We start from the raw sequence: 164489 nt of genomic DNA on the forward strand, positions 1-164489 counted from the left end.
CGTCACGGGCTACGGCTGGCACATCGACGGTTATCACAACCGCAGCGAGCTGAATCCGTGGTCGTGGGGCGGCGGCGCGGGCAAGCACTGGACCGACGCGAACGGCCACGAAGACATCCTGTTCGCGTTCGGGTTCTCGGACTCTCACCACAACTTCCAGCCGATAGGCGGCTATGCGCGGCAGTGGTTCACGAAGCCGGTGCTGGGCGGCTTGCAGGCGGGCGGCGGCTTCTTCGCCGGCCTCACCGCGCGCTCGGACGTCGCGCACTATTTCCCGTTGCCGCTCGCGTTGCCCATCGGCTCGATCCGCTACAAGCGCGCGTCGCTGATGGGCACGTTCATTCCGCGCCTGCCCGGCCTGAACGACGGCGACGTCGCCTTCTTCTGGGGACGCTACGAGTTCTAGTACGATGGCCGGGCGGCCCGCTTTTGTGCGGGCGTGGAGTTGCATCGTATCGGGAATCGAAAGGTGTCCCGATAATTCGTAAGGTAACAGCAGGGAAGCAACATTGGATACGACCCGTACGCAAGACCCGGCCGAGCGCGCGCGCGCCGGTCACGACCAGCCGGCGCCGCCGGGATTCATCAGCGCGTTCGACTTTGCGGGCGGCGACGCGTTGCGGCTCTCGTGGGACGAGGCGCGCCGGGCCGTCGCGGGCGACGGCTTCACGTGGCTGCATCTTTCGGCCAACGACGACACCGTGGAAAGCTGGCTCGAAGGCGTCACGTCGATGCCGGACGTCGCGCGAGAATTCCTGAACGGCGAGGACAAGCGGCCGCGCGTGCACATGGGCGCGAACTTCGTGTACGGCGTGGTGGCGGACCTCGAACTCGTCGCGGCCGCGCCGGATGCGGCCTCGCCGGGCGTGCGCGAGGCCAATCGGGCGACGAGCGCGCTGCGCTTTTACGTCGACCGCCACCGCATGATTACCGTGCGGGCGCGTCCGCTGCAATCGACCGACCGTCTGCGCCACGCCGTGCTCGAAGGCGCGACGTTCCGCGATACCGTCGACCTTTTCGCGGGCCTGATCCGCGCGCTGAACGAGACCTTCGTCGATCGCATCGACGATATCGGCGACCGGCTCGACGACGTGGAGGAGGGCGTGCTCGAAAACGGTCAGGGGAACTGGCGCGCGCATCTCGGCGACGTGCGGCGCAGGCTCGTGGAGGTGAAGCGCTTCATCGATCCCGAGCGCAATGCGCTGACGCAGCTCGTCACGCGTCGTCTGGAGTGGGCCGAGCCGCGTTCCATGGAGGCGCTCGTGCAGGCCATTCAGGTGCTCAACGGCCTGGGTGCGGGGCTGGAAGGACTCTATGAACGCGCGAAACTCTTGCAGGATGAAATCGCGGCGCTGCTCTCCGAGGACATCAACCGCAAGCTGCTGTGGCTCGCGATCATGTCCGCGCTCTTGATGCCCGCGACGCTTCTCACGGGCATCTTCGGCATGAACGTGGCGGGCTTGCCGGGCACGCACGATCCGGCGTCGTTCTGGATCGTGATCGGCGTGATGGCGGGCTGCGCCGCCATCACGATCTTCCTGCTGCGCAAGCTGCGCGTGTGGTGAGGCGCTGAGCTGATGGCTCAGTCGGCCGGGCCGGGCGGCGCGAGCACTTCGCGATTGCCGTTGCTGCCCATCGGCGAGACGAGCCCGGCCGATTCCATCTGCTCGACGAGACGCGCGGCGCGGTTATAGCCGATGCGCAACTGCCGTTGCACCGACGAAATCGACGCGCGCCGCGTGCGCACGACGAACGCGACGGCTTCGTCGTAGAGCGGATCGGCTTCCGCATCGGGCGTTTCGCCAAAGAGATCCTGCGAGCCGCCTTCCGGCGTCGGACCGGAGAGGATGCCTTCTTCGTACTCCGGCTCGCCGAACTGCTTCAGATATTCGACCACGCGATGTACTTCGTCGTCCGCGACGAACGCGCCGTGCACGCGTTGCGGATAGCCGGTGCCGGGCGGCAGGAACAGCATGTCGCCCGCGCCAAGCAGCGATTCGGCGCCCATCTGATCGAGAATCGTGCGCGAATCGATCTTCGAGGAGACCTGGAACGCCACGCGCGTCGGAATGTTCGCCTTGATGAGCCCGGTGATGACATCCACCGACGGCCGCTGCGTGGCGAGAATCAGGTGGATGCCGGCGGCGCGCGCCTTCTGCGCGAGGCGCGCGATCAATTGCTCGATCTGCTTGCCGGCGACCATCATCAGATCCGCGAGCTCGTCGATCACGACGACGATCAGCGGCAGCGTCGAGAGCGGCTCCGGCGCGTCGGGCGTCAACGAGAACGGGTTCGTGAGCTTCTTGCCCGCGGCTTCGGTGTTGCGCACCTTCTGATTGAAGCCTTGCAGGTTGCGCACGCCCACGGCCGACATCAGCCGATAGCGCTTCTCCATTTCGCCGACGCACCAGTTGAGCGCGTTGGAGGCGAGCTTCATGTCGGTGACGACCGGCGCGAGCAGATGCGGAATGCCCTCGTAGACGGACAGCTCCAGCATCTTCGGGTCGATCATGATGAGGCGCACGTCCTCGGGCTTCGCCTTGAAGAGCAGCGAAAGGATCATTGCGTTGATGGCGACGGACTTGCCCGAGCCGGTCGTGCCCGCGACGAGCATGTGCGGCGCCTTCGCGAGATCGGTGACGACCGGATTGCCGACGATGTCCTTGCCCATCGCGATCGTCAGGTTCGACTTCGACGCGCGATACACGTCGTCTTCGAGAATCTCCGACAGGCGGATCATCTGCCGCCGCGCGTTCGGCAACTCCAGGCCCATGCAGGTCTTGCCGGGAATCGTTTCGACGACGCGGATCGACGTGAGCCCGAGCCCGCGCGACAGGTCTTTCATCAGCCCGACGATCTGGCTGCCGCGCACGCCGAGCGCCGGTTCCACTTCGAAGCGCGTGATGACCGGACCCGCCGACGCGCCCACCACCGTCACCGGCACCTTGAACTCCTGCAGGCGCTGCTCGATGAGTTGGCCGGTATCGGCGAGGCGTTCCTCGGACACGGGCTCGACTTCGTCGGACGCGGGTTCGAGGAGATCTAGCGTCGGCAACTCGACGGCCGACGCTTGCGGCGCGTGGAATTCGAACTCGGTCGGCGTGAAGCCGCGCAGCGGCTGACGCGGCTCGGGAGCGGCGGCGGGGCGCGGTTCGTCGATGGAGGTTGCGCGCGTGGATGGCGCGGTGAACGCGGGCGCGGGCGGCACGGGCAACGCGGACAACGTCTGCGGCTCGTGATCGAGCCAGGGCGGTGGCTCGTCGAACGACGGCTGCGGCTCGCTCGGCTCGGACAGCGCGCGGGGCAGCGGCGGCGGCAGGATGGGCGCCGAATCGAACGGATAGTCTGGTCGATCCGGCGCAGTGTCCGGTTCGAAGGGCGACTCTTCGCGCTTTTCTAGCGGTGGCGGGCTCGCAGGCATCGGCCGGGCGTCTCGCGAGACGTCGACGCCGGAAGAGGGGGCGAAGTCCTGTGCGCTTGCTAGTCGCCGGACAGACTCCTGCGCGCCGTTCGACGCGGCGGCTGCGGTAGCTGCGGTGGCGATCGCGTCCATCCCCGGATGCGCGGGCTCGTCGGCCAGCGGTTCGCGCATCAGCCATGACGGCGCGTGAGGATCACGGTCGGCATCGGAGCGTGCTTCAAGCGTGGCCGGTGGCTCAGGAACGATGTGCGCCGGCAATGTTGCCGCCGGTTCGATGCGTGGCGCGTCGGCGGGTGGTTCTGCGCCGTGCCCGACGGTGGTCGCCGTGGACGCTTTCCATGACGGCGCGTGCGGCTCACGTTCGGCATCGGAGCTTGCTTGGAGAGTGGCCGGTGCGTCGGGGATGATGTGCGCCGGCGATGTTGCCGCCGATTCCACGCTTGGCGCGTCGGCGGGTGGTTGCGCGCCACGCCCGACAGTGGTCGCCGTGGACGCTTTCCATGACGGCGCGTGCGGCTCACGTTCCGCATCGGAGTGTGCTTCGGGCGTCCCCGGTGTGTCAGGGACGATGTGCGCCGGCGATGTTGCCGCCGGTTCCATGCTTGGCACGCCGGCGTGTGGTTCTGCGCCACGCCCGACCGCAGTCGCCGTGGACACTTTCCATGACGGCGCGTGCGGCTCACGTTCCGCATCGGAGCTTGTTTGGAGAGTGGCCGGTGCGTCAGGGACGATGTGCGCCGGCAATGTTACCGCCGGGTCCATGCTTGGCGAGTCGGCGGGCGGTTCTGCGCCATGCCCGACCGCCGTCGTCGTGGACGCTTCTGAAATAGGCCTCGGCGATTGCGATGCCATCGAAGGCGCCGGCTCGGTCGACGCGCCTTGCGCTTTCACAGCGCTGGCAGACGCGTGGACGACTTCGTGCGATGCGGGCGCCTCAGCGAGCGACGAAGATGCGGTCGCTTGCTCCAGCGCGTCGGCCGGCGACTCGTCAGCCCGTGATGCGTCGCCGTCAGTCAGGCGTCCGTTATTCTCGGCTGTCTGAAAGCCGGCGCGCGTGTCGACTGCTGATTGCGGAACGAATGCGGGCGTTTCCGCGATAGCGGGCGGTTCTTCGCCAGCGTCCGAGGTTGCCAACGGCGCTTCGGTCGTGGTGATCGGTTCGGTCGACGCCTCGTCGGAGATCGGCGACGGCATCGAAGGCGTTGTTGCGCTCAGTTCGCGCTGGGCGCGTGCACCGGCGTCTGGGATTGCCGGCGCCGCCTCGACCTCGCTCGCGGACTCGTGTTGCGGCGTTTGCGGTGCCGCGAATTGCGTCGCATCGGTCGGTGGCGCAAAGGGCGCTTCCACGCTTGCTTCGCGTCGAACCGGCAAGCTGGACGAGGCCGCTTCTTCGACCCGTGCAGCCGTGGCGCGCGTGTCAGACAGAGAATCCGGTGAAGCGCGCAACCCGAGCGGCTCACGGTCGCCCGAAACGCCGTCCCTTAACGCGCTCGCGCTCACCGCGCCATCCGAAACCAGCGACGCCGCATCGGTCGACGGCGACGCCTGCGCCTCGTGATGGCGGGCGAGACTCGCCCCTGCCAGCGACGTCCAGAGCGCCGCTTTCTCCTCGATGGAACGCAGCGTCGCCTGAATGGCGTCGGGCGCGGGCGGCGGCACAGGCGGCGAAGGCGGACGCGAGAACGCGGGCGGCGCGAAAGCCGACGAGCGTCCATCGCCTGTCATCTCTGTGGGCAACGGGCGCCTCACCGGGCCACGCGATGTCTGCGTCGACGTCGCCGCGGACGACGAAGCCGGGTTGCGCGCCGGGGCGCTATTTCTCGGCGTGGAAGCCGGGCCGTTGCCGGACATTGCGGCGCGTGCCGGCGTGGTCTGCGTGGACATCGGCCGCTGCGGCGCCCGGGCGGACGCAAAAGAAGCAGAACCCGTGGAAGAAGCTGAAGAACGCAGCGAAGCCGCCGCGCCCGCCTCGCTGCGGGCAGGCGAGCCCGACGGCAAGGTGGCACGCGAAGCCGTCGAGCCGAGCGCCGCCGCTGCCGTCGACAGGGAATTGAGCCATCCGTCGGGCGCGACCGGCTCGACAAACGTGGACACCGGCGTGCCGGCGCGCTCGAACGCGGGGCGGCGCGAATACGCCTCCGCCGTCGCCGCGATGCCCGCCGCCGATGCCTCCGCGCCCTTCACGACGCGCCCCGCCGTCGGTGGCGGACGCCACGGCGTCGGCCGCTGATAGCGTCCGCTGCGTTGCCCGGTGGGCATGCCGAGCGTCGGCTCGTCGTGCGAGGCGCGAGAGACCGTGGCATCGAAACGCTCGCCGCCGATGCCTCGCAACGGCGCATCCGCAGTCGTCGTCTCGCGCGGGCGGCGCTCGCGCCAACGCATGCCGGTCGGCTTCGCGCTCGCCTGCGCGCTGCGCCTTGACGTGGACTTCGGCCCCGACTTGGCACGCTCGGGCTCGCGAGTGCGCGACTCGCGTTCGGACGGCTCGCGCGGCGTCAGCCAGCTTTGCGGAAGGCCGAAGCCGAACGCTTCGTCGGCCCAGGCGAGCACCGAGCGCCAACTGAATTCGACGAGCCACGGCAGGCTGATCGCAAACACCGCTGCCGCGATGGCGATGGCCCCCGGCGCATGCGCAAGGCCGGCGAGCGCCCCCGCGAGCGCGCGGCCGGCGCGATTGACATTTTCCTGTGCTTCGAGCGCGCCGGCGAGCGCGCCTTCCAGCGTCGCGCTCGACAGCAGGACGGTGAAGAAGCCGAGCCACAGGCGGATCGTGCCGGGACCGCGCAGCCCCGCGCCGCCCGGAAGCACCGATTTGACGACGCGCCACAAGAGAGCGAGAAACCAGACGACTGATGCACCGAACCAGCCGAGAACTACCGTGTGCATGCTAAGGATCGAACCAAGGTTGGATGAGACGGGTGAGAGACGGCTGCCCGGTCGCGTAACGGTAACGGGGGCAACGTGCGTGTGTCGCGCACTGGCCGGGCGTATCGACTGAGCAGTTTAACGGTTGCGGGCTGAACCGGACGCGCATGGCGCAAGCGCGCAACAGTCAGCAACACTTAGCCTGTCATGCGCCGCGCGAGCGCGACGCGGCCGCGTGTCATTCAGCGCGCTGCGCGAACGTCAGTACGCCGCCGTTGTCGAGCGTCAACTGAAGCGATTGCGGCGGATTCATCTGCACGCCGCTCTTCGCGACATGAGCGAGCGCGTCGAGATAAGGCTGCTCCAGAGCGCCGCCGACGCTCGATGGACACGCCATGCGCGTGCCGGCGAGCGGACCGAAGCTCAACTTGCCGTCCTTGAGGACGTACGGGCCGGTGTAGCGATTGCAGCCTGAAAAGCCGCTCGCCCGGCGACGGCCGCTCTCCGTGGACAGATCGAGCGTGATCGGCTGACTGCCCGCGGCGCGACTCGGCACGGCGCGCGGCTGGCCGTTCGCCTCGGTCCAGCTGGTCAGTTCCCAATGCGTGTCGTCGAGCAATTGAGTCGCGGCCGGGTTGTAAGGATCGGTGGGCGGCGCGCTCGCGTCCGAGTGCTTCGGCATGGCGCACCCGCTCACGAGGCTTGCCATCAAAACAGCGACGCCGGCGCAAGGCGCAAGGATGGCCAGCGGACGCGGCATCGCGCGTGAGGATAAAGCGCGGCGAAAATGCGAAGACATCGAAAATTCCAGGGCTGGCGAAAGCCGTAAGGGTACCGCAGGCGTCGTATCGTTTGTCTAGCATCGAGATGCAACAAATCATTTGTCATGCGGCGGACCATCGACGCACGCGGGAATTCGCGGCGCGGACGCGAGTCCATATGCGTTGTCAATAGGCCGAATGGCATAGCAGTCGGCGGCTGCGCTGCGTGTTAACATCCCCGCCGAATCGTGATAATCGGCGTTCGAGTTATCGAAGAGACTCGTTGCCGACGCACAACCGAAACGCTTCCGGAGCACGCATGCAGACCGACTCAGCCGACCAGAACGCACCGCACGATATGGCCGTGCGCATCGGCACGCCGCTTTCCCCGGGCGCCACGCGCGTCATGCTTCTCGGAGCGGGCGAGCTGGGCAAGGAAGTGATCATTGCGCTACAGAGGCTCGGCGTCGAAGTCATCGCGGTCGATCGTTACGCGAACGCGCCGGGGCATCAGGTCGCGCACCGCGCGCATGTCATCGACATGACCGATCCCGCCGCGCTGCGCGCGCTCGTGGAACGCGAGAAGCCGCATCTGATCGTGCCCGAGATCGAGGCCATCGCCACTGACGCGCTCGCGGACATCGAGGCGTCGGGCAGCGCGACCGTCATTCCGACCGCGCGGGCCACCCAGCTCACGATGAATCGCGAAGGCATTCGCCGGTTGGCCGCCGAAACGCTCGGCTTGCCGACCTCGCCCTATGCGTTCGCGCAATCGCTCGACGAGATGAAAGCGGCGATCGCGACCATCGGTTTTCCGTGCGTCGTGAAGCCGGTCATGTCGTCGTCGGGCAAGGGGCAGTCCGTGCTGCGCAGCGAGGCGGACGTGGAGCCGGCATGGCAGTACGCGATGGCCGGCGGGCGCGTCAATCACGGCCGCGTGATCGTGGAAGGCTTCATCGACTTCGAATACGAAATCACGCAGCTCACCGTGCGCGCGGCGGACCCGGCGAGCGGCGAAACGCAGACTTACTTCTGCGAGCCGATCGGGCACGTTCAGGTGGCGGGCGATTACGTGGAATCCTGGCAGCCGCAGCCGATGAGCGCGGCCGCGCTGGAAAAAGCCCGCGAGGTCGCCGAGAAGGTGACGACGGCGCTCGGCGGGCGCGGCCTTTTCGGCGTGGAACTGTTCGTGCGCGGCGATGACGTGTGGTTCTCCGAGGTGAGCCCGCGTCCGCACGACACCGGCCTCGTCACGCTCGCGACGCAGCGTTTCTCCGAATTCGAGCTCCACGCCCGCGCGATTCTCGGGCTGCCCGTGGACCCGTCGTTGAGCACGCCGGGCGCGTCGGCGGTCATTTACGGCGGTCTGGACGAAGCGGGCATTGCCTTCGAAGGCGTGCGCGAGGCGCTCGCCGTGCCGGGCGCGGATGTGCGGCTGTTCGGCAAGCCGGAGAGCTTCGTGAAGCGGCGCATGGGCGTGGCGGTGGCGACGGGCGTCGATACGGACGAGGCGCGCGATCGGGCGAAGCTCGCGGCATCGAAGGTGCGTCCGGTTTCCATCAAGTGAAGGCCGCCGTGCGACAAACAGGAGCATTCCAGTGAAACGCTTGGTTCTCGCCGCGCTCGTCGCGGCATGCGTGGGGCTGTCGGGCTGCGGCCTTGCCGCCGCTCCGTGCCGCATTGCATCCGCGGGCCTGAAGATCGTGCCGGTCGTCGGTCACGTCGCGGCCGCGCCCACCGATGCGTGCGCCGACGTGATCGATCCCTGACCGGCGTGCAGCAATATCAAACACCGAAAAACAGGACGATGAACAAGCTTCTCGCACTCTCGATCGCGTTGCCGATGGCGCTGGCCGTGCAATCGGCGCGGGCCATGCCGCTGACGGTTCCGCAAATTCAGACGGCATCGACGCAATCCACGCGCTACGACTGCCGCGACGGCAAGAGCATCACCGTGCAGTACACGACCACGCGCAACCGCCAGAGCTTCGCGGCGTTGACCGTGGACGGGCGCAAGCTCCTGTTCGTGAACGTGATCGCCGGTTCGGGCGCGAAATACGCCGCCGACCAATATGTCTGGTGGACCAAGGGCCCGCAAGCGAACCTGTACGACGAGATGGCCGCCAAGGATTCGCCGCCGCTGCTGGCGGACTGTCAGGCGCGCGGGAAGTAGCCGGATGCAAGCGCGCGCCCTCGGGACGAGCGCCCGAAGCCTTCGACAGGCGGTGCTACAATGTGCGGCTTTCCCGCAGTGAGAGGGCGGCGGTTTCCAGCGGACCTTCCCAGCGCCCGGGCAACCGCTGTGCAGCGGGTGGCGCGCGCGGCCGCAGCGCCCGGTGACGCTAAAGCGTCATCGAAGCCGTGTTCCATTCGGGTGTGCGTCGAAGGAGCGTGCGAAACAAGCCGCGCCGCCGATGCCCGATGTCCGGCAGCCTGTCCAGTCGCGCGCCAAGGCACGCATCATGCGCACGAGAAGCGTGCAACCCCTAACAGATTGCGTCGCGGGTCGTTCCGCGCCACCGAAACACGCGTGCAACGCCGAGTCGGATTCAACGATCGTTCACGCGCGCCGCATCAGCGGTTTTATAGCGAAAGCCAACATAGTCACCATGTCTGATTCCGTCGCCCCGAACACGTCCACCGAAGAAGCCACGGCCGCACCGACGTTCGACCAGTTCGGCTTGTCCCCCGAGATCCTCAAGGCGGTGCGCGAGTCGGGCTACACGACGCCCACGCCGATTCAGGCGAAAGCCATTCCCGTCGTGCTCTCGGGCCGCGACGTGATGGGCGCGGCTCAAACCGGCACCGGCAAGACGGCGAGCTTCTCGCTGCCGATCATCCAGCGCCTGCTGCCGAACGCCAACACCAGCGCATCGCCTGCGCGGCATCCGGTGCGCGCGCTCATGCTCACGCCGACGCGCGAACTCGCCGATCAGGTCGCCGCGAACGTGCAGACGTATTCGAAGCACACGCCGCTGCGCAGCACGGTCGTGTTCGGCGGCGTCGACATGAACCCGCAGTCCGAGGCACTGCGTCGCGGCGTCGAGATTCTCATCGCGACGCCGGGCCGCCTGCTCGACCACGTGCAGCAAAAGACGCTCAATCTCGGCCAGGTGCAGATGCTCGTGCTCGACGAAGCCGACCGCATGCTGGACATGGGCTTCCTGCCCGACCTGCAACGCATCCTGAATCTGCTGCCGAAGGAGCGGCAAACGCTGCTTTTTTCGGCCACGTTTTCGCCGGAAATCAAGAAGCTGGCGGCGACGTATCTGCGTAATCCGCAGACCATCGAAGTCGCGCGCAGCAACTCGACCGCGACCAACGTCCGCCAGATCGTCTACGAAGTCCACGAGAGCGACAAGTCGGGCGCCGTCGCGCAGATCATTCGCGAGCGCGGGCTCAAGCAGGTGATCGTGTTCTGCAACAGCAAGATCGGCGCGAGCCGGCTCGCGCGCGTGCTGGAGCGCGACGGCATCGTGGCGACCGCGATTCACGGCGACCGTTCGCAGAGCGAGCGCATGCAGGCGCTCGACGCGTTCAAGCGCGGCGAGATCGAGGCGCTCGTGGCCACGGACGTCGCGGCACGCGGTCTCGACATCGCCGAACTGCCGGCGGTCATCAACTTCGATCTGCCGTTCAACGCGGAAGATTACGTGCACCGCATCGGCCGGACGGGGCGCGCGGGCGCTTCGGGCGACGCGCTGTCGCTGTGCAGCCCGAACGAGCGCAAGCAGCTGGCCGACATCGAAAAGCTGATCAAGCGTCCGCTCGAAGTCGAGACGCTGCAAGTCGCCACGCCGATGCGGCGCGACGCATCCCGCCGCGACGAGCGGCCGGCGCGCGGCGAGCGCTCGGAGCATCGGCATGGCGCGCGCGACGAATCGGGTTCGCGCCGCCGCACGTCGAGCGCATACGACCGGCCGCGTGGGCGTCAGCAGCCGGTGGACGAGTTCTTCCTGAAGCCATACGAACCGTCGCCCTCGGCGATGAAGCGTCAAGAGGAAACCGTCGAGCCCGAGCGCAAGAGTGTTTCGAAGCAGCCGCTGGCGGCGCTCCTCGGCGGACTCGGCATGCCGCGCAAGACGTCCTGAGCCTGCGCGCGTCCATCGGAACGGCAGCCCTTCACGGCTGCCGTTTTTCGTTTTACCGCACGAATCGCTTCGCCCAGTCGGCGATGGCCCGGGCGTAGAACGCATCCAGCGAGCACGCGGTCGCTGCATCGATTCCGAGATGCCGCGCTGCCTGTATGAGCGCGTCAAGCGGAGCGGTGGTGTCGAGCGGCGTCGCGCCGGTCTGTTTGCTGAGTTTCTCGCCGATGTCATTGTTGACGACCGGCACGTGCAGATAGGCGGGCGTCGGCACGCCGAGACACCGCTGAAGGTAGATTTGCCGGGCGGTCGAATCGAGCAGATCCGCGCCGCGCACGACGTGCGTGATGCCTGCGTCGGCGTCATCGACCACGACCGCCAGTTGATACGCCCACAAGCCGTCCGCGCGCTTCAGGGCAAAATCGCCGACCTCGGTGGCGAGATCTTGCGACTGCGGCCCTTGCCAGCGATCAACGAACGTGACGCGCGCCGCGTCGCCGTCCGGCACGCGCAGCCGCCACGCGCGCGCGGCGCGGCCGTTCAGCCCGCTGCGGCACGTGCCGGGATACGCGAGCGTCGCGTGACGCGCGTGGGCGTGCACGAGGGAATCGGCGATCTCGCGCCGTGTGCATCCGCATGGATAGACGAGGCCGTCGGCTTGCAACTGCGCGAAGGCGCGAGCGTACGCGTCGTCGCGCCGGCTCTGCCAGACGGGCGGCTCGTCGGAATGCATGCCGAAACGGGCGAGCGTCGCGAGAATGTCGTCGGCCGCGCCGGGGACCGTGCGCGGCGAATCGACGTCCTCGATTCGCACGATCCACGTTCCGCCGTGCGCGCGGGCATCCAGAAAACTCGCGAGCGCGCTGACGAGCGATCCCGCGTGGAGCGGGCCTGTCGGCGAAGGCGCGAAGCGGCCGCGATAAATCATGTAGCGAGGCTTAAGCCGCCTGGCCGACCTTCGCGTCCGGGTGGCACGCGGGGCACGTCTCGCCTGGCTTGTAGTACGGCGATTTCTGGTCTTCGACGCTCACCACCGCGCGGCAGCCGAAGCACTGCGCGGTTGCCGTCGGTTGGAGGTTCGGATCGAGCGCGGTGCGGTAGTCGAACACGAAGCAGTCGCCGGTGTAATGCGCGCCGCCCACTTGCTCGAAGTATTTCAGAATGCCGCCTTCGAGCTGATAAACATGCTCGATGCCCACTTCCTTCATGTGGATCGCGGCTTTCTCACAGCGAATCCCGCCGGTGCAGAAGGACACCACGGTCTTGCCTTCCAGGTCGGCGCGGTTCTGCTCGATTACCTCGGGGAACTCGCTGAACTTCGTGATGCGATAGTCGAGCGCGTTCTCGAACGTGCCGACATCCACTTCGAACGCATTGCGCGTGTCGAGCATCACGACGGGGCGGCCGGCGTCGTCGTGACCGCGGTCGAGCCAGGCTTTGAGCGTGGGCGCATCGACGGACGGCGCTCGGCCGAGTTCCGGCTTGATCGCGGGCTTTTTCATCGTGATGATTTCGCGCTTGAGCCTGACCAGCATGCGGCGAAACGGCTGCGTCTCGGAGAAGCTCTCCTTGAACTGCAGATCGGCGAAACGGCCGCCGAAGAGGGCGTCCGTCCGAATGTAGTCGATGAACTCGCGCACTTGCGCAACCGGCCCCGCGATGAACAGATTGATGCCCTCCGGCGCAAGCAGGATCGTGCCCTTGAGGCCGAGCGCATTGCAGCGTTCGGTGACGAGCGGCCGCCACGCGGCGCCGTCCTCGATGGTGACGAATTTGTAGGCGGAGAGATTCAGTATGCTCATGATCGGATACGGGTGAAACATGTCGAAACGGGACCAGGCGCGGCACGCATGCGCTGCGCGAAACCGCTATTATCCCGCAAACGGCGGGCGCGTCCGGCGTGGCGCGCGGCCCCGCTCGGCGATTCGCTGCGCGCGCCCGATTTCGAGAGCGGAGGGCGCCTTATCCGTTCGGCCAACGCGGCCCTCGCGGGCAATTTTGCGACAGCCCGCATGTACAATATCGGCATGTCAGATCCCCGCTTCGTTCATCTCCGCGTCCACTCCGAATTCTCGATTGCCGACGGCATCGTGCGGCTGGACGACGTCGTCAAATCGGCCGCCGAAGACGGTCAGGGCGCGCTCGCGCTGACCGATCTTGCCAATGCTTTCGGCCTCGTGCGCTTCTATAAGGAAGCACGCGGCAAGGGCGTGAAGCCCATTGCAGGCTGCGACGTCTGGATCACGAATCCCGCCGACCGCGACAAGCCTTCGCGCCTGTTGCTGCTCGTGCGCGACAAGACCGGCTATCTGAATCTGTGCGAACTTCTGAGCCGCGCGTGGCTCACGAATCAGTATCGCGGCCGCGCGGAGGTGATGGTCGAATGGCTCGAAGAAGGGCTCGCTGAGGGGCTGCTGGCGCTGTCGGGCGCGCAGACCGGCGACATCGGCATGGCATTCGCGGCGGGCAATACCGCGAGCGCGGAGCGTCACGCCGAGCGCTGGGCGAAGCTCTTTCCGAACGCGTTCTACATCGAACTCCAGCGCGCCGGCCAGCCCGGCGAGCAGGCGTACATTCTGGAGGCCGTCGCGCTCGCCGCGAAGCTGCGCCTGCCGGTGGTCGCCACGCATCCGCTGCAGTTCATGACGCCGGACGACTACACGGCGCACGAAGCGCGCGTGTGCATTTCGGAGGGCGACATTCTCGCCAATCCGCGCCGCCAGAAGCGTTTCACGACCGAGCAGTATTTCCGCACGCAGGACGAGATGTGCGCGCTTTTCGCGGACATTCCGTCGGCGCTCGCGAATACCGTCGAGATCGCCAAACGCTGCAATCTCACGCTCGAACTCGGCAAGCCGAAGCTGCCGCTTTTCCCGACGCCCGACGGCATGTCGCTCGACGACTACCTCGTGCAGTTGTCGAAGGAAGGCCTCGAAGTGCGGCTCGCGCAGCTTTACCCGGACGAGGCCGAGCGCGACGCGCAGCGCGACACGTATTACAAGCGGCTCGACTTCGAGTGCGGGACCATCATCAAGATGGGCTTTCCGGGCTACTTCCTGATCGTCGCCGACTTCATCATGTGGGCGAAGAACAATGGCGTGCCGGTCGGCCCGGGGCGCGGCTCGGGCGCGGGTTCGCTCGTGGCGTACGCGCTCGGCATTACGGATCTTGACCCGCTGCGCTACAACCTGCTCTTCGAACGCTTCCTGAACCCGGAACGCGTGTCGATGCCCGACTTCGACATCGACTTCTGTCAGGAAGGGCGCGACCGCGTCATCCAGTACGTGAAGGGCAAGTACGGCGCGGACGCCGTCTCGCAGATCGCCACCTTCGGCACGATGGCGGCAAAGGCGGCGGTGCGCGACATCGGCCGCGTGCTCGATCTCGGCTACATGTTCACGGACGGCATCGCGAAGCTCATTCCGTTCAAGCCGGGCAAGCACGTAACCATCGCGGACGCGATGAAGGAAGAGCCGGCGCTTCAGGAGCGTTTCGACACCGAAGACGAAGTGCATCAGTTGCTGGAGCTCGCGCAGCGCGTCGAGGGCTTGACGCGAAATGTGGGCATGCACGCGGGCGGCGTGCTGATCGCGCCCGGCAAGCTCACCGATTTCTGCCCGCTCTACACGCAGGCCGAGGACGGCGGGGTCGTCAGCCAGTACGACAAGGACGACGTGGAAGCCGTCGGGCTCGTCAAGTTCGACTTCCTGGGCCTGACCACGCTCACGATTCTCGACTGGGCGGAGCGCTATATCCGCCGGCTGGATCCGTCGAAGAAGGACTGGAGCCTCGGGCAGGTGCCGCTGGACGATCCGGCTTCGTTCACCATCCTCAAGAAAGCGAACACCGTCGCCGTGTTCCAGCTGGAAAGCCGCGGCATGCAGGGCATGCTGAAGGACGCGCAGCCGGACCGCTTCGAGGACATCATCGCGCTGGTGGCGCTGTATCGCCCGGGCCCGATGGACCTGATTCCGAGCTTCTGCGCACGCAAGCACGGGCGCGAGATCGTCGAGTATCCGGACCCGCGCGTCGAGCCTGTCCTGAAAGAGACCTACGGCATCATGGTCTATCAGGAGCAGGTGATGCAGATGGCGCAGATCATCGGCGGCTACTCGCTCGGCGGCGCGGACTTGCTGCGTCGCGCGATGGGCAAGAAAAAGCCCGAGGAAATGGCGAAGCACCGCGAGATTTTCGCGGAAGGCGCGGCCAAGAACGGCCTCACGCGCGAGAAGTCCGACGAGATCTTCGATTTGATGGAGAAGTTTGCGGGCTACGGCTTCAACAAGTCGCACGCGGCGGCGTATGCGCTGCTCGCGTACTACACGGCGTGGCTGAAGGCGCATCATCCGGCGGAATTCATGGCGGCCAACATGTCGCTCGCCATGGACGACACCGACAAGGTGAAGATCCTTTTCGAGGATTGCATCGCCAACGGCATGACCGTGCTGCCGCCGGACATCAATCAGTCGGCGTATCGCTTCGAACCGGTCGCGGAGGCGGACGGCAAGCGCTCGCGCACCATCCGTTATGGTCTGGGCGCGGTGAAGGGCAGCGGCCAGAACGCGATCGAAGAGATCCTGCGGGCGCGCGAAGACGGCCCATTCACCGACCTGTTCGACTTCTGCGAGCGCATCGACCGGCGCGTCGTTAACCGGCGCACGGTCGAGGCCCTGATTCGCGCGGGCGCGTTCGACGCGCTGCATGCCAATCGCGCGCAACTGCTGGCTTCAGTGCCGCTCGCGATGGAAGCCGCCGAACAGGCCGCCGCCAACGCCATGCAGGCGGGCCTCTTCGACATGGGCGACACGCCGCTGCAGAAGCACGAACTCGTCGACGAGCCTGCGTGGTCGGACAAGAAGCGTCTGCAGGAAGAAAAGACGGCGCTCGGCTTCTATCTGTCGGGGCATCTTTTCGACGCCTACAAGGGCGAAGTGCGCCGCTTCGTGCGCCAGAAGATCGGCGAACTGAAGGAAGGGCGCGACAAGCTCGTCGCGGGCGTGATTTCGTCGATGCGCACGCAGATGACCCAGCGCGGCAAGATGCTGATCGTCAATCTCGACGACGGCACCGGCCAGTGCGAAGTGACCGTGTTCAACGAGCAGTTCGAAGCGAACAAGGCGCTTTTCAAGGAAGACGAACTGCTGGTGGTGCAGGGGCAGGCGCGCAACGACGCGTTCACGGGCGGCATTCGCTTCACCGTCGATACGGCGATGGACCTTGAACGCGCGCGTAGCCGCTACGCGCAATCGGTGAAGGTGGAGATGAACGGCAATGCCGATGCGTTGCGGCTGCGTCGCGTGCTCGAAGCGCATGCGGCAGGCGAACAGGCCGCGCCGCCGCCGATACCCGTCAGGGACAACGGCCGTCAGCGTCAGAGCGCCGCGCCGATTCCCAATGGACTCAACGTGAGCATCGTCTATCGCAGCGAGCACGCCGAAGGCGAAGTGCGTTTAGGCGACGCGTGGCGCGTGAAGCCGACCGACGATCTCATCAGCGCGCTGCGCGGGGAGTTCGCGGGGAGTGAAATCGAGATTGTTTATTGATGCGCATCGGCATATCCGCCAATGCGCTGAAGCATTCGGGCGGCTTGGAACGTTACGCGATGGACCTGGTGCGCGGCTTCGCGCAAGCGGGTTTCGTCGCGCCGAATAAGCCCGTATTCTTCGCGCGCAAGATCGATTCTTCGCTGCCCGAATACGCGATGGTGGAGGCGCATCGCATCAACGTGTCCTTTCTGCCGGGTAAGTGGCGCGATGGTTTTTTCTCGAGGGCGTTGCAGCGCGAGCGCAGGCGCGCGAGCGTCGATGTCCTGATCGGCTGCAATCGCGTGAAAGGTTCGGAGATTGCGATTTGCGGGGGCACGCATATCGGCTTTCTGCGAGCGACAGGACGGCGCGCGAAGCGTTCGGACAGGCGGCAGGTCGCGCTGGAACGGAGCCAGTATGCGACGGCTTCCGTGATCGTCGCGCATTCGGACATGATGCGCGACGAGCTTCGCACGCTCTACGACATCGCCGACGACAAGATTCGCGTGGTGTATCCGCCCGTGGATAGCGCGCGCTTTTCGCCCGTTGATGGCACCGAACGCGAACGTCTGCGCGAGCAGTTCGGCTTTGCGCGCGACGAGACCGTGCTGCTGTTCCCGTCGAGCAGTCACGAGCGCAAGGGCCTGCCGCTCATCGAAAAGGCGCTCGCAGGCATGAAGGTAACGGTCGCGGTGGCGGGACGCGCGCCGCAAGCCGCGGCGTCGAACGTGCGCTATCTCGGTTACGTGAAGAATATCGAGGACGCGTATCGCGCGGCGGATTTCACCATTCTTGCGTCCAGCTACGAGCCGTTCGGGCTCGTCGGCATCGAGTCGGTGATGTGCGGCACGCCAGTGATCTTTCCCGCGAGCATCGGCTGCGTGGATGCCATCGATGAGAGCGCCAAACATGTATTCGTGCCGGGCGACGCGGACGATCTGCGTCGCGTGGCGAGCGCGGCCATCGCATCACGGCGCCAGCGGGTGTCCGGGCCGGCCGTGCAGTACGACGCGAGCGTTGCGGCGCATGTCGATGCGCTGCTCGCGCTGGCGCAGGGCATTCGCGCTACCTAGTCTTGTTCAAGTGTGCGAGCTTGAGAAAGCGGTAATAGACGGTCTGCGCGTTGAACAGCGCGATCATAAAGCCGGTCTTGCCATCGAGAAAGCCCCGCCTCAACACGTAAGTGCGAACGAACGCCCACGCGCCGCGCGACACCGCCACGCCGAAACCGCCGCGCTTGCCTGCCGCATGGCGCTGCTGCGCGCCGGCGGTCGAATAAGCGTCCAGCTTGCGCAAGACCGCCTCGAAGTCCTCGTACGAGTAATGCATGAGCTTGCCGCTCAGACGCGCGACGGGTTTGTCCGTCGACAGGATAAGGCGCTCGTGTACCAGATCCCCCGAGAACCGCGCCGTGCCGCGCCTGAACAAACGCGGAATCCAGTCCGGATACCAGCCGCTGTGATGCACCCACACGCCGCAGAAACTCGATAAGCGGTCGATTGCGTACACATCGGCGTGCGGAGCGCCAATCGCCGACTGGATCGACGCCGCGAGTTCCGGCGAAACGATTTCATCGGCGTCGATCGACATGATCCAGTCCGTGCTGAGGGCATCGACGGCGCGGTTCTTCTGCGGGCCAAAGCCGGGCCAGTCATGCGCTTCGATCACGCGCGCGCCGTTCGCCCGCGCGATGTCCACCGTGGCGTCCGTGCTGCCGCCATCCACGATAACGATCTGATCCGCGAAAGAGACGGATTGGAGGCACTGCGCGAGCCGCGCGGCGGCGTTGTGGGTGATGATGGCGATGCCGAGGGTGGGCACGTTCAACGTTTCCTTGGAAGCGACGAAAAGAGCCGGGCGGCCATGACGCGACCTGTCAACGGCGCAGATGCCATTTCACGAGGAAGAACGGCGCGAGCAACCACGGCCACGTCGCATACACGAACATGCGAATGCGAAAGCCGAGGCTCACGTCCTTCGATCTTGACATCAACGAGAGGCGGCGCATGGCCGATGGTTCGTCGAACAGGGCGCTGACGTACCGCTCGCGGGCAGATTTGCCGGCAAGAAGCGCGCGCATTCGTTCGCCAACGCCGACCTTGTCGGCATCACATTGGAGCTGGCGCGTTTCGCCGGAGCCGTTCAGATTGGCCAGCTTGATGCGCGCAACATAATCATAGGGCGTGCGCCATTTGCGCTTGCTCGATAGTCCTCCGCGCCGATAGAGCACCAGCGGCTCGTGCAGCGTATGCGCGCCACGGCTCATGATGGCGCGGAACGCCATGATCTGATCTTCGCCGTAAATGCCGGGCGCAATCGGCCCGAATGCTTCGAAAAGTCGCCGCGTCCATGCATGCGCCGCTCCCACCAGATGAGGGCGATTGGTCGACCACGTCTCGAAGCTTCGGTAAGCGTCCAGATCGGTCACGCGCAGCACGCCGTGCGCCTCGCCGTTCGCGTCGAGGTCCTGCAGATCGGTGGCGATCAGGTCCCAGCGCTTGCCGCTGTCGAGCCACACGCGCATCACGCGCTCGACGCGCTCGGGCTTCGATATGTCGTCGCCGGCGGCGATGAACAGCATCTCACCGGACGCGCGCGCCGCAAGCGCGCTCAGATGCGCGCTGATGCCGAGATTTACCTCATTCCGAAAGAGCCGTACAGTGTGCGGACCTCGATAAGCGTTCACGCAGCGCTGCGCGATTGCAAACGTGGCGTCCGGAGATGCATCGTCCGAGATCAGGATTTCGAGCGGCGACCATGTTTGTTCCAGGGCGCCTCGTATTGCATCGGCGATAGTGTCTTCTTGGCGAAATGTGATGAGCAGCAGGCTCGCGAGCGGCGCGGTCCGCGTAGATTGAGGTGTTGCAGACATATATCGATCAAGACACATCGGCCGTTCCAAAGAGCCTTGCTGATGCAGGTCTCTCTCGCCTTCGTTGACGAGTACGCCATGGGGCAGCCGTATAATACCGGAGTTCTGGGACACGCGGCCGGACCGGCCTGCCGCACCCCTTCAGGTTCGAAGATTGGAAAAGACAATTCGCTATCTTATTGCCAGCATGGTCCTGCTGGCGCCCGCAAGCACGTTGGTCGTGAGAGGCGGAACGGGGTACTGTTTCTTTGTCCTGGTCGCGATCGCAGTCTTCGCCGGTATGTCCAAGCCGTTCAGGCTCAGCCCCCGTTTGCTGATTTCAGCGTACCCGTTATATACCGCGGGCATGCTGTGCTTCATGGTCTATTTGCCCTTGCAGCAGGCACTCGAAGGCTACTATCTGCCGCGCGAGTTCGACGGACTATCGCGTTTTGCGCTGTCTTTGCCGATCTTTCTTTTGCTCGTCAACGTGCCGATCGGATATCTGAAGGCGCTTGGTTGGGGTTGCATGCTAGGCGCGTTCGGTGCGGGCGTCTGGGCAGCCGATAGCGCAATTCACATGACGGTGACTGAACTCAACCGTCTCGGCAATGATTTCACCAATCCTATCCCGTATGGCAACACCGCCTTGCTTCTCGGCTTCCTGTCAGTGATGACGATTCGCTGGGACGACTACCGCGATGCCTGGATGCGGCGCCTCGGCATCGGGCTCAAACTGTTAGGATTCGCCGCGGGACTGTATGCGTCGTATCTTTCGGGCACGCGCGGCGGGTGGCTCGCCATCCCGCTTTTTCTGGTTCTTTGTTCGTTCAATTTCGGGTGGGTGAAACGGTGGCAAGATGGGTTGACGGCGGCCGCTGCCGTCGTCCTGGCAATGGCGCTTCTTCTTGCATCGCCCATCGGACGCGAGCGCGTCATGGCGACGGAGTCGGATCTTGCGCTACTGACCCACGATGCCGCGCCGAGTACATCGCTCGGTGCTCGCTTGCAGCTGTGGCGGGCGTCAATACGAATGTTCGAAGAGCATCCGTTGCTCGGCGTGGGAAAGGGTCACCTGAAAAGCCATCTGCAGACCATGGCGGACGCCGGCGCGATATCGCCGCTCGTCGTCAACCAGCGTGCGCACAGTGAATTCTTTTCGACGATTGCCGAACTCGGCGCCGTCGGAGTCGTCTGTCTTGCTTTGCTGTATTTGGGGCCGCTCGTGTACTTCTTGCGATACCGTCGTTCGCCGCACCGCGATGTTTCGACTGCCGCGTATTGCGGAATCGCGGTGTCGGGGTCGGTTATCATCTTTGGCTTGAGCATCGACGTGCTCACGGTGGTGATGACTACCGCCCTTATCGCGCTCATATGGGCTGTGCTGCTTGCGGCCATTGCGCGTGACACTCGTCTGCCGCAAAGCTCGATCATCGAGTCGAGAGCCGATAGACGATAGCCGATAGCCGAAATTGCTGATTGCCCGCGTGGGACTCGAGCGATTCACACAGACGTACTATTAGAGATTGGGTCACGCGACAGCGGACCGGCGCGGGGCGAAGTGGAGAAACTTTCTTGAATAAACCGGCATCACTCCGCAAGCCCATCGGCGGCACGGAAGCTTCATCGCCGATGGCCGTCATGAAGCGGCTCTGGCCGTACATTCGCCCGCTGTTGGGCATGGTCATTCTCGGGATCGCGACGATGGGCATCGTCGCCGCGACCGAGGCCGGCATCCCAATGCTGCTCAAGCCGCTGCTCGACCACGGCTTCGGTACGAAGGGCAGCGATCACGCGAAATGGCTCGTGCCTGCAGCCGTCATCGGTCTCGCGCTCGTGCGCGGTGCGGCGCAGTACGCATCCGGCTATTTCCTGTCGTATGTGTCGAACAAAATCCTGCTGCAACTGCGGCTCGAAATGTTCCAGCGCATGATCCACACAAGCGCCGGTTTCTTCCAGCGCGAGACGGCGAGCACGGTCATCAACGCGATCGTCTTCGAGGTCAATCAGATTCTATCGGTGCTGTCGAGCGTGGTCGTCACCCTCGTGCGCGATTCGCTCACGGTCGTGTTCCTGCTCGGCTATCTGTTCATCCTCAACTGGCGCCTCACCTTGATCGTCGCGGTCATCCTTCCGCTGATCGGCTGGCTCGTGAGCAAGATCAATCGCCGGCTGCGGCGGCTGAACCGCGAGCATCAGGCGCTCACGAACGAACTGTCGTATGTCGTCGAGGAAACCGTGGGCGGCTACAAGGTCGTGAAGGTGCACAACGGCGAGCGTTACGAGATCGACCGCTTCACGGACATGAGTCACCGGCTGCGCGGCTATTCCATGCGCATGCAGGTGTCGGGCGGCCTCGCGCAGCCGCTCACGCAGTTTCTCGCGTCGATCGCGCTTGCAGTCGTGCTCACCATCGCGGTCGTGCAATCGGCAAACGATCAGACCACGGTCGGCGGTTTCGTGGCGTTCGTCACGTCGATGCTGCTGGTCATTTCGCCGCTCAAGCATCTGATCGACATCAATCAGCCGATGCAGCGCGGCATGACCGCGGCCGAACTGATCTTCGGCCTGATCGACGAACCTCCGGAGCCAAGCGGCGGCGGGCGTCGTCTGGAACGCGCGCGCGGCGAAGTGGAGTTCCGCGACGTTTCCTTCGCCTATTCCCCCGACCGGTCGACGCTCGATCATGTGTCGTTCAAGGTCGCGCCCGGCGAAATGCTTGCGCTGGCCGGTCCGTCCGGCAGTGGCAAGACCACGCTCGTGAATCTGCTGCCACGATTCTTCGATCCCGCGAGCGGCGACGTGCTAGTGGACGGCGTTCCGCTGCACGAATACGCGCTCTCAGACCTGCGCGCGCAAATGGCGATGGTGAGCCAGGATGTCGTGCTCTTCAACGACTCGATCGCCGCCAACGTCGCCTATGGCACGACGCCGGACCGGGAACGCGTGCTTCGCGCGCTCACCGCGGCGAACCTGGCGGACATGGTCGCGTCGATGCCCGATGGCATCGATACGCTGATCGGCGGTAACGGCATGCGTCTGTCAGGTGGCCAGCGGCAGCGGCTCGCGATCGCGCGGGCCATCTATAAGGACGCGCCTATTCTGATTCTCGACGAGGCGACATCTGCGCTCGATTCCGAATCGGAGCGGCATGTGCAGTCCGCGCTCGAGACGCTCATGAAGGGTCGAACGACCCTCGTGATCGCGCACCGGCTATCGACTATCGAACGCGCGGACCGCATCCTGGTCATGGAACGCGGCCGCATCGCCGAGCAGGGCAGTCACGCGGAACTGCTGCGCCAGAACGGGCTGTATGCCCACCTGCATCGCATGCAGTATCAACAAGAGGCGGCGTAGCTCCCATGTCGAATAGAAGTCTCCTCATGATCCCGACGATTGGCGTCGGAAAGATACCTGGACGATGAAGCGAATCCTGGTCGTGAAGGTCACGTCGTTAGGCGATGTGATTCAGGCGCAGGCGGTGGTCGGCGATCTGCATCGCGCGTTTCCCGGCGTGATTGTCGACTGGGCCGTCGACGAGGCCTTTGCCGACATTCCACGCTGGAATCCGGGTGTCGAGCGCGTGCTCTGCGCGCCGTTGCGACGCTTCAAGAAGATGCGCAATCTTCGAGATTTGTCGGCCATCTGGTCTTCCATATCCGATCTTCGACGCGAGAAGTACGATCTGGTGGTGGACCTGCACGGCGTCTACAAGAGCGCGATCATCTCTTTTCTAACGCGCTCGAAGCGCCGCTTCGGCTACTCGCGTGCGAATCTGGGCGAGGCTGGTGCGGCCTTCGCGTACACACACCGCTTCGCGCCGCGCAGAGACGACAACGCATGGGAAGGCATGCGCCGCACGCTGTCCGAAACCTTCGGATATTCGATCGAGCCGTTCCCGCCGACTGTCCTCGCCATTCCGAAGCCGAAGGTGGCGCCCCAGGCGGTATCGGACATGCCTTTTGCGTTGCTCTTTCACGCGACATCGAAAGCGGAAAAAAAGTGGCCCGCCGCCAACTGGGTCGCTGTGGCGAAAGCGCTTGTCGAGCGTGGGCTCACGCCGCTATTACCGTGGGGAACGGATGCAGAGCGGATCGACGCCGAAGCGATTGCCCGCGAGGTGCCGAATTCGCGCGTGCTGCCCAGGCTCACGATCGAGGAGATCGCGCAACACGTCGATCTTGCCGCATTGGTAGTCGGAACTGACACGGGTCTGGTCCATCTCGCGTCCGCACTGCGCAAGCCGACCGTGATGATCTTCAGCGCGACATCACGGCCGCATTTCGGGGTCAATATTCCAGGCGTTTGCTTGTCGGTCGGGGACGAAGGTAGGCCGCCTTCAGTGGAAGAGGTGTTAGCGGCCATTCGCGCAGTCGAGCAGGGGAAACAGGAAGAGGCGGGGCAGGCGCCTACATCAACACAATGTCATACTGCTCCTGACTCAAATTCGACTCCACCTGCAACGAAACCGGCTTCCCGATGAAATCCATCAGCATGGCGAGATGCTGTGACTCTTCTTCGAGAAACAGGTCGATGACCTGCTGCGACGCTACCACGCGAAACTCGCGCGGATTGAACTGCCGCGATTCGCGCATGATTTCGCGCAGCACGTCGTAGCAGACGGTACGCGGCGTCTTGACCTGTCCCTTGCCCTGACACGTCGGGCAAGGCTCGCACAACACATGCGCGAGCGATTCACGCGTGCGCTTGCGCGTCATCTCGACGAGCCCCAGTTGCGAGAAGCCATTCACCGTCACGCGCGTGCGATCCCGCGACAGCGCTTTCTTCAACTCGCCCAGTACCTGATCGCGATGCTCGACATTCTCCATGTCGATGAAATCGATGATGATGATCCCGCCGAGATTCCTCAAGCGCAGTTGCCGCGCGATGGTATGCGCCGCTTCGAGGTTCGTCTTGAAGATAGTGTCGTCGAAATTGCGCGCGCCCACATAACCGCCCGTGTTCACGTCGATGGTGGTCATCGCCTCGGTCTGGTCGATCATCAAATAGCCGCCCGACTTCAGATCGACGCGCCGCGACAGCGCCCGCTGAATCTCCGCCTCGATGTTGTACAGGTCGAAGAGCGGCCGCTCGCCGGTGTAGTGATGCACGCGCGACGCCACGGCGGGCGTGAACTCGGCCGCGAAGTCCGCGAGCATCTGATACGTCTCGCGCGAATCGACCTGAATGCGCGTGGTCTCGTCGTTCACGAAATCGCGTAACACGCGCTGCGCGAGGTTCAGATCCTGATAGAGCAGCGTGGTCGGCGGCACGCGCTGCGCCTGCGTCACGATGGTCGCCCACGTCTTGCGCAGATAGGCGACATCGGCGGCCAACTCTTCACTGGATGAATCTTCCGCGATCGTCCTCACGATATAGCCGCCTTTCTCGTCGGCGGGCAACACGGCGGTAAGGCGAGCGCGAACCGCCTCGCGTTCCGCCTCGCTCTCGATCTTCTGCGAGATGCCGATATGCGGCTCCTGCGGCAGATACACGAGAGTGCGTCCCGCGATGCTCACCTGCGTCGACAGCCGCGCGCCCTTCGTGCCGATGGGGTCCTTCACGACTTGCACCATCAGCGCCTGGCCTTCAAACACAATCTTCTCGATCGGCACATGCGCCGCGGACCCATGCGCCTCGCCCGCGATGCGCGGATGCCAGATATCGGCCACATGAAGGAACGCGGCGCGCTCCAGACCGATGTCGATGAACGCGGACTGCATGCCCGGCAATACGCGCACGACCTTGCCGAGATACACATTGCCGACGCGCCCGCGCGAAAGCGTGCGCTCGACGTGAAGCTCCTGAACGGCGCCTTGCTGAACCAGTGCGACGCGGGTTTCCTGCGGTGTGACGTTGATCAGGATTTCTTCGTTCATGGCCTGTTTAGAATTCGACGCGCGCCACGCGCAAGAGTGCTGCGGTTTCGAAAAGGGGCAGACCCATGATACCCGAATAGGACCCCTCGATTCGCTCGATGAACGCCGCCGCGCGGCCCTGAATGCCATACGCGCCCGCCTTGCCGAGCGGCTCGCCGGTCGCGGCATAGCGTTGCAGCGCAGCACGGTCTACAGCCGCGAAGCGCACCGTCGAACGCGACAGCGCCACTTCGAGCATTGTCCCTTCGGCATCCACCACGGCGAGCGCGGTGAGCACTTCGTGCTCGCGACCGGCGAGGCGTTCGAGCATCGCGACGGCATCGGCTTCATGCAAAGGCTTGCCGAGAATCAGGCCGTCGATGGTGACGGTTGTATCGGCGACAAGAATCGGCGCGGGCGCATGTCCGCCGGCAAGCAAACGCGCGCGGGCCGCCTTCGCCTTCAACGCGCAGACGCGCACGACATACGCATCCGCGGCCTCGCCCGCAAGCTCGGCTTCGAGTGCTTCGGCGTCTTCATCGGGGCGCGGCAGCAGCAGTTCGTATTGAACGCCCAGTTGCCGAAGCAACTCCTGACGGCGCGGGCTTTGCGAGGCGAGATAAACGAAGGGATAAGCGGAGGAGTGAGCGGACATCGGCGAAAAGGTCTCGAAGAAATGCGCGCGCGGTCGGACCGCACAGCAAGCCTGAACGAAGACCTGAGCGGAAAGCCTATCGGTCCGGACTCACGCGCGATGGTAGGGATGATTCTGCGTGATGCTCCACGCGCGGTAAAGCTGTTCGGCCAGCAGCACGCGAACCATGCCGTGAGGCAGCGTGAGGCTGGAGACGCGCAACATCAGTTCGGCGCGGGCCTTCACTTCGGGCGCGAGGCCGTCCGCGCCGCCGATCACGAACGCGACATCGCGCCCGTCCTGCTGCCAGCCGGGCAGGGCGTTCGCGAGTTGCATCGTGGTCCAGTCGCGGCCGCGTTCATCGAGTGCGACGACGCGCGCGTTCTTCGGCAAGGCGGCTTCGATTCGCTGCCGCTCGGCAGTCATCACGCTCTCGGCATTGCGTCCGGACGAGCGTTGCTCGGGCTTGATTTCCTTGAGTTCGATGCGCAGCTCGGGCGGCATGCGCTTCGCGTACTCGTCGAACCCGCTTTCGATCCAGTCGGGCATCTTGTGTCCGACGGCCAGGATATAGAGCTTCATGAAGGCGCGAGCCTTCAGGCCTGCTTGCGCGCGGTCTTGCGCGCCGGGCGTTTCACCGCGGGCTTATCGGTTGCCTCGTCTTCTTCGTCCTCGTCGTCATCGGCGACGCTCGCGCCGCCGAACATGTTCGGCTTTTGCAGCTTCACGCGCACGGGCTTGTCGCCCCAGACTTCCTCGAGGTTGTAGTACTGGCGCAGCGCCGGTTGCAGGATATGAACGACCGCGTCGCCGCAATCGACCAGCACCCATTCGCCGATCTCCTCGCCTTCCGTGCTGATGATGTCGCCACCCGCTTCCTTGACCTTTTCGCGCACGCTGTTGGCAAGCGCCTTGGTCTGCCGGTTCGACGTCCCGCTCGCCACGACCACGCGGTCGAACAGCGACGTCAGGTGGCTCGTGTTGAACACCTTGATGTCTTGCGCCTTGACGTCTTCGAGACCGTCGATGATCGCGCGTTGCAGCTTTTGAAGTTCCATGGTTGCTGTGTCTTTACCGTGTCCGGTACAGGTGATGTTGAACAATATAGTCCCATACGGCGGATGGGACCTGAGCGCGCAGTTCGCGCGTGCCGTCTTGCGCGCGAGCGTGCTCGCGGATCGCCGTGGCGGAGACGTCGATGGAGAGCGATTCGTCGATCAGCACATGGCCGCACGGACTCGCGGTTAGCACGTCCGCCGACGCCCGGCGCGCGGCCATTTCCCGCGCCACTTTATCGGGCAGCACGCGCAGATCGAAGCCCGGCCGCGCCTCGACGCAAATGTGCGCATAGTCGAAAAGCCGCTTCCAGTCGTGCCATGAGTCGAGCTTCACGAGCTGATCGGCGCCGATCAGAAGCGAAAGCGACGCCTCCGAGCCTTCGCGCTCGCGCCACTGAGCGAGCGTGTCGACGGTGTAAGTGGGGCCGTCGCGCTCGATTTCATCGGTCGCGACGGTAATTTTCGCGCCGCCGAGATCGAGCGATTGCGCCGCCGCGCGCGTCATCGCCAGCCGATGATGCGGCGCCGATACGCCCACCTTCTGCCACGGCTGGCCGGCCGGCAGCAGCACGAGTTCGGTCAGCTGCAACAGCGCGGCGAAGCGCCGGGCGAGCGCGAGATGTCCGTTGTGGATTGGATCGAACGTGCCGCCGAGCAGGCCGACGCGCTTCTCGCACGGCGCGCCCGGAGTGGCGGCGGAGATCACAGCCATTCGCGGCGCACCAGAAAGTCCCGGTACAGCCGCGCTTCCGGCGTGCCGGGTTCCGGTTGCCAGTCGTAGCGCCAGTTCGCGACCGGCGGCATCGACATGAGAATCGACTCGGTGCGGCCGCCGCTTTGCAGACCGAAATGCGTGCCGCGATCGAAGACGAGGTTGAATTCGACGTAGCGCCCGCGCCGGTACGCCTGAAACTCGCGCTCGCGCTCGCTGTACGGCGTGTCGCGCCGCCGCTCGATGATCGGCAGATACGCGTTCAGAAATGCATCGCCGACGCTTTGCATCATCGCGAAGGAACGCTCGAAGCCGGGCTCGGAGAAATCATCGAAAAAAATCCCGCCGATGCCCCGCTGTTCGTTCCGATGCTTGAGGTAGAAATACTCGTCGCACCACGTCTTGAAACGCGGGTACAAGTCCGCGCCGAACGGTTGCAATGCTTCGCGGCATACGCGATGAAAATGCACCGCGTCTTCGTCGTAGCCGTAGATCGGCGTGAGGTCCATGCCGCCGCCGAACCAGAAGATCGGCGCTTCGCCGGGTTTCACGGCTGTGAGCATGCGCACGTTCATGTGCACGGTCGGGCAGTGCGGGTTGCGTGGATGCATGACGAGCGAGACGCCGAGCGCCTCGAAGCCGCGCCCCGCGAGCTGCGGACGCGCCGCGCTGGCCGATGGCGGCAGGGCGTCGCCCGCGACGTCCGAGAAACCGATGCCGGCGCGCTCGAAAAACCCGCCGCCTTCGAGAATGCGCGTCACGCCGCCGCCGCGCAGATGCACGCCCGGCTCGCGGGTCCAGGCGTCGGTGGCGAAGGGCGTGCCGTCGAACGCGCCGAGCGTGTCGGCGATGCGCGTTTGCAGGCCGGTCAGATAGTCGCGCACCGCCGCGATATCGTGCGATGCGTCTCGTTGTGCCTCGCGGTCCGCGCTGCGTTTCGGTTCACTCATCGATGGATGCACTGCGCCAGCCGGCTGGCGCGTAAGTCGTGGTTCTCTTCAAAACGCGCTGCCGGACACGAGGTCCGGCAGCGCGGGTTCGGCGAAGCGGAAATTCCGCGTCAGCCGTGGCGGTCAGCCTGTTTGCGGCTCACCGCGCGGTAACCGATGTCCCGGCGATACTGCATGCCGTCGAACGAGATCTGATTCACTGTATCGTAGACCACGGATTGCGCGCCGCGCACCGAATCCGCCAGCCCGACGACGCACAGCACGCGTCCGCCCGAGGTCGTCAGCTTGCCGTCAGCCAGCGTCGTGCCCGCGTGGAACGTCACGGCGTTGTCCGTTTCGGCCGGAATGCCGTTGATGCGGTCGCCCTTGCGCGGCGCGTCCGGGTAGTTGTGCGCGGCCAGCACGACGCCGAGCGCGGTGCGCCGATCCCACTCCAGTTCCGCGCCGTCGAGCTTGCCGTCGATGGCCATCTCCACGACTTTCGAGAAATCGCCCTTCAGGCGCGCCATGATCGGCTGCGTTTCCGGGTCGCCCATTCGGCAGTTGAATTCGAGCGTCTTCGGATTGCCGTTCGCGTCGATCATCAGGCCCGCGTACAGAAAGCCGGTATAGCGGATGCCTTCGTTTTCCATGCCGCGCACCGTCGGCAGGATGATTTCGCGCATCACGCGGGCGTGCAGTTGCGGCGTGACGATAGGCGCGGGCGAGTACGCGCCCATGCCGCCGGTGTTCGGACCCTTGTCGCCGTCGAGCAGGCGCTTGTGGTCCTGGCTGGAGGCGAGCGGCAGCACGTGCTTGCCGTCCACCATCACGATGAAGCTCGCTTCCTCGCCGGTCAGGAATTCTTCGATGACCACGCGCGCGCCCGCATCGCCGAACTGGTTGTCGGCAAGCATCGAATCGACGGCGGCGTGCGCTTCTTCGGCGCTCATCGCGACGACCACGCCCTTGCCGGCGGCGAGTCCGTCCGCTTTCACGACGATCGGCGCGCCTTTCGCGTCGATGTAGGCGTGCGCGGCGGCGGCGTCCGTGAAGGTTTCGTATTCGGCCGTCGGAATGTTGTGGCGTTTCATGAACGCCTTGGCGAAGTCCTTCGAGCTTTCGAGCTGCGCGGCTTCCTTGGTCGGCCCGAAGATTTTCAGCCCGCGCGAGCGGAACAGATTCACGATGCCCGCGGCGAGCGGCGTTTCCGGACCGACGACGGTCAGCGAAACGTGCTCCTTCTCGACGAAATCGGCGAGCGCGGCCGGGTCCGTGATATCGACGTTGCGCAGGCGCTCGTCCTGCGCGGTGCCGCCGTTGCCGGGCGCCACATAGACGATCTGCACGCGCGGCGACTGCGCGAGCTTCCATGCCAGTGCATGTTCCCGACCGCCCGAACCGACGACGAGTAACTTCATTTGAATCCCCGAAAAGCTTGAATGAAAACTGTGGCCGCGCACGCGTACGCGCCTGGTTGCGGCGCAGTCAGAGCGGTCGAAAGGCGGCTCGCGCGGACATCGGCTGCGTCACGCGCCTTCCAATCGTCGAAGCAAAGCGAAAGCCGTTCCAGTCGCGGCGCGGCGAAACCACCCAGCGCGGCGGCTGCTGCTCCTCGTTACTCGTCGTTGATTGCGGCGTTCGTATAGACTTCCTGCACGTCGTCGAGATTCTCGAGCGCGTCGAGCAGCTTTTGCATCTTCACTGCGTCATCGCCGCTGAATTCGACTTCCGTCTGCGGCTTCATCGTCACTTCGGCGAGTTCGGCCTTGAAGCCCGCGGCTTCGAGCGCGTCCTTCACCTTCTGGAAATCGTTCGGCGGGCAGAGCACTTCGATACTGCCGTCTTCGTTCGTCACGACGTCGTCGGCGCCGGCTTCGAGGGCCGCGTCCATCAGCTTGTCTTCGGGCGTGCCCGGCGCGAACAGGAACTGGCCGACGTGGTCGAACATGAACGACACCGAGCCGTCCGTGCCCATGTTGCCGCCGAACTTCGAGAATGCGTGGCGCACTTCCGCGACCGTGCGCGTGCGGTTGTCCGTCATGGTGTCGACGATGATCGCCGCGCCGCCGATGCCGTAGCCTTCGTAGCGGATTTCTTCGTAGTTCGCGCCATCGACGCCGCCGACGCCGCGCTGGATCGCGCGATTGACGTTGTCCTTCGGCATGTTCGCGTCGTAGGCCTTGTCGACGGCGAGCCGCAAGCGCGGATTCGAGTCGATGTCGCCGCCGCCCATGCGGGCCGCGACCTGGATTTCCTTGATGAGGCGCGTCCAGATCTTGCCTTTCTTCGCGTCGGCCGCTGCTTTCTTATGCTTGATGTTGGCCCATTTCGAATGACCCGCCATTACCTTTCTCCGTCGCGCGCCGCGTGAATTCGTGCGCCTAGTGTGCTGTGTTGCGTGATTATCGACCGGCCCGCGCGCTGCCTCGCTGAGTGCTTCAAAGCGGCTGCCGGGTCCGCCCGGCGACGCGGCGCGATGCTCGGACGCGCGTCGATTTCGGATCGGAAACAGACCAAAATTTTAGCATGGCGCAACGCCCGGACAGCGGGCGTGCGAGCCGGCCCGCCGTGAAAACGAAACCGCCGCGCGAAGGCGCGGCGGTCGGGCGGCGGTCGGGCGGCAAAAGCGGACGGGCGGTCAGTTCCTGGTGCCGAAGAGGCGATCGCCGGCATCGCCGAGACCGGGGACGATATACGCATGCTCGTTCAGATGCGAATCCAGCGACGCCACGTAGAGCTTCACGTTCGGATGCGCGTCCTGAAACACCTTCACCCCCTCGGGCGCGGCGACCAGCGCGACGAAGATGATGTTCTCGTCCTGCACATTGCGCCGCTTCATCACGTCGACGGCGTGCACGGCGGAGTAGCCGGTCGCGACCATCGGATCGCAGAGAATGAACACGCGCTCCTCCAGATCGGGCGGCAGGCGCACGAGATACTCCACCGGCCGATGATCGTCCGCGCGATACACGCCGATATGCCCGACGCGCGCCGACGGCACGAGGTCGAGCAGACCGTCCGACATGCCGATGCCCGCGCGCAGCACCGGCACGATCGCGAGCTTCTTGCCGGCGATCACCGGCGCGTCGATTTCCACGAGCGGCGTTTCCACGCGCTTGGTCGTCAACGGCAGGTTGCGCGTGATTTCATAGCCCATCAGCAGCGTGATTTCCCGAAGCAACTCGCGGAACGTGCGCGTCGACGTGTCCTTGTCCCGCATGTGCGTGAGCTTGTGCTGGATCAGCGGGTGATTGAGGATGAAGAGATTGGGAAAGCGGCTGTCTTGTTTCATGGGTCTCGCGCAGTGCGCGTCCTGCTCGGGTGATGGTCCTGCCGTGGGCGGTCGCGCGCGGCGCAATTCACAGCGCGCCGGGCCGACAGTGGCGACAGTTTACCGAAAAGGCCGCCATGACCTAAGAATAATCGCCGGCGATGCGGCCATGCATGCGCCCACGTTGCCTCCCCGATTCTTCTAGAATGCGCGAGAGGGTTTCGACGCGTGCAACGATGCCACGTTGCCACGCTACGGACCGATTCGAACACTAAGCGACGATCATGGAGGACGGACGATGGATATGGGAATCGCAGGGCGCACCGCGCTCGTGTGCGCGGCGAGCAAGGGACTCGGGCGCGGCTGCGCGGAGGCGCTGGCCGCGGAGGGCGTGAATCTCGTTATCACGGCGCGCACGGCCGAGACGCTCGAAGCGACGGCGGCGAGCATCCGCGCGCAGTATGGCGTCAACGTGCAGGCCGTCGCGTGCGACATCACGACGCCCGAAGGCCACAACGCCGCGCTCGCGGCCTGTCCGCAGCCGGACATTCTGGTGAACAACGCGGGCGGCCCGCCGCCGGGCGACTTCCGCAACTTCACGCATGAGATGTGGATCAAGGCGCTCGAAGCGAACATGCTGACCCCGATCGAGCTCATCAAGCGCACCATCGACGGCATGATCGATCGCGGGTTCGGGCGCATCGTCAATATCACGAGTTCGTCTGTGAAAGCGCCTATCGACGTGCTCGGTCTGTCGAACGGCGCGCGCTCGGGACTCACGGGCTTCGTCGCGGGCGTGGCGCGCAAGGTGGCGGCTACCGGCGTCACCATCAACAACTTGCTGCCGGGCACGTTCGACACCGACCGCGTCGCCGTCACCTTCGAGGCGCAGGCCAAGGCGCAGAACATTTCCATCGAAGAGGCGCGCGCGCGTCGCGCGCAGAGTCTTCCGGCCGGGCGCTTCGGTAATCCGGACGAGTTCGGGCGGACCTGCGCGTTCCTGTGCAGCGTGCATGCCGGCTATATCATCGGCCAGAACATATTGATCGACGGCGGCGCTTATCCTGGCACCTACTGACCGGCGACACGACAAGAGGGGAGAAGGCAGCACATGAGCACACGCGTCGCGCTGATTGCGCACGACATGAAAAAGGACGACATCGTCGCGCTCGCGGGCGAGTATGTCGACACATTGGCGCAATGCCAGCTGGTCGCGACCGGCACCACGGGCGCGCGCATCGCGGCGGCGCACGGGCTCGATGTCGAGCGCAAGCTGTCCGGCCCGCATGGCGGCGACTTGCAGATCGGCGGCGAACTGGCGGAAGGGCGCGTCGACGTCGTGATCTTTCTGCGCGACCCGATGACGCCGCAGCCGCACGAGCCCGACATCAACGCGCTGGTGCGCGCCTGCGACGTGCATAACGTGCCGTGCGCGACCAACGTGTCGACCGCGCGCATGATTCTCGACGAGTTGCGCGCCCGGCTGGTGAAGGCGCGCTGAAGCATCCACGAAACGAAGGAGACGTTCGAGCGATGACCAAGGCAATCCGATTCGACAAAACCGGCGGCCCCGAAGTCATGAAATGGGTCGATGTGAACGTGGGCGAGCCGGGCAAGGGCGAAATCCGCGTGAAGCATCATGCGGTGGGGCTCAACTTCATCGACGTGTATTTCCGCACCGGCCTCTATCCGATGCCGCTGCCCGGCGGCCTCGGCATGGAAGGCGCGGGCGAGGTGACGGCGGTAGGCGAGGGCGTCACGCAGTTCAAGCCGGGCGATCGCGTGGCGTATGCGTCGCGTCCGCCGGGCGCCTACGCGGAAGAACGCGTGATGGCGGCGGATTACGTCGTCAAGCTGCCGGATGCGATCGGCTATGAGGATGCCGCGTCGATCATGCTGCAAGGGCTGACGGCGCAATATCTGCTGCGCCGCACGTACCGCGTGAAGGCGGGCGACACCGTGCTCATTCACGCGGCGGCGGGCGGCGTCGGCATGCTCGCGTGCCAGTGGGCGAAGGCGCTCGGCGCGACGGTCATCGGCACGGTCGGATCGGACGAAAAAGCGGCGCTGGCGAAAGAGCACGGCTGCGATCACGCGATCGTGTATACGCGCGAGAACTTCACGCAACGCGTGCGCGAGATCACGAACGGCGCGGGCGTGCCCGTGGTCTACGATTCGATCGGCAAGGACACCTATGTGGGCTCGCTCGATTGCCTTGCGCCGCTCGGTCTTTTCGTGAGCTTCGGCAATTCGTCGGGGCCGCTGCCGCCGATCGATTCGTCGGAGCTCGCCGGGCGCGGCTCGCTCTTCTTCACGCGTCCGACGCTCTTCAGCTATATCGCAAAGCGCAGTGATCTCGACACGATGGCCGCCGAATTGTTCGACGTGGTGTCGTCGGGCAAGGTGAAGACGAACGTGCGGCAGCGCTATCCGCTCGCGGACGCGGCGCGCGCCCACGAAGAACTCGAAGCGCGCAAGACGACCGGCTCGACGATACTTTTGCCTTGAACGCGCGGATGTGCGCGGCCGGCTCGCCACCACAACCAAATAAAAAACGATGAGCGAGCCGTCCTTCACCGTCGTCCTGATCGAAGACGAAAAGCAGATCCGGCGCTTCGTGCGCGTGTCGCTCGAAGCGCAGCAGATGACCGTGTTCGAAGCCGAAACCGGCCAGCAAGGGCTGATCGCGGCGGCCACGCGCAAGCCGGATCTCGTGATCGTGGATCTCGGCCTGCCGGACACGGACGGCATCGACGTGATCCGCGAATTGCGAAGCTGGACCGAAGTGCCGGTGATCGTGCTCTCGGCGCGCACGCAGGAAGAGGAAAAAGTCGCCGCGCTCGATGCCGGCGCGGACGATTATCTGACCAAGCCCTTCGGCGTCTCCGAACTGATGGCGCGTATCCGCGCGCACTTGCGGCGGCGCAATCAGACGGCGGCGAGCGAAACGCCCGTGGTCAGCTTCGGCGATGTCACGGTCGATCTCGCGCTACGCCGCGTCACGCGAAACGGCGAAAGCGTGCATTTGACGCCGATCGAATACCGTCTGCTCGCGACGCTCGTGCGCGACGCGGGGCGCGTGCTGACGCACAGGCATTTGCTGCGCGAAGTGTGGGGGCCGTCGCATGTCGAGAGTCCGCATTACCTGCGCATCTACATGGCGCATCTGCGGCAGAAGCTCGAACGCGACGCCGCGCAGCCGGAGCATATCGTCACGGAAACGGGCGTCGGCTACCGGCTCGTCGGCGCGAACTGAGGGCGCTTACGCCGTAGCGGCAGCGGGCGCATCGAGCGCATCGTCGATAGGCACGTCGCCGCCGACGAAGCCGATCGTGCGATTCGTCACGCCGAGCAGCAGGCAGCGCATCACCACTTCCGCGACGTCTTCGCGCGAGACCGCCGGCATCTGTTCGACGCGTTCGTCGGCGAGCGCGATCGTCCCGCGCCCCGGCGCATCCGAAAGCGGACCCGGCCGCAGAATTGCGTACGGCACGCCGCGGCGGGCGACGTAATCGTCGGCTTCGCGCTTCATGCGTGAATAGTGGCGCAGCGCGAGCGGACTGCGCTGCGGCTGATACGCCGACAACGCGCTCACCACAACCAGTTGCCGCACGCGCCGGCGCTTCGCGTAATCGGCGGTGCGCATGACGGCGTCGCGGTCGATGTCGCGTTCCTCGCTCACCCCTTCCGATTCCGCCGAGCCCGCCGCGTAGACGACGTGCGTGATGTCGTCCAGCGCATGCGAGAAGTCGTGCGTCAGATCGCCGAGCACGATCTCCGCGCCGAGCGCAGCGAACTCGCTCTTGTGCGCGGACTTGCGCAACAGCGCGCGAAAGGGAATGCCTTCTTCATGCAAACGCCGCGCGACATGGCGGCCCGTGCGGCCGTGCGCGCCGATCAGCAGGACTTTCATCGCCTTCATTCGAGACGCTCCTTGCGTGGACGGTCAGAACACCGTAGGCCATTCTCGCGGTCCATGCCAGCGTAACGTCATTCGACCGCGCTTGCAGGAGTCGCGCCGTCCTTGCGACGCGCCCGCCGCGCTTCCCCGCGCACGCGGACGCGGTCCATGTACAGATAGACGACGGGCGTGGTGTAGAGCGTCAGCATCTGACTCACGATCAGGCCGCCGACGATCGCGATGCCGAGCGGCGCGCGCATCTCCGAGCCTTCGCCCGTGCCGAACGCGAGCGGCAGCGCGCCGAGCAGCGCGGCGGCGGTCGTCATCATGATCGGGCGAAAGCGCAGCAGGCAGGCTTCCTCGATCGCATCGCGCGAGGTCTTCGCGCCGTGGCGCGTCGCCTCGATCGCGAAGTCCACCATCATGATCGCGTTCTTCTTCACGATGCCGATCAGCAGAATCACGGCGATCAGAGCGATGATGCTGAACTCCGTGTGAAAGAGCAGCAGCGCCAGCAGCGCGCCGATGCCCGCCGACGGCAGCGTGGAAAGAATCGTGATCGGGTGGATGTAGCTCTCGTACAGAATGCCGAGCACGATGTACACCGCCGCGAGCGCCGCGAGAATGAGAAGCGGCTGATCGTTGAGCGATTGCTGGAAGGCCTGCGCCGTGCCCTGAAAGCTGCCGTGAACGGTCGGCGGAACGCCGAGTTCGGCCATCGTTTCGTAGATGGCGGCGGTCGCGGCCGAGAGCGACTTGCCCGGCGGCAAGTTGAACGAAATGGTCGAGGCGACGAACTGGCTCTGGTGATTCACCGAAAGCGGCGTGTTGCCCGGCCCGAACTTCGCGATGGACGAGAGCGGGACCATCGTTTCCTTCGACGTGGACACCGCCGCGCCCGACGACGATCCCGACTTACCGCTCGCCGCAATGGCGTTGGTCGCGGAATTGCGCACGGATTCGAGCGCGAGCGCGGCGGTGGTGTCGGCCGTGCTGGTCGACGATCCGCCCGCGCCGGTCGAACCCGTCGCGGATGTGGATGCCGTGCTCGTCGCGCTGGATGTCGTCGTGGAATTGGTCGATGCGGCGCCGCTCGCCGTGCCGCCCGACGTGCTGATGTAGATCTGCTTCAGCATTTCCGGGTCTTGCCAGTACTTCGGCGCGACTTCCATGACGACGTGATACTGCGACAACGGGTTGTAGATGGTCGAGACCTGCCGCTGGCCGAACGCGTCGTAGAGCGTGTTGTCGATCTGCGCGGGCTTGATGTTCAGGCGCGCGGCGGTCGCGCGGTCGAACGTCACCATCGCTTCGAGGCCGCCTTGTTGCTGATCCGAATTCACGTCGGTCAGCTCGGGGCGGTGTTGCAGCGCCTCGGTGATCTTCGGCGCCCATGTGTACAGGTCGGAGGTCGTGTCCGAGAGCAGCGTGAACTGATACTGCGCGTTCGACTGCCGGCCGCCCACGCGAATGTCCTGCACCGCCTGAAGGAACGTGCGCGCGCCCGCGACATTGGCGAGCGGTCGGCGCAGGCGGTTGATGACCTGATCCGCCGAAATCTTGCGCTCGCTTTTCGGCTTGAGCGAGATGAACATGAAGCCAGAATTCGTCGAACGTCCGCCCGTGAAACCCGCGACGCTATCGACGGCGGGATCGGCCTCGACAATGCGCATCATCTCGGAGAACTTGACCTTCATCGCCTGAAACGACGTGCTCTGGTCCGCCTGAATGCCGCCGATGATGCGCCCCGTGTCCTGCTGCGGGAAAAAGCCCTTCGGCACGATCACGTACAGATAGAAGTTGAGTCCGATGGTCGCGAGCAGAATCAGCAGGATGGTGCGCGGATGCCCGAGCGCCCAGCCGAGCGTGCGCGCATAACCGCGCTGCATGCGCTCGAATTGCCGTTCGAGCCAGCGCGCGACGCGTCCTTCCTCGCGCTTCTCGCGCGGTTCTTCGAGCAGGCGCGAGCACATCATCGGCGTGACGGTCAGCGACACGACGAGCGACACCGCAATGGCGAGCGAGAGCGTCAGCGCGAATTCGCGGAACAGCCGCCCGACGATGCCGCCCATCAGCAAGATGGGCAGGAACACGGCGACGAGCGACACGCTGATGGACAGCACCGTGAAGCCGACCTCCCGCGCGCCGATGATCGCGGCCTGCATGCGCGGCACGCCTTTTTCGACGTGCCGCGCGATGTTTTCGAGCACGACGATGGCGTCGTCGACCACGAAGCCCGTCGCGATGGTGAGCGCCATCAGCGAGAGATTGTCGAGCGAGAAACCGAGCAGGTACATCGCCGCGAACGTGCCGATGATCGAGATCGGCACGGCGACGCTCGGTATCAGCGTCGCGCGCCAGTTGCGCAGGAACAGGAACACGACCATCACGACGAGCGCGACTGCGATTACGAGCGTGAGTTCGGTGTCGTGCAGCGACGAGCGAATGGTGGTCGAGCGGTCCGCCGTCGGCGTGATCTCCACGTCGGCGGGCAGGGCAGCCTGCAATTGCGGCACCATCGCCTTCACGCGATCGATCGTCTCGATGATGTTCGCGCCCGGCTGCCGGTACAGAATGACGAGTACCGCGTGCTTGTTGTTGATGAGGCCGAGATTGCGCAAGTCCTCGACCGAATCGACCACTTCGCCGACGTCCGAGAGCTTCACCGCCGAGCCGTTGCGATACGCGATCACGAGGTCCTTGTACTGCGCGGCCTTGCTCGCCTGATCGTTGGTGTAGAGCTGGACGTGCGTGCCCTGGAACTCGATCGCGCCTTTCGGGCTGTTCGCGTTCGCCGACGCGAGCGCCGCCCGCACGTCCTCCAGCCCGATGCCATAGTGGAACAGCGCGCCCGGCTCCAGTTCCACGCGCACCGCCGGGTTCGCCGACCCGCTCACGTCGACTTCGCCGACGCCCGGCACCGTCGAAAGCGTCTGTTGGAGCACGGTCGCGGCGGAATCGTAGAGCGAGCCCGCCGTGCGCGTGGGCGACGACAGCGCGAGCACGAGAATCGGCGCGTCGGCGGGATTGACCTTGTGATAGGTCGGATTGCTGCGCAGCGAAGTCGGCAGGTCGGCGCGCGCGGCGTTGATCGCGGCCTGCACGTCGCGCGCGGCGCCGTCGATGTCGCGATTCAGGCCGAATTGCAGCGTGATGCGCGTGCTGCCGACGGAACTCATCGACGTCATTTCGCTCACGTCCGCGATGCTGCCCAGGTGCCGCTCCAGCGGACTCGCCACGCTCGTCGCCACGGTCTCCGGACTCGCGCCCGGCAACGACGCCTGCACGGAGATGGTCGGGAAATCGACCTGCGGCAGCGGCGCGACCGGCAGCTTCACGAACGCGAACATGCCGGCAAGCGCGATGCCGACGGCGAGCAGCGTCGTCGCCACCGGCCGGTCGATGAAAAGGCGCGACAGGTTCATGCCTTACTCCACGTCGCCGGCCGCACGCGCCGCGCTCATGCCGTCGCCGCCGAAGCGCGCGCGCAGCTTGCGGCCGAGCGAATCGAAGCCGAGGTAGATCACGGGCGTCGTGAAGAGCGTGAGCAACTGCGACACGATCAACCCGCCGACGATCGCGATGCCGAGCGGATGGCGCAGCTCCGAACCCGCGCCCCAGCCGAGCATCAGCGGCAGCGCGCCGAGCAGCGCGGCCATCGTCGTCATCAGAATCGGGCGGAAGCGCAACAGACACGCCTGAAAAATCGCCTCGCGCGGCGGCTTGCCTTGCTCGCGTTCGGCTTCGAGCGCGAAGTCGATCATCATGATCGCGTTCTTCTTCACGATGCCGATCAAAAGCACGATGCCAATGATCCCGATGATGTCCAGATCGTGCCCGGTGATTATCAGCGAGAGCAGCGCGCCGACGCCGGCCGAAGGCAGCGTCGAGAGAATGGTGATCGGGTGGATGAAGCTCTCGTACAGCACGCCGAGCACGATATACATCGTCACGATGGCCGCGAGAATCAGGAACAGTTCGTTGGACAGCGACGCCTGGAACGCGAGCGCCGCGCCCTGATAGCGGATCTGGAACGATGCCGGCAAGCCGATCTCGTTCTTCGCTTCTTCGATGGCCTTCACCGCCGCGCCGAGCGACGCGCCCTTCGCGAGATTGAACGAGACGGTCGTCGCCGGAAACTGCCCGAGGTGCGTGACGAGCAAAGGCGCGGCGCGTTCGTGGAACTTGGCGATGGCCGAGAGCGGCACCTGTCCGTTCGTCGCGGTGGAAGAGGGCAGATAGATGCCGTTGAGCGTCTCGCTGTAATGCGCGTCCGTCGGCTCGCTTTCCAGAATCACACGGTACTGGTTCGACTGCGTGAAGATGGTCGAAATGATGCGTTGGCCGAACGCGTCGTACAGCGCGTTGTCCACGGTCGCCGGCGTGATGCCGAAGCGCGCCGCCGTTTCGCGGTCGATTTCGACATACACCGATTGGCCGTTCTGCTGAAGATCGGTGGCGACATCCGTCAGGATCGACGTATGTTGCAGCCGGTCGACGAGCTTCGGCACCCATTGCGCGAACTCGGAAGGATTCGGGTCCGTCAACATGAACTGATACTGCGTCGGGCTGACCGTGGAGTCGATCGTCAAATCCTGCACCGGCTGCATGTAGAGCTTGATGCTCGGAATGTCCGCCACTTCGTTCTGAATCGAGCGGATGATTTCGCTCGAACTGTTGCTGCGGTCGTCGCGCGGCTTCAGGTTGATCAGCATGCGGCCGCTGTTGAGCGTGATATTCGTGCCGTCCACGCCGATGAACGAGGTGAGACTCTCGACGTCCGGGTTCTGCAGAATCTTCGCCGCGAGCGCTTGCTGCTGTTCCGCGACCGCCTGATACGACGCCGCCTGCGGCGCCTGCGTGATCGCCTGAATCACGCCTGTGTCCTGCGTCGGGAAGAAGCCCTTCGGAATGAAAACGTACAGCACGCCGGTCAGCACGAGCGTGAGCAGCGCGACCACGAGCGTCGAACGCTGCCGGTCGAGCACCCATTCGAGCGCCACCGCATAGCGGCCGATGACGTAATCGATGAACTGATGCGCGCGCGCCTCGAATCGCTTGCTGTCCTTCGGCGGCGTATGGCGCAGCAGTTTCGCGCACATCATCGGCACCAACGTGAGCGACACGATCGCCGAAATCACGATGGTCACCGCGAGCGTGATCGCGAATTCATGGAAGAGCCGCCCGACGACATCGCCCATGAAGAGCAGCGGAATCAGCACCGCGATGAGCGACACCGTGAGCGAAATGATCGTGAAGCCGATCTGCCGCGAGCCTTTCAGCGCCGCTTCGAGCGGAGATTCGCCTTCCTCCACGTAACGCGCGATGTTCTCGATCATCACGATGGCGTCGTCCACGACGAAGCCTGTCGCGATGGTGAGCGCCATCAGCGAAAGGTTGTCGAGCGAGAAGCCGCACAGGTACATGACCGCGAGCGTGCCGACGAGCGAGAGCGGCACCGACAGGCTCGGAATGATGGTCGCGTAGACGTTCGCGAGGAAGAGATAAATGACGAGCACGACCAGCACGACGGACAGGGCGAGCTCGAACTGCACGTCGCGCACGGAGGCGCGAATGGTCGTGGTGCGGTCGGTGACCACGCGCACGTCGAGCGCGGCCGGCAGCGACTGCTGCAACTGCGGCAGCAGCTTCTTGATGCCGTCCACCACCTGAATGACGTTCGCGCCCGGCTGACGTTGCACGTTGAGAATGATGGCGGGCGTCGAATCGACCCACGCGCCGAGCTTCGTGTTCTCCGGTCCCTGCACGATGGTCGCGACGTCCGTCAGCATCACCGGCCGCCCGTTCCGGTACGCGACGACCGCGCTCTTGTACGCGTTCGCGTCGGTGAGCTGATCGTTCGCGTTGATGGTGTAGGCGCGCGTCGGGCCGTCGAAATTGCCCTTCGGCGTGTTGACGTTGAGGTTCGAGATCGTGGTGCGCAGATCGTCGATATTAAGCCCGTACGAGGCGAGCGCGCGCGTATTGGCCTGAATGCGCACGGCCGGCCGGTTGCCGCCGCTCACCGACACGAGGCCCACGCCCGCGACCTGCGAGATCTTCTGCCCGAGCCGCGTGTCCGCGAGATCCTGCACCTGCGTGAGCGGCAGCGTCTTGGAACTGATCGCGAGCGTCATGATCGGCGCGTCGGCGGGATTGACCTTTGCGTAGATCGGCGGGGCGGGGAGGTCGGACGGCAGCAGATTGCCCGCCGCATTGATGGCGGCCTGGACTTCCTGCTCGGCGATATCAAGCGGCAAGTCGAGGCTGAACTGCAATGTGATGACCGATGCCCCCGCGGAACTCTGCGACGACATCTGGTTCAGGCTCGCCATCTGCCCGAACTGCTTTTCGAGCGGCGCGGTGACGCTGGACGTCATCACGTCCGGCGACGCGCCGGGGTAGAAGGTCTGCACCTGAATAGTCGGATAGTCGACGGCGGGCAGCGCGGACAGCGGCAAAAAGCGCAGCGCGACGAGACCGACGAGCATGATCGCCGCCATCAGCAGCGCCGTGCCGACCGGTCGCAGGATAAATATGCGGGAGGGATTCATGCGCGAGGCTTAGAGTTCACTGCTGCTGTTGCTGACGGCGATGATGCCCGCCGTGCTGCGCGCCCGATGCGCCCGAAGCCGCCGCAGCAGCCGATGCGCCCGATGCCCCCGACGCGGCCTTGGCGCGTTCGGCCGGAATCGTGATCTTCGCGCCTTCCTTCAGGCGGTCGGAGCCGTCGATCACCACGCGCTCGCCCACTTGCAGGCCGGACTTGATGCTCGTGCGCTCGCCATCGACCGGGCCGGTTTTCACGTTGCGCACGGTCACCGTATTGTCCGGCTTCACGACGTACACGAAGGAACCGGACGAGCCGTTGAGCACCGCCGAAGTCGGCACGATGGTCGCGTTCTTGATGACGTCGACGAGCAGCTTCGTGTTCACGAACTGATTCGGGAAGAGCCGGTTTTCCTTGTTGTCGAAGGTGGCGCGCAGCTTCACGGTGCCCGTGGCCGTGTCGATCTGGTTGTCGACGGTTTCGAGATAGCCGGATTCGATCGCCGTGGTGTTCGCGCGGTCATAGGCCGTCGCCGACATTTTCACGCCCGCGCGCAGCGGCTTCATGATCGCGGAGAGGTTGTCCTCGGAAGTCGTGAAGATCACGCTGATCGGCTGCAACTGCGTGATGACGACGACGCCATTGGTGTCGCCCGTCGTCACGTAGTTGCCCGGATCGACCTGACGCAAGCCCACGCGCCCGGAGACCGGCGCGGTAATGCGCGCGTAGGCGAGGTCGAGCTTGTACGTGTCGACGTTGGCCTGATCCGACTTCACCGCGCCTTCGTACTGCTTGACGAGGGAGGCCTGCGTGTCCACCTGCTGCTTGGCGATGGAGTCCTGCGAGAGCAGCGTCTGATACCGCTGCAAGTCGAGCCGCGCGGTTTGCAGCAGCGCCTGATCGCGGGCGAGCGTGCCTTGCGCGTTACGCAGCGAAATCTCGTAGGGACGCGGGTCGATTTGCGCGAGCAGATCGCCCTTCTTGACCATCTGGCCTTCGCGGAACGCCACTTCCATCAGCGTGCCGTTGAGCTGCGTCTTCACGGTGACGTTCGCGAGCGGCGTGACCGTGCCGAGCGCATTGATGACGACCGGCATCTCGCCTTGCGACACGGTCGCCACGTGCACCGGCTGAGGCTGGTTCATCGCATTCGCGCCGCCGCGCCGTCCGCCCTGACTCGCCTGCTGCGGCGAACCCGCTGTGCCGCCGCGATTCCACGGATGCCACCACGCGACCGCTCCCGCGACGATCAGGACGGCCACGACGAGCGGCACGAGACGGCGGCGGCGTGGCGCGGCGGTGGTGACGGGCGGGGCAGTCGGAGTGGGATCGGCGGGGCGCGCGGGCGTCGTGCGCGGCTCGGCGGGAGGGTTCTTTCGGTCGTCCATCGTGTGGTGGCTGGGTGTTTCCAAGTCTGTCATACGGGGCGCGGATGGGCGGCATCTCGCGATGCGGTCGGGGGAGAGCCGGGGAAAGGCGGCGGGCGCGGCCCGCGCGTGCCAGGCTGGACAGAGCCTGAGTCAGAGGTCCGGCGCGGCCCCGGTGCGCGCGAAGCATGATGCTACGTCGCGCGCCCATGCCCGTCCACCGGGCTTTCTTTCGGATAATTACGAGCGTTACACGCGTCGGCAAAGGCCCGGACGCGTGCGGCAGAGCGCGTAAGTTTAATGGCTTACGGCAGATGGCGCGGCGCCCGCCGTGCCGCCGATCTCGCGCGCGATCTGCGCGACGCAATCGAGCAGCGCGGGCACCACGCTCGTGATCAGGGTCTCGTGCGGACACTGATGCGCCGCGCCGCCGCAGTTGACCGAATAACGCTCCTCCGACGGCCCGACGAAGCCCGCGGCCACCGCATTTAGCCCGTGATGCCATTCCCCGAGCGAAATCGCGAAACCACGGCGGCGCGCGTCGTCGAGGCCGCGCTGCAAGCCGCCGGAGATGCTCGGCCAGTCGTCGCCGGATGCCGTCTGTAGGCTGCCGATCAGCGCCTGCTGGTCGGCGTCCGACAGAACGGAGAGATACGCGCGCCCGACCGCCGTGCGGCTCAGGTCCATTCGGCCGCCTACTTCGAGTCGCGAGACGAGCACGGCCGAGCGTGGCCGGATGGCGTCGATGACGACCATTTCGAGCCGGTCGCGCACGGCCAGATGCACGCTGAGTCCGGTCCGTTCGGCTAGCGCGATCAGAAACGGCCGCGCTCGCGCCCGGATGTCGAAGTTGCGCAAGAAGCCGTTGCTGAGCTCCAGTACGGACGCCGTCAGGACGAAGCGCTCGCTGTCGGGCAGACGCAGCAGCAGTCCCGCGCCGACGAGCGTGGCCGTGATCCGCGATACGGTAGGTTTAGGAATGCCGGTCCATTCGGTCAGTTCGCGGTTGCTGACCGGGGCATCCGCAGCGGCAATGCGGCGCAACACATCGAGACCGCGCGCAAGGGCGGTGACTTCGTCGCTATCCCTGTCTTTCGTTTTGGTTCGGCTCGACGACCGGTCGCTCATCGTGGGCATCTTTTTTTGTGAAACATCGTTTCGAATGCTGAGTGGAACATTCCATTCAGGCGACGCCTGAAGCTTGCAAGCGATGCAAGGCCCGATGATAAGCCGCACGCGCCGAGTCGGTGTAATCGGAACCGATTCCGAAAGACATCGTTGGGCAGATGCCCGGACGCTGAAATTTTGCTTGACTTGAGCAGTGATCCCGGAAAAAATGGAATCCGATTTCGAAAGGACTGGGCGATGTGCGCGACCGCTTTCCGCTCTAGGCTTCGATCACAGTCTCTCAGGTTCTAGCACGGCCCTCGGAATGGCTAGAACTTTTAAGGCGCTACGGAAACGTGGCGCCTTTTTTTTCGTCGAGTGCTTTTGAGCCAGTTCGGCCCGAATATACGCCGAAAACGTATGGAGTGTTTATTGAATTCGCGCGACAGGCGAGCGCGGCGTCAGAACGCGCCGCGCGGAGACGTCAGTGCAGTTCGGTGAACACGCGGCGTTGCCGGAGCAACAGCTTGCCGCGCACGATCCAGTACAGGCTCGCTGCCAGCAGCGCCGAGGCGACGCCCATCACGAGGAGCGGGGATACGCGTTCGGGCGCGGGCTGGCTCGTTGCGACGACCAGCGCGGCGAAGAAAGCGCCGCCCGCCTGATAGTACGAGCGTTTCGCGAGAATGCGACGCATGCGATGCGTGGTGAAACGGGAGACGGGGGCGCGCGTGAAGGGTTCGAAGAGCATCAACCCAGCGACGAGGGCGATGGCGAGGTTCATGTAAATCATGGCGGGGTTTCGGTGGGAGGGGCGAGACTGCGGCGAATATAGACCGGACCGAACGATGCCAAAAGCAGAAGTGTCCTAAATGTAGAGGAAACATTCTATTGAGCGTCTCTGCGTCGCAGTGAAGCCACCGCAGTTCGCTTGCAATGCAAGCTTTCGCGAGTTGCCGGGTTCGAGGCGTATGATGAGCCCGCGTTTCGGGATGCGCCCGAATCTCAGCACGAAGCAGGAGGCAGGACCATGAAGCCCAACTCGATGACTCCGGTCGCGCGTATCGCATTCGCGCTCGCCGTGCTCGGCGTGCTCGCCGCATGCGAGAAGCACGACGCCGCCGCCGGCCAGGCTGCGAACGCCTACAACAATCTTGCGAGTCAGACGACGCAGAAGCTCGATCAGGCGGCGAGCTACGTCGGCCAGAAGGTCGACGCGGCAAAGCAGTCGGCACAACAGAGTTTCGATCACGCCGGCTCCGCGCCGGACTTGTCCGCGAGCAGCGTGGCCGCGTCGGCGCGCGCCAATTTGCAGAGCGCGGCAAGCGCGACGAACGCCGCCATCGCCGATGCCGCGAGCGCAACCGGCGCGGGTTTGCAGACGGCGGGCCGCAAGCTGCAGGAGTGGTCGGCCAAGGACGGCGGTGCATCGGGCACGCAGGCGTCGGGTTCCGACTCGGCGAGCGATGCCGGCACGCGCACGGACATGGACAAATAAGCGGCCGGTCGAATAGGCGCGCTTAACATTCGGTTACCTCGACAGTGCGCGGCGCGCGCAAGTCAGCCGCTAAACTGGCGGTCTTTCGGAAATCGAGACCGTTATGAAACTACGCAAGCTCGCGGATCGCGGCGCGCTAGCGTTTGTCGCGATATCCCGGATCTCCGCCTTCGCGCTGCGGCGCGGCGTACAGCAGGCGGGCATCCCCGGAATCCGTGCGATATCGTTCCTGACGACGCTCATCCTCATCGCGCTGTTCTCGCTGACGATTCCCGCCGCAGAAGCCGCCCCGGCGCTCGACCTGCCGTCGCTCCAGGAACTGATCGCGCCGCCAGCGCCGGCAGCGTCAGCCGACGCCGCATCGGGCGCATCCGCGTCCGTTCCCTCCGATGCCGACATGGTGCGCTCGCTCGACACCGTCATTTCGACGCTAGACAGCGACCGTCAGCGCAGCGCGCTGGTTGCGCAACTGAAGAAGCTGCGCGACGCCAAGCGCGCAGCCGAAGCCGCCGCGCCGCCGACCGCAGCCGCCGCCGCCACGCAGCCGGCATCGACGGACGCTGCCGCGCCGTCGCCGACCACGCCGCCGATCGCCACGACCAACGCCGCCTCATCCGTGGTGGCCGCCATCGCGCAGAACGCCGGTTTGCTCGGCGCGATCGCGTCGGCGCTCACGAGCATCGAGGCGGACGTGAAGCGCGGCAAGACGCCGGTCGCGTACTGGAGCGGGCGCTTCAACGCCGCGGGCAACGAGCTCTTCACCATCGTCACGAGCCAGAGCCGCGAGCCGTTCGGCCGCACGCTCTTCAATTACTTCGCGACGCTCGCGGGCTGGGGCGCGTGTGCGTTTCTGCTCGTAAGCCTGCAGCGCCGCATGCACAGGCGCTACGGCATCGAAGCCGGGCTGCATTCGAATCCGACCACGCGCGAGCTGCTTCTCTTCACGATGCGGCGCGTGGCGCCCTATGTCTTCGCGTTCGTCGCGGCGCTAACGTTCGTGCACATGATGCCGCAGTCGCTCGGCCGCACGCTCGCGATGGTCACCGCCTACGCGATCGTCGCGGGCGCGGTGTTCTCGGCGATCTGTCTCATCATGTTCTCGCTGTTCGGGTCGGCGCACCGGCGTGTCGCGGTGAACGTGCTGATCGTTCACGCGCGGCGGCTCTTGTTCGCTATCGGCACGTTCGGCGCGCTCGGCGATGCTGCGGCCAATTACGACGTCGCCCAGCAATTCGGCACGAATCTGTCGGCGCTCATTTCGACCTTCGCGAACATGGTCGCGGCCGGCCTCACCGCGTATTTCGCGCTCGCTTTCCAGCGGCCCGTCGCGCATCTGATCCGCAGCCGCACCTACGAGCAGCGCAACACCCGCAAGGCCGCGACCGAAACGTTCGAGGTGGTCGCGTCGTTGTGGCAAGTGCCGCTGTTGCTGCTCGCGTGCGCGTCGGTGGTGGCGACGCTCGCGGGCATCGGCACGTCCGAGAACGTGCTGCAAATGGCGATCGCCACGGCCGGCTTGCTCGTCGTCGCGTTCTTCCTCTCGGCCATCGTCATTCGCATCACACGGCCCAAATCGCGCAGGCCGCGCCGCCAGTCGGCGTATGTCCGGCGGCTCGTGAAGTTCGTCGGCACGATGATCGTCGTCGGCATATGGCTCGCGTTCCTCGAAGTCTCGTCGCGCTTCTGGGGCTTCTCGCTCGCGCAGATGGCCGAGCGCAGCGTGGCGGCGCGCGGCATCACGCACGCGGTCAGCATGATCGTGCTGACGTTCTTCGTCGTATGGCTCGTGTGGATTCTGATCGACACGGGCATTCAGGAGGCGCTCAAGCCCGATTCCGCGCGGCGCAGCGGACGCGGGCCGAGCATGCGCGCGCGCACCATGCTGCCGTTGTTGCGCAACGTCGTGTTCGTCGTGCTCTTTCTGGTCGCGGCGATCGTCACGGCGGCCAATCTCGGGCTGAACGTGACGCCGCTGCTCGCCGGTGCGGGCGTGATCGGTCTTGCGGTCGGCTTCGGCGCGCAATCGCTGGTGGCGGATCTCATCACGGGGCTTTTCATCATCATCGAAGACACCATTTCGGTCGGCGACTCGATCGAAGTGGAAGGCGGTCACGCGGGCATCGTCGAGAGCCTGACGATACGCACGGTGCGGCTGCGCGACGGGCAAGGCGCCATTCACGCCATTCCGTTTTCGCAGATCAAGACGGTGAAGAACCTGTCGCGCGACTTCGCGTACGCGGTGTTCGAAGTGCGCGTGCCGTTCTCGGCGGACGTGGACGAAGTGACGGAGATGATTCGCGAGGTCGGCGCCGAGCTCATGGATGATCTGCGCTATCGGCGGGAGATGCTGGGTCCGGTCGAAGTTTGGGGACTGGACCGTTTCGATCCGAACTGGATGGTCGTGAAAGGGCAGATCAAGACGCGGCCGCTTCTGCAATGGAGCGTCGCGCGCGCGTTCAACTTGCGCATCAAGCGGAAAATGGACGCAGCGGGCATGGAGATTCCCGTGCCGCAAATGCAGGTGCAGATGGCGCAGCGCGGCGGGCACGATGCGGGCGATGCGGCCCACGCGGCAAAGGCCAAGCGCATCTGGCTGGACGACGAGCCACCGCTCGCCGACGCGGAGTCGGGCCCGGCGGCGACGGTCAAGGCCGTGGACGTATCGCACGAGCCGCGGCCCGCGCCGCCCGCCACCGATCTCTCGGTGCCGATTCCGCCGCAGATCACGACGGCGCCCGAGCCCGGCAAAGGCTGAGTCGACCGGGTCGCTCAGGCGGCGAGAAGATCGTTGACGTGCGTGGCGATATGCTCGCCGGCCACGCCGTAGATGTGGATCGATACGGCGCGCGTTGCCGCGTCGGCGGGATTGCAGAGCTGATGAATCGCGCCGCGTCCCGCGTCCGCATACGACACGGCGCCCGCTTCGCGCGGATGCCGGCGCGTCTCGACGGCGCGATGCGTGTTCGCGTCCCAGCGATACTGCGTCTCAGCGAGCGCGCCGTCGGTGACCGCGTAACCGCACCATGTCCGATGCGCGTGCACGGGGCTCGACTGCCCCGGCTCCCAGACGAGCGCGGCGATCGCGTAACGGCCGAGCGGATCGGCGGCGAGCAGATGACGCTGGTAGCCCTGCGGACTGCCGGCGCGCTGATCGGCACGCAGAAGCGCCGGATCGGCGATCGCCCGGGAAAGCGCCGCATGCACGCGCACGCCGAACGACATGCCGCCATCGGCTTGCGCCGCATCGAGCGCGGCGTCGATTTCGCGACAGAGGCGGCTGACGGAGGCATTCCGGTCAGCCGGGAAATGCGCGCTGCGTTGAGTGGCGAGTTCGAGTTTCATGGTGACCTGCTTGCCGGTGATGTCGATCACGAATTTATACCGGCTTGCATCCGGAAACGGTTTCCATATAATTCCGCTCGGAGAAGCAAAAATAGAAAATTTTCCTATCGGGGGTGCAGTATGGGAATGGACCTCATCGACCGCAAGCTGCTCGAACTGCTGCAAGGCGACGTGACGATGCCTATCGCGGAACTGGCGTCGCGGGTGAATCTGTCGCAGACGCCGTGCTGGAAGCGGGTGCAGCGTCTGAAGGAGACCGGCGTGATTCGCGCGCAGGTCGCGCTGTGCGACCCGAAGAAGCTCGGCGTCGGCACGACGGTGTTCGTCGCGGTGCGCACGAATCAGCACACGCAAAGCTGGGCCGACGAATTCACGCGTGCCGTGCGCGATATCCCGGAAGTGGTCGAGGTGTATCGAATGAGCGGGGAGACGGATTACTTGCTGCGCGTGGTGGTATCCGACATCGACGATTACGACCGCGTCTACAAGCAGCTCATTCGCGCGGTGCCGCTCTACGATGTCAGTTCGAGCTTCGCGATGGAGCAGATCAAGTACTCGACGGCGCTGCCGGTGCGGCCCGCCGCCGACGCCTGACCGCGTCGCATAGAAACGCGCAAAGAAAAGCCGCCCGGGGAGGGCGGCGCAACACGTCCGGTCACTAGGTATTCCGGTCTTGCCCCTTCAAGCCCTCGCCGGAATCGGACGCGCATGGAATCGCGTCGAGTATGGTCGTTCAGGCTCGCCTCTTACAAGTTGGGCGATGCAGCAGTGAATTTCGCGGGCCTCGTTCGCGCAGCGAAATGACCGCGGCCGGTCCACATCCGATTCGCAATCCAACTGAAAAGCAGTGCGGGTACGATGCTGGCTTTATCTCGATAATCGCAACGAGCCGCTGCGCCCGCCATGACCGACAACCCTCGCCAAGATCGCCCGAACCTCCCACGCAAGAAGAATCCGACCTTGGGCATCACCGTGTTTATCGTGGCCGTGGTGCTGCTCGTGATCTTCACGCTGCTCTTCAACGCGATCCGCGACAAGCGCGAGTTCGACGAGCACAACGCGCCGCCCGCCGCCGCGAGCGACGCGCGTCCGGCGCTGCCGGCCACCGGCGCCTCGCAGTAAGCGTTCGCGATCACGCGGGCAGATGAATCTGCGTCGCGTCCTTGCGGATGAGCGCCGACGCCGTGAGCATCTGCTTGCATTGATGCGCGAGCAGTTTCAAATCCTGAATGGCATCGGCGGGCAGACTCTGCGCGCGTTCCGCTGCGGCGACCATGGAATCCAGATCACGGCGGAGCGCCTTGATCGCATCGGGCGATGCAGCGCCGTCTTCTTCCGAGACGACCGCCTGCGCTTCCGACAAGTTGTCCCGCACGACGGCGAACGCGCGCTGCACCGGTTCGAATGACTGGCCGTCGGCACCGTTGAGCGACTGTAGGAGCGGCGCGGCCGCCGTGATCTGCGACGCGAGCACGTGGCTTTGCACGAGCAGATCGTTGAGTTCGGCGACGTAGCGTTGCTGTGCCTTGGGCTCCAGCATCATGCGCTGGAAAGCCTGCGCGAGGTTGGCGAAGGCGACGTGCACGTTCTTGCGCGCGAGCCGATAGCCGTAGTCGCGATCGAGCGCGGACGCGACGACCGTCGCGGCGGCCGATGCGCCCTTGCTTGCCGTGGCAGCCGTGCTCTCGCCGATGCCCGCCGACGACAGTCGCTCGGCCGTCGCGCTCGCGGCCTTGATCGCGCTGGCCGCGACGGCTTCGGCTTCGGCCGTCGCGGTGGCTTCCGCTGGCTCGCTGGCCGCTTCGGCGGACACGGACACCGGCTGCATCGACGAGGCGAACGCGGCGCGCGCCTGACCGTCGGCAAAGACGGCGCTCGGCGCGCTCGAAGCGGTTGCCGTGGCCGCCGCGCGCGCCGCGCCCGCTGCCGCCTTCGCCTTCCAGCCCCAGCTGGCTTCCAGGTAATTCCGCGTCGCGGCCAGCAGGTCCTTCACGAGCTTGCCCATCAGCCGATATTCCCAGTACGGGAACAGGTGGCTCGCCGCGATGGCGATCGCGCAGCCGACGACGGTATCGATGGCCCGCTCGCCGATCAGCCGCAAGCTGCCCGGCGCGAGCAGGTGAAACATCAGCAACACGTAGCTGGACGTGAACACGACGCTGCCCGCGTAATTGAAAAGCAGCAGGCTGTAGCTCATCACCATCGACGCGAACATGGCGACCAGCAGAATATGCGGGTCCTTCACGAGCAGAATGAGCGCGATGGTGACCGCGCAGCCGATCGCCGTGCCGATGATCCGCTGCGTGTTGCGCTGCTTGGTGAGCGAATAGCCGGGCTTCAGGATGATGACCGTGGTCATCACGATCCAGTACGCATTGGTGAGCGGCAAGAGCCTGCCGAGCCAGAAGCCGACGCCCACCGCGATGGTCACGCGCAGCGCATGGCGAAAGCTCGGCGATGCCATCGTCAGGTTCGAGAAGATCTGCCTGAACGGCACACGCCGGCTGGAGATGAATCGCGAGAGCGCGTGGTCGATCTGCAATTCGGTTTCGGTCGGGCTCGCGTCGTCGCGCGTGCGGCGGCGCATCTTGTCGATGAGGCGCGTCGCGCTCCAGAGCCGCCGGAACACTGCTGCCGCCGCGGCATACGCTTCGGGATTCTTCTCCGGCAGCGCGTGCTTGCGCATGAGTTCCAGTTCGTACTCGATCGCGCGCAGTTCGGCCTTCGTGCTGATCTGCTTCGGCGCCGGACGGTTCTGCAGCACCGCGAGCCCGATCTCCTGCAAGTCCTCGCCCGCCTTGCGCATCAGGTCGCGATAGAACACGAGCACGTCCGAGCCCGCGAACGTCTTGCGCACGAGCGGATAGTCCGTGTGCGCGCCGACGAAAAACTCGTGCAGATCCACGATGTTGATGAACAGATTGAATAGTCGCGCGCGCCGCGCATCCAGCTTGCCGCTTTTCACCTTCGGCAGATTGCGCAGCACGATGTCGCGCGCGCCTTCCTGCTGCTCGACTGCCGCGATCTGCTTTTCGATCAGCTTTCTGTAGCACTCGTCGAGATCGGCGTCGTTGTCATAGAACTCGGCGCGCGCCTGAAGGTATTCCGCGCAACTGAAGATGCTCTGCGCGAGCGCCTGCCGCTCGATCCGATAGACGAGCAGATGCGACACGAGCGTGGCCCAGTACGTGTACCAGAGCCCGCCCAGCAGAATCCACGACGCGTTGATGAGCGCCTGCATCGGCGTGAAATGCTCTTCCAGCGTCACGATCATCATGAAGAGCGTGGCGAAGCTGATCTGCGGCCAGCGGTTGCCGTAGACCACGATCAGCGAGAGCACGAACGTGAGCGGCACCACGGTCAGCCAGAGTGTGAGCGGATTCGCCGTCGCGATGCCGGTGGCAAGGGCCGAGAAGAAGCCGATGAACGTGCACGCCAGCATCTCGTTGTGCTTGTGCTTGAGCGGGCCGGGCATGTCGACGACGCATGCGCCGAGCGCGCCCGTCGCGATGGTGAAGCCGAGCTCCCGGTTGTGAAACACCGTGAGCATGAGCACTGCGGGCAGCGAGATGCCGAGCGCGCAGCGCAAGCCGCCAAAGAAGTACTGGCTGTAGATGAACTTCCTGATTTCGAACGAGTAACGCATCGACTTCCTGTGTGGACGCTCGGGGGCGGGCAACGGCGTTGTCGAGTCTAACCCAACTCACCGGGCCTTCGGACCTCGGCCGAATGGCCGAGTTCTCGGCACGCGCGACCCTTTGTTATGCTGGCGCTTGATTTGACAAAGCTTTGCCTTTCGCGGCTTTCAGAGCGCATCCCGACCGCCTTTCATGCTCGAACTCTTCTACTCGAATCGCCACGAAACGCTTGCTGCCGCGCTCTTCGAAGACCTCGACGCCTTCGCCATGCGCGAGAGCGATCCCTTCGCGAGCGAGGCCGTGATCGTGCCGAGCGCAGCCGTGCGCCGCCGCCTGGAACTCGACATGGCCGAGCGTTTCGGCATCTGCGCGAACGTGCAGTTCTGCTATCTCGCGCAGTGGCTATGGTCGCAAATCGGGCGCGTGCTGCCGGTGCCCGCGCATTCGCCGTTCGCGCCCGACCGGCTCGCCTGGCGCTGCTATCGCCTGTTCGACGAACCCGCGTTCCGCGAGGCGCCACGGCTGTCGACGTATCTGAACGCCGCCGACGATTCCATGCGCTACGAACTCGCGCGCCGCATCGCGACGGTGTTCGATCACTATCTGACGTATCGCCCCGAATGGCTCACGCACTGGCAGGCGGGCGGCTCGATTCTCGCGGGCGGCGGCGCGCAGATCGACGCGCGCGGGCCGCATCTGTCCGGCGCGAGCGACATCCAGCGCCAGGACGAACACTGGCAGGCGGCGCTGTGGCGCGCGTTGCTGGAAGACCTCGCAGCGCCGGATCGCGAGCATGACCCGACGCCGCCCGCTTACCGTTTTCTCGCCGAAGCGCCGCGCTTCGATCTCGATACCGCGATGCGCGCCGAGTGGCCGCGGCGCATCAGCGTCTTCGCGCTGCCGACCATGCCGCCGCTGCACATCGCGCTCTTGCGCGAGCTGTCGCGCTGGATCGACGTGCGCATCTACGCGCTCAATCCGTGCCGCGAATTCTGGTTCGACATCGTGAGCGAGGCGCGCGTCGAGCAACTGCAACTGAAGGGCGAGGCGGACTTTCAGGAAGTCGGTCATCCGCTGCTCGCGGAGTGGGGACGGCAGACGCAAGCGCAACTGCATATGCTCAGCGAGCTGACGGAAAGCGCCGCGTCCAGCGAACGCGAACTGTTCGAAGAGAACCCCGCGCCGACGTGGCTCGCGCGCGTGCAAAACGGCATCCTCACGCTCGACGAAGACAACGCCTTGCCGCTGCCGGAAGAGATCGTCAATACGGGCGTCGAAGTTCACGTTTGCCATAGCCTCTCGCGGCAACTGGAAGTGCTGCACGACCGCCTGCTCGACTGGTTCGACTCGATAGAAGGCCTGGAACCGTCCGACGTGCTCGTCGCGTTTCCCGATCTCGCCGTGGCGGGGCCGCTGATCGACGGCATCTTCGGCACCGCGCCCGCCGGGGCCAGCAACGAGCGGCGGCGCATTCCGTATCGCATCACGGGCTTGCCGCCGTCGCAGGCGAACCCCGTCGCGCGCGCGATGCTCGACTGGCTCGCGCTCGCCGAGCGTGGCGTCGGCGCGCCGGAGCTGATCGAGTGGCTGCGCGTCGATGCGATCGCCACGCGCTACGGCATCGACGCCGCATCGCTCGAAACGGCACATGAGTGGCTGGCGCAGGCGGGCGCGCGACGCGGATTGCGGCCCGACGAGGTCACGAGCGAGCATGTGCCCGCCGCGCGCCACACGTTCGCGGACGCGCTCACGCGGCTCTATCTCGGCTATGCGTTGCCCGGCGGCGGCGCGCCGGTCGCGGACTGGCTGCCGGTGGAAGGCCCGCAAGGCTCGGAGGCCGAACTGCTCGGGCGGCTCACGCGCTTCATCGACGACATCGACGCCTTCGCGAAAGAGATCGAAGCGCCGCGCACTGCGCGCGCGTGGGGCCATTTGCTGCTCGATGCGCTCGAGCGTTTCTTCGATGCAGGCGTCGCGTTCAACGACACCATCGGCGACGTGCGCCACGCCATCGACGCGCTGATCGCCGCGATCGACGAAGGCGCGCGCGATACGCCAGTGCCGGCCGCCGTGATCCGCACCGCGCTCACCGATACGCTCGACGATCCCGCGCGCGGCGGCGTGCCGTGGGGCGGCGTCACGTTCTCGTCACTCACGAGCTTGCGCGGCTTGCCGTATCGCGTCGTGTGCCTGCTCGGCATGGACGACGGCATGCTGCCGAGCCTCGCGCGCGCCGACGAGTTCGATCTGATGGCGCGCTTCGGCAAGCTCGGCGACCGCCAGCGGCGCGACGACGAGCGCAATCTCTTCCTCGACCTGATGCTAGCCGCGCGCGACCGGCTGATGATCGCGTACACGGGGCGCAGCATTCGCGACAACGCCGTGCTGCCGCCTGCCGCGCTCATCGACGAACTGCTCGATTATCTGGCGCAGGCGGTCGCGGGCAAGCATGCGGCGCCGGAAGCGCTGCGCGAGGCGCGGGCCTTGTTCGTCCACGAGCATCCGCTTCAGCCGTTCGCGCCCGAGTACTTCGAGCCCGGCGGCCGCCTTTTCACGTACGAGCCTGAGCGGGCGGAACTGGCGCGCGCGCTCGCGGCAGGGCGCACGCAGGGCAGCCCGCCGTTCTTCGATGCGCCGCTGCCGCAGGAAGAGGACGAAGACATCGTCGCCTTCGACGACTTCGTGCGTTTCTGGCGGCACCCGGCGCGGGCGCTGCTGCGCGATCGCTTGGGTATTGCGCTCGTCGATGCCGATGCGGAGCTCGACATCACCGAGCCGTTCGAACTGGGCTTCGCGGGCCGCGATGCGCTCGCGGCCCGCGTGCTCCCGTCGCTGCTCGATGCCACGGACGATGCCGCCGCGCGCGCCCGCGAACGCGCCCGCCACGTCGCGCGCACGAGCCCGGAAATGCCGGGCGGCGCGACGGGCGCGGTCTGGCAGGCGCGCGAGATGCACGCGCTCGCGCATCTGGCGGACCGCATCCGCGTGTCGGTGGCGGAAGGCGTGACGCGGCTGCCGTTCGTGCTCGACATCGCGCCGCGCTGGCCGGACACCGCCGGCGTGCCACTCTTCGCGAAGTACGACGACGCGCTCATCGACGAGCGGCCGTTCACGCTCGCCGGCACGCTGAATCGACTGACGCCGCAAGGGCAGGTGATCTACCGCTACGATCAGCCGCGCGCCCGCGATTACCTGTCGGCGTGGCTCGCGCATCTGGCCTATTGCGCGGCGCTGCCGGACGGTCCGCGCCGCACCATCTGGCACGGGCGCGGCGCGCAGTCGGCGGATTTCGAACTCGCGCCCGTCGCCGATCCGCTCGCGCATCTCGGCACGCTCGCGGCGCTTTATCGCGCGGGACGGCGCATGCCGCTGCGCTTTTTTCCGAAGAGCGCATGGGTCAAGCTGACAGAAGGCGATGCCAAAGCGCATGCCGCGTGGGAGTCGGATCGCACGCGCGCCGAGTCCGACGATCCGGCGTATCGCATCGCGTTTCGCGGCGAATCTCTAGCGCTCGACGAACGCTTTGCCGCGCTCGCGCGCATCGTCTTCGAACCGCTTCGAGAGCATCTGCGGAGCGGCGCATGACCACCATGACTGACGTTGTGAATCACGAACCCGTGCAGGAACTCGACGTCTTCGCCTGTGGGCTCGATGGCGTCAACCAGATCGAGGCGTCCGCCGGAACGGGCAAGACCTGGAACATCTGCGCGCTGTACGTGCGCCTGCTGCTGGAAAAGCAGTTGAGCGTCGAGCGCATCCTCGTCGTCACCTTCACGAAGGCCGCGACCGCCGAACTGCACGAGCGCATCCGCACGCGGCTCGCGGGTGTCGCGCATGCCATCGAAAACGGCGACGCGTCGGGCGATCCGTTCATCGAGCGGCTTTTCGAAACCACGCTCGAACAGATGGACCCGGAGGAGGCGCTGCAACGCATCCGTATCGCGCTGCACAGCTTCGATCAGGCCGCCATCCACACGATCCACGCGTTTTGCCAGCGCGCGCTACAGGAAGCGCCGTTCGCCGCCGCGATGCCGTTCGCGTTCGACATGGAAGCCGACGACAGCACGCTGCGCTTCGAACTCGCGGCCGATTTCTGGCGCGAGCGCGTCGAGCCTGCGGCGGCGCGCGTGCCTTCGTTCGCGTCGTGGCTGGTCGCGAAAGGCGCGGGGCCTGCATCGCTCGATGCACAGCTCGCGCGACGCCTGAAGAAACCGCTCGCGACACTGCGCTGGGGCAATTTCGCCGATGGTCAAGCCGCAGAAGCCGCCGACGCAAAGGCGCTCTTCGATCAAGCCTGCGCGCTGTGGCACGCCGAGCGCGATGCAATTGCGAAGCTGCTCTTCGACGCCGAGGCCATGCTGAAGCAGACCTCGCACAAACGGTCGATGATCGAAGCGGCCATCGACGCGTGGGCCGAGTATTTCGCCGATGCCGACTGTCACGCGCCGCCGCCGAAAGACGCGCTGAAGATCACCGCGTCGGCGCTGGCGAAGGGCACGAAGGTCAAGCACACGCCGCCCGCGCATCCGTTCTTCGAGCACGCGGAGACGCTCGCTGCGGCGGCCGCTGCTGCGGAAGCGTCGCAGCGCGCGCTGTGGCTCGATCTCGTGCGCGAGTGGCTCGACTACGCGCCGGCCGAGTTGTCGGCGAGAAAGCGCGCGCGCCGCGTCGTCTCGTTCGACGACTTGCTCTCGAATCTGCATCACGCGCTCGTCAAACATGCGTGGCTTGCAGAGGCTCTGCGCGAGCGTTATCCGGCGGCGCTCATCGACGAGTTTCAGGACACGGACCCGCTGCAATACGCCATCTTCAATCGCGTGTTCGCGCCGCACGGGCCGCTCTTTCTCGTCGGCGATCCGAAGCAGGCCATCTACAGCTTTCGCGCCGCGGATCTCCACACATATCTCGCGGCGCGCGAGGGTGCGAGCGCGCGCTACACGCTCGCGGTGAACCAGCGGTCGACGGCGCGCATCATCGAGGCGTGCAACCGCGTGTTCGGCGCGAATCCGTCGGCGTTCATCCTCGAAGGACTCGACTATCAGCCGGTGCGCGCGGGCACGCGCCTGCGCGGCCCGTTCGTCGATGCGACGCCCGCCGCCGCGTATTCCGATTTCGCTGATTTTTGCGTGTGGATGCTGCCGCACGGCGAGTCGGCGCTCTCGAAGGGGAACGCGCAGCGCGATGCGGCCGAAGCGTGCGCCGCCGAAATCGCGCGGCTCTTGCGCGGCGCGCAACGCGGCGAAGTGAGCATAGGCGACGAGCCGCTTCGCGCGGGAGATATCGCGGTGCTCGTGCAGACGCACCGGCAGGGCAGCATGGTCAAGCGCGTGCTGGCGGCGTGGGGCGTCGGTAGCGTGGAACTCGCGCAGGCGTCGGTGTTCGGCTCGCTCGACGCCGAGCAGATCGAGCGCGTGCTCGCCGCCATCGACACGCCGGGCGACTTGCGGCGGCTGCGCGCCGCGCTCGCGACCGACTGGTTCGGGCTCGATGCCGGCGCGCTTTGGCGTCTCGAACACGCGGTTTCGGCGGCAGATTCGAACGACGGCCCGAACGACTCGACGAGTTGGGTCGAGCGTTTCTCGCGCTATCGCACCATTTGGCACGAGCGCGGCTTCGCGGTGATGTGGCGCACGCTGACGCGCGAACTGTCGATCGCCGCGCGCCTCGTCACTCGGCCGGACGGCGAGCGCAGGCTCACGAACATCAACCATCTGGCGGAACTGTTGCAGGCGCGCTCGGCCGAGCAGCCCGGCATCGCGCCGACGCTGCGCTGGCTGGCCGCGCAGCGCGCGCAGCAAGGCGGCGGCGAGGACGCGCAATTGCGGCTGGAATCGGACCGCAACCTCGTGCAGATCGTGACGATCCACAAGTCGAAAGGGCTGGAGTACGCGGTCGTGTTCTGCCCGTTCCTGAACGACGGCGCATCGCGCGACGCGCCGAAGTCCGGCTTGCCGGACGCCAGGGAGTATCACGACGAAGCGGGCGAAGCGGTGCTGCATTACGGCATCGACGAGGACGAATCGAAGGAAGTGAGCGCCGCCATCGCCCGCGAGCAGGCGGCGGAGCGCGCGCGCCTCGTCTACGTGGCGCTGACGCGGGCGGTGTATCGCTGCTATGTCGTCGCGGGCGTGTATATGTCGAATGTCTCGAACAAGTCGACGAAGGAGTCGCGGCGGAGCGTGCTTAACTGGCTCGTCGCGGGCGCGGGGCAGGACTTCGACGCGTTCTGCGAGGAGCCGCCCGACGAAGTGGGAATCGTCGCGGCGTGGCATGCGCTCGAAGCACAGGCGGATGGCGCGATCGGCGTGGCGCCGTTGCCGGTGATCGGCGCGCGCGAGCCGCTCGCCGCCGAGGCCGCGGGACCGCACGAGATGACCGCGCGCACCAATCAGCGCCTGTTGCGCGACCGCTGGCGCATGGCGAGCTTCAGTTCGCTGATCGCGGCGGGCGCGCGCGACGAGGCGTATCAGCCGCAGCCGGTCGACGCGCGGCCCGATCACGACGAACTCGCGGACCTCGACGTGCCGATTCTTCAGCCAGCCGCGCCGCGCGACGAGACCGTGCTCGCCGACGACGACATTCTCGCGTTTCCGCGCGGCGCGGCGGCGGGGGAATGTCTGCATCGCATGTACGAACTGGCGGACTTCACGCAGCCCGCGACGTGGGGCGATGCGATCGACCGCGCGCTGCGCGAGCATCCGACGCCCGCGCCCGAGCCGCTCGCCCGGCGTCTTCGGCCGATGATGCAGCGCCTGCTCGCCGATACGCTCTCGACCGAGATCGCGCCGGGTCTTCGGCTGTCGCAGATTCCGCCCGCGCGTCGCATGAACGAACTGGAGTTTCTGTTTCCTGCGCCGTCGCTGGACTTCGCGGCGCTGCGGCGGATTCTCGCCGCGCACGGCTATCCCGACGTCGCGCTGGAGGCGGGCGCGTTGCGGGGCTTCATCAAGGGGTTCATCGACATGATCGTGGAGCACGACGGGCGCTACTGGATCATCGACTGGAAGTCGAATTATCTGGGCGAGCGCGCCGCGGACTACAGCGCCGCGCCGCTCGCCGAAGCGATGGCGCATCACGCGTATCACCTTCAGGCGCTTGTCTATGTGGTCGCGCTGCACCGGTATCTGCGCGCGCGGCTCGCTGCGTACGACTATGAGACGCACGTCGGCGGCTATCTGTATTTGTTCGTGCGTGGCGTGCGACCCGACTGGCGCGACGGCGACAGCGGCGCGCCGAGCGGCGTGCATCGCGGACGCCCGCCGCTCGCGCTTGTCGAGGCGCTCGACCGGCTGATGTTTGGAGGCGTGGCATGAGCACGATCCGGCTTTACGCGCCGGCGTCGCGCTTCGCGGATGAAGGCGCTGCGCTCCGGCGGCTGATGTGCGGAGGCGTGGCATGAGCACGATGAACCTGAACGCACCGGCATCGCGCTTCGCGGACAAAGGGGCTGCGCTACGGCGGCTCATGTGCGGAGGCGTGGCATGAGCACGATGAACTTGAACGCGCCGACATCATCGCGCTTCGCGGATGAAGGGGCTGCGCTCCGGCGGCTGATGTGCGGAGGCGCGGCAGAGCACGATACACCTGAACGCGCCGGCATCGCGCTTCGCGGACGAAGGCGCTGCGCTCGAGCGGCTCATGTGCGGAGGCGTGGCGTGGGCACGATGAGCCTGAACGCGCCGGCATCGCGCTTCGCGGACAAAGGCGCCGCGCACGACCGGCTGTTGCCCGGAGGCGTGGCATGAGCACGATCGAGTCGAACGCGCCCGCATCAGGTTTCGCGGACGAAAGCGCGGCACTGGCCGAAGGCTTCGCGCGGCGCATGGGCGAACTGTCGCGGCGTTCCGGTGCCAATGCAAACGCAGCGGCATGGGCCGAACGCGCGGCGCTCGCGATCAGCAGCGCGACGGCGCTCGGGCACGTATGCATGCCGCTCGCGGCGATCGCACGCCGTCACGGCGGACGCGCGCGCGAGGTGCGCGAGGCGTTGCTCGCGAGCGGCGTCGCGAGCCTCGCGCGCACGCAGTCGCCGATGCAGTCGGCGGATTTGCTGCCGCTCGTCATCGACGAGGACGGCCGGCTCTATCTCGCGCGTTACTTCGACTACGAGCGGCGGCTCGCGCTTGCGCTCGTCGAGCGGGCGCGGGCCGCGCGGATGACGGTGTCCGGGCGCGAGCTTGCGGCGCACGCCGAGCGCATTACGCGTTATTTCGGGCCGAGCGCGGGCGATGACATCGACTGGCAGCGCGTCGCGGCGCTCGTGGCGCTGGCGGGACGGCTGACTATCGTGAGCGGCGGTCCGGGCACGGGCAAGACGACGACGGTGGTCGGCGTGCTGGCCTGTCTGCTGGACGCCGATCCGAACCTGCGCATCGCGCTTGCCGCGCCGACCGGTAAGGCCGCTCAGCGCATGCAGGAGGCGCTGATCGAGCGCGCGGACAAGCTCCCGCCCGAACTCGCGCAACGCTTGCCGCGCACGTCGTTCACGCTGCAGCGACTGCTGGGCGTTCTGCCGGACGGCGGCTTCCGGCATCATCGGGACAATCCGCTGCCGTACGACGTGATCGTCGTCGATGAAGCGTCGATGATCGATGTCGCGCTCGCGGCGCATCTGCTCGAAGCGGTCGCGCCGACGAGCCGGCTCGTGATGCTCGGCGACAAGGACCAGCTTTCCGCGGTTGAAGCGGGCGCGGTGTTCGCGGAACTGAGCGCGCAGCCGTCGTTCAGTCAGGGCGGCGCGCGGCGCATTGCCGAGGGGCTCGGCGTGGACTACGCGCGCTTGTCGGCGGCGTTGCCGTCGGGTTCGCCGTCGGTTGCTTCGTCTGATGACGATTCGGATGACGAAGCGATCGCAGCGGAACAAAGCGCAGACGAGGGCGATCTGTTCTCGCCGCGAGACGCGCGACGCGATGAGCAAACTCGGGTTGCGCCGGCCGCCAGCGCTGCGGCGTTGCGCGTGGGCTCGGCGTCGCGCACGCAAGCCGTTTTCGATGACGAAGGCTACGCCGACCTTTTCGCGACCATCGATACGGAGAGGTATCCGGACGACGAACCTGGCGACGGGGCGCGGCGGAACGTCGACGACGAGGGAAGTCAGCGGAAGGCACCGGACAAGCCCAATGCGCGGGACGACAACGCCGAGCGCGAACGGCGGGACGAGCTTATCGCGCAACGCGAGGGCGATGAGTCTGATAAGCGCGACCGTCGAGTTGAGCGTAACGGGCGCGACGAGGGGAACCAGCGCGTCGAGCAAACCGACGACAGCGAGCGGGACCGACGCAGTGAGCGGGATCGGCACCACGAGCACCACGGCCACAACGAGCATGACGGCCAAAGGGAACGCGACGATCCCAAGCAGCACGTCAATCTGAACGAACCCAGCGAAAACGACAGGCGCACCGAGGCCGACGATCGGAGCCACACCGACGCTCCGCTCACCGATTGCGTCGTCTGGCTCGCGCGCAACTACCGCTTCGGGCTGGATTCGGCGATCGGCCGCTTGTCGATCGCCATCCGCGACGGCGATGCGCAGGCTGCCCTCGCTGCGCTCGATATCCGGCAATCGCCCGCGACAGCCGAAGACGCAGCCGCCGTGCTCTTCGACGACGCGCACGCCACGCTTTCCGAGCGCACGCTCGCGCATCTGGCGACAGCATTCGCGCCGTACGCCGACGCGCTCTCGTCCGTACTCGAGGCGCGGCGCTCCACTTCAGTGGGCGCGCAGGCCGACGAAGCCCGCCTCTTCGACGCGCTGAACCGCTTTCGCGTGCTATGCGCGACGCGCAAAGGCCCGCGCGGCGTCGATGAAGTCAACGCGCGCATCGCGGCGAAAGTGCGGGAGCAGGCCGGCATTGCGCTTGCGCTCGGCGCACAATGGTTCGCCGGGCGGCCGGTGATCGTCACGCGCAACGACTACGCGCTCGGGCTGTTCAACGGCGATATCGGCATCGCGCTGCCGGGCGCGGACGGCGCGTTGCGCGTGGCATTCCGCATGGCCGACGGCTCGGTGCGCTACGTCTCGCCCGCCGCGCTGCCGCCGCACGATACGGCCTTCGCGCTCACGGTCCACAAGTCGCAGGGATCGGAGTTCGACGAGGCGGCGCTCGTCTTGCCGGGAAGCTTCGTGCGCGTGCTGTCGCGCGAACTGGTGTACACGGCCATCACGCGGGCGAAGCGCCGGATCGAGGTGATCGGCTCGGCGGAGATCTTCGCGCAGGCGGTGAATGCGCCGACGCGCCGCGATTCCGGCCTCGCCGCGAGAATGATGCGGTTGATGAGCGGGAGCGCCGGGACCTGAGGCGCGTGCCTATTCGAAGGAGTCACTCTCATGACCGATAGCTTCGCGATCGCGCCGGGCGAGATCGAGTTGACGGCCGTGCGCGCGCAGGGCGCGGGCGGGCAGAACGTCAACAAGGTGTCGAGCGCCATTCACCTGCGCTTCGACATTCGCGCGTCGTCGCTGCCAGAGCACATCAAGGCGCGTCTGCTCGCGCTCGCCGATAGCCGAGTGACGCGCGACGGCGTCATCGTCATCAAGGCGCAGGAGCATCGCACGCAGGACATGAATCGCGCCGCGGCGCTCGCGCGGCTGGACGAACTCATTCGCAGCGTGAGCGTCACGCGTCGCAAACGCATCGCGACGAAGCCCACGCGTGCGTCGCAGGTGCGCCGTGTCGAAGGGAAAGTGAAACGCGGCGCAGTGAAAGCGGGGCGCGGACGGGTGAGGGACGAGTAGGGCGGCGGTGCCGATCCTTGCGCGTGGGAAGGCATGCGCTAAGTGACGTCCGTCGCTAGAGTCGTTCGCGCGAGCATTGCGAGCAGGACGTGCTCGAGACTTGTAATGCGCCGGCAAAGCGGAGCGCGGATGCCAAGCCGGCATCCGCTTGCCCGCGACCATGTCTGCGCATTTCTCCGAGTTCACGAGCGACACTTGTGTTCATCGGGAATGGCGGCGGCTGCGCTGCGCCGCGAAAGTGGAGCGCAAAACTCGACCGGCTCGTTCGAACGAGCACAAGGACTACCGCGCCAGCGCCTGTCGCGCGCTGGACGACATCCGCTTAGCAACGGGCGTCGCGGGAGCGGAGCGCATACCGCGCGACTCATTCGAACACGCAGAAAGATGAGCGGGTAAGCGCCTGTCGCGCGCTGGACGGCATCCGCTCAACAATGGGCGTCGCGAAAGCCGAGCGCAAACCGCGCGACTCATGTGAATGGGTAGGAAGATGAGCAGGCAAGCGCCTGTCGCGCCCAAGACGCCAGCCGCTCAGCGACGAGCGCCGCGCAAGCCGAGCGTGGATGCCGAGCCGCCATCCGCTCGACAATCCGGTGACCAGCGCCGTGCCCCCGCATCCTTCACCACGAGCGACACGCGCTTATCGAGAGAAGAGCGGCCCGCACTGCGCCGCCGAAGCGAAGCGCGATCCCGGGCAACGTAGCACAACGAGTCCAAAAACTACCGCGCCAGCGACTTCCTCCCGCCAAACGGCATCCGCTTGACCAAGCCCGTCGCCAGCGCCGTGCCCGCGAGCACGACCGCGCATCCTTCCATCATCACGAGCGACACGTGCTCGTCGAGGAAAAGCGCGCCCCACAAGATGCCAAAAAGCGGAATGACGAACGTGACCGTCATCGCGCGCGCCGGGCCGGCCGACGCCACCAGCCCGAAGTAGAGGAAATACGCGATGCCCGTGCAGCACACGCCGAGCGCGATCACCGCCTCCCACGCATGCGCGGAGATCGGGCTCGCGGGCCACGTCATCGCGGCGAGCGGGGAAAGCGCGATGGTCGCGCCGATCATGCTGCCGGCCGCGTTCGTGGTCGCGTCGACATCCATCAGGTACTTTTTCGCGAAGTTGCCCGCCACGCCGTAGAGCGCGGACGCCGCCAGCGCCGCCGCGGCCGCCAGCAGCCCGCGCACCGGCAGCGCCGACGCGCCCGCGTCGTGCGCGCCCGGCGTCGCGATCTGATTCCACACGAGCAGCAGCACGCCCGCGAAGCCGATCGCCATGCCGATGGTGCGCATCGTCGTCAGCCGGTCCTTCAGCCACACGTAGGCGACGAGGGCGCCCCAGAGCGGCGTCGTCGCGTTGATGACGGAGGTCGCGCCCGCCGACAGCGTGAGTTCCGCGAACGCGAAGAAACAGAAGGGCGCGGCCGAATTGAGAATGCCGACGACGAAAAGCGGCACGGCGCGCTTGCGCATCGTCGCAAGCGTGTCGGCCCACGGGCGTCGCGCGAGCAGCATCGCGATGAGAAACAGCGCGCCGATGCCCACGCGCACGGCCATCAGCGGCGCGACGCCGAACTCCACGACACCCACGCGGATGAACAGAAACGACGCGCCCCACAAGGCGGCCAGGACGACTAATTGACACAAATTGACGATGGACATGACGTTGCGGACTGCTTGCCTGCTGATAAAAGTCCGCGCATGTTACACCGCGCCGCGCGCCGCGCAGCGTTTGCCCAAAGAGACCGCAAGAAGCAGGAACAAAGCAGGAACAAAGCAGGAACGCGCCCCGTCGCCGAACGGGGCGCGGGGGCGTGGTTAGTGCGGGGGAATCATCCACGTGAGCACGTTCTGTTGCAGCCAGACGAGCACGCCGAGAATGATGGTGAGCAGAATGGAATGCTTGAAGGTCCGCGCGAACACGAGGCCCTCCTTGCCCTTCAGGTCGGTGGTCGCCACGCCCGTCGAGATGTTCTGCGGCGAGATCATCTTGCCCATCACGCCGCCGGACGAGTTCGTTCCTGCCATCAGCACCGGATTCAGATTGAGCTGGTGCGCGGCCACCACTTGCAGGTTGCCGAAAAGCGCATTGCCCGAGGTATCGCTGCCGGAGAGAAAGACCGCGACCCAGCCGAGGAACGCCGACACGAGCGGAAACAGCGGCCCGACCGACGCCACGCCGAGACCCAGCGTGTAGTTCATGCCCGAGTAGTTCATCAGATACGCGAGGCCGACGATGGTCGCCACCGTCAGGATGGCGATGCGCGTCTGCACCCAAGTATCGACGATCGCCGCGCCGAATTCACGCGCCGGCAGCTTGACGAGCGCCGCCGTGATGATCGCCGCGACCAGAATGGCCGTGCCGGTCGCGAGCGGTTGGAAGTCCCAGATAGCGCCGTAGGGCTGGTTGTAGAGCGTGATGTAGACGGCCTTGTCGAGCCCCGGCCACGATACCTTCACGTCGCCGATCAGGAAGATCTTCGCGACCGTCCACACGATCACGACGATCGACACCACGATCCACGGCAGCCAGCCTTGCCCGCCCGAGAGCGCGGCGCGCGTGCCGCCCGCGCGATCGACGTTGACCGCGAAGCGTTCGTCGGGCGCGGGTTTCCAGACGCGCAGGAACGCGATCGTCAGAATCAGCGAGATGAGCGACGACAGCACGTCCGTGAGCGCATAGCTGATGTAGTTGGACGTAACGAACTGCGTCAGCGCGAACGCGCCGCCGGAGACGAGCAGCACCGGCCACACGCGCATCATGTTGCGAAAACCGGCATACACCGCGATCACATAGAAGGGCAGGAAGAACGCGAAAAGCGGCAACTGGCGGCCGACCATTTTCGCGAGCGCGTCCGTCGGCAGGTGCGTGACCGCGCCGAGCACGGTGATCGGCACGCCGAGCGCGCCGAAGGCCACCGGCGCCGTGTTGAAAATGAGCGTGAAGGTGAGCGCTTCGAGCGTCGGAAAGCCGAGCAGGATCAAAAGCGAACTCGTGATCGCGATCGGCGTGCCGAAACCGGAGATGCCTTCCAGCAGCGCGCCGAACGAGAAGCCGATGACCACCAGCACGATGCGCCTGTCGTTCGGCAGGTTATCGACCATCCAGAGCCGAAACGCTTCGAAGCGTCCGGAGCGTTGCGCGACGTTGTAGAGCAGGATCGCCGCGAACACGATCCACATGACGGGCCAGAGCGCGAAGACGGCGCCCGCCGCGACCGAATTCAGCGCGAGGCCGACCGGGAACTTCCAGCCCGCGACGGCGATGATGAGCGCGGCGATCAATCCCGCGAGCGATGCCTGCCACGCCGGGCGGCGCGCCCAGCCGAGCAGCACGAGCACGATGATGATCGGCAGCGCCGCCACGATGAACGACAGCGCCAGTGAATCGGCAATGGGTGTGAGTAGCTGATGGAACATCGAGTCTCCTTTTTTCTCTTGTTGGCGAAGCGGCGGCCGCAGCCGCCATGCGCGCGGAGTTCGATGTTTCAGTCGCGCACGCCGGCGACGTGCGCCGTCTTAAGCGCCGGCGTAACACGCCCACTAAGAATAGGTGACCGATGAACCGCGTCAAGCGGTGAAAGCCCGCGTACGCGCCGTGGTTCGCCGGATTCGATCAGACCTGGCTCATCCCTCCACGGCTGCGGCGGCGGCCGTGGCGGCTGCGCCAGCGCCGCTGTCGCGGTTGGCGGGCGGCGTTTGACGGAACACCCAGACGGTCAGGAGCGCAATCGACGCGAGCATCCAGAGCATAAAAAACACGAAGGCCATCATGTCCTGTTCCCCGAGAACGTGAAGTGGGCGGCGGCCGTTTGCCGTCGCATCGCGGTAAATAGGGACGGTAAATAGCCAGAACCGTGCCCGTGGTCCGTCCAATTCCGCCAAAGCCTTGTCAGAAAAGGAAAGTGGCAGAACGCACGAAGCCGACGACGCGGCACGCCGAGCGCCCGTCGGCAAAAAACGTTTCAGGATCGTTACGGCGCGCCGATTAGCGGGCTGCAAAGCGCCAGATTTTGTAACGCGGACGAACAGGCGCCGCGTGAATCAGTGGCCGCGTCCGCCGCCGTGACCGCCGCCTCCGTGCCAGCCGCCATATCCACCGGACCCGCCTTGCCACGTCCCGCCGCCGTGCCATCCGCCGCCGCCGTGCCATCCGCCGCCGCCGTGCCATCCGCCGTGGTGCCAGCCGTATCCGTGGCCCCAGCAGCATCCGCCGCCCCAGTAGCCGAAGCCGACCGAGATCGCCGGATAGCCGTAGCCGTAATACGCCGGATACGGGTACGGGTAATACGGATAGCCGTAGGCCGGATAGCCGCCGTAGTAGCCGGCATAGGGGTAGACGGCCGAGTAGGGCACCTGTTCGGTCGAGTAGACGATGCCGGTCCCCGGCACCGCCGACGCGCCCGACGCTGCGTCGGCCGGCAGCGCGAATTCGCGCTGCGCATAGATGGCGCTGACCGTGGGGTAACCCGCGCCCGGGTAGTCGGGATACGGGTAGTAACACCCGCTGACCAGAAGTCCCGCGGCAAGCGCGGCCATGCCGCTCTTTGCGAGGACGATGCGTGCGGACATCATGACGCTGCTCCTTGAATTGCCTGCGGGACTCTTCGGGTTCAGTGGTCTCGATAAAACCGATGCGGTCCGTTAAAGAGGAGCTTAGTCGATCGATGCATGGCGCGTTGCATCCGCCCGGTGAGGAACGATGGCTGGTATCGCTTCCTGTAACAGACTTGAAACACGTGCGGCGCCGACGGTGGCGCGCCGCACGCCGATGCGCGACGGCCTTACTTGCCGACCTGATTGCCGATGACCCCGCCGACGGCCGCGCCGCCCAGCGTCGAAAGCGCGCTGCCGCCGATCACGGCCCCGCCCGCTGCGCCGACGCCCGCGCCGATGGCGGTGTCGCGCTGACGCGTGGTCATGTTGTCGCAGCCGGTCAGTCCGGCGAAAGAAGCGGTGAGCAGTGCTGCGGCGCCGATTTGTTTGATGTTTTTCATGTCGACTCTCCAGTGATGATGGAACGAATCGGCTGCGGCGCGACTTCCCCGGACGAGACGACGGTCCGGCGCGCATGCCGCGTTTTTTCGCCGGTTCGTTCGATACGGAGCAGGAAAGATGCCCGAATCGTCTGAATGAGCGCCCAGCCTTGATGAGCAAGGCTTTGGGCGGGAACGCAGCAAGCAAAACGGCCTGTCGCGCTCGCCGCGCGACAGGCCGTTTCCGGTCAGGCTTTCAGTCCGTCAGAGACGGCGCATCATGTCGGCTGATAGATTTCCGCGCCCTTCTTCACGAACTCGATCGCCTTCGTCTGCATGCCGTGCGTGAGCGCGTCGGTTTCGCTCACGCCCTGCTTCGCGGCGAAGTCGCGCACATCCTGCGTGATCTTCATCGAGCAGAAGTGCGGGCCGCACATCGAGCAGAAGTGCGCGACCTTCGCGGAGTCCTTCGGCAGCGTTTCGTCGTGGAATTCGCGCGCCTTGTCCGGGTCGAGGCCGAGATTGAACTGGTCTTCCCAGCGGAATTCGAAGCGCGCCTTCGAGAGCGCGTTGTCCCGCACCTGCGCGCCGGGATGGCCCTTCGCCAGATCCGCCGCGTGCGCCGCGAGCTTGTACGTGATGATGCCTTCCTTCACGTCGTCCTTGTTCGGCAAGCCGAGGTGCTCCTTCGGCGTGACGTAGCAGAGCATCGCGGTGCCGAACCAGCCGATCATCGCGGCGCCGATGCCCGAGGTGATGTGGTCGTAGCCCGGCGCGATGTCCGTGGTGAGCGGCCCGAGCGTGTAGAAGGGCGCCTCGTCGCACCACTGCAACTGCAGGTCCATGTTCTCCTTGATGAGCTGCATCGGTACGTGGCCGGGGCCTTCGATCATCACCTGCACGTCGTGCTTCCACGCGACCTGCGTGAGTTCGCCGAGCGTCTTCAGCTCGCCGAGCTGCGCTTCGTCATTCGCGTCGTAGATCGAGCCGGGGCGCAGGCCGTCGCCGAGCGAGAAGGAGACATCGTATTGCTTCATGATTTCGCAGATGTCCTCGAAGTGCTCGTAGATGAAGCTCTCCTTGTGATGCGCGAGGCACCACTTCGCCATGATCGAGCCGCCGCGCGACACGATGCCGGTCATGCGGTTCGCCGTCAGCGGCACGTATTGCAGCCGCACGCCCGCGTGGATCGTGAAGTAGTCGACGCCTTGCTCCGCCTGCTCGATGAGCGTGTCGCGGAAGATTTCCCACGTAAGGTCTTCGGCTTTGCCGTTGACCTTTTCGAGCGCCTGATAGATGGGCACCGTGCCGATCGGCACCGGCGAATTGCGGATGATCCACTCGCGCGTCTCGTGAATGTGCTTGCCGGTGGACAGATCCATCACCGTGTCGCCGCCCCAGCGGATCGCCCAGGTCATCTTGTCGACTTCCTCGCCGATGGACGACGTGACCGCCGAATTGCCGATGTTCGCGTTGATCTTCACGAGGAAGTTGCGGCCGATGATCATCGGCTCGCTTTCCGGGTGATTGATGTTCGCGGGAATGATCGCGCGGCCGCGCGCCACTTCCTCGCGCACGAACTCGGGCGTGATTTCCTTCAGCGCGTCCTTGCCGAACGCCGCCGCGCCGAACGCCTGTCCGGGATGCTGGCGGCCCATCATCTGCGCGAGCTTTTCGCCGTTCGGGCCGCTCTTGCGCAGGCTTTCGAGATATTCGGCGCGACGCTGATTCTCGCGGATGGCGATGTATTCCATCTCCGGCGTGATGATGCCCGCGCGCGCGTAGTGCATCTGCGTGACGTTCTTGCCGGCGAGGGCGCGGCGCGGCTTGCGGTGCAGGCCGGGAAAGCGCAGTTCGGCCGTTTTCGGATCGGCGGCGCGCTCGCGGCCGAATTCGCTCGACAGGCCCGCCAGTTCTTCCGTGTCGCCGCGCTTTTCGATCCAGCCGGCGCGCAGCGCGGGCAGTCCCGAGCGGATGTCTATCTTCGCGTCCGGATCGGTGTACGGACCGGAGGTGTCGTACACGTACACCGGCGGATTCTTCTCGCCGCCGAAGCCGTCCGGCGTGTCGGACTGCGTGATCTCGCGCATCGGCACGCGAATGTCCGGCGTCGAGCCGGTCACGTAGACCTTGCGCGAGTTCGGCAGCGGGGCGATGGCGGCGGCGTCGACGACGGCGTTTTCCGACAGAAACTTGGGATTGGCATTCATGTGCTGTCTCTCCTGTGGGACGTGTTGACATGCGAGCGTTGCAGCGCTCGGCTGACTCAGGAGCTAAACAGGGAGGAACGAGACGGAAAGGTACGGGTTCGGAAGAAGTAGTCTGATGCGGCGCGACTGTCGAAACCCGAACGCTTCCCTGCGCTGGCATTATCCAGATCAGGTTCAAAGGGTATTTCTCACCCGCGCCGCGCGAGGCGACTGCGCTCGATGAAACCGGCCGCAATCGCGATGCGCAACGCAGGACCCCCGCGTTAGCAGCCGCCACCATACACCGCAGCGTGGCGTGTTGGCAACCATCCGAAAATTCGTCCGGCGATTCGTCGATCGCGCGGGGCGCTTACTGCATAATGTCGCTCGCCCCGGCCTGCGTGTTTTCCCTGACCGCCCGGCAGCCGCAATCGACGCCCCGCGTCTTGCGCTGTTTCTCCTCTGCGTCCGCGTTCGCATTCCAACTGTTTCGCCATGTCGTCCTGTCTCGTTTGTCGCGCCGGAGCTTTCGCCCGTTCAATTGCCGTCTGCCGGATGCGATGCGCGGCGCTGCACTGCACGCTGGCCGGGTAACGCATGTCCAATCCGTCGCCCAATCGTCCTTCAAGCCGCCGCGCCTGCCGCGCCTGCCGTTCTCCTTGCCCGATCGTTTTCCGTTTCGCGCGCCGCGTTCGCACAAGGGACAAGTCGCGCTCGCGCTGGCCGTCGTCTATCTCGTGTGGGGATCGACGTATCTCGCCGTGCATCTGTCGCTCGCGTCGTTTCCGCCGCTTCTGCTTTCCGGCTTGCGCAATCTGTTCGCGGGCATCGGGCTCTTCGTGTTCGCGGCGCGCCGCAAGCCGGTCTGGCCGACGTTGGCCGAAGCGCGCAATGCCGCGCTCGTCGGCACGCTGCTCGTCGGCTTGTCGAGCGGGATGCTCGCCTACGGCATGCGCACCGTCGAAACCGGGACCGCCGCCGTGATGGTCGCGACCGTGCCGCTTTTCGCGACGATCATCGCCGCGCTCACGGGCCGGCGCATCGCGAAGGGCGAGTGGGTGGCGGTCGGATTGGGGCTGATCGGCATCGTGTTGCTGAATCACGGCGATTCAGGTGCCGGCTCAACCGCGGGCAGCATCGCGATTCTGTGCGGCGCGATTTTCTGGGCGGGCGGGGCGCATCTGGCGAGCCGCGTCAAGCTGCCGTCGGACCTCTTCATGTCGACCGCGCTGCAGATCGGCCTCGGCGGTTCGATTTCCACGACGGTCGCGTTGCTCTCCGGCGAGCGGCTGGCGGGCATCGGCTTCGTGCCGGGGCTGTCGTTTCTGTACTTGATGCTCGTCGGAACGATGGCCGCGTATGTCGCTTACGGCTTCCTGATCCGCCATACGAGCCCGATCATCGCGAGCAGCTGCATGTACGTGAACCCGGTGGTCGCGGTGTTGCTCGGCGCGTTGCTGCTCGGCGAGGCGATCACGCGCTGGACCGTCATTGCGACGGTCGTCATTCTGCTGAGCGTCGGGCTTTCTTTCTGGTTCGATTATCGACGGCGCGGGTTGGTGTGAGCCTTCCGTTCGCTTCGCTTGTAAGAAGGGCGCGCACGCAGCGCTCGAAGCCGCGCACGCGCCGCTGCGCTGTCGGGCCCCGAACGAATCCTCTAACGAATGCCGCAGCCTTGCGCGATAAGGCTTCCAGCTGAAGTCGCGCCGCTCGCGCACCGCAAAAGGGCACGGGTGTTGCTCTATATGCGCCACCCGCGAGGCGCGTCATTCCGATGAAACAAAGACGCGTTCCTCGCGGCGAGGACGCGGCGTAGCGGGCCATCCGCCCGCCGTCCGCAGCCTTCACGACACCATCAACGATCACAAAAAGGAAGGTGGCACATGAAGCTCATCCGCACCGTCACGGCGCTCGCTGCCGTCGCTTCGCTTCTCTCCGCATGCGGCGGAAGTTCGGACGACGTCGGCAAGGAACTCGGCCTTACGCAAGCGCAGGTTCACTTCATCCACGCGATTCCGAGCGGCCCGAACGTCGACTTCTACGATAACGGCAAGGTGCTGCAACCGAACCTCGGCTACAAGACGGTGACCAACTTCGCGAACATCGGCACGGGCCAGCACAACTTCGGCTACGCGGCCGTGAACACGACGACCCTGCTCGCATCCGATTCGAGCATCAGCAACGCGGCGAAGGGCCACGAATACACGGTCGTCGCGCTGCCGGACGCGGGCTTCCTGCCGTCGATCGCCGTGATCGACGATCCGTTCGACAAGGGTCTCCTTTCGACGAGCGCGCGCGTGCGCGGCTTCAACGCATCGGCGAACGCGCAGAACCTCGATCTGTATCTGGTCGCGCCGGGGACGGACATCGCGACGGTCAACGCGACGATGCCGAGCGTCGCCTTCAAAAGCGCGGTTCCGGCGAGCACGCAGGACTCGATCTATGTTTCCGGCGGCACGTATCAGCTGATCGCGACGCTTCCGGGTTCGAAGACGCCGGTGTACAAGTCGGCTTCGTTTAATCTCGGCAATAACGCGGACTGGCTCGTGACGACGCTGCCTTCGGGCAACGCGCTGTCGCAGGTCGTGCCCGGCAAGATTCGGGTGCTGGTGGCGCAGGGCGGCAACACGCAGACGCCGGCGCTGGAGTTGCCGGATACGCAGTAAGCGCTTGCGCGTCAGGCCGTGACGAAACCCGCCCGAGCGATGTCGGGCGGGTTTTTTTTACGCACAAAAAAAATCTCGCCGCGCGAGGCGGCGAGATGACAGGAACTACGCTGCGTTGGTAGAGCGTCCCGGCTTACTTATGTTCTTCCGCCGAGTTCGAGATAGCCTGGCCGCCCTTCGAAATGTCCTGACCTGCGCCCGAGATGGTGTTGCAGCCTGCCAGCGCAGCGGTGCCCGCGATCAGCAGCAAAGCGATGATTCGAGTCATGTTCAATCCCCTTGAAGTAAATGTCTGGATTGGCCGCTGCTCTTCGATGGCCTCACCGGTGTGAATAATCTTAAAAAAGCGCCCGAGCGCGCGCTGTAAGCACACATGTGTTTTTCGTGTCGGCGGACTCCGTATTTCGCGTCGGCATCGTCCTACGCGGCGGCGCGGGCCGGCGATCCGTCGACATCCACGTCCACATCCACATGCACGCGCTCGCGCGGCATCGACACGCGAATGCTCGTGCCATGCGGCATCGCGCGTTCAATCTCGAAGCGCCCGCCGCGCGCCGACACGCGCTGCCGCATGCCGACCAGTCCGTGAGTCTGCGTGCGCTTCAGATCCTGCGGCCGGATGCCGATGCCGTCGTCGTCGATCGCGAGCGCGACGTTCGCCGGGTCGAGCGTGAGCGCAATGCGGATTCGGCTCGCATGCGCGTACTTCGCGGCGTTCGTGAGCGTTTCCTGCGCCACGCGAAAGAGCGAGATCTCGATGGCTTCGCCGAGCTTCACTTCGTCGTCCGGCAGTTCGGCCTCGACGGTCCAGCCGTTGCGCTGCGCGGCTTCGGCCACGAGCGAGCGCAGCGCCGTGACGAGACCGAAATTGGCGAGCACCGTCGGCCGCATGTCCTCGATGATCCGCCGCTTGAGCGCAATGCCCTGATCCAGATTGCCGATGGCGCGCGACAGTTTCTCGGCCATCGCTGGCTCCGATTCACGCAGCTTGCCGCGCACCCACGCGACATCCATCTTGCTCGCGGTCAGAATCGAGCCGAGTTCGTCGTGCAGTTCGCGGGCGAGTTGCGTCTTTTCATCCTCGCTCACCGATTGCAGATGCCACGCGAGCGCTTCGAGCTGGCGCGTGCGTTCGAAGACGAGTCGATCCAGTTCTTCCTGCTGCGTGATGAGCGCCTTCTGCACGCGATCCTGCTTGTCGAGCTGAATGCCGAGATTGCGAAACAGCAGCAGGAACAACACGATGTTCAGAGCGCATAGCGCCGCGACGCACAGCGTCGAAATGCGCTGATCGGCGCGGCTCGCGTCGAGCGCGTGTTGGGCGCGCTGCTCCTCGTTCAGGCGCAAGAGCGAGAGCGCGGCGTCGAGCGTCATGTCCTTGTCGGTCGATGCCTCCGAAGGCGCGGCCGATGGCGCCGCGCTGCGCTCGATGCCGTCGTTCGCCGCCGCGCGAATTTGCGCGAAGCTCGCGAGCGCGGTGTCGTCGCCGATGCGGCGATAGTAGGCATCCAGCGTGGCGAGCGCGCGGCGCACGTGCGCGGCGGTCGCTTCGAACTGGTTCTTGTAGGCGGCGTCCGGTTTCAGCGCCATCGCTTGTCCCTGCGCGGACAGCGTCGCGATGTCCGCGGCAAGCGCCGAAAGCTGCGCGGTCGCGCTCTTGGCGTCGAGCGCCGTTTCGTACTCGGCGGCAATGCGCATGCGGCCCGACTCCAGAATCACGAGCCCGCCGACGGTAATCACGATCGCCACCGTCATCGCGACGGCCCAGCTATACCGGTGCATCCAATCGTTGATGCGCGCGAAGCCGGCGCGCGTGCCCCGGCTCGCCGTCGGGGCGGGCGAGGTGTCGTCCTGCGCGATGCCGGTCAGCGCGGCGTGGGGAAGGTGGCTCATGACGTGGTTCTCGATGCGGCGACGAGGCAGATGGCGCGCTTCGCGCAGCCGATTTGAAAGCAAATGTCGGTGGATTCTCACAGCAAAAAAGGAGCCAGCCCGAATGCGCGCGGCAGAACGCGCGGCTAGCATGAGTGCGTCAACCATTCCTACGGGGAGCGATCATGCTGAGATGGGCTCTGTTTTTCGCGATCGTCGCTGTGATCGCCGGTTTGCTGGGCTTCACGGGCATTGCCGCGGGCGCCGCGACCATTGCCAAGTTCCTGTTCGTGCTGTTCCTGATTCTTTGCGTCGTGTTTCTGGTGCTGGGGTTCGTCATCACCAAGAAAGCGGTCGATTAGCGGCTTAGTTTGCTCCATGCCTTGCCATGCCGGGATGGCGCTTCGCGCCATGCCCGGCCGACCTTGAACGACCTTAGAACAATCACGAGGAGGGTCCCATGCTTCACTACGCAGCCGTTTTCTTCGTCATCGCGATCATCGCGGCGGTGTTCGGCTTCACGGGCATCGCGGCCGGCGCCGCTGAAATCGCGAAGATCCTGTTTTATATTTTCCTCGTCGTGTTCGTCGTGACGCTGCTGCTCGGTGTCTTCAGGACGTGACGTTGCCGAATCGTCGTGCCCGCGCCCGCTCATCGGACGATAGAGCGGAGCGGGCACGCGCCATGCATCGCGGACGATGATCGAATAGCGGAACGCTATGAAGCCGCACGGCGATTCGCTCGACGCATCCGTCCATCCCCCCAATTCACAGGAGCAAACACATGTCCGATTCATCTGCTGTATCGACCGCGCCGGGCCAGTCCAAGGACGCTTTCGTCCTCGATGTGGAAAAAATCCGGAACGACGCGCGGCAGCACATGGACGAAGGCCCGGTCACGTCGACCTATGCCGCCGACCGCGAAACCGTGCTGAAGCTGCTCAACGACGCGCTCGCGACCGAGTGGGTCTGCACGCTGCGCTACAAGCGCCACTACTTCATGGCGAAGGGCATTCACTCTGAGGCCGTCGCGAAGGAATTCGCCGAGCACGCGACCGAGGAGCAGGAACATGCCGACATGCTCGCCGAGCGCATCGTGCAGCTGGGCGGCTCGCCGGACTTCGCGCCGGACAGCCTCAAGTCGCGCGCGCATTCGGAGTACAAGGAAGGCGCCGATCTCATCGACATGATTCGCGAGAACCTGATCGCCGAGCGCATCGCGATCGACACGTACCGCGAGATCATTCGCTATCTCGGCGACAAGGATGTCACCACGCGCCGCATCTTCGAAGAGATCCTCGCCGTCGAGGAAGAGCACGCGGACGACATGGCCGACCTGCTGGAAGGCCGCAACGGGTAAGCGTAAGCCTTGGGCGCGGTGCGTGTTGCGCCGCGCATGGCTTTCACGCCTGCCTCGGTAGAATCACCGTTCTTTCATTACAGCAGTACGGACGGCGTGAATGATTCGAGTCTTGATAGCCGACGACCATGCGATCGTGCGCAGCGGGTTCAGGCAGTTCGTCGCGGACGAGCCGGACATGGAAGTGGCGGCGGAAGCATCGACGGGCGATGAAACCATCGCGCTCGTACGCGAAACGGCGTTCGACGTGGTGCTGCTCGACATCGCCATGCCGGACAAGAACGGCGTGGACACCTTGCGGGTCATCAAGCAGATCCGGCCCCAGCAGGGCGTGTTGATGCTATCGGGCTTTCCGGAGAGCCAGTACGCGATCAATCTGCTGAAGGCGGGCGCGAACGGCTACCTGAACAAGGACGCCGCGCCGGACGAGATCGTGCGCGCCATTCGCACGGTGGCGCGCGGGCATCGTTACCTGTCCGAATTCATCGCGGATGCGCTCGCCGACAAGCTCGACAAGCCCGCCGCCGAGCGGCCGCACGAGTTGCTGTCGGAGCGCGAGTTCCAGATCTTTTGCAAGCTCGCGGGCGGCCGGATTCCGACGGAAATCGCGCAGGAACTGCATCTTTCGGTGAAGACGGTGAGCACGTACCGGGCGCGCGTGCTGGAGAAGATGCGGCTCTCGAACAACGCCGATCTGACGTACTACGCGATCAAGAACGGATTGATCGAATAGTGCTTGCGGAGGATGCCTGCCGTGGGCGACCACATCATCACCGACGATTCGAAAGGGCGGCATGAGCCGCGCGGCGGGCCGCTCGCGGTGCTGCTGATCGAAGATTCGCCGCTGATCCGGCGCAGCCTCACCGAAGCGATCGAGGCGCTCGGTCCGTGGCGCGTGACCGCTTTCGCCGATGCGCCCGACGAAGCTATCGCGCTGTTATCGTCGCAGCGGTTCGACGCGGTCATCGTCGATCTGCAACTGAAGCGCGGCTCGGGCATCGACGTGCTCGCGTGGCTCAAGAACGCTGACCGGTCGCGAGTCGCCAAGGGCGCTTTCGTCGTCGTGCTGACCAACCACGCGTTGCCGGCGTATCGCGAGCGGTGCCTGCAATACGGCGCGCGGCATTTCTTCGACAAGTCGCTGGAGTTCGACCGCGTGCTCGATGCGCTGTGGGACTATGCGCGGGAGCGGGTTTGAGGCGGCTTTAGGCTTTCGCGCGAAGTTGCGATTCGACTTCGAAGGCAGTCAGCCGTTGCGCGATGCGACTACGTTTGGCGCGTTCGTGGCGGCTTCGTCTGTACATCATATTATCCGTTGCGGCCTGACGGAATCCGCGTACCTGAGCGTGAAGATTCCGCCGCTCGATTCCGGCTGAAAGTACCCGCGCGACACGACTCATTTGGCGCAAAGTCGATAGGCGATGAACGCCGCTTTAACGTTCGCAAGGGCACGCGCCCGTTCTCGGCTGCCAGTCCCGCGAGTCTCAGACGCGGGAACTCGCGCGACTCGCGTAAGCCTACGCAAAACCGTCATCGCGGCTCGCCTCACTCCTCACGCACCTGACGCGAAACCAGCCGCCGCTCGCGCCCGCGCCAATGACTGAAACCGGCGAGCCCGGTCGCTGCGAGTCCGACGAGACAGACGCCTGTCCATCCCATCGCATGCCACGCGAGCGACGCGAGCGCCGAGCCCGCCGCGCCGCCGATGAAGTACGCCACCATGTAGACCGTGTTCACGCGGCTGCGCGCCTCGGGCTTCAGCGCATAGATACGCGACTGGTTCGATATCTGCGCGGCCTGCACGCCGATGTCGAGCACGATCACGCCGACGACCAGCCCCGCGATGCTGCGCGACGACAGCGCGAACACGACGAACGACAACGCGACGAGCCCGATCGACAGCGAGATCACCGCGCGCGGCCCGCGCTTGTCCGCCGACTTTCCCGCGAGCGGCGCAGCGAGCGCCCCGGCCGCCCCGACGATGCCGAAGAGCCCCGCCGCCTGCGGTCCCATGTGAAACGGCTCGCCCGCGAGCAATAGCGTGAGCAGCGACCAGAACGCGCTGAAGCCGGCGAAGAGCGCGCCGCCCGTCAGCGCGGCTTCGCGCAGGCCGGGATTTTCGACAGTGAGATGCCACATCGAGACGAGCAGCTTGCCGTAGGAAAGCGTGGATGTGGGCCGGCTCTTCGGCAGCCGCATCAGAACGACGACGGCGAGCGCGATGGTCGCCACCACCGATGCGCCGAACACCGCGCGCCAGCCGAAGTACTGCGCGACGAAACCCGAGACCGTGCGCGCGAGCAGGATGCCGAGCAAAAGCCCGCTCATCACGGTGCCGACTGCGTGGCCGCGCTCGGCGGCCGGCGCAAGCTCGGCGGAGAACGGCACCGCCTGTTGCGCGATCGTCGATACGACGCCGATCGCGAGACTCGCCGCGATCAGCACCGCGAGCGTCGGCGCGGCGCATGCGGCGACGAGCGAGACGCCCAGCGCGGCGAGCTGAAGCAGGATCAGCATGCGCCGGTCGAAGCGGTCGCCGAGCGGCGCGAGCACGAGCATGCCGAGGGCATAGCCGAGCTGCGTGGCGGTCGGCACGGCGCCGATCAGATACGCGTTCTGCGGAAACGACGCGCGGAAGTCGCCGAGCAGCGGCTGGTTGAAATAGATATTGGCGACCGATACGCCCGCGATAGTCGCGAGCAGCCAGAGCGTGGCCCGCGAATAATGCGGATGAGGTTCGGGCGCGTGAGCGTGAGACGATGAGTGAGGCGGCTGATGCGATTGCGCGGACATGAGTTCGTTCCGTCGGGCGGCGGGAAGCGGCGTTCGGCCAGCCGCCGATCATACTGGAGACGCGCGACGTTTGCTCAGGGCGCTCGCGGGACCGCGCGCCTCATTCGTCTTCGTCTGCGGCGGGCTTCGGCGCGAGCTTCTCGGGCGCGAGCCAACGGAAGCCGGTGAGCGTCGTGTCGCTGAACGTGCATTCGGCTGCGGCGGGAAGGTCCGTCTTCCTGGTTGCGGGCGGCGTCGGCGGCGTCGCGATGACGCCTCGCACGACCACGCGCGAACCATGATAAGCGGCACCGGAGCCGGTGATCTTGAGCGGCGCGCTCGCCGCATCGGGATACGCCGCGCGCACCTTGTCCTTGCACGTTTCGACATTGCGGTAGTACGACGTGCAGCCCGCCGTCAACATCAGCGGAAACGAGCAGGCGAGAAGCAGGCGAGAGCGAGTGTTCATCGGGTCAGTCGGTCGATGCCCGACGCGGCGCGCGCATCGGAGCGTGAGGTGAGTGTGCGGCGATGCTTTATAACATGCGCGGGCGGCGCGTCCGGCGCGAGTGTCGCGCGAGGAGCAGGCCGCTTGTTACGCGGGCCGGCACGGTAGCACAATCGGCGAATGCGTTCGGACGGAGGCTGCCGCCATGCGAAAGGACATCGAAGTAGGCGATTACGTGCTCGCGCTCGACACGTTGCCGAAATCGCCGCCGGCCGACCAACAGGCGGATGCGCCCGCCGAGGGCTACGCGGTGCGCGTGCGCGTGGCGCGCCTGGACGGGCGACCGCTCCACGGATCGACGCTCGCCAGCGATTCCGGCGACATGACCGGCGATCACGGACCTTTTGCGACGGTCGCGGAGGCGATGGCGCATGGCGAGGCGTGGGGACGGCATTACGTCTCGCGCATTCTCGAACACGGGCTGTAGCGTGAATGCCGCGCGTTTCATGAGGAACGCGAAATAACGGCCGCGGGCATCTTCCCGGGTTCGTGGGAAGAACGTGATGCAGACCTGGTGCCGGGGACCGGACTCGAACCGGCAAGCCGTGAGGCGGCGGATTTTAAGTCCGCTATGTTTACCAATTTCATCACCCCGGCAGGGCGGACGCGATTCTACCATTGCGCCGGGTCGCGCCAAAACCGCGTCGACGCGCGATCCGCCGCGATCGCGCGCGTATTGAAAGCCATTCGACAACCTCGCACGCCTCACGCATAATCGCCGACGGACCGGCGCGCCCGAGAACGCGCGCAACGGCAGGCCGTCGATCACGCGCAAGGACACACGATGGGCAAAACCCGGCTCGAAGCGTTCAGCGATGGCGTCATCGCCATCATCATCACGATCATGGTGCTCGAACTCAAGGTGCCGCACGGCCACGACTTCGCCGCGCTCGCGCCGCTCGTGCCCGTGCTCGCGGCGTACGTGTTGAGCTTCGTCTATGTCGGCATCTACTGGAGCAATCACCATCACCTGCTGCACGCCATTGGACGCGTGAACGGCTCGGCGTTGTGGGCGAACCTGCATCTGCTCTTCTGGCTGTCGCTCTTTCCGTTCACGACCAACTGGATGGGCGAGAGCCATCTGAGCGCCGTGCCGACCGCGTGCTACGGCTTCGTGCTGTTCATGACGGCCGTTGCCTGGTACATCCTCACGCGCGTGCTGATCGCCATGCACGGCGAAAACACGCGGCTCGAACGCGCCGTCGGCGCGGACCGCAAGGGCAAGCTGTCGGTGCTGCTGTATCTGTTGGCAATTGCCGCCTCGTTCTGGCAGCCGTGGATCGCGGCGGTCATCTATACGGTCGTCGCGGCCGGGTGGCTCGTGCCGGACCGGCGCATCGAGCGCATGCTCGCGAGCGAGGAGCATTGACTTGCCGACGACGCGCATCGGTCTCATCTCCGACACGCACAATCTCGTGCGCCCCGAGGCGCTCGATGCGCTGCGCGATTGCGCGCACATCGTTCACGCGGGCGATATCTGCAAGCATGAGGTGCTCGACGCGCTCGCGCAACTCGCGCCGCTGACCGTCGTGCGCGGCAACAACGACGTCGCTGCGAGCGTCGCGCATCTGCCGGAGCATGCGCGCATCGAAGTGGCCGGCGCGACGATCCACGTCGTGCACGATATTGCCGACGTTCCCGCCGAGCTCGACGGCGTCGATGTCGTCGTGACCGGGCATTCGCACAAGCCGGTCGTCGCGCGGCGCGGCGGCGTGCTCTTCGTGAATCCGGGCAGCGCGGGGCCGCGCCGCTTCAAATTGCCGATCAGCGTGGGCCTGCTCGACATCGGCGAGGCGGGGATCGAGGCGCGCATCGTCACGCTCATCGCATGAAAAAGGCCGGCGTCTTTTCAGACGCCGGCCTTTCGCGCTTCCTAATTCCAGCAGTCGCTTACGCGCGGACCGTGCCTTCCGGGAAGCCGTCGTCCATCTCGGCCGCCTCGCGATGGCCGCGCAAAATCGCATGCGCTTCGGAGTGCGTGGCGACCGCGGGCGGCGAGCCCTTCAGCGGCTTCTTCGCGGTTTCGTGCAGCGCGAGCACCGAGACGATGCCGATCACCGACGCGCCCATCAGATAGTACGCGGGCATCATCAGGTTGCCGGTCTTGCCGACGAGCCATGCCGTGACGAGCGGCGTCGTGCCGCCGAAGAGCGACACCGACACGTTGAACCCGATGGCGAGCGCGCCGTAGCGAATCTTCGTCGGGAAGAGCGCGGGCAGCGACGACGGCATCACGCCCGTGAAGGTCGACAGCAGCGCGCCGAGGATCATCATGCCGGCGAAAATCGACGGCACCGTGCCCATGCGGATCAGCGAGAGCGCCGGAACCGACAGCGCCAGCAGTCCGACGCAGCCCGCGAGCATCACCGGCTTGCGGCCGATCTTGTCGGAGAGACGCCCGGCGAAGAGCGTGAGCGGCATCATCAGCACCATCACGACGAGCACGATGAACAGGCCATGCGTCTCGTTGAACTTGAGCGTCGCCGACAGATAGCTCGGCAGATACGAGAGCGCCATGTAGTCGGTCACGTTGAAGATCAGCACGAGGCCCACGCATTGCAACAGCGGCTTCCACTGCGCGAGCAGCGTTTCGCGGAACTGCGCCTTGGTCGTTTCGTGCGCGGCCGCTTCCATCTTGTCGGCTTCGCGCTGGAACGCGGGCGTTTCTTCCAGCTTCATGCGGATGTACAGACCGATCAGGCCGAGCGGCCCTGCGATGAGAAACGGAATGCGCCAGCCCCAGCTCAAGAGGGCATCTTGCGAGAGCGCGCCGGTCAGCACCGCGACGACGCCCGCGCCCAGCACGTAGCCGACGAGCGTGCCGAATTCCAGAAAGCTCGCCATGAACCCGCGCTTCTTGTCCGGCGAAAATTCGGCGATGAACGTCGCCGCGCCGCCGTACTCGCCGCCCGTCGAGAAGCCTTGCACGAGGCGGGCGACGAGCAGCAGCACCGGCGCCATCACGCCGATGCTTCCATAGCTCGGAATCAGGCCGATGCAGAACGTGCCGATGGCCATCATGATCATCGTCATCGCGAGCACGCGCTTGCGGCCGATGCGGTCGCCGAGCGGCCCGAACACCATGCCGCCGAGCGGGCGCACGAGAAATGCCGCCGCGAACGTGCCGAAGGTGGCGAGCAACTGCGCGGTCGGGCTCGACGAGGGGAAGAACACCTTGCCGAGCGTCACGGCGATGTAGCTGTACACGCCGAAGTCGAACCATTCCATCGCGTTGCCGATGGCCATGGCGCCGACGGCGCGCTTGAGCAGGGATTGATCGACGATCGTGATGTCGTCGAGGGAAAGTGAGTGAGCTTGATTCGATGTGTGGCGCTTGCGCCAAAGGCCGTCGTTTAGGGCGGTCATAAGTTGAAGACTCCGTGTCGTTTGCCGGATGCTCGCGAAAAGCATCGGGCGCGCCGCCTGAGCAGCGCATGGGCCGGATAGTGCAGTTTCGTGACGGCGCCGCGAGCCGTTCCGACCGTCAGGACGAGAGCGAATGGCTCCGCCGAGCGTCGGACAGGGCGCCCGAAGCTGACGATCGAAGAAAAGCGGTGCCGGGGCCTCGCGGTGGAAGTCGCGAAATTGCACTCGGATAAAACAAACGAATTGGACGCGCGGACGGCAAGCCGGGAGGCAGCCGCGGGTGGAACCGCAACGTCGGCGAAAACTAAGGCTTGGAACGAAAAAGGCCGGCGTACTGCTTAACCGACAAGCCTCTTTGTATAAAAACTGTCACTACCACGCGTTACCCGATAAACGATATGCCGGGCAGGCCGCGCGTGAATGATGGTGAATTGCTGTTGATAACGAGCAAGATGATAACACGATGACAGACGATCTGCAAACCGGCCTGTAATTCGAGCAGTACCGACCCGGCTCTATCCTTTACGGGGCTTAGGATTGCGCTAAATTGTGTCCTGTGCATCCGATGTTCTAAACGGTACGTGCAAGCAATAAAAAACCGACCTCGAAGGGTCGGTTTTTGCGACGGTCGCGAGGCGGAAATCAGCTCTGCGGCGGCACGTAGCCCGAGGCCGTATCGGCGCCTTCGCCGAAGAAATACTTCTCCGTTTGCTTAAGCAGGTATTGGCGCGCGCGCGGGTCGGCCATGTTCAGGCGATTTTCGTTGATGAGCATCGTCTGCTGCTTGAGCCAGCCTTGCCACGCTTCCTTCGAGATCGTCTCGTAGATGCGCTTGCCGAGTTCACCCGGCAGCGGCGGGAAGTCCAGTCCCTCGGCTTCCTTGCCGAGCTTTGCGCATTGAACCATTCGGGCCATCTGTGTTTCTCCTTTATCGACCGGTGTCGGCTTGGCCTACCGGTTCCATGATTTGCAATCGGACACGCGCGGCGCGCGTCCGTAGTCAGTTCAAAGCTGTTTCATCAAGACGAGCGACTTGCGCTGCCAGTTGTAGAGGCGGCGGCGGTCTTCCGGCAGATCGTCCACCGTCACCTTCACGAAGCCGCGCTTGAGGAACCAGTGTTCGGTACGCGTCGTCAGCACGAAGATGCGCGTAAGGCCGCGCGCGCGGGCGCGCTGCTCGATGCGTTTCAGAAGGCGCTCGCCGTCGCCGGAACCTTGCGCTTCAGGCGCGACCGTGAGACACGCCATCTCGCCGATGCGCTCCTGCGTGTACGGATAGAGCGCCGCGCAGCCGAAGAGCACGCCGTCGTGCTCGATGACCGAGAAGTGATCGATATCCCGCTCGATTTGATGACGCCCGCGCCGCACCAGCGTGCCGTCGGCTTCGAGCGGCTCGATCAGCGTGAGAATGCCGCCGACGTCGTCGGGCGTGGCTTCGCGCAGGCTTTCGAGGTTCTCGTACGAGATCATCGTGCCGACGCCGTCGTGCAGGAACAGTTCGAGCAGCACGCTGCCGTCGAGCGCATACGGAATGATGTGCGCCCGTGCCACGCCGCCGCGACAGGCGCGAATGGCGTGCTTCAGATAGAACGCGGTGTCGCCCTGCAATTCGCCGGATTCGTGCAGGCGGTAGGCGTCGTCGAGCGACATTTCGCGCACCAGTGCGCCTTCCTGATCGACGAGGCCCGGAATTTCGGTCACGAAGATGATCTTGTCGGCGCGCAGCGCGATGGCGGCGGCCGATGCGACGTCTTCCATCGACAGATTGAAGGCTTCGCCCGTCGGCGAGAAGCCGAGCGAGGACAGCAGCACGATCTTGTTGCTCGCGAGCGACTGACGCACCGAGTCGCCGTCGATCTTGCGCACGACGCCCGTGTGCTGGAAATCGACGCCATCCAGAATGCCGACCGGCCGCGCCGTCACGAAGTTACCCGACACGACGCTGATGTGCGCGTGCGCCATCGGCGTGTTCGGCAGCCCCTGGCTGATGGCGGCCTCGATGTCGAGACGCACTTCGCCGGCAGCTTCCTTCGCGGATTCGAGCGCGCGGGCATCCGTTATGCGCAGTCCATGCGAGAACGACGATTCGACGCCGTGCAGGCTCAACTGTTCGTCGAGTTGCGGACGCGAGCCGTGGACGAGCAGGATCTGAATGCCCATGGCGTGCAGCAGGCCGACGTCCTGCACCAGCGCGTTCAGCCGTCCTTCCTGCACGAGTTCCCCGCCGAACGCGACGACGAACGTCTTGTTCCGGAACGCGTGAATATAGGGCGCCACGGAGCGCATCCAGTCGACGAACTGGCCGAGGGAAGTCGGCGCGTCGGCTTCGCTTGCGGGCGGCTGCGACGCGAGGGTGAGGTCGGTTTGGGAATTCATGCCGGGATTATAATGCGACGCTATGCCGAATGTTTCCAGACGCCCCGTTCAGCCGGGCCAGCCGCAGTCCGCCGATAAGACCCTCACCGCTCAGGAGCAGTTGAAGAAACTGCGCGAGAACCTGTTGCGCGATGCGCGGCCGAGCGAGGCGCCGGGCGAATCGGCCGGGCTTAGCAAGAAGGAGCTGGCGGCGCGGCGGTTTGCGGGGGCGCAGGACGAGGCGAAGCAAACGCAGCCATCGCGTGATGCCGGGGCGGGGCGCGCGCCGAAATCATCGGGCGACGCGGGTTCGAAAGGCCGAAGCGCGGGAGAGCGCGGATCGGGTGCTGACAAGACCCATCGCGTTGCTGGGGCGGGCGCGGAAAGCGCAGCACGGCCATCGGGGAAGTCCGATCGCGCGACGCGATCGCCCGGTGTCCGAAGCGCGGACGATGCCGCGCAGCTTGATCAACCTGTGCAACGCGGCGCAGTTGCACCGAAGCCGGATCGCGCAACGCAATCGCGAGCCGGCCGCAGCGCGGAAGACGGCGCGAAGGCCGCACAGCCGGGCCAACGCGGCGTGGATGCGCCGAGGTCGGATCGCGAGACTCGATCGCGCGTTGGGTTCGGCGCGGAAGGCGCCGTCAAGCCGGCACGATCGAATCAACAGGAATCCGCGGCGATGAAGCAGAACCGCGCGGCGCAACCAGCGGCTCTCCCGAACGCGGAAAGCGGCGCGAACGCCGCGCAATCAAACCAACGCGGCGCGGAGGCGGCGGAGCTCAATCGCCACACGCAATCGCCCGCTGTGCGCGGCGCAGAGTCTGCACAGTCGGATCAACGCGAAATGGATGCACGAAAGGCGCATGGTGCGGGGCGATCAGACGCTGGCCGGAGCGCAAGGGACGTCGCGAACGTCGAGCAGCCGGACCGGCGCGGAGCGAGCGCGGCGAAGCCGCACCGCGCGGACTCATCGCCTGCTGTTTCCGGCGCACAGAAGCCGGCACAATCGAATCAGCGTGAATCGGAGCGCAGCGATGGCCCCGGTCGCGCTCGTTCGCAAGAACGGGCGGCGGCATCGTCGGGCGGCGAAACGAGCGCGGCCCCCCGAGCGGAGGACGGCGCATCCCTTCGCGAGGCCCGCCGCGTGAACGCGGACGAGCACACGCACCCGGCCGCCGCCAATCGCGATGACCGCAACGCAACGCAGGACACAACGCCCGCCGAGCGCAGTCCACGCAGCGCCGACACGCCGCCCCGCGCCGACGCCCGCCCCGAAGCACGCCCCGACCGCAAGCGCGACAAACCGCGCACCGTCACGCCGAACCCGATCCCGCCGATCACATTCCCCGAGGCGCTGCCCGTCTCCGGCCGCCGCGAAGAGATCGCGCGCGCGATCGAGTCGAATCAGGTCGTGATCGTCAGCGGTGAAACCGGCTCCGGCAAAACCACGCAGCTGCCGAAAATCTGCCTCGCGCTCGGACGCGGCCTCGGCGCGGGCGGCGCCGGCTTGATCGGCCACACGCAGCCACGCCGGATCGCGGCCTCGGCGACAGGGCGACGCATCGCCGAGGAACTCGGCACGCCGTTCGGCGAAGTCGTCGGCTACAAGGTGCGCTTCACGGACAATCTCGCGCCCGGCGCGTCCGTCAAGCTGATGACCGACGGCATTCTGCTCGCCGAAACGCAGACCGACCCGCTGCTCAAGGCGTACGACACGATCATCATCGACGAGGCGCACGAACGCAGCCTCAACATCGACTTCCTGCTCGGCTATCTGAAGGAAATCCTGCCGAAGCGCCCGGATCTGAAGCTGATCGTCACGTCCGCGACGATCGACGCCGGCCGTTTCGCGCGCCATTTCGGCAGCGAGGAAAAGCCCGCGCCGGTGATCGAAGTGAGCGGGCGGCTGTATCCGGTCGAAATCCGCTATCGCCCGATCGAAGAGGAAAGCGAGGCGATCAAGAACGCGCAGGGCACGACGCAGAAACGAAGCGACCGCAAGACGGACCGCGATCTGATGGAAGGCATCGTCGATGCCGTCGACGAACTCTGCCGCGAAGGCCCCGGCGACGTGCTCGTGTTTCTGCCCGGCGAGCGCGAGATCCGCGACGCCGCCGAGGCGCTGCGCAAGCACCATCCGCCGCATACGGAGATTTTGCCGCTATTCGCGCGCCTGTCGGCGCAGGAGCAGGAGCGCGTGTTCAGGCCGTCGAACGCGCGGCGCATCGTGCTGGCCACGAACGTCGCGGAGACATCGCTGACGGTGCCGGGCATCCGCTATGTCGTCGATACGGGCACCGCGCGCGTCAAACGCTATTCGTACCGCAACAAGGTCGAGCAGTTGCAGATCGAGCCGGTGTCGCAGGCGGCCGCTAACCAGCGCGCGGGCCGCTGCGGGCGCGTGGCTGACGGCGTGTGCATCCGGCTTTACGACGAAGCGGATTTTCAATCGCGTCCGCGCTTCACCGATCCGGAGATTTTGCGTTCGTCGCTCGCGTCGGTGATTCTGCGCATGAAGTCGCTGCACCTGACGGAAATCGAGACGTTCCCGTTCATCGAGCCGCCGCCGGGACGCGCGATCGCGGACGGCTATCAATTGCTGAACGAACTCGGCGCAGTCGATGACGACAACGCGTTGACCAGTCTCGGCCGCGAGCTTGCGCGCCTGCCGCTCGATCCGCGCGTCGGCCGCATGATCCTCGCCGCGCGCGATCATCACGCGCTCACCGAAGTGCTCGTGATCGCTTCCGCGCTCTCGGTGCAGGACCCGCGCGACCGGCCGATCGAAGCGCAGGAGCAGGCCGACGAGAAGCATCGACAGTTCGTCGACGAGCGTTCCGAATTCCTGCAATGGACGCGCATCTGGAAGTGGTTCGAGGAAGCCGTCGCGCACAAGAAGTCGAACAAGCAGCTCGCCGACGCGTGCCGCGCAAACTTCCTGTCGCATGTGCGGCTGCGCGAATGGCGCGATGTGCATTCGCAATTGCTGACCGTCGTGCGCGAGCATGGCTGGCGGTTGAACGAATCGGATGCGACCTTCGAGCAGGTGCATCTGTCGCTGCTGACGGGCTTGCTCGGCAACATCGGCGTGAAGGCCGACGACGAGCCGCATTATCTCGGCGCGCGCGGCATCAAGTTCCATTTGTGGCCGGGCTCGGCGCTGCTGAAAAAAGCGGGGCGCTGGGTGATGGCGGGCGAGCTCGTCGAGACGAGCCGGTTGTATGCGCGGACCATCGCGAAGATCGAACCGGAGTGGCTCGAAACGGTCGGCGCGCATTTGCTGAAGAAGTCGCTGTCGGACGCGCATTGGGAGAAGAAGGCGGCGCAGGTCGTCGCGTTCGAACGCGCGACGCTTTATGGCCTCACGGTCTACGCGCGGCGGCGCGTGAGCTTCGGCAAGCAGGACCCGAAATACGCGCGGGAGCTCTTCATTCGCGGCGCGCTCGTCGAAGGCGAGTTCGACACGCGTCTGCCGTTTTTCGCGCATAACAGCAAGCTGGTCGCGGATATCGAGCAACTGGAGCACAAGTCGCGCCGCCAGGACGTGCTGGTCGACGACGAACTGATCTACGCGTTCTACGATTCGCTCGTGCCCGAAGGCATCTGGACGGGCGCGGCGTTCGAGCGGTGGTATCGCGACGAACAGAAGAAAGAGGGCAGGCAGCAACTGCTTTTCCTGTCGCGCGACGACCTCATGCGCCATGAAGCCGCCGGCGTCACGACGGATCTGTTCCCGAAGCGCATGACGATGTCGGGCATCGAAATGACGCTGTCGTATCACTTCGAGCCGGGCGCGCCGCGCGACGGCGTGACGCTCACGGTGCCGCTCTACGGGCTGAATCAGATCGACGCGCGCCGCGTCGAATGGCTCGTGCCGGGCATGATCAAGGAGAAGACGCAACTGCTCTTGAAGTCGCTGCCGCAGAAGCTGCGCCGGCATGTCGTGCCGTTGCCGGAATACGCGGCCGCCTTCGCCGAGCGTCACGCGGGGCCGAAGTTCGGCGCCGGCGCGCTGATCGACGCGCTCATCGCGGATATCCGCGAACAGACGCAAATCGCCGTGAAAAGCGCGGATTTTAAGCTGGAAACGCTGCCGGCGCATCTGTTTATGAACTTCAAGGTGATCGACGAGCACGGCCGGCAACTCGCGATGGGCCGCAATCTCGCGCAATTGCGCGGAGAACTCGGCGGACAGGCGCAGCAGCACTTTCAGAAGCTCACGGCGGAAGCGGCGAGCGTCGCGCTCGACGCGCTCTCAAGCGATGGGGGCGATGCGGGCGATTCGAAGGTACCGGCCGCGCAGGCCGCGCCCGCCGAAAGCACCGCGCTCTACGAAAACCTGACGACGTGGAACTTCGGCAAGCTGCCCGAGTTGCTCGAAATCCGCCGGCGCGGGCAGACGCTTTTCGGCTATCCGGCGCTGGTGGATCGCATCACGCACTGCGACGTGGAAGTGTTCGATTCGCCCGAGGAAGCGGCGCGCATTCATCGCGCGGGCTTGCGGCGGCTCTTCGCGCTGCAATTGCGCGAGCCGATTCGCTATCTGGAGAAGAATCTGCCTGGCCTGCGCGAAATGTCGATGCAATACATGGCCCTCGGCACCGCCGACGAGTTGCGCGACCAGATCGTCGAGACGGCGCTGGACCGTGCGTGCCTGCAAGACCCGCTGCCCGACGACGACGCCAGCTTTCACGCCCGCCGCGATGCCGCGAAAGGGCGCCTCACGTTGCTGGCGAACGAAATCGCGCGCCTCGCCGGGACGATTCTCGCGGGGTACGCCGCGCTGACGAAGAAGCTCGCGCAGGCGAAGCCCTTCGCCACCGCTTACGCCGACATGCAGGCGCAGTTGAGCGGGCTGATCGGCAAACGCTTCGTGATCGACACGCCCTACGCGCAGCTCGCGCACTTCCCGCGCTATCTGAAGGGCATCGCGCTGCGCATCGACAAGCTGAAGGCCGACGCCGCCCGCGACGCGCGCCTGATGGCGGAATTGCTGCCGCTCGTGCAGCAGTATCAGCGGACCTTGTCGCAACGCGGCGGCGTCGCGGATGCGCGGCTCGCGGAGTATCGGTGGCTGCTGGAAGAACTGCGCGTGTCGCTTTTCGCGCAGGAATTGCGCACGCCGATGCCGATATCGGTGAAGCGCCTCCACAAGGTCTGGGAATCGATGCAGCGGTGACGCGTCCGCGTTCTGGCGCGAACGTGGCGGAAAGCCGCGCCAACAGGCGGCATTTCTTGCGCACGCGCACCGAATTGCGCAAAAAGAGCCGCATCGTCAACGCGTTGGAGCATGCAAACGTTCTACAATGACGCCTGCTTTCCGACGTGTACATTCATGCGCTCCACATTCTTCTCCGGCCGCCTCCGCGCGGCCGCCGCCCGCGCCGCGCGCTTCGCGGTTCCGGCGGTCGCAGCGTTTGCCGCGACCGCGGCATTCGCCAATAACGTCATCGTGCTCAATTCGGCCGAAGCCACGCTGAGCCTCATCGACGAAAACACGCATCAGGTCATCGGCACGGTGCCGACCGGCAAAGAGCCGCATCACCTGATGCCGACGCCCGACAATTCGTCGCTGATCGTGGCGAATTCGGTGTCCAACAATCTGATGTTCGTCAACCCGAAAACGGGCGCGGTGCAACGCTGGGTGCAGGACATCGAAGATCCGTATCAGATCGGTTTTTCGCCGGACCGCAAGTGGTTCGTGTCGACCGGCCTGCGCCTCGACCGGCTCGATATTTACCATTACGACGGCAAGAATCTGAGCCTCGCCAAGCGCCTGCCGCTCGCGACCATGCCGAGCCACATCGCGTTCTCGAACGACAGTTCCACGGCATTCATCTCGCTTCAGGTGTCGGGCGAGATCGCGGCCATCGACCTGCCGACGCAGACGGTCAAGTGGAAGATGAAGGTCGGCAAGGTGCCGGCGGGCGTCTGGCTGACGCCGGGCGACAAGTTCCTGCTCGTCGGCATGACGGGCGCGGACTACGTGGCCGTCGTCGACTGGCGCAACCAGAAGGTCGTGAAGACGATTCCCACGGGCAAGGGCGCGCACAACTTCCGTTCGCTCGCGGACGGCAAGCACGTTCTGGTGTCGAACCGGGTGGCGAACACCATCAGCATCATCGATGAAGACACGCTCACGAACGTCGGCGATATCACCGGCCTCTTGCCCGGACCGGACGACATGGAACTTTCCGCCGATAAAAAGTATCTCTGGGTGACGTTCCGCTTCGCGAAGCATGTCGGCGTGATCGACCTTGCAAACCGCAAGCTCATCCAGACCATTGCGGTGGGACGTTCGCCGCACGGCATCTTTTTCCTCGACCGCGCGCCGGTCACCGCGCCCAACGGCGCCTGACCGCGGCGGCGAACGGTGAGAAGGGCGCTCGCGGGCGCCCAGTACTACGATTGAGTCACGGGCCGCTAGGCGTCATGTCACAGGGCCGGCCGACTTTCACGGAGCACCATGTTTCACGTCATTCTCTCGTCCCTCGACAGCTTCGTTTCTTCCGTGCAGACCACGTTGTACGTGGACGTCGTGCAGCCGCTGCTGTTCAAGATCGGCATGATGGACTACGACGAAGACACGTACGACGCGCTGTACTGGGTGATCGTCGGCGTGCTGGAAGTGATCGCGATGTACGCGATCCTCCGCCCGCTGGAAGCCTTGCGCCCCGCCGAGCAATGGCAGGACCGCAAGGGCGTGCGCGTGGACGTGCTGTACACGTGGATCGTGAAGCTCGGCATCCTCAATCTGTTTTTCTTCTTCACGTTCCAGCCTGTTTTCGATTCCGTGCAGAGCTGGCTGCGCATTCACAGCGTGCCGACGCTCGAAATCGACAATCTGTGGCCCGGCGTGACCACGCAGCCGCTCGTCACGTTCGCCATCTATCTGATTCTGTTGGACCTGGCCGGTTACTGGTATCACCGGCTGGAGCATCGCTTCGGCATCTGGTGGGAACTGCACGCCGTCCATCACAGCCAGCAGAAGATGTCCCTGTGGTCCGACGACCGCAACCACCTGCTCGACGACGTTCTGCAAGCGAGCTTCTTCGCCGCTGTGGCGCTCGTGATCGGCGTTGAACCGTCGCAATTCGTCGTGCTCGTCGCCATCACGAACCTGATGCAGAGCGTGCAGCACGCGAACATCCGCCTGCATTTCGGCTGGCTCGGCGACCGGCTGATCGTGAGTCCTGCGTTTCATCGCCGTCATCACGCGATCGGCTATGGTCACGAAGGCACGGCGTACGGCTGCAACTTCGGCGTGCTGTTTTCGTTCTGGGACATCCTGTTCCGCTCGGCGTCGTTCGACCGCACCGTCGAGCCGACCGGCATCCGCGATCAACTGGGCGCGCCGGGCTTGGCGCCCGTCAATTACGGCGACGGCTTCTTCGAGCAGCATTGGCTCGCGTTCAAGCGCATCGGCGCGCGTCTCGCGTCGCGGCGCGCGGCGGATTCCGGCAAGCGGCCGGCTGCCCTCTGAGCCTTTCATTCGCCTTCTTGTGGTTGCCAGCGCGCCTAACCCGCGCTGGTTTATCCTGTCGCTTACTCTTCCTTCAACGAATCACGCATGAATGATCTGCTGCGTTCGTTCGTGCGCGCGCTGGCGAACGTCTTCCATCCGCGCATGCTCTGGCTCACGCTGATGCCGTTCGCGGTCGCCACCGCCGTCTGGGGCGCGATCCTGTGGTTCTTCTGGCAGACGCTCACCGGCGCGGCGAACGGCTGGCTCGACGGCTGGGCGCTGACCTCCGCGATGTACCGCCTTTTCGACGCCGTCGGCTTTTCGTCGCTGCACGCGGTCATCGCGCCGTTTCTCGTCGTCATCATGACGATTCCGCTGATCGTCGTGACCGTGCTTCTGCTAATCGCCACGCTTTCGATGCCGGGCGTCATCAAGCTGCTCACGCGGAGTCCGAAAGGCCACTATGCAGCGCTCGAAGCCCGGCGCGGCGGCTCGTGGTACGGCAGCCTCGGGCATTCGGTGGTGACGACCATCGTGTGCCTCGTCGCGCTCGTCGTGACCTTGCCGCTCTGGTTGATCCCGCCTTTCTTCGCGCTGATTCCGCCGCTCCTGTGGGGCTGGCTCACGTATCGCGTGATGACTTACGACGCGCTCGCCGTGCACGCGAGCCCCGACGAACGGCGCGCGATCGTGCGCGAATCGCGCTGGCCGCTGCTCGCCATCGGCATCGTGAGCGGACTATTGAGTTCCGTTCCGACGCTGCTGTGGGCGTGGTCGGTCTGGCTCCTGCCGCTGTTTCCGGTCGTGGCCGCGGTGACGATCTGGGCGTATGCGTTCATTCTCGTGTTTTCGGCGCTGTGGTTCGCGCACTATTGCCTGCACGCGCTCGCGCGGCTGCGGGCGAACGAGCCGCGTTATCCGGCCATCACGGCGCAGTCCTGAACGGCAGTCAACAGAAAGAAGAGGCACTCATGGGCATTGGCGTCATCATCATCGGCGACGAAATCCTGTCCGGGCGGCGCACGGACAAGCATCTGCCGAAAGTCATCGAACTGTTGGGCGCGCGTGGGCTGTCCCTCGACTGGGCGGAATACGTCGGCGACGATCCCGCGCGCATCACCGCGACGCTCGCGCGCACGTTCGCGTCGGGCGACATCGTGTTTTCGACCGGCGGCATCGGCGCGACGCCCGACGATCACACGCGGCAGTGCGCGGCCAAGGCGCTCGGCGTGCCGCTCGCGTTGCAGCCGGAAGCGGCGGAACTGATCCGCGCGCGCATCCGCGACATGGCGGGCGACCAGCCCGCGGATCTGGATTCGCCCGAGAACCTGCATCGGCTGAACATGGGCATGTTCCCGCAAGGCGCCGAGATCATTCCGAACAGCTACAACAAGATTCCGGGCTTTTCGGTCGGCGACCATCACTTCGTGCCGGGCTTTCCGGTCATGGCGTGGCCGATGATCGAATGGGTGCTCGACACGAAATACGCGCATCTGCACCACGCGACGCCGTATGTCGAGCGATCGCTGCTCGTCTTCGGCTTGCCGGAATCGCGCATCACGCCGCTGATGGTTGCCATCGAGCGCGATTTCGCCGGCGTGCGGGCCTTTAGCTTGCCGAGCGTCGGCGACGCGGCGCGCGGGGCGCTGTACGCGCGGCCGCACATCGATCTGGGCGTGAAGGGCGATCCCGAGCGCGCCAACGCCGCGTTCGAGGCGCTGCGCGAAGGCGTGGCGGCGCTGGGTGGCGAGATTGTCGAAGTGCCGCCGGAGGACGCGCGTTGATTCTGCTCGAAGTCATCGCGACGACGGTCGCGGACGCGCGCGCCGCCGAGCGCGGCGGGGCGAACCGCATCGAACTGATCACCGCGATGGGCGAGGGCGGGCTGACGCCGAGCATCGGGCTGATCGAAGCGGTCGTGGACGCGGTCGGCATTTCGGTGAACGTGATCGTGCGTCCGCATAGCCGCTCGTTCGTCTACGATGCCGACGATCTGGGCGTCATGCTGCGCGACGTTCGCGCCATCGCGAAGACCCGTGCGAACGCGATCGTCGTGGGTATGCTGCGCGAGAACGGCGATATCGACACCGATGCGCTCTCGCGCGTGATCGACGCCGCCGATGGCTTGCCGCTCACGTTCCACCGCGCGATCGACGAGGCGCGCGATTTGTCCGCTGCCTTCGACACGCTGCTCGGGTTCGACGCCATCACGAACGTGCTGACGTCTGGCGGCCAACCGTCGGTGCTGCAAGCGCAAGCGCACATCAGATCGCTCGTCGAGCGCTCGAAAGGCACGCATTGCACCGTGCTCGCCGGGGCGGGCCTGACCGTGGACGCGCTCGCGCCCTTCGTCGCTACGACACGCGTGCGCGCGGTCCACTTCGGCTCGGGCGTGCGGATCGGCGGCAAAGGGCTCGCGCCCGTCGACGAAGCCGCGGTCGCCCGCGCGCGGGCATTGCTCGACGGCTAGCGCCCGACGCGCGGCCTCACGCCCCGATCCACGGCAATCCGCGAAAGCACCATCCTGAGACCGTCTTGCGGTGCCCCTGACCGTCCTTGTCGCCTTCGAAGCCTTCCAGCAGGTCATAGGCTTTCGTGAACCCCTGATTTTGCGCGGCGACGGCGGCGAGCTTAGAACGCGCGGCGCTGCGGCACAGAAACAGGAGCGGCGTATCAGGAGTGGCGATTTGTCTTAATTGTTCGATAAACTCAGCGTTCGGCACCGAACCCGGGTAGCGGATCCATTCGATGTGCGCGTATTGCTCGCCGTTGATCGCCGGCCGGCCCACCCAGTCGAGCTCCGCGCGGGTGCGCACGTCGACCAGGCGAGCGCGCGGTTCGAGTTGAAGGAACTCGAAGGCTTCGGCGGGCAGCAGCGCGCCCGCGTAGGTGAGATTGTTCTCGGCGGCCCGGCTCGCAGCTTTGCCGTACAGTTGGTCAAGCGTAGTCATGGCGAGGTGTCTCCGTTGGCTAAACGATTAATTTTAGCGTGCTGTGCAAGCGCGCAACTCGGGAACAGTTCAGCACGTTTTAGGTGCATCACGATAGCGACGCACGGAAATAGTGCGAGCGGATGGCCGTGCTAGGATGGATGCACATATTTGGTGCTGAGTCGTTGGCACCAGCGAGGTGGCAAAATCGGGCACCGCTTGCGCCTCGTTTAAAAACCTAAGCAGTTCAGGCATTTAGCCGCGCATAAAGCACGTGGCATAGAAGCTGCTTTTTCCACCCTCGATTGAAACGGCAGTGCAGAATTGGTCGAGGCGGCGGAGCGATTCGCCGACTTTTGTTAATCAGGAGATAGGTAATGAGTAAATCCGTGGCCGACGTCATGCAACTCGTCAAGGACGAGGACGTCAAGTTTGTCGATTTTCGCTTCACCGACACGCGCGGCAAAGAACAACACGTTTCCGTGCCGGTCTCGGCATTCGACGAAGACAAATTTGAAAGCGGCCACGCTTTCGACGGTTCGTCCATCGCCGGCTGGAAGGGTATCGAAGCGTCGGACATGCTGCTCGTGCCGGATGCGGACACCGCGTTCATCGACCCGTTCTACGAAGAATCCACGCTGGTTCTGACCTGCGACGTGGTCGAGCCGGCCGACGGCAAGGGCTACGAGCGCGACCCGCGTTCGCTCGCGAAGCGCGCCGAAGCGTATCTGAAGAGCTCGGGCCTCGGCGACACCGCGTTCTTCGGTCCGGAGCCGGAATTCTTCATTTTCGATTCGGTGCAGTGGAACACGGACCAGTCGGGCACGTTCGTGAAGATCGGCTCGGAAGAAGCGCCGTGGTCGTCGGCGAAGGAATTCGAAGGCGGCAACACCGGCCACCGTCCGGGCACGAAGGGCGGCTACTTCCCGGTCGCGCCGGTCGACACGTTCCAGGACATCCGCTCGGAAATGTGTCTGCTGCTAGAACAGATCGGCATTCCGGTCGAAGTGCACCACCACGAAGTGGCGGGCCAGGGCCAGAACGAAATCGGCACCAAGTTCTCGACGCTGGTTCAGCGCGCGGACTGGCTGCAGCAGATGAAGTACATCATCCACAACGTCGCGCATACGTACGGCAAGACGGCGACGTTCATGCCGAAGCCGATCGTCGGCGATAACGGCTCGGGCATGCACGTTCACCAGTCCATCTGGAAGGACGGCCAGAACCTGTTCGCGGGCAACGGCTATGCGGGCCTGTCGGAATTCGCGCTGTTCTACATCGGCGGCATCATCAAGCATGCACGCGCGCTGAACGCGATCACGAATCCGGGTACGAACTCGTACAAGCGCCTCGTGCCGCACTTCGAAGCGCCCGTGAAGCTGGCTTACTCGGCTCGCAACCGTTCGGCGTCGATCCGCATTCCGCACGTGAGCAACCCGAAGGGCCGCCGTATCGAAACGCGCTTCCCGGATCCGCTTGCGAATCCGTACCTGTGCTTCTCCGCGCTGATGATGGCGGGTCTCGACGGCGTGCAGAACAAGATTCATCCGGGCGAAGCCGCGGACAAGAATCTGTACGACCTGCCGCCGGAAGAAGACGCGAAGATCCCGACCGTGTGCGCGGGCCTCGATCAGGCGCTCGACGCGCTGGACGGCGACCGCGAGTTCCTGACGCGCGGTGGCGTGTTCACGGATTCGATGCTCGACGCGTACATCGAACTGAAGACGAACGAGCTGCAGCGTTATCGTCAGGCGGTGCACCCGATCGAGTTCGAGATGTACTACTCGCTGTAACGCATGAAGGCAGCGCGTTTCGTTGATTTTAATTCGATGAAGCGCGCTCGCCGCATGTCATGAAGAACGACGGAAAAGGGACGGCGCGCCGTCCCTTTTTTAATCGCTCGCGGTTGTCACGCAACGAGAAGAAGATCGGTAGCACGAACGACCTCAATCATTGCACGATGGTGCTCAAGAATCTGATCAAGGCGCGAAAGGGTCACGCCGATGCGCTCTCCGACGACACGCAACTCGCCGCGACCGGGTTGCTGCCCGGCCTCGAAGCGCTGCCGACTGTCGTGCTGGTGCTCGACAAGCGCAATCTGAGGATCGCGTACGCGAACCCGTCGGCGGAGTCGATGCTGGAGATGTCGCGCAAGCAACTGATGCAGACGCATTGGCCCGAACTCTTCGCGAACGCCGACGAACTGGCGACGACGATCGCTTCCATCGCGGAGAACCGCTTCAACGCGACGCGGCTCGACGCGGCGCTCGAACGCGCGGGACGCGAGCCGGTTCATGTGCATGCGATCGTCGCGTATCTCGAAGCCGCGACCGATTACGTGCTGCTCGAACTCTTCGAGAACGAGCGCCATCTGCGCACGGATCGCGAAGAGCGCATCCACGATCTGACGGCGGTCAACAAGCAACTCATCCGCAATCTCGCGCACGAGATCAAGAATCCGCTCGGCGGCATTCGCGGCGCGGCGCAACTGCTCGAATTCGAACTCGGCGCGCGCGAACGCGACGAGTTGCGCGAATACACGCAGGTCATCATCAAGGAATCCGACCGTTTGCAGACGCTTGTCGATCGCTTACTGGAGCCGCACCGGCATCCGCATATCGTCGGCGACGTCAACATTCACGAAGTTTGCGAGCGCGTGCGCGCGGTGATCCTCGCGGAGTTTCCGCGCGGCCTCACCATCGAGCGCGACTACGACGTGAGCGTGCCCGACTTGCGCGGCGACAAGGAGCAACTGATTCAGGCGCTGCTCAACATCGTGCGCAACGCGGCCGAGGCGCTCAAGGAGCGCATCTCGCAAGGCGACGCGAAGATCGAGCTGCGCACGCGCATCGCGCGCAAGGTGACCATCGGCAAGCGCCTGCACAAACTGGCACTGGACTTGCATATCACTGACAACGGTCCTGGCATTCCCGGCGATATCCGCGACCGCATCTTCTTTCCGCTCGTGTCGGGCAGGGAAGACGGAAGCGGCCTCGGCCTCACGCTCGCGCAGTCGTTCGTGCAGCAGCACGACGGACTGATCGAAGTGGAGAGCAAGCCGGGCTGCACTGAGTTCGCCATCTTGCTGCCATTCGGAAATTGACACCGGGAACTGACACCGAAAATTGACACCGGGAACTGACACGCGAATCAACCAACATCGACATTCACCAGACTGCGGGCCGCGATTTTCGCGCGAAGCCACGAAGCCTGACCGTTTCGACGGGCATACACCGAACCACACGAAGACTTCTCGCCGAACGATATGAAGCCGATCTGGATAGTAGACGACGACCAATCCATCCGTTGGGTGCTCGAAAAAGCGCTCGCACGAGAGAACTTCACGACGCGCAGTTTCTCGGGCGTGCGCGACGCGCTTGCCGCGCTCGAAACCGAAAGCCCGCAAGTGCTGGTATCCGATATCCGCATGCCCGGCGGCTCCGGGCTCGAACTGCTGCAAACGGTGCGCGACAGGCTGCCGGGACTGCCCGTCATCATCATGACGGCGTTTTCCGATCTCGATAGCGCGGTCGCCGCGTTCCAGGGCGGCGCGTTCGAATATCTCGCGAAGCCCTTCGATATCGACAAGGCAGTGGAGCTCATCCGCCGCGCCGTCGACGAAAGCATGCGCGGCGAGGCCGCGTACGATGAGCGCGTGACCGAGACGCCCGAGATGCTGGGACAAGCGCCCGCGATGCAGGACATGTTCCGCGCAATCGGCCGCCTGTCGCATTCGGCGGCGACCGTGCTCATCACCGGCGAATCAGGCACCGGAAAGGAGCTTGTCGCGCGCGCGTTGCACCGACATAGCCCGCGGGCCAACGGGCCGTTCATCGCGCTCAATACTGCCGCGATCCCGAAAGATCTGCTGGAGTCCGAACTATTCGGCCACGAACGCGGCGCGTTCACGGGCGCGCAGGCCATGCGGCAGGGCCGCTTCGAACAGGCCGAGAACGGCACGCTCTTTCTCGATGAAATCGGCGACATGCCGTTCGATCTGCAAACGCGGCTCTTGCGCGTGTTGTCCGACGGGCAGTTCTATCGGGTCGGCGGCCACAATCCGCTGCGCGCGAACGTGCGCGTGATCGCGGCGACGCACCAGAATCTGGAATCGCGCGTGCGGCAGGGCTTGTTTCGCGAGGACTTGTACCATCGCCTGAACGTGATTCGCCTGCGTCTGCCGGCGCTGCGCGAACGCAGCGAGGACATTCCGCTGCTCACGCGGCACTTCCTGCAAAAGAGCGCGCGCGACCTGGGCGTCGAGCCCAAGCGCGTGTCCGACAGCGCGCTCGCTTATCTCGCGTCGCTGCCGTTTCCCGGCAACGTGCGCCAGCTCGAAAACCTGTGCAACTGGCTCACCGTGATGGCGCCCGCACAGGTCATTGAGCAGAAGGACTTGCCGCCCGATCTCACGCCGCGTCAGGACGTCACGCCGGAGAGCATCGCCGTATCGACCGATGGCGCGGTCGCGCCGAACGGCTCGGCCATGCCGGCCTCGGCGCCCGCATCGACGCCGCCAGCGGGCGTGCCGGCGAGCGTGTGGGAAAACGGCTTGCGCACGGAAGTCGCGCGCCTCTTGCGCGAAAATTCCGCCGATGTCATGGACGAACTCGCGCGCCGCTTCGAAGCCGCCGTGATTCGCGAGGCGCTCGACTTCACGCGCGGGCGCAAGGTCGAAGCGGCGGAGCGCTTAGGCATCGGCCGCAACACGATCACGCGCAAGATTCAGGAACTGCATCTCGACGCGTGACGACACAGCGCGGATCAGTAGCCGACCGTCGCGACGACAGGCGCGTGGTCGGACGGCTGATCCCACTTGCGCGGCACCTTGTCGATTTCGCATGACGTGCAGAGCGCCGACAACTCCGACGACAACAAAATGTGGTCGATGCGCAGGCCCGCGTTGCGCCGGAACGCCATCATGCGGTAATCCCACCACGTAAAGAGCTTCTCCGGCTGCTCGAACTTGCGGAAGGCGTCGGTGAGTCCCAGGCCGACGAGTTGCATGAAATGCGCGCGCTCTTCCGGCGAGACCAAATTCTGTCCTTCCCACGCCTTCGGGTCGTGCACGTCGCGGTCTTCCGGCGCGATGTTGTAATCGCCGAGCAGCGCGAGCTTCGGATACTGCGTCATCTCTTCGCGCAGCCATTCGCGCAGCGCATCCAGCCAGCGCATCTTGTACGCGAACTTCTCGGAACCGGGCGCCTGCCCGTTCGGGAAATACGCCGACACGATCCGCACGCCGTTCACCGTCGCGGCAATCACGCGCTGCTGCAAGTCTTCGAAGCCGGGAATATTGCGCACCACGGTGGCATCGTGCACCTCGATGCCGTCGCGCACCAGAATGCCTACGCCGTTATACGTCTTCTGTCCCGCGAACCAGCTTTTGTATCCGGCGGCTTCGAGCTCGGCGCGAGGGAATTTCTCGTCGGGCAGCTTCAGTTCCTGAAGGCATAGCACGTCGACTTGCGAGAGTTGCAGCCAGTCGGTGACGTGCTGAAGACGGACCTTGAGAGAGTTGACGTTCCACGTTGCGATTTTCATGTGACGGCGATGGCCTGCGGCTTCTTGAGTGTCGATCGAAGCCGGAATGATAACGCCACGACGCTCGCGCACTCTCACGCGCTCGTTTACGCGATTTTTACGCCGCCGCGCGAACTTTTGCCACGCCCTTTATCCCGGTCCTTCTACTCTTGCAGGCGTCCAATGCACAAGAGGAGAACCGAACCATGGACCTGCTTTACGTCGCCGGCATCGCCCTGTTCTGGGGGCTGTGCGCGGCGCTGACCGTGGGCTGCGAGCGTTTGCGCCGCCGTCTGCCGGGAGCGCGCGCATGACTGCATGGATGATCTGGCTCGCGGGCGCATCGACGCTGCTGCTTCTGGGCTACCTCGTGTACGCGCTCTTGCGCGCGGAGGATCTCGAATGAACGCCAACACGTTCACGCAGACGGCGCTGTTCATCGTCGTGCTGATTGCGCTCGCCATTCCGCTCGGGCGATACATCGCCGACGTGCTCGACGGCTCGTCGGCTGTCGTGCGCAAGACGAAGCGCTTCGAAGCCGCGTTGTATCGCATCGCCGGCGTCGATGCCGGTGCCGAAATGTCGTGGAAGCATTACGCGCTCGCGGTGCTGCTCTTCAATGCGCTCGGCGCGCTCGCGCTCTACGCGCTCTTGCGCCTGCAACACGTCTTGCCGGCCAATCCGCAAGGCATGGCCGCGATGACGCCGGACGCCGCGTTCAACACGGCGGTGAGCTTCGTGACCAATACGAACTGGCAGGACTACGGCGGCGAAAGCACGCTCGGCTATCTCGCGCAGATGCTCGGCCTCACGGTACAGAACTTCCTGTCGGCGGCGACCGGCGTCGCGGTCGTCGTCGCGCTGATTCGCGGCTTCAGGCGGCATAGCGCGCAGACCATCGGCAACTTCTGGGTCGATCTCACGCGCACGACGCTCTACGTGCTCGCGCCGCTCGCCGTGGTGTTCGCGCTCGTCTTCGTGAGCCAGGGCGTGATTCAGAACTTCAGGCCGTATCAGGACGTATCGACGCTGCAAGTCACGAGCTATCAGTCACCGGAGACCGACGCGCAAGGCAACGCCGTGAAAGATGCTTACGGCAACCCGGTCATGCGCGACATCAAAGCCGACAAGCAGTCGCTGCCGATGGGCCCGGTCGCGTCGCAGGAAGCGATCAAGATGCTCGGCACGAACGGCGGCGGCTTCTTCAACGCGAACTCGGCGCATCCGTTCGAGAACCCGACGCCGTTCTCCAACTTCATGCAGATGATCGCGATGCTGCTGATTCCCGCCGCGCTGTGCGTCGTGTTCGGCCGCATGATCGGCGACAGGCGGCAGGGCTACGCCGTGCTCGCGGCGATGACCATCGCGTTCGCGGCGGCGTGCGTCGGCGAGATAGCGGCGGAGCAGGCGGGCAATCCGCTCTTCGCGTCGCTTCGCGTCGATACCCACGCGAGCGCGCTGCAAGCGGGCGGCAACATGGAAGGCAAGGAGACGCGCTTCGGCATCGCGCAGTCCGGCATCTTCACCGTGGCGACCACCGCTGCGTCCTGCGGCGCGGTCGACGCGATGCACGACTCGCTGACGCCTTTGGGCGGCCTCATTCCGATGCTCTTGATCCAGCTCGGCGAAGTGATCTTCGGCGGCGTCGGTTCGGGCCTGTACGGCATGCTCGTCTTCGCGCTGCTCGCGGTGTTCGTCGCGGGGCTCATGATCGGCCGCACGCCCGAATACGCCGGCAAGAAGATCGAATCGTTCGAGATGAAGATGGTGTCCATCGCGATCCTGCTCACGCCGCTTCTGGTGCTCGCGGGAACATCGGTGGCCGTGCTGACGGCATCGGGCACGGCGGGCATCGCCAATCCGGGCGCGCACGGTTTCTCGGAAGTGCTGTACGCGTTCAGCTCGGCGGCGAACAACAACGGCAGCGCGTTCGCGGGCCTTTCGGTGAACACGCCGTTCTACAACGTGCTGCTCGGCGTCGCGATGTGGCTCGGCCGCTTCGGCTCGATCGTGCCGGTGCTGGCGATTGCGGGATCGCTCGCGGCGAAGAAGCGCCTCGCCGTCACCGCCGGCACCTTGCCGACGCACGGACCGCTGTTCGTGGTGCTGCTGCTCGGCACGCTGCTGCTCGTCGGCGCGCTCACGTATGTGCCGGCACTCGCGCTCGGGCCTGTCGTCGAGCATCTGACGATGATCGCCGCTCACTGATTTCGAGGACCAGATGACTCAACTGAATCAAGCGCCGCTGCATCGCCCGGAGAACCTCGGGCAAGCGCGCACGGCGGCGCGTTCGATGTTCGATCCGGCGCTTCTGAAACCCGCCATCGCCGATTCCTTCGCGAAGCTCGCGCCGCGCACTCAGCTACGCAACCCGGTGATGTTCTGCGTGTACGTCGGCAGCATTCTGACGACGGTGCTCTGGATCGCCGCGCTCGCGGGTCAGGCGGAAGCGCCCGCGGGCTTCATCCTGGCCATTGCGCTGTGGCTGTGGTTCACCGTGCTCTTCGCAAATTTCGCCGAGGCGCTCGCGGAAGGGCGCTCGAAGGCGCAGGCCGCGTCGTTGCGTAGCGCCAAGCACAACGTGATGGCGAAGAAGCTGAACGAGCCGCATCCGAAGTCGCCCATTCGCGTTGTCGCGTCGAGCGATCTGCGCAAGGGCGATGTCGTGCTGATCGAAGCGGGCGACGCCGTTCCCGCCGATGGCGAAGTGATCGATGGCGTGGCATCCGTCGACGAATCCGCGATCACGGGCGAATCCGCGCCCGTCATCCGCGAGTCGGGCGGCGACTTCTCGTCGGTGACGGGCGGCACGCGCGTGCTGTCGGACTGGATCGTCGTGCGCGTGACGGCAGATCCCGGTGAGGCGTTTCTCGACCGCATGATCGCAATGGTCGAAGGCGCGAAGCGGCAGAAGACGCCGAACGAAGTCGCGCTCACCATTCTGCTCGTCGCGCTGACGCTCGTGCTGTTGTTCGCCACCGCGACCTTGCTGCCGTTCTCCATGTTCTCGGTCGAAGCCGCGAAAGCCGGGCACGTGGTCACGATCACCGCGCTCGTCGCGTTGCTCGTCTGCCTGATTCCGACGACCATCGGCGGGCTGCTGTCGGCCATCGGCGTCGCGGGCATGAGCCGCATGATGCAGGCGAACGTGATCGCGACCTCGGGACGCGCGGTGGAAGCCGCGGGCGACGTGGACGTGCTGCTGCTCGACAAGACCGGCACGATCACGCTCGGCAACCGGCAGGCGTCGTCGTTCGCGCCGGCGCCCGGCGTGAGCGAGCGCGACCTCGCCGACGCCGCGCAACTCGCCTCGCTCGCCGACGAAACGCCCGAAGGCCGCAGCATCGTCGTGCTGGCGAAGCAGCGCTTCGATATCCGCGAACGCGATATGGCGACGCTCGGCGCAACGTTCATCGCGTTCAGCGCGCAGACGCGCATGAGCGGCGTCGATGTGCCGGATCGCGAGATTCGCAAGGGCGCGGCCGATGCGGTGAGAAAGTATGTCGAAGAACGCGGCGGACGCTTTCCGCAGGAAGTGCAGCATGGCGTCGACGAGATCGCGCGGCGCGGCAGCACGCCGCTCGTCGTCGCGGAATACGTCGCGGGCAAGGCGCGCGCGCTCGGCGTGATCGAACTGAAGGACATCGTGAAGGGCGGCATCAGGGAACGCTTTGCCGAACTGCGCAAGATGGGCATCAAGACCGTGATGGTCACGGGCGACAACCGGCTGACGGCGGCGGCCATCGCGGCGGAAGCGGGCGTGGACGACTTTCTCGCCGAAGCGACGCCGGAAGCGAAGCTCTCGACGATCCGCGCGCATCAGGCCGAAGGGCGGCTCGTGGCGATGACCGGCGACGGCACCAACGACGCGCCCGCGCTCGCGCAAGCCGACGTCGCGGTGGCGATGAACACCGGCACGCAGGCCGCGAAAGAAGCGGGCAACATGGTCGATCTCGATTCGAACCCGACGAAGCTGATCGAGATCGTCGAGATCGGCAAGCAGATGCTGATGACGCGCGGCTCGCTTACGACCTTCTCCATCGCCAACGACGTCGCCAAGTACTTCGCGATCATTCCGGCCGCGTTCGCCACCACGTATCCGCAATTGCGCGTGCTCGACGTGATGCATCTCGCGTCGCCGTCGTCCGCGATTCTTTCGGCGGTGATCTTCAACGCGCTCATCATCGTGTTCCTGATTCCGCTCGCGCTGAAGGGCGTGAAATATCGCGCGCTCGGGGCGGCTTCTTTGTTGCGGCGGAATCTGCTCGTGTATGGGCTCGGCGGCATCGTGCTGCCGTTTCCGGTCATCAAGCTGATCGACATGACGATCACCGCGCTCGGTTGGAACTAGGAGAACACTCATGAAGAATGCATTGCGTCCGGCCATCGTATTGTTCGTTGCACTGACGATCATCACGGGCTTGCTGTATCCGCTCATCGTGACGGCGGTATCGCAGACGGTGTTCAGGCATCAGGCGAACGGCAGCCTCATCGAGCTTGACGGGAAGATCGTCGGTTCCGAACTGATCGGGCAGCAGTTCGACGCGCCGCGCTATTTCTGGGGCCGCTTGTCCGCGACGACGCCGAATCCGTACAACGCGGGAAGCTCCGGCGGTTCCAACCTCGGCCCGACGAACCCCGCGCTGGCCGATGCCGTGAAGGCGCGCATCGCCGCGCTGCACGCCGCCGATCCTGCGAACGACGCCGCCGTTCCGGTCGATCTCGTGACCTCATCGGGCAGCGGGCTCGATCCCGACATCAGCCCGGCGGCGGCCGCGTATCAGATCGCACGCGTGGCGCGGGCGCGCGGGCTGTCCGTCGCGCGAGTCAATGCGCTCGTCGTCGAGGCGACGTCCACGCGCACGTTCGGCGTGATCGGGGAACCTACGGTGAATGTGCTTAAATTGAATCTCGCGCTGGACCGGGCGAGCGTTCGCTGAGCGCCGCCACTCCCTAAGCGCCACATGACGAGAACCCGCTCAGGAGCCCATGCGCCCGACCCCCGATGAACTCCTCGACAAGCTGCAACGCGAGGAAGCGAAGCGCCAGCGCGGCAGGCTGAAGGTGTTCTTCGGCGCGTCGGCGGGCGTCGGCAAGACCTTCGCGATGCTGCAAGCCGCGCGACGCCGCCGCGACGAAGGTGTCGATGTCGTGATCGGCGTCGTCGAAACGCATGGCCGCAAGGAAACGCTCGCGCTGTGCGCGGGCCTTACGACGCTGCCGCCCGCGCACATCGACTATCGCGGCCGCACGCTCGCGGAATTCGATCTCGACGGCGCGCTCGCGCGCAAGCCGCAACTCATCGTCGTCGATGAACTCGCGCATTCGAACGTGCAAGGTTCGCGGCACCTGAAGCGCTGGCAGGACGTGCACGAACTGCTCGACGCGGGCATCGACGTGTACACGACCGTCAACGTGCAGCACTTGGAAAGCCTCAACGATATCGTCGGGCGCATCACGGGCATTCGCGTGTGGGAGACGGTGCCCGACCGCGTGTTCGATCTCGCCGATGAAGTGACGCTCGTCGATCTGCCGCCCGAGGAACTGCTCGATCGTCTGCGCGAAGGCAAGGTCTATCTGCCGCAGCAGGCCGAGCAGGCGGTGCGCAACTTCTTTCGCAAGGGCAACCTGATCGCGCTGCGCGAGCTGGCGTTGCGCCGCACCGCCGACCGCGTCGATGCGCAGATGCGCGAGTACCGCGCCGATCAGTCGATCGAGCGCATCTGGCGGGCGCGGGAGCGGCTGATTGCGTGCGTCGGGCCGGGACCGGAAGGCGCGGCGCTCGTGCGCGCGGCGGCGCGGCTCGCGGCGGCGCTGAAGGCGGACTGGCTCGCGGTCTATGTCGAAACGCCGAAGCTCCAGCGCCTTTCCGACCATGAGCGCCGCCGCACGCTCGACGCGCTCAAGCTCGCCTCGGAACTCGGCGCGGAAACGGTGACGCTCGATGGCGCGGACGCCGCCGCGACGCTCATCGACTATGCGCGCATGCGCAATGTGTCGAAGCTCGTCGCGGGCGCGCCGGGCGCGCGAAGCTGGCGGCGCATCGCGCACACGCCGGTCGCGGAGCGCATCGTGCGGCATGCGGCGGATATCGATGTCACGCTCGTCTCCACGGGCCCGCGCGACGAATCGCCAACGCGGCGCGCGTCGATAGCCGGCGCTTGGCGCGACGCCGGGCATTCGCCGCCGCGCGCTTACTGCTACGCGCTCGCCATCGGCGCGGCGATCACGCTGGTCGCGCATGGGCTGGCCGCGCGGCAGATTGCGCTCACCAATCTCGTGATGGTGTATCTGCTCGGCGTGATCTTCGCCGCCGCGCGGCTCGGGCGCGGGCCGGGCGTGATGCTGTCCTTCGTGTCGGTCGCGGCGTTCGACTTCTTCTTCGTGCCGCCCGCGCTGTCGTTTTCCGTCACCGACACGCAATACGTGCTCACCTTCGTCGTGATGCTGCTGACCTCGCTCACGATCAGTCATCTCACGTCGAGCCTGCGCCGCGAGGCGCGCATCGCGTCGCAGCGGGAACGGCGCACCAGCGCCATGTACGCGATGACGAAAGAACTCGCCGCCGCGCTGATGACCGGGCAGATCATCGAGATCGGCACCCGGCATGTGGCCGAAGTCTTCCAGGCGAAGGTCGCGATGCTGCTGCCCGATGCGAGCGAACGCGTGCGCCAGAAAGTCGACGAGCCGAACGCGGACGCGATGCTGGACGCCGCGCGCATCGACCTCGATATCGCGCAATGGGTCTACGAGCAGCAGAAGCCCGCGGGCCGCGGCACCGACACGCTGCCCGCCACCGATGCGCTCTACTTGCCGCTGCGCGCGCCGATGCGCACGCGCGGCGTGCTGGCGCTCGTCGTCGAGCGGGAAGCGGAACTGGCCGTGCCCGAGCAGCGCCGCATGATCGAGACGTTCGCGGCGCAGATCGCGCTGGCGCTCGAACGCGTGCACTACGTGGATATCGCGCAGGACGCGCTCGTCAACATGGAGTCCGAACGCCTGCGCAATTCGCTGCTCTCGGCGATCTCGCACGACCTGCGCACGCCGTTGACGTCGATTGTCGGTTTCGCGTCGGTGCTGGAGGAAGAGGCGCGCGCGATCGGCGGTTTTTCGGGCGAGTCGCAGGAACTGGTGCACGCGATCCACGAAGAGGCGCTGCGCATGAGCGGGCTCGTGACGAACCTGCTCGACATGGCGCGCTTGCAGGCAGGCGCGATTCGCTTAAACCGTCAATGGTCGATGCTCGAAGAAACCGTCGGCGCCGCGCTGGCAGCAATGAGGCGCACGCTCGCGGGCCGACCTGTGCAGGTGCGCGTGCCGTCGAATCTGCCGATGCTGCGGCTCGACGCGGTGTTGATGGAGCGGCTATTGGCGAACCTGCTGGAGAACGCAGCGAAATATACGCCAGCGCATACGCCGATTCGCATTGCGGCGGAAGAAGAGACATCGGGCGATGCGCGTGCCGTGCGCGTCGTCATCGACGATGAAGGGCCGGGCGTGCCGGCCGGCATGGAGACGCGCCTCTTCGAGAAGTTCACGCGCGGCGAGAAGGAATCGGCGCAACCGGGCATCGGGCTCGGGCTCGCGATTTGTCGCGCGATCGTGGAGGCGCACGGCGGGCGCATCGGCGTGGAGAATCGCGTCGACAGGGAAGCGCGCGCGTGCGGCGCGCGCTTCTGGTTCACGCTGCCGGCGGACGAAGCGCCGCCGGATATCGAGGAGGGCGAGCGGATGTAAGGCGTTAGATCACCGATGCCGGGCTCACACTCGGCGCCTTTAGTCTTATGCGTATCCGCGCGCAGCGTCGGTGGCGACGCCTTCGTATCGCGATGTCATCACCCCGTTCGCGTTCGGCGCAAAAGGCGACGGCCGCGCCGACGATTCCGCCGCCCTGAGTGCCGCCTACGCGCGCGCGAACAGGCGCAACCTGCCCTTCGCTCCATCGCACACTAACCAAAGCGTCCCGCCCGCGCTTTTATGTCCCGCTACAATCGTCCGAACCGCTTACGCCCGAGGGCTTCATATGGATCTCATCATTCGCCGTGCATCGCTCGTGCGCTCGACGGGGCTCGTTGATATCGGCATGGAAGCAGGCCGTATCGCTGCGATCGAGCCGCATCTGAATGCGAGCGCGCGTGAGGAAATCGACGCGAACGGTTCGCTCGTCACCGCGCCGTTCGTCGACGCCCACTTTCACATGGACGCGACGCTCTCGTACGGTCTGCCGCGCGTGAACGCGTCCGGCACGCTGCTCGAAGGCATCGCGTTATGGGGAGAACTGAAGCCCGAACTCACGCAGGAAGCCATCGTCGAGCGCGCGCTGCAGTATTGCGACTGGGCCGTCGCGCGCGGGCTGCTGGCGATCCGCTCGCACGTCGATGTCTGCGATCCGCGTCTGCTCGCCGCCGAGGCGCTCGTCGAAGTGAAGCGCCGCGTGAAGCCGTATCTCGACCTGCAACTCGTCGCATTCCCGCAGGACGGCGTGCTGCGCAGTCCGGGCGCATTCGAGAACCTGAAGCGCGCGATCGCGCTCGGCGTCGATGTCGTCGGCGGCATTCCGCATTTCGAGCGCACGATGGCGGACGGCGCGGCGTCCGTCACGCTGCTGTGCGAGTACGCGGCCCAGCACGGCTTGCGCGTGGACATGCACTGCGACGAATCCGACGATCCGATGTCGCGCCACATCGAAACGCTCGCGGCGGAAACGCATCGGCTAGGTTTGCACGGCCGCGTGGCAGGCTCGCATCTCACTTCCATGCATTCGATGGACAACTACTACGTCAGCAAGCTGATTCCGCTGATGCGCGAAGCGGGCGTCTCGGCGATCGCGAATCCGCTCATCAACATCACGTTGCAGGGACGCTCGGACACCTACCCGAAGCGGCGCGGCATGACGCGCGTGCCCGAACTGATGGCGGCGGGCATCGACGTCGCGTTCGGCCACGACTGCGTGATGGACCCGTGGTACAGCCTGGGCTCCGGCGACATGCTCGAAGTCGCGCACATGGGCCTGCACGTCGCGCAGATGACGGGCGTCGACGCGATGCTCGCGTGCTTCGATGCCGTCACGCGCACGCCCGCGCGCATTCTCGGGCTCGAAGGCTACGGCGTGGAAGTGGGCTGTCATGCGGACTGCGTCGTGCTGGACGCTCGCGATCCGATCGAAGCGATCGGTTTGCGCGCGGCGCGCACGGCGGTGATCAGAAGAGGGAAGGTGGTGAGTCGCAGCCCGGCCATGCGCGCGACGCTCGCGCTGGAAGGCCGGCCCGCGGAAGTGGACTTCAGAATCCAGCGCTGAAAAGCAAAACCCCGGCGCGGCGGCCGGGGTTTCGGATCAGTTGATCAGTGCATCAGTGCACCGTCTGCGTGTGCTCGCTCATGCCGTTGTGACGCAACAGCGCGTCGATGCTCGGCTCGCGTCCGCGAAACGCCTTGAACGAATCCATCGCCGGGCGGCTGCCGCCCACCTCCAGAATCTCGCGGCGATAACGCGTGCCGGTCTCCGCGTTCAGCACCGACCCGTTCGCGGCCTTCGCGGCTTCCTCGAACGCGGCGTAGGCGTCGGCGGACAGCACTTCGGCCCACTTGTAGCTGTAATAGCCCGCCGCGTAACCGCCCGCGAAGATGTGGCTGAACGTATTCGGCCAGCGCGAGAACGGCGCCTGCGGAATGACGTGGAACTTCTCGTTGATCTCGCGGGCGAGGTCGTTCACGTTCTGCGTGCCGTTGGCCGGATCGTAGGACGTGTGCAGCACCATGTCGAACATCGAAAAGACGATCTGGCGCAGCGTGCCGAGACCGCTCTGGAAGTTCTTCGCGGCGAGCATCTTGTCGAAGAGTTCGCGCGGCAGCGGCTGGCCCGTTTCGACGTGCGCCGACATGTCGGTCAGCACGTCCCACTCCCAGCAGAAGTTCTCCATGAATTGCGACGGCAACTCGACCGCGTCCCATTCGACGCCGTTGATGCCCGACACGCCGAGTTCGTCCACGCGCGTGAGCATGTGGTGCAGGCCGTGCCCGAATTCGTGGAAGAGCGTGATGACTTCATCGTGCGTGAAGCAGGCGGGCTTGCCGCCGACGGGCGCGGAGAAATTGCATGTGAGGTACGCGACCGGCGTCTGCACGTCGCCTTGCGTGCGCTTATGGCGGGCGCGGGCGTCGTCCATCCATGCGCCGCCGCGCTTGCCTTCGCGCGCGTACAGGTCCAGATAGAACTGCGCGACGAGCGAGCCGTCCTTGTTCTCGACGCGGAAGAAGCGCACGTCCGGATTCCACACGGCGGCTTCGTCGCGGCGAATCGAGACGTTGAACAACGTTTCGGTCACCTTGAAAAGACCCTTCAATACCGCTTCCTGCGGGAAGTACTGCTTCACTTCGTTCTCGGAGAACGAATAGCGCTTCTGGCGCAGCTTTTCGGCGGCATACGCGACATCCCACGGCTGAAGCTCCGGCATGCCGAGCTCGGTCGCGGCGAACGCGCGCAGTTCCATCCAGTCGTTTTCGGCATACGGACGCGCGCGCTTGGCGAGGTCTTCAAGAAACGCGATGACCTGCGCAGGCGATTCCGCCATCTTCGGCGCAAGCGACACTTCCGCGAAGTTCTGATAGCCGAGCGTGCGCGCTTCTTCCTGACGCAGCTTCAGATGCTCGACGATATTCTGCGTGTTGTCCCACTCGGGCTTGCCGTGGCCGTACGTTTCGCCGAGTTCCGACGCCCGAGTGACATACGCGCGATACATCGCCTCGCGCATCGGCCGATGCTCTGCGTATTGCAAGACGGGGAAATACGAAGGGAAGTGCAGCGTGAACTTCCAGCCTTCCTTGCCTTCTTTCTGCGCGGCTTCGCGGGCGGCTTCAATCACGTCGTCGGGCAGGCCGGCGAGGTCGCTCTGCTGCGTGACGACGTAAGCGTATGCGTTGGTCGAATCCAGCACGTGATCGGAGAATGCCTTCGAGAGCGCAGCCTGTTCTTCCTGCAATTGAGCGAAGCGCGGCTTGCGGTCTTCGGGCAACTCCGCGCCGGACAGGCGGAAATCGCGCAGCGCGTTCTCCAGAATCTTCTTGCGCTCGGGCGAAAGGCCCGCGAATTCGTCGCCTGCGGCGATCGCCTTGTATTTCTCGTACAGCGCGAGATTCTGGCCGACGCCCGCGGAAAACTCGGTGACGCGCGGCAGGTTTTCGGCGTGGGCGGCGCGCAGCTCGGGCGTATCGGCGACGGCGTTCAGATGCCCGACGATGCCCCACGCGCGCGAGAGCTTTTCCGATTCACGCTCCACCGTTTCGACGACGTCCTGCCAGGTGGCAGGCGTGTCCGGCGCGCTCGCGCGATCGACGGCGTTTTTGGCCGCCGCCAGCAACACGTCGAGCGCCGGGGTGACATGCTCGGGCTTGATGTCGCCGAAGCGCGGCAGGTCGGAAAAATCGAGCAGCGGATTGGATGCTGCCGTGGTCGGCGTGGCTGCGGTGGTATCGCTCATGGCTCTCCCGGTTCTGTGATCGTTGAAGCGCGGAGCGGGCCAGTCATGCGAAGCCCGCGCCGCTCGTGTCCGAATGCTATTGGAGCATTATTGGGGCCGCGGGGCCAAAATCCAATGGATTGTTTCTAAGGGGACGATCGCGATGACGCGCGTCCCCGGCGGCTTACGCCTGTGCCGCGCGCTCGGCGGCTTCGATGGTGTTAACGAGCAGCATGGTGATGGTCATCGGGCCGACGCCGCCCGGCACCGGCGTGATGTAGCCCGCGACTTCCTTCACACCCGCGAAGTCGACGTCGCCGCACAGCTTGCCGGCTTCATCGCGATTCATGCCGACGTCGATCACCGTCGCGCCCGGTTTCACCATGTCGGCCGTCAGGATGTTGCGGCGGCCGGTCGCCGCGACGACGACATCGGCGTTGCGTGTGTAGTGCGCGATATCGCGCGTCTTGCTGTGGCAGATCGTGACGGTCGCGCCCGCTTCGAGCAGCAACAGCGCCATCGGCTTGCCGACGATATTCGAGCGTCCGATCACCACCGCATTCGCGCCCGTCAGGTCGATGCCGTGCGCCTCGAACATCTTCATCACGCCATACGGCGTGCACGGGCGAAAGAGCGGCTTGCCGGTCATCAGCGCGCCCGCGTTCGCGACGTGAAAGCCGTCCACGTCCTTCTCCGGCGCAATGGCTTCGATCACCTTATGGCTGTCGATATGCGCGGGCAACGGCAACTGCACCAGAATGCCGTGAATGGCCGGATCGGCATTGAGCTTCTCGATGTGCGCAAGCAGTTCGCTTTCGGCGAGCGTCGCCGGAAAGCGGTCGAAGACCGAATGCAGCCCGTTGTCCTGGCACGCCTTCACCTTGTTGCGCACGTAGACTTCGCTCGCCGGATTGTCGCCGACGAGCACCACGGCGAGCCCCGGCTTGTGTCCGCGAGCGGTGAGCGCGGCCGCGCGGGCGGCGACATCGGCGCGAAGAGTCTTGGAGAGGGCGTTACCGTCGATGAGTTGGGCAGTCATGGCGAATCGGAATCGAGATTGGGCGGCGTAGCGAGGAGGGCGCGCAGGCGATACGTCGTGCTGCCGGGCGTGCCAGGGCGCGCAAGGCGCCCTCGAAGAAGGGCGAGATTATACCGCCGGGCGCTTTCCGGCGTCCGGCGGCGTGTTCGCGCGAGGGTGCCGGCCGTGCTCGTCGGTCTATGGCGAGACGGGCTGCCACGAAGGATCGGGATCGAACGACTTGATCGACGCCGCCACGCGCGCCGACGCCGGACCGAGGTTCTTCTGATAGAGCTGCCCGTCCTGGTCGATCATGAAGGACATCACGCCGGTTTCGCCGTACTTCGCCGGCCAGGCGATCAGGCCGAAGCCGTCCGCGAGCGCGCCGCCTTGCATGTAATTCTTCGCGCCGCCTTTCGCGTGCGGCCCTTGCGCAGTAAGGATCCGATAGTGATAGCCGTAGTAGCCGCCCGAGGCCGTCGCCTTGTTCGGCATGGCCGCCGCGAGCGGGCCGAGCGGGCTTTCCGGCTCGCCGGGCGCCGTGTCCCAGTAGAGGCCGTCGTGCTTGCCGGGCGTGCTCACGAAGCGGTCGGCGTAGTGGTTCGTGAGCTTGCGATAGTCGTTCTGCGCATCGACGCAGGCGAGCGCGACGCGCATCGCCGATCGCTCGTTCCGGCCGATGCGCCGCGTCAGCACTTCGTCGCGCGCGGCGGGCATGTCGAAGCGCCAGCCCTTGTCCGTCTGCACGAGCGGAATGGGCAAAGTCCAGCCGCTGTCGCCGGTCTCGATATGCGCGCGCCGCGGGCCGCCCGCATGCTCCGCATCCTCGACGATGCGGTGTTCCTTCGCCCACGAGCCGAGGTACTCGTAGATGTCGTCCTGACCGATGTTGTCGGTCGGCACGTAGCGCGCGTGGTCCTTGCCGAGCACTTTGGAGAGCGCGGTTTCGTCGTTCGATGCAATGGCGTCCGTGAGGGCTTGCGCCGCGGCTTCGGGCGTCGGATAGACGGCCTGCGCATGCGCGAGCGAGGCCGCGAGCAAAAGCGCTGCGCAGAGAAAAGGGCGCGGCGATGCGGCAAGTGTCTTCATCGAAATCATGTCGGGCTCCTGAGTCGTTGGCATGGGCATGGGTGTGGCGCAGCGAAGCTCGGCGGCTCAGCGGCGATGAAAACCGCCGCCGCCGCCATGAAACCCGCCCCCGCCGCCGCCGTGAAACCCGCCGCCCCCGCCGCCGCCCTGGAACCCGCCGCTGCGCTGGATTCCGCCGCCGCCGCCGTTGCCGAGTCCGCCGCCTTGTCGTTCGAAGCCGCCGCCCGCGTTCGGATGCGCGCTCGCGAACGCCTGGCGGCTCGCTTGCCCGCGCTGGATGTCCTGCCGCGCTGCGTTGCCGTCGCCTGCGCCGCGCAGCGCGTTGTCGCGGTTCACGCTCTGCGCGCGCTGATGCAGATCGTTGTTGCCGATGCCGCGTCCTTCGCCGCCTTGCCGGATGTTCTGCACGCGCTGGCTCGCCGACTGATTGAGGTTCTGCCCGGTGCGCTGCTGGAGCGTCTGCGCAGCCTGCGCGCGGGCCTGATCGCGGCCGCGGAACTGATCGCGATTGACCGCACCGAGATTCTGATTCCCGAAGTTCTGCCGATTGCCGATGTTGTTGCGGTTGAACTGCGGGTCGTTGCGATTCCAGCGCACGTTGTTGCTGTTCGCGTTGATGCGGTTGTTGATGTTGATGTTGTTGTAGCGGTTCACGTTCACGTTGACATCGTGGCGGCCCCAGTCGCAGTTGCCCCATAGCGCGTTCGCGACCGCGACGCCGGTGCCGAACGCGAGCCCCGCCGCGAGACCGGAGGCAATTGCATAGCCGGGCGGCGGCGGCACGTAGACCGGCGGATACGCGGGATACGGCCACGCGCCGTAGACCACGGTCGGGTTATAGGTCGGCACGTAGACCACTTGCGGATTGGCCGGCACGATCTGAATGGTGCTCTGCTCGACGACCACCTTTTGCTGTTCGCTGCTCTTGAGATTGCCCGCGCTCTGCGCCGCGCGCCGCAGCCGCTGCACGGAATCCATCACGTCGCCGGATTGCGCGATGAACGCGTTGCCGAGTTGCGAAACCCAGTCGGGCTTGGACGCCATCGTCGCCAGCGCTTGCGGAAACGCAACCAGCGATTGCACGCTCGGGTCCCACGGCTCGGACTGCACGGCCTTGACCGCGTCGTCGCCCTTGATGTTCGGATTGGCCTTCGACCACTGCGCGGCCGCCTGAATGTCCTGCGGATACGTCGAGGCCATCAGCACCTGGGCGAGCAGCGCGTCGGGATAGAGCGCGATGGGCGCGACGAGCGCATCGATCTGCTCGTTCGAGAGCCTCTGGCCGGCGGGCTGCGTCTGAGCGTGGGCGGGCGGCGCATGAAATACGGCGAGCGGCGCGGCGGCGAGCACCGCGGCGAGCGCGAGAAGGCGTATTGGACGCAGGCGGTCCGTGACCGACCGGCGTGGCGTTTCGTGCAACCTCGAGTCCGCCTGGCGCGCGGCATGACTCTCAAGGCGCAGCAACGTCGGCGCTTCGAATGGCCGGCGGCAGATGAACCGACTCGAAGCGGAGGACTTCGATGTGTGCGTCGAACGGCCAAAGAGGGCGATGAAGTCGCCTGTCCGAAGCGCGCCGCGAGCAATATGACTGCCAAGACGCAATAACGTCGGCGCTTCGACTGACCAGCGGCAGATGAACCGATCGAAAGCAGAAGACTTGGATACGTTCGCGGATCGACGCAAGAAAGCGGCAAGGGATAGACACGTTCGCGTGGGCTTGCGGTGGATGGCGAAACGTTTGCCTGTGCGTACAGCGGTTGCCTTGTCGCGCATGATCGACTCCGGTGTTGGGGCACGATCAAACTACGGGCGGGCGCTCTACGGTGTCAACGCGAAACACGAAATTACGCGTTTCGGTTTCGCGGATGCGGCAAGCCATGCAAACGACAGTGGCCGGCATGAAAGCCGGCCACGCAAGGGAACTGCCAGGACGGTTACTGCTGAGGCTTGTTGGACAGCGCGAGGCGCAGCAAATCGGCGACGGTATTCACCGACAGCTTCTCCATGATGTTCGCGCGATGCGCTTCCACCGTCTTGATGCTGATGCCGAGGTCGTCCGCGATCTGCTTGTTGAGACGCCCCGCGATGATGCGCTCGAGCACCTGATGCTCGCGCGCCGTCAGCTTGCCGAGCCGCTCGGCGGCCGCGCGCTGCTGCTGGACGCTCGTGCTCTCGCTGCGCGCCTTTTCCAGCATGCGCTCGACCAGCTTGCGCAGTTCCGCCTCGTCGAACGGCTTCTCGATGAAATCCATCGCGCCTTTCTTCATGGTCGAGACGGCCATCGGCACGTCGCCGTGACCGGTGACGAAGATGATCGGCAGCACGGAGTTGTCCGCGATCAGCTTTTCCTGCAATTCGAGCCCCGTCATGCCGGCCATGCGCACGTCGAGAATCAGGCAGGCGATGGCGCCGGAATGCGCGATCGGCAGATAAACGTCGAGGAACGATTCGGCGCTGGAGAAGCACTGCACGCGATAGCCGTTGGCTTCGAGCAGCCAGCGCAAAGAATCACGCACGGCCTCGTCATCGTCGACGACAAAGACGGTTTCCTGAGTGGTGACTGGACTGCTCATAGTTCTCCCGTAACGGTATGTTGTCTCGTATTGGTATGTTCGTCGCGCGCGTCGGCGCCCGGTCCCGTTGATCCGTCCGCTTCGCCGATCGGCAGGCTGCAGTGGAAGGTCGCGCCGGTCACGTGGCCGTCCGCCTCGACGTTGTTCACCACCCACAGCCGCCCGCGATGCGATTCGATGATCGAGCGGCAAATATTCAGGCCCATGCCCATGCCGTCGGATTTCGTGCTGTAGAACGGCTCGAACAGACGCTCGGCCGTGGCTTCGTCGACGCCCGGACCCTGATCCACCACGCTGATGCACACGAAACCGCCATCGGTTCGCTGTACGACCACGCGTATCACCGGATCGACGGCGTTCGGCTTTGCATCATGCATTGCTTCGGCCGCGTTTTTCAACAGGTTGACCAACACTTGTTCGATCAAAACCGGATCGACGTAGATCACCGGCATGCGCGAGCGGATCTCGGTGACGATGCGGATCTTGCGCTTGCGCGCTTCGATCTCCGCGAGACCGACCGCGTCCGCGACGATATCCGCGACGCGCGTCGCCTGGCGCTTCGGCTCGCTGCGCTTCACGAACTCGCGGATGCGCTTGATGATCATGCCCGCGCGCACCGCCTGCTGCGCGGTCTTCTCCAGCACCGGAAGCAGCGTTCCCTGCGTCATCCGGCCGGACTTCACGAGCGCGACGCAGCCCGAGCAATAGTTGTTGATCGCGGCGAGCGGCTGGTTCAACTCGTGCGCGAGCGACGACGCCATCTCGCCCATGGTCATCAGGCGGCTCGTGAACTGGAGCTTCTCTTCCTGCTGATGCGCCAGTTCCTGCGCCTGCTTGCGCTGGGTGATGTCGGTCGCGATCTGCATCTGCGCGAGGTGGCCGTCCACCCACTGAATGTACTGGCGGCGCACTTCGAACCACTTCTGGATGCCCTCGACGTAGACCTCCTGCGCGTCCGCCGAGCTTTCGGTGAGCGCGGCGGCGGGCAGGCCCGCGTAGGTGTCGATCATGTCGAGCGTGTCGGACGAGCTTTGCGCGTTGCCGTCGAAGGCCGCGCCCGCCAGTTGCAGATGCCCGTCCGGGCGAATGCCGAACAGGTGACGGTAGTAGCGGTTCGCGAACAGCAGTTCGGCTTCGTCGGCGGCGAGCACGGACACGGCCGCGTCGAGGCTTTCGAGGACGGTGGTGAAGCGTTCGTGCGCGGCGGCGAGTTCCTCGCGGGCGCGCTTGGGTTCGGTGATGTCCGTCATCGACGACATCCAGCCCGTCTGACGGCCGGAACTGTCGATGAGCGGGGACACGTAGAGCCGCGCGTGGAAGAACGAGCCGTCCTTGCGGCGCACGCGCAGTTCGAAGCCGGACGACGGCGCCTTGCCGCGCAGCGTCATGTCGAGCTGGCGCTGCATTTCGGGGTACGCGTCGCGCGGCCAGTACGGAAACGGCGCGTTCTTGCCGACGAGATCGCTTTCGTCCCAGCCCGTCATGCGGCAGAACGCGGGATTCACGTGCGTGATGCGGCCGTGCATATCGAGCACGCGCATGCCGATCAGCACCGAGTTTTCCATCGCGCGGCGGAAGAAGGCTTCGGCGTAGAGCGCCTGCTGCGCCTCGAAGCGCTGGCGCGTGTGCTTCCACAGGCTCCAGAGGCTCCACAGCACGAAGCACGACAAGCCCGCGACGAGCCACACCAGCGTGTTATTGGTGAAGTTCGTGAGCTGCGGATACGAATAGACGCGCACCGACAGGCCCTGTCCGGGCGGGTCGAGCGGCAGGTCGTAGAACATGTCGCGCGGCAGGCGCGGCCGGCTCGACGTGGTCGCGAGCTCGCGATTGTTCAGATCGGTGATCGAGATTTTGTACTTCGCCGACAGTTCGCTCGGAATGTCGCGCTTCAGAATGCCTTCGATCGAAAACACCGCCGCGATGGAGCCGAGGAATTCGCGGTCGCGAAACACGGGCGTTTGCAGCGTGATGTAACCGTTGCCGAGGTCGTCGTAGAGAAGCGGCGAGTAGACCTGGCGGCGCGTGGTGCGCGCTTCGTCGAACGCTGCCTGCACGGCCTCGTCCATTTGCGTGTCGTTCGGCTTCGCGAGGCGCGAGCCGAGCACCGGCAGCGGCGTATTGGGCCAGCGCGGCTTGTGCTCGCTCGTGTACCAGTTCATGTAGAGGATCTCGGGATGCCCCTGCATGATGTCGGTGGACGCCGTCTGGAAGTTTTGCGAGTCGCCGTGGCCGGCCGCGATGTCGCGCGCGAGGGCCTGGATTTGTTCTTGCGCACCCGTCATGGCAAGACGGATTTGCTGCTGCGCCCACGCGACGTTGCGGTACAGCGTGTCTTCCTGCTGCTGCTGCTCGCGCCGGTTCAGGCTCCAGAGAATCAGACTCATCACCACCAAAAAAACGATGATGGAGATGAGCGGCGTGAGTAAATAGGAGTTCGACCACCACGGGCCGTGGTGCCAGCGGGAGGGCGACGAGTCGGTCGGTTTCTTACCGACGCGCGCCGAGCGTTTGATCAGCCGGTCAGTCAACATGGAAGCGATTGTAACGCAGCACCCGATTGTTAATTGGCGTAAAAAGACGGTAAAGACGGCTCATTTGCGGGAAAAGGAGGAGAAACGTCTGAACAGAAAAACCATATGGGACGGTGCATTGCAGCATTTTTTCACATCATGAGATCCGCTCCCATGATTCGAAAAATTCCTTGCTACTAGGTCTGGACCCTCTTTAGAATGCCGGCACGCGGCCAGTGCCCGAGTCCGTGCGGGCGTGTGTTTTTCGGCTGTTCTTAGAGCGTTCCTCACATCAGGAGACGAGCATGTCCGCTGTACCCGACGAAGTTCTCAAATATGTCGCCAATGCCAAGGACGACGATCCGCAAGAAACCGCCGAATGGCTCGAAGCACTGGATGGCGTGATTTCGGCGGTCGGCCCTGACCGCGCGCATTACCTGATCGAGAAACAGATCGAGTTCGCTCGCGTGCACGGCGAACACCTGCCGTTTTCGGCCAACACCCCGTACATCAACACGATTCCGGTCGCGTCGCAGGCAAAGATCCCGGGCGACCAGGACGTCGAGCACCGCATTCGTTCGTACACGCGCTGGAACGCCATCGCCATGGTGCTGCGCGCGGGCAAGGACACGAACGTCGGCGGGCACATCGCTTCGTTCGCGTCGGCCGCGACGCTCTATGACGTCGGCTTCAATCACTTCTGGCACGCACCGTCCAAGGAACACGGCGGCGACCTCGTGTTCGTCCAGGGTCACTCGTCGCCGGGCGTCTATTCGCGCGCCTTCCTGCTCGGCCGCCTGACCGAGAAGCAACTGGACAATTTCCGCCAGGAAGTGGGCGGCGAGGGCATCTCGTCGTATCCGCACCCGTGGCTGATGCCGGACTTCTGGCAGTTCCCGACCGTCTCGATGGGTCTCGGCCCGATCATGGCGATCTATCAGGCGCGCTTCATGAAGTACATGCAGGCGCGCGGCATCGCGAAGACGGAAGGCCGCAAGGTCTGGGCGTTCCTCGGCGACGGCGAGACGGACGAGCCGGAATCGCTCGGCGCGATCGGCATGGCCGGCCGCGAGCGTCTCGACAACCTCGTGTTCGTCATCAACTGCAACCTGCAGCGTCTGGACGGCCCGGTGCGCGGCAACGGCAAGATCATCCAGGAACTGGAGAGCGAATTCCGCGGCGCGGGCTGGAACGTCATCAAGGTGATCTGGGGCAGCCGCTGGGACGCGCTCTTTGCCCGCGACAAGACCGGCGCGCTGATGCGCCGCATGATGGAAGTGGTCGACGGCGAATACCAGACGTACAAGTCGGAGTCGGGCGCGTTCGTGCGCGAGCACTTCTTCAACACGCCGGAACTCAAGGCGCTCGTCGCCGACTGGTCCGATGAAGACATCTGGAACCTGAACCGCGGCGGTCACGATCCGCACAAGATCTACGCCGCGTTCGACGCCGCCACGAAGACGAAGGGCGCGCCGACCGTCATCCTCGCCAAGACCATCAAGGGCTACGGCATGGGCGAGCACGGTCAGGCGATGAACATCACGCACCAGCAGAAGAAGCTGCCGATCGAGACACTGAAGAAATTCCGCGACCAGTTCCGCCTGCCGATCAGCGACGAGCAGATCGTCGACGTGCCGTACCTCACGTTCGAGGAAGGCTCGAAGGAACTCGAATACATGCGCCAGAAGCGCATGGATCTGGGCGGCTATCTGCCGGCGCGCCGCCAAAAGGCGGAATCGCTGCCGGTGCCGGCGCTCTCCGCGTTCGAACCGCTCCTGAAGGGCACGGGCGAAGGCCGCGAAATCTCCACGACGATGGCCTTCGTGCGCGTGCTGAACATCCTGCTGAAGGACAAGGCCATCGGCAAGCGCGTCGTGCCGATCGTGCCCGACGAATCGCGCACCTTCGGCATGGAAGGCCTCTTCCGCCAGATCGGCATCTGGAATCAGGACGGTCAGAAGTACATTCCGGAAGACTCCGACCAGCTGATGTTCTACAAGGAATCGGAGACGGGTCAGATCCTGCAGGAAGGCATCAACGAAGCCGGTGGCATGTGTGACTGGATCGCGGCCGCGACGTCGTACTCGACGCACGGCGAGATCATGATCCCGTTCTACATCTTCTATTCGATGTTCGGCTTCCAGCGCATCGGCGACCTGGCGTGGGCCGCGGGCGACATGCGTTCGCGTGGCTTCCTCCTGGGCGGCACCGCGGGCCGCACGACGCTCAACGGCGAAGGCCTGCAGCACGAAGACGGCCACTCGCTGCTGTGGGCGGCGTCGATTCCTAACTGCGTGAGCTACGACCCGACCTTCGGCTACGAACTCGCGGTCATCATGCAGGACGGCCTGCGCCGCATGGTGCAGGAGCAGGAGGACGTGTACTACTACATCACCGTGATGAACGAGAACTACGAGCATCCGGCGATTCCGCAAGGCGAGTCGGTCGCGGCCGACATCATCAAGGGCATGTACTCGTTCAAGAAGGCCGAGAGCGCGGGCAAGGCGCACGTGCAGCTGATGGGCGCGGGCACGATCTTCAACGAAGTGATCGCCGCCGCCGATCTGCTGAAGAACGACTGGGGCGTGTCCGCCGATCTCTGGAGCGTGCCGAGCTTCACGGAACTGGCCCGCGAAGGCCAGGCGTGCGAGCGCTACAACCTGCTGCATCCGACCGAAGAGAAGCGCGTGCCGCACGTGACGAAGCTGCTGAAGGACGCGCAGGGCCCGGTGATCGCATCGACGGACTACATCCGCGCGCTCGTCGACCAGATTCGCGGCTATGTGCCGAACAAGTTCGTGGTGCTCGGCACCGACGGCTACGGCCGCTCGGATACGCGCGAGGCGCTGCGCCACTTCTTCGAAGTCGACCGCTACTGGGTCACGCTGGCGGCGCTCAACGCGCTTGCCGACGAAGGCACGATCGAGCGTAACGTCGTCGCTGAGGCGATCAAGAAGTACAACCTCGACCCGGCCAAACCCAACCCGATGACCGTCTAAAGGCATCGCCCCCGAGCGTTGTGACGCGGCCTCTTTCCGAAGCGGAAAGAGGCCGCGTGCAACCCAGGAGACACTAATAATGAGTCAAGCGATCGAAGTCAAAGTGCCGGACATCGGCGATTTCAAGGACATTCCGGTGATCGAAGTGCTGGTCAAGCCGGGCGATGTCGTTGAGCAGGAACAATCCCTCGTCACGCTCGAATCCGACAAGGCCACGATGGACGTGCCCAGCTCGTCGGCGGGCACGGTGAAGGAAGTCAAGGTCAAGGTGGGCGACAACGTCTCCGAAGGCACGCTCATCGTCGTGCTGGAAGGCGGCGCGAACGCTGCGTCTGCCGCGCCTGCCGCGCCTGCGAAAGAAGAGGCGCCCGCGCAAACGCAGACGCACTCGCAGCCCGCGCAGGCTTCGGGCGGCGGCGGCTCGGTGGAAGTGAAGGTGCCGGATATCGGCGACTTCACGGACATTCCGATCATCGAGATCGCCGTCAAGGTCGGGGACAAGGTCGAGAAGGAACAGTCGCTCGTCACGCTCGAATCGGATAAGGCGACGATGGACGTGCCGAGCCCGGCTGCGGGCACGGTCAAGGAACTGAAGGTGAAGATCGGCGATACGGTGTCCGAAGGATCGCTGATTCTCGTGCTCGAAGGCGGCGAAGGCGGGGCTGCCGCGGCGCCAGCGGCAGCGGCGCCGAAGCAGGAAGCCCCGACGCCCGCCCCAGCGCCGCCCGATGCGCCCGCGAAGCCCGCGCCCGCGAAGGAAGCGCCGTCCGCGCTCGCGCAAGCGCCCGTGATGCCCGCGGGCGACGGCACGCGTACGTCGAGCCACGCGTCGCCTTCGGTGCGCAAGTTCGCGCGTGAACTCGGCGTGGACGTGACGCGGGTGAACGGCACCGGTCCGAAGGGTCGAATCACGCAGCAGGACGTCACCGCATTCGTGAAGGGCGTGATGACGGGGCAGGCCAAGGCGCCCGCCGCGGCAGCCGCGCCGGCGGGCGGTGGCGGCGGCGAGTTGGGACTGCTGCCGTGGCCGAAGGTCGATTTCACGAAGTTCGGTCCGGTCGACCCGAAACCGCTTTCGCGCATCAAGAAGATCTCGGGCGCGAACCTGCATCGGAACTGGGTCATGATCCCGCACGTCACGAACAACGACGAAGCGGACATCACCGAGCTGGAAGAGCTGCGCGTCAAGCTGAACAAGGAACACGAGAAAGCGGGCGTGAAGTTCACGATGCTCGCGTTCGTCATCAAGGCCGTGGTCGCGGCGCTGAAGAAGTTCCCGACCTTCAACGCGAGCCTCGACGGCGACAACCTCGTCTTCAAGAAGTACTACCACATCGGTTTCGCGGCCGACACGCCGAACGGCCTCGTCGTCCCCGTGATCCGCGATGCGGACAAGAAGGGCCTGGTCGATATCGCGAAGGAAATGGCGGAGTTGTCGAAGCTCGCCCGCGAAGGCAAGCTGAAGCCGGACCAGATGCAGGGCGGCTGCTTCTCGATCTCGTCGCTGGGCGGCATCGGCGGCACGCACTTCACGCCGATCATCAACGCGCCGGAAGTGGCGATCCTCGGGTTGTCGCGCGGCCAGCAAAAGCCCGTGTGGGACGGCAAGCAGTTCGTGCCGCGTCTCACGCTGCCGCTCTCGCTGTCGTACGACCATCGCGTGATCGACGGCGCGGAAGCCGCGCGCTTCAACGCGTATCTGTCGGCGATTCTGGCGGATTTCCGTCGCGTGATTCTTTGATCGCGGCGCGCGTTCGGGCTTGCCTGTCCGAACGCGCGGCCCAGCCGACGGCGGAACCGCGCGCGCTGCCAAGCGCGTTCCGGTTCCATCCGCTCTTCTCTTAGGGGACACCATGAGTCTCGTCGAACTAAAAGTACCCGACATCGGCGACTTCTCCGATGTCGATGTCATCGAAGTCAATATTCAGCCCGGCGACGTCATCGAAAAGGAACAGGGCGTCATCACGCTCGAAACCGACAAGGCGACGATGGAAGTGCCCGCCGACGTGGCAGGCACCATCAAGGAAGTGAAGGTCAAGCAGGGCGACAAGGTTTCGCAGGGCTCGGTCATCGCGATGGTCGAAACCGAAGGCGCGGCGGCCGGATCGGGCGCGCCTGCCGGCGGCGCGCCGAAGGAAGCGTCGACGGCCCAGCCCGCTCCCGCTGCGCCCGCTGCTTCGGGCGGCGGCACGCAGGAGGTGAAGGTGCCGGATATCGGCGACTTCACGGACATTCCGATTATCGAAATCCACGTGAAGCCGGGCGATACGGTCGAAAAGGAACAGTCGCTCATCACGCTGGAATCCGACAAGGCGACGATGGACGTGCCTTCGCCCGCAGCCGGCACCGTGAAGGAACTGAAGGTGAAGGTGGGCGATAACGTCTCGGAAGGCACGCTCATCCTGACGCTCGAAGGCCAGGGCGGCGGCACGACCTACGTGCCGACGAACCCCGCGGCCGCCGCGCCGCAACCGGCCGAGAAGGCGACCGCCGCGCCCGCGCCGCAAGCGGGCAGCTATTCGGGCTCGGCCGATATCGAGTGCGAGATGCTCGTGCTCGGCGCCGGCCCCGGCGGCTATTCGGCGGCGTTCCGTTCCGCCGATCTCGGCATGAAGACCGTGCTCGTCGAACGTTATTCGACGCTCGGCGGCGTGTGCCTGAACGTGGGCTGCATTCCGTCGAAGGCGCTGCTGCACACCGCGCTCGTCATGGATGAAACACACGAGCTCGCCGAACACGGCATCAGCTTCGGCAAGCCGACCATCGACCTCGACAAGCTGCGCGGCTTCAAGGAAGGCGTCGTGAAGAAGCTGACGGGCGGACTCGCGGGCATGGCGAAGGCGCGCAAGGTGCAGGTGGTGACGGGCGTCGGCACGTTCGTCGATCCGCATCACATGGAAGTGCAGGGCGCGGACGGCAAGAAGGTCGTCAAGTTCCAGAAGGCGATCATCGCGGCGGGCTCGCAGGCGGTGAAGCTGCCGTTCTTCCCGGACGACCCGCGCGTGGTCGATTCCACCGGCGCGCTGGAGTTGCGTCAGTTGCCGAAGCGCATGCTGGTGGTGGGCGGCGGCATCATCGGTCTGGAAATGGCGACCGTCTATTCGACGCTCGGCGCAGAGATCGATGTCGTCGAAATGCTCGACGGCCTGATGATGGGCGCGGACCGCGATCTCGTGAAGGTGTGGGAGAAGTTCAACGCCAAGCGTTTCGCCAACGTCATGCTGAAGACGAAGACCACGAAGGCCGAAGCGAAAGAAGACGGCATCTACGTGACCTTCGAAGGCGAGAAGGCGCCGGCGGAGCCGCAACGCTACGACCTCGTGCTGTTGTCGGTCGGCCGCACGCCGAACGGCGGCAAGATCGGCGCGGACAAGGCGGGCGTCGCGGTGACGGAGCGCGGCTTCATCAACGTCGACAAGCAGATGCGCACCAACGTCGAGCACATCTTCGCAATCGGCGATCTCGTCGGCCAGCCGATGCTCGCGCACAAGGCCGTGCACGAGGGCCACGTCGCGGCGGAAGCGGCGCACGGCGAGAAGGCGTACTTCGACGCGATGCAGATTCCGTCGGTGGCGTACACCGATCCGGAAGTCGCGTGGGCAGGCAAGACCGAGGACCAGTGCAAGGCCGAAGGCATCAAGTACGGCAAAGCGGTGTTTCCGTGGGCCGCGTCGGGCCGCGCGATCGCCAATGGCCGCGACGAGGGCTTCACCAAGCTGATTTTCGACGAAGAAACCCATCGCGTGATCGGCGGCGGCATCGTCGGCCTTAACGCGGGCGATCTGATCAGCGAAGTGTGCCTCGCGATCGAAATGGGCGCGGATGCGACCGATATCGGCCGCACGATTCACCCGCACCCGACGCTCGGCGAGTCGATCGGCATGGCGGCCGAGCTTTACGAGGGCGTCTGTACGGACCTGCCGCCGCAGCGCAAGAAGTAAGGCAATCCGCGGTCAGATGTGAGAAAGGCGCGTTCCCTTGGCGGGAACGCGCCTTTTTATTTGGCGTGACGAGTCGTCGGGGCAAAGAAAAACCCGGCCGCAGCCGGGTTTTTCGTACAACGCTTACAGCACGAACAGTCGATTCGAACTTAGGCGACCGTCGGGCGCTTTGCAGCGCGGGCAGCTTGCTCGGTCGCTTGCGTGGCAGCCTTCGTCGCGGCCGTGGCGGCTGCGTTGAAGTTGCTCTCGGCGATTTCGACAGCTTGCTTCGTTGCCTTGTGAACCGTTTCGTACGTCGTGTTGGCGGCGGTGATAGCCGACTTCATCACGGCGACGGCCGTTTCGGAACCAGCGGGCGCGTTCTTCGCGACGTTGTCGACGAGTGCCTGCACCTTGCGGTTCTGCTCTTCGTATTGCGCTTCGGCAACACGGGCGAACTCGGCTTGCGTGGCCGACGCGATTTCATACAGGTGACGGCCGTACGACAGCACCTTCTCGGCAACCGGCTGCGTCAGGCTGGCTTGCAGCGCGAGCAGTTCTTGCGCGTCCTTCACGGACAGCGCGCGCTGGGCGTTTTCCTGGCCTTCGGCGAGCGTCGACTTGACGACTTGCAGGTTCAGCTCGACGAGCTTTTCCACGCCTTCGAACGCTTTGTTCGTCAGACCGAACAGCGTGTCGAAGTTGGCTTTCTGTGCAGCGGCGATTTGTTCGGGGGTCAGTAGGGTCATCTCAGGCTCCTGATTGCCGACCCATCATGGCGGGTCGTGGCTTGGTGGATGCAGCGAAGTGCTGCTAGTTGGTGCTACTTCTATTGGTGCGTCGCAACATGAAGCCCATTTTAGAGATATTCTTAGTGATGTCAAGCAGTTTTTGTGCATTGCACAATCGTTGCGAAGACGTTGTGAATCATGGACTTAAGTAATCGACGTTGGCACGGTGACCGGCGCTGCGGGAAACCCCTGCACCGCATCGGAACGCTCGGAGCGGTGCGTGAGCGACGCCGGTGCGCGCCACGCGTCGCGGCTGAATAGGACGATTCGTGCATCCGTCCTATTTTTAGGATGTCGCCGTACACCAAATTGTTGAAGAAACGTTAACATTTCGACTGTTGATCCGACGCGCATCCATTGGCGACGCCACCGCTGCGCCCATTCATCAGTCCAGCACTCAAGTTTCAGAAGAATTTGCCGATAACGCGTGAGTCGTGTCGTATAAAAGCGCGTTCTCAGCGGCATTCGGTCTGCAGAAAGCGATCGTTTTTTCCGATCGCGTTTCGCGATGTGTCAGAAACAAGCAATCAACGCTTACAACTCAGTTTAACGAGCGTCGATAAGTGCTTAATATTGCTTAAATTTCGCAGCTTCACTACACTTGGCGGTACTCTCAGCCGCCCAACAGAACACTAATGAAAACCGAAATGTTTTCGTCGCTAAAGGTGGTGCACGGCGTGGCATTGCGCTCAGCTTTGTCTTTCGCCGTATCACTGGCTGTAGCGACATCGTTTGCAGCGGCTCCGGCTGAAGCCCTCGCCAAATCCGCCACCGTCACCCATCACAAGAAGTCCGCTACCGAAGAAAAGACCGCTGGCCGCGCTCGCGTCGCGAAGGCGGGCAAGTCGGCGCGCGCCGCGAAAGTCGCCGCAGCCGGCGATGACGACGACGCGCCGAAGGTCTCGCGCAAGCATCGCGTGAACTACCGGATGGATCCGCACGCGCGCCGGTCTGCCGTGCATGCCGTGGCGTATCAGCCGCGCGCCACGTCGGTCGGTCAGGCGTTCGGCCTGCACGACACGGCGGATAGTCTCGCGCTGCGTTCGAGCGTGGCCTACGTGGTCGACCAGGACACGTCCGAGACGCTCTTCGACAAGAACTCGCGCGCCGTCGTGCCCATCGCGTCGATCACGAAGCTGATGACCGCCATGGTCGTGCTCGATTCGCACATGCCGCTCACCGACGAAATCACGGTGACGGACGAGGACCGCGATTACGAGAAGTACACGGGCTCGCGGCTTTCCGTCGGCTCGGTGCTGAATCGCGAAGACATGCTGCACATCGCGCTGATGGCGTCTGAAAACCGCGCCGCGGCCGCGCTGTCGCGCTACTACCCCGGCGGGCGTCCCGCGTTCATCGCGGCGATGAACGCGAAGGCGAAGTCGCTCGGCATGACCGACACGCACTTCGAGAATTCCACCGGACTCACGAGCCTCAACGTGTCGAGCGCGCGCGACCTCGTCAAGATGGTGAACGCGGCGTACCAGTATCCGCTAATCCGCAAGTTCTCCACGGACCGCAGCTACGACGTCTTCACCGGCAAGCGCACGCTCGCGTACAACAGCACGAACGCGCTGGTGCGCAACGCGTCGTGGGATATCGGCTTGCAGAAAACGGGCTTCATCAACGAAGCGGGCGAGTGCCTCGTGATGCAGGCGAACGTGCACGGGCGCCCTGTCATCATGGTGCTGCTCGATTCGTACGGGAAGTACTCGCGTTTTGCCGATGCAACGCGTCTGCGCACGTATCTCGATACGCTCGGCGAGCCGCGCATCATGAGCGCGGACATGGGCGGCGGCGCGAACCCGTGATCGCGTAAGCGCACTGAGCGGTCAGCGCAGTCAGCGGCCAAAGAAAAGCCGGATTCGTCGAGAGACGAATCCGGCTTTTTCGTTCGATCGCGCGATCAGCGCTGCGACTGATGCGCCTCGCCCGGTTGTTGCTCCTGATAGCCGAGCGACCGCGAAATCTCCAGCGCGGTATGGCTCAGTTGCTTGAGCCAGGCGTCCTGAAGCCGGTCGGCCGGCGCGGACAGCGACAGCCCCGCGACGAGCCGTCCGGTGTCGTCATAGATGCCTGCCGCGATGCAGCGCACGCCCAGTTCGAGTTCCTCGTTGTCGCGCGCGCACGATTGCTGCCGCACGAACGACAGCTCGCGTTCGAGCTTGGCGAGATCCGTGATGCTGTTCTGCGTGTGTCCCGACAGGCCCGTGCGCATTGCGTAGGCGCGCACGCGGGCGGCTTCGTCGGCGGCGAGAAAGAGCTTGCCGACCGACGTCAGATGCAGCGGCGCGCGCCCGCCGATCGCGCGAACCACCTGCATGCCCGAGCGCTCCGAATACGCACGCTCGATATACACGATCTCATCGCCCTGACGGACGGAGAGATTCACGGTCTGCCCCGTCTGACGGTGCAACTCGCGCATCGGCGACATGGCCGCTTCGCGCACGGAAAGCCGCGCTTTCACGAGATTGCCGAGTTCGAGCAGGCGCATGCCGAGCCGGTAGGTGCCAGGATCGGAGCGGTCGACCAGCCGGCACAGCACCATGTCGTTCAGGATGCGGTGCGCGGTGGAAGGGTGGAGCCCCGTGTTGTGCGAGAGTTCCTTCAGGCTGACCGGATCGGTATGATCGGCGAGGGCGTCCAACAGGCTCATCATGCGCTCGATGACCTGAATGGAGGTTTTTGATTCCGGGTTCGTATCGCTCATCGTTTGAATCGGTTGATGCGTCAAACAGCGGAAGATCGATTGTATCTCATAATGTGAAAAGACGGCGCATTCGGAAACAGCCGACCATCGCGGATAATGGCCGCGCTTTCGCATCCACTCAAACAAGGAAACGCCATGCGGGTCGGGTTATTCGTGACGTGTCTCATCGATATGATGCGGCCGGAGATCGGTTTTTCCGTGATCAAGCTGATCGAGCGCGCGGGCTTCGAGGTGAGCGTGCCGCCGGCGCAGACGTGCTGCGGTCAGCCTGCCTACAACTCCGGCGACCGCCGCCTCGCCCGCGATCTGGCCGAGAAAACCCTGCGCGAATTCGAGCAGTTCGACTACGTCGTGGTGCCGTCGGGGTCGTGCGGCGGCACCATCCGCGCGCACTACGGCGACCTGTTCCGCGACGATCCCGAACTCATGAACCGCTATTCGCGCTTGCAGCCGCGCGTGTTCGAACTGACCGATTTTCTCGTGACGGTCGCGAATGCGCGCATGGAATCGGGCGTCTTCGACGGCATCGTCACGTATCACGATGCCTGCTCGGGCTTGCGTGAACTCGGCGTGAAGTCGCAGCCGCGCGAACTGCTCGCGCAGGCCGGCGTGCCGGTGAAAGAGATGGCCGGCTGCGAGCATTGCTGCGGCTTCGGCGGCACCTTCGCGGTGAAGTACGGCGACATTTCGACCGCGATCGTCGACGAGAAATGCGCGAACATCAAGGCGAGCGGGGCGGAGGCGGTCGTGCTCGGCGACCTCGGCTGCATGCTCAACATCGAAGGCCGCCTGCGCCGCACCGGCGACACCACGACGCGCGTGCTGCATATCGCGCAGGTGCTCGCCGGCGACGCGCAGCGCCTCACCTGAGAGCCAGACACATGCAAGTACAGACGATGCACTTCAAGGCGCGCGCCGGCAGCAAGCTTGCCGACGAGCGGCTTCAGCGAAATCTCACCAAGCTCTCGACCAAGTTCGTCAGCGCGCGGGCGAGCGCCGTGCGCGACATCGACTTCGACGCGACGCGGGCGGCGCTCAAGGAACGGCGCAACCGTGCGCTCGAGAACCTCGACGTGTGGCTCGAAACCTTCGAGCGCGAGGCGACACGGCGCGGCGCGACGGTGCTCTACGCCGAATCGACGGCGGACGCGGCGCGTCTTGTCGCCGACATCGCGCGGGAGCATGGCGTGAAGAAGGTCATCAAGACGAAGTCGATGGTGTCCGAGGAGATGCAGCTCAACCGCGTGCTCGGCGAGATGGGCGTGCAGTCCATCGAGACGGATCTCGGCGAATATATCCTGCAGATCAACGACAACGAGCCGCCGAGCCACATCATCGCGCCGGTGGTGCACAAGGATAAGGACGAGATCGCCGACCTGTTCGCGAAGACGCACGGGCGGCCGCGGCAGACCGAGATACCCGCGATGACGCGCGAGGCGCGCGAAGTGCTGCGGCCGCATTTCATGACCGCGGACATGGGCGTGACGGGCGGCAACTTCCTGATCGCGGAGACGGGATCGGTCGCGGTCGTGACGAACGAAGGCAACGAAGGCATGTGCACCGTCATGCCGCGCGTGCACGTCGCGGTAACGGGCATCGAAAAGATTCTGCCGACGCTCGAAGATCTCGCCACGGCCCTGCGCTTGCTGCCGCGTTCGGCGACCGGCCAGACCATCTCGAACTATTTCTCGCTGCTGACCGGCCCGCGCGCGCCCGGCGAGACGGACGGGCCGGAGCATATGTATTTCGTGCTCGTCGACGGCGGGCGCACGGGACTCATCGGCGGCGACTTCCAGGAGATGCTGCGCTGCATTCGCTGCGGCGCGTGCATGAATCATTGCCCGGTCTATCAGAAGGTCGGGGGACACGCGTACGGCTGGGTGTATCCCGGGCCGATGGGGTCGGTGCTCACGCCGGCGTATGTGGGCATCGACAAGGCGCTGGACCTGCCGCAAGCCGCGACGCTCTGCGGCGAATGCAACAGCGTGTGCCCGGTGGGCATTCCGATCTCGGACCTGCTTCGGAAGTTGCGCGAAAAGCAGATGGAGCGGCGGCTGCGGCCGTGGACCGAACGCGCGGCGCTCGCGGCGTGGGGTTATCTGGCGATGCGGCCTGCTGCGTATGCGCTGCTGACCAAACTGATGGTGCGCGTGCTGGAACGCGCGGGCGGCAGCCGGAAGGCGATCTCGCGTTTGCCGTTCGGCGCGGGGTGGACCGCCACGCGCGATATGCCCGCGCCAGTCGGCCGCACGTTCCGCGAGCTGTATAAGGCGCAGCGGTCGCACATCGGCTAATCGATCGACTCATCGCACGAAAGAGAAGGCCGCGCCGGATCGCGTGAACCGGCGCGGCCTTTTCGATTTCGCGCTTGGTCAGTGCCCGCTAGCCGCCGATGCGCCCGAGGAAGCCGCGTTGATCGGCTGCGCCTCGACCGGGCTCGCCGTGGCCGCCCGCAGGCGCGGGTTGTGGCGGCCGTGGCCGCGCGCCGCCGACTGCCTGCGGCAACGGGCCACCGCCGCCGCCATGCGGAGCGCCGCCCGCCTGGGGATTGCCACCGCCGCCGTGCTGGGGCGGACCGCCGGCGGCCTGTCCCTCGTGACCCGGCGGCGGACCGCCGTGGTGGCGGCCGCCGTCGTTCCATCCGCGCGGAGGGGCGTGGCGCCAGCCGGGGCCGTCGTCCCAATAGCGTCCGGGGCCGCGGTAATAGCCGCCGCCGCCGTAGTAGCCGCCCTGAACCACGACGCCCGGCTGCACCACCGGGCCGCCGTATCCGTACGCGTCATAACCCGGATCGCCGTAGTACGGGGCGGGATAGCCGCCATACGCGGGACCGTCAGGATAGGCTGCGCAGCCGCCGAGCAGCAGCGCAGACGAGAAAACAAGCAATCCAGCGACTTTCATGACCGTTGAGCGTTTCGTTGCAAGCATGTTTCATGAGACATCAGCTTGACGCCAATGTCCCTAAGAACTTTGTAAGGTTTTATGACGGCCGTTGCACTTTTTCGTCGGGCGAAGCGTCGGGCCGGCGCCTTGCTTGTTGTCCTTCGCGCAACGGACTTTCGCTCATAGCCGGCTTTTTAAGAGATGGACGATTCCGTACCATTCGCAGCGTCGATAAGTGGGCGATCTGCCCGCTCCGGCATCCAATGAAGGTAGTCCCATGAGAAAGAAAATATCGACCTACTGGCCTCTCGCGGTGTTGTTGCTCGCCGCGCTGACCGTATGCATGCACGCGCAGGAGCGCGAGTCCGCCGCCGTGCGTCATAAGCAACCGGGCGTCGCGAGCGTGAGCGCCGAATTGGCCCGCGCGATTTCCTACGGTCTTGTCGAATCGGACGAAGCGGCGCCCGCTGTCGGCCCGGCTTCCCGCGCGCTCTGACCGCTCCGGCCACTCTGGCCGTCCACGCGGCGCACAAAAAATGGCGTCTTTCATGCGAAAGACGCCATTTGTGTTTTGAGCGATCGCGCGATAACGCCGCTTACTTCAGCACGCTGGCGACCGCGTTGGCGACGACATCGAGATTGCGCGTGTTCAGCGCAGCCACGCAGATGCGACCCGTGCTCACCGCGTAGATGCCGAACTCTTCGCGCAGGCGGTCGACCTGGGCGGCCGTCAGCCCCGAGTACGAGAACATGCCGCGCTGCTTGTCGACGAACGAGAAGTCACGGTCCACGCCAGCCGCCTTCAGGCGCTGCACGAGGCCGTTGCGCATCGCGCGAATGCGATCGCGCATCTCGCCGAGTTCCTGCTCCCACGTCGCACGCAGTTCGGGCGATGCCAGCACGGCCGCGACGATCGAGCCGCCGTGAGTCGGCGGGTTCGAATAGTTGGTGCGGATCACGCGCTTCAGTTGCGACAGCACGCGCGCCGATTCTTCCTTGCTCGCGGTGATGATGCTCAATGCGCCGACGCGCTCGCCGTACAGCGAGAACGACTTCGAGAACGACGACGACACGAACACGTTCAGTCCGGCCGCGGCGAACAGGCGCACGGCGGCGGCATCCGCCTCGATGCTCTCGCCGAAACCCTGATACGCAATATCGAGGAACGGCACGAGATTGCGCGCCTTCACCACGTCGACGACCTGCGCCCACTGCGCGTCGGTCAGATCGACGCCCGTCGGGTTATGGCAGCACGCGTGCAGCACGACGATCGTGCCCGCCGCATAGCCGTTGAGCGCGGCCAGCATGCCTTCGAAGTTCACGCCGTGCGTCGCGGCGTCGTAGTACGGATAGTTGACGACCTCGAAGCCCGCGCCTTCGAACAGCGCGCGATGGTTTTCCCAGCTCGGATCGCTGATCGCGACGATCGCGTTCGGGTTCATGCGCTTCAGAAAGTCCGCGCCGATCTTCAGCGCGCCCGTGCCGCCGAGCGCCTGCGCCGTGACGACGCGGCCGTCTGCGATCAGCGGCGATTCCTTGCCGAGCAAGAGCGACTGCACGGCGGCGTCATACGCGGCGATGCCGTCGATCGGCAGATAACCACGCGGCAGCGCAGCCTCGACGCGAGCTTTTTCCGCCTCGCGCACGGCGCGCAGCAGCGGAATCTTGCCTTCTTCATTCGTGTACACGCCGACGCCGAGATTGACTTTGGTCGGGCGCGGATCGGCGTTGAAGGCTTCGTTGAGGCCCAGAATCGGGTCGCGGGGGGCGAGTTCGACGGCAGAAAAAAGGGACATGATCTATCGGCAGTGTGGAAAGGACAGGCTGCGGCAAATGCGGACGGCGGTCGCGCGGCGACGAATGCGGCGCGTGGGCATCGACGGCGGTGCGCGGTTCAGAAAACGCTCGCGCGCCGTTCAGCCCAGTCGCACATTGTATCGAATCCGTCGCATCTTTTCGGCGCGCAGTGGCGAGAACGCGCGTGCTTTTTACCGGTTCGGCCGCAAGGCGCCCGGCGAGCGCCGAGAAAGCGCTTGAGATCGCCCGGACGAGCCCAATGTGCATTTTCATGCGCGTCATTCCGACGCCCTTTTCGCACCCGTCCGGGCGCAGCGCCAGTTTTGCGGCAGCCGCTAGAATAAGTGTTTGTCCCGGCGAAGACTCCGTTTCCCATGTCCGATACCCTCATCGAAGCGCCCGACGCACTAGACGAGTCGAAGTTCGTCACCTTCGACGGCTCGCCGTTTCAGCTCTATCAACCGTATCCGCCCGCCGGCGACCAGCCCGACGCCATCGCGACGCTCGTCGAAGGCGTCGAGGACGGCCTCTCGTTCCAGACGCTGCTCGGCGTCACGGGCTCCGGCAAGACCTTCACGATGGCCAACGTCATCGCGCGGCTCGGCCGGCCGGCCATCGTGTTCGCGCCGAACAAGACGCTCGCCGCGCAGTTGTATGCGGAATTCCGCGAGTTCTTCCCGCGCAACGCGGTCGAGTACTTCGTCTCGTACTACGACTATTACCAGCCGGAAGCGTACGTGCCGCAGCGCGATCTTTTCATCGAGAAAGATTCGTCGATCAACGAGCACATCGAACAGATGCGGCTCTCGGCCACCAAGAGCCTGTTGGAGCGGCGCGACGTGGTGATCGTGGCGACGGTGTCGGCGATCTACGGTATCGGCAATCCGTCCGAATATCACAAGATGATTTTGACGCTGCGCACGGGCGACAAGCTCGGCCAGCGCGACATCATCGCGCGGCTGATCGCGATGCAGTACAACCGCAACGAAGCCGACTTTCAGCGCGGCACGTTCCGCGTGCGCGGCGACACCATCGACATCTTCCCGGCGGAACACGCGGAAATGGCGGTCCGCGTCGAGCTGTTCGACGACGAGATCGAGGCGATGCAGCTCTTCGATCCGCTCACCGGCCGCGTGCGAAACAAGATTCCGCGCTTCACCGTGTATCCGTCGTCGCATTACGTGACGCCGCGCGACACCGTGATGCGCGCCATCGAGACGATCAAGGAAGAACTGCGCGACCGGCTGGAGTTCTTCCACCGCGAGGGCAAGCTCGTCGAGGCGCAGCGGCTCGAACAGCGCACGCGTTTCGACCTGGAAATGCTTCAGGAGCTCGGGTTCTGCAAGGGCATCGAGAACTATTCGCGGCACTTCTCGGGCGCCGCGCCCGGCGAGCCGCCGCCGACGCTCGTCGATTACTTGCCGCCCGACGCGCTGATGCTTTTGGACGAGTCGCACGTGCTGATCGGCCAGTTGAACGGCATGTACAACGGCGACCGCGCGCGCAAGGAGAATCTCGTCGATTACGGCTTCCGTATGCCGTCCGCGCTCGATAACCGGCCGCTCAAGTTCAACGAGTTCGAGCGCAAGATGCGTCAGGCGATCTTCGTCTCGGCGACGCCCGCCGACTACGAGCAGAAGAAGGCGGGGCAGGTCGCCGAACAGCTCGTGCGCCCGACGGGCCTCGTCGATCCGGAAATCGAAGTGCGGCCCGCGCGCTCGCAGGTGGACGACGTGCTTTCGGAGATCAACGCGCGCGTGGCCGCGCAGGAGCGCGTGCTCGTCACCGTGCTGACCAAGCGCATGGCGGAACAGCTGACCGAATTCCTCTCGGACCACGGCGTGAAGGTGCGCTATCTGCATAGCGACATCGACACGGTCGAGCGCGTCGAGATCATCCGCGATTTGCGGCTCGGCACCTTCGATGTGCTCGTCGGCATCAACTTGCTGCGCGAAGGGCTGGATATTCCGGAAGTGTCGCTCGTCGCGATTCTCGACGCCGACAAGGAAGGCTTCTTGCGCGCCGAGCGTTCGCTGATCCAGACCATCGGCCGCGCCGCGCGGAACGTGAACGGCAAGGCGATTCTCTATGCCGACAACATGACCGACTCGATGAAGCGCGCCATCGACGAAACCGAGCGGCGGCGCGCGAAGCAGATCGCGCATAACCAGGCGATGGGCATCACGCCGCGCGGCGTCGAGAAGCGCATCAAGGACATCATCGACGGCGTGTACAGCGCCGACGAAGCGCGCGCCGAGCTGAAGGAAGCGCAGGCGCGCGCCAAGTTCGAGGACATGAGCGAGAAGCAGATCGCGAAGGAAATCAAGCGCCTCGAAAAGCAGATGATGGATCACGCCAAGAACCTCGAATTCGAAAAGGCGGCGCAGACCCGCGACCAATTGGCGCTCCTGCGTCAGCGCGTGTTCGGCGCGAACGTGGGCGATCACGTGAGCGGAATCGGCGGCAAATGAGCGTCGGGGAAGGCGGCGAGGCTGGAATCGCCGCCTTCCATGACTATCGCGACCGTCCGTGAAAGCCGCCCGACAGCCGAAAACCCTTACCAGCATTAGTCTCATTCACTCCGTCAAATTGTTCGCCGCATCAAACGATGCTAAACTGACAAACATTGAGAATGGTTCGCATTAACGTTACGCCGCAGCCCGGCCGGGCACGGAAAAACGGCGATGCGGCCGTCTCGTGGCATGGCAGCGCGAAGCAACGCCGCACGCGCCGACCGATAACAAGAAAGGAGTGTGTTTGATGGTTTCAACGTTGACGCGCGGCCTCGTTGCCGCCGCTGGTCTCACGGCGATGATGGCGGCCTCGGCTGCCGAATATCCGATCGGCAAGCAGCACATCGAAGGCGGCATGGAAACGGGGGCCGTCTACCTTCAGCCGATCACAATGGCGCCCGAAGGCATGATGCGCAAGGCATCGGATTCGGACATCCATCTGGAAGCCGACATTCACGCGGTCAAGAACAATCCGACGGGTTTTGCGGAAGGCGACTGGATGCCGTACCTCAACGTCACGTACGAACTGAGCAAGGTCGGCACGACGCAGACGATCAAGGGCGACCTGATGCCGATGGTCGCGAGCGACGGCCCGCACTACGGCGACAACGTCAAGCTGTTCGGGCCGGGCAAGTATCACCTGAAGCTGCATATTGCGCCGCCGTCGGAGACGGGCCACATGGCGTTCGGGCGTCACACCGACAAGGAAACGGGCGTCGGCGCGTGGTTCAAGCCGTTCACGGTGGAGTACGACTTCCCGTTCGCGGGCATCGGCAAGAAGGGCGGCTATTAAGCAGGTTTGAGCAGTTCGCTCGCTTTGCGCGTCCGGCGTGTCGCATGAAGCGGGCGCGTGCATCTTCGGGAAGAAAGAATGAACTCGAAAATTCAGGCAGTGGCGCTCGCGTTGTCCGTGCTGGCCGGCACGGCGAGCGCGGCCGATCTGCCGACGTTCAAGCTGGAAATGAACGACGGCAAGCTGAACCCGGCGCGCATCGAGGTGCCGGCGGGACAGCGCATCAAGATCGAAGTGCATAACGTGGGCAAGGGCGCGGCCGAGTTCGAAAGCGTGCAGTTGCGTAAAGAGAAAGTGCTGGCGCCGGGCGCGGATTCGTTCGTGGTAATCGCGCCGCTGGATCCGGGCGAGTACAAGTTCTTCGACGATTTTCATCAGACGGCGCAAGGCGTGATCGTCGCGAAGTGATGATTGAGCCGCGCGGCGCTTCAGCAGGGGCGTCGCGCGGCCGATACAGCAGAACGGGCAGGGAGTTTCGATATGGGGCAGGTACTTTTCATCGTGTGGCGGGAAAGCGTCGAGGCGCTTCTCGTCGTCGGCATTCTGTACGCGTGGCTCAAGAACGGCGATCATCAGGCGCGTCGCGGCCTGCCTTATCTGTGGTTCGGCGTCGTGGCGGGCTTGCTCGCGGCGGTCGGTCTCGGGGCAGCGTTGATCGGCTTCACCGAAGTCCTCTCCGGCAATGCTCAAGACTACTTTCAGACGGCGATGGTGCTCATCGCGTGCGTGCTGATCGTGCAGATGGTGCTGTGGATGAAGCGCCACGGCCGCACGTTGAAACGCGACATGGAAACGTCGCTGCAAAAGACCACGCAGGACGGCCACTGGTGGGGCATCGCGCTGCTCGTCGCGCTCGCCATCGCGCGTGAAGGCAGCGAAACGGCCGTGTTCCTGTACGGCGTCGGCTTCGGGCAAACCGGGCACGTCGCGGCTTCGCAGTATGCGGCCATCATCATCGGGTTCGGGCTCGCGCTCCTCACCTTCTACGTGCTTCAGCTCGGCGGCAAGGTGTTCTCGTGGCGCGCATTCTTCCGCGTGACCGAGATCATGCTGCTGTTCCTCGCGGCGGGTCTCTTCGAGACGGGCGTCGACAAGCTGATCGACATGGAAGTGCTGCCCGTCATCGTCAATCAGATGTGGAACACGTCGGCCATTCTCGACGACTCCAGCACCTTCGGCTCGCTCGTCGCGACGCTCACGGGGTATCGCGCGCATCCGGCGGGGATGAACATCGTCGCGTATGCGGTGTACTGGATCGTGATCTATCTCCTGTTGCGCCGCTCGAATAGCCAGATGGCGCAGAAACAGAAGGCGGCCGGACGCCCGGCATGAGCTCCTCGATGCAACAAAGCGTGCAACCCGATACGCAAGCCCAGAGCCGGCTCCAGCAAGCCGGCCACTGGATGCAACGGCACGGCAGCGTGATCCGCGCAATTCAGTGGGTCGTCGTTGCCGTGTATGCGTTTCTGATTATCGTTCCGGCCGTGCTTCCGCTGCCCGACGGCTCCGCGCATCTCTGGAACAACCTGACGCTCGCGGCGCAGTTCGTGTTCTGGGGCATCTGGTGGCCGTTCGTGCTGCTGTCGATGGTCATGCTCGGCCGCGTGTGGTGCGGCGTGCTGTGTCCCGAAGGCGCGTTGACCGAGTTCGCGAGCCGCTTCGGCCGCGGGCGCGCGATTCCGCACTGGATGCGCTGGGGCGGCTGGCCGTTCGTCGCGTTCGGACTCACGACCATCTACGGCCAGATGGTCAGCGTCTATCAATATCCGAAGGCCGTGCTGCTCGTGCTCGGCGGATCGACGGTCGCGGCGATCATCATCGGCCTGCTGTACGGCCGCGAAAAGCGCGTGTGGTGCAAGTATCTGTGTCCGGTCAACGGTGTGTTCTCGCTGCTCGCGCGTCTCGCGCCGTTCCACTACAAGGTCAGCGAAGACGCGTGGCGCCGCTCTTACAAGCAGGGCGAACACGGGCATCGCGTCATTCCGATCAACTGCGCGCCGCTCGTGCCGCTGCGCAATATGAAGGGCGCCGCGGACTGCCACATGTGCGGCCGTTGCAGCGGCCATCGCGATGCGATCGCGCTGACGTGGCGCTCGCCCGCCGAGGAAGTCGTGAAGCTCGGCGACAAGGCGGCGAATCCTTGGGACACGGCGCTGATTCTCTACGGCCTGCTCGGCATTGCCATCGGCGCGTTCCACTGGACGGTAAGCACGTGGTTCGTCGATCTCAAGCAGTTTTTCGCGGGCTGGCTGATCGATCACAACATCCTCTGGCCGCTCGACACCAACGCGCCGTGGTTCCTGTTCACGCATTATCCGGATCAGAACGACGTCTTTTCGTGGCTCGACGGCACGATGGTCATCGGCTACATCCTCGCGACGGCGCTCGTCTACGGCACGACGTTGCTCGCGCTCATCGCATTGGGCGCGCGCATGCTCGGGAAGCTGAACGCGACGCGCGTGCATCATCTGACGCTCGCGCTGATTCCGATCGCGGGCGTCGGCGTGTTCCTCGGTCTCTCGGCGACGACGGTTTCGCTTCTGCGCGCCGAGCACGTGCCGCTGTGGTGGGTTGCGGACCTGCGGCTCGCGCTGCTGGCCATCGCGAATGTGTGGAGCGCGTGGCTCGCGTGGCGCGTGACCGGGCGCTATGCGTCGACGCCTGGTCCCCGGCTGCTTTCGATGATATCGTTGATCGCGGCGCTGGCCGTGGTGGACAGCGCCTGGTACCTGATGTTCTGGGGCTTTTCCCGATAACGCCAGCACGCGAGGGCGCGCCAAGTGAGAACCAAACCCGCACTGACCGACGATGACGTGTTAGCCATGGCCGCCGCCGCCGAGGCGCACGCGAAGCATCACAACTGGAACGTGACCATCGCCATCGTCGATGACGGCGGGCATCTGCTGCATCTGCATCGGCTGGAAGGAGCGGGCGCGAGCACGGTCGAAATGGCGACGGGCAAGGCGCGCACGGCCGTGCTCGGCCGCCGTGAGACGAAGGTCTACGAAGACACCATCAAGCAGGGGCGCACCGCGTTCCTCTCCGCGCCGATGACCGCGATGCTCGAAGGCGGCGTGCCGATTTTCGTCGGCACGGATATCGTCGGGGCGGTCGGCGTCTCGGGCGTGAAGTCGGATCAGGACGCGCAGATTGCGCGCGCGGGTATCGCGGCGTTGGGGATCGAGAACGTCTGAATTCACGGCTGATCGCAGATGGAAAAACGGCGCGCTCTCGCGAGAGAGCGCGCCGTTTGTTCGAGCGTTCGCGTGCGGCAAAAAAACGGCTTCGCTGGCTACCGACGACTGGCTGATGTTTGCACGAAGGGGTCTGAATTCTCGCGTGCAAGTCGTCCTTGCTGGCTAAGGCCAAACACCTCTTGGCGAGGTGGTCCCCACAATACCCGGTACGTCCTGCTGTTCTTTCGCGCTACTTCGTCAGGATGAGCTTGCCCAGACGCGTCGCGCGCAATTGGTACGTTTCCCCGTTATGCACGATGGCGACATGGCTGCGGCCTTGCAGCAGCGCGTCGCTGCGCAGCGACCGTTCGCCGTTGGCATCGTTCGCCGACACGCGCTCCGTGGCTTCTGCCGGAGCCTTCGGGCGAGTGATGGCCGCGTCGCGAGCAAGCGGGCGGCGCAGCCTGAGCGTGGTGGATCGCGGCGTGTCGGTCATGTTCGTGTGTCGGTCGGAAAGTGCCGTCGTTGATTTGTTGGATCCATAGTAAATGATAACTATTCCTATTTGCAACTAAGGCTTTCCGATGAGAACGCGGCTTCCGATAGCCGCGCTTCATCCGTCGCGCGTCAGTGCAGCGGACTCTCGCCCGTGCGCCCGTGCGCGTACTGGCGAATGAGCCGCACGGTGTCGATATCCGACTCGCGATACGCCGATTTCACGATCTCCTGCGTCTGCCGTTCGTCGGGCGTGGAGTTCTCGCTCTCGGGCAGCGTCGTGCTGTAGGTGAAGCGCAGGAAGAGCTGCATGGCGTCGGGCTGCTCGATAGCCATCGTGAGCGAGCCGCCGACGTGCTCCGCAGTCGGCAGGATGTCGTAGCGCACGCTGTTGTGCGGATCGAGCGTCACGCGGTCTCGCACCACGGCCTGACCGTAGTGCAGCTCGCGCTCCATCACATCGCCTTCGCGGAAGAGGATTGCGCAACTATCGAGGCCCAGCACGAAAAGCTGCGGCTGCTCCGCGCGCAGCACGAGGCCTTCCCACAGTTGCTCGCGCGTCAGCGAGTCGACGAGCGGGTTCGTCGGATCGTTAATCTGGATCAGGTGTTCGAAATTCAAGACGACGTTTCCTTGGACGTTCGTGACGCCCGGTCACACCGGTTCGGCGGGAACGAGCCCCGAGTCGATGCGAATGGCACCGACGAGAACCTTGTGCATCGGGCAGGCATTGGCAATTTGCAAGAGACGTTCCCGTTGCGTTTCGTCGAGCGGGCCGTTGAGCGAGATGCGGCGGACGATCACGGTGCCCTCCGCCGTGGTGTTCATCGACAGCTCGACGCGCAGCGACGTGAGCGGCCAGCCCTTGCGCTTCGCGTACATGCGCAGCGTGATGGACGTGCATGCGCCGAGGCTCGACAGGAGGAGCGACGAAGGCTGCGGCGCCGAATCCGCGCCGCCGAGACTGGCCGGCTCGTCGGCGAACCACGTATGGGTGCCGTCTTCGAGGCGGGTTTCGTAATCGGCGCTGCCGATGGTGGCGGTCACGACGGGAGCGGACATGCGCGTTTCCTCGGATTTATCGATGACGGGCGGACAGCGTGACGACAGACGAGCGCGAAAAAACGGCGCCGGCCGAACGGTCATTGTGACGCAATGTACCCGTTCTTGCCGCGCCGTCGCGCATTATTTCAACACTACGATACGCCCGCTCAGTGCGCGATCGCGCCCATGCGGCCCGCCTGAAAGTCGATCACGGCCTGGCGAATCTCGTCTTCCGTGTTCATCACGAACGGGCCGTAGCGCACGACCGGCTCCTTCAGCGGCACGCCGCCGAACAGCAGCACTTCGGCGGGCTCGTCTCCTGCGGCGAGCGTGAGCGTATCGGCATCGTCGCGGAAGATGATCATCTGCTGCGCGCGCACCGGCTGGCGCTGCGGACCGTACAGCGCGGTGCCCGAGAGGCCGTACGCGAACACGCGGAAATCGGGCGGCACGCGATGCTCGATGGTGGCGCCCGGTTGCAGCGAGAAGTGCTGGTACAGGATGGGCGTGCGCGTTTCGATCGCGGCCTTCACGCCGAGCGCTTCGCCCGCGATCACCTTCACGCGCACCTTGCCGTCCTCGCTCGTCGCCACGGGAATGCGCTCGGACGGGATCTCCTGATAATGCGGCGCGATCATCTTGTCGCGTTTCGGCAGGTTCACCCACAGTTGCAGGCCGTGCACGCGGCCGCCGCGCTCAGTGAACGCTTCGCCCGGCATTTCGCTATGCACGACGCCCGCGCCGGCGGTCATCCATTGCACGTCGCCCGGACGCAGCGTGCCGGAATGCCCGGCCGAATCCTTGTGGCCGAACTCGCCTTCGAGCATGTACGTCACCGTTTCGAAGCCGCGATGCGGGTGATCCGGCGCGCCTTTCGCCTCGCCGGGCGCGTAGTCGACCGGGCCCATCTCGTCGAGCAGCAGGAACGGATCGAAGTCCATCAGGAGGCGCGTCGGAAACGGGCGGTGCACGACGAATCCGCCGCCTTCGACGGTGCGCATGGCGGGAATGATGCTCGAAATGGTGCGGCTCATAATGTTTTGCCTCGCTTCGCCATTAGGGGAATAGCGATAAATGTGAAACACGAAGCTATTATATGAGCCGTATTTGTGGGTAAAAGACGCCGCAGCGCAATGGATTGTCCTGCTGCGATAAACAAACCGGCCTCGCGCCGGCGACAACAGCCAGAGCCGCACACGCCATGACATCCGACTCGCACGATCTCAACGATCTGATGTACTTCTCGCACGTCGTCGAACACGGCGGTTTTTCCGCGGCCGAGCGCGTGCTGGGCATTTCGAAGTCGCGGCTGTCGCGGCGCGTGTCGGAACTGGAGGCATCGCTCGGCGTGCGGCTCTTGCAGCGTTCCACGCGCAAGCTCGCGCTCACCGAAGCAGGACAACTGTTCTACCAGCACTGCCAGGCGATGCTCGCCGAGGCGCAGGCCGCCGTCAATGTGGTGCAGAGCCTGCGCGATTCGCCGCGCGGCACCGTGCGCGTGAGCGTGCCCGTGACCATCGCGCAGACCTTCCTCGCGGCCGTCATGCCCGACTTCATGCATCGCTACCCGGAAGTGCGCGTCGTGTTGCGCGTGACGAACCGCGTCGTGGATCTCTTCGAGGACGCCATCGACGTCGCGCTGCGCGTGCGCTCCGAGCCGCCCGCGAGCTCGAACGTCGTTGCGCGGCCGCTGTGGCGCACGCAGCAGATGCTGGTTGCCGCGCCCTCGCTGCTCAAGCCCAATGCGCCGCCGATGAGCGTCGCGGACCTCGCGCAATACGACACGCTCGACATGCCATCGGCGGACGGGCGGCACGTGTATCGCCTCATCGCGCCCGACGGCACGCGTCACGAGTTCGAGCACGAACCGCGGCTCGTGACGGCCGACCTCTCGATGATTCGCGAAGCCGTCATGCGCGGCGTCGGCATCGCGGCGTTGCCCGAGATGATGTACGGCGCGCCGCTTAGAAGCGGGCAGCTCTCGCCCGTGATGCCCGGCTGGACCTTTCCGACGCCGCAGCTCTACGCCGTGTTCCTGTCGCGGCAGGGCATGGTCCCGGCTATTCGCGCGTTCGTCGATTTTCTCGTCGAATGCATCGACGACGGCAAGCGCTTTCCCGGCGAATGTCCGGTCATCGAGCCTGCCGAGCAGGAGACGGTTTAGCATCGCTTCAGACATTGAAGCACGCGTTTGCGATGCAGAGATTCAATCGCGCGGAATCTTGTACGGCAAAATCGGCGGCGTTATATTGAGGTCTCTTTCGCTAAGGAGCTTCTTATGCGAAAACTGACGGCTACTCTGATAGTTAGCCTGATAGGGCTGATCGCGCTGTCCGTGTCGACCACGGCTGCCGCATGTGACGGTTCTGGCGGCTCAGGGTATTCGAGCCCGAAGTAATCGTCTCGCCCGAATGCGCCGAGTGCGCAAGAAAAAAGGCCTTCATCCGACGATGAAGGCCTTTTGCTTTGTCGCGCGTTGCCGGCCGCTTACTTGGCGCTTTTCGGCTGCGTCACGAAACCGATCTTCGACAAGCCGCCCGCCTGCGCGGCGGACATCACATCGGCGACGCGCTCATACGGCACCTTGCGATCCGCGCGCAAGTGCAGTTCCGGCTGCGGCGTTTCTTTCGACGCCTGCGCGATACGCGCGTCGAGCGCTGCGTCGTCGATCTTCTGGTCGTTCCAGAGAATCGTGCCGTCGGCCTGAATCGCGACGTCCACATGCGCGGGCTTTTCGTCCTGCGGCTGGCTGCTCGCGTGCGGCAAGTCGATCTTGACCGCGTGATGCATCGCGGGAATGGTCACCAGAAAAATGATGAGGAGAACGAGCATGACGTCGACGAGCGGCGTCATGTTGATCTCGCTCATCATGCCGTCGTCTTCGTCGCCGGCGAAAGGGCTCATGGCCATGCGAACCTCCGCTTAGCTTGCGCGCGTCGCAAGACGCAGGCTGTCGGATTGCCCAGTCGTCGCGCGCTTGGTCGACGACAGCTTCGAGCCCGTGACGAAGAACGCGTGGAGGCCGTGCGCGAAGCGGTTCAGCTTGGTCACGATGCTCTTGTTCGCGCGGGTGAGGGCGTTGTAGCCGAGCACCGCCGGGATCGCGACGAAGAGGCCGAACGCGGTCATGATGAGCGATTCGCCGACCGGGCCGGCGACCTGATCGATCGACGTTTGCCCCGTCGCGCCGATGGTCAGGAGCGCGTGATAAATGCCCCACACCGTGCCGAACAGTCCGACGAACGGCGACGTGCTGCCGATCGACGCCAGCACCGCGAGCCCCGCCTGCATGCGGCCGACGCTTTCGTCCATCACGTCCTTCAGGCAGCGCGTGATCCAGTCGGAGACATCCATGCGATCGTGCAGATGCGGCTGCGTCTGGTGGTGGTGGTCCGCCGCTTCCTGGCCGGCGAGCGCGAGCGCGAGGAACGGGTTGTCCGCTGCGCTCGACGACTGCGCGCCCAGCTTCTGGATGCCGTCGTTGAAATCGTCCGAGTGCCAGAACGCCTGCTCCGCGTTCTTCGTCAGGCGCTTGAGCCGCACGACGTTCCACGCCTTCACGACGATCACCGTCCAGGAGAGCACCGACATGATGACGAGCGCGAGCGCGATGCCGCGCGTCACGAAATCGCCCTGCGCCCAGACGTGCGCAATTCCGTAGTTTTGCATTGCTGTTTCCTTGTTTCGAAAAAACCGGTCAGTCGTTCAGGCTGAAGACGAACGGGACGGTGGCCGTGGCGCGGATCGCCTCGCCGTTCTCCTTGTAGGGCGTGCACGCGCTGGAACGAACGGCGTCGAGCGCGGCGTCGTCGAGGCGCGAGGAGCCGCTGCTTTTTTGCAGCGTCACGTTTTCGATCTTGCCCGACAGGCCGACGGTCAGCTTGACCAGCGCCGTACCCGTCTCGCCCCGGCGGCGCGACATGGCAGGATAGTCCGGCTGCGCGATATTGCACGACAGGCGCGCGACGTTCTTCGGCGCGGCGAGGTCCATCGTCGGCTTTCCGATGGCGGGCGCGGCGGGCGCGGCCGGCGCCGGTGCGGCCGGCGCGGGGGCGGGCGGCGGCGGAGCGGGAGGAGCCGGCGGCGTGGGCTCGGGCGCGGGCGCCGCAATCGGCGACGGCGCCGGCGTGACCGGCATCGGCGCGGGCTTCGGCTCGGCTTTAGGCTTGATCTTCGGCTGCGGAACGGGTTTCGGCGGCTGCGGAACGGGTTTGGGCGGCTGGGGCGTCGGCGGGGACTGGACGGCGACCGGCTGGGGCGCGGGCTGCGGCGTCTCGCTAATCAGCTGCGCGGTGATCGCCTTGGCTTCGACGGGGCGCGGCGGCGCTTCATGCCGCATCGTCAGCGCGACGCCGAGGAGCGCCGCATGAATCGCAAGCACCAGCGAGCACGCGGCGACCACGCGGGGATTGATGCGCGATGACGGCGCAAGCGAAAAGTCGGCAGGAGACGTGGTCGGGGACTGCATTCTTAGGCGTTATTCGAGAGTCTGCTTGCCTGACGGCTCCTGACACTGACATCGCGAACATAAGCTGGCCCGTAGACGAAGGGCAAAGTCATCGACGAAATATCAGCAGCGAAATGAACAGCGTAGCCACGAAACCGATCAGCAATTCCATCGTTCTCTCCGGCGCGGACCGAACGGCTTGCAGAAGGTACTCCGGTTGACTACCGGCGCGGAAGGACCGAATGGCGCAAGTGTCAGGCCGCCTGGCGTTCGTAGAACGTGACCGGCGCTGCCTGCACGCCGCAGTGCGAGGCGCAGACGCCGCTTTGCGCCATTACATCGCGCACGCTCTCTTCGCATTTCCCGCAGCACATGGCGACGCCGAGATCGAACTGGAGCTCGTCGAACGTATCGACGCCCTCCGCGATGGCGGCGCGAATCTTTCTGTCGGACACTGACTTGCAGACACAGACGATCATGATGGTTCGCGATAGCTTCCGTTAATGCGAATTATTATCATTCAGTGTCGCGTGCTTGGCAAGCGAGGAGCGACGATTTTTGTAACCGCGTGCGTGAGCCAGCCGGATTTTCTGGCGGAGCCTTGCGGGGCGGGGCGGTGCAGCCACCTGCGACGGCGAGGCGAGGGAAGAACCCCTCGCGCGGTGTGGTGATTAAGCGGTCGGAATATCGACGTGCCGCACATTCGCCTGAATTTGCAGCAACGAGGCGGCGAGTTGCCGCTGCGGTTCGCCGTCGGCAGTGGAATAGAAAAGCGGGGTCGCTGCGACCGACGCATCGGCGTTGCGGAGTCCGCTCGCGTCGAGCAGACGTTCGAGTTGCCGCGCGACCGCGACGCTCGTATCGACGATATGCAGCCGCTCGCCCGCGATCTCTCGAATGGCGCGGTCGAGAAAAGGGTAGTGCGTGCAGCCGAGCACGAGGGTGTCGGCGCCCGCGTCGAGCATCGGTCTGAGATAGCTTTCGAGCAGCGCCATGAGTTCGGGCGATGACGTGTCGCACCGCTCCACCGCCTGCACCAGCCCGTGCCCCGGCTGGCAGATGAAGCGGCAATTGCCGGCATAGCGGTCAAGAAGCGACTGAAAGCGCGCGCTTCGCAGCGTCGCCTGCGTGGCGAGCACGCCGACCACGCCGGTTTTTGACACCGCCGCGGCCGGCTTCACGCCGGGCTCGACACCGACGAGCGGAATCGAGAGCCGCTCGCGGACGTGCGCGATGGATCGCGCGGTCGCCGTGTTGCATGCGACGACGAGCGCCTTCACGCCCTGTCCGACGAGCCATTCGCCGATGGCCGTGGTGCGCCCGGTGATGAACGCGTCGTCCCGCTCGCCGTAGGGCGCGTGCAGCGAATCCGCCACGTAGATCAGCCGCTCGTGCGGCAGCAGCGCGCGCACCGCGCGCAACACGGACAGACCGCCCAGACCGGAATCGAAGATGCCGACGGGTGCGTCTGCGCCGGCCGGCGCGCGCGCGTTCGTGGCGAGGGAGGATGCGACGACAGCGGACATCGGTTAATACGGCTAATACGGCTTATTGCTCGCCCATCATGCTCTGCTGATAGTTCTGGATGCCGACCTTGTCGATCAGATCCAGTTGCGTTTCGAGCCAGTCGATATGCTCTTCGGTGTCGTTCAGAATCTTGTCGAAGATATCGCGCGAAACGTAGTCCCGCACGGACTCGCAATACGCGATAGCTTCCTTGCAGGTGGACTGCGAGATCTGTTCGAGCTTCAGATCGCACTCGATGATTTCCTTGGTCTCTTCGCCGATCAGGAGCTTGTGCAGGTCCTGCAGGTTCGGCAAGCCGTCGAGCATGAACACGCGCTGGATCAGCCAGTCGGCGTGCTTCATCTCGCCGATGGACTCGTCGTATTCGTGCTTGTTCAGTTGCTCGAGGCCCCAGTGCTTGTACATCCGGGCGTGGAGGAAGTATTGATTGATCGCGGTCAGCTCGTTCTTCAGCTGCGCGTTCAGATATTCGATGACTTTCGCGTCGCCTTTCATAGGTGTCCTTGTGCCGGGCGTGTGAGCATGGGGGAAAGATAAACCTTGTGACTGGGGCCTGCCAAGGTTGAGAGGGAATTTTTTGTCGCGGTCGACATGGAGAATGGAACGCTCTATCGGCGAATGCGGCTTGCAAAGAAAAGCCGGGCGCGCGGCCCGGCTTTCCGGCCGCGCCGCGCAGGTCGTGCGCGACGCGGTCCGCGTCTCGTGCTTACGCCGTCGCGACCGGAATCTTGCCGATCTTCGCCTGCCATTCGGCGGGGCCGGTCTTGTGGACCGACGTTCCGTTCGAATCGACCGCGACCGTCACCGGCATGTCCTTCACGTCGAACTCGTAGATGGCTTCCATGCCGAGGTCTTCGAACGCGAGCACCTTGGCCTCGCGGATCGCCTTCGACACGAGATACGCCGCGCCGCCGACCGCCATCAGATACGCGGCCTTGTGCTTCTTAATCGCCTCGATGGCGACCGGACCGCGCTCGGCCTTGCCGATCATCGAGATGAGGCCGGTCTGGGCGAGCATCATTTCCGTGAACTTGTCCATGCGCGTGGCCGTCGTCGGGCCTGCCGGGCCGACCGCTTCGTCGCGCACCGGATCGACCGGGCCGACGTAGTAGATCACGCGGTTCGTGAAATCGACCGGCAGCTTCTCGCCCTTCGCGAGCATGTCGGCGATGCGCTTGTGCGCGGCGTCGCGGCCCGTCAGCATCTTGCCCGAGAGCAAGAGCGTCTGGCCCGGCTTCCACGACGCGACTTCTTCCGGCGTCAGCGTGTTGAGGTCGACGCGCTTGCTCGTCTCCGTGTTCGGCTGCCACGTGACCTTCGGCCATGCGTCGAGCGGCGGGGCGTCGAGCTTGGCTGCGCCCGAGCCGTCGAGCGTGAAGTGCGCGTGGCGCGTCGCCGCGCAGTTCGGGATGATCGCGATGGGCTTGCTCGCCGCGTGCGTCGGCGCGGCCATGATCTTGACGTCGAGCACGGTCGACAAGCCGCCGAGACCCTGCGCGCCGATACCGAGCGCGTTCACCTTCTCATGCAGTTCGACGCGCAGTTCTTCGATCCAGTCCTGCGGCCCGCGCGCGATGATGTCCTGAATGTCGATGGGGTCCATCAGCGATTCCTTCGCCATCACCATCGCCTTTTCCGCCGTGCCGCCGATGCCGATGCCGAGCATGCCCGGCGGGCACCAGCCGGCGCCCATCGTCGGCACGGTCTTGAGCACCCAGTCGACGATCGAATCCGACGGATTGAGCATCGCGAATTTCGACTTGTTCTCCGAGCCGCCGCCCTTCGCCGCGACCTGAACGTCGACCTTGTCGCCCGGCACGATCTCGTAGTGGATCACGGCCGGCGTGTTGTCCTTCGTGTTCTTGCGCGCGCCTTCGGGCGGGCTCACGATCGACGCGCGCAGCACGTTGTCCGGATTCAGATAGCCGCGGCGCACGCCTTCGTTGATCATGTCGGTGACCGACATCGTCGCGCCGTCCCATCGCACGTCCATGCCCACCTTCACGAACACCGTGACGATGCCCGTGTCCTGACAGATCGGGCGCTTGCCTTCGGCGCACATGCGGCTGTTGGTCAGGATCTGCGCGATGGCGTCCTTCGCGGCGGGGCTTTGCTCCAGCTCATAGGCGCGGCCGAGCGCCTGAATATAGTCGAGCGGATGGTAGTAGCTGATGTACTGCAGAGAATCGGCGATGCTCTGGATCAGGTCTTCTTGCTTGATGACGGTCATGGCTTGGGCTCTGGGGACGAAAGACTGCGTGCGTTCTGTTCGACGCTCTATTCGACTGCGCTGCGGGCTATCGCGCTTCGGGGCGACGCGTTGATGTTCGTTGGGGCGACGCTGTGAAAATGCCGCGGATGCGTATGCGTGGTCAACCGGTCGACATAGGCCATGACGAGCGCGGACACGAGAAACGCCACGTGAATCACGACTTGCCACAGCACCGTATGGAACGTGTGCTGATCCGGATTGATGAAGGTCTTCAGCAGATGAATCGACGAGATGCTGATGAGCGCCATCGAGAGCTTCACTTTCAGCACGCCCGCGTTGACGTGATCGAGCCACTCGGGTTCGTCGGGATGGCCTTCCACGCCGAGACGCGACACGAACGTTTCGTATCCGCCGACGATCACCATGATGAGCAGGTTCGAGATCATCACCACGTCGATCAGGCCGAGCACGACCAGCATGACGTTGGTTTCGTCGAGCGTCATTGCGTGCGTGACGAGGTGCCAGACTTCCTTCAGGAACAGGACGACGTAGACGCCCTGCGCGATGATGAGTCCGAGATAGAGCGGCACCTGAAGCCAGCGGCTCATGAAGATGAATCTGGGCAGCGCCTTCATCGGGCCGGGGCGAGCGGGCGAGTCGGGGAAGTGCTTCTGAGCGGACATGGGCGGCGTGTCGGTCGGGCGGCGGATATCGAAGTGCTGGGAACGTGAAACGGGCGGTTCGTGGCCCGTCCGGGAAAGACCGGTATTGTAGCGTGTCGCCGCGCGGGCCTGCGGGAACGCAGCGGCAAGCACTGTTGTGCCAATCGGATGGAATGCGCGCCTACGTGCCACCAACGTGCCGCTACACGTTGCTTTCGCGGCTCCCACGCTCGTCACGCGCCACGGGCGCGCGGCGCTTCAGGCTTGCGAGGACGATGCCCGCCATCACGCACGCGAGCGCGACGCCATGCGCGAGCGTCGGCCGCTCGCCGAGGAACGCGATGCCGTAGAGCGCCGCCGCGATCGGCAGGACAGCGGAGAAGACGCCCGCGAGGCTGCCGGCGACGTGTCGGATGCCTTTCATCCAGAGCCAGAAGGAGAAGACGCTCGCCGAAAGCGCATACCATCCGACGAGCGCCCACGTGATTCCGTCGACGCCGCGCCAGTCGAACGCGAGCGCGGTCGGCAGGCCGAGCGGCAGCATCAGCAGAAAGCCTAAGCCGTGCGTGTACGCGCAGATGTCGATGGCGGGCAGCGTCTGCGTCAGCCGCCGCGAAAGGATCACGTACAGCGATTCGCAGCAGACCGCGCCGACCACCATCAGATTGCCCGCGAGCGAGCCGCCGCTGTGATCGCCGCCGCCGCTCTGGGCGACGTTGATGACGACGACGCCCACGACCGCCAGCGCGATGGAAGCGAACGCTCGTCCGCCCGGCTTCTCCCTGAGAAAGAGCCACGCGAACAGCGCGACGACGGCGGGCATGGTGCTCGTGATGACGCCCGCCGCGACCGCGCTCGTGCGCGCGACGCCGTTGAGCATCAGCAGCGTAAAGCCGAACGTGCCGAAGAGCGCCTGCAGAAAGAGGTTGATCCACTCGGCGCGCGCCACGCGCTTCATCTTCGACGGACGCAACAGCGGCCACAGCACCGCCAGCGCGATGACGAAGCGCAGCAGCGCGAAGAGCGGCACCGGCACGGACGCGACGATCGACTTGCCGATGCCGACGTTGCTTCCGACGAGCAGCATCGACGCGATGAGATAGAGGGCGTAGCGATTCAAGCTGTGATTTCGGCGTCGAGCGCACGACAAGCGCGCGGCGAGTTCAGTTAGGATTGTGGGGACGCATTGTAGAAGCCGCGCCGACTCCGTGTATACCCCGTGCCGCAGCCGTCGGCCGCGTAAGAAGCGGGTAAGTTGCGCGGCATATCTTGATCTTCATGCAGGCTGCAATGAGTCGGCAAGCGCGTTTCGCAAACGAAGCGCGCTGGCAAGGTTGCAAGTGGCCGGCAATCCGCGAGACGGCGGAGCCGGTCGACAGGAGACAGGGTTCGGCGAAAACGCCCGTGCGCGTGACGCTTTCGAACCTCAATAACATGCGGCGTGCCCGCCTTAAGCGTCGAGCGCGCCGCCGGCTTTTGGAATCACCATCGGAGGGGTTGTCGATGTCTGCGATCGAATCGGTTCTTCAGGAAAAACGTGTGTTTCCGCCGTCAGCCAAGGCTTCGTCCGGCGCGGCGATTTCGGGCATGGACGCGTACAAGGCGCTCGTCGCCGAAGCGGAGCGCGACTACGAAGGCTTCTGGGCGCGGCTCGCGCGGGAAACGCTCTCATGGCGCAAGCCGTTCTCGAACGTGCTCGACGAAAGCAACGCGCCGTTCTATACGTGGTTCGCGGATGGCGAGCTAAACGCATCGTATAACTGTCTCGACCGGCACGTCGAAGCGGGGCGCGGCAACGAGAACGCGATTATCTTCGAAGCCGACGACGGCACCGTGACCAACGTCACGTATCAGGATCTGCTCGAACGCGTGTGCCGCCTCGCCAACGCGCTCAAGAAGCGCGGCGTGAAGAAGGGCGACCGCGTCGTGATCTATCTGCCGATGTCCGTTGAGGGCGTCGTCGCGATGCAGGCGTGCGCGCGCATCGGCGCGACGCATTCGGTCGTGTTCGGCGGCTTCTCGTCGAAGTCGCTGAACGAGCGGCTCGTCGATGTCGGCGCGGTCGCGCTCATCACCGCCGACGAGCAGATGCGCGGCGGCAAGGCGCTGCCGCTCAAGAGCATCGCCGACGAAGCGCTCGCGGCCGGCGGCTGCGACGCGGTGAAGGACGTCATCGTGTATCGGCGCACGGGCGGCAAGATCGCGTGGAACGAAGGGCGCGACGTGTGGCTGCATGAGATCGTCGAGAACGAAGCGGCGCAGTGCGAGCCCGAGTGGGTGAGCGCGGAACATCCGCTCTTCATCCTGTACACGTCCGGCTCGACGGGCAAGCCGAAGGGCGTGCAGCACAGTACGGCGGGCATTCTGCTGTGGGCCGCGCAGACGATGAAGTGGACCTTCGACATGAAGCCCGGCGACATCTTCTGGTGCACCGCCGACATCGGCTGGATCACGGGACACAGCTATATCGCGTACGGGCCGCTCGCCATCGGCGCAACGCAGATCATGTTCGAAGGCGTGCCGACGTACCCGAACGCGGGCCGCTTCTGGGACATGATTCAGCGTCACAAGGTCACCATCTTTTATACCGCGCCGACGGCCATCCGCTCGCTCATCAAGGCGTCGGAAGCAGACGCGAAGGTGCATCCGAAGAGCTACGATCTCTCGACGCTGCGCATTCTCGGCACGGTCGGCGAGCCGATCAATCCGGAAGCGTGGATGTGGTACCACGAGAACGTCGGCGGCGCGCAGTGTCCGATTGTCGATACATGGTGGCAGACGGAAACGGGCGGCCACATGATCACGCCGCTGCCGGGCGCCACGCCGCTCGTGCCGGGATCGTGCACGCTGCCGCTGCCGGGCATCATGGCCGCGATCGTCGATGAAACCGGCCAGGACGTGCCGAACGGGCAGGGCGGCATTCTGGTCGTGAAGCGCCCGTGGCCGTCGATGCTGCGCAACGTCTGGGGCGATCCGAACCGCTACAAGACGAGCTACTTCCCGGAAGAACTCGGTGGCAAGCTGTATCTCGCCGGCGACGGCGCGGTCCGCGACAAGGAGACCGGCTACTTCACGATCATGGGCCGCATCGACGACGTGCTCAACGTGTCCGGTCATCGTCTGGGCACGATGGAGATCGAGTCGGCGCTGGTCGCGAATCCGATGGTCGCGGAAGCGGCCGTGGTCGGACGTCCCGACGACACGACTGGCGAAGCCGTGGTCGCGTTCGTCGTGCTCAAGCGCGCGCGTCCGGAAGGCGACGAAGCGAAGCAGGTCGCCAACGAGCTGCGCGCGTGGGTCGCGAAGGAGATCGGGCCGATCGCGAAGCCGAAGGACATCCGCTTCGGCGAGAATTTGCCGAAGACGCGCTCGGGCAAGATCATGCGGCGTCTCTTGCGCTCGCTCGCGAAGGGCGAGGAGATCACGCAGGACGTGTCCACGCTCGAGAATCCCGCGATTCTCGATCAACTGGGCGAAGCACGCTGAGCCTGCCGCAAGCGACCGCCGCCCGATAAGCGGCGGTCGATCCCGATTGCCGATGCCACGCGGTTTTGGTACATAACCGCATGGTCACGCCCGCCGATCCGCTCAATCCCACGCTTGCCCCGCCGCCGCGCGTCCCGGCGGCCGCGGCGCGCGCGCATCGCGCGTACTGGCGCTTCAATGTCGCGCTGATCGCGGTGCTGCTGGCCGTCGGATTCGTCGTGTCGTTCTGCGTGCCGCTTTTCGCGGAGCGTCTGCAGCACGTGCGCATCGCCGGGTTTCCGCTGCCGTTCTTCTTCGGCGCGCAGGGCGCGATTCTCGTTTACGTGACGCTGATCGCCGTCTATATCGTGCTGATGCAACTCGCCGATGCGCGGCTCGCGCGCGCCGTCGAAGAAGCCAGCGCGCACGACGGCGAGCAGGACGACGCCCCGCGATGAAGCTCACCAACCGGCTCATCGTCACCTACGCGCTCTATACGCTCGGCTTTCTGCTGTTCATCTTCGTGATGGAGCGTATCGAGCGCACGGTCGGCGCGGGCATGTGGGTCGGCTATGTGTTCCTGTTCGTGCCGATTGCCGTGTATGCGGTCATCGGCCTGCTCTCGCGCACGTCCGATCTCGTCGAATACTATGTGGCCGGACGGCGCGTGCCATCCGCGTTCAACGGCATGGCGACGGCGGCGGACTGGCTGTCGGCGGCTTCGTTCATCGGACTGGCCGGCTCCATCTATGCGAGCGGCTACGACGGCCTCGCCTACATGATGGGCTGGACCGGCGGCTATTGCCTCGTGGCGTTCCTGCTCGCGCCGTACGTGCGCAAGCTCGCGCGCTACACGATTCCCGATTTTCTCGGCACGCGCTTCTCGAGCAACCTCGTGCGCGGACTCGCCGCCATCGCCGCGATCCTGTGCTCGTTCGTCTATCTGGTCGCGCAGATTCAGGGCATCGGGCTGATCGCGTCGCGCTTCATCGGCATCGAGTTTTCTATCGGCATCTTCTGCGGGCTCGCGGGCATTCTCGTGTGCTCGTTTCTGGGCGGCATGCGCGCGGTGACGTGGACGCAGGTGGCGCAATACATCATCCTGATCAGCGCGATGCTGATTCCCGTCTCGATGATCGCGCATCGCGACGGGCTCGGCTGGTTTCCGCAGTTCAACTATGGCCGCGTGATGGAACGCGTCGAGACGCTCGAACGCGCGCTCGCCGTGTCGCCCGACGAAGCGCGCGCCCGCGCGGATCTCGCGCGTCAGGCGGCGCGCGCGCAGGAACGTATCGATGCGCTGCCGCGATCGTTCTTCGACGAGCACGCGCGGCTCGTCGCCGAAATCGCCGATCTGCGCCGGCACAACGGCCCGCTGCGGGAGATCAGCGAACGCGAGCGCGAACTCGCGTCGTTTCCACGCGATCCCGCCGATGCGCAGGCGAAGTGGTCGCGCGAACGCGATGCGCTGAGCGAGCGCGTTGTCGCCCCCGTGCCGCTGACCGATGCGTTCGCGTCTTCGTCCGGCACGGCGGAGCAGGGCAGCGCGCGGGCGCACCGGCTGAACTTTCTTTCGCTCATCCTGTGCTTGTCGATCGGCACGGCGAGCTTGCCGCACATTCTCACGCGCTATAACACGACTACGTCCGTGGCATCGGCGCGGCGCTCGGTCGGCTGGACGCTCTTTTTCGTCGCGCTGTTCTATCTGACCGTGCCGGTGCTTGCCGTGCTGATCAAGCATGAGATTCTGACGGGGCTCGTCGGACATCGCTTCGCGGAGCTGCCGCAATGGGTGACGCAGTGGCGGCACATCGAGCCGTACCTGATCCGTATCGGCGATATCAACGGCGATGGCGTCGTGCGCTGGGCCGGCATTCAGATGCAGCCGGACATGGTGGTGCTCGCCGCGCCCGAGATCGCGGACTTGCCTTACGTGATGTCCGGACTGATTGCGGCGGGCGCGCTGGCCGCAGCGCTTTCGACGGCGGATGGCCTGCTGCTCACGATCGCGAACGCGCTGTCGCACGACGTGTATTACTGCATGGTGGACCGCCGCGCGACGAGCCAGCGGCGCGTCACGATTTCGAAAATACTGCTGCTCGGTGTTGCGCTGCTTGCGTCGTACGTCGCGTCGCTGAATGCGGGCAACATCCTGTTTCTCGTGGGCGCGGCGTTTTCGCTGGCGGCGTCGAGTCTTTTTCCGGCGCTGGTGCTCGGCGTGTTCTGGAAGCGCACGACGCAGCGGGGCGTCGTCGCGGGGATGATCGCGGGGCTGATCGTGTGCGTGTACTACATCGTGTCGACGTATCCGTTCTTCACGCACCTGACGGGCTTCGACGGGCCGCGCTGGTTCGGCATCGAGCCGATCAGCTCGGGCGTGTTCGGCGTGCCGGCCGGCTTCGCGGTGGCGATTGCGGTGAGTCTCTTCGACCGCAAGCCGGATGAGTACACGCGCGCGCTCGTCGACTACATTCGTCACCCGTAGGGGCTAGGCGGGCGGCGGGAACTTGGTATAATCGCAGTCTTCCGGAGAGATGGATGAGTGGTTTAAGTCGCACGCCTGGAAAGCGTGTATAGGGTAAAACCTATCGGGGGTTCGAATCCCCCTCTCTCCGCCAGAACGATTCCCGAATCCCGCATAGCTCATCGGCTTGCGGGATTTTTGTTTTTGTCGATGCTGGGCAAGGGCGTATCGGCCTCGCAAGCATGGTTGCAACGGTCCCGGCACAAAAGAACAGCCCTGGTCATGGAGCGACGCATACGCGCCTCCAGCATCAACGGCACTCCTAACCACCACTGCAACTATTCATCAAAATCCGCCCCGTTTTGTCCCAACGAGTCAACTCTCCAGAGTGCCCGGCGTTTAAGCCCCGGCAGCCATCGTCGCGTGCTGTCGCTGACCGGCGAGCCGCCGGCACTTCCGTAGCTAACTCGCAAAGGACACAAACATGAGCATCTTCGGTGACATCGTAGGCAAGATCTTCCACAAGGCGAAACCCGCCGACCCGGCACCGGTGGCCGCGCCGGACCCCGCGCCGCAGCCAAGCGTCGAAGCAGCCGCCGCTCCCGCGCCGCTGTCCGACATCGACGTCGCCGCCGTGATGGATCAACTGGCGAGCGAGAGCAGCCAGCAGTTGAACTGGCGCGTCTCAATCGTCGACATGATGAAGCTGCTCGACGTCGACAGCAGTCTCGATCATCGCAAGCAACTCGCCACGGAACTCAAGTACAGCGGCGACATGAACGACTCGGCTGCGATGAACATCTGGCTGCACAAGCAATTGATGCAGGCGCTCGCCGCGAACGGCGGGAAGTTGCCGGCCGATCTCATCGGCTAAACCGCGCGCCACAAAGAAAGCCCGCGATCCAGCTGTTCATTGCTGGTCGCGGGCAACTTTTTGCGTTCATCGCTGGTCGCGCTGTTGCAGTAATAGAGCGTCGCAAGAGGTCGCCTGCCCGCACGTCCGCGCCTCAGATAATGCGCAAACCGTCGCGCACATGGCAGGGCGGGCGATGGCAGCGCGCCTCCTGCGACAGCGCGCAAGCTTAGCCGGGCGCGCGACCGGGGAGGATCGGACGATTCGCGCTTTCTCGTTGCAACTTCAAAGGTGATTGCGCTTGGACCGAGGACGCGCGAACTCCGCGATCGGATCGTCGGCATAAGCGGCAATCGGATCCTTGTCGAACAGTGAAGCAGTCTGCGGCGATTTCGGCCGGCCCGGCTGCGAAGGCGCACGCGACGCTGCCGCGCTCGACGCGGACGCCGCTTTCTCGCTGGCGCGCGGCCCGGCCTGCGAGCGCGTGACGGTCTCGCTTCCCAGCCACTCTTCGGTGTACTTGGCAAGTGCGGGCGTGATCAACGTCAGAACCGTGAAGGGAAGCAGCAGAGCGAAGCAGGCTTTTCGTGCGAGCATGATGTTTCTTCTTGTCGTTTTCGATTTCCAAGCGCGAACCGGTGAAAGCCGCACGACATGGAGCATGCGGCTCGATTCATCACCGATTGAATAGCGCGTTCGACGCGACGAACGCGTCGCTCAATGCGCGATGACCATCTGTTCCGGCTGGTGGTTTTCGGCGTCGAAGTGCAGCGCGGAATGGGCTGCCTGCTCCTGGACGAGGAACTCGCGCGCGGCCTGGACGCCGCGGTCGTACGACGCGCGCGTGGTGTGTTCTTCGAGTGCCGAGATGAGCGGAATCTGTTCTTCGGCGACCGAGTGCAGAAGACTCAGAATGTCGCGGCGCATCGACTCCGGGTATGAACAGAAGTGCTCAAAGCCGCCGGGGGCCGCGACGATATTGACGAGCGACGTCAAAAGACGCGCACGGTTCAGGCAGTGCTCCTTGATGTGCATGGAGTGCGACAGCGTTGCGCGGCCGTTCGCGTCGACGGAAATGTGCAGGTCTTTCATGATGCGAGCCTCAATTGTGCAGAAGAATGCGGCATTAAATCGGCTCGCCGGACAAAATACAGCAGGACTTTTCCTATTCGCGCAGTCGGCAACGATCCTTTACGTTTTCCGTCGATGAGTCAAAGATTCGGCACCCTAACGGGCGCGCAGCGACGCCGGTTCGCCGTCCGGCGTCGCTGCGCGGGCGTGGTAGAACGGCGCGCGCGTTATTGCTTCATCGTCCCGGTGGACTTGGAGCCACGCGCCGGCGGTTGCGACGTATCCGGCGACATGCCTTGCTCGCGCTTTTGCATCAGCGTGCCGCTTCCGGACGTGCCGGAAGGCGCGCCGCCCTGCGCCGCATCGTTTGCGCCGCCCGGCGAGGCGTTTTGCCCCTGCTGCTGTGTTTGCGGGCGTTGGTTCATCTGGTCGCGCGTCATTTCTTGCGCGAGTGAGGCGGTGCTGGCAAGCGCGAGGAGGGCGCCTGCTATCGCTGCGGTCGCTTTCATGGCTGTCTCCTGGTTCCAGGCGCAAGGCGCGCCTTGCAAGCGTTCTAGCATCGGCTGTGCCGCGCTCAACAGACGAAATATGCCGGTTATCTCAAAACCATCTACGATAAATATGGCGCTGCCAAACAGATGCCGATTCATTACAATTCGCGCTCCAAACGAATTTGAGCCGCCCGGATTCGATTCAATGAGCCCAATGCAACGGAGTGTTTCATGTCGGTCACACTGAACGATTTATTGGCATGGCGCGAAAGCTTGCCGGATCGCAATAGCGACGAAGCGAAAATGCTCGACGCTCTCATCGAAAAACGCGAAAAGGAATTGAGAACGCGCATCGCCGATCTGATAGCCGCTGTGAGTCAGCAGGAAAACTGGAAACTGCATCGGTGTGCGGCAACGGCGCGGCGAATCGAGCAGACTTCCACCGCGCATCTCGACGCGGTTTATGAATATTTTCGGGATCGCAATGAAGGACGCTTGCATTTCGAAGCGCCCGAGATGCTCGCCGATTCCTTCGTCGACGGTCAGGCTGGCCCCGACCGGCTGTGCACGCCCGTCGTGACAAATGGCGACGCGAACTACGCGATTCGAGCGGAAACGCCGGCCGAGCCGATCGTCAATCTCTACGGGCGCATGAAGAATCTCGAATCGCGGCTTGCCGATACCCCCGGCATCGCGTGCGGCATTCAGGGCATCCGGATCATGCGAATGGTGGCGCTGATGTCGAGAGCGCGCTCGGCGCAACTCGCCAGTTTGCGCATGAGCGGAATACAGGCCGTCTACCGGCACATGTAATGTTTTGTGCGCGCGAAACGAAAGCCCGGGTCACGCACGAATTAGCGCATGCCATGCCACGGTTTTTCATTTGCTGCATAGGTTCGATTGCAACTGAAAATCCCTCGCCTATACTGGATTTCATCAGCCGAAAGTTCGTTCGATTCTCATGGCCGCTTGTTCGTCATCCACAATAATCAGCGCGAATATTTAGAATATGCGAGCCGCATAACGCAGCCAGGGCTCATCGGGGAACATTAGAAGCGCAGCCGTAAGCCAACTATGGAGTCATCGTGAAAAGCCTGCTGAGCAGACGCGGCACATTGCTCGATAACGCGCCGTCGTTCCTTCTCCGCCAGAAGGGGAATGCTCCGGTTCGCTTCGCTGCGCAAAACAAGGTCGACGCACCGGAGTCGTCCGAAGAATCCGAACCCGCCGCGCCCTCTACCGGCACCCGCGTCACGCCGCTGCGCCCGGCCAACGCGTCGGCGCCGTTCGCCACGCACGCTTTACAGGCGGCGCAGATTGCCGAAGTCGAGTGGCTGATCCAGCAATCCACGCTCACCGTTTTCCGGACATTTCAAAGTTTCGCGTATAGTGCGAGCCTGCTTTTCTATCCGCGCGATCTCACTTACTATGCCGTGCTCTATCATGAGGACGCCGTATGGCGCGTGCTGAAAGCCGGCGATATCGACGCCGCCGAGCCCGCATTCCGTCATTTCGTCGAGCAGGCGGTGCGGCTCGCGGAAGCGGAATTGCGGCGCGCGCACTTGCAGGCGCAAAACGAGCAGTTCGCACGGCTGATTGCCGAATCGGAGGCGCAGGTCGAGCGTTCCCGCGTGGATCTGCAGCGCGGCAGTACGCAGGACCAGGAAGTTGCGCTCAGGCAACAAGAGGTGCGCAAGGATCTTGCGCAACTGGAAGCGCGGCGCGTGGCCGCTCAGGCGCAACTGAACAAGCTGCAACGGCAAATGCATCAGCTCGCCGCGACCAGCAACGAAACGGTGCCACATCTGCCATCGGGGCGTTGAGGCAGAATCTCGGGCGCGCTCGCGCCGTCAAGCGTCTTTCCGCGCGTCCTTGTCGGCGTACGGAACGCGAGTCTGCGAAATGTAGCTGCTGAGCCCGCGACCGGCGCGCGCATGCCGCTTCATTTGCTCGACGTGCGCGCGGCCCGACTCGCGGTAGGTGTAGAGATACGTCCGCCCGTCGGCGAAGCGCACGCGAATGCCGTCGCGCAGGATCTCGTATGCCGACACGCCGGAATTGCCCGCGACGTTCCGATAGGGCTGCATAAGCATTTTCTCCGCTCGTTCTCGCCGCGGGGCGGGCGGCAAGCATTTAAACAAAGCCGGTACTAAAGAATTTCCGGTTCCGGCCGATATCGTTGTTATGTGTCAGCGGCCGGGGCCAGAAGGGTGTCATGGATAAAGATCAATTGCCGTTTCTCGATTCAAACGATCCGCACTTCCAGCACGCGCGCGCGCTGAGTCTGTCCGTCGGCGCGATCCGTCGCGCGCAGGGCAAGTGCAGCCCGAACGATTTCCCCGTTGGCTCGCTCGAGTGGCATTTCGCGGTGGAAGAGTTCGCAACCGACGTCCTGCGCGTGCTCATGGGCGACGACGCGCAAGACGTCGACTTGCCGCTCGGCGAGCGTCCGCTCGACTGATTGCCGCTCGCGCGCCGTCCGGCGCGCGCTTCGCTACAGCTTGACGCCGCCGGCTTCCGGCGCGTCGACGCCGCCGGGCGGAATCGCGCCGGTGTCGGTGACGTCGTTTGTGCTCGGCGCGCTGGGGCCGCTGGAACCGCTCGACCAGTACGGCTCGCGGCCATAGTGCTGATGCACCGAGCTCGCCCAGACCGGATCGGCCATCGACGGCCACGCGTCCTTGTCGAATCCCGGCGAATTGCGCACCTGGTCCGCCGTCGCGGCGAGGCGAAAGCAGCGGTTGTCCGTGTCGAGCGTCAGCGCGCTCCACGGCACGGCCAGCAGCTTGTCGCCGATGCCGAGAAAGCCGCCGCTCGACAGCACCGCGTACGCCACGCGGCCGCTCGTCACATCCAGCATGATTTCCTTGAGCGAGCCGACGTCGTGCCCGTCGCTGCTCAGCACCGCGTTGCCATCCAGCGTGCTCGCCGCCATGACGTCGGGGCCGGGACCCGCGGCCGTCGCGGCGCCCTTGCCGATGATCTTTGCACCACCGGACGATTCCTCCATCGGTCGGATCATGATCTGCTCCTTGGCGTTTCCTTGATGTTCAGGCGTGTCTCTGGCTCACCGTTCATCGTTGCCCGGTTTGCTGCATCGATTTTGTTCGGGCTCCTCTCGACAAGCAATTCCTGCGCCCGTGCGCCCGCCGCGTTCTGCTAAGCTGCGGGCTCGTTCATCCTTCATGCCGCCCATGATCGAATTCGAGGAACTGCTCGCCGTCGCCTACAAGAAGGAACGTCTGAAGAGCCGCCGGCTCGTGAAGAGCGCGGCCTTTTCCGAGTACGCGGCGCTCGTGAAGACGCTGACGAAGGCAGCGGGCACGCAGTCCTTGAGAGAATTGGTCGATGCGCGGGGCGCCCCGCCCCCCCCACCCCCCCACCCCCTGCGCCCCCCCCCCCAGGCGCCCGTCGCATATAAAAAAAACAAGCTGC

Annotated in this window: 135 protein-coding genes, 2 tRNA genes, 1 pseudogene and 1 riboswitch (1 of these 139 running past the window's edge); of the genes and pseudogenes, 71 read left to right on the top strand and 67 right to left on the bottom strand. The window is 65.0% G+C overall.

Annotated elements, in window-relative coordinates; genetic code table 11:
* Positions 1-406 carry the 3' portion of an antimicrobial peptide resistance and lipid A acylation PagP gene (locus NCR34_RS05110; protein WP_248321743.1) on the top strand. The gene continues 116 nt to the left of window position 1, outside the view, so only the last 406 of its 522 coding nucleotides appear in the window; its start codon lies beyond the left edge, outside the window; it ends in the stop codon at positions 404-406.
* Positions 407-509: 103 nt separating this feature from the next.
* Positions 510-1565, top strand: coding sequence for a transporter (locus NCR34_RS05115; RefSeq protein ID WP_248321744.1), 1056 nt, complete (start codon positions 510-512; stop codon positions 1563-1565).
* 17 nt (positions 1566-1582) lie between these two features.
* Here the strand turns inward: NCR34_RS05115 and NCR34_RS05120 are convergent, their stop codons facing one another.
* Together NCR34_RS05120 and NCR34_RS05125 are read right to left on the bottom strand one after the other, a co-directional pair.
* A complete protein-coding gene (locus NCR34_RS05120; protein ID WP_248321745.1) occupies positions 1583-6307 on the bottom strand; it encodes a DNA translocase FtsK in 4725 nt (1574 codons plus the stop codon).
* 217 nt (positions 6308-6524) lie between these two features.
* Positions 6525-7085, bottom strand: coding sequence for an META domain-containing protein (locus NCR34_RS05125; RefSeq protein WP_371747388.1), 561 nt, complete (start codon positions 7083-7085; stop codon positions 6525-6527).
* Between the two features lie 320 nt (positions 7086-7405).
* On the opposite strand from NCR34_RS05125, the gene purT reads away from it, so the two are divergent.
* From purT to NCR34_RS05145, 4 genes are all read left to right on the top strand, one after another.
* On the top strand, positions 7406-8614 hold the full coding sequence (gene purT, locus NCR34_RS05130; RefSeq protein ID WP_248322270.1) for a formate-dependent phosphoribosylglycinamide formyltransferase: 1209 nt from the start codon (positions 7406-7408) through the stop codon (positions 8612-8614).
* Positions 8615-8645: 31 nt separating this feature from the next.
* Positions 8646-8816 carry a DUF6726 family protein gene (locus tag NCR34_RS05135; protein ID WP_175939897.1) on the top strand — a complete coding sequence of 57 codons (171 nt, stop codon included), beginning with the start codon at positions 8646-8648 and terminating at the stop codon, positions 8814-8816.
* Between the two features lie 38 nt (positions 8817-8854).
* A complete protein-coding gene (locus tag NCR34_RS05140; RefSeq protein WP_248321749.1) occupies positions 8855-9220 on the top strand; it encodes an MliC family protein in 366 nt (121 codons plus the stop codon).
* Between the two features lie 436 nt (positions 9221-9656).
* Complete coding sequence (locus NCR34_RS05145) at positions 9657-11138, top strand: DEAD/DEAH box helicase (protein WP_248321751.1); 1482 nt, start codon at positions 9657-9659, stop codon at positions 11136-11138.
* A 52-nt stretch (positions 11139-11190) separates the two neighbouring features.
* Here NCR34_RS05145 and gluQRS read toward each other — a convergent pair whose 3' ends face one another.
* Complete coding sequence (gluQRS, locus tag NCR34_RS05150; RefSeq protein ID WP_248321752.1) at positions 11191-12063, bottom strand: tRNA glutamyl-Q(34) synthetase GluQRS; 873 nt, start codon at positions 12061-12063, stop codon at positions 11191-11193.
* Between the two features lie 10 nt (positions 12064-12073).
* Positions 12074-12937: a sulfurtransferase gene (locus tag NCR34_RS05155; RefSeq protein WP_175939901.1), complete on the bottom strand. Its 864-nt coding sequence runs from the start codon at positions 12935-12937 to the stop codon at positions 12074-12076.
* Positions 12938-13162: 225 nt separating this feature from the next.
* Here NCR34_RS05155 and dnaE point away from each other — a divergent pair, with 225 nt between their 5' ends.
* Positions 13163-16678: a DNA polymerase III subunit alpha gene (dnaE, locus tag NCR34_RS05160; protein WP_250499203.1), complete on the top strand. Its 3516-nt coding sequence runs from the start codon at positions 13163-13165 to the stop codon at positions 16676-16678.
* Positions 16678-17733: a glycosyltransferase family 4 protein gene (locus NCR34_RS05165; protein ID WP_248321756.1), complete on the top strand. Its 1056-nt coding sequence runs from the start codon at positions 16678-16680 to the stop codon at positions 17731-17733. The genes dnaE and NCR34_RS05165 overlap by 1 nt, the downstream gene beginning before the upstream one ends.
* Here NCR34_RS05165 and NCR34_RS05170 read toward each other — a convergent pair.
* Together NCR34_RS05170 and NCR34_RS05175 are read right to left on the bottom strand one after the other, a co-directional pair.
* Positions 17726-18487, bottom strand: a complete 762-nt coding sequence (locus NCR34_RS05170) for a glycosyltransferase family 2 protein (RefSeq protein WP_248321757.1) — start codon at positions 18485-18487, stop codon at positions 17726-17728. The genes NCR34_RS05165 and NCR34_RS05170 overlap by 8 nt on opposite strands.
* 49 nt (positions 18488-18536) lie before the next feature.
* Positions 18537-19550: a glycosyltransferase family 2 protein gene (locus NCR34_RS05175; RefSeq protein ID WP_502800042.1), complete on the bottom strand. Its 1014-nt coding sequence runs from the start codon at positions 19548-19550 to the stop codon at positions 18537-18539.
* Positions 19551-19686: 136 nt separating this feature from the next.
* On the opposite strand from NCR34_RS05175, the gene NCR34_RS05180 reads away from it, so the two are divergent.
* From NCR34_RS05180 to waaC, 3 genes are all read left to right on the top strand, one after another.
* The gene (locus NCR34_RS05180) at positions 19687-20970 is read left to right on the top strand and encodes an O-antigen ligase family protein (protein WP_248321760.1); all 1284 of its coding nucleotides are present in this window, start codon (positions 19687-19689) and stop codon (positions 20968-20970) included.
* Positions 20971-21143: 173 nt separating this feature from the next.
* Positions 21144-22868: a lipid A export permease/ATP-binding protein MsbA gene (gene msbA / locus NCR34_RS05185; RefSeq protein WP_248322271.1), complete on the top strand. Its 1725-nt coding sequence runs from the start codon at positions 21144-21146 to the stop codon at positions 22866-22868.
* Positions 22869-22932: 64 nt separating this feature from the next.
* Positions 22933-23994 carry a lipopolysaccharide heptosyltransferase I gene (gene waaC / locus NCR34_RS05190; RefSeq protein ID WP_248321762.1) on the top strand — a complete coding sequence of 354 codons (1062 nt, stop codon included), beginning with the start codon at positions 22933-22935 and terminating at the stop codon, positions 23992-23994.
* On the opposite strand, the gene rng is transcribed toward waaC, so the two are convergent.
* The 9 genes from rng to upp all read right to left on the bottom strand — a co-directional run bounded on the left by rng (position 23921) and on the right by upp (position 31997).
* Entirely contained in the window at positions 23921-25390 is a 1470-nt protein-coding gene (gene rng, locus NCR34_RS05195; protein WP_206467875.1) for a ribonuclease G, read from the bottom strand. The two genes, waaC and rng, sit on opposite strands and share 74 nt — an antisense overlap.
* 7 nt (positions 25391-25397) lie before the next feature.
* Complete coding sequence (locus NCR34_RS05200; protein WP_248321764.1) at positions 25398-26024, bottom strand: Maf family protein; 627 nt, start codon at positions 26022-26024, stop codon at positions 25398-25400.
* 90 nt (positions 26025-26114) lie between these two features.
* A complete protein-coding gene (rlmH, locus tag NCR34_RS05205; RefSeq protein WP_248321766.1) occupies positions 26115-26585 on the bottom strand; it encodes a 23S rRNA (pseudouridine(1915)-N(3))-methyltransferase RlmH in 471 nt (156 codons plus the stop codon).
* Positions 26586-26599: 14 nt separating this feature from the next.
* Complete coding sequence (gene rsfS, locus NCR34_RS05210; protein WP_248321768.1) at positions 26600-27061, bottom strand: ribosome silencing factor; 462 nt, start codon at positions 27059-27061, stop codon at positions 26600-26602.
* Positions 27062-27074: 13 nt separating this feature from the next.
* On the bottom strand, positions 27075-27773 hold the full coding sequence (locus NCR34_RS05215; RefSeq protein WP_248321769.1) for a nicotinate-nucleotide adenylyltransferase: 699 nt from the start codon (positions 27771-27773) through the stop codon (positions 27075-27077).
* Entirely contained in the window at positions 27764-28723 is a 960-nt protein-coding gene (gene hemF / locus NCR34_RS05220; protein ID WP_248321771.1) for an oxygen-dependent coproporphyrinogen oxidase, read from the bottom strand. The genes NCR34_RS05215 and hemF overlap by 10 nt, the downstream gene beginning before the upstream one ends.
* A gap of 110 nt (positions 28724-28833) precedes the next feature.
* The gene (gene purD / locus NCR34_RS05225; RefSeq protein WP_206467881.1) at positions 28834-30123 is read right to left on the bottom strand and encodes a phosphoribosylamine--glycine ligase; all 1290 of its coding nucleotides are present in this window, start codon (positions 30121-30123) and stop codon (positions 28834-28836) included.
* Positions 30124-30320: 197 nt separating this feature from the next.
* Positions 30321-31049: a YebC/PmpR family DNA-binding transcriptional regulator gene (locus NCR34_RS05230; RefSeq protein WP_206467882.1), complete on the bottom strand. Its 729-nt coding sequence runs from the start codon at positions 31047-31049 to the stop codon at positions 30321-30323.
* Between the two features lie 294 nt (positions 31050-31343).
* Positions 31344-31997 (bottom strand): uracil phosphoribosyltransferase, encoded by a 654-nt coding sequence (gene upp / locus NCR34_RS05235; protein ID WP_206467883.1) that lies wholly within the window; start codon positions 31995-31997, stop codon positions 31344-31346.
* 277 nt (positions 31998-32274) lie between these two features.
* On the opposite strand from upp, the gene NCR34_RS05240 reads away from it, so the two are divergent.
* From NCR34_RS05240 to kdpE, 4 genes are read left to right on the top strand one after another with little or no spacing between them, the layout of a single operon-like run.
* Complete coding sequence (locus NCR34_RS05240) at positions 32275-33054, top strand: SDR family oxidoreductase (protein ID WP_175939929.1); 780 nt, start codon at positions 32275-32277, stop codon at positions 33052-33054.
* A 33-nt stretch (positions 33055-33087) separates the two neighbouring features.
* The gene (locus NCR34_RS05245; protein WP_248321773.1) at positions 33088-33477 is read left to right on the top strand and encodes a methylglyoxal synthase; all 390 of its coding nucleotides are present in this window, start codon (positions 33088-33090) and stop codon (positions 33475-33477) included.
* Between the two features lie 32 nt (positions 33478-33509).
* Positions 33510-34484: a quinone oxidoreductase family protein gene (locus tag NCR34_RS05250; RefSeq protein WP_248321774.1), complete on the top strand. Its 975-nt coding sequence runs from the start codon at positions 33510-33512 to the stop codon at positions 34482-34484.
* 49 nt (positions 34485-34533) lie between these two features.
* Positions 34534-35232 carry a two-component system response regulator KdpE gene (kdpE, locus tag NCR34_RS05255; protein WP_248321775.1) on the top strand — a complete coding sequence of 233 codons (699 nt, stop codon included), beginning with the start codon at positions 34534-34536 and terminating at the stop codon, positions 35230-35232.
* A gap of 6 nt (positions 35233-35238) precedes the next feature.
* Here kdpE and NCR34_RS05260 read toward each other — a convergent pair whose 3' ends face one another.
* From NCR34_RS05260 to NCR34_RS05285, 6 genes are all read right to left on the bottom strand, one after another.
* The gene (locus NCR34_RS05260; RefSeq protein WP_248321777.1) at positions 35239-35898 is read right to left on the bottom strand and encodes an SDR family oxidoreductase; all 660 of its coding nucleotides are present in this window, start codon (positions 35896-35898) and stop codon (positions 35239-35241) included.
* 68 nt (positions 35899-35966) lie between these two features.
* The gene (locus NCR34_RS05265; RefSeq protein WP_248321779.1) at positions 35967-39302 is read right to left on the bottom strand and encodes an efflux RND transporter permease subunit; all 3336 of its coding nucleotides are present in this window, start codon (positions 39300-39302) and stop codon (positions 35967-35969) included.
* A gap of 3 nt (positions 39303-39305) precedes the next feature.
* Positions 39306-42431 (bottom strand): MdtB/MuxB family multidrug efflux RND transporter permease subunit, encoded by a 3126-nt coding sequence (locus NCR34_RS05270; RefSeq protein WP_248321780.1) that lies wholly within the window; start codon positions 42429-42431, stop codon positions 39306-39308.
* Positions 42432-42447: 16 nt separating this feature from the next.
* Positions 42448-43815, bottom strand: a complete 1368-nt coding sequence (locus tag NCR34_RS05275) for an MdtA/MuxA family multidrug efflux RND transporter periplasmic adaptor subunit (RefSeq protein ID WP_250499205.1) — start codon at positions 43813-43815, stop codon at positions 42448-42450.
* Between the two features lie 276 nt (positions 43816-44091).
* Complete coding sequence (locus NCR34_RS05280) at positions 44092-44931, bottom strand: IclR family transcriptional regulator (protein WP_250499206.1); 840 nt, start codon at positions 44929-44931, stop codon at positions 44092-44094.
* Positions 44932-45385: 454 nt separating this feature from the next.
* The gene (locus tag NCR34_RS05285; RefSeq protein ID WP_206467890.1) at positions 45386-45694 is read right to left on the bottom strand and encodes a hypothetical protein; all 309 of its coding nucleotides are present in this window, start codon (positions 45692-45694) and stop codon (positions 45386-45388) included.
* Positions 45695-45931: 237 nt separating this feature from the next.
* Here NCR34_RS05285 and NCR34_RS05290 point away from each other — a divergent pair, with 237 nt between their 5' ends.
* Together NCR34_RS05290 and NCR34_RS05295 are read left to right on the top strand one after the other, a co-directional pair.
* The gene (locus NCR34_RS05290) at positions 45932-46399 is read left to right on the top strand and encodes a BCAL1086 family glycoprotein (RefSeq protein WP_248321786.1); all 468 of its coding nucleotides are present in this window, start codon (positions 45932-45934) and stop codon (positions 46397-46399) included.
* A 103-nt stretch (positions 46400-46502) separates the two neighbouring features.
* On the top strand, positions 46503-49154 hold the full coding sequence (locus NCR34_RS05295) for a mechanosensitive ion channel family protein (RefSeq protein WP_248321788.1): 2652 nt from the start codon (positions 46503-46505) through the stop codon (positions 49152-49154).
* A gap of 14 nt (positions 49155-49168) precedes the next feature.
* Here NCR34_RS05295 and NCR34_RS05300 read toward each other — a convergent pair whose 3' ends face one another.
* Positions 49169-49771 carry a cysteine dioxygenase family protein gene (locus tag NCR34_RS05300; protein ID WP_250499207.1) on the bottom strand — a complete coding sequence of 201 codons (603 nt, stop codon included), beginning with the start codon at positions 49769-49771 and terminating at the stop codon, positions 49169-49171.
* A 90-nt stretch (positions 49772-49861) separates the two neighbouring features.
* Here NCR34_RS05300 and NCR34_RS05305 point away from each other — a divergent pair, with 90 nt between their 5' ends.
* Together NCR34_RS05305 and NCR34_RS05310 are read left to right on the top strand one after the other, a co-directional pair.
* On the top strand, positions 49862-50335 hold the full coding sequence (locus NCR34_RS05305; RefSeq protein ID WP_502800043.1) for an Lrp/AsnC family transcriptional regulator: 474 nt from the start codon (positions 49862-49864) through the stop codon (positions 50333-50335).
* A 309-nt stretch (positions 50336-50644) separates the two neighbouring features.
* Positions 50645-50863, top strand: coding sequence for a hypothetical protein (locus NCR34_RS05310; protein WP_248321792.1), 219 nt, complete (start codon positions 50645-50647; stop codon positions 50861-50863).
* A gap of 10 nt (positions 50864-50873) precedes the next feature.
* Here the strand turns inward: NCR34_RS05310 and NCR34_RS05315 are convergent, their stop codons facing one another.
* The gene (locus tag NCR34_RS05315; RefSeq protein ID WP_250499208.1) at positions 50874-53387 is read right to left on the bottom strand and encodes an FUSC family membrane protein; all 2514 of its coding nucleotides are present in this window, start codon (positions 53385-53387) and stop codon (positions 50874-50876) included.
* 184 nt (positions 53388-53571) lie between these two features.
* On the opposite strand from NCR34_RS05315, the gene recC reads away from it, so the two are divergent.
* The 4 genes from recC to arfB all read left to right on the top strand — a co-directional run bounded on the left by recC (position 53572) and on the right by arfB (position 64114).
* Complete coding sequence (recC, locus tag NCR34_RS05320) at positions 53572-56964, top strand: exodeoxyribonuclease V subunit gamma (protein ID WP_248321797.1); 3393 nt, start codon at positions 53572-53574, stop codon at positions 56962-56964.
* A gap of 5 nt (positions 56965-56969) precedes the next feature.
* The gene (recB, locus tag NCR34_RS05325; protein WP_248322272.1) at positions 56970-60692 is read left to right on the top strand and encodes an exodeoxyribonuclease V subunit beta; all 3723 of its coding nucleotides are present in this window, start codon (positions 56970-56972) and stop codon (positions 60690-60692) included.
* Positions 60693-61120: 428 nt separating this feature from the next.
* Positions 61121-63676 carry an AAA family ATPase gene (locus tag NCR34_RS05330; protein WP_248321798.1) on the top strand — a complete coding sequence of 852 codons (2556 nt, stop codon included), beginning with the start codon at positions 61121-61123 and terminating at the stop codon, positions 63674-63676.
* Positions 63677-63706: 30 nt separating this feature from the next.
* Positions 63707-64114: an alternative ribosome rescue aminoacyl-tRNA hydrolase ArfB gene (arfB, locus tag NCR34_RS05335; protein ID WP_175939945.1), complete on the top strand. Its 408-nt coding sequence runs from the start codon at positions 63707-63709 to the stop codon at positions 64112-64114.
* A 717-nt stretch (positions 64115-64831) separates the two neighbouring features.
* Here the strand turns inward: arfB and NCR34_RS05340 are convergent.
* The 6 genes from NCR34_RS05340 to thiC form a co-directional block, all read right to left on the bottom strand.
* The gene (locus NCR34_RS05340; protein ID WP_248321800.1) at positions 64832-65770 is read right to left on the bottom strand and encodes a DMT family transporter; all 939 of its coding nucleotides are present in this window, start codon (positions 65768-65770) and stop codon (positions 64832-64834) included.
* A 156-nt stretch (positions 65771-65926) separates the two neighbouring features.
* Positions 65927-67528, bottom strand: coding sequence for an L-lactate permease (locus NCR34_RS05345; RefSeq protein WP_248321801.1), 1602 nt, complete (start codon positions 67526-67528; stop codon positions 65927-65929).
* A gap of 207 nt (positions 67529-67735) precedes the next feature.
* Positions 67736-67882: a hypothetical protein gene (locus NCR34_RS05350; RefSeq protein ID WP_248321803.1), complete on the bottom strand. Its 147-nt coding sequence runs from the start codon at positions 67880-67882 to the stop codon at positions 67736-67738.
* Between the two features lie 270 nt (positions 67883-68152).
* Entirely contained in the window at positions 68153-68683 is a 531-nt protein-coding gene (locus tag NCR34_RS05355; protein WP_248321805.1) for a hypothetical protein, read from the bottom strand.
* Positions 68684-68892: 209 nt separating this feature from the next.
* Positions 68893-69105 (bottom strand): YMGG-like glycine zipper-containing protein, encoded by a 213-nt coding sequence (locus NCR34_RS05360; RefSeq protein ID WP_248321806.1) that lies wholly within the window; start codon positions 69103-69105, stop codon positions 68893-68895.
* A 257-nt stretch (positions 69106-69362) separates the two neighbouring features.
* On the bottom strand, positions 69363-71294 hold the full coding sequence (gene thiC / locus NCR34_RS05365) for a phosphomethylpyrimidine synthase ThiC (RefSeq protein WP_248321808.1): 1932 nt from the start codon (positions 71292-71294) through the stop codon (positions 69363-69365).
* 127 nt (positions 71295-71421) lie between these two features.
* A riboswitch (TPP riboswitch) is annotated at positions 71422-71564 on the bottom strand.
* 368 nt (positions 71565-71932) lie between these two features.
* Here thiC and NCR34_RS05370 point away from each other — a divergent pair.
* Positions 71933-72838, top strand: a complete 906-nt coding sequence (locus NCR34_RS05370) for an EamA family transporter (RefSeq protein WP_250499209.1) — start codon at positions 71933-71935, stop codon at positions 72836-72838.
* A gap of 318 nt (positions 72839-73156) precedes the next feature.
* Positions 73157-73939, top strand: coding sequence for a DUF4397 domain-containing protein (locus NCR34_RS05375; protein ID WP_250499210.1), 783 nt, complete (start codon positions 73157-73159; stop codon positions 73937-73939).
* Positions 73940-74072: 133 nt separating this feature from the next.
* Here the strand turns inward: NCR34_RS05375 and NCR34_RS05380 are convergent, their stop codons facing one another.
* Complete coding sequence (locus tag NCR34_RS05380) at positions 74073-74207, bottom strand: entericidin A/B family lipoprotein (RefSeq protein WP_175939954.1); 135 nt, start codon at positions 74205-74207, stop codon at positions 74073-74075.
* A gap of 152 nt (positions 74208-74359) precedes the next feature.
* Positions 74360-75832 carry a sensor histidine kinase gene (locus tag NCR34_RS05385; RefSeq protein WP_248321813.1) on the bottom strand — a complete coding sequence of 491 codons (1473 nt, stop codon included), beginning with the start codon at positions 75830-75832 and terminating at the stop codon, positions 74360-74362.
* Positions 75833-75996: 164 nt separating this feature from the next.
* On the opposite strand from NCR34_RS05385, the gene NCR34_RS05390 reads away from it, so the two are divergent.
* The 5 genes from NCR34_RS05390 (at position 75997) to NCR34_RS05410 (ending at position 78368) form a co-directional block, all read left to right on the top strand.
* The gene (locus tag NCR34_RS05390; protein WP_159835737.1) at positions 75997-76173 is read left to right on the top strand and encodes a DUF1328 domain-containing protein; all 177 of its coding nucleotides are present in this window, start codon (positions 75997-75999) and stop codon (positions 76171-76173) included.
* Between the two features lie 98 nt (positions 76174-76271).
* Positions 76272-76433 carry a DUF1328 domain-containing protein gene (locus tag NCR34_RS05395; RefSeq protein ID WP_040048814.1) on the top strand — a complete coding sequence of 54 codons (162 nt, stop codon included), beginning with the start codon at positions 76272-76274 and terminating at the stop codon, positions 76431-76433.
* Positions 76434-76594: 161 nt separating this feature from the next.
* Entirely contained in the window at positions 76595-77170 is a 576-nt protein-coding gene (locus tag NCR34_RS05400) for a ferritin-like domain-containing protein (RefSeq protein ID WP_248321814.1), read from the top strand.
* Positions 77171-77270: 100 nt separating this feature from the next.
* Positions 77271-77903, top strand: coding sequence for a response regulator (locus tag NCR34_RS05405; protein ID WP_175939957.1), 633 nt, complete (start codon positions 77271-77273; stop codon positions 77901-77903).
* Positions 77904-77924: 21 nt separating this feature from the next.
* Complete coding sequence (locus tag NCR34_RS05410) at positions 77925-78368, top strand: response regulator (protein ID WP_250499211.1); 444 nt, start codon at positions 77925-77927, stop codon at positions 78366-78368.
* Positions 78369-78715: 347 nt separating this feature from the next.
* On the opposite strand, the gene NCR34_RS05415 is transcribed toward NCR34_RS05410, so the two are convergent.
* A complete protein-coding gene (locus NCR34_RS05415) occupies positions 78716-79963 on the bottom strand; it encodes an MFS transporter (protein ID WP_248321817.1) in 1248 nt (415 codons plus the stop codon).
* Positions 79964-80063: 100 nt separating this feature from the next.
* Complete coding sequence (locus NCR34_RS05420; protein WP_248321819.1) at positions 80064-80411, bottom strand: hypothetical protein; 348 nt, start codon at positions 80409-80411, stop codon at positions 80064-80066.
* A 184-nt stretch (positions 80412-80595) separates the two neighbouring features.
* Here NCR34_RS05420 and NCR34_RS05425 point away from each other — a divergent pair, with 184 nt between their 5' ends.
* On the top strand, positions 80596-80877 hold the full coding sequence (locus tag NCR34_RS05425; protein ID WP_248321821.1) for a hypothetical protein: 282 nt from the start codon (positions 80596-80598) through the stop codon (positions 80875-80877).
* 85 nt (positions 80878-80962) lie between these two features.
* On the opposite strand, the gene NCR34_RS05430 is transcribed toward NCR34_RS05425, so the two are convergent.
* Positions 80963-81047, bottom strand: a tRNA-Leu gene (locus NCR34_RS05430).
* A 187-nt stretch (positions 81048-81234) separates the two neighbouring features.
* Here NCR34_RS05430 and NCR34_RS05435 point away from each other — a divergent pair.
* Entirely contained in the window at positions 81235-81819 is a 585-nt protein-coding gene (locus NCR34_RS05435) for a TMEM175 family protein (RefSeq protein WP_248321823.1), read from the top strand.
* Between the two features lies 1 nt (position 81820).
* Entirely contained in the window at positions 81821-82282 is a 462-nt protein-coding gene (locus tag NCR34_RS05440) for a metallophosphoesterase family protein (RefSeq protein ID WP_248321825.1), read from the top strand.
* A gap of 58 nt (positions 82283-82340) precedes the next feature.
* Here NCR34_RS05440 and proP read toward each other — a convergent pair whose 3' ends face one another.
* From proP to argA, 3 genes are all read right to left on the bottom strand, one after another.
* Positions 82341-83816 carry a glycine betaine/L-proline transporter ProP gene (gene proP / locus NCR34_RS05445; protein ID WP_248321826.1) on the bottom strand — a complete coding sequence of 492 codons (1476 nt, stop codon included), beginning with the start codon at positions 83814-83816 and terminating at the stop codon, positions 82341-82343.
* A 642-nt stretch (positions 83817-84458) separates the two neighbouring features.
* Positions 84459-84731, bottom strand: a complete 273-nt coding sequence (locus NCR34_RS05450; RefSeq protein ID WP_159835747.1) for an oxidative damage protection protein — start codon at positions 84729-84731, stop codon at positions 84459-84461.
* 90 nt (positions 84732-84821) lie between these two features.
* The gene (gene argA, locus NCR34_RS05455; RefSeq protein WP_175939965.1) at positions 84822-86192 is read right to left on the bottom strand and encodes an amino-acid N-acetyltransferase; all 1371 of its coding nucleotides are present in this window, start codon (positions 86190-86192) and stop codon (positions 84822-84824) included.
* A 1126-nt stretch (positions 86193-87318) separates the two neighbouring features.
* Here argA and hrpA point away from each other — a divergent pair.
* From hrpA to NCR34_RS05485, 6 genes are all read left to right on the top strand, one after another.
* Positions 87319-91353, top strand: coding sequence for an ATP-dependent RNA helicase HrpA (hrpA, locus tag NCR34_RS05460; protein ID WP_502800044.1), 4035 nt, complete (start codon positions 87319-87321; stop codon positions 91351-91353).
* Between the two features lie 156 nt (positions 91354-91509).
* Positions 91510-92532: a YVTN family beta-propeller repeat protein gene (locus NCR34_RS05465; protein WP_248322273.1), complete on the top strand. Its 1023-nt coding sequence runs from the start codon at positions 91510-91512 to the stop codon at positions 92530-92532.
* 108 nt (positions 92533-92640) lie between these two features.
* Positions 92641-93657: a sterol desaturase family protein gene (locus NCR34_RS05470; protein WP_248321830.1), complete on the top strand. Its 1017-nt coding sequence runs from the start codon at positions 92641-92643 to the stop codon at positions 93655-93657.
* 87 nt (positions 93658-93744) lie between these two features.
* Entirely contained in the window at positions 93745-94581 is an 837-nt protein-coding gene (locus NCR34_RS05475) for an EI24 domain-containing protein (RefSeq protein ID WP_248321832.1), read from the top strand.
* A 29-nt stretch (positions 94582-94610) separates the two neighbouring features.
* On the top strand, positions 94611-95423 hold the full coding sequence (locus NCR34_RS05480; protein ID WP_248321834.1) for a competence/damage-inducible protein A: 813 nt from the start codon (positions 94611-94613) through the stop codon (positions 95421-95423).
* On the top strand, positions 95420-96109 hold the full coding sequence (locus tag NCR34_RS05485; RefSeq protein ID WP_250499212.1) for a copper homeostasis protein CutC: 690 nt from the start codon (positions 95420-95422) through the stop codon (positions 96107-96109). Before NCR34_RS05480 ends, NCR34_RS05485 begins: the two co-directional genes overlap by 4 nt.
* 16 nt (positions 96110-96125) lie before the next feature.
* Here NCR34_RS05485 and NCR34_RS05490 read toward each other — a convergent pair whose 3' ends face one another.
* Positions 96126-96590 carry a rhodanese-like domain-containing protein gene (locus tag NCR34_RS05490; protein ID WP_248321837.1) on the bottom strand — a complete coding sequence of 155 codons (465 nt, stop codon included), beginning with the start codon at positions 96588-96590 and terminating at the stop codon, positions 96126-96128.
* Between the two features lie 356 nt (positions 96591-96946).
* Here NCR34_RS05490 and glnA point away from each other — a divergent pair, with 356 nt between their 5' ends.
* The 3 genes from glnA (at position 96947) to ntrC (ending at position 101319) form a co-directional block, all read left to right on the top strand.
* Positions 96947-98362 (top strand): type I glutamate--ammonia ligase, encoded by a 1416-nt coding sequence (gene glnA, locus NCR34_RS05495; protein ID WP_175939973.1) that lies wholly within the window; start codon positions 96947-96949, stop codon positions 98360-98362.
* Between the two features lie 167 nt (positions 98363-98529).
* On the top strand, positions 98530-99672 hold the full coding sequence (glnL, locus tag NCR34_RS05500; protein WP_248322274.1) for a nitrogen regulation protein NR(II): 1143 nt from the start codon (positions 98530-98532) through the stop codon (positions 99670-99672).
* Positions 99673-99834: 162 nt separating this feature from the next.
* Positions 99835-101319 (top strand): nitrogen regulation protein NR(I), encoded by a 1485-nt coding sequence (ntrC, locus tag NCR34_RS05505; protein ID WP_175939974.1) that lies wholly within the window; start codon positions 99835-99837, stop codon positions 101317-101319.
* Positions 101320-101333: 14 nt separating this feature from the next.
* Here ntrC and xth read toward each other — a convergent pair whose 3' ends face one another.
* Positions 101334-102113: an exodeoxyribonuclease III gene (xth, locus tag NCR34_RS05510; protein WP_250499213.1), complete on the bottom strand. Its 780-nt coding sequence runs from the start codon at positions 102111-102113 to the stop codon at positions 101334-101336.
* A 289-nt stretch (positions 102114-102402) separates the two neighbouring features.
* Between xth and kdpF the strand changes: the two genes are divergently transcribed.
* The 6 genes from kdpF (at position 102403) to NCR34_RS05540 (ending at position 111390) form a co-directional block, all read left to right on the top strand.
* Entirely contained in the window at positions 102403-102498 is a 96-nt protein-coding gene (gene kdpF / locus NCR34_RS05515; protein ID WP_250499214.1) for a K(+)-transporting ATPase subunit F, read from the top strand.
* A complete protein-coding gene (kdpA, locus tag NCR34_RS05520) occupies positions 102495-104300 on the top strand; it encodes a potassium-transporting ATPase subunit KdpA (RefSeq protein WP_250499215.1) in 1806 nt (601 codons plus the stop codon). Before kdpF ends, kdpA begins: the two co-directional genes overlap by 4 nt.
* 85 nt (positions 104301-104385) lie before the next feature.
* Complete coding sequence (gene kdpB / locus NCR34_RS05525) at positions 104386-106443, top strand: potassium-transporting ATPase subunit KdpB (protein WP_250499259.1); 2058 nt, start codon at positions 104386-104388, stop codon at positions 106441-106443.
* A 10-nt stretch (positions 106444-106453) separates the two neighbouring features.
* Positions 106454-107032: a potassium-transporting ATPase subunit KdpC gene (kdpC, locus tag NCR34_RS05530; RefSeq protein ID WP_250499216.1), complete on the top strand. Its 579-nt coding sequence runs from the start codon at positions 106454-106456 to the stop codon at positions 107030-107032.
* A gap of 49 nt (positions 107033-107081) precedes the next feature.
* Complete coding sequence (locus tag NCR34_RS05535; protein WP_250499217.1) at positions 107082-109829, top strand: DUF4118 domain-containing protein; 2748 nt, start codon at positions 107082-107084, stop codon at positions 109827-109829.
* A gap of 286 nt (positions 109830-110115) precedes the next feature.
* Complete coding sequence (locus NCR34_RS05540; RefSeq protein WP_250499218.1) at positions 110116-111390, top strand: amidohydrolase family protein; 1275 nt, start codon at positions 110116-110118, stop codon at positions 111388-111390.
* Between the two features lie 52 nt (positions 111391-111442).
* Here the strand turns inward: NCR34_RS05540 and NCR34_RS05545 are convergent, their stop codons facing one another.
* The 6 genes from NCR34_RS05545 to fixL all read right to left on the bottom strand — a co-directional run bounded on the left by NCR34_RS05545 (position 111443) and on the right by fixL (position 120762).
* Entirely contained in the window at positions 111443-113569 is a 2127-nt protein-coding gene (locus tag NCR34_RS05545) for a M3 family metallopeptidase (RefSeq protein WP_250499219.1), read from the bottom strand.
* Positions 113570-113732: 163 nt separating this feature from the next.
* Positions 113733-114587, bottom strand: a complete 855-nt coding sequence (gene folD, locus NCR34_RS05550; RefSeq protein ID WP_175939986.1) for a bifunctional methylenetetrahydrofolate dehydrogenase/methenyltetrahydrofolate cyclohydrolase FolD — start codon at positions 114585-114587, stop codon at positions 113733-113735.
* 177 nt (positions 114588-114764) lie between these two features.
* On the bottom strand, positions 114765-115664 hold the full coding sequence (locus NCR34_RS05555; protein WP_502800045.1) for a DUF2950 domain-containing protein: 900 nt from the start codon (positions 115662-115664) through the stop codon (positions 114765-114767).
* 57 nt (positions 115665-115721) lie between these two features.
* The gene (locus tag NCR34_RS05560) at positions 115722-117038 is read right to left on the bottom strand and encodes a DUF3300 domain-containing protein (RefSeq protein ID WP_250499261.1); all 1317 of its coding nucleotides are present in this window, start codon (positions 117036-117038) and stop codon (positions 115722-115724) included.
* 551 nt (positions 117039-117589) lie between these two features.
* The gene (gene fixJ / locus NCR34_RS05565; RefSeq protein WP_159835767.1) at positions 117590-118228 is read right to left on the bottom strand and encodes an oxygen response regulator transcription factor FixJ; all 639 of its coding nucleotides are present in this window, start codon (positions 118226-118228) and stop codon (positions 117590-117592) included.
* Positions 118225-120762, bottom strand: coding sequence for an oxygen sensor histidine kinase FixL (gene fixL / locus NCR34_RS05570; RefSeq protein ID WP_250499220.1), 2538 nt, complete (start codon positions 120760-120762; stop codon positions 118225-118227). The genes fixJ and fixL overlap by 4 nt, the downstream gene beginning before the upstream one ends.
* A 284-nt stretch (positions 120763-121046) precedes the next feature.
* Here fixL and aceE point away from each other — a divergent pair, with 284 nt between their 5' ends.
* The 3 genes from aceE to lpdA all read left to right on the top strand — a co-directional run bounded on the left by aceE (position 121047) and on the right by lpdA (position 127681).
* Positions 121047-123740: a pyruvate dehydrogenase (acetyl-transferring), homodimeric type gene (aceE, locus tag NCR34_RS05575; RefSeq protein WP_175939988.1), complete on the top strand. Its 2694-nt coding sequence runs from the start codon at positions 121047-121049 to the stop codon at positions 123738-123740.
* A gap of 79 nt (positions 123741-123819) precedes the next feature.
* On the top strand, positions 123820-125481 hold the full coding sequence (gene aceF, locus NCR34_RS05580) for a dihydrolipoyllysine-residue acetyltransferase (protein ID WP_250499221.1): 1662 nt from the start codon (positions 123820-123822) through the stop codon (positions 125479-125481).
* 112 nt (positions 125482-125593) lie between these two features.
* A complete protein-coding gene (gene lpdA, locus NCR34_RS05585) occupies positions 125594-127681 on the top strand; it encodes a dihydrolipoyl dehydrogenase (RefSeq protein ID WP_250499222.1) in 2088 nt (695 codons plus the stop codon).
* Positions 127682-127830: 149 nt separating this feature from the next.
* Here lpdA and NCR34_RS05590 read toward each other — a convergent pair whose 3' ends face one another.
* Complete coding sequence (locus NCR34_RS05590; protein WP_175939991.1) at positions 127831-128409, bottom strand: phasin family protein; 579 nt, start codon at positions 128407-128409, stop codon at positions 127831-127833.
* 677 nt (positions 128410-129086) lie between these two features.
* Here NCR34_RS05590 and pbpG point away from each other — a divergent pair.
* The gene (gene pbpG / locus NCR34_RS05595; protein ID WP_250499223.1) at positions 129087-130262 is read left to right on the top strand and encodes a D-alanyl-D-alanine endopeptidase; all 1176 of its coding nucleotides are present in this window, start codon (positions 129087-129089) and stop codon (positions 130260-130262) included.
* Positions 130263-130357: 95 nt separating this feature from the next.
* Here pbpG and NCR34_RS05600 read toward each other — a convergent pair whose 3' ends face one another.
* Positions 130358-131161, bottom strand: a complete 804-nt coding sequence (locus NCR34_RS05600) for an IclR family transcriptional regulator (RefSeq protein WP_250499224.1) — start codon at positions 131159-131161, stop codon at positions 130358-130360.
* Between the two features lie 135 nt (positions 131162-131296).
* On the opposite strand from NCR34_RS05600, the gene NCR34_RS05605 reads away from it, so the two are divergent.
* Together NCR34_RS05605 and NCR34_RS05610 are read left to right on the top strand one after the other, a co-directional pair.
* A complete protein-coding gene (locus NCR34_RS05605; protein ID WP_250499225.1) occupies positions 131297-132031 on the top strand; it encodes a (Fe-S)-binding protein in 735 nt (244 codons plus the stop codon).
* 11 nt (positions 132032-132042) lie between these two features.
* Positions 132043-133455: a lactate utilization protein B gene (locus NCR34_RS05610; protein ID WP_250499226.1), complete on the top strand. Its 1413-nt coding sequence runs from the start codon at positions 132043-132045 to the stop codon at positions 133453-133455.
* Between the two features lie 88 nt (positions 133456-133543).
* On the opposite strand, the gene NCR34_RS05615 is transcribed toward NCR34_RS05610, so the two are convergent.
* Positions 133544-134062 carry a hypothetical protein gene (locus NCR34_RS05615; RefSeq protein ID WP_250499227.1) on the bottom strand — a complete coding sequence of 173 codons (519 nt, stop codon included), beginning with the start codon at positions 134060-134062 and terminating at the stop codon, positions 133544-133546.
* 259 nt (positions 134063-134321) lie between these two features.
* Between NCR34_RS05615 and NCR34_RS05620 the strand changes: the two genes are divergently transcribed.
* Positions 134322-134540: a hypothetical protein gene (locus tag NCR34_RS05620; protein WP_175939997.1), complete on the top strand. Its 219-nt coding sequence runs from the start codon at positions 134322-134324 to the stop codon at positions 134538-134540.
* A gap of 100 nt (positions 134541-134640) precedes the next feature.
* Here NCR34_RS05620 and NCR34_RS05625 read toward each other — a convergent pair whose 3' ends face one another.
* A complete protein-coding gene (locus NCR34_RS05625) occupies positions 134641-135840 on the bottom strand; it encodes an amino acid aminotransferase (protein WP_250499228.1) in 1200 nt (399 codons plus the stop codon).
* A gap of 375 nt (positions 135841-136215) precedes the next feature.
* Here NCR34_RS05625 and uvrB point away from each other — a divergent pair, with 375 nt between their 5' ends.
* From uvrB to NCR34_RS05655, 6 genes are all read left to right on the top strand, one after another.
* A complete protein-coding gene (uvrB, locus tag NCR34_RS05630) occupies positions 136216-138312 on the top strand; it encodes an excinuclease ABC subunit UvrB (protein WP_175939999.1) in 2097 nt (698 codons plus the stop codon).
* Positions 138313-138601: 289 nt separating this feature from the next.
* A complete protein-coding gene (locus NCR34_RS05635; RefSeq protein WP_502800046.1) occupies positions 138602-139147 on the top strand; it encodes an iron transporter in 546 nt (181 codons plus the stop codon).
* A gap of 78 nt (positions 139148-139225) precedes the next feature.
* On the top strand, positions 139226-139555 hold the full coding sequence (locus NCR34_RS05640) for a cupredoxin domain-containing protein (RefSeq protein WP_175940001.1): 330 nt from the start codon (positions 139226-139228) through the stop codon (positions 139553-139555).
* Positions 139556-139627: 72 nt separating this feature from the next.
* On the top strand, positions 139628-140479 hold the full coding sequence (locus tag NCR34_RS05645) for an FTR1 family iron permease (RefSeq protein WP_250499229.1): 852 nt from the start codon (positions 139628-139630) through the stop codon (positions 140477-140479).
* Between the two features lie 71 nt (positions 140480-140550).
* The gene (locus NCR34_RS05650; protein WP_250499262.1) at positions 140551-141903 is read left to right on the top strand and encodes a 4Fe-4S binding protein; all 1353 of its coding nucleotides are present in this window, start codon (positions 140551-140553) and stop codon (positions 141901-141903) included.
* Positions 141904-141927: 24 nt separating this feature from the next.
* Entirely contained in the window at positions 141928-142341 is a 414-nt protein-coding gene (locus NCR34_RS05655) for a GlcG/HbpS family heme-binding protein (RefSeq protein WP_206467936.1), read from the top strand.
* Between the two features lie 232 nt (positions 142342-142573).
* Here NCR34_RS05655 and NCR34_RS05660 read toward each other — a convergent pair whose 3' ends face one another.
* The 4 genes from NCR34_RS05660 to NCR34_RS05675 form a co-directional block, all read right to left on the bottom strand.
* On the bottom strand, positions 142574-142819 hold the full coding sequence (locus NCR34_RS05660; protein WP_250499230.1) for a hemin uptake protein HemP: 246 nt from the start codon (positions 142817-142819) through the stop codon (positions 142574-142576).
* A gap of 131 nt (positions 142820-142950) precedes the next feature.
* A complete protein-coding gene (locus tag NCR34_RS05665; protein WP_244848375.1) occupies positions 142951-143439 on the bottom strand; it encodes an SRPBCC family protein in 489 nt (162 codons plus the stop codon).
* Positions 143440-143472: 33 nt separating this feature from the next.
* Complete coding sequence (locus NCR34_RS05670) at positions 143473-143880, bottom strand: OsmC family protein (RefSeq protein ID WP_250499231.1); 408 nt, start codon at positions 143878-143880, stop codon at positions 143473-143475.
* Positions 143881-144029: 149 nt separating this feature from the next.
* Positions 144030-144896 carry a pirin family protein gene (locus NCR34_RS05675; protein WP_250499232.1) on the bottom strand — a complete coding sequence of 289 codons (867 nt, stop codon included), beginning with the start codon at positions 144894-144896 and terminating at the stop codon, positions 144030-144032.
* Between the two features lie 167 nt (positions 144897-145063).
* Between NCR34_RS05675 and NCR34_RS05680 the strand changes: the two genes are divergently transcribed.
* Positions 145064-146026 (top strand): LysR family transcriptional regulator, encoded by a 963-nt coding sequence (locus NCR34_RS05680; RefSeq protein ID WP_175940008.1) that lies wholly within the window; start codon positions 145064-145066, stop codon positions 146024-146026.
* Between the two features lie 323 nt (positions 146027-146349).
* Here NCR34_RS05680 and NCR34_RS05685 read toward each other — a convergent pair whose 3' ends face one another.
* The 9 genes from NCR34_RS05685 to NCR34_RS05725 all read right to left on the bottom strand — a co-directional run bounded on the left by NCR34_RS05685 (position 146350) and on the right by NCR34_RS05725 (position 153830).
* Positions 146350-146772 (bottom strand): ExbD/TolR family protein, encoded by a 423-nt coding sequence (locus NCR34_RS05685; protein WP_248321880.1) that lies wholly within the window; start codon positions 146770-146772, stop codon positions 146350-146352.
* A 12-nt stretch (positions 146773-146784) separates the two neighbouring features.
* The gene (locus NCR34_RS05690) at positions 146785-147531 is read right to left on the bottom strand and encodes a MotA/TolQ/ExbB proton channel family protein (protein WP_175940010.1); all 747 of its coding nucleotides are present in this window, start codon (positions 147529-147531) and stop codon (positions 146785-146787) included.
* A 28-nt stretch (positions 147532-147559) separates the two neighbouring features.
* Positions 147560-148330 (bottom strand): energy transducer TonB, encoded by a 771-nt coding sequence (locus NCR34_RS05695; RefSeq protein WP_250499233.1) that lies wholly within the window; start codon positions 148328-148330, stop codon positions 147560-147562.
* Positions 148331-148563: 233 nt separating this feature from the next.
* Positions 148564-148788, bottom strand: coding sequence for a (2Fe-2S)-binding protein (locus NCR34_RS05700; protein ID WP_250499234.1), 225 nt, complete (start codon positions 148786-148788; stop codon positions 148564-148566).
* Between the two features lie 192 nt (positions 148789-148980).
* Positions 148981-149835: a glutamate racemase gene (gene murI, locus NCR34_RS05705; protein WP_250499235.1), complete on the bottom strand. Its 855-nt coding sequence runs from the start codon at positions 149833-149835 to the stop codon at positions 148981-148983.
* A gap of 22 nt (positions 149836-149857) precedes the next feature.
* Complete coding sequence (gene bfr / locus NCR34_RS05710; RefSeq protein WP_175940014.1) at positions 149858-150331, bottom strand: bacterioferritin; 474 nt, start codon at positions 150329-150331, stop codon at positions 149858-149860.
* A 211-nt stretch (positions 150332-150542) separates the two neighbouring features.
* Positions 150543-152066 carry a fumarate hydratase gene (locus tag NCR34_RS05715; RefSeq protein WP_250499236.1) on the bottom strand — a complete coding sequence of 508 codons (1524 nt, stop codon included), beginning with the start codon at positions 152064-152066 and terminating at the stop codon, positions 150543-150545.
* A 47-nt stretch (positions 152067-152113) separates the two neighbouring features.
* Positions 152114-152683: a TIGR00645 family protein gene (locus NCR34_RS05720; protein ID WP_502800050.1), complete on the bottom strand. Its 570-nt coding sequence runs from the start codon at positions 152681-152683 to the stop codon at positions 152114-152116.
* Between the two features lie 229 nt (positions 152684-152912).
* Positions 152913-153830 (bottom strand): DMT family transporter, encoded by a 918-nt coding sequence (locus tag NCR34_RS05725; protein WP_250499238.1) that lies wholly within the window; start codon positions 153828-153830, stop codon positions 152913-152915.
* 383 nt (positions 153831-154213) lie between these two features.
* On the opposite strand from NCR34_RS05725, the gene acs reads away from it, so the two are divergent.
* From acs to NCR34_RS05750, 5 genes are all read left to right on the top strand, one after another.
* Positions 154214-156196 carry an acetate--CoA ligase gene (acs, locus tag NCR34_RS05730; RefSeq protein WP_250499239.1) on the top strand — a complete coding sequence of 661 codons (1983 nt, stop codon included), beginning with the start codon at positions 154214-154216 and terminating at the stop codon, positions 156194-156196.
* 80 nt (positions 156197-156276) lie between these two features.
* Positions 156277-156633 carry a DUF4212 domain-containing protein gene (locus tag NCR34_RS05735; RefSeq protein ID WP_250499240.1) on the top strand — a complete coding sequence of 119 codons (357 nt, stop codon included), beginning with the start codon at positions 156277-156279 and terminating at the stop codon, positions 156631-156633.
* Entirely contained in the window at positions 156630-158660 is a 2031-nt protein-coding gene (locus NCR34_RS05740) for a sodium:solute symporter family protein (protein ID WP_250499241.1), read from the top strand. Before NCR34_RS05735 ends, NCR34_RS05740 begins: the two co-directional genes overlap by 4 nt.
* 43 nt (positions 158661-158703) lie before the next feature.
* Positions 158704-158793, top strand: a tRNA-Ser gene (locus tag NCR34_RS05745).
* Positions 158794-159123: 330 nt separating this feature from the next.
* Positions 159124-159513, top strand: coding sequence for a DUF3597 domain-containing protein (locus tag NCR34_RS05750; protein ID WP_250499242.1), 390 nt, complete (start codon positions 159124-159126; stop codon positions 159511-159513).
* A gap of 264 nt (positions 159514-159777) precedes the next feature.
* Here NCR34_RS05750 and NCR34_RS05755 read toward each other — a convergent pair whose 3' ends face one another.
* The 3 genes from NCR34_RS05755 to NCR34_RS05765 form a co-directional block, all read right to left on the bottom strand.
* The gene (locus tag NCR34_RS05755; RefSeq protein ID WP_250499243.1) at positions 159778-160089 is read right to left on the bottom strand and encodes a hypothetical protein; all 312 of its coding nucleotides are present in this window, start codon (positions 160087-160089) and stop codon (positions 159778-159780) included.
* Between the two features lie 120 nt (positions 160090-160209).
* Positions 160210-160584 (bottom strand): hypothetical protein, encoded by a 375-nt coding sequence (locus tag NCR34_RS05760; protein ID WP_250499244.1) that lies wholly within the window; start codon positions 160582-160584, stop codon positions 160210-160212.
* A gap of 206 nt (positions 160585-160790) precedes the next feature.
* Complete coding sequence (locus NCR34_RS05765) at positions 160791-161213, bottom strand: hypothetical protein (protein WP_250499245.1); 423 nt, start codon at positions 161211-161213, stop codon at positions 160791-160793.
* A gap of 72 nt (positions 161214-161285) precedes the next feature.
* Here NCR34_RS05765 and NCR34_RS05770 point away from each other — a divergent pair, with 72 nt between their 5' ends.
* Together NCR34_RS05770 and NCR34_RS05775 are read left to right on the top strand one after the other, a co-directional pair.
* Positions 161286-161867 (top strand): hypothetical protein, encoded by a 582-nt coding sequence (locus NCR34_RS05770; RefSeq protein WP_250499246.1) that lies wholly within the window; start codon positions 161286-161288, stop codon positions 161865-161867.
* Between the two features lie 272 nt (positions 161868-162139).
* Entirely contained in the window at positions 162140-162877 is a 738-nt protein-coding gene (locus NCR34_RS05775) for a DUF2968 domain-containing protein (RefSeq protein WP_250499247.1), read from the top strand.
* Between the two features lie 27 nt (positions 162878-162904).
* Here the strand turns inward: NCR34_RS05775 and NCR34_RS05780 are convergent, their stop codons facing one another.
* Complete coding sequence (locus NCR34_RS05780; protein ID WP_502800047.1) at positions 162905-163147, bottom strand: hypothetical protein; 243 nt, start codon at positions 163145-163147, stop codon at positions 162905-162907.
* 122 nt (positions 163148-163269) lie between these two features.
* Between NCR34_RS05780 and NCR34_RS05785 the strand changes: the two genes are divergently transcribed.
* On the top strand, positions 163270-163515 hold the full coding sequence (locus tag NCR34_RS05785) for a hypothetical protein (RefSeq protein WP_175940026.1): 246 nt from the start codon (positions 163270-163272) through the stop codon (positions 163513-163515).
* Between the two features lie 33 nt (positions 163516-163548).
* Here NCR34_RS05785 and NCR34_RS05790 read toward each other — a convergent pair whose 3' ends face one another.
* Entirely contained in the window at positions 163549-164076 is a 528-nt protein-coding gene (locus NCR34_RS05790) for a PRC-barrel domain-containing protein (protein WP_250499248.1), read from the bottom strand.
* Between the two features lie 163 nt (positions 164077-164239).
* On the opposite strand from NCR34_RS05790, the pseudogene NCR34_RS05795 reads away from it, so the two are divergent.
* Positions 164240-164489, top strand: a pseudogene (locus tag NCR34_RS05795) (hypothetical protein); the annotation flags it as partial.

The organism is Caballeronia sp. GAWG1-5s-s (genome assembly GCF_023631445.1).
Taxonomy (GTDB): Bacteria; Pseudomonadota; Gammaproteobacteria; order Burkholderiales; family Burkholderiaceae; genus Caballeronia.

Excerpts from the sequence above, each read along its gene's own strand:
- NCR34_RS05120 (WP_248321745.1), bottom strand. The coding sequence starts at position 6,307 with ATGCACACGGTAGTTCTCGGCTGGTTCGGTGCATCAGTCGTCTGGTTT.
- NCR34_RS05125 (WP_371747388.1), bottom strand. The coding sequence starts at position 7,085 with ATGTCTTCGCATTTTCGCCGCGCTTTATCCTCACGCGCGATGCCGCGT.
- purT (WP_248322270.1), top strand. The coding sequence starts at position 7,406 with ATGGCCGTGCGCATCGGCACGCCGCTTTCCCCGGGCGCCACGCGCGTC.
- NCR34_RS05140 (WP_248321749.1), top strand. The coding sequence starts at position 8,855 with ATGAACAAGCTTCTCGCACTCTCGATCGCGTTGCCGATGGCGCTGGCC.
- NCR34_RS05145 (WP_248321751.1), top strand. The coding sequence starts at position 9,657 with ATGTCTGATTCCGTCGCCCCGAACACGTCCACCGAAGAAGCCACGGCC.
- gluQRS (WP_248321752.1), bottom strand. The coding sequence starts at position 12,063 with ATGATTTATCGCGGCCGCTTCGCGCCTTCGCCGACAGGCCCGCTCCAC.
- NCR34_RS05155 (WP_175939901.1), bottom strand. The coding sequence starts at position 12,937 with ATGAGCATACTGAATCTCTCCGCCTACAAATTCGTCACCATCGAGGAC.
- dnaE (WP_250499203.1), top strand. The coding sequence starts at position 13,163 with ATGTCAGATCCCCGCTTCGTTCATCTCCGCGTCCACTCCGAATTCTCG.
- NCR34_RS05165 (WP_248321756.1), top strand. The coding sequence starts at position 16,678 with ATGCGCATCGGCATATCCGCCAATGCGCTGAAGCATTCGGGCGGCTTG.
- NCR34_RS05175 (WP_502800042.1), bottom strand. The coding sequence starts at position 19,550 with ATGTGTCTTGATCGATATATGTCTGCAACACCTCAATCTACGCGGACC.
- msbA (WP_248322271.1), top strand. The coding sequence starts at position 21,144 with ATGGCCGTCATGAAGCGGCTCTGGCCGTACATTCGCCCGCTGTTGGGC.
- waaC (WP_248321762.1), top strand. The coding sequence starts at position 22,933 with ATGAAGCGAATCCTGGTCGTGAAGGTCACGTCGTTAGGCGATGTGATT.
- rng (WP_206467875.1), bottom strand. The coding sequence starts at position 25,390 with ATGAACGAAGAAATCCTGATCAACGTCACACCGCAGGAAACCCGCGTC.
- NCR34_RS05200 (WP_248321764.1), bottom strand. The coding sequence starts at position 26,024 with ATGTCCGCTCACTCCTCCGCTTATCCCTTCGTTTATCTCGCCTCGCAA.
- rlmH (WP_248321766.1), bottom strand. The coding sequence starts at position 26,585 with ATGAAGCTCTATATCCTGGCCGTCGGACACAAGATGCCCGACTGGATC.
- rsfS (WP_248321768.1), bottom strand. The coding sequence starts at position 27,061 with ATGGAACTTCAAAAGCTGCAACGCGCGATCATCGACGGTCTCGAAGAC.
- NCR34_RS05215 (WP_248321769.1), bottom strand. The coding sequence starts at position 27,773 with ATGGCTGTGATCTCCGCCGCCACTCCGGGCGCGCCGTGCGAGAAGCGC.
- hemF (WP_248321771.1), bottom strand. The coding sequence starts at position 28,723 with ATGAGTGAACCGAAACGCAGCGCGGACCGCGAGGCACAACGAGACGCA.
- purD (WP_206467881.1), bottom strand. The coding sequence starts at position 30,123 with ATGAAGTTACTCGTCGTCGGTTCGGGCGGTCGGGAACATGCACTGGCA.
- NCR34_RS05230 (WP_206467882.1), bottom strand. The coding sequence starts at position 31,049 with ATGGCGGGTCATTCGAAATGGGCCAACATCAAGCATAAGAAAGCAGCG.
- upp (WP_206467883.1), bottom strand. The coding sequence starts at position 31,997 with ATGAAACAAGACAGCCGCTTTCCCAATCTCTTCATCCTCAATCACCCG.
- NCR34_RS05240 (WP_175939929.1), top strand. The coding sequence starts at position 32,275 with ATGGATATGGGAATCGCAGGGCGCACCGCGCTCGTGTGCGCGGCGAGC.
- NCR34_RS05245 (WP_248321773.1), top strand. The coding sequence starts at position 33,088 with ATGAGCACACGCGTCGCGCTGATTGCGCACGACATGAAAAAGGACGAC.
- NCR34_RS05250 (WP_248321774.1), top strand. The coding sequence starts at position 33,510 with ATGACCAAGGCAATCCGATTCGACAAAACCGGCGGCCCCGAAGTCATG.
- kdpE (WP_248321775.1), top strand. The coding sequence starts at position 34,534 with ATGAGCGAGCCGTCCTTCACCGTCGTCCTGATCGAAGACGAAAAGCAG.
- NCR34_RS05260 (WP_248321777.1), bottom strand. The coding sequence starts at position 35,898 with ATGAAGGCGATGAAAGTCCTGCTGATCGGCGCGCACGGCCGCACGGGC.
- NCR34_RS05265 (WP_248321779.1), bottom strand. The coding sequence starts at position 39,302 with ATGAACCTGTCGCGCCTTTTCATCGACCGGCCGGTGGCGACGACGCTG.
- NCR34_RS05270 (WP_248321780.1), bottom strand. The coding sequence starts at position 42,431 with ATGAATCCCTCCCGCATATTTATCCTGCGACCGGTCGGCACGGCGCTG.
- NCR34_RS05275 (WP_250499205.1), bottom strand. The coding sequence starts at position 43,815 with ATGGACGACCGAAAGAACCCTCCCGCCGAGCCGCGCACGACGCCCGCG.
- NCR34_RS05280 (WP_250499206.1), bottom strand. The coding sequence starts at position 44,931 with ATGCCCACGATGAGCGACCGGTCGTCGAGCCGAACCAAAACGAAAGAC.
- NCR34_RS05285 (WP_206467890.1), bottom strand. The coding sequence starts at position 45,694 with ATGATTTACATGAACCTCGCCATCGCCCTCGTCGCTGGGTTGATGCTC.
- NCR34_RS05290 (WP_248321786.1), top strand. The coding sequence starts at position 45,932 with ATGAAGCCCAACTCGATGACTCCGGTCGCGCGTATCGCATTCGCGCTC.
- NCR34_RS05295 (WP_248321788.1), top strand. The coding sequence starts at position 46,503 with ATGAAACTACGCAAGCTCGCGGATCGCGGCGCGCTAGCGTTTGTCGCG.
- NCR34_RS05305 (WP_502800043.1), top strand. The coding sequence starts at position 49,862 with ATGGGAATGGACCTCATCGACCGCAAGCTGCTCGAACTGCTGCAAGGC.
- NCR34_RS05310 (WP_248321792.1), top strand. The coding sequence starts at position 50,645 with ATGACCGACAACCCTCGCCAAGATCGCCCGAACCTCCCACGCAAGAAG.
- NCR34_RS05315 (WP_250499208.1), bottom strand. The coding sequence starts at position 53,387 with ATGCGTTACTCGTTCGAAATCAGGAAGTTCATCTACAGCCAGTACTTC.
- recC (WP_248321797.1), top strand. The coding sequence starts at position 53,572 with ATGCTCGAACTCTTCTACTCGAATCGCCACGAAACGCTTGCTGCCGCG.
- recB (WP_248322272.1), top strand. The coding sequence starts at position 56,970 with ATGACTGACGTTGTGAATCACGAACCCGTGCAGGAACTCGACGTCTTC.
- NCR34_RS05330 (WP_248321798.1), top strand. The coding sequence starts at position 61,121 with ATGAGCACGATCGAGTCGAACGCGCCCGCATCAGGTTTCGCGGACGAA.
- arfB (WP_175939945.1), top strand. The coding sequence starts at position 63,707 with ATGACCGATAGCTTCGCGATCGCGCCGGGCGAGATCGAGTTGACGGCC.
- NCR34_RS05340 (WP_248321800.1), bottom strand. The coding sequence starts at position 65,770 with ATGTCCATCGTCAATTTGTGTCAATTAGTCGTCCTGGCCGCCTTGTGG.
- NCR34_RS05345 (WP_248321801.1), bottom strand. The coding sequence starts at position 67,528 with ATGTTCCATCAGCTACTCACACCCATTGCCGATTCACTGGCGCTGTCG.
- NCR34_RS05350 (WP_248321803.1), bottom strand. The coding sequence starts at position 67,882 with ATGATGGCCTTCGTGTTTTTTATGCTCTGGATGCTCGCGTCGATTGCG.
- NCR34_RS05355 (WP_248321805.1), bottom strand. The coding sequence starts at position 68,683 with ATGATGTCCGCACGCATCGTCCTCGCAAAGAGCGGCATGGCCGCGCTT.
- NCR34_RS05360 (WP_248321806.1), bottom strand. The coding sequence starts at position 69,105 with ATGAAAAACATCAAACAAATCGGCGCCGCAGCACTGCTCACCGCTTCT.
- thiC (WP_248321808.1), bottom strand. The coding sequence starts at position 71,294 with ATGAATGCCAATCCCAAGTTTCTGTCGGAAAACGCCGTCGTCGACGCC.
- NCR34_RS05375 (WP_250499210.1), top strand. The coding sequence starts at position 73,157 with ATGAAGCTCATCCGCACCGTCACGGCGCTCGCTGCCGTCGCTTCGCTT.
- NCR34_RS05380 (WP_175939954.1), bottom strand. The coding sequence starts at position 74,207 with ATGACTCGAATCATCGCTTTGCTGCTGATCGCGGGCACCGCTGCGCTG.
- NCR34_RS05385 (WP_248321813.1), bottom strand. The coding sequence starts at position 75,832 with ATGAGCCACCTTCCCCACGCCGCGCTGACCGGCATCGCGCAGGACGAC.
- NCR34_RS05390 (WP_159835737.1), top strand. The coding sequence starts at position 75,997 with ATGCTGAGATGGGCTCTGTTTTTCGCGATCGTCGCTGTGATCGCCGGT.
- NCR34_RS05395 (WP_040048814.1), top strand. The coding sequence starts at position 76,272 with ATGCTTCACTACGCAGCCGTTTTCTTCGTCATCGCGATCATCGCGGCG.
- NCR34_RS05400 (WP_248321814.1), top strand. The coding sequence starts at position 76,595 with ATGTCCGATTCATCTGCTGTATCGACCGCGCCGGGCCAGTCCAAGGAC.
- NCR34_RS05405 (WP_175939957.1), top strand. The coding sequence starts at position 77,271 with ATGATTCGAGTCTTGATAGCCGACGACCATGCGATCGTGCGCAGCGGG.
- NCR34_RS05415 (WP_248321817.1), bottom strand. The coding sequence starts at position 79,963 with ATGTCCGCGCAATCGCATCAGCCGCCTCACTCATCGTCTCACGCTCAC.
- NCR34_RS05420 (WP_248321819.1), bottom strand. The coding sequence starts at position 80,411 with ATGAACACTCGCTCTCGCCTGCTTCTCGCCTGCTCGTTTCCGCTGATG.
- NCR34_RS05425 (WP_248321821.1), top strand. The coding sequence starts at position 80,596 with ATGCGAAAGGACATCGAAGTAGGCGATTACGTGCTCGCGCTCGACACG.
- NCR34_RS05435 (WP_248321823.1), top strand. The coding sequence starts at position 81,235 with ATGGGCAAAACCCGGCTCGAAGCGTTCAGCGATGGCGTCATCGCCATC.
- proP (WP_248321826.1), bottom strand. The coding sequence starts at position 83,816 with ATGACCGCCCTAAACGACGGCCTTTGGCGCAAGCGCCACACATCGAAT.
- NCR34_RS05450 (WP_159835747.1), bottom strand. The coding sequence starts at position 84,731 with ATGGCCCGAATGGTTCAATGCGCAAAGCTCGGCAAGGAAGCCGAGGGA.
- argA (WP_175939965.1), bottom strand. The coding sequence starts at position 86,192 with ATGAATTCCCAAACCGACCTCACCCTCGCGTCGCAGCCGCCCGCAAGC.
- NCR34_RS05465 (WP_248322273.1), top strand. The coding sequence starts at position 91,510 with ATGCGCTCCACATTCTTCTCCGGCCGCCTCCGCGCGGCCGCCGCCCGC.
- NCR34_RS05470 (WP_248321830.1), top strand. The coding sequence starts at position 92,641 with ATGTTTCACGTCATTCTCTCGTCCCTCGACAGCTTCGTTTCTTCCGTG.
- NCR34_RS05475 (WP_248321832.1), top strand. The coding sequence starts at position 93,745 with ATGAATGATCTGCTGCGTTCGTTCGTGCGCGCGCTGGCGAACGTCTTC.
- NCR34_RS05480 (WP_248321834.1), top strand. The coding sequence starts at position 94,611 with ATGGGCATTGGCGTCATCATCATCGGCGACGAAATCCTGTCCGGGCGG.
- NCR34_RS05490 (WP_248321837.1), bottom strand. The coding sequence starts at position 96,590 with ATGACTACGCTTGACCAACTGTACGGCAAAGCTGCGAGCCGGGCCGCC.
- glnA (WP_175939973.1), top strand. The coding sequence starts at position 96,947 with ATGAGTAAATCCGTGGCCGACGTCATGCAACTCGTCAAGGACGAGGAC.
- glnL (WP_248322274.1), top strand. The coding sequence starts at position 98,530 with ATGGTGCTCAAGAATCTGATCAAGGCGCGAAAGGGTCACGCCGATGCG.
- ntrC (WP_175939974.1), top strand. The coding sequence starts at position 99,835 with ATGAAGCCGATCTGGATAGTAGACGACGACCAATCCATCCGTTGGGTG.
- xth (WP_250499213.1), bottom strand. The coding sequence starts at position 102,113 with ATGAAAATCGCAACGTGGAACGTCAACTCTCTCAAGGTCCGTCTTCAG.
- kdpF (WP_250499214.1), top strand. The coding sequence starts at position 102,403 with ATGACTGCATGGATGATCTGGCTCGCGGGCGCATCGACGCTGCTGCTT.
- kdpA (WP_250499215.1), top strand. The coding sequence starts at position 102,495 with ATGAACGCCAACACGTTCACGCAGACGGCGCTGTTCATCGTCGTGCTG.
- kdpB (WP_250499259.1), top strand. The coding sequence starts at position 104,386 with ATGTTCGATCCGGCGCTTCTGAAACCCGCCATCGCCGATTCCTTCGCG.
- kdpC (WP_250499216.1), top strand. The coding sequence starts at position 106,454 with ATGAAGAATGCATTGCGTCCGGCCATCGTATTGTTCGTTGCACTGACG.
- NCR34_RS05535 (WP_250499217.1), top strand. The coding sequence starts at position 107,082 with ATGCGCCCGACCCCCGATGAACTCCTCGACAAGCTGCAACGCGAGGAA.
- NCR34_RS05540 (WP_250499218.1), top strand. The coding sequence starts at position 110,116 with ATGGATCTCATCATTCGCCGTGCATCGCTCGTGCGCTCGACGGGGCTC.
- NCR34_RS05545 (WP_250499219.1), bottom strand. The coding sequence starts at position 113,569 with ATGAGCGATACCACCGCAGCCACGCCGACCACGGCAGCATCCAATCCG.
- folD (WP_175939986.1), bottom strand. The coding sequence starts at position 114,587 with ATGACTGCCCAACTCATCGACGGTAACGCCCTCTCCAAGACTCTTCGC.
- NCR34_RS05555 (WP_502800045.1), bottom strand. The coding sequence starts at position 115,664 with ATGATTTCGATGAAGACACTTGCCGCATCGCCGCGCCCTTTTCTCTGC.
- fixJ (WP_159835767.1), bottom strand. The coding sequence starts at position 118,228 with ATGAGCAGTCCAGTCACCACTCAGGAAACCGTCTTTGTCGTCGACGAT.
- fixL (WP_250499220.1), bottom strand. The coding sequence starts at position 120,762 with ATGTTGACTGACCGGCTGATCAAACGCTCGGCGCGCGTCGGTAAGAAA.
- aceE (WP_175939988.1), top strand. The coding sequence starts at position 121,047 with ATGTCCGCTGTACCCGACGAAGTTCTCAAATATGTCGCCAATGCCAAG.
- aceF (WP_250499221.1), top strand. The coding sequence starts at position 123,820 with ATGAGTCAAGCGATCGAAGTCAAAGTGCCGGACATCGGCGATTTCAAG.
- lpdA (WP_250499222.1), top strand. The coding sequence starts at position 125,594 with ATGAGTCTCGTCGAACTAAAAGTACCCGACATCGGCGACTTCTCCGAT.
- NCR34_RS05590 (WP_175939991.1), bottom strand. The coding sequence starts at position 128,409 with ATGACCCTACTGACCCCCGAACAAATCGCCGCTGCACAGAAAGCCAAC.
- pbpG (WP_250499223.1), top strand. The coding sequence starts at position 129,087 with ATGAAAACCGAAATGTTTTCGTCGCTAAAGGTGGTGCACGGCGTGGCA.
- NCR34_RS05600 (WP_250499224.1), bottom strand. The coding sequence starts at position 131,161 with ATGAGCGATACGAACCCGGAATCAAAAACCTCCATTCAGGTCATCGAG.
- NCR34_RS05605 (WP_250499225.1), top strand. The coding sequence starts at position 131,297 with ATGCGGGTCGGGTTATTCGTGACGTGTCTCATCGATATGATGCGGCCG.
- NCR34_RS05610 (WP_250499226.1), top strand. The coding sequence starts at position 132,043 with ATGCAAGTACAGACGATGCACTTCAAGGCGCGCGCCGGCAGCAAGCTT.
- NCR34_RS05615 (WP_250499227.1), bottom strand. The coding sequence starts at position 134,062 with ATGAAAGTCGCTGGATTGCTTGTTTTCTCGTCTGCGCTGCTGCTCGGC.
- NCR34_RS05620 (WP_175939997.1), top strand. The coding sequence starts at position 134,322 with ATGAGAAAGAAAATATCGACCTACTGGCCTCTCGCGGTGTTGTTGCTC.
- NCR34_RS05625 (WP_250499228.1), bottom strand. The coding sequence starts at position 135,840 with ATGTCCCTTTTTTCTGCCGTCGAACTCGCCCCCCGCGACCCGATTCTG.
- uvrB (WP_175939999.1), top strand. The coding sequence starts at position 136,216 with ATGTCCGATACCCTCATCGAAGCGCCCGACGCACTAGACGAGTCGAAG.
- NCR34_RS05635 (WP_502800046.1), top strand. The coding sequence starts at position 138,602 with ATGGTTTCAACGTTGACGCGCGGCCTCGTTGCCGCCGCTGGTCTCACG.
- NCR34_RS05640 (WP_175940001.1), top strand. The coding sequence starts at position 139,226 with ATGAACTCGAAAATTCAGGCAGTGGCGCTCGCGTTGTCCGTGCTGGCC.
- NCR34_RS05645 (WP_250499229.1), top strand. The coding sequence starts at position 139,628 with ATGGGGCAGGTACTTTTCATCGTGTGGCGGGAAAGCGTCGAGGCGCTT.
- NCR34_RS05650 (WP_250499262.1), top strand. The coding sequence starts at position 140,551 with ATGCAACGGCACGGCAGCGTGATCCGCGCAATTCAGTGGGTCGTCGTT.
- NCR34_RS05660 (WP_250499230.1), bottom strand. The coding sequence starts at position 142,819 with ATGACCGACACGCCGCGATCCACCACGCTCAGGCTGCGCCGCCCGCTT.
- NCR34_RS05670 (WP_250499231.1), bottom strand. The coding sequence starts at position 143,880 with ATGTCCGCTCCCGTCGTGACCGCCACCATCGGCAGCGCCGATTACGAA.
- NCR34_RS05675 (WP_250499232.1), bottom strand. The coding sequence starts at position 144,896 with ATGAGCCGCACCATTTCGAGCATCATTCCCGCCATGCGCACCGTCGAA.
- NCR34_RS05680 (WP_175940008.1), top strand. The coding sequence starts at position 145,064 with ATGACATCCGACTCGCACGATCTCAACGATCTGATGTACTTCTCGCAC.
- NCR34_RS05685 (WP_248321880.1), bottom strand. The coding sequence starts at position 146,772 with ATGGCCATGAGCCCTTTCGCCGGCGACGAAGACGACGGCATGATGAGC.
- NCR34_RS05690 (WP_175940010.1), bottom strand. The coding sequence starts at position 147,531 with ATGCAAAACTACGGAATTGCGCACGTCTGGGCGCAGGGCGATTTCGTG.
- NCR34_RS05695 (WP_250499233.1), bottom strand. The coding sequence starts at position 148,330 with ATGCAGTCCCCGACCACGTCTCCTGCCGACTTTTCGCTTGCGCCGTCA.
- NCR34_RS05700 (WP_250499234.1), bottom strand. The coding sequence starts at position 148,788 with ATGATCGTCTGTGTCTGCAAGTCAGTGTCCGACAGAAAGATTCGCGCC.
- murI (WP_250499235.1), bottom strand. The coding sequence starts at position 149,835 with ATGTCCGCTGTCGTCGCATCCTCCCTCGCCACGAACGCGCGCGCGCCG.
- bfr (WP_175940014.1), bottom strand. The coding sequence starts at position 150,331 with ATGAAAGGCGACGCGAAAGTCATCGAATATCTGAACGCGCAGCTGAAG.
- NCR34_RS05715 (WP_250499236.1), bottom strand. The coding sequence starts at position 152,066 with ATGACCGTCATCAAGCAAGAAGACCTGATCCAGAGCATCGCCGATTCT.
- NCR34_RS05720 (WP_502800050.1), bottom strand. The coding sequence starts at position 152,683 with ATGAAGGCGCTGCCCAGATTCATCTTCATGAGCCGCTGGCTTCAGGTG.
- acs (WP_250499239.1), top strand. The coding sequence starts at position 154,214 with ATGTCTGCGATCGAATCGGTTCTTCAGGAAAAACGTGTGTTTCCGCCG.
- NCR34_RS05735 (WP_250499240.1), top strand. The coding sequence starts at position 156,277 with ATGGTCACGCCCGCCGATCCGCTCAATCCCACGCTTGCCCCGCCGCCG.
- NCR34_RS05740 (WP_250499241.1), top strand. The coding sequence starts at position 156,630 with ATGAAGCTCACCAACCGGCTCATCGTCACCTACGCGCTCTATACGCTC.
- NCR34_RS05750 (WP_250499242.1), top strand. The coding sequence starts at position 159,124 with ATGAGCATCTTCGGTGACATCGTAGGCAAGATCTTCCACAAGGCGAAA.
- NCR34_RS05755 (WP_250499243.1), bottom strand. The coding sequence starts at position 160,089 with ATGCTCGCACGAAAAGCCTGCTTCGCTCTGCTGCTTCCCTTCACGGTT.
- NCR34_RS05760 (WP_250499244.1), bottom strand. The coding sequence starts at position 160,584 with ATGAAAGACCTGCACATTTCCGTCGACGCGAACGGCCGCGCAACGCTG.
- NCR34_RS05765 (WP_250499245.1), bottom strand. The coding sequence starts at position 161,213 with ATGAATCGGCATCTGTTTGGCAGCGCCATATTTATCGTAGATGGTTTT.
- NCR34_RS05770 (WP_250499246.1), top strand. The coding sequence starts at position 161,286 with ATGTCGGTCACACTGAACGATTTATTGGCATGGCGCGAAAGCTTGCCG.
- NCR34_RS05780 (WP_502800047.1), bottom strand. The coding sequence starts at position 163,147 with ATGCTTATGCAGCCCTATCGGAACGTCGCGGGCAATTCCGGCGTGTCG.
- NCR34_RS05785 (WP_175940026.1), top strand. The coding sequence starts at position 163,270 with ATGGATAAAGATCAATTGCCGTTTCTCGATTCAAACGATCCGCACTTC.
- NCR34_RS05790 (WP_250499248.1), bottom strand. The coding sequence starts at position 164,076 with ATGATCCGACCGATGGAGGAATCGTCCGGTGGTGCAAAGATCATCGGC.